The 190,476-nt window shown below is 52.1% G+C and carries 178 protein-coding genes and 2 other RNA genes (1 of these 180 cut by a window edge); 101 read left to right on the top strand and 79 right to left on the bottom strand.

Annotation, left to right across the window (positions count from 1 at the left end; genetic code table 11):
* Positions 1 to 289, top strand: a 289-nt coding sequence (locus EX31_RS12865; protein WP_037035115.1) for a fimbrial protein, incomplete at its 5' end; no start/stop codon positions are given.
* 57 nt (positions 290 to 346) lie between these two features.
* Here the strand turns inward: EX31_RS12865 and EX31_RS12860 are convergent.
* Entirely contained in the window at positions 347 to 1,372 is a 1,026-nt protein-coding gene (locus EX31_RS12860; protein ID WP_037035112.1) for a M48 family metallopeptidase, read from the bottom strand.
* A gap of 3 nt (positions 1,373 to 1,375) precedes the next feature.
* The gene (locus tag EX31_RS12855) at positions 1,376 to 2,566 is read right to left on the bottom strand and encodes a YjgN family protein (RefSeq protein WP_037035110.1); all 1,191 of its coding nucleotides are present in this window, start codon (positions 2,564 to 2,566) and stop codon (positions 1,376 to 1,378) included.
* 260 nt (positions 2,567 to 2,826) lie between these two features.
* On the opposite strand from EX31_RS12855, the gene EX31_RS12850 reads away from it, so the two are divergent.
* From EX31_RS12850 to EX31_RS12835, 4 genes are all read left to right on the top strand, one after another.
* A complete protein-coding gene (locus tag EX31_RS12850; RefSeq protein WP_013577157.1) occupies positions 2,827 to 3,330 on the top strand; it encodes a GNAT family N-acetyltransferase in 504 nt (167 codons plus the stop codon).
* Between the two features lie 44 nt (positions 3,331 to 3,374).
* Positions 3,375 to 4,115: a MurR/RpiR family transcriptional regulator gene (locus EX31_RS12845; RefSeq protein WP_037035108.1), complete on the top strand. Its 741-nt coding sequence runs from the start codon at positions 3,375 to 3,377 to the stop codon at positions 4,113 to 4,115.
* 147 nt (positions 4,116 to 4,262) lie between these two features.
* Positions 4,263 to 5,795 carry a PTS transporter subunit EIIC gene (locus EX31_RS12840; protein WP_037035106.1) on the top strand — a complete coding sequence of 511 codons (1,533 nt, stop codon included), beginning with the start codon at positions 4,263 to 4,265 and terminating at the stop codon, positions 5,793 to 5,795.
* 64 nt (positions 5,796 to 5,859) lie between these two features.
* Positions 5,860 to 7,293, top strand: a complete 1,434-nt coding sequence (locus EX31_RS12835; protein WP_037035104.1) for a 6-phospho-beta-glucosidase — start codon at positions 5,860 to 5,862, stop codon at positions 7,291 to 7,293.
* 36 nt (positions 7,294 to 7,329) lie between these two features.
* Here EX31_RS12835 and rraB read toward each other — a convergent pair whose 3' ends face one another.
* Positions 7,330 to 7,755, bottom strand: coding sequence for a ribonuclease E inhibitor RraB (gene rraB, locus EX31_RS12830; RefSeq protein ID WP_037035103.1), 426 nt, complete (start codon positions 7,753 to 7,755; stop codon positions 7,330 to 7,332).
* A 168-nt stretch (positions 7,756 to 7,923) separates the two neighbouring features.
* Between rraB and argF (EX31_RS12825) the strand changes: the two genes are divergently transcribed.
* Complete coding sequence (gene argF / locus EX31_RS12825) at positions 7,924 to 8,931, top strand: ornithine carbamoyltransferase (RefSeq protein ID WP_037035102.1); 1,008 nt, start codon at positions 7,924 to 7,926, stop codon at positions 8,929 to 8,931.
* A gap of 160 nt (positions 8,932 to 9,091) precedes the next feature.
* The gene (locus tag EX31_RS12820) at positions 9,092 to 10,894 is read left to right on the top strand and encodes a sugar phosphorylase (RefSeq protein ID WP_013577163.1); all 1,803 of its coding nucleotides are present in this window, start codon (positions 9,092 to 9,094) and stop codon (positions 10,892 to 10,894) included.
* Here EX31_RS12820 and EX31_RS12815 read toward each other — a convergent pair.
* A complete protein-coding gene (locus EX31_RS12815) occupies positions 10,875 to 11,345 on the bottom strand; it encodes a NanQ anomerase/TabA/YiaL family protein (protein WP_037035120.1) in 471 nt (156 codons plus the stop codon). The two genes, EX31_RS12820 and EX31_RS12815, sit on opposite strands and share 20 nt — an antisense overlap.
* A gap of 688 nt (positions 11,346 to 12,033) precedes the next feature.
* Here EX31_RS12815 and arcA point away from each other — a divergent pair.
* The 13 genes from arcA to EX31_RS12750 all read left to right on the top strand — a co-directional run bounded on the left by arcA (position 12,034) and on the right by EX31_RS12750 (position 24,641).
* Positions 12,034 to 13,254, top strand: a complete 1,221-nt coding sequence (gene arcA, locus EX31_RS12810; protein ID WP_013577165.1) for an arginine deiminase — start codon at positions 12,034 to 12,036, stop codon at positions 13,252 to 13,254.
* A 22-nt stretch (positions 13,255 to 13,276) separates the two neighbouring features.
* Positions 13,277 to 14,188, top strand: a complete 912-nt coding sequence (arcC, locus tag EX31_RS12805) for a carbamate kinase (RefSeq protein ID WP_037035101.1) — start codon at positions 13,277 to 13,279, stop codon at positions 14,186 to 14,188.
* 33 nt (positions 14,189 to 14,221) lie between these two features.
* Positions 14,222 to 15,229, top strand: a complete 1,008-nt coding sequence (argF, locus tag EX31_RS12800) for an ornithine carbamoyltransferase (protein WP_037035099.1) — start codon at positions 14,222 to 14,224, stop codon at positions 15,227 to 15,229.
* Positions 15,230 to 15,281: 52 nt separating this feature from the next.
* Entirely contained in the window at positions 15,282 to 16,685 is a 1,404-nt protein-coding gene (locus EX31_RS12795; protein WP_037035098.1) for a YfcC family protein, read from the top strand.
* A gap of 61 nt (positions 16,686 to 16,746) precedes the next feature.
* Positions 16,747 to 17,253 carry an arginine repressor gene (locus EX31_RS12790; RefSeq protein WP_013577169.1) on the top strand — a complete coding sequence of 169 codons (507 nt, stop codon included), beginning with the start codon at positions 16,747 to 16,749 and terminating at the stop codon, positions 17,251 to 17,253.
* A gap of 248 nt (positions 17,254 to 17,501) precedes the next feature.
* Complete coding sequence (pyrB, locus tag EX31_RS12785; RefSeq protein ID WP_013577171.1) at positions 17,502 to 18,437, top strand: aspartate carbamoyltransferase; 936 nt, start codon at positions 17,502 to 17,504, stop codon at positions 18,435 to 18,437.
* A gap of 19 nt (positions 18,438 to 18,456) precedes the next feature.
* Positions 18,457 to 18,921 (top strand): aspartate carbamoyltransferase regulatory subunit, encoded by a 465-nt coding sequence (gene pyrI / locus EX31_RS12780; RefSeq protein WP_013577172.1) that lies wholly within the window; start codon positions 18,457 to 18,459, stop codon positions 18,919 to 18,921.
* A gap of 55 nt (positions 18,922 to 18,976) precedes the next feature.
* Complete coding sequence (gene ridA, locus EX31_RS12775) at positions 18,977 to 19,363, top strand: 2-iminobutanoate/2-iminopropanoate deaminase (RefSeq protein WP_015698834.1); 387 nt, start codon at positions 18,977 to 18,979, stop codon at positions 19,361 to 19,363.
* A 208-nt stretch (positions 19,364 to 19,571) separates the two neighbouring features.
* Entirely contained in the window at positions 19,572 to 21,023 is a 1,452-nt protein-coding gene (locus EX31_RS12770; protein WP_013577183.1) for a circularly permuted type 2 ATP-grasp protein, read from the top strand.
* Positions 21,017 to 21,958: an alpha-E domain-containing protein gene (locus EX31_RS12765; protein WP_013577184.1), complete on the top strand. Its 942-nt coding sequence runs from the start codon at positions 21,017 to 21,019 to the stop codon at positions 21,956 to 21,958. Before EX31_RS12770 ends, EX31_RS12765 begins: the two co-directional genes overlap by 7 nt.
* Positions 21,958 to 22,752, top strand: coding sequence for a transglutaminase family protein (locus EX31_RS12760; RefSeq protein ID WP_013577185.1), 795 nt, complete (start codon positions 21,958 to 21,960; stop codon positions 22,750 to 22,752). The genes EX31_RS12765 and EX31_RS12760 overlap by 1 nt, the downstream gene beginning before the upstream one ends.
* Before the next feature lie 26 nt (positions 22,753 to 22,778).
* Positions 22,779 to 23,510, top strand: coding sequence for a proteasome-type protease (locus EX31_RS12755; RefSeq protein ID WP_013577186.1), 732 nt, complete (start codon positions 22,779 to 22,781; stop codon positions 23,508 to 23,510).
* Positions 23,511 to 23,609: 99 nt separating this feature from the next.
* Positions 23,610 to 24,641, top strand: coding sequence for a LacI family DNA-binding transcriptional regulator (locus tag EX31_RS12750; protein ID WP_037035093.1), 1,032 nt, complete (start codon positions 23,610 to 23,612; stop codon positions 24,639 to 24,641).
* A gap of 45 nt (positions 24,642 to 24,686) precedes the next feature.
* Here EX31_RS12750 and EX31_RS12745 read toward each other — a convergent pair whose 3' ends face one another.
* The 15 genes from EX31_RS12745 to uxaC form a co-directional block, all read right to left on the bottom strand.
* Positions 24,687 to 25,697 carry an OmpG family monomeric porin gene (locus EX31_RS12745; protein ID WP_037035091.1) on the bottom strand — a complete coding sequence of 337 codons (1,011 nt, stop codon included), beginning with the start codon at positions 25,695 to 25,697 and terminating at the stop codon, positions 24,687 to 24,689.
* Between the two features lie 99 nt (positions 25,698 to 25,796).
* Positions 25,797 to 26,885: an ABC transporter ATP-binding protein gene (locus EX31_RS12740; protein ID WP_037035089.1), complete on the bottom strand. Its 1,089-nt coding sequence runs from the start codon at positions 26,883 to 26,885 to the stop codon at positions 25,797 to 25,799.
* A gap of 9 nt (positions 26,886 to 26,894) precedes the next feature.
* Positions 26,895 to 27,578 (bottom strand): beta-phosphoglucomutase, encoded by a 684-nt coding sequence (pgmB, locus tag EX31_RS12735; RefSeq protein ID WP_037035087.1) that lies wholly within the window; start codon positions 27,576 to 27,578, stop codon positions 26,895 to 26,897.
* On the bottom strand, positions 27,568 to 29,814 hold the full coding sequence (locus tag EX31_RS12730; protein WP_037035086.1) for a glycoside hydrolase family 65 protein: 2,247 nt from the start codon (positions 29,812 to 29,814) through the stop codon (positions 27,568 to 27,570). The genes pgmB and EX31_RS12730 overlap by 11 nt, the downstream gene beginning before the upstream one ends.
* Positions 29,811 to 30,869, bottom strand: coding sequence for a Gfo/Idh/MocA family protein (locus EX31_RS12725; protein ID WP_037035084.1), 1,059 nt, complete (start codon positions 30,867 to 30,869; stop codon positions 29,811 to 29,813). Before EX31_RS12725 ends, EX31_RS12730 begins: the two co-directional genes overlap by 4 nt.
* 15 nt (positions 30,870 to 30,884) lie before the next feature.
* Positions 30,885 to 31,676: a sugar phosphate isomerase/epimerase family protein gene (locus EX31_RS12720; RefSeq protein WP_015690503.1), complete on the bottom strand. Its 792-nt coding sequence runs from the start codon at positions 31,674 to 31,676 to the stop codon at positions 30,885 to 30,887.
* Positions 31,677 to 31,688: 12 nt separating this feature from the next.
* Complete coding sequence (locus EX31_RS12715; protein ID WP_037035082.1) at positions 31,689 to 32,741, bottom strand: zinc-dependent alcohol dehydrogenase; 1,053 nt, start codon at positions 32,739 to 32,741, stop codon at positions 31,689 to 31,691.
* Between the two features lie 42 nt (positions 32,742 to 32,783).
* Complete coding sequence (locus tag EX31_RS12710; RefSeq protein ID WP_013577195.1) at positions 32,784 to 33,629, bottom strand: carbohydrate ABC transporter permease; 846 nt, start codon at positions 33,627 to 33,629, stop codon at positions 32,784 to 32,786.
* Positions 33,616 to 34,497, bottom strand: a complete 882-nt coding sequence (locus tag EX31_RS12705) for a carbohydrate ABC transporter permease (protein WP_013577196.1) — start codon at positions 34,495 to 34,497, stop codon at positions 33,616 to 33,618. The genes EX31_RS12710 and EX31_RS12705 overlap by 14 nt, the downstream gene beginning before the upstream one ends.
* A 30-nt stretch (positions 34,498 to 34,527) precedes the next feature.
* Positions 34,528 to 35,820 (bottom strand): ABC transporter substrate-binding protein, encoded by a 1,293-nt coding sequence (locus EX31_RS12700; protein ID WP_197060728.1) that lies wholly within the window; start codon positions 35,818 to 35,820, stop codon positions 34,528 to 34,530.
* A gap of 105 nt (positions 35,821 to 35,925) precedes the next feature.
* Positions 35,926 to 37,605 carry an alpha-amylase family glycosyl hydrolase gene (locus EX31_RS12695; protein ID WP_037035080.1) on the bottom strand — a complete coding sequence of 560 codons (1,680 nt, stop codon included), beginning with the start codon at positions 37,603 to 37,605 and terminating at the stop codon, positions 35,926 to 35,928.
* 194 nt (positions 37,606 to 37,799) lie between these two features.
* Entirely contained in the window at positions 37,800 to 38,354 is a 555-nt protein-coding gene (locus tag EX31_RS12690) for a YgjV family protein (RefSeq protein ID WP_013577199.1), read from the bottom strand.
* 96 nt (positions 38,355 to 38,450) lie between these two features.
* Positions 38,451 to 39,941, bottom strand: coding sequence for a UxaA family hydrolase (locus EX31_RS12685; RefSeq protein WP_037035079.1), 1,491 nt, complete (start codon positions 39,939 to 39,941; stop codon positions 38,451 to 38,453).
* A gap of 10 nt (positions 39,942 to 39,951) precedes the next feature.
* Positions 39,952 to 41,403 carry a tagaturonate reductase gene (locus tag EX31_RS12680; protein WP_013577201.1) on the bottom strand — a complete coding sequence of 484 codons (1,452 nt, stop codon included), beginning with the start codon at positions 41,401 to 41,403 and terminating at the stop codon, positions 39,952 to 39,954.
* A 156-nt stretch (positions 41,404 to 41,559) separates the two neighbouring features.
* Positions 41,560 to 42,972, bottom strand: coding sequence for a glucuronate isomerase (gene uxaC, locus EX31_RS12675; protein ID WP_037035076.1), 1,413 nt, complete (start codon positions 42,970 to 42,972; stop codon positions 41,560 to 41,562).
* Between the two features lie 972 nt (positions 42,973 to 43,944).
* On the opposite strand from uxaC, the gene EX31_RS12670 reads away from it, so the two are divergent.
* From EX31_RS12670 to EX31_RS12625, 10 genes are all read left to right on the top strand, one after another.
* The gene (locus tag EX31_RS12670; protein ID WP_013577203.1) at positions 43,945 to 45,237 is read left to right on the top strand and encodes an MFS transporter; all 1,293 of its coding nucleotides are present in this window, start codon (positions 43,945 to 43,947) and stop codon (positions 45,235 to 45,237) included.
* A 190-nt stretch (positions 45,238 to 45,427) separates the two neighbouring features.
* A complete protein-coding gene (gene exuR / locus EX31_RS12665) occupies positions 45,428 to 46,204 on the top strand; it encodes a transcriptional regulator ExuR (RefSeq protein ID WP_013577204.1) in 777 nt (258 codons plus the stop codon).
* A gap of 383 nt (positions 46,205 to 46,587) precedes the next feature.
* Positions 46,588 to 47,268, top strand: a complete 681-nt coding sequence (locus EX31_RS12660) for a DedA family protein (RefSeq protein WP_037035075.1) — start codon at positions 46,588 to 46,590, stop codon at positions 47,266 to 47,268.
* The gene (gene mzrA, locus EX31_RS12655) at positions 47,268 to 47,651 is read left to right on the top strand and encodes an EnvZ/OmpR regulon moderator MzrA (protein WP_037035073.1); all 384 of its coding nucleotides are present in this window, start codon (positions 47,268 to 47,270) and stop codon (positions 47,649 to 47,651) included. The genes EX31_RS12660 and mzrA overlap by 1 nt, the downstream gene beginning before the upstream one ends.
* Before the next feature lie 132 nt (positions 47,652 to 47,783).
* Positions 47,784 to 48,161, top strand: a complete 378-nt coding sequence (locus tag EX31_RS12650) for a DUF1090 domain-containing protein (protein ID WP_015690507.1) — start codon at positions 47,784 to 47,786, stop codon at positions 48,159 to 48,161.
* Between the two features lie 147 nt (positions 48,162 to 48,308).
* The gene (locus EX31_RS12645; protein WP_013577208.1) at positions 48,309 to 48,611 is read left to right on the top strand and encodes an ElaB/YgaM/YqjD family protein; all 303 of its coding nucleotides are present in this window, start codon (positions 48,309 to 48,311) and stop codon (positions 48,609 to 48,611) included.
* A 2-nt stretch (positions 48,612 to 48,613) separates the two neighbouring features.
* Entirely contained in the window at positions 48,614 to 49,021 is a 408-nt protein-coding gene (locus EX31_RS12640; protein WP_013577209.1) for a phage holin family protein, read from the top strand.
* Positions 49,018 to 49,302: a YqjK-like family protein gene (locus EX31_RS12635; RefSeq protein ID WP_037035072.1), complete on the top strand. Its 285-nt coding sequence runs from the start codon at positions 49,018 to 49,020 to the stop codon at positions 49,300 to 49,302. Before EX31_RS12640 ends, EX31_RS12635 begins: the two co-directional genes overlap by 4 nt.
* A 240-nt stretch (positions 49,303 to 49,542) precedes the next feature.
* Entirely contained in the window at positions 49,543 to 49,935 is a 393-nt protein-coding gene (locus EX31_RS12630; protein ID WP_013577211.1) for a DoxX family protein, read from the top strand.
* Between the two features lie 174 nt (positions 49,936 to 50,109).
* Complete coding sequence (locus EX31_RS12625) at positions 50,110 to 51,093, top strand: glutathione S-transferase family protein (protein WP_037035071.1); 984 nt, start codon at positions 50,110 to 50,112, stop codon at positions 51,091 to 51,093.
* A 41-nt stretch (positions 51,094 to 51,134) separates the two neighbouring features.
* Here the strand turns inward: EX31_RS12625 and EX31_RS12620 are convergent, their stop codons facing one another.
* On the bottom strand, positions 51,135 to 52,040 hold the full coding sequence (locus EX31_RS12620; RefSeq protein WP_013577213.1) for a LysR family transcriptional regulator: 906 nt from the start codon (positions 52,038 to 52,040) through the stop codon (positions 51,135 to 51,137).
* 110 nt (positions 52,041 to 52,150) lie between these two features.
* Between EX31_RS12620 and EX31_RS12615 the strand changes: the two genes are divergently transcribed.
* The 13 genes from EX31_RS12615 (at position 52,151) to EX31_RS12555 (ending at position 65,413) form a co-directional block, all read left to right on the top strand.
* Positions 52,151 to 52,855 (top strand): pirin family protein, encoded by a 705-nt coding sequence (locus tag EX31_RS12615; RefSeq protein ID WP_037035070.1) that lies wholly within the window; start codon positions 52,151 to 52,153, stop codon positions 52,853 to 52,855.
* Positions 52,856 to 53,453: 598 nt separating this feature from the next.
* The gene (locus EX31_RS12610; RefSeq protein ID WP_037035068.1) at positions 53,454 to 54,152 is read left to right on the top strand and encodes a prepilin-type N-terminal cleavage/methylation domain-containing protein; all 699 of its coding nucleotides are present in this window, start codon (positions 53,454 to 53,456) and stop codon (positions 54,150 to 54,152) included.
* A gap of 95 nt (positions 54,153 to 54,247) precedes the next feature.
* The gene (locus EX31_RS12605) at positions 54,248 to 55,915 is read left to right on the top strand and encodes a pilus assembly FimT family protein (RefSeq protein ID WP_037035066.1); all 1,668 of its coding nucleotides are present in this window, start codon (positions 54,248 to 54,250) and stop codon (positions 55,913 to 55,915) included.
* A 58-nt stretch (positions 55,916 to 55,973) separates the two neighbouring features.
* Positions 55,974 to 56,414 carry a TcpQ domain-containing protein gene (locus EX31_RS26330; RefSeq protein ID WP_231576055.1) on the top strand — a complete coding sequence of 147 codons (441 nt, stop codon included), beginning with the start codon at positions 55,974 to 55,976 and terminating at the stop codon, positions 56,412 to 56,414.
* A gap of 23 nt (positions 56,415 to 56,437) precedes the next feature.
* Complete coding sequence (locus EX31_RS12595; RefSeq protein ID WP_013577218.1) at positions 56,438 to 57,886, top strand: type II and III secretion system protein; 1,449 nt, start codon at positions 56,438 to 56,440, stop codon at positions 57,884 to 57,886.
* A 165-nt stretch (positions 57,887 to 58,051) separates the two neighbouring features.
* Positions 58,052 to 58,462, top strand: a complete 411-nt coding sequence (locus EX31_RS12590; protein ID WP_231576054.1) for a pilus assembly protein — start codon at positions 58,052 to 58,054, stop codon at positions 58,460 to 58,462.
* A gap of 4 nt (positions 58,463 to 58,466) precedes the next feature.
* The gene (locus EX31_RS12585) at positions 58,467 to 59,315 is read left to right on the top strand and encodes a hypothetical protein (protein WP_037035061.1); all 849 of its coding nucleotides are present in this window, start codon (positions 58,467 to 58,469) and stop codon (positions 59,313 to 59,315) included.
* Positions 59,297 to 59,800, top strand: coding sequence for a hypothetical protein (locus EX31_RS12580; RefSeq protein WP_037035059.1), 504 nt, complete (start codon positions 59,297 to 59,299; stop codon positions 59,798 to 59,800). Before EX31_RS12585 ends, EX31_RS12580 begins: the two co-directional genes overlap by 19 nt.
* Positions 59,797 to 61,326 (top strand): ATPase, T2SS/T4P/T4SS family, encoded by a 1,530-nt coding sequence (locus EX31_RS12575; RefSeq protein WP_037035058.1) that lies wholly within the window; start codon positions 59,797 to 59,799, stop codon positions 61,324 to 61,326. The genes EX31_RS12580 and EX31_RS12575 overlap by 4 nt, the downstream gene beginning before the upstream one ends.
* Positions 61,310 to 62,356, top strand: a complete 1,047-nt coding sequence (locus EX31_RS12570; RefSeq protein ID WP_013577223.1) for a type II secretion system F family protein — start codon at positions 61,310 to 61,312, stop codon at positions 62,354 to 62,356. The genes EX31_RS12575 and EX31_RS12570 overlap by 17 nt, the downstream gene beginning before the upstream one ends.
* Positions 62,357 to 62,367: 11 nt before the next feature.
* Positions 62,368 to 63,714, top strand: a complete 1,347-nt coding sequence (locus EX31_RS12565) for a hypothetical protein (RefSeq protein WP_037035056.1) — start codon at positions 62,368 to 62,370, stop codon at positions 63,712 to 63,714.
* Positions 63,715 to 63,733: 19 nt separating this feature from the next.
* The gene (locus tag EX31_RS12560) at positions 63,734 to 64,600 is read left to right on the top strand and encodes a prepilin peptidase (protein ID WP_231576053.1); all 867 of its coding nucleotides are present in this window, start codon (positions 63,734 to 63,736) and stop codon (positions 64,598 to 64,600) included.
* 3 nt (positions 64,601 to 64,603) lie between these two features.
* Positions 64,604 to 65,413 (top strand): M23 family metallopeptidase, encoded by an 810-nt coding sequence (locus tag EX31_RS12555; protein ID WP_037035050.1) that lies wholly within the window; start codon positions 64,604 to 64,606, stop codon positions 65,411 to 65,413.
* 55 nt (positions 65,414 to 65,468) lie between these two features.
* Here the strand turns inward: EX31_RS12555 and rnpB are convergent.
* Both rnpB and rsmI read right to left on the bottom strand, forming a co-directional pair.
* An RNA gene (rnpB, locus tag EX31_RS24970) (RNase P RNA component class A) lies at positions 65,469 to 65,847 on the bottom strand.
* 25 nt (positions 65,848 to 65,872) lie between these two features.
* On the bottom strand, positions 65,873 to 66,742 hold the full coding sequence (gene rsmI, locus EX31_RS12550) for a 16S rRNA (cytidine(1402)-2'-O)-methyltransferase (RefSeq protein ID WP_013577227.1): 870 nt from the start codon (positions 66,740 to 66,742) through the stop codon (positions 65,873 to 65,875).
* 61 nt (positions 66,743 to 66,803) lie between these two features.
* Here rsmI and EX31_RS12545 point away from each other — a divergent pair, with 61 nt between their 5' ends.
* The 4 genes from EX31_RS12545 to dolP all read left to right on the top strand — a co-directional run bounded on the left by EX31_RS12545 (position 66,804) and on the right by dolP (position 70,480).
* On the top strand, positions 66,804 to 68,840 hold the full coding sequence (locus EX31_RS12545) for a penicillin-binding protein activator (protein ID WP_037035048.1): 2,037 nt from the start codon (positions 66,804 to 66,806) through the stop codon (positions 68,838 to 68,840).
* A 65-nt stretch (positions 68,841 to 68,905) separates the two neighbouring features.
* On the top strand, positions 68,906 to 69,274 hold the full coding sequence (locus EX31_RS12540) for a YraN family protein (RefSeq protein ID WP_013577229.1): 369 nt from the start codon (positions 68,906 to 68,908) through the stop codon (positions 69,272 to 69,274).
* 30 nt (positions 69,275 to 69,304) lie between these two features.
* Positions 69,305 to 69,895 (top strand): DnaA initiator-associating protein DiaA, encoded by a 591-nt coding sequence (gene diaA / locus EX31_RS12535; protein WP_013577230.1) that lies wholly within the window; start codon positions 69,305 to 69,307, stop codon positions 69,893 to 69,895.
* A gap of 9 nt (positions 69,896 to 69,904) precedes the next feature.
* Positions 69,905 to 70,480 carry a division/outer membrane stress-associated lipid-binding lipoprotein gene (dolP, locus tag EX31_RS12530; protein WP_013577231.1) on the top strand — a complete coding sequence of 192 codons (576 nt, stop codon included), beginning with the start codon at positions 69,905 to 69,907 and terminating at the stop codon, positions 70,478 to 70,480.
* A 65-nt stretch (positions 70,481 to 70,545) separates the two neighbouring features.
* Here dolP and mtgA read toward each other — a convergent pair whose 3' ends face one another.
* Together mtgA and arcB are read right to left on the bottom strand one after the other, a co-directional pair.
* Positions 70,546 to 71,268: a monofunctional biosynthetic peptidoglycan transglycosylase gene (gene mtgA, locus EX31_RS12525; protein WP_013577232.1), complete on the bottom strand. Its 723-nt coding sequence runs from the start codon at positions 71,266 to 71,268 to the stop codon at positions 70,546 to 70,548.
* A gap of 896 nt (positions 71,269 to 72,164) precedes the next feature.
* Positions 72,165 to 74,504 (bottom strand): aerobic respiration two-component sensor histidine kinase ArcB, encoded by a 2,340-nt coding sequence (arcB, locus tag EX31_RS12520; RefSeq protein ID WP_037035046.1) that lies wholly within the window; start codon positions 74,502 to 74,504, stop codon positions 72,165 to 72,167.
* An 872-nt stretch (positions 74,505 to 75,376) separates the two neighbouring features.
* Here arcB and gltB point away from each other — a divergent pair.
* Both gltB and EX31_RS12510 read left to right on the top strand, forming a co-directional pair.
* Complete coding sequence (gltB, locus tag EX31_RS12515; RefSeq protein WP_037035044.1) at positions 75,377 to 79,834, top strand: glutamate synthase large subunit; 4,458 nt, start codon at positions 75,377 to 75,379, stop codon at positions 79,832 to 79,834.
* Positions 79,835 to 79,843: 9 nt separating this feature from the next.
* Positions 79,844 to 81,262 (top strand): glutamate synthase small subunit, encoded by a 1,419-nt coding sequence (locus EX31_RS12510; RefSeq protein WP_013577235.1) that lies wholly within the window; start codon positions 79,844 to 79,846, stop codon positions 81,260 to 81,262.
* 162 nt (positions 81,263 to 81,424) lie between these two features.
* Here EX31_RS12510 and sspB read toward each other — a convergent pair whose 3' ends face one another.
* The 5 genes from sspB to zapE form a co-directional block, all read right to left on the bottom strand.
* Entirely contained in the window at positions 81,425 to 81,919 is a 495-nt protein-coding gene (gene sspB / locus EX31_RS12505) for a ClpXP protease specificity-enhancing factor (protein ID WP_013577236.1), read from the bottom strand.
* 3 nt (positions 81,920 to 81,922) lie between these two features.
* Positions 81,923 to 82,564 (bottom strand): stringent starvation protein SspA, encoded by a 642-nt coding sequence (gene sspA, locus EX31_RS12500; protein WP_013577237.1) that lies wholly within the window; start codon positions 82,562 to 82,564, stop codon positions 81,923 to 81,925.
* 334 nt (positions 82,565 to 82,898) lie between these two features.
* Positions 82,899 to 83,291, bottom strand: a complete 393-nt coding sequence (gene rpsI, locus EX31_RS12495) for a 30S ribosomal protein S9 (RefSeq protein WP_013577238.1) — start codon at positions 83,289 to 83,291, stop codon at positions 82,899 to 82,901.
* Between the two features lie 16 nt (positions 83,292 to 83,307).
* The gene (rplM, locus tag EX31_RS12490; RefSeq protein ID WP_013577239.1) at positions 83,308 to 83,736 is read right to left on the bottom strand and encodes a 50S ribosomal protein L13; all 429 of its coding nucleotides are present in this window, start codon (positions 83,734 to 83,736) and stop codon (positions 83,308 to 83,310) included.
* A 318-nt stretch (positions 83,737 to 84,054) separates the two neighbouring features.
* A complete protein-coding gene (zapE, locus tag EX31_RS12485; protein ID WP_037035042.1) occupies positions 84,055 to 85,194 on the bottom strand; it encodes a cell division protein ZapE in 1,140 nt (379 codons plus the stop codon).
* Positions 85,195 to 85,479: 285 nt separating this feature from the next.
* Here zapE and zapG point away from each other — a divergent pair, with 285 nt between their 5' ends.
* From zapG to degS, 3 genes are all read left to right on the top strand, one after another.
* Positions 85,480 to 85,881, top strand: a complete 402-nt coding sequence (gene zapG, locus EX31_RS12480; RefSeq protein ID WP_013577242.1) for a Z-ring associated protein ZapG — start codon at positions 85,480 to 85,482, stop codon at positions 85,879 to 85,881.
* Between the two features lie 154 nt (positions 85,882 to 86,035).
* Positions 86,036 to 87,403, top strand: a complete 1,368-nt coding sequence (gene degQ, locus EX31_RS12475) for a serine endoprotease DegQ (protein ID WP_013577243.1) — start codon at positions 86,036 to 86,038, stop codon at positions 87,401 to 87,403.
* A gap of 87 nt (positions 87,404 to 87,490) precedes the next feature.
* A complete protein-coding gene (gene degS / locus EX31_RS12470) occupies positions 87,491 to 88,558 on the top strand; it encodes an outer membrane-stress sensor serine endopeptidase DegS (RefSeq protein WP_037035040.1) in 1,068 nt (355 codons plus the stop codon).
* A gap of 76 nt (positions 88,559 to 88,634) precedes the next feature.
* Here degS and murA read toward each other — a convergent pair whose 3' ends face one another.
* The 7 genes from murA to mlaF all read right to left on the bottom strand — a co-directional run bounded on the left by murA (position 88,635) and on the right by mlaF (position 93,544).
* Positions 88,635 to 89,894 (bottom strand): UDP-N-acetylglucosamine 1-carboxyvinyltransferase, encoded by a 1,260-nt coding sequence (gene murA, locus EX31_RS12465; RefSeq protein WP_037035039.1) that lies wholly within the window; start codon positions 89,892 to 89,894, stop codon positions 88,635 to 88,637.
* Between the two features lie 67 nt (positions 89,895 to 89,961).
* Positions 89,962 to 90,216 (bottom strand): BolA family iron metabolism protein IbaG, encoded by a 255-nt coding sequence (gene ibaG, locus EX31_RS12460; RefSeq protein ID WP_013577246.1) that lies wholly within the window; start codon positions 90,214 to 90,216, stop codon positions 89,962 to 89,964.
* A gap of 168 nt (positions 90,217 to 90,384) precedes the next feature.
* Entirely contained in the window at positions 90,385 to 90,699 is a 315-nt protein-coding gene (gene mlaB / locus EX31_RS12455; protein WP_013577247.1) for a lipid asymmetry maintenance protein MlaB, read from the bottom strand.
* Complete coding sequence (mlaC, locus tag EX31_RS12450; protein WP_037035038.1) at positions 90,696 to 91,331, bottom strand: phospholipid-binding protein MlaC; 636 nt, start codon at positions 91,329 to 91,331, stop codon at positions 90,696 to 90,698. The genes mlaB and mlaC overlap by 4 nt, the downstream gene beginning before the upstream one ends.
* A 41-nt stretch (positions 91,332 to 91,372) precedes the next feature.
* Positions 91,373 to 91,939, bottom strand: a complete 567-nt coding sequence (gene mlaD / locus EX31_RS12445) for an outer membrane lipid asymmetry maintenance protein MlaD (protein ID WP_013577249.1) — start codon at positions 91,937 to 91,939, stop codon at positions 91,373 to 91,375.
* Between the two features lie 3 nt (positions 91,940 to 91,942).
* A complete protein-coding gene (gene mlaE, locus EX31_RS12440) occupies positions 91,943 to 92,725 on the bottom strand; it encodes a lipid asymmetry maintenance ABC transporter permease subunit MlaE (protein ID WP_013577250.1) in 783 nt (260 codons plus the stop codon).
* A gap of 15 nt (positions 92,726 to 92,740) precedes the next feature.
* Entirely contained in the window at positions 92,741 to 93,544 is an 804-nt protein-coding gene (gene mlaF / locus EX31_RS12435; protein ID WP_013577251.1) for a phospholipid ABC transporter ATP-binding protein MlaF, read from the bottom strand.
* A gap of 307 nt (positions 93,545 to 93,851) precedes the next feature.
* Here mlaF and EX31_RS12430 point away from each other — a divergent pair, with 307 nt between their 5' ends.
* The 11 genes from EX31_RS12430 to npr all read left to right on the top strand — a co-directional run bounded on the left by EX31_RS12430 (position 93,852) and on the right by npr (position 101,869).
* Positions 93,852 to 94,829, top strand: a complete 978-nt coding sequence (locus EX31_RS12430) for a calcium/sodium antiporter (RefSeq protein ID WP_013577252.1) — start codon at positions 93,852 to 93,854, stop codon at positions 94,827 to 94,829.
* Positions 94,830 to 94,848: 19 nt separating this feature from the next.
* Complete coding sequence (gene kdsD, locus EX31_RS12425; protein ID WP_037035037.1) at positions 94,849 to 95,835, top strand: arabinose-5-phosphate isomerase KdsD; 987 nt, start codon at positions 94,849 to 94,851, stop codon at positions 95,833 to 95,835.
* A gap of 16 nt (positions 95,836 to 95,851) precedes the next feature.
* On the top strand, positions 95,852 to 96,418 hold the full coding sequence (gene kdsC / locus EX31_RS12420; protein WP_013577254.1) for a 3-deoxy-manno-octulosonate-8-phosphatase KdsC: 567 nt from the start codon (positions 95,852 to 95,854) through the stop codon (positions 96,416 to 96,418).
* On the top strand, positions 96,415 to 96,984 hold the full coding sequence (gene lptC / locus EX31_RS12415) for an LPS export ABC transporter periplasmic protein LptC (RefSeq protein ID WP_013577255.1): 570 nt from the start codon (positions 96,415 to 96,417) through the stop codon (positions 96,982 to 96,984). The genes kdsC and lptC overlap by 4 nt, the downstream gene beginning before the upstream one ends.
* Positions 96,962 to 97,519 carry a lipopolysaccharide ABC transporter substrate-binding protein LptA gene (gene lptA / locus EX31_RS12410; protein WP_013577256.1) on the top strand — a complete coding sequence of 186 codons (558 nt, stop codon included), beginning with the start codon at positions 96,962 to 96,964 and terminating at the stop codon, positions 97,517 to 97,519. Before lptC ends, lptA begins: the two co-directional genes overlap by 23 nt.
* Before the next feature lie 6 nt (positions 97,520 to 97,525).
* Positions 97,526 to 98,251, top strand: a complete 726-nt coding sequence (lptB, locus tag EX31_RS12405) for an LPS export ABC transporter ATP-binding protein (RefSeq protein WP_013577257.1) — start codon at positions 97,526 to 97,528, stop codon at positions 98,249 to 98,251.
* Between the two features lie 101 nt (positions 98,252 to 98,352).
* Positions 98,353 to 99,786, top strand: coding sequence for an RNA polymerase factor sigma-54 (gene rpoN / locus EX31_RS12400; RefSeq protein ID WP_013577258.1), 1,434 nt, complete (start codon positions 98,353 to 98,355; stop codon positions 99,784 to 99,786).
* Between the two features lie 23 nt (positions 99,787 to 99,809).
* The gene (gene hpf / locus EX31_RS12395; protein WP_013577259.1) at positions 99,810 to 100,097 is read left to right on the top strand and encodes a ribosome hibernation promoting factor; all 288 of its coding nucleotides are present in this window, start codon (positions 99,810 to 99,812) and stop codon (positions 100,095 to 100,097) included.
* 98 nt (positions 100,098 to 100,195) lie between these two features.
* Complete coding sequence (gene ptsN / locus EX31_RS12390; RefSeq protein WP_173362074.1) at positions 100,196 to 100,678, top strand: PTS IIA-like nitrogen regulatory protein PtsN; 483 nt, start codon at positions 100,196 to 100,198, stop codon at positions 100,676 to 100,678.
* 67 nt (positions 100,679 to 100,745) lie between these two features.
* The gene (gene rapZ / locus EX31_RS12385) at positions 100,746 to 101,600 is read left to right on the top strand and encodes an RNase adapter RapZ (protein WP_013577261.1); all 855 of its coding nucleotides are present in this window, start codon (positions 100,746 to 100,748) and stop codon (positions 101,598 to 101,600) included.
* Positions 101,597 to 101,869, top strand: a complete 273-nt coding sequence (npr, locus tag EX31_RS12380) for a PTS phosphocarrier protein NPr (RefSeq protein WP_013577262.1) — start codon at positions 101,597 to 101,599, stop codon at positions 101,867 to 101,869. The genes rapZ and npr overlap by 4 nt, the downstream gene beginning before the upstream one ends.
* A gap of 25 nt (positions 101,870 to 101,894) precedes the next feature.
* Here the strand turns inward: npr and EX31_RS12375 are convergent, their stop codons facing one another.
* The 9 genes from EX31_RS12375 to EX31_RS12335 form a co-directional block, all read right to left on the bottom strand.
* Positions 101,895 to 103,814 carry a BglG family transcription antiterminator gene (locus EX31_RS12375; RefSeq protein ID WP_037035036.1) on the bottom strand — a complete coding sequence of 640 codons (1,920 nt, stop codon included), beginning with the start codon at positions 103,812 to 103,814 and terminating at the stop codon, positions 101,895 to 101,897.
* A gap of 216 nt (positions 103,815 to 104,030) precedes the next feature.
* Positions 104,031 to 104,771 carry a 2-dehydro-3-deoxy-phosphogluconate aldolase gene (locus tag EX31_RS12370; protein WP_037035034.1) on the bottom strand — a complete coding sequence of 247 codons (741 nt, stop codon included), beginning with the start codon at positions 104,769 to 104,771 and terminating at the stop codon, positions 104,031 to 104,033.
* Positions 104,768 to 105,895, bottom strand: a complete 1,128-nt coding sequence (locus EX31_RS12365) for a DgaE family pyridoxal phosphate-dependent ammonia lyase (RefSeq protein ID WP_037035031.1) — start codon at positions 105,893 to 105,895, stop codon at positions 104,768 to 104,770. The genes EX31_RS12370 and EX31_RS12365 overlap by 4 nt, the downstream gene beginning before the upstream one ends.
* Positions 105,885 to 107,018: an amidohydrolase/deacetylase family metallohydrolase gene (locus tag EX31_RS12360; RefSeq protein WP_037035029.1), complete on the bottom strand. Its 1,134-nt coding sequence runs from the start codon at positions 107,016 to 107,018 to the stop codon at positions 105,885 to 105,887. The genes EX31_RS12365 and EX31_RS12360 overlap by 11 nt, the downstream gene beginning before the upstream one ends.
* 81 nt (positions 107,019 to 107,099) lie before the next feature.
* Positions 107,100 to 107,747 (bottom strand): DUF4310 family protein, encoded by a 648-nt coding sequence (locus EX31_RS12355; RefSeq protein WP_013577267.1) that lies wholly within the window; start codon positions 107,745 to 107,747, stop codon positions 107,100 to 107,102.
* Between the two features lie 13 nt (positions 107,748 to 107,760).
* Positions 107,761 to 108,537 carry a DUF4311 domain-containing protein gene (locus EX31_RS12350; RefSeq protein WP_037035026.1) on the bottom strand — a complete coding sequence of 259 codons (777 nt, stop codon included), beginning with the start codon at positions 108,535 to 108,537 and terminating at the stop codon, positions 107,761 to 107,763.
* Between the two features lie 32 nt (positions 108,538 to 108,569).
* Positions 108,570 to 108,869 (bottom strand): DUF4312 family protein, encoded by a 300-nt coding sequence (locus EX31_RS12345; RefSeq protein ID WP_037035025.1) that lies wholly within the window; start codon positions 108,867 to 108,869, stop codon positions 108,570 to 108,572.
* The gene (locus EX31_RS12340; protein WP_037035119.1) at positions 108,869 to 109,234 is read right to left on the bottom strand and encodes an SFCGS family glycine-rich protein; all 366 of its coding nucleotides are present in this window, start codon (positions 109,232 to 109,234) and stop codon (positions 108,869 to 108,871) included. Before EX31_RS12340 ends, EX31_RS12345 begins: the two co-directional genes overlap by 1 nt.
* Positions 109,235 to 109,280: 46 nt before the next feature.
* On the bottom strand, positions 109,281 to 109,631 hold the full coding sequence (locus EX31_RS12335; RefSeq protein WP_037035023.1) for a PRD domain-containing protein: 351 nt from the start codon (positions 109,629 to 109,631) through the stop codon (positions 109,281 to 109,283).
* A gap of 399 nt (positions 109,632 to 110,030) precedes the next feature.
* Between EX31_RS12335 and rnk the strand changes: the two genes are divergently transcribed.
* The gene (gene rnk / locus EX31_RS12330) at positions 110,031 to 110,441 is read left to right on the top strand and encodes a nucleoside diphosphate kinase regulator (RefSeq protein ID WP_013577272.1); all 411 of its coding nucleotides are present in this window, start codon (positions 110,031 to 110,033) and stop codon (positions 110,439 to 110,441) included.
* 296 nt (positions 110,442 to 110,737) lie between these two features.
* Here rnk and EX31_RS25335 read toward each other — a convergent pair.
* The 3 genes from EX31_RS25335 to pmbA all read right to left on the bottom strand — a co-directional run bounded on the left by EX31_RS25335 (position 110,738) and on the right by pmbA (position 113,076).
* Positions 110,738 to 110,820, bottom strand: a non-coding RNA gene (locus EX31_RS25335) — RtT sRNA.
* 381 nt (positions 110,821 to 111,201) lie between these two features.
* Complete coding sequence (gene cybC, locus EX31_RS12325; protein WP_013577274.1) at positions 111,202 to 111,588, bottom strand: cytochrome b562; 387 nt, start codon at positions 111,586 to 111,588, stop codon at positions 111,202 to 111,204.
* 147 nt (positions 111,589 to 111,735) lie between these two features.
* A complete protein-coding gene (gene pmbA, locus EX31_RS12320; protein ID WP_037035020.1) occupies positions 111,736 to 113,076 on the bottom strand; it encodes a metalloprotease PmbA in 1,341 nt (446 codons plus the stop codon).
* A gap of 227 nt (positions 113,077 to 113,303) precedes the next feature.
* On the opposite strand from pmbA, the gene yjgA reads away from it, so the two are divergent.
* A complete protein-coding gene (gene yjgA / locus EX31_RS12315; protein WP_013577276.1) occupies positions 113,304 to 113,855 on the top strand; it encodes a ribosome biogenesis factor YjgA in 552 nt (183 codons plus the stop codon).
* A gap of 52 nt (positions 113,856 to 113,907) precedes the next feature.
* On the opposite strand, the gene EX31_RS12310 is transcribed toward yjgA, so the two are convergent.
* The 3 genes from EX31_RS12310 to EX31_RS12300 form a co-directional block, all read right to left on the bottom strand.
* Entirely contained in the window at positions 113,908 to 114,201 is a 294-nt protein-coding gene (locus EX31_RS12310) for a barstar family protein (RefSeq protein WP_013577277.1), read from the bottom strand.
* 5 nt (positions 114,202 to 114,206) lie between these two features.
* Positions 114,207 to 114,653, bottom strand: a complete 447-nt coding sequence (locus tag EX31_RS12305) for a ribonuclease domain-containing protein (RefSeq protein ID WP_037035019.1) — start codon at positions 114,651 to 114,653, stop codon at positions 114,207 to 114,209.
* 77 nt (positions 114,654 to 114,730) lie between these two features.
* Positions 114,731 to 116,191 (bottom strand): NAD-dependent succinate-semialdehyde dehydrogenase, encoded by a 1,461-nt coding sequence (locus EX31_RS12300; RefSeq protein WP_013577279.1) that lies wholly within the window; start codon positions 116,189 to 116,191, stop codon positions 114,731 to 114,733.
* Positions 116,192 to 116,603: 412 nt separating this feature from the next.
* On the opposite strand from EX31_RS12300, the gene EX31_RS12295 reads away from it, so the two are divergent.
* Both EX31_RS12295 and EX31_RS12290 read left to right on the top strand, forming a co-directional pair.
* On the top strand, positions 116,604 to 118,202 hold the full coding sequence (locus tag EX31_RS12295; protein WP_037035018.1) for an APC family permease: 1,599 nt from the start codon (positions 116,604 to 116,606) through the stop codon (positions 118,200 to 118,202).
* Between the two features lie 93 nt (positions 118,203 to 118,295).
* Complete coding sequence (locus EX31_RS12290; protein WP_037035017.1) at positions 118,296 to 118,877, top strand: maltose acetyltransferase domain-containing protein; 582 nt, start codon at positions 118,296 to 118,298, stop codon at positions 118,875 to 118,877.
* A 7-nt stretch (positions 118,878 to 118,884) separates the two neighbouring features.
* Here EX31_RS12290 and aaeB read toward each other — a convergent pair whose 3' ends face one another.
* The 3 genes from aaeB to aaeX are packed head-to-tail and all read right to left on the bottom strand — an operon-like array spanning position 118,885 to position 122,000.
* Positions 118,885 to 120,843 (bottom strand): p-hydroxybenzoic acid efflux pump subunit AaeB, encoded by a 1,959-nt coding sequence (gene aaeB, locus EX31_RS12285; RefSeq protein ID WP_013577281.1) that lies wholly within the window; start codon positions 120,841 to 120,843, stop codon positions 118,885 to 118,887.
* Positions 120,844 to 120,853: 10 nt separating this feature from the next.
* Positions 120,854 to 121,789, bottom strand: a complete 936-nt coding sequence (aaeA, locus tag EX31_RS12280) for a p-hydroxybenzoic acid efflux pump subunit AaeA (protein WP_037035016.1) — start codon at positions 121,787 to 121,789, stop codon at positions 120,854 to 120,856.
* 7 nt (positions 121,790 to 121,796) lie between these two features.
* Positions 121,797 to 122,000: a p-hydroxybenzoic acid efflux pump operon protein AaeX gene (gene aaeX / locus EX31_RS12275; RefSeq protein ID WP_013577283.1), complete on the bottom strand. Its 204-nt coding sequence runs from the start codon at positions 121,998 to 122,000 to the stop codon at positions 121,797 to 121,799.
* Positions 122,001 to 122,273: 273 nt separating this feature from the next.
* Between aaeX and aaeR the strand changes: the two genes are divergently transcribed.
* Positions 122,274 to 123,212 (top strand): HTH-type transcriptional activator AaeR, encoded by a 939-nt coding sequence (aaeR, locus tag EX31_RS12270; protein ID WP_013577284.1) that lies wholly within the window; start codon positions 122,274 to 122,276, stop codon positions 123,210 to 123,212.
* A gap of 73 nt (positions 123,213 to 123,285) precedes the next feature.
* On the opposite strand, the gene tldD is transcribed toward aaeR, so the two are convergent.
* The 8 genes from tldD to csrD form a co-directional block, all read right to left on the bottom strand.
* Positions 123,286 to 124,731 carry a metalloprotease TldD gene (gene tldD / locus EX31_RS12265; RefSeq protein WP_013577285.1) on the bottom strand — a complete coding sequence of 482 codons (1,446 nt, stop codon included), beginning with the start codon at positions 124,729 to 124,731 and terminating at the stop codon, positions 123,286 to 123,288.
* Between the two features lie 141 nt (positions 124,732 to 124,872).
* Entirely contained in the window at positions 124,873 to 128,700 is a 3,828-nt protein-coding gene (gene yhdP / locus EX31_RS12260) for an AsmA2 domain-containing protein YhdP (protein ID WP_037035014.1), read from the bottom strand.
* 98 nt (positions 128,701 to 128,798) lie between these two features.
* Complete coding sequence (gene rng / locus EX31_RS12255; protein WP_013577287.1) at positions 128,799 to 130,268, bottom strand: ribonuclease G; 1,470 nt, start codon at positions 130,266 to 130,268, stop codon at positions 128,799 to 128,801.
* Positions 130,258 to 130,851, bottom strand: coding sequence for a Maf family protein (locus EX31_RS12250; RefSeq protein ID WP_037035013.1), 594 nt, complete (start codon positions 130,849 to 130,851; stop codon positions 130,258 to 130,260). Before EX31_RS12250 ends, rng begins: the two co-directional genes overlap by 11 nt.
* 7 nt (positions 130,852 to 130,858) lie before the next feature.
* Entirely contained in the window at positions 130,859 to 131,347 is a 489-nt protein-coding gene (mreD, locus tag EX31_RS12245) for a rod shape-determining protein MreD (protein ID WP_013577289.1), read from the bottom strand.
* Complete coding sequence (gene mreC / locus EX31_RS12240; RefSeq protein ID WP_013577290.1) at positions 131,344 to 132,351, bottom strand: rod shape-determining protein MreC; 1,008 nt, start codon at positions 132,349 to 132,351, stop codon at positions 131,344 to 131,346. The genes mreD and mreC overlap by 4 nt, the downstream gene beginning before the upstream one ends.
* Positions 132,352 to 132,606: 255 nt before the next feature.
* Positions 132,607 to 133,650 (bottom strand): rod shape-determining protein MreB, encoded by a 1,044-nt coding sequence (gene mreB, locus EX31_RS12235; RefSeq protein WP_013577291.1) that lies wholly within the window; start codon positions 133,648 to 133,650, stop codon positions 132,607 to 132,609.
* A 355-nt stretch (positions 133,651 to 134,005) separates the two neighbouring features.
* Positions 134,006 to 135,940 carry an RNase E specificity factor CsrD gene (gene csrD, locus EX31_RS12230; protein WP_037035012.1) on the bottom strand — a complete coding sequence of 645 codons (1,935 nt, stop codon included), beginning with the start codon at positions 135,938 to 135,940 and terminating at the stop codon, positions 134,006 to 134,008.
* A 316-nt stretch (positions 135,941 to 136,256) separates the two neighbouring features.
* On the opposite strand from csrD, the gene msrP reads away from it, so the two are divergent.
* The 18 genes from msrP to EX31_RS12140 all read left to right on the top strand — a co-directional run bounded on the left by msrP (position 136,257) and on the right by EX31_RS12140 (position 152,549).
* A complete protein-coding gene (gene msrP / locus EX31_RS12225) occupies positions 136,257 to 137,258 on the top strand; it encodes a protein-methionine-sulfoxide reductase catalytic subunit MsrP (protein ID WP_037035010.1) in 1,002 nt (333 codons plus the stop codon).
* An 18-nt stretch (positions 137,259 to 137,276) separates the two neighbouring features.
* A complete protein-coding gene (msrQ, locus tag EX31_RS12220) occupies positions 137,277 to 137,879 on the top strand; it encodes a protein-methionine-sulfoxide reductase heme-binding subunit MsrQ (protein ID WP_037035007.1) in 603 nt (200 codons plus the stop codon).
* 241 nt (positions 137,880 to 138,120) lie between these two features.
* Positions 138,121 to 138,573: a type II 3-dehydroquinate dehydratase gene (gene aroQ, locus EX31_RS12215; RefSeq protein WP_013577295.1), complete on the top strand. Its 453-nt coding sequence runs from the start codon at positions 138,121 to 138,123 to the stop codon at positions 138,571 to 138,573.
* A gap of 32 nt (positions 138,574 to 138,605) precedes the next feature.
* Positions 138,606 to 139,070, top strand: a complete 465-nt coding sequence (gene accB / locus EX31_RS12210) for an acetyl-CoA carboxylase biotin carboxyl carrier protein (protein WP_013577296.1) — start codon at positions 138,606 to 138,608, stop codon at positions 139,068 to 139,070.
* Positions 139,071 to 139,081: 11 nt separating this feature from the next.
* A complete protein-coding gene (gene accC, locus EX31_RS12205; protein ID WP_013577297.1) occupies positions 139,082 to 140,431 on the top strand; it encodes an acetyl-CoA carboxylase biotin carboxylase subunit in 1,350 nt (449 codons plus the stop codon).
* Positions 140,432 to 140,516: 85 nt separating this feature from the next.
* Positions 140,517 to 140,759 carry a YhdT family protein gene (locus tag EX31_RS12200; protein ID WP_015690529.1) on the top strand — a complete coding sequence of 81 codons (243 nt, stop codon included), beginning with the start codon at positions 140,517 to 140,519 and terminating at the stop codon, positions 140,757 to 140,759.
* Positions 140,749 to 142,194, top strand: coding sequence for a sodium/pantothenate symporter (gene panF / locus EX31_RS12195; protein ID WP_037035005.1), 1,446 nt, complete (start codon positions 140,749 to 140,751; stop codon positions 142,192 to 142,194). Before EX31_RS12200 ends, panF begins: the two co-directional genes overlap by 11 nt.
* Positions 142,195 to 142,237: 43 nt before the next feature.
* Complete coding sequence (gene prmA, locus EX31_RS12190) at positions 142,238 to 143,122, top strand: 50S ribosomal protein L11 methyltransferase (protein WP_037035003.1); 885 nt, start codon at positions 142,238 to 142,240, stop codon at positions 143,120 to 143,122.
* A 145-nt stretch (positions 143,123 to 143,267) separates the two neighbouring features.
* Positions 143,268 to 144,020 carry a carbonic anhydrase gene (locus EX31_RS12185; RefSeq protein WP_223510135.1) on the top strand — a complete coding sequence of 251 codons (753 nt, stop codon included), beginning with the start codon at positions 143,268 to 143,270 and terminating at the stop codon, positions 144,018 to 144,020.
* Between the two features lie 389 nt (positions 144,021 to 144,409).
* Positions 144,410 to 145,375 carry a tRNA dihydrouridine synthase DusB gene (gene dusB / locus EX31_RS12180; RefSeq protein ID WP_013577302.1) on the top strand — a complete coding sequence of 322 codons (966 nt, stop codon included), beginning with the start codon at positions 144,410 to 144,412 and terminating at the stop codon, positions 145,373 to 145,375.
* Positions 145,376 to 145,396: 21 nt separating this feature from the next.
* Positions 145,397 to 145,693: a DNA-binding transcriptional regulator Fis gene (gene fis / locus EX31_RS12175; RefSeq protein WP_004097144.1), complete on the top strand. Its 297-nt coding sequence runs from the start codon at positions 145,397 to 145,399 to the stop codon at positions 145,691 to 145,693.
* 197 nt (positions 145,694 to 145,890) lie between these two features.
* Positions 145,891 to 146,322, top strand: coding sequence for a DoxX family protein (locus tag EX31_RS12170; RefSeq protein WP_369794795.1), 432 nt, complete (start codon positions 145,891 to 145,893; stop codon positions 146,320 to 146,322).
* Between the two features lie 420 nt (positions 146,323 to 146,742).
* The gene (gene lpxP / locus EX31_RS12165; RefSeq protein ID WP_013577304.1) at positions 146,743 to 147,663 is read left to right on the top strand and encodes a kdo(2)-lipid IV(A) palmitoleoyltransferase; all 921 of its coding nucleotides are present in this window, start codon (positions 146,743 to 146,745) and stop codon (positions 147,661 to 147,663) included.
* Between the two features lie 86 nt (positions 147,664 to 147,749).
* A complete protein-coding gene (locus EX31_RS12160) occupies positions 147,750 to 147,935 on the top strand; it encodes a hypothetical protein (protein ID WP_013577305.1) in 186 nt (61 codons plus the stop codon).
* Positions 147,936 to 148,352: 417 nt separating this feature from the next.
* A complete protein-coding gene (locus EX31_RS12155; RefSeq protein WP_013577306.1) occupies positions 148,353 to 149,378 on the top strand; it encodes an amino acid ABC transporter substrate-binding protein in 1,026 nt (341 codons plus the stop codon).
* A gap of 103 nt (positions 149,379 to 149,481) precedes the next feature.
* Positions 149,482 to 150,660 (top strand): amino acid ABC transporter permease, encoded by a 1,179-nt coding sequence (locus EX31_RS12150; protein ID WP_013577307.1) that lies wholly within the window; start codon positions 149,482 to 149,484, stop codon positions 150,658 to 150,660.
* Positions 150,661 to 150,669: 9 nt separating this feature from the next.
* The gene (locus EX31_RS12145; protein WP_037034998.1) at positions 150,670 to 151,779 is read left to right on the top strand and encodes an amino acid ABC transporter permease; all 1,110 of its coding nucleotides are present in this window, start codon (positions 150,670 to 150,672) and stop codon (positions 151,777 to 151,779) included.
* 8 nt (positions 151,780 to 151,787) lie between these two features.
* Positions 151,788 to 152,549: an amino acid ABC transporter ATP-binding protein gene (locus EX31_RS12140; protein WP_013577309.1), complete on the top strand. Its 762-nt coding sequence runs from the start codon at positions 151,788 to 151,790 to the stop codon at positions 152,547 to 152,549.
* Positions 152,550 to 153,147: 598 nt separating this feature from the next.
* Here the strand turns inward: EX31_RS12140 and EX31_RS12135 are convergent.
* Both EX31_RS12135 and EX31_RS12130 read right to left on the bottom strand, forming a co-directional pair.
* A complete protein-coding gene (locus EX31_RS12135) occupies positions 153,148 to 153,837 on the bottom strand; it encodes an LrgB family protein (RefSeq protein WP_013577310.1) in 690 nt (229 codons plus the stop codon).
* The gene (locus EX31_RS12130) at positions 153,830 to 154,252 is read right to left on the bottom strand and encodes a CidA/LrgA family protein (protein ID WP_013577311.1); all 423 of its coding nucleotides are present in this window, start codon (positions 154,250 to 154,252) and stop codon (positions 153,830 to 153,832) included. Before EX31_RS12130 ends, EX31_RS12135 begins: the two co-directional genes overlap by 8 nt.
* A 144-nt stretch (positions 154,253 to 154,396) precedes the next feature.
* Here EX31_RS12130 and EX31_RS12125 point away from each other — a divergent pair, with 144 nt between their 5' ends.
* Positions 154,397 to 155,275, top strand: a complete 879-nt coding sequence (locus EX31_RS12125) for a LysR family transcriptional regulator (RefSeq protein ID WP_013577312.1) — start codon at positions 154,397 to 154,399, stop codon at positions 155,273 to 155,275.
* A 58-nt stretch (positions 155,276 to 155,333) separates the two neighbouring features.
* On the opposite strand, the gene EX31_RS12120 is transcribed toward EX31_RS12125, so the two are convergent.
* The 3 genes from EX31_RS12120 to EX31_RS12110 all read right to left on the bottom strand — a co-directional run bounded on the left by EX31_RS12120 (position 155,334) and on the right by EX31_RS12110 (position 159,697).
* Positions 155,334 to 156,983, bottom strand: a complete 1,650-nt coding sequence (locus tag EX31_RS12120; RefSeq protein ID WP_013577313.1) for a Na+/H+ antiporter — start codon at positions 156,981 to 156,983, stop codon at positions 155,334 to 155,336.
* A gap of 268 nt (positions 156,984 to 157,251) precedes the next feature.
* Positions 157,252 to 158,619, bottom strand: coding sequence for an NCS2 family permease (locus EX31_RS12115; RefSeq protein ID WP_013577314.1), 1,368 nt, complete (start codon positions 158,617 to 158,619; stop codon positions 157,252 to 157,254).
* Between the two features lie 409 nt (positions 158,620 to 159,028).
* Positions 159,029 to 159,697 carry a glutathione S-transferase family protein gene (locus EX31_RS12110; RefSeq protein WP_037034997.1) on the bottom strand — a complete coding sequence of 223 codons (669 nt, stop codon included), beginning with the start codon at positions 159,695 to 159,697 and terminating at the stop codon, positions 159,029 to 159,031.
* A 268-nt stretch (positions 159,698 to 159,965) separates the two neighbouring features.
* Here EX31_RS12110 and EX31_RS12105 point away from each other — a divergent pair, with 268 nt between their 5' ends.
* Complete coding sequence (locus EX31_RS12105) at positions 159,966 to 162,059, top strand: putative bifunctional diguanylate cyclase/phosphodiesterase (RefSeq protein ID WP_037034996.1); 2,094 nt, start codon at positions 159,966 to 159,968, stop codon at positions 162,057 to 162,059.
* 10 nt (positions 162,060 to 162,069) lie between these two features.
* Here EX31_RS12105 and EX31_RS12100 read toward each other — a convergent pair whose 3' ends face one another.
* Both EX31_RS12100 and EX31_RS12095 read right to left on the bottom strand, forming a co-directional pair.
* Positions 162,070 to 163,632 carry a methyl-accepting chemotaxis protein gene (locus EX31_RS12100; protein WP_037034994.1) on the bottom strand — a complete coding sequence of 521 codons (1,563 nt, stop codon included), beginning with the start codon at positions 163,630 to 163,632 and terminating at the stop codon, positions 162,070 to 162,072.
* A gap of 235 nt (positions 163,633 to 163,867) precedes the next feature.
* Positions 163,868 to 164,671 carry an inositol monophosphatase family protein gene (locus EX31_RS12095; RefSeq protein ID WP_037034993.1) on the bottom strand — a complete coding sequence of 268 codons (804 nt, stop codon included), beginning with the start codon at positions 164,669 to 164,671 and terminating at the stop codon, positions 163,868 to 163,870.
* Positions 164,672 to 164,828: 157 nt separating this feature from the next.
* Between EX31_RS12095 and EX31_RS12090 the strand changes: the two genes are divergently transcribed.
* The 3 genes from EX31_RS12090 (at position 164,829) to EX31_RS12080 (ending at position 167,419) form a co-directional block, all read left to right on the top strand.
* Positions 164,829 to 165,461 carry a LysE family translocator gene (locus EX31_RS12090; protein ID WP_013577319.1) on the top strand — a complete coding sequence of 211 codons (633 nt, stop codon included), beginning with the start codon at positions 164,829 to 164,831 and terminating at the stop codon, positions 165,459 to 165,461.
* An 81-nt stretch (positions 165,462 to 165,542) separates the two neighbouring features.
* Positions 165,543 to 166,631 (top strand): ABC transporter substrate-binding protein, encoded by a 1,089-nt coding sequence (locus EX31_RS12085; RefSeq protein ID WP_037034992.1) that lies wholly within the window; start codon positions 165,543 to 165,545, stop codon positions 166,629 to 166,631.
* 47 nt (positions 166,632 to 166,678) lie between these two features.
* On the top strand, positions 166,679 to 167,419 hold the full coding sequence (locus EX31_RS12080; RefSeq protein WP_037034990.1) for a molybdate ABC transporter substrate-binding protein: 741 nt from the start codon (positions 166,679 to 166,681) through the stop codon (positions 167,417 to 167,419).
* A gap of 27 nt (positions 167,420 to 167,446) precedes the next feature.
* Here the strand turns inward: EX31_RS12080 and EX31_RS12075 are convergent, their stop codons facing one another.
* Entirely contained in the window at positions 167,447 to 168,304 is an 858-nt protein-coding gene (locus EX31_RS12075; protein WP_013577322.1) for a PA4780 family RIO1-like protein kinase, read from the bottom strand.
* Positions 168,305 to 168,751: 447 nt separating this feature from the next.
* Between EX31_RS12075 and EX31_RS12070 the strand changes: the two genes are divergently transcribed.
* Positions 168,752 to 169,867 carry an SDR family oxidoreductase gene (locus EX31_RS12070; RefSeq protein ID WP_037034989.1) on the top strand — a complete coding sequence of 372 codons (1,116 nt, stop codon included), beginning with the start codon at positions 168,752 to 168,754 and terminating at the stop codon, positions 169,865 to 169,867.
* 165 nt (positions 169,868 to 170,032) lie between these two features.
* Here EX31_RS12070 and EX31_RS12065 read toward each other — a convergent pair whose 3' ends face one another.
* The 3 genes from EX31_RS12065 to EX31_RS12055 all read right to left on the bottom strand — a co-directional run bounded on the left by EX31_RS12065 (position 170,033) and on the right by EX31_RS12055 (position 172,189).
* Positions 170,033 to 170,656 carry a glutathione S-transferase family protein gene (locus EX31_RS12065; protein ID WP_037034986.1) on the bottom strand — a complete coding sequence of 208 codons (624 nt, stop codon included), beginning with the start codon at positions 170,654 to 170,656 and terminating at the stop codon, positions 170,033 to 170,035.
* 35 nt (positions 170,657 to 170,691) lie between these two features.
* A complete protein-coding gene (locus EX31_RS12060) occupies positions 170,692 to 171,225 on the bottom strand; it encodes a GNAT family N-acetyltransferase (protein WP_037034985.1) in 534 nt (177 codons plus the stop codon).
* An 85-nt stretch (positions 171,226 to 171,310) separates the two neighbouring features.
* On the bottom strand, positions 171,311 to 172,189 hold the full coding sequence (locus EX31_RS12055; RefSeq protein ID WP_037034984.1) for an AraC family transcriptional regulator: 879 nt from the start codon (positions 172,187 to 172,189) through the stop codon (positions 171,311 to 171,313).
* A gap of 188 nt (positions 172,190 to 172,377) precedes the next feature.
* Here EX31_RS12055 and EX31_RS12050 point away from each other — a divergent pair, with 188 nt between their 5' ends.
* Both EX31_RS12050 and EX31_RS12045 read left to right on the top strand, forming a co-directional pair.
* Positions 172,378 to 173,283 carry a DMT family transporter gene (locus EX31_RS12050; RefSeq protein WP_013577327.1) on the top strand — a complete coding sequence of 302 codons (906 nt, stop codon included), beginning with the start codon at positions 172,378 to 172,380 and terminating at the stop codon, positions 173,281 to 173,283.
* A gap of 116 nt (positions 173,284 to 173,399) precedes the next feature.
* A complete protein-coding gene (locus EX31_RS12045) occupies positions 173,400 to 173,780 on the top strand; it encodes a tautomerase family protein (protein WP_013577328.1) in 381 nt (126 codons plus the stop codon).
* A gap of 10 nt (positions 173,781 to 173,790) precedes the next feature.
* Here EX31_RS12045 and EX31_RS12040 read toward each other — a convergent pair whose 3' ends face one another.
* Positions 173,791 to 174,531, bottom strand: coding sequence for an SDR family oxidoreductase (locus EX31_RS12040; RefSeq protein ID WP_037034983.1), 741 nt, complete (start codon positions 174,529 to 174,531; stop codon positions 173,791 to 173,793).
* A gap of 121 nt (positions 174,532 to 174,652) precedes the next feature.
* Here EX31_RS12040 and EX31_RS12035 point away from each other — a divergent pair, with 121 nt between their 5' ends.
* Together EX31_RS12035 and EX31_RS12030 are read left to right on the top strand one after the other, a co-directional pair.
* Complete coding sequence (locus tag EX31_RS12035; protein WP_013577332.1) at positions 174,653 to 175,555, top strand: LysR family transcriptional regulator; 903 nt, start codon at positions 174,653 to 174,655, stop codon at positions 175,553 to 175,555.
* 54 nt (positions 175,556 to 175,609) lie between these two features.
* Entirely contained in the window at positions 175,610 to 176,095 is a 486-nt protein-coding gene (locus tag EX31_RS12030) for a hypothetical protein (RefSeq protein ID WP_037034982.1), read from the top strand.
* Between the two features lie 37 nt (positions 176,096 to 176,132).
* On the opposite strand, the gene EX31_RS12025 is transcribed toward EX31_RS12030, so the two are convergent.
* The 4 genes from EX31_RS12025 to EX31_RS12010 all read right to left on the bottom strand — a co-directional run bounded on the left by EX31_RS12025 (position 176,133) and on the right by EX31_RS12010 (position 182,186).
* Positions 176,133 to 177,719, bottom strand: a complete 1,587-nt coding sequence (locus EX31_RS12025) for a hypothetical protein (RefSeq protein WP_037034981.1) — start codon at positions 177,717 to 177,719, stop codon at positions 176,133 to 176,135.
* Between the two features lie 125 nt (positions 177,720 to 177,844).
* Complete coding sequence (gene hpxO / locus EX31_RS12020) at positions 177,845 to 179,002, bottom strand: FAD-dependent urate hydroxylase HpxO (RefSeq protein WP_037034980.1); 1,158 nt, start codon at positions 179,000 to 179,002, stop codon at positions 177,845 to 177,847.
* 300 nt (positions 179,003 to 179,302) lie between these two features.
* Positions 179,303 to 181,240 carry a metallophosphoesterase family protein gene (locus tag EX31_RS12015; protein ID WP_231576052.1) on the bottom strand — a complete coding sequence of 646 codons (1,938 nt, stop codon included), beginning with the start codon at positions 181,238 to 181,240 and terminating at the stop codon, positions 179,303 to 179,305.
* 256 nt (positions 181,241 to 181,496) lie between these two features.
* Entirely contained in the window at positions 181,497 to 182,186 is a 690-nt protein-coding gene (locus EX31_RS12010) for a YopT-type cysteine protease domain-containing protein (RefSeq protein ID WP_013577337.1), read from the bottom strand.
* 206 nt (positions 182,187 to 182,392) lie between these two features.
* Here EX31_RS12010 and EX31_RS12005 point away from each other — a divergent pair, with 206 nt between their 5' ends.
* Together EX31_RS12005 and EX31_RS12000 are read left to right on the top strand one after the other, a co-directional pair.
* On the top strand, positions 182,393 to 183,247 hold the full coding sequence (locus tag EX31_RS12005) for a LysR family transcriptional regulator (protein ID WP_037034979.1): 855 nt from the start codon (positions 182,393 to 182,395) through the stop codon (positions 183,245 to 183,247).
* A gap of 100 nt (positions 183,248 to 183,347) precedes the next feature.
* Positions 183,348 to 184,766, top strand: coding sequence for an amidohydrolase family protein (locus tag EX31_RS12000; RefSeq protein WP_037034978.1), 1,419 nt, complete (start codon positions 183,348 to 183,350; stop codon positions 184,764 to 184,766).
* An 85-nt stretch (positions 184,767 to 184,851) separates the two neighbouring features.
* On the opposite strand, the gene EX31_RS11995 is transcribed toward EX31_RS12000, so the two are convergent.
* A complete protein-coding gene (locus EX31_RS11995) occupies positions 184,852 to 185,394 on the bottom strand; it encodes a single-stranded DNA-binding protein (protein ID WP_013577340.1) in 543 nt (180 codons plus the stop codon).
* A gap of 326 nt (positions 185,395 to 185,720) precedes the next feature.
* Between EX31_RS11995 and uvrA the strand changes: the two genes are divergently transcribed.
* The 3 genes in view from uvrA to EX31_RS11980 are tightly spaced (at most 60 nt apart) and all read left to right on the top strand, a layout consistent with a single transcriptional unit that may run on beyond the window.
* Positions 185,721 to 188,576: an excinuclease ABC subunit UvrA gene (uvrA, locus tag EX31_RS11990; RefSeq protein ID WP_037034977.1), complete on the top strand. Its 2,856-nt coding sequence runs from the start codon at positions 185,721 to 185,723 to the stop codon at positions 188,574 to 188,576.
* A gap of 60 nt (positions 188,577 to 188,636) precedes the next feature.
* Positions 188,637 to 189,977: an AAA family ATPase gene (locus EX31_RS11985; protein WP_037034976.1), complete on the top strand. Its 1,341-nt coding sequence runs from the start codon at positions 188,637 to 188,639 to the stop codon at positions 189,975 to 189,977.
* A protein-coding gene (locus EX31_RS11980) for an HNH endonuclease family protein (RefSeq protein WP_037034975.1) crosses the window boundary here: on the top strand, positions 189,964 to 190,476 show its 5' portion. The gene runs 120 nt beyond the window's last position; only the first 513 of its 633 coding nucleotides appear in the window; it begins with the start codon at positions 189,964 to 189,966; its stop codon lies beyond the right edge, outside the window. The genes EX31_RS11985 and EX31_RS11980 overlap by 14 nt, the downstream gene beginning before the upstream one ends.

Raw genomic sequence — 190,476 nt, 5'->3', positions numbered from 1 at the left:
AATCCCTCTGCAATGCTACGCAGACACGACGGTCAATATCAGCTTCGACGCCCAATCTTCGCTGGGTAATGGCATTATTGATTTGACCAAAGAGGGTGCGGAAGGTGTAGGGATACAGCTAAAACTTAATAGTAAACTGGTTGAATTCGACAAAAAGACATTTGTCACCAAGACAACTCAGGAAGGCGCATTCGACATTCCGCTGACTGCGGCCTACATACAAACTGCTGATACAATCAAACCGGGTGTCGCCAATGCGGTGGCGAACTTCACCGTAACCTACGAATAATCGTTAGCGTCTGACGGATTCTTTATCAGAATCCGTCAGACACTTTTACTGATAAATCTACTCCTTCTCAGCCTCCCTGATATGTTCTATTCGCGACGCCATAGCAGGGTGCGAACTCAGCCAGTCAGGTAGATATTCATTCGCTTTCTCATTCTCCGCATCTGCGGACAAACGACGGTAAATCTCAGCCATTTGCTCAAGCGAGCGCCCTTCACGCTTCATTTCTACTATCGCCCAGTTATCCGCTTCACGCTCCATGCCTCGGGAAAATTGCAGTTCATTCGCCAGCGACGCCGTTTGTAATAAGGTATCGCCAATGCCGCTGACATCGCCGGTCATCCATAACAGCGTGAGGGACACCAGCGAGGAACGCACCAGCATGCGCATGGGATGCCGGTAAGCGTGATGTCCCATCTCATGCAGCATTACCCCTGCCAGCGCGTCATCACCCGGGCTAAGCGCCACCAGTTTATCGCTGAGGATCAGCGTGCCGTCCGTCAGCATGGAAGCGTTAGCCACATCGGGAATATTCATCAGCTTCAGCCGGACCGGCGTACGGTCGGTGCGTAATGACGGCGGGATCACCTGCTGGAAAAGCTGCTGAAGTGCTTTCTGTTTATCGGCAGGCAACGCCGAATCCCGGAAATCACTGGCGCTGAGCAGTGTCAGCGTATGACGCCCGAGGTTTTGCTCAACAGTGGTGGGAATTCGCTGCGCAATCACATTGCTGGCCCACGGCAATAAACCGTAGATATAAAAGAAAATCAGCAGGCAGGTCGCCAGCAAGGTGAGGAGCACCCCGCGCTTATGGCTTTCCATGCGGTATATCCAGCCGGGCCGGCGATGCTGCCGTAACCAGTGACGAAATGCACCGTCATCGGCAGGCACAAAACGGCCGCCATCGGGAAAAGTGAGAAACAGCGGGATCGTGCCCAGCGCATCAGAAACCTCGATCTCGCTGAGAGAAAAAGTCGGGTTCAGGTTTTCAGCTTCCAGCGTCAGACGCGGGTCGCCGCCCAAAAAAAGGCGGGCAGCCTTGCGAGCTGCCCGTCCCGGAGGCTGATAAAAGCCTTCAATGATCATGCATTACATTCCGACGCCAAGGTCGAACGCCTGAGTCACTTCTTCTGCCACTGCCGTGTTGGCGGTGTCAGCATGCGCCTGAACTTCCAGCAGGGATAAATCACCGGTCACCGCCGTGCAGGCTGCCATATAGCGGGCGGAACGGACATGGGCGACAGGCGTTGCCAGCCCCAGCGAGCAGACCACAATCAGCGCATTGGTGAACAGCAGCCCCAGATAAGACATCGTTTTCATGGATGAACGCAGTTTCACGCGATCACCGATTTGCGTCTGGTTAAAGACGTAATTGCGTACAGCCACCACCTGATAGCTCGCCACCACCAGCGCGCCGACAAACATAATGATGAAGGCCAGAATGAAGCTGAATAAATTGCTCATCAGCATCATGCCCGCCATGTCTTCAGACATGCCCCCCATATAAGCCATCTGTAACAGCGTGGTGAAGAAGGAACCCATCAGCCACAGGGCGATGATCAGGAAAGGCAGGAATAACACAATGCCCAGCAGGCTATATTTAATAAATGCGGCTTTTTTCAGATCAGCGCGGAAAGCGGTATTGCCGAAAAAGAGATTATTCACATACAGATCGTGTGTCATGGCGCTGATAATACCCTGCACCGCTGCCACACCCGGTACCAATGCCACCGCCACTAATACCACGCTGATCAGAATCGCGCTGATACTGGCCATCTGAACGGCAATTAATACCACCGCGGTGATCGGAATATACACCGCCAGCATTAACAGAATCGGACACAGATACATTGTCCAGTACGCACGGCCTGTTTTGCAGTGATAGTTAAAACGCACGCCACGGTAACTGGTCATGATCGCGTTATAACGCCAACTGCGGATAATCACCCAGGGCAATAGCGCGAGGAAAACCAGCGCAATCAACAGAGCCAACTGAGGCAGCAGTGCGGCCAGAATATAAAAGACGATAATGCCGCCAATCACCAGCAAACGTCCTTTCAATATCTGAACGGGTTTTGCGTGGTAATCAAAACGGTCGCCATTAATTTCGGTATTACCGAGGAAATAACGACGACGGCGAACGGTCGCCCATGCCGAATAAACCCCCAGAGTGATGATGGTTAATAATGCATTAACCAGCCATATTGCGAAATACTCTCCGCCCTTGCCATGAAAACGTACCTGATGCAGGTTATCGTTATATTGATTATTATCTGACATTTTTATCTTTCGTCCTGAAAGGAATGGGAAGCCGCCCTTCTTAAAATAAAGAAAGGTGACAGAGCACATTGTGTAACGATGAAGATTTAATCATGTCCCTGACCTTTCAGGCAATGGATTACTGCGTGTTCCAATGAAAAAAATTCGCATTTGAGATAAGTAAAATCATCGGGAAACGCCTGCGGCGTTGCATCAGCACGCCCTAAAATGGTATTAAAACGGTCTGTTTGTTTGCCTGTTATTGAAACTGAGTGAGTAACATGACGACCTCCCTTCCTGTCAGCGTGCGGGTGCGCCCGATACGCCATGAAGATAACGCTGCCATCGCTAACGTGATCCGCCACGTTTCTGCCGAATTTGGCCTGACTGCCGATAAAGGCTATACCGTCGCTGATCCGAATCTGGATCACCTGTTTGAAACCTACAGCCAGCCCCGTTGTGCCTACTGGGTGGTGGAACTGGACGGGGTGGTCGCGGGCGGTGGCGGCGTCGCACCGTTATCCGGTGCAGATAACGATCTGTGTGAATTGCAGAAGATGTATTTTATGCCAGCACTGCGCGGTCAGGGGCTGGCAAAACGACTGGCCTTACAGGCCATTGAACATGCACGCCAGCAGGGCTTTGCCCGCTGCTATCTGGAAACCACCGCCAGTCTGACCCAGGCGATTGCGCTGTATGAACGTCTGGGTTTCCACCACATTGACTGCGCCCTCGGCAACACCGGCCATGTCGATTGTGAAGTGACGATGTTAAAACACCTCTGACACCGTTGACGTTCTTTATTCGCGCTTTGCAAACAGGCATCTGAATGTTCACACATAAAGCCATTTCCGCGTTAAACGAACTGGAACTGACGGTCTACAACTACATCGTCAAAAACGGCGATAAAGTCATGTACATGACCATTCGTGAACTGGCGGATGCCGCAGGTGTCTCGACCACGACAGTTTTGCGCTTCTGCAAGAAAATGGATTGCGACGGTTATTCCGAATTTCGTATCCGTTTCAAGTTGTTTTTAGAGCATGAAGAAAAGCCGCCGGTGTCGTTTGGCATCAGTGAGATCATCAGTTATTTCAAAAGTATTAATAACAGTGAGTTTGATGAGTTATTAGAAAAGGCCGCCCGCCAGATTGCCAATGCGCAGCGTATTATATTTGTAGGTGTAGGAACCTCAGGTTCATTAGGAAAATACAGCGCACGCTTTTTCTCTAATGTCGGAAAATTCAGTACCTTTATTGATGACCCTTATTTCCCGATCAACAGTGATATGTATAAAGACGCTATCGCCATTATTCTTTCCGTCTCGGGTGAAACGGAAGAAGTGCTGCGTTTTGCTACGCAGTTCAGCCAGCATAATTGCAAAATCATCAGCCTCACTAACAGCGAAAACTCAACACTGGCGAGGCTTGCAGACCTCAACATCTCTTATCACATGCCGCAAATAGTCCTCGAAGGACAATATAACATTACCACGCAGATCCCGGTACTTTATATTATTGAGACCATCGGCAAGAAATTACCGTTAATAAAACGTGACTCAGCGCAATGAAAAAACAGGGTGTTTTTAATAAGTAACAAATCACCCGGGTTGATTTTTGTTATATCGTGACAATACCTTTTCTTTTGCTACACTCCTGCCGACGAGTAAAAAAACAAAAAATCTCACCTCTGTATTCCCGCAGGAGAATAATAAACAATGGCTATTAATTACGCTCAGACCGCTCAGGATATTGTTAAATATATTGGTGGCGATAATAATGTGATTAGCATCACACATTGCGCCACGCGTTTACGCTTTGTTCTGAAAGATAATAAAGCCGTCGATAAAGAAGAATTAAAACGAGTGAAAGGCGTTATCACCGTTATCGAGGCCGGCGGACAAATGCAGGTGGTGATCGGCAATCACGTGAGCGACGCGTACAATCAGGTGCTGAAATTGATCCAGATTGATGAAAATGCACCGGTTTCTGCACCGAATGTGGGTATTGTCAGCCGCGTCATGGACGTGATATCCAGCATCTTTACGCCTTTCCTTTATCAGCTTGCCGCCTGCGGTATTTTGCAGGGGATTATTTCCTTCCTGGCTGCCATCGGCATTATGGACGCCAGCAGCGGTACCTACCGTATTCTTAATTTTGTGTCATGGACGGCCTTTACCTTCCTGCCGGTGATGATTGCTTTCACCGCCGCGAAAAAATTCAACGTCAATCCTTTCACCGCAGTCATTACAGCCTGCGCGCTGATCAGCCCCGATTACATGAATATGCTGACGGCCTTTAAGATCACGTCGATCAACTCCGCCGATCCGGCCATGCAGCAACTGATGCGTGAAGCGGTCAGTAATCCTGATATTGCAAATATCCTGCAGAACGTGGTCGGTATTCCGGTTTCCGCACCAACGCTCGATTTCCTCGGTATTCCGGTGAAATATCTGAGCTATACCGCGTCCGTTATCCCGATCATTCTGATGGTGTGGGCGATGTCGTACATCGAACACTTCTTCAATAAAGTGCTGCCGGTGGTTATCCGCAACCTGTTCACGCCTATGTTTTGTATCGCCATTATGGTGCCGATGACGCTGCTGGTGTTCGGCCCGGTCGGTAACCTGATCGGTGGCGCGATTGGCGGCGTATACAACTACCTCTATCACCTCAGCCCGACCATTGCCGGCTTCGTGGTCGGTGCCTTCTGGCAGCCGCTGGTCACACTTGGCGTTCACTGGGGCATTACGCCGGTCACCGTCGGCAACTACGCGACGCTGGGTTACGACACTTTTACCGGCCTGCAGGCTTCCGCTGTCTTCGCGATGACCGGCAGCATGTTTGGCGTGTATCTGAAAACCCGCAGCCGCGAAATGAAAGGGATCTCATTGTCTGCGGGCGTCACCGGCCTGTTCGGTATCACTGAACCCGCTATTTATGGTGTGGCGCTGCGCCTGAAAAAACCGTTCCTGTGCAGCTGTGTCGCAGGTGGGATTGGCGGTGCGATTGCCGGTTCCTTTAACGCGGTGTCATGGAGCTACTGCCTGCCGGGGATTGCCGTACTGCCGGTGTTCTTCAAAGAAGGTCATATGCCACAGTTCCTCGGTTTCCTGCTGTCCATTAGCGTCGCCTTTGTGCTCGGTGCGTTGTTCACCTGGCTGGTCGGTTTCAAAGATGAACCCGATGTTGCCGCGCCCCAAAAAGTACCGGCAGAAACCCGTCGGGCTGCGCAGGCGGAAATGAATTAAATCTGACATTACGATCTACAGGGCAGAAGCAATCTGCCCTCATCAAGTATCCAGGGAGAATCAAATGAACCATCAGTTACCGAAAGATTTCTTGTGGGGCGGCGCGGTAGCGGCGCATCAGGTGGAAGGCGGCTGGAACCAGGGCGGCAAAGGCATCAGCATTTGCGACGTCCTTTCCGGCGGCGCGCACGGCGTTGACCGTGTGATGACCGACGGCGTGCTTGACGGCTACAGCTACCCGAACCACGAAGCCGTCGATTTCTACTCGCACTACAAAGAAGACATCGCGTTGTTCGCCGAAATGGGTTTCAAATGCTTCCGCACCTCGATTGCCTGGACGCGTATCTTCCCGAACGGTGACGAATTACAGCCAAACGAAGCCGGTCTGCAATTTTATGACGATATGTTTGATGAGCTGCTCAAACACAATATTGAGCCGGTGATCACCCTCTCCCACTTCGAAATGCCGTGGCATCTGGTGAAGGAATTCGGTGGCTGGAAAAACCGTCAGGTCGTCGATTTCTTCGTGCGTTTCAGCCAGGTGGTGATGGAGCGTTACAAAGGCAAAGTGAAATACTGGATGACCTTCAACGAGATCAATAACCAGCGTAACTGGAAATATCCGCTGTTCGGTTATTGCTGCTCCGGCGTGGTATTTACCGAGGAGGAAAATCCGGAAGAAACGATGTATCAGGTGTTGCATCATCAGTTCGTGGCCAGCGCTAAAGTGGTGAAACTTGGCCATGAGATCAACCCTGATTTTCAGATTGGCTGCATGATCGCCATGGTGCCGCTCTATCCGTTCTCCTGCCATCCTGACGACGTGATGTATTCCGTTGAAGCAATGCACGAACGCTTTCTGTTCAGCGACGTCCATATGCGCGGTTATTACCCGGCGTATGCGCTGAAAGAGTGGGAACGTCGCGGCTTCAACATCAAAATGGAAGATGGCGATTTACAGGCACTTCGCGATGGCTGTGCGGATTACATCGGCCTGAGCTATTACATGAGCAACGCGATTTCAGCGCACAATCCGAGTGATGATAATGGCTTGTCAGGTTTTGCGGGCAGCGTGCCGAATCCGCACGTGAAAGCCTCTGACTGGGGCTGGCAGATTGATCCCGTCGGGCTACGTTACACCCTGAATATTTTGTACGAGCGTTATCAGAAGCCGCTATTTATTGTCGAGAATGGCTTTGGTGCGATCGACAAAGCGGGTGATGACGGCGTCATTCACGATGATTACCGCATTGCGTATCTGAAAGCACACATCGCGCAGATGAAAAAAGCCGTGCTGGAAGACGGCGTGGATCTGATGGGTTATACGCCGTGGGGCTGCATCGACTGCGTGTCGTTTACCACCGGGCAGTACAGCAAACGTTATGGCTTCATTCACGTCGATAAAAACGATGATGGCAGCGGCACAATGGCGCGCTCGAAAAAAGAGAGCTTCGGCTGGTATCAGAAAGTGATTGAGAGTAACGGGGACGTGCTTTAATTAACGCCTCCCCCTGCGAAGGGGGAGGCATTCAGATTAATGACGTTTTCCGTCATCATCTTCATCAACGAAATCTTCGTCTTCGCCTTCTTCACCTTCTTCGTCGTCATCGCCTTCGAAGTAAGTGCCCCAGCCGTCATAGTTGACGCCGTTGGCCTCGGCCAGATTCATCAGTTGCTCAACCTGAATGTCGATCAACTCCGCTTTCAGCGCGATTTCGCTGATCACGTCGCAGCACATCACGGTTGAACCGTCTTCCACTTCCAGTTCTTCAGCGTCAGTGACTTCATAACCCAGTTTGAATGCTTCAACTGCTGCTTTCTCCAGAACTTCAAACTTCTCTGAAGATAAGTGGTGTTCGATAGTGTAAAGCGCGTCAGGATCACTGCCATCATCCAGCAGTTCTTCGATGATTAAGCGAGTCTCTTCACGTTGTTCTTCCAGCAATTCACGGTTTGCCATATCTCTGTCCTCAATCAATGTGACGTTTGTACGCTATTTTCACACACCGCAGGGCGCGTCTCCACTATAAACGACAAAGTTTTTACTGCGGGGTTGTATTTGCATATTCATCCAGTTAAATTGAATTTAAATTCAATCCGAAATGCTTACGCGCTATGGAGCGACATCATGAGTTTGTTGAGTAAACGTCATTTTCTCAGGTTACTGGATTTTACCCCGTCAGAGATTTCGTCACTGCTGAAACTCTCCGCAGAATTAAAAGCGGCTAAGAAAAACGGCACCGAAAAAGCCCGCCTGCAAGGCAAAAACATCGCGCTCATCTTCGAAAAAGACTCAACCCGCACCCGATGCTCTTTCGAAGTTGCCGCATACGATCAGGGGGCGAAAGTCACCTATCTCGGCCCAAGCGGCAGCCAGATCGGCCACAAAGAATCGATGAAAGATACCGCCCGCGTCCTTGGCCGCATGTACGACGGTATTCAGTATCGCGGTTACGGTCAGGATAAAGTGGAAATTCTGGCGCAATATGCCGGTGTCCCCGTGTGGAATGGCTTAACCAACGAATTCCACCCGACGCAGTTGCTGGCTGACCTGCTGACCATGCAGGAACACCTGCCGGGCCAGCCACTGAAAGGCATGCGTCTGGCCTATCTGGGCGACACCCGTAACAATATGGGCAATTCGCTGCTGGAAGCCGCCGCATTATGCGGTCTGGATTTGCGCCTTGTCGCACCGTCGGCCTGCTGGCCGGAAGCAGAACTGGTCGCCACCTGTGAGCACCTGGCGAAAGAAAATGGCGGCAGCATTACCCTGACCGAAGATATTGCGACCGGCGTGAAAGAGGCTGATTTCCTGTATACCGACGTGTGGGTTTCCATGGGCGAGCCGAAAGAAGTCTGGAAAGAGCGTATTAATTTGCTACGCCCTTATCAGGTCAACAGCGCGATGCTGGCGCTGACCGGCAATCCGCAGGTGAAATTCCTGCACTGCCTGCCAGCCTTCCATGACGACCAGACCACGCTGGGCAAACAAATGGCAGAAGAATATGGCCTGCACGGCGGCATGGAAGTCACCGATGAAGTCTTTGAATCCAGCCACAGCGTAGTATTTGATCAGGCTGAAAACCGTCTGCATACCATCAAAGCGGTGATGGTTGCCACCCTCGGTAACGACTGATTTCCCCCGGGCGTGCAGCAAGGATACACTTCCTGCACGCTGCAATCTTTACATCGTTTTGCACTTTATCCCGCCCGTTCCCGCCAGAAGACTGCATTTTCAGCTAACCTTTTTAAAGCACTTTGGTCAAAAAAACAAAAATGCAGAAGAAGGAACCGATATGAGCTCAGTCAATCTTGAGTATGTTCTGCGGCTGGAAAGCCTGTTAAGCAGGATTTACCCCCGGGAACACATCGCCGACCTGCTGAAAAAAATCCTGCATCTCGCCGACAAATGGAATTACGGCAAACACCGCACCACCCGCTGGGTGGATGGTACCAATATTTATCTGATTACTTATGGCGATAATATCCGTCACGGCGAGCAACCGCCGCTGGCGACGCTCAATCATTTCGCTAACACTTATCTGCGCGACATTATCAGCGACATCCATATTCTGCCGATGTATCCGTACAGTTCAGACGACGGCTTCAGCGTCATTGACTACCGGCGGATCGATGAACATCTTGGTGGCTGGTCAGATATTCATCACCTTTCGGCCAATTTCAACCTGATGTTTGATTGCGTGATCAACCATATTTCCCGCTCAAGCGAATGGATGAAAGGCTATCTGCATGACGATCCGTATTACAAAGATTACTTTATTGCCGCTAATCCCGAGCTGGATTACAGCCGCGTCGTGCGCCCGCGCGCTTCGCCGCTGCTCTCGCCATTTATCAAAACCGACGGCACCGAGCTGTATCTGTGGACGACGTTTAGTGAAGATCAGATCGATATTAATTTCAAGAATCCTCAGGTCTTGCTGGAAAGCATTGATGTGCTGTTGCAATACGCCGCCAGCGGCGGGCAGTCGATCCGCCTCGATGCGATTGGTTATATCTGGAAAGAAGCCGGGACGCGCTGCATTCACATGCCACAGGCGCATAACATCATTAAAGTCTGGCGCACTATTCTCGATGAAGTGATCCCCGGCACGCGGATCATCACTGAAACCAATGTCCCGCATCACGAAAATATCAGTTATTTCGGCGAAGGTGACGAGGCACACATGGTGTATCAGTTCCCGCTGCCACCGCTGACCTTGCACGCTTTTTTGCGTCAGGACACCACCACGCTCACCCAATGGGCGCAAAGCCTGAATGCGGAAGCCCGTTACCCTGACACCACCTATTTCAACTTTCTTGCCAGCCACGACGGCATCGGTCTGCGCCCGACCGAGACCTTCCTGACCGATGATGAACGTAAATACATGGCGCAGGAAACGCTGCGCAAGGAAGGCCGCGTGTCCTATAAAGACAACGGCGACGGCACCCATTCGCCTTACGAACTGAACATTAATTACCTGAGCGCGCTGACCGAACCGGAAGATAATACCGAGATGAAAGCCCGCAAGTTTCTGGCGGCACAGGCGCTGTTATTGTCGTTTATCGGCGTCCCGGCGATTTATATTCACAGCCTGCTGGGCAGCGAGAACGATCTCGACGGCATGCATCAGTCCGGGATCAACCGCCGCATCAACCGTAAAAAGCTGGATCTGATGGATATTGAAGCTGAACTGGAAAAAAAAGACGGCTTACGCGCCCGCATTTTTTACGGATTACAGGCACTCATCAGGCACCGCCGCGAGCACCCGGCATTTTCACCGCAGGCTGGCCAGCGCGTGTTTGATCTGGGCAAATCGCTGTTTGCGATGGAACGCTATGATCCGAAAACCGAAGACCGGATCAGCTGCATATTCAATATCAGCGATCATTCGCAGATGCTGAAGCTGGCGGTCGAAGGGAAGGATCTGATTAGCGGAGAAGTATTTAACGGCCAGATGCGTCTCCAGCCGTGGCAGGTGGTGTGGATCAAACACAAACTCAAAGCGCCGGAACGTCTCGGCAGGCTGCGTCGCTGGCGGATGAAGCTGATCAAGCGCACAAAGCGCTACACAATAAGCATTAAGCGGACAATGCGCTGACGTTCATTTTCACCACGGCTTTACGCACATTGGCCGGTTCGCCGACGGCGCACAGCGGTTTATGCACTTCGCCCGGATAAAACACCACGAAATCGCCGGTCTGCATGATCATGGTTTTTTCCTGCTCACCGGCAGCCAGGAACGCGATGTCTTTCTCTTCCAGCCAGTCGGTATCGACATACCCTGCCGGTAAGTTGCTGAATGTCATGCCTTCGGTGCCGTTGAGGATAATCTGGATATCCAGATTACGTGCGTGGAACTCGGCACGACGTTCAGCCTGTGGCGCAGTGGAATCATTGGAAATCAGCACAAAAACGTCGTTGCCGCGGATATCGTGTTTACCCAACGGGGTGTCCGGCGTGATGTGCTGTTTAACGTATTCAATGGCTTCGCGCAGTTCAGCGGGCAGATAAGGGACGAGATGCAGTGCGTGGATGTTTCCTGTGATCATCATAACCTCGGGTTTGTAATGCATGAGTGAAACAGCGTTTCATAAATACTAATCCTGTTTGCTGTCTGCTTGCCAGAGCGGGATCAAAATTTTGACTTCCTGGAGGATATTTTTGTGGCTGAACATCACCCGAAGCCGGTAAACAATGGTTATGCAGCCAGATTGCATAAACCCTGAAAACGTATTCAGTGTGGCCCTTTCATCCTGTTGGTCTTACGGACTTTTTATAAAAACTCACTCACAGATCACAAAGTTAATTAAACCGAAAACACCTCAAATAAATCATAGTTATTTAAGGTTTCAGAGTATTTATAAATATTTAATCATGAAAAAAGACATTCTATGCAGACGGGAAATAAACCCCTTATTTTTTAGCGGATTATAACTGAGTAAACATTATCTCAATCGGTCATTTACTGTCAGGATAAATAATTACGCTGATATTTCGTTTATTATTCACTTTACTGTGTCCGCTAATAAATAAAACAATGATGCTTATCAATCAACATATAACCTCTTTCACCCGTTTATTCTGGTGCGATCTGAATCACATATTAAATGCCTGAGCGGAATATTATTCACTCCGTTGCGGGCATATTCCATTTCAGGTTGAATATATTATTTATTCTCCGCGTAATTCATTTGCCCAAAACATTATTTGGTCTTCTTTTTATAAAAAGGGATAAATATGAAACGGCATTATGTAGGATCCGAAATAGGCCAACTTCGCAGCGTGATGCTTCACCGGCCAAATTTAAGTTTACAGCGACTCACCCCGTCGAATTGTCAGGAATTATTATTCGATGACGTACTTTCCGTTGAGCGCGCCGGAAAAGAGCATGACGTCTTCAGTCAGACCTTGCGCCAGCAAGGTGTGGAAGTCTTATTGCTCACTGACCTGCTGACGGAAACCCTCGATAACCGCGAGGCCAAAGACTGGCTGCTCAGCCGGCAAATCTCGGATTACCGGCTTGGGCCACAATTTGCCGAAGAGATTCGTGGCTGGCTGGCCGATCTTCCTCACCGGCAAACGGCCCGGTTTATGAGCGGCGGATTAACATACAGTGAAATTCCCGATACATTCCATAATATGGTCACAGATACGCATCAGTTAAATGACTTCGTGATTAAGCCTTTACCCAATCATTTATTTACCCGTGATACCTCCTGCTGGATATATAACGGCGTGTCAGTTAATCCGATGGCAAAGGAAGCGCGTAAACGGGAAACCAATAATTTACGGGCCATATATCGCTGGCACCCGCACTTTACCGATAACGAATTTATTACTTACTTTGGCGACGACGAATTTAATTACGACCACGCCACGCTGGAAGGTGGCGATGTTTTAGTCATTGGCCGTGGCGCAGTATTAATTGGTTTATCAGAACGCACGACACCGCAGGGTGTGGAGTTCCTCGCGCGTTCACTGTTCAAACATCAGCAAGCCACCAAAGTGATTGTGCTGCAATTACCGAAACACCGTTCCTGTATGCACCTTGATACCGTCATGACACATATCGATCTGGACACTTTCTCGGTGTATCCGGAAGTGGTGCGCGACACCACGTTGTGCTGGACGCTGACCGACAATGGTCACGGTGGCCTGCGTCGCACCGAAGAACCACAGTTCGTGCGGGCAATCGGCAAAGCGCTGGGCATTGACGACATCAGACTCATCACCACCGGTGGCGACAGTTTTGAAGCCGAACGCGAACAGTGGAATGACGCCAATAACGTCCTGACCGTGCGTCCCGGCGTGGTCATCGGCTACGAACGTAACACCCGGACTAACGAAAAATACGACAAAGCCGGGATCACCGTTCTCCCCATTCCGGGTGATGAACTGGGAAGAGGCCGCGGCGGCGCACGTTGCATGAGCTGCCCGCTTGAACGCGACGACATCTGATCACCTATACCGGGAAAATTTCATGAACAAACCTGTTCTGGTTGTCGCCCTTGGCGGCAACGCATTGTTGCGCCGTGGCGAACCGCTCGAAGCCGAACTGCAGCGCAAAAACATCCGTCTGGCCGCCAATACGCTGGCTGCGCTATGCCAGAAATGGCGCGTCGTGCTGGTGCACGGCAACGGCCCGCAGGTCGGATTGCTGGCGCTGCAAAACAGCGCTTATCCGGCAGTCGCGCCCTACCCGCTCGATATTCTGGTGGCACAAACACAGGGGATGATCGGCTATCTGTTGCAACAGGCGTTGAAAAATTGTCTGCCTGAGAGCCGCGTCTGCACCCTGCTGACGCAGGTGGAAGTCAGCCTGCTCGATCCGGCATTTGATAAGCCGACGAAATACATCGGTCCGGTTTATACGCAGGCGCAGTCGGAAAATCTGGCCGCCGAAAAAGGCTGGGCGATGAAAGCCGACGGGCAGCATTTCCGCCGCGTGGTCGCCTCTCCTCAACCGCAGCGCATCCTCGAAATTGATGCCATCCGTGACTTGCTGGAAAAGCACTATCTGGTCATCTGTAACGGCGGCGGCGGTGTGCCGGTTCATCAGACCGCCGACGGGCTGGCAGGCGCAGAGGCCGTCATCGACAAAGACCTTTCGGCGGCGCTGCTGGCGCGTCAGTTACAGGCCGTCGCGCTGCTGATCCTGACCGATGCCGATGCGGTGTACCTCGGCTGGGGCACGCCGGAGCAGCGTCCGCTGCATCAAATCACTACACGGGATCTTGCCGGTATGACCTTCGACGCCGGATCCATGGGGCCGAAAGTCAGTGCCGCCTGCCAGTTTGTCGACGCCTGCCACGGACTGGCGGGGATCGGCGCACTGGAAGAGGGTGAAGCCATTCTGGCCGGTCTGAAAGGCACCTGTATCCGCGCGGAATAACCCGCCCTCACTTCATTATTTCAGGATGATGTTATGACTACTACATTGAAAAACCGTCATTTTCTTAAACTTCTTGATTTCACACCGGAAGAGATTCAGCAACTGATCACCCTGGCGCTGACGCTTAAAAACGATAAGCAAACAGGTCAGGAACGCCCTTGTCTGCGCGGAAAAAATATCGCGCTGATTTTTGAGAAAACCTCGACCCGCACCCGCTGTGCGTTTGAAGTCGCCGCGTTTGATCAGGGCGCACACGTGACTTATCTCGGTCCTGGCGGCAGCCAGATCGGACACAAGGAATCCATGAAAGACACCGCCCGCGTGCTGGGGCGAATGTATGACGGCATCGAATACCGGGGTTTTGCACAAAAGACGGTGGAAGAACTGGCGGAATTCTCCGGCGTACCGGTGTGGAACGGGCTGACCGACGAGTTTCATCCGACCCAAATCCTTGCCGACCTGATGACCATGCTTGAACACTCGCCGGGTAAAAAACTCAGTCAGATCAGCTTCGCTTATCTGGGCGATGCCCGAAACAATATGGGTAATTCCCTGATGGTCGGGGCAGCAAAAATGGGAATGGATATCCGTCTGATCGCGCCAAAATCCTTCTGGCCGGAAGAGACACTGGTCGCGACCTGCCGCGATATCGCCCGCACTACCGGCGCAAGGATCCTGCTGACAGAACACGTTGATGAAGGCGTACAGGGCGTCGATTTTCTTTACACCGATGTCTGGGTGTCAATGGGCGAAGCCAAAACCGCCTGGGCAGAACGTATCAGTCTGATGACCCCGTATCAGGTTAATGCGGCGGTGCTTAACGCTACCGGCAATCCTGACGTCAAATTCATGCACTGCCTGCCCGCCTTCCATAACGAAGAAACCACCCTCGGCAAAGAACTGGAAATCGCTTACGGCATGAAAGGGCTGGAAGTGACGGATGACGTTTTTGAGTCCCCGCATTCCATCGTTTTTGATGAAGCCGAAAACCGTATGCACACCATAAAAGCGGTCATGGTCGCCACCCTTGGCGATGACTAAGCCCCTTGCGTGAAGGCGTTTTGCCTTCACGCTTTTTTTAAGGATTACGTTTATGCGTACATTCAAATTCCCTTCTGCCTACACCATTTTGTTTGTGCTTATCGCGCTGGTTGCCGGTCTGAGCTGGATTATTCCCGCCGGTCAGTACGACATGGCGATGAATGCCCGGCTGGGCAAAGAGGTACCCGTCTCAGGCACCTATCACGCCGTTACCGGCAACCCGCAGGGGCTGGTGGATATTTTCCTCGCGCCCATTGATGGCCTGTACAACCACACCACCGGCCAGGCTGGCGCAATTGATGTCGCTTTATTTATTCTGATCATCGGCGGTTTTCTGGGCATCGTCACCAAAACCGGGGCAATCGACGCCGGAATTGAGCGGGTGACTGTCCGGCTTAAGGGCAAAGAAGAATGGATGATCCCGATCCTGATGGCACTGTTCGCCGCCGGTGGCACCATTTACGGCATGGCCGAAGAATCATTGCCATTTTACACCCTTCTGGTACCGGTGATGATGGCGGCCCGTTTCGACCCGCTGGTCGCGGCGGCTACCGTACTGCTGGGCGCCGGGATTGGCACGCTCGGCTCGACGATCAATCCTTTCGCAACAGTGATTGCCGCCAATGCTGCCGGGATCCCCTTCACCCACGGGATCGGCCTGCGCGTGGCGATTCTGATCATCGGCTGGCTGATCTGCGTGATCTGGGTGATGCGCTATGCCCGTAAAGTGCGCCGCGATCCCTCGCTTTCTGTTGTGGCTGATCAGTGGGACAGCAACCGCGCCCACTTTCTCGGTAACCGCAGCGATGAACTGCTGCCCTTTACCGGTGTACGTAAAATCATTCTGCTGATCTTCGCGCTGGCTTTTGTGGTGATGATTTATGGCGTATCGGTAAAAGGCTGGTGGATGGGGGAAATCTCCGGCGTTTTCCTGGCCGCAGCGATCCTGGTGGGGCTGATTGCCCGCATGAGTGAGGAAGAACTCACCTCGACATTCATTGATGGCGCACGCGACCTGCTCGGCGTGGCACTGATCATCGGCATTGCCCGTGGCATCGTGGTGATCATGGACAACGGCATGATCACCCACACCATTTTGCACAGCGCAGAAGGCATCGTTTCCGGATTATCCAGCGTGATTTTCATCAACGTCATGTTCCTGCTCGAAGTGGTGCTGTCGTTTCTGGTGCCCTCTTCATCCGGTCTGGCGGTGATGACCATGCCGATCATGGCGCCGCTCGCCGATTTCGCCCACGTCGGGCGTGAACTGGTGGTGACCGCTTATCAGTCGGCATCGGGGCTGGTGAATCTGGTCACGCCGACCTCCGCTGTCGTCATGGGCGGTCTGGCCATCGCGCGGGTGCCCTATGTCCGCTGGCTGAAATGGGTCGCACCTTTGATGGGAATTTTACTGATATTGCTGATGTTCGCGCTAAGTCTCGGTTCTTTGGTTTAACTCTTTGTAGAAAATGATTTTTTTGCCATGTTGACGTCCTTTATTTACCGGGAACATAACCATGAAAAGAACGTTGTCTACACTTGAAAAAGAACACCAGCAACTGATCCTCTGCCATCAGCTTATTGCCAGCCGGAGTTTTTCATCACAGGAAGAACTGCGTGTGGAATTCCAGCGGGCGGGATATCGCAACATCGGCCAGTCCACCATTTCTCAATTGCTGAAAATACTGGGCGTCGTGAAGGTACAGAATGCCAAAGGCAAAAAGATTTACGCCCTGAATGAGCAATCTCAGCTTATCCCTGATGCCCTGAGGCCAGTGAGTGAAATGGTCACCGATGTGGATCACAACCCTCAATTTGTCGTGGTACATGTCATGCCGGGCTATGGCCGCGCCGTGGGGCGGATTATCGATCAACACCGGTTGCCGGAGGTGCTCGGCGTGATCGCATCGAGTACTTCCGTGCTGGTTGCGCCACGGGAAATGACAGAGCTGGACAGAGTTTGCAGGATAATCAGGCGAATACTGGCGATAAAGGAAAATCACGGCAGCAACCGTTTGCCTTAGGCCATTTTTCCGCTTGATGTCGTCAATGACCCGCGTATAATGCGCCACAATTTGTCGGGAGAACCCATGAACAATCGCCAGGTTTTGTGCTCAGATGATCGACCAAACACCGTGCCATCAGGCAGCCCGCTGCCGTTGTTCTTCCGTGGTATTACCGTTTTACTGAAAGCCCCTCATTGAGGGGCTTTTTTTTGTCCGGAATTTGAGCGCCACACTTTTTACGCGTAAAGAACAGGAGAATGACGACTATGGCCAATCCGCTGTATCAGAAAGACATCATTTCTATCAACGATCTCAGCCGCGAAGAGCTGGAACTGGTACTGGATACCGCTGCCAGCCTGAAAGCCAACCCGCAGCCTGAATTGCTGAAACACAAAGTGATCGCCAGTTGTTTCTTCGAAGCCTCAACCCGCACCCGTCTGTCATTTGAAACGTCGATGCATCGTCTGGGCGCCTCGGTGGTGGGTTTCTCCGACAGCAGCAACACCTCGCTCGGCAAAAAAGGCGAAACGCTGGCCGATACCATTTCGGTCATCAGCACCTACGTTGATGCGATTGTGATGCGCCATCCGCAGGAAGGCGCGGCGCGTCTGGCGACCGAATTCTCCGGCGGTATTCCGGTGCTCAACGCAGGCGACGGAGCGAACCAGCATCCGACGCAAACCCTGCTGGATTTGTTCACCATTCAGGAAACTCAGGGCCGTCTCGACAACATTAAAATCGCCATGGTCGGCGACCTGAAATATGGCCGCACGGTACATTCCCTGGCGCAGGCACTGGCGAAATTTAACGGCAACCGCTTCTACTTTATCGCGCCGGACGCGCTGGCGATGCCGGGGTATATCCTGACGTTGCTGGAAGAGAAAGGCATCGAATACAGCCTGCACAGCAGCATTGATGAAGTGGTGTCTGAAATCGACATTCTGTACATGACCCGCGTGCAAAAAGAGCGTCTGGATCCATCGGAATACGCCAACGTGAAAGCACAGTTTGTCCTGCGGGCTGCCGATCTGACCCATGCTCAGCCGCACCTGAAAGTGCTTCACCCGCTGCCGCGTATCGATGAAATCACGCCGGATGTGGATAAAACGCCATATGCCTGGTATTTCCAGCAGGCCGGTAACGGAATTTTTGCGCGTCAGGCTTTGCTGGCGCTGGTTCTGAACGCAGACACTGCACAGTAAACTTGAGGAGAAAACGATTATGACGCACGACAACAAACTTCAGGTTGAAGCGATCAAATGCGGTACGGTCATCGACCATATTCCGGCACAGGTCGGATTTAAATTACTGTCGCTGTTCAAGTTTACCCAGACGGAACAACGTGTGACGGTCGGCCTGAACCTGCCTTCCGGCGAGCTGGGCCGCAAAGACATCATCAAAATCGAAAACACCTTTCTGACCGACGAACAGGTCAATCAGCTGGCGGTGTATGCCCCGCGCGCGACGGTGAACCGCATCGACAATTACGACGTGGTGAAAAAGCTGATGCCGACGCTGCCGGACCGGATTGTCGGCGTACTGCGCTGCCCGAACGGCAACTGCATCAGCCGTTTTGAACCGGTGGACTCCAGCTTTGCGGTGAAACAGCGCGCAGACGGCGTGCACCTGAAATGCAAATACTGCGAAAAAGAGTTTGAGCATCAGGTGGTGCTCAATAACGACTGAGCCTTTATACTGGGGAACAATTTCTTGTTCCCCTTAACGCAAATCAGGAGACATTATGTCCCGCGAAATCAGCACTGAAAACGCCCCTGCCGCTATCGGTCCTTATGTTCAGGGCGTGGATCTGGGCAGTATGATCATCACTTCCGGCCAGATCCCAGTGGATCCTAAAACCGGCTCTGTGGCTGACGACATTTCTGCGCAGGCACGTCAGTCACTGGAAAACGTACAGGCGATCGTTGAAGCCGCTGGCCTGAAAGTATCAGATATTGTGAAAACCACCGTTTTCGTGAAAGATCTGAATGACTTCGCCACCGTTAACGCCACGTATGAAGCCTTCTTCACCGAGCACAACGCGCCATTCCCGGCCCGTTCTTGCGTTGAAGTCGCCCGTCTGCCAAAAGACGTGAAAATCGAAATCGAAGCCATCGCCGTCCGCCGTTAATTCGCGTCAGTGATGCACCAGACCAGCCTGCGGGCTGGTTTTTTTTGCCCCATTTTCAGGCAAACAAACTTCTCCTCGCCCTATAATTAAGCAGACCGCCCCCTTTTCACCTGATTTTCAGCCCGTTTTGCACGCTGGCACACTTTATGCCTGATCTTCATTGTTATTGAACGATTCAATTGCAGCCTGTCCAGTTTGTGAGGTGATGATGATCAAGATTGACCTTTCCGATTCACCCTTTTTTGATGAAATGTTGATGGCTGAAGGCAAACACCGCAGCCATTATCAGGCCTACTGGCAGTGGTTGCAGCAAGCCGATCAACAGGCAGTCCAGCGCAAAAAAGAGGAAGCTGCGCTGTTGTTTCACCGGGTGGGGATTACCTTTAATGTTTATGGCGAAGATGATGGCGCGGAACGGCTGATCCCGTTCGACAGCGTGCCACGCATTATTCCGGCCAGCGAATGGCAGATGCTTGATCGCGGGATCCGTCAGCGGGTTCAGGCGCTTAATGCTTTTCTGCATGATATTTATCATGACCAGAAGATCCTCAAGGCAGGGATCGTGCCCGCCGAACAGGTGCTGGCCAACGATCAGTATCAGCCCTGCATGCAGGGCATCGATCTTCACCGTGATACCTACGCCCACATTGCCGGAACCGACATGGTGCGGGGAGGCGATGGCGAATACTACGTACTGGAAGACAACCTGCGCACGCCGTCCGGTGTGTCTTACATGATGGAAAACCGCAAAATGATGATGCGGTTATATCCCGAATTGTTTGCCGAGCAGCGTATCGCGCCGGTTTCCCGCTACCCTTCCCACTTACTGCAAACCCTGCGCGAAAGCACCACCGTCAACGATCCGACCGTCGTGGTACTGACGCCCGGCCGCTTTAACAGTGCCTATTTCGAGCACAGTTTCCTCGCACAACAAATGGGCGTTGAACTGGTAGAAAGTGTCGATCTGTTCGTGAAAGACGGCGCGGTGTTTATGCGCACCACCGCCGGACCGTGCAAGATTGACGTGATCTACCGGCGTATTGACGACGCCTTCCTCGATCCGCTGGCGTTCCGCGCCGATTCCATGCTCGGGGTTCCCGGCCTGCTGTCGGTGTATCGATCCGGTGGTGTGGTGCTGGCGAATGCGATCGGTACCGGCGTGGCGGATGATAAATCGATCTACCCGTATGTACCGGAGATGATCCGTTACTACCTGGCGGAAGATCCGATCCTCAATAACGTGCCGACGTGGCAATGCCGCAAGGAAAGCGATCTGTCTTTCGTGCTGGCCAACCTGGAAAAAATGGTGGTGAAAGAGGTTCATGGCGCAGGCGGTTACGGCATGCTGATTGGGCCGACGGCCAGCAAGGCAGAAATTGAACGCTTCCGCGAATTACTGCGCATCCGCCCGGAAAACTACATCGCGCAGGAAACGCTGGCGCTTTCCACCTGCCCGACCTTTGTCGGTAACGGGCTGGCGCCGCGTCATATCGACCTGCGGCCATTTGCGCTGACCGGCGCCGAAATTCGTCTGGTACCGGGCGGATTAACCCGCGTAGCGCTGGAAGAAGGCTCGCTGGTAGTGAATTCATCTCAGGGCGGCGGGACCAAAGATACCTGGGTGCTGGAAGAAAATCCGACGGAGGATGACGCATGCTAAGCAGAACAGCCAGCGAACTGTACTGGATGGCGCGTTATCTGGAACGCGCCGAGAATATTGCACGCCTGCTGGACGTGACCAATAAGCTGTCGATGATGTCGATCCGTGACGTCAACGCACGCGATGAAAACAATGATTTACTGGTACCGCTGACCATGACCGGTACGCGGACACTGTTCAACGAGCACTATCCGCAGGAGTCGATGGGTAATCTGCTCAACTTCTTCGCTCTGGACAGCTTCAACCACAGCAGCATTTTCAGTTGCCTGCAGATGGCCTGGAACAATGCGCATGCGGTGCGCGGCAGTCTTTCTTCTGAAGTCTGGGAAAGCATCAATGCCACCTGGATAGAGATGAAACTGATCCGCCGTCAGGGCGTCGGTTCTGCCGGTGCAGACGCTTTCTTCGACTGGGTCAAGGAGCGCTCACATCTGTTCCGCGGTGCGATGTTCGGCACATTACTGCGCAGTGATGCACTGAACTTTATCCGCCTCGGCACCATGCTTGAGCGGGCGGACAGCACCGCCCGCCTGCTGGATGCCAAAAATCAGTTACTGAATGCTGATGAAGATCCGGTGCGCGAGTACTACCGGATGGACACGCTGCTGCGTGCGGTCAGCGCCCGCGAAGCGTTCCACACGCTTTATAAGCAGCAACTTAGCCAGAAACGTATTGCCGAGCTGCTGATACTGCGCCGCGAGTTACCGCGTTCTCTGCTTTCCTGTGTCGAAATCATGGCCGAACAGCTGGAGGAAATCGGCGGCAGCGCAGGCAATTTACCACGCCGCCGTGTCCATACCCTTCATGCTCAGCTTCGCTTCACCGAAATGGACGAGATTGTTGAGATGGGTCTCAGCCCCTGGTTGATGCAGTTTCTGGATCAGACCAATGCCATCGCTGAGAGCATTCATCAAACCTATCTGGAGGCCCAATAATGAAACTGAATGTCACACATCAGACGCATTACAGCTATGCGCAACAGGTTAAACACAGCACGCAATATCTGCGCCTCACACCGCAGGATTCCAGCCATCAGAAGATTTTGTCGTGGGATCTGACCTTGCCGGAATATGCCACCCGCACGCTGGATGCCTATGGCAATGTGCTGCATGTCCTGACGCTCGATCAACCTCATCAGGCGATCACCATTGAAGCCAACGGCGTGGTCGAGATTGAAGACAATACGGAAGACGATAATTGCGGGCATCTCTCGCCGCTGGTGTTTTTGCGCACCAGCCCGCTGACCCTGGCCGATGGCGCGATCCGCGATTTCGCCAGCCGTTATTACCGGCCGCAGGCACAGCATGAAAGTCTGTGCAGCCTGATGGGCGAACTGCTGCTGAAAATGCCTTACAACCCCGGCAGCACCACGGTGAAAGACAGCGCCTCACAAGCCTTTTCAGCACAAACCGGCGTATGTCAGGATCACACACACGTTTTCCTGGCCTGCTGCCGCAGTCTGGGCATTCCGGCGCGTTACGTCAGCGGCTATCTTTACTCGGAAGACTCGGCGCATGTGGCCATGCATGCGTGGGCGGAAGCCTGGCTGGATGACCGCTGGCAGAGCTTCGATGTCACCAATAACACCTGTAAACCGAATCAGCATTTGAAACTGGCTATCGGCATAGATTATCTTGATGCATGCCCGGTCCGCGGTATCCGGCTAGGGGGAGGAAGCGAAGACATGCGCACTGTCGCGGCCGTTGCCATACTCGACGTTCCGCAATGATCCTGAATACCTGAGGAAACCTTTTTATGACTTACTGTGTGGCCATGCGCTTGTCCTCTGGCCTGGTGTTTGTTTCAGATTCACGCACCAATGCCGGAGTGGACCATATTTCCACCTTCCGTAAACTGCATGTTTTTCATCAAAGCGATGAACGCGTGCTGGTGATCCAGAGTGCCGGAAATCTGGCGACCACACAGAGCATTATCAGTCTGCTGCATCGTCGCTGCGCAGACGATGAGCGGGAAAACCTGCTAAACGTGAAGTCGCTTTACGATGCCGCCAGCCTGCTGGGTGAAACGGTGCGTGAAGTGATTGCACGGGACAGCGGCGCAAATCAGGGGGGCAATACAGATTTCAGCTGCAATCTGTTGCTCGGCGGACAGATTAAAGGTGAGGGCCAGCGGCTGTTCCACATTTATCCGCAGGGGAATTTCATCGAAGCCACGCACGACACGCCATATTTCCAGATTGGTGAGAGTAAGTACGGTAAGCCGATTATCGATCGCGTACTGAGCTACGACACCGCGTTGGATCAGGCGATGCAATGTGCGCTGATTTCGATGGACTCCACATTGCGCAGTAATCTTTCCGTCGGCCTGCCGCTGGATGTGATGACCTATCCGACAGACAGCTTCAGCGCCGCACAACAGCACCGGATCACCGAAACACACCCGTATTTCGACATGATCCGCAAAGGCTGGGGCGAAGGCCTGCTGAGCATTTTTGCGCAGTTGCCGCCGCTGAAATTAGACGAGTAATAATCCGCCACATCAGGTCTGGGGAAAATGGACAACCTCAGACCTGCCCCGTATTATCAATATCCCGTCCTTAATACGGATATTTGAGGTGCATATATTGTGGCAGTCACTATTTATGATATTGCCCGTCTGGCAAAAGTGTCCAAATCTACCGTTTCCAGAGTTATTACCAACCAAACCAATATTTCGCCAGATGCCCGTGAGCGCGTGCTGGATGCTATCCGCACGCTGAATTATCAGCCAAGCAAACTGGCGCGGGCGCTGACATCCAAAGGTTTTGATGCGATTTTAGTGATATCCACCCGTTCGACCAAAACAACCGCCGGGAACCCTTTCTTCTCCGAAATATTGCAATCCATTGCGCTGAGAGCGGAAGAAGAGGGTTTTGACGTTATTTTGCAGACGTCCAAAAATAGCGAAGAAGATCTGCAAAAGTGTGTCGCTAAAATAACGGAAAAAATGGTGAAAGGCGTGATAATGCTCAGTTCACCCGCCGATGAATATATTCTGGAACAGTTAGATAATTATCAGGTTCCTGTGGTGGTGATTGGCAATATTGAAGGAACATATCAGCACGTCTTTTCCGTCGATACCGATAATTTTCAGGACAGTTACCGGCTGACAGAACATCTTATTTCGCTCGGTCACCAGGATATTGCCTGCCTGCACGCGCCGCTGGATTATCACGTTTCCATTGACCGCCTTGCCGGTTATAAACGCGCCATGCAGGATGCCGGTCTGCCTGCGCAACCGGGCCTGATGGTTGACGGCGGTTATACCACCGAAAGCGCTTATCTGGCGGCGACGACATTGCTGCAAAAGGCGCATCCGCCGACGGCCGTTTTCGCCACGGATGCCGTGAAAGTCATGAGCATTTACCGCGCGGCCCATGAACAGAAAAAGATCATTCCCGACGAAATGTCCATCACCGGTTACAGCAGCGACAATATTTCGCCGATCCTGTCTCCGGGGCTGACCGGCATTGAAATTCCTATCCGCGAATTAGGCTGGCAGGGTTGCGGTGTGCTGTTCGATAAAATTTTCGATCGTCCCGGCGCGCATTCCCGCACGCTGGTGCCGACACAACTGGTGGTGAATCATTCCGCCATAGAAATCACTGCCGGAAAATAAGAAAACCCAACCGGAAAACAGCTTCCGGTTGGGTGATGAGAGGCATCAGAAAGAATAGGTGACACCGACACCGGTATAATGGAATTTGGTCTTCGCATTGGCGCTGGCATCGGTATTATCGTGCAACTGCAATTCGTAGGCATATTCCAGTGAGATGGCAAAACCGTTGGGTAAAGGCTGATTGATTAACAACCCGAATCGCGTATCGGTTTCTCCTTCGCGTTCTCCGCGATCATCATTGTAATAATAGGTATCCAGCGTCCGGCGGGCATAAGGCGTCAGCACAGTTTTCCCGCTGGAGAAAAGATCGAGGCTCACCGGCAAATAGATACGCGCTTCCTGTTTAGCGAATTCCCCGCGCTGGCTGTCACCGGTATTCCATCCGCGATCTAAATAATAACTGACCTGCATCGCGATATCGTCGGTGAAACTGTATTTAAAACCGGTTTCACCTTCAAACTCTTTATTCAGATAACCGTTGTCGTCCATACTGTTATAATAATTATACAACGCCATCCAGCCGTTATATTTCAACGCGGGGCTAAGCGACACCGACCAATCTGGCTGAATGGTATAACGCTGGGTATTATAAGAATTGCCCTCTTTCTTTTTATCTTCATTATATTGCCACTGATAGTTCCTGAAACCGAGCATCAGCCCCAGCGCATAATCTGCGTTATCCACAAACTGATAATGCATATCGAATTCGACCTGATTAAACCAGTCACTTCGGGTATCTTCGGAGTAATCGACGTTATGGTCTTCCTGATAAAATGCGCCGTAGAAGTTCCACTTTCCTTTGCTGAAGTTAACAAATACCGTCGGTTCATAAGCGCCGTCTTTATCGCCCTGACCTTCTGTGTTCTCTGTTTCCTGCATGGCGCCAATCTGCACTTTCCAGGGTTCAGCAGGTAACGCAACGTTACCGATCGGTACCGGCGTCAGCATTGCCGGTGAATTATGATCTTCATTTTTATTTACGCTTTCGCTCTCAGCGGAAAAAGCCGACGAGCAGACTGTGCCGCATAATAATGCGGCAGCCACTTTCATTTTCATTATAATAATTCCTTTTACAGTAGGGACAGATGGATATTAAAACAACGGATAACCTCTTTTAAAATTCGTGTTATTTATACACGTTAGTGACATAACTTATTAATGCGCGGTAATGACTTCCTCAGTTTCACAATCAAAGAAATGACATTTATTCATATCAAAGCACAGGGATAATAATTGTCCGGCCTGATAATCAGTATTAGCGTTTGAACGGCAGACAAATTCATGACCGCCAATCGAGCAATACAACATAAATTCTGCACCGGTCAGTTCAGCCACCGTAATTCGCGCGTCAAAATGTGCGTTCTGCTGCTCTGCACCGGCGATATCTTCAGGACGGATCCCGAGTATCAGCGGTTTACGTTGATAACCCCGTGCATTCAATATCGCCAGTTTGTCTTCAGGCACCGGAATATGCAGACTTTCCGTCACGAAAAAGTTGCCATCCAGCGCACCACGGATAAAGTTCATCGCCGGTGATCCAATAAAACCGGCCACAAACATATTTTGTGGATGGTTATAGACCGTTTTAGGCGCGCCAACCTGCTGGATAATGCCGTCTTTCATCACCACAATCCGCGTTGCCATGGTCATGGCTTCGGTCTGATCATGGGTGACATAAATCATCGTCGTATTGAGTTTATGGTGCAGCTTGCTGATTTCGGCCCGCATCTGTACCCGCAGCTTGGCATCGAGGTTCGACAGCGGTTCGTCCATCAGAAAGACTTTGGCATCACGCACAATCGCGCGCCCGAGCGCGACGCGCTGACGCTGGCCGCCGGATAACGCCCCCGGACGTCGCGCCAGATACTCATTCAGCCCGAGGATCTGGGCCGCATACTCCACGCGCTGACTGATTTCCTCCGGCGCAATCTTTCTCAGTTTCAGTCCAAACGCCATGTTGTCGTACACGGACATATGCGGGTAAAGCGCATAGTTCTGAAATACCATCGCTATCTCGCGATCTTTCGGTGCGACGTCGTTCATGCGCACGCCGTCGATCAGCAGGTCGCCGGAAGAAATTTCCTCCAGCCCGGCGATCATACGCAGGGTGGTAGATTTTCCGCAGCCGGATGGCCCGACAAACACGATAAATTCTTTATCCGCGATCTCCAGATTGAAATCCTTCACCACGTGAACCTGTTTGTCGTAAATTTTCTGAATGTGTTGCAGTGAAATCTGAGCCATAATTTTTCCTTAAATATCAGCCTGATGGTGCAACCATTGTTGCCTGATAACCGCCCACGACAGCCCGTCGGTAGAATCCAGACGGTGATTTGCCCCTTCCAGCGTGGCGCCAATGCCAATCGAGAAAATGCCTCCGGCACGTAATGCATCAATCCCCGCCTGCGCATCCTCAATCCCTGCGGCATGCTGCGGCGCGATATTCAGCGCCTCGCAAACGTTGAGGAAAATTTCCGGATGCGGTTTGGAATGTGTGATCCGGCGGGCGTCCGCGACATAATCGAAAGCCTGCTCCAGTCCTAACGCCCTGAGCACCTGCGGGGCATTTTGTGAAACGGAAGCCAGACCGGTGAGCACGCCCTGTTCACGCAACGTATGCAGCAATTCACTGATCCCCGGCAAAATGTCCGCCGTGGTCAGCCCGGCGAGTAATCCGACATAATCGGCATTTTTCTCCGCCGCCATTGCGTCACATTCTGCCTGCGTAAAAGTTCCGGTTTTTCCGCCCACAGCGAGGATCTTCAACAGCGATTCCTGACGACTGACGCCCTTCAGTTGCTCATTAAACGCAGCATCGATGGGGATCCCGATACGCTGCGCCAGTCGTTGCCAGGCCATAAAATGCAGGTGCGCGGTATCGACCACCACACCATCGAGGTCAAAAATAACGGCACGCGGCAGGGGTTCAGTTTTCATCATGAGATCCTTTCAGAATGAGGCTTTCCGTAAATGTGTGAGAGATGCCGTTGATCCAGACCTTCAGCGGCTGAGCATCCGTTTTGCTGAGGGTAAATTGCCGGGGTTCAAGCGACACCGTCAGGCGCGTTCCACGCCAGCAAAGGGGAAACTGTAACCGCGTCCAGCCCTGCGGCAGCGAGGGCCGGAAATGCAGTTCGCCTGACTGATAATCCAGCCCCGCAAACCCCATCAGCGCCCCCGTCCAGATAGCGGCCGTGGCGGCCGCATGAATACCGTCGTCCGAAGAGTGAGGTTCTTCGCCCAAATCGATGCGGCACGCCTCGCGGTAAAACTGCAATGCCTGTGCGACCTGCCCGGTCCGGGCGGCAACAATCGCATGCACCGATTTACTCAGCGAAGAGTCGTGAATCGTACGCGGTTCATAAAAACTGAGACTTGCAGCCTGGCATTGTGGCGTGAACTGTGCGGGCAGCAGTTGCATGAGCATGACCACATCGGCCTGTTTCAGAATCTGCATCTCGTTGATTTCCGCACGGGAATAATCCAGCAAAATGGCCTGTGTGCCCTGCCGGGATTTATAGGCTGTCAGGTCGCATTGCGGTTTGCTGAGGAAGGAATCATCCTGCGCGATCACGCCCTGCACATCGGGCTGCGGCAGATACAGGTGCGTCAGAAAATCTTCCGCCTGCGCGAAGAATGCAGCGTCCTCATGATTAAATTCATGCAGATACCGGCAGGCCTCCCGGACGTTGTACTGCGCCATATAATTGGTAAACGCATTATTATCAACATGTTCTGTGTATTCATCCGGCCCGATGACGTTGAGAATTGCCAGCCGGTCGTCACGCCATTCAGCGCGGCTCATCCAGAACCGCGCGGTTTCTTTCAGCAGCGCCAGTCCCATTTGTTGCATAAATTCCGTGTCGAGCGTGGCCTGGAAATAGCCCACCGTGGCATAGGCGATATCCGCCACCAGATGATGTTCTGCCAGCGCCGATGCCACCCGTTGCCGCTGACCGGTACGGATATTGATCGCGGCAAATTCAGGCGTTTCCTCTTCGCCGCTGAACGCGCTTTCCCACGGAAACAGTGCGCCCTGATAACCGTTCTGCCGGGCTTTGTCCTGCGCCTGCGCCAGATGCAGATAGCGGTATTCCAGCAGTTTTCGCGCCTGTTCAGACGCATTCAGCAGGGCAAAAGGCAGGATAAATATTTCGGTATCCCAGAAAACATGCCCTTTATAGCCTTCGCCGGTCAGCCCTTTCGCCGCCACGCTGGCGCGCGCGTCATGCGCCGGGATCATCAGCTTCAGGTGATACAGCGCAAAATCCAGCGCACGTTGATCCTGGGGATCATCTGACGCCACACAGACCCGTGATGCCTGCCAGTAATGCTGCCAGTGGCGGGTATTTTCCATCAGCAGGTGTCCGTAACCTTGCTGCGCGTGTGTCAGCAGGGCCTTCAGGCAGCGTGCTGCGAAGGTGTTTTCTGGCAGGAAATCTGCGTCGAGCGACGTGGCAATCCAGCTGAATTTCTCCAGCGTCACCGCTTCACCGGCAGATAACGGCAGGCTGATATGTTGCAGTAACTGGCGGTTTTTCGACGAAAAACTGCTGCTGGCGCGGGCGGGAAACAGGCACTGGCTGGTGATGATCGCCTGCTGCTGGCCGTCTGTGGTCTGATAACCGCCTTGTAAAACGTTTTGATCGAAAACCCGCACTGAACATTCATTCAGATGCTGTCTGCCGCTGTTAGTGAGCGTTGCATCAATGCCGGTGCTCACGCACAAATGTGCATCCGCATCCAGCGCGGTGACAGTTAAACGGCTCGCCACCAGCGTCAGCGGAGAAAGCGCCACAAAACGACGGGTTTCGATTTTGAACCGCTGACCGGCGGACGACTGCCAGACCAGCTCGCGATACAGCTCACCGTTCATGGTGCGCAGTTCACGCTGATAGGACACCAGCGTGCCGGAAAGCAGCGATAAACTTTCGCCGTCCAGTTCAATGCGCATGCCAATAATATCCGGCAGATTCACCAGTTCGGTGACTTCGGTCGTATTCGCACGGTGATAAAAACCCGCGACAAACATGCCCCGCTGTTGATCGGTATAGGCTTCTTCGTGACAGCCGCGGATACCAATCCGGCCATTACCGCAGGTATGCAGGCTGCCGTACTTATTCAGGCGATGTGGTGAAAACGGTGCTTCGGGCAGGATCTGAGGCTGAATCATAGATACACGCTCTCCCCCGACTCTGCCGACTGATAGACAGCCGCCACCAGTTGCTGGATCCGGTATCCCTGTTCCGCGTCTGCCAGACTCACCGTTTCCCCGCGAACCGCCGCCACAAACGCCTGAACGCTGCGCACATGGCGCTGATCGTCGGCAACCTCCCGGTGGAATAACCTCACCAGTTCGCCCTTTTCATCGGTATACACCTGGGCAGGAAACAGTGTGGCACCGGCCTTATCACCGCAAAACTCAACGTTCATCACCGATTGCGGCTGAATATTCAGCGCAAACGCCGTTTCCAGACGCAACAACCCGCCGTTGCAGAACTCAATCGCGGCAAATACTGAATCTTCCACGCTGTATTTCTGCGGATCCCAGCTTCCGAACTGCCCTTCACTTTTGCGGTTACCGATTTTCTGAAACATCTGCGCGGTGACTTTGCGCACCACCGGAAAGCCGAGCACGTACATGGCGGCATCCAGCATATGAATGCCGATGTCGATCAGCGGTCCGCCGCCGGACTGCGTTTTATCCGTGAAATTGCCCCAGCCGGGCACGCCGCAGCGGCGCAGGGCGCGCGCGGTGGTGACATAAACCTCACCCAGTTCTCCCGCGGCGACTTTCTGGCGTAAAATGCGCGCATCTTCGGCGAAACGGTGATGAAAGTCATAGGCCAGAATCCGGCCAGCCTGTTCCGCCGCCTGCCACATGTCCAGCGCCTGCGCGGCGGTCATGGCAGGCGGTTTTTCACAGAACACATGACAGCCGTGCTGCAATGCCGTGATCACTTGCTGATGATGGAAAAGGTTGGGCGTACAGATGCTGACGATGTCGGGCCGTTCAGCCTCCAGCATCTCTTCCAGTGAGGTAAAGGCACGGGCGATACCGTTGCGCCCGGCAAATGCCTGAGCGCGCGCCGTATCGCAATCCACCACCGCGACCAGTTCAAGCCCCGGAAGCTGGCGGTAACAGGCCACATGGACCTTTTCCGCCACCTGACCCGCCCCCACCAGCGCCACTTTCAGCGTTCCTGCCGGTTTCGTTATAAATTCCATTTCGCGGCCTGTCAGTCAGAGTAAATTGCGAAGATAGGTCAGTGAATCCTGATAAGCCTGGGTCGGATTTTCTGCCCGCACGCGGCATTCGTAGACGATATAGCCGTCATAGCCATCTTCTTTGAGTTGCTGAAATGCGCGGCCAAAATCAATACTGCCGCTGCCCGGCTGGTAACGATGATTGTCAGCAATATGTACGTGGCCGAGCAGATCGCGTTGCTGATGGAACGCAGCGCTGAGGCAATCCTCCTCAATGCTCATATGGTAAAAATCGCCGATGATTTTGACGTGCTCAAGCGCGCCCTCTTCGATATAACGGCGTGCCTCCGCCAGCGTGTTTATCATGTGATCCTGATAACGGTTCAGCGGCTCCAGATACACCGTTGTGCCGGTGCGCCTGGCGACATTTTCCAGCTCCCGCAAGGATGCGCTGACCGCCAGACGGTCGCCCGCCTGACTGCGCGGTGAGGTCATCGGCGGCAGACGGTAGGTAAACATTCCCCAGGCGGCGGGCACGATAATCCCTTTACCGCCGACCTGCGAAAGGGCTTCCAGAATCGCAGTGATTTGCTGCAATCCGTTCAGACGACGCTCCTCGATGAAATCACCGATCCAACCCTCATAGCCGCCGCAGGCGGTAATCACTGGCAGGCCGGTTTGGGCGATAGCGGCTTTCACTTCGTCGAGATGATTTACCAGCAATTTGCCGTCAATTTCAAAACCGTCGAAACCCATTGCCTTGATAAATTTGAATTTCTCCAGAATATTTTCCGGGAAGAATGCCTGATTTTGTGTACCGATTTTCATGTCTAAGTCCTTTTAGAAAGTGATGCCGAGCTTGATGCTCTGATCAGGATGCTGATCGACGTATTTCATGTAGCTCTCCGCGCTGTTGCTGAACGTGACCACCGGATCGATCAGGTCTTCGCAGTTCAGGTAGCCGTTCATCAGCAGTTCCCAGCAGGAGTCTTCGATGCGTTTACGGCTCCAGCGGGGATAATCGGGATTGGGGTCGCTGCATGCGCGGGAAAAGACGATTTTGGCATTGTTAAAGTGGGCTTCCCGCCCGAGGTTAAAGCCTTCGGCAAAGGGTTTGGCAAAGGCGACATAAGAAATAGTGCCGCCGTAAGCGATACCCCGCAGCGCCGCCTGCAATGCCTGGGCATTGCCGCTGGTTTCGATGATGACGTCAGCACCCTGTTTGCCGGTGAGTTTTTTGATCTCCAGCCCGATGTCAGTACCGATCGGGTTAAACACGGCATCCGCGCCGTTTTTCAGCGCAATTTCCCCGCGTTTTTCCAGCGGATCGACGCCAATCACGATGCTGGCACCGGCCTTTTTCGCCAGTTGCACAGCGATTTGACCGATCGCCCCCAGCCCGACAATCACCACGAAATCGCCGACACGGACATTGCCGTCACGCACACCACTCATGGCGAACTGCGCCGGGTCATAACAGACGGCGTTTTTCCATGAGGCACCGGCGGGCATTTTGCGCAATTTGTAATTGTTCACGGCGTTGACGATCACCGTTTCGCTCAGCGGTCCGTAAGTACAGACATCATCGCCCAGCGCGTAATCCGTCACCTCGCAGCCCTTTTCGCAAACGGTGCCCACGACCATGTTGCCGAGCTGGAATTCGCCGAACACGATACCGCGCGGCGCATCCGCCGGACGGGGGACAAACATGCCCCATTCAGCCGAAAACTCCTCGTCGATAAACGGGCTGACGCCGCGAAAATCTACCACTTCGGTACCGTGTTTCGGTGCGCCAAATTTCACGCGAATTTTGACTTCATATGCCGCGACCGGGCGGTCCTCATAATCCATCAGTTCAGCCACACGCGGCTGGGTTGCGACCAGTTTTTTCATCGGATATTCCTTCATCTTTAATCAGTCAATATGCGTTTAACGTCAGCCTTTTACGCCGCCGTCAGTAAGATTGCCTTTGATAAACCGCTCCGAAAGCGCGTACATCAGGACAACCGGCAGCGCGGTCACCAGTGAGGCGGCCATCATTCTTCCCCAGACATAATCCGGTGTGCTGAACAACGTGTTCAGGCCGACAGGCAGGGTGAAATTGGCAGAGCTGGAGAGGAAAATGGAGGCGAAGAGATAGTCATTCCACGCCACCATAAAGCAGTACACAAACACCGAAATGATGCCGGAGATCGCCAGCGGCACGGTGATGTAGAAAATGATTTGCAGCCGGTTGAGGCCGTCCATCATCGCCGCTTCTTCAATGTCGTGAGGAATGGTGTCGAAGTAACTTTTCAGCATAAACACGGCCGTCGGCAAGGTCTGAACCACCATGGTGATCACCAGCGCGGTAGTGGTGTCATACAGGCCCAGCGCCGAAATAATCTTGAACAGCGGCACCACCAGCAAAATGCCGGAAAACATGTAGACGGTATAAAAGCTGGCGTTGATGGTGACGCGCCCTTTAAAACGCAGCCGTGACAACGCATAAGCGCCCAGGATGCCGAAAAACACAGCGATCACGGACGCCAGAACCGACACGGTCAGGCTGTTTTTGAAGTAACTGAGGAACGGGAAAATCTGCGGATTGAAAATATCCACGTAATGATGGAAATCCCACTCCTGCGGGAACAGCGTCGGATGGCGGGAAATCGCCTCTTTACTGCTTTTGAACGAGGTCATCAGCATGATGAAAAAAGGAAATAACATCGCGCCAAGGAAAATCAGCAGGCTGGCATAAAAGCCCGCTTTGCGCAGGATCTTGCGGTTAGTTGCTGCCATTGATATTCACCCGTTTTCTGGCAAGAAGGATCACGATAAAGATCAGGGCAAACAGCACCATGGATATGGCGGCGGCTTTACCTAAATCGTTAAAGGCGAAGGCGGTTTTATAGAGATACACACCCAGAATATTGACCTTGTTGGTCAGCAGGTAGACGTCGGCAAACATGTAGAACATCCAGATCGCACGCAGCGTGACCACCGTTGCCAGTACCGGCATAATGGCGGGCAGCGTGACGATGCGGAATTTCTGCCAGGCATTGGCGCCATCCATGCCTGCGGCTTCGTACAGGGATTTATCGACGGTCTGCAAAATCGCCAGAAACGAAATAAAGGCATAGGGGAAATAACGCCAGATGGCGAACAACACCACCAGCACGAAGCTGCTGACCGGATTGTCGAACCACAGCGGGGCATCGCTGAACAAATGCAGCATGTCAGCACCAATCACATTCACAATGCCGTAGCCGTTGTTGAACATGTATTTCCAGGCAAATACCAGCGAAATGGAAGGCGTGACATAGGACAAAATCACCAGCGAACGCGCCGTTTTGCGAAAGCGGAACTCACGGTTAAAAAACAACGCGACGCCCAGCCCCAGTCCGGTACTGCCCGCGACGACCAGTGCGGTGTACCAGAACGTCACCCACAACGAGTGATAAAAGCCCGGATCGCTGAGAATGCTGATGTAGTTATCCAGCCCGACAAACCGGTTATCAAGACGCGGATTCAGCGGGATTTGCAGAAAGCTGATCTGGATATTCGACAACATCGGATACGCCACCAGCAGCCCCAGCAAAAAGATGCTGGGGGCGAGCAGAAGCAGCGCAAAACGACCGTCAGAATGGTTAAATTTACGTGATTTCATGATCTTCCCTGAGAATTCAGGCTCCTCCGTTTAGCGTTTTTGCATCAATGCTTCGATACGCTTTTGCCCTTCCGCCAGTGACTGCTGCGGATCCTTCTTCCCGACGGTCACGCCATTGAGCATTTCGCTGAGCACGGCAGAGCCTGTGATATCGCCCATTGCTGCGAAGTTTTTCTCCCCGACGGAACCGAACACCTGCACGTTGGCAAACTCGTTCACCAGCATTTGCGGCAGCGTGCCAAATGCCTTGATCACCGGATTGTTTTGCCAGGTGGCATTACCGGTCACGCCTTGGGTCACCGGCAATGCGGCACCCGGCGACATCAGCACCCAGGCTGTCGCGTTATCCGGTTTTTCGAGGAAGCTCACCCACCGTTCGGCGGCCTCACGTTCAGGCGTATCCAGCCCGTTGGAGATGGTCAGTGAGGTGATGGTGCCGTAAACGGCTTTGGATTTTTCAGTCGGCACGGCAAAACCAAGGTCACCGGCTTTGCCTTCGCTGTACACCGCAGGAAGAATATAAGTGGAGTAAATCGCCATCGGCACCGTGCCGTTCATAAAGGCGTCTTTGATTTCCATGACGTCATTGGAACCGGGCATCGAGAAGGTGGCGAGCTGACGGTAATAATCCAGCGCCTGCTGCATTTCCGGCGTGTTAACCGTGATTTTCCCCTGAGCATTCAATACGTTGGCATCGTTGGAAAGCGCAAACTGCGAGAAAGCCTGTTCGGTCAGAACACTTTCGGCGGTCGGTAACGCAATGCCGTATTTTTTCCGCGCGGGCTGATTAAATGCCGTGGCAATGCGGGTGATATCCTGCCAGTTTTGCGGCGCAGAGAATCCGGCGTCAGCCAGTTGTGATTTGTTGTACCAGATCCCCTGTATCCAGCCGTGGATCGGTACGCCGGTGTAATTCTCGCCTTCTTCCGTACGCACGATGCGCAATACGCCGGGATAAAACTGATCAGCACCTATTCCGTCGATCACCTGCCTGATGGCATCGCGGTCGATCAGCTGTTCCTGATCCATCACTTTGGCGTAATCGTGACTGACTTCAATCACGGCTGGCAGTGCGCCGGTACGGGCCAGCGTAATCACTTTGGTGTTGTAGGCATCTTCTTCCACCGGCACCGGTTTAATGGTGATCTGCGGATTTTCCTGTTCAAATTTCGCGATCAGCTGATTAATGACCACCTGACGTTCCTGCTCGACCGAAGAATGCATAAACTCAATGGTGACCTGTCTCTCTTTGGCGTCCTCACAGGCCGATAAACATAATGCGGATAATAATAACGGAGTTATAAGGATATATTTTCTTTTCATTTTTATATTCATGAACATCTCCTTTGCTAATTTATAGCCAGCCGAAATCACTGGCCTGTGAAATATCACACCCTTTAAATACAAAAAAATAACGGAACATCTTAATTAATGGCGTAACCAGATATACTGATAAGGCTTTAATGTTATTTCCCCGTCACATTTCAGTGAATGGTTATAAGGTAAGACCTGATAATCCCCCGAAGGGAGCGTTACCTGAATATTGTTAGCGGAAAGGTTAAACAGACACACAATTTCCTGGTTTCCCTGCCCCCGGATAAAGGCAAACACACTTTCATGACATTCTATGACCCGCATCGGCGCGGAAGGATGAAATGCCGTCTGTTCAGTTCGGCAGATAATTAATTTTTTCAGCTCACCAAATACCCGCGCACGTAATGAATCAGGTTCAGATAATATCTGTCCAATTTCCGTGACATCATATTTCTGCCGGTTAATTGCCCGGTTATGTCCGGCGTTCTCAACCCCCTGAATATCGTTACGCGAACCCAGGATACTTTGGATATACACCGCAGGAACACCGGGGAATGCCAGCAAAATAGCGTGCGCCAGCATGAAGCGTTGCAGACGGATATCGTCGTCGTCCGACTGCCGGTTCAGCGCATCCATATAGGTGACGTTGACTTCATACGGGCTGGTGCTGCCATCCGGATTATTTTTATACGACACCCTCGCGCCTTCCTGTTGCAGCGCATCCACCAGCCTGAGGATCTCTGATTCCGGCAGTAATCCGCGCAGCGGGTTCAGGCCAATGCCATCATGCGAAGCAAGAAAATTAAAGAAGGTGGTGGCGGGTGTGCAGGCATCCAGACCGGCGGCCCAATGTTTCAGCGTTTCACCGTTTTCACTGTGAATGGCATGCAGAACCAGCGGTGGCAGCGGGAACTGATAGACCATCTGCGCCTCATCAAACCCGTTACCAAAGTAACTGATGTTGTCCTGATGCGGCACATTGGTTTCGGTAATAATCACAGTACCGGGTGAAACATACTCCACCACGGCGCGGAATAGCTTCACCAGTAAATGTGTTTTGGGCAGATGAATACAGGAGGTGCCGGGTTCCTTCCACATGTAACCCACAGCATCAAGACGCACATATTCAGCGCCTTCCGACAGGTATTTCAGTAACACGTCCAGCATGTCACGCAGTACGTCAGGGTGCGCAAAATTCAGGTCGATCTGATCCGCGCTGAAGGTGGTCCAGACATGACGGGTTTCGCCATTTTCACAGCGGAAAGGCGTTAACAGCGGCGATCTGCGGGGACGGGTCACGGCAGATAAATCACTATTTTCGTTCAGGCTAATAAAATAGTTTTCATATTTCGGATTGCCCGCCAGATATTGTTTAAACCATTCACTGCTCGCGGAAATATGATTACAGACATAATCAAACATCAGCCGTGAAGACTGGCCAAGCTTACGGATATCTTTCCAGTTCCCCGCCAGTGGATTGACCTGCTGATAATCAATCACCGAGAAACCATCATCCGAAGAATAAGGATAAAAAGGCAGAAGGTGAACAATATTAAAAACATCCGCCAGATGCTGCTGATAAAAACTATCGAATACTGAAAGTGTTTTTTCTGCTTTGTTCGTGAACTGATCTGCATAGGTGATCAATACCACATCTTTTTCATCCCATCCCTGCTTGGCCGTATAGGTAATCTGATTTCTGGCAACCTCAATGCGTGTAATCAGATCATCTAAGAATACCGCTGACAATTTCCCTGCATATATCTGTTTCAGTAATCCCTGAATAGCGTCCATGATTTTCCTTTTTCCCTTTCCCTTTTTGTGGGACCGCTCCCACGGAATCGGAAATTACTCCTGCGTCCGGAGGTTGTCAACGAGGCAAACAGGCGGAAAGAATCAATAGAGGGAGAAACGGGGAATTATTATTGCAATCTGTGAGCAGATTCAAAATAAGCGGGGTACGCGAATGAAGGACAAAAAAGCAGGGACTATCCCTGCTCATCCATCTTCTGCACTAGCTTCTTCTCGACCTCAAATGGATCGATGCCACGCAATTGCAGGCGGCGGAAGCGAATGATATTAAAACCGTTCATGACCAGAAAACTGCCTTCGATAAGTGAACCGCCAATCGAGCCAAGCCAGATGTTGTGTGCCACCCAGCAGCAGGTTGAGCACCACATAATGCAGCGGGTTGTCAGCCCGCTGGTGCGGAACAGCGCCCAGGTACTGACAACTGTCGCGCCGACCGGTAAGAGTTCCATCCAGTGATGGGCGCGGCTTAGCCCCAGCACCAGGGTCAGGACGATGAAAATTACCATAATCAACTGGTTACGGGTACGCAGGGAAATCAGTGTGCGCAGAGAATTCAGTAAGGCGCTCATGCCAGCGGGCGCGGCACCCATCATCAGAAAATGCACGCCGATAATGGCGCTGTAGGCAGAAAGCTGTTGTTTGAAACGGCGGTCGCTGCGGTTGAAAAACATCGTGATGCCGACCATGAAGGCCACAACACCAACTGACTGGGCAAACCAGTAATACGTCATTTGTCAGGAGTCTCATACGTGGGGGTCTTGCGCTGCAAAAGCAAACGGCGTTCCATAACTGAAACGCCGTTTCATCCTAACGATAAACCTGACCGGTTACAATGTGACACCGCTTTTAAAAATGGCTAATTCGCGGAAATCATTGAGTTCGTTTTTGGCTTTGCGGCCATCGGCGATCGCCACGATCAGATCCACAAATTCACCCAGCAACTGATCCATACTGACATCGTGGATCAGGCGTCCGGCATCGAAATCGATCCAGTGCGGTTTTTTCGTGGCCAGTTCACTGTTGGTTGCCAGTTTCACCGTCGGCACAAAACCGCCGTAAGGCGTGCCGCGTCCGGTACTGAACAGCACCATATGACAGCCCGCACCTGCCAGCGCACTGGTGGCGACGGCGTCGTTACCCGGCGCACTCAGCAGGTTCAGCCCCGGCGTAGTCAGGCGTTCGCCGTATTTCAGCACGTCCATTACCGGGCTTTGGCCAGCTTTTTGTGTACAGCCCAGCGATTTTTCTTCCAGCGTAGTGATACCACCGGCTTTGTTACCCGGAGACGGGTTCTCGTAAATCGGCTGATTATGTTCGATGAAGTACTGTTTGAAATCATTCACCATGTGAACGGTTTTCTCAAACGTACTTTCATCACGACAACGGCTCATCAGAATACGTTCTGCGCCAAACATTTCAGGCACTTCGGTCAGCACGGAAGTGCCGCCGTTGGCGATCACGTAGTCGGAGAAACGCCCCAGCAACGGGTTAGCGGTGATGCCCGATAAACCATCAGAGCCACCACATTCCAGACCGAATTTCAGTTCGCTGAGTTTACCGGCAACGCGTTTATCATCACGCATTACAGCATACAGTTCGCGCAGGCGTTCCAGACCGGCTTCCACTTCGTCGTCGAACTTTTGCAGCGTCATGAAACGCACGCGCTCTTCGTCCACTTCGCCCAGCGTTTCACGGAACACGTCCACCTGATTGTTTTCACAACCAAGGCCGATCACCAGCACCGCACCCGCATTCGGATGGCGTACCATATTTTGCAGCATAGTACGGGTGTTCACATGATCGTCACCCAGTTGCGAACAACCGAACGGATGCGTGAACAGGTAAACGCCGTCGGTCCCTTCCGCGTCATTGGTTTCTTTCAGGAAACGTGTCTGGATCTGGCGGGCTATCCCGTTGACGCAACCAACGGTCGGGATCAACCACAGCTCGTTACGGATCCCCACCTGACCATTTTTACGACGGAAGATCTGCACATCGCGATCCGCCATCTGTTCCGGCAGGCTGGCGAAATCCGGCTGATACTGGTATTCGTCCAGATCACTCAGGTTAGTTTTGCCGTTTTGCGAATGAATATGCACACCCGGCTCAATCGCCGTCAGCGCATGCCCGATCGGCAGACCGTATTTAACAATGTTCTCCCCCGCCGCAATCTGGCGAAGGGCAAACTTGTGGCCACGGGCAACCGGCTGAGCCAACACGACGGTGTGACCGCCTGCTTCGACCTGCTCGCCCGCGTCGATATCGCGCAACGCGACGGCGACGTTATCAGCGGTATGAATTTGAATGATACTTTGCATAGTTGCTCTCTTAGCTGTAAGCCGCCAACGCGTCACGCATGCCAAGGTCTTCAATCGACTGCAATTGTTCGGTCACTTTTGCAGTCAGACCCGGCACGGTATTCAGGTCACGTCCCCAGTGTTCTTCATCCGCCAGCACAGTTTCGACCAGCCCGGCCAACGGCAGGCTGCCATTACGCACGTTACCCCACAATTCGGAGAAACGGCTCAACCAGTGTGCATCGTCCTGCAGCGGATAAATTTCACCGTTACGTTCACCACGGTAAAACGCCAGCAAGGCTGCCAGTGCAAAGGTCAGGCGCGGAGGCAGAAGCTGATTCTTTTCCTGGCTCGCCAGCAGTTGCGGCAGAATGCGGGTGCGGTATTTGGTCATACCGTTCAGGGCAATCGACAGCAGCTGATGCTGAATGAACGGGTTGCGGAAACGGCTGAGTACCGCCTGGGCAAAGGACGTCAGTTCATCCTGTGGCAAATCCAGCACCGGCGAGATTTCCTCGGCGATCGCCAGTTCGACAAAGCGGCTGATTTGCGCATCATTCATGGATTCGCCAACGGTGTTCAGCCCTGACAGGAAGGCCACCGGCACCAGCGCGGTGTGTGCGCCGTTAAGGATCGCCACTTTGCGTTCTTTATACGGTTTGATGTCGTCAACCAGACGGATATTCAGCGGCAGCTTGTCCAGACGCAGTTCCTGCGCGAGACTTTTTGGCCCCTGAATGACGAATAAATAGAAGTGTTCGGCACTGTCGAAGAAGCTGTCCTGATAGCCCAGTTCTTCCTGCAGGCTGTCGACTTCACTGCGCGGGTAACCGGTAACGATGCGGTCAACCAGCGTTGAGCAGAAGGTGTTGCTGTTTTTCAGCCACTGGGTGAATGCCGCTGGCAATGCCCAAAGTTGTGCGTAACGCAGCACCAGTTCCTGCAACGCTTCACCGTTGTAGTCGATCAGTTCGCATGGCAGCAGAACCCAGCCTTTATCAGCCGCGCCGGAGAAATGGTTGAAACGCTCGAACAGCAACCGGGTCAGTTTAGCCGGGAAGCTGGCCGGAGGCGTATCGTCCGGACGGTCGCTTTCAACATAGCTGATACCAGCTTCGGTCGTGTTAGAAAACACGAAGCGGATATTCGGGTCACGGGCCAGCGCCAGGTATTCATCAAACTGATGATAGATATTAATTTCGCGGTTAACGGAGCGGATGATCCGGGTATCACGCACCGTTTCCCCCTGCTCGTTCAGACCGCTGATGATGGTGGTGTACAGACCATCCTGCGTGCTGAGTGAAGGCGGAAAGTCAGTGTCAATCGGACGAACAACCACGATCCCGGCATCCAGATCGGTATGTTCATTCAGCAGGTCGATTTGCCAGTCGACAAACGCCCGCAGGAAATTACCTTCACCGAATTGAATAATTTTGTCCGGATGTTGACGGCCAGGGAAGTCACGGCGATTTAACCTTTGCATCTCACATTCACCTTAATTTGCTCAGACTCCGGTCTTTGAGGGCGGGAAAATTGCCCTATGGCCGTCGTTATGTGTTGGGATAGTTGTTTGTTATTTCAATGTTTATTTCAGGAGCGCAGGAACCTGCGCTCCGTTGTGCTACTCAGTTCAAGCCGATCAGTTCAGTTCAATCTGGAAATACTGTTTCGCGTTATCGAAGCAGATGTTTTTCACCATGCTGCCCAGCAGTTCGATGTCTGCCGGTGCTTCGCCCTCTTCCACCCAGCGACCAATCATCTGGCACAGAATGCGACGGAAATATTCATGACGCGTATAGGACAGGAAACTGCGGCTGTCAGTCAGCATGCCGACGAAACGGCTGAGTAAGCCGAGGTTGGCGAGCTGTGTCATCTGACGTTGCATGCCGTCTTTCTGGTCGTTAAACCACCAGCCGGAACCGAACTGCATTTTGCCCGGCATCCCTTCACCCTGGAAGTTACCGACCATGGTGCCGATCACTTCGTTATCACGCGGGTTCAGGCAGTACAGAATGGTTTTTGGCAGGCCACCGGCCAGACCTTGCGCGCCCAGCAGTTTGGACAGCGGCTCGGCCAGTGGCTGGTCGTTAATGGAATCGAAACCAACGTCTGCGCCAATCAGCTGGAACATACGGGTGTTGTTATTACGCAGCGCGCCAATGTGATACTGCTGTACCCATTCACGACGTTGATATTCAGAAGCCAGATACAGCAGAACGCCGGTTTTGAACTGAGCAATTTCTTGCGCAGTTGGCGTTTCACCGCTCAGACGACGGGACAAAATGCCGTCCAGCGTCGCGTCATCCGCTTCGCCGTAAACCACTACATCCAGCGCGTGGTCTGACACTTTGCAACCGTGCGCCGCAAAGTGATCCATACGTTTTTTCAGGGCATCACGCAGATCGCTGAAACGGGTAATGGAGACATCCGCCGCGGCTTCGAGTTTCTTCATGTAATCCACGAAGGTTGCCGCTTCGATGTTGAAGGCTTTATCCGGGCGCCAGCTTGGCAGCACTTTGACATCAAAGCTGGAATCTTGTGCCACCGCTTTATGATGTTCCAGAGAATCGATCGGGTCATCGGTAGTGCCGACCATTTTCACGTTCATCTGTTTCATGATGCCGCGGGCAGAGAATGCATCCTGCGCCAGCAATTCATTACCGCGCTCCCAGATTTCGCCTGCGGTAGACGGGGAAAGCAGTTTACCGGTGATGCCAAACGGACGGCGCAGCTCAAGGTGCGTCCAGTGGTACAGCGGGTTACCGATCGTGTGGGGAACCGTTGCAGCCCAGGCGTCAAATTTCTCGCGGTCGCTGGCATCGCCGGTACACATCCGCTCAGGGACACCGTTGGTACGCATTGCGCGCCATTTGTAGTGATCGCCTTTCAGCCAAATGTCATACAGGTTTTTGAATTTATAGTCCTGCGCAATCAGCTCAGGTGGCAAATGGCAGTGGTAGTCAAAAATTGGCTCATCTTTCGCGTAGTCGTGATACAGGCGACGTGCGAATTCTGTGTCGAGAAGGAAGTCTTCCGTTAAAAACTGCGCCATCTTAGGTTCCTCATCATGAATTCTGTAGAGTTGTCACTCAATGGTGCGAAGTTATCACACCAATTTAAGCTATCGTCCAGTACTTTTTAATGCACCAAAGCCATTAAAATGACTGATTTCATTCCAAAAAAACAAACTAATTCTCTGTAAAATAATGACTTTAGCGTCATCAGCTGCTGGTGCTTATTATCCTCACAATTAGAGTGTCATTTTGTGATGTCACTCAAACTTTAAATCTGTATGACAAGTTATTTCGTACCAAATGTGACAAAACCTAAAAAGTGCGCGCCGGCTTGCGGACATTCAACCGGGCTTCGGCCTCATTATCTCTCTTCCCACGCCAGCAGGGCTTATGTAATCCATTTGCCCTTCAGGCGGCCTGTACCCGGTCAATTTTTACCAGATAACAGTGTTCATTAACTGTTCACGATAAATGTGATCATTTCGTGAAGTTGTCACACCAATTACGTTTCATTTTTCAGGCTGTCATTGTTAAGCATTGACAGAAAAGTGTGAACCGGATCAATCAAAATACAGTTTTCATTGTAAAATCAAGTAAATAACCGTGAAGTTAAAAAAATTAAGTAACCACACAATATAAATGTGGTTTTGTGATGTCATTCAAATTTTAAATCTGTATGACAAGTTATCTTTGCATCGCCCGGACAAGAGCGTCAGAGATTACCTGCCACGTCCTTTCGCTGTTGTCCGGGCAAAACACTTCCCGGGTGCAGTCAGCCCCATGGCGAAGCAGTAATTCTGGTGTTCAGGACGTTCATCGGACCCTTACGCACAGATAACAATAACGCAGTGCGTAATAACACGGGCAGCTCCCAGTGAAATCATCTGGCGGCAACGTTCCCGAAAACACTTTAAGGAAAGCCAGAACCCCCACGCTTGTTCAGGTGGTGCGAAATACGCCCTGACAGCCTGATGTTGTCATCGCCGGATTATTTACTGGGAGAGAGTTAAATGGGTAAGATTAAAGGGTTACGCTGGTACATGATCGCCCTGGTCACCTGCGGCACTGTATTAGGTTATTTGACACGTAACGCCATTGCGGCTGCAGCGCCAACGCTGATGAGCCAGTTAAACATCACCACACAGCAATATTCCTATATTATCGCCGCCTATTCCGCCTGCTACACCCTGATGCAGCCGGTCGCCGGTTACGTTCTCGACGTCATGGGCACCAAAGTCGGTTACGCGATGTTCGCTATTATGTGGGCCATCTTCTGTATGGCGACGGCGCTGGCAAGTAGCTGGGGTGGCCTGGCCATCGCCCGCGGTGCGGTCGGTATGGCAGAAGCGGCCATGATCCCTGCCGGCCTCAAAGCCAGCAGCGAATGGTTCCCGGCAAAAGAACGTTCTATTGCCGTCGGTTACTTCAACGTGGGTTCATCTATTGGCGGCATGATTGCGCCTCCGCTGGTCGTCTGGTGCATCGTGATGCATAGCTGGCAACTGGCCTTCATCATTACCGGCGTACTGAGCCTGATCTGGGCACTGAGCTGGCTGGTGTTCTATAAGCACCCTAAAGATCAGAAGAAACTCAGCGCTGAAGAACGCACCTACATTCTGGAAGGTCAGGAAGCACAGCATCAGACCAACAACGGCAAGAAAATGTCTGCCTGGCAGATCCTGCGTAACCGTCAGTTCTGGGGCATCGCGCTGCCACGTTTCCTGGCTGAACCCGCCTGGGGAACATTCAACGCCTGGATCCCGCTGTTCATGTTCAAAGTGTATGGTTTCAATCTGAAAGAAATCGCCATGTTTGCCTGGATGCCGATGCTGTTTGCCGACCTCGGCTGTATCCTGGGCGGCTATCTGCCACCGTTATTCCAGAAGTACTTCAAAGTTAATCTGATCGTTTCCCGTAAAATGGTTGTCACCATGGGGGCGGTTCTGATGATTGGCCCTGGCATGATCGGTTTGTTCACCAGCCCTTACGCCGCTATTGCGTTGTTATGTGTCGGTGGTTTTGCTCACCAGTCACTGTCCGGAGCGCTGATCACTCTGTCATCTGATGTGTTCGGTCGTAACGAAGTGGCTACCGCCAACGGTCTGACCGGTATGGCGGCCTGGATGGCAAGTACCATGTTTGCACTGGTGGTCGGGGCGCTGGCCGATACCATCGGTTTCAGCCCGCTGTTCGCCGCCCTTGCCGTGTTCGATCTGCTCGGCGCCATCATTATCTGGACAGTCCTGCAGAACCGTTCTGCAGTAGAACCTGTCCCGGCTCCGCTAAAAACCGCGAAAGCCTAAACGTCTGTTCGTTAGCCCGGTAACTCTCTTTACCGGGCTTTGCATTTTTCTGACATTTCTCCCATGCCTTTCTGTCCGATGCACGGTGCATCAAACTTTCGTAAAACGTATACTGGCACTTGTATAATAAGTTCACAGGTCTGTCCGACACTCACTTCTTACAGGTTTCACTACTTTAAAGAGCACTCATATGGAATCCACAGACACCAGACGCCTATATCAACAACTGGCTGCCACGCTCAAGGAACGCATCGAAACAGGCTTGTATCCGGTTGGCGAAAAGCTGCCCGCTGAACGTCTGATTTCAGATGAAATGGATGTCAGTCGCACGGTCGTGCGTGAAGCGATTATCATGCTGGAAGTTGAAGGTTATGTGGAAGTCCGTAAAGGGTCGGGAATTCATGTGATGTCAAATCAGCAGCGCCACCTTGTTGTGCCCGATTGTGGCAGCGAGTTTGGCACTGCCGGTCCGTTTGAGCTGTTACAGGCACGTCAGCTGATTGAAAGTAACATCGCTGAATTCGCCGCCACACAAGTCACCAAGCAGGACATCATGCGTCTGATGGAAATTCAGGAGCATGCCCGCCAGGAAGACCGCTTCCGCGATTCAGAATGGGATTTAAAATTCCATGTGCAGGTCGCACAGGCCACGCAAAACAGTGCGCTGGCGACCATCGTTGAGAAGATGTGGAGCCAGCGTTTGCATAACCCTTACTGGCGCAAACTGCATGAGCACATTGATGAGAAGTCCATTGAGAGCTGGTGTGAAGAACACGATCTGATTTTAAAAGCGCTGATCCGCCGTGATCCCCACGCCGCCAAACTGGCAATGTGGCAGCATCTGGAAAACACCAAACAAATGCTTTTCCGCGCTACCAGCGATGATTTCGAGTTTAACGTAGACCGTTATCTTTATTCAGAAAACCCGGTAGTTCATCTCGACCCGCCGGTACTCAATTCTAAATAAATTCCCCTTAAGGCAGGTTTATTCTCCCAACCTGCCTTTTTCGTGCCTCTGCTTTGCCCCCGCCAATCCTGTCAGGCACTGTCGAGTAGTGTCAGCCAATGTAAAACCCTTTTCCATAACGTGCTTCAGACTTAAATGATCAGTCTCAACGCGCTATATTTACCTGTCTGAGTTATTGTTATTTTGTTACAGTTAGACCACTTTTTTTACCCGTCCATGCCGAGTGAAACAGGCCCGGAGACGCGTAAATCCCCGAAAAACTCATGACCAGAAAGCCCGCCAGGGAAGAGGCGACCTTATCAGCAAAACAGGCAGCGTCGAGACAAATTCTCCGCTGATGTCTTTCGCTGACCCACTGAAAATGATGGAGTTTTACAACACCGATGGAAATTATCAGTTCGCTTATCGATGCCCTCTGGCAACAAGATTATAAAACTCTGGCTAATCCCCAATTAGTCTGGGCGTTGTATCTGATTTTATTCATGATTATTTTTCTGGAAAACGGTTTGTTGCCTGCGGCTTTTTTGCCGGGCGACAGCCTGCTGATCCTTGTTGGCGTTTTGATCGCCAAAGATGCCATGAATTTCCCTTTAACCATTTTCCTGCTGACCACCGCAGCCAGCCTCGGTTGCTGGCTGAGTTATGCCCAGGGAAAATGGCTGGGCAACACCCGGATAGTACAAAGCTGGCTGGCGCATTTACCCGTGCATTATCATGAACGTGCACACGCGCTTTTCCATAAGCACGGTCTTTCCGCCTTGTTAGTCGGTCGTTTTCTGGCCTTTGTCCGCACCCTGCTGCCAACAATTGCCGGACTTTCGGGCCTGAACAATAGCCGTTTCCAGTTTTTCAACTGGGTGAGCGGATTGTTGTGGATCCTGATCCTGACCTCGCTGGGGTATTTTCTCGGTAAAACCCCGCTGTTCCTGAAATATGAAGATAAGGTGATGAACTGCCTGATGCTGCTCCCTGTTTTGCTGCTGGTCGGCGGCCTGATCGGTTCGATTGTCGTGCTGTGGCGCAAAAAACACGCTGACCGTCAAAATAAAGGCAAGAACGCATAATGAACCGAAGATTACTCAAACGTTCATTTCTCTGGCCTCTGCTGCTCATGCTGCTGGCGGCGGCGACTATGATCGGGCTGGCGGTATCCCGTCTTCCGGCACCGACCAGTGCGCTGCAAATCCGTCCTGCCAGAGCGGGCGCCGCGTTACCCGATGGTTTTTATGTCTATCAGGGGCTGAGCCAGCGCGGTATTCACATCAAAAGCATTACGCCGCTCAATGATGCTTTGGTGGTACAACTCGACACCGCCTCACAACGCAAACTGGCGGAGACCGTATTGCAGGACATTTTGCCTGCCGGATTCGTTATCCAGTACTACGAACCTCAACACGCCACGACCTGGGGGTCGAAACTGGATCGTGAGCGTCTTAAGTTCGGATAAGACCATGCGCAGGATTTGTCTCATATCACTACATATTCAGCGGTAATATAATTTAGACGCTAGCATTCATAAAACTCATCAACAAATGGAATTAAGTGCACATTCGCTTAAACGTCAAAAGGAAAACCGATGATGAAAATCACTTTATCTGCCCTCACTCTTGTTCCTGCATTGCTGTTTACCACTGCCGCTTTTGCCGCACCTCAGCCGGAAAGTTGCGTGACTAAGCAACAGGAAATCCAGAAACAAATCGACGAAGCGCGGGCGCATAAAAACCAGAACCGCGTTGACGGTCTGGAGAAAGCGTTACGTGAAAATAAAGCGCACTGTACCGATGCAGGTCTGAAAGCAGAAAATCAGAAACGTGTTGAAGAGAAACGTGAAAAAGTTGCCGAACGTGAGCAAGAGTTGAAAGAGGTTCAGGCTAAAGGCGACCACGAAAAAATCATCAAGAAACAGCAAAAACTGGAAGAAGCGAAGTCTGAACTGAAAGAGGCTGAAGGCCATTAATCGCTTTTCAGACTGACAGATTTTGCCTCACACCATAGCGGGTTTACAACGATCTTGCCTTTTGAAACAGACAATTCGCATTTGCGATAACCCGAATATCCGCTATGTTAAAAGTTCGAATCAGTTAACGTATGGAGTGACTTACACATGGCTAGTAATACATCAGAACAACTGCGCGCTGAACTCAAGTCATTGGCAGATACTCTGGAAGAAGTTCTCCAGACCTCTACCGATAAGCCGAAAGCTGAACTCGATAAACTGCGTGGTAAAGCAGAATCCCTGCTCAAAGATACCCGCGAGCGTCTGAGTGATACAGGTGACAAGATTGCCTATCAGACCAAAGAAATCGCCGGTAAAGCTGACGATTACGTGCATGAAAAACCCTGGACGGGCGTCGGTATTGGTGCCGCGGTCGGTGTTGTGATTGGCGTTCTGTTAGCCCGCCGCTGATTATGGCTGAATCGATCAAACCTTCGCCACAAGGGCCGGGTAAGGGCCTGTTTGACATCGTTTCCCGCATTGCCACCGTGGTGGTGAGCATTGTGGAAACGCGTGTCCGGCTGGCTGTGGTTGAGCTGGAAGAGGAAAAGGCCAATATTTTCCAATTACTGCTTATGGCCGGTATTACCCTGATCTTTACTGCCTTTGGTCTTATGAGTTTGCTGGTTGTTTTATTCTGGGCCATTGACCCGGCCTATCGTCTTACGGCGATAGCAACGACGACCGGCGTGTTGCTGCTTCTGGCGGTGATCCTTGGCGCGATGACACTGGCGAAAGCCAAACGATCAACACTGCTTAGCCTCACCCGAAAGCAACTGGACGTCGATCGCGCCCTGCTGGAAAAGGATGACGAGCTATGAGCATTCCGAACCGTGCTATCGAAAAAGTCAGGTTGCTGCGCAAAATTGAGCGTCAGCGCGGCGAGCTTTCTCAGGCCGGTTCTGACTGGCTGGATGCCACCGCGAAAGTGGATCATTACTGGGTAAAACTGGTGGATATGCGTAAATATCTGGTCGTAGGCTCAAGCCTGCTGGCTGTTTACGGTATCCGTCATCCCAGTGCAGTGGTTCGCTGGTCCCGGCGCGCTTTCGGTATCTGGGGAACAGTACGTCTGTTTCGCAAGACCATCGGCAACAAATAGCGTGATACCCATCCTGCAAAAAGGGCTGATTGAAAAACAATCAGCCCTTTTCTTTTTGAATAACAATACGGTGGCTGTTCAATTTATTTGAACCATTCAGACAGATTTACTTGCTAACATAACTTATTCATCCGACTTATTATCTCGTCATCAACTGATGCGGTAACGGCAGGAAATATTTTCCGACCGGACCGGTAACACTTTTAGCTCAATTTGGGCGCACCACTTTCGGAGTCGAAGATGAACAAGTTACACGACACAGCTTTACTGGTTGCACGTATTCTGATGCCTATTCTGTTTATTGTTGCAGGTTGGGGCAAAATTAACGGTTACACCGCGACTGCGGGTTACATGGCTTCCATGGGCGTGCCAAGCTTCTTCCTGCCACTGACTATCTTGTTAGAGTTTGGCGGCGGTCTGGCAATCTTGTTCGGCTTCTTTACCCGTACCACCGCGCTGATCACAGCCATCTTCACTATCCTGACGGCGCTGATCTTCCACACTGATTTTGCACAGGGCGTGAACCAGATGATGTTCATGAAAAACCTGTCTATCGCGGGTGGGTTCTTCGTCCTGTTTGCTTCCGGCCCTGGCGCATTCAGCATCGACCGCCTGATCAAGAAAAACTGGTAATTGCCCCGGCACCAGGGAGCAGCAACCACGCTATAATTAAATAAGACAATAAGTCAGACCTGCAGGGCGATGTGATTTATCACCTCGCCCTTTTTTATTACTTATCTGTAAATCTCCCCTAAATCATTCGGGTTGCATCAAGGCGGCTCGGAGGATGAGGGGGAAGGAGGAAAAATGGGACAACTAGTGAATGGCGTTTGGCAGGACACCTGGTACGACACCAAGTCGACCGGCGGTCATTTCAAACGTTCAGCAGCGCAGTTTCGTAACTGGATAACGCCGGATGGGACGCCGGGCGAACACGGCGTTGGCGGCTTTACCGCAGAACGCGACCGTTATCATCTGTATGTTTCGCTGGCCTGCCCGTGGGCGCACCGCACCTTACTGATGCGTACGCTGAAAGGGCTGGAAGACATTATCCCGGTGTCTGTCGTGCACCCGCTGATGCTGGAACACGGCTGGACGTTCGGCACCGATTTCCCGGCTGCGACGGGCGACGATTTGTATCATCTGAATTACGCCTATGAAATCTATCTGCGGGCGCAGAACGATTACACCGGCCGCGTCACCGTGCCAATCCTGTGGGATAAAAAGCAGCAGACCATCGTCAGCAATGAATCCGCCGATATCATCCGCATGTTCAACAGCGCGTTTGATGCCGTGGGTGCCAAAGCCGGGGATTATTATCCCGAGGCATTGCGCTCAGAGATTGATGAGATTAATGAGTGGGTGTATCCGCAAATCAATAATGGGGTGTATAAGGCGGGTTTTGCGACATCTCAGGAAGCCTACGATGAAGCGGTTGACGGTGTTTTTGCGGCACTGGAACGTGCCGAGGAATTACTGGGCAAACATCGCTATCTGACCGGCAATCAGCTGACCGAGGCGGATCTGCGTTTGTGGACCACGCTGGTGCGTTTTGATCCCGTCTACGTCACACACTTTAAATGCGATCGCTACCGCATCAGCGACTACCCGAATCTGTACGGTTTCCTGCGTGATATCTACCAGATGCCGGGGATCCGCGACACGGTGAATTTCGCGCACATCCGTAATCACTATTTCCGCAGCCACGCGACCATCAATCCTTACGGGATTATTTCCACCGGACCGGCGCAGGATTTAGACTCTGAGCACGGCCGCGACACCCGTTTTTGATTTCGTTCGGCTCCTTCCCCTTTCACAAGGGGAAGGACACATTACTTCACGTCCCGCGTAGCCAGCAGCTTAGGGATTTCACGCAGGAACCAGGCTTTTGCCTCGCCCATGCTGTCGCGGCGCCACGCCATAATAATGTCGATTTCACGGTTATATTCTGCGCTCACCACCCGCAATCGCCCTTCCTCGATATCTTTCTCGACCATCGGATAAGGCATCGTCGCCACACCTAATCCCGCCAGCAAGGCTTTACGCTTCTCTTCGATGGTACTGACCGTCAGACGCTGCTGTTTATCCAGCAACTGAACGGTTAATACCGGACGCTCACGGGCGGTATCCGCCACGGCAATCCCGCGGTATTTAACCCGGCTAACGTCAGACAGCGGCTCCGCTTCAAGATGGATCGGGTGATCCGGCGCGGCCACGTATATGCTGGCCAGCTTATACAGCTTGCGGCTGTTAATTTCGGTGGAAGAGCGGAAATGCATATCCGGCGCGATCACAATATCCGCCCGGCCTTGCTCGAGACGTTCCCACGCACCGGCCAGCACTTCGGTTAACAGGGACACCTGCGTATTGGCTTTCAGCGCCAGCTTTTCAATCAGCGGGAACAACTGCGCAGCGGGCGATAACGCTTCACACACGATGGTGATGTGCGTTTCCCAACCGCGGGCCAGTGCTTCGGCATCCACCGTCAGTTTATCTGCGGCTTCCAGCAATACTCGTCCACGTTCGAGTAACATCCGGCCAACATTGGTGAATTTTGTCCGATGACCTGAACGGTCAAATAACACCACATCCAGCTCTTCTTCAAGTTTCTGCATGGTGTAGCTCAATGCCGACGGGACGCGGCCCAGCTCATCAGCGGCAGCGGCGAAACTCCCCCTGCGGTCAATCGCATCCATGACCCGTAATGCTTCCAGTGTGAGTGCGCGATCCTTAGCCATTCTCTTCTCTTTCAGGAAATTTGAATATAGCGACCAGATTAACTGGCTAACAATCACACGTCCAGACGCTTACCATTTATACATCGAAATTTTTAAGAGAGGCGACCGCCATGATTACCAGCAGAACGGCAAAAGAGTGCGGTACCGCTGACTTTGGCTGGCTCCAGGCACGGTATACATTTTCCTTCGGCCATTACTTTGATCCCAAGCTGATGGGCTACGCTTCCCTGCGCGTCCTGAATCAGGAAGTGCTGTCACCCGGCGCCAGTTTCCAGCCGCGCACGTATCCGCGCGTGGATGTGCTGAATATTATCCTGCAAGGCGCAGCGGAATATCGCGACAGCGCAGGCAACAGTGTCCGGGCGCAAGCCGGGGAAGCGGTATTATTATCGGCACAGCCCAATGTCAGTTACAGCGAACTGAACACCAGCACCACTCAGCCACTGACGCGAATGCAACTGTGGCTGGATGCCTGTCCTGAACACGAGAATCCGTTAACGCAGAAAATGGTACTGCCGGAGGCGACGCATTTCCTGCTGGCCTCATCAGACGGGGAAAAGGGCAGCCTGCAACTGCGGCAAAATGTGTGGATCCAACATCTGGATTTAGCAGCAGGTGAGCAAATCACGCTGCCGGTACGCGGACCGCGCGCCTATCTGCAATCAATTCACGGTCAAATTGATGCGCAGGGTTCGGTCAGCCGCGAGCTACAAAAACTAGCCTGTGGCGATGGCGCGTTTATCCATCAGGAAAACAGCCTGACGGTTTCTGCCATTACACCGTTACGCGCACTATTAATTGATATGCCGGTATGAATTTTGAGGAATACGAAGAAAATAAAACGCCGCGCAGGGCAACCTGTCCGGCATTTTTTAAATGCTCAAATGACATTATTCCATAAAAAAAGTTACGGAAATACGTAATAAATGAGCCATCTGACAGCAGCCATTACCCGACAGACTCACTCGAAAAAATGGATAGAGAAAAGGAATGAAAAACCTTCTATCCAATTGATAACACTGTACAAAAAACACCTTTTCCTCATGTGAAAGCCAACCCGGAATGATCACTAAAATTTATATTTAGAAGTCAGGCAATGACTATATATATAATATTCATCAAAATGATCTTATTATTAACACCTCCTGATAGTTCATATGAATAACATTTAATTCGTTTGATCCGATTTATTATCTATACGCATTCTTTTTTTTGCTCTATGATTTCCAGTGCTGGTTAATGGGATTGATTTTTTATAAAGGGAATGGCCATGAACTACTGCCTTTAAAACGTTAGTAATAACATTAAGACGTTAGTCTATATATTTCTTATTTATAAGAATCTTGCTCTATTCCAGCGGGATCGTATTACTACGTGATTTATAAAATTTATTTCAAGCCTAAGGATTAAGGTATGAAAAATGCAATTACTGCATTAAAGCGTAAAGCAAATCAGTATCAGGAACTTAAAAAACAGCGTGGTGTTACCTTACTGGAAATCATCATCGTTCTGGGCATTATCGGTATTATTGCCGCCGGTGTAGTTGTGTTGGCAAACCGTGCCTTCACAGCACAGGACATCAGTGAATTAGCCGATAATACTAACTCAGTCCGCGTGGGGACAACAGAAGCTTATAAAGACAGCGCTGAATATCCGGCTACTGCGTCTGCAGCGTCACTGACTAAATCGGATATCGGTAGTGCAACCGATACAACAGGCTCAATCATTTCGACTCTGGTTAAAATGGGTAAAATTTCCGTTGGAGAAGCTTTCAATGGTATATCAAACGACCCGTTCGAATTGGGTGGCGTTAAGTACGCGACTGATGATACGAAGATGAAAGGTTTCTACCTTGTCATTAATGGCCTTGATACAGAAGATTGCCGTAATATTGCCTCTCAGATTGGCGGACAATGGGATTATGTTGCTTCCGCGCAAGTTGCTGCAGGTGGAGTTTTAACATCGGCGCCAACGTCATTATCAGGCACAGCTACAGCGCCGATTCTTAAGACACTGACTGAAGACAAATTAACACCAGAAACCATTGTTGGCACTGGTTTTTGTGATAGCTCCGTCGGTTCAGACAACGCGCTGGTGTTAGGCAGTAAATAAGTAAAGCGTTAAAACTATCCTTTATTAAAACAGGAGCCTGCCGCGATTATTGTTGCAGGCTCATTTTCGATGACGTTGAAATGATGAGAATGTGTATGCCAGGGGTAAGAAACAGTAAAGGGTTTACCTTATTGGAAATGATTATCGTCATGGGCATTATGGGTGTCGTATTCACCTCATTCTCCCTGTATAAGAAAAAACAAATCGAATCAGTTGCAAGGGAAAATCTGACCAATATACTTGCAGGTGAAATTCATGGCTTTTTACAGTTTGTAAATAAAGATAACATTCAACTAACCACCGATGTCGATGCGGATGGTGAATTAGATTTTATCGTTAACCCTCTCTATAACCCTGACATTTTAACTTCCGATGAAAAAGGAAAAGCTTACGCCACGCGTTTTAATAATAAGCCAAATGAAGAACCGGGTGATAAGAATGATTACATTAAATGGGACAATACTCAGGCACGAGGTTATTTCACCAGTCACCGCTGCTACAGCTCAACTAATCAGAAAGTTGCAGATGACGAATTCAATACGGAGGACTTACCCTGTAAGCAACCTCCGGACAGTCAGGATAAATATCTGGTGCTCGAACGTGTCGATCTGATCGGCCCGGATAACTCGCGGGCGATTGATCAGGTCGATTTTTTCATCAGTTTTCATCCAGGACGTAATGGAAAAAGTGATGTTGATAAATTTTCCATCGAAAATTATGCCACCGCCTTTAGCAAGGCATTTTCCCATTACGATCTGACGTTCATTCAGGCCGACTATCTCTATCGTAACGATGAAAAAAATACACAAGCCACAAACTTTGGTACCGGCTGGAAGTTGTTAAAAACAAATAATGCCAAGGCCACGGATAGTGCTATTCCATTTGGAAGCATGGCTTCGTATCTGGACGATATGAATCAAAATATCGCGCAGTTGGGTGTCCGTTTCAGTTTCAAGGCGGGCGTGGGGAAAAACGTCAAGCCGGACGGCTCAGTCGGTGTAAATAAACTGTGCTGGAATTATAAAGAAAATATGATGACTCACTGTCTTGAAGTTGAAAACGGCTCAGGACGCAATCAGGATGAGGGTGTGATGCATCTGACGGCTAAAAATGCGAATAATCAGATTGTCACAGGTACATTGATGGCCAATGTCATTTTCGAAGGTGAGGCATTTGACCCGGAAAAAGGGAATGTCGTCGCATTAATGACCAGTCCAGTGGTTTCCTACCAATCCTTTGGCAATAAAAAGGACACCGGTACCAATGATGTCATTGTTAATGACCCGGAGAATTACAATAAAAAAGTCACTGATGAACCAGGCCACATCAAGCTTCCCGTACAAACTTGCCCTCTGGCTCCGCCCGATCCCGCTGACCCGCAGAAAGTGCCGCGACAGCTTTACCCAAGAATGGCTGCCGCCATTTCTTCTATAGCGGCTGATGTGGGTAAGCTGGAAACATCAGAAGGCGAAGATGAAGACGGTGGAGACTTCACCGACTTTTCCAATAGTGAAAATAACCGGAGAACCACTACAGGTGTATTAGATCATTTAAGTGGCGTCGCCGTGCAAGTGAATCTTATTAAAGATGATGCCAACGGCGATTACTGGGTGATCAGTGCAACCAGCGGTGTTTTTGACAATGTGACGGGGCAAGGTGTTAGCGTTATTAATCCGAGTTCACTTTCCGTTGTACTGACCTCATGGTGTAGTTCAATAAAGCAACCTGAACTGGATGCTCATGTACCCATGCCACCGGATTAATTCAACATTGATATATGATTTAAAAATAGGTTTTTAACAATTTTCAGGATGAAGGAAAATGAAATTTAAAATAGCGGGATGCATAACGATTTTATTCATAGCCCTTGGACAATGTGCGTACGCGACAGTGAATGCAGATGGCAGTTTATCACATTCATCTTCGGTTCCCCCTGTAAGTAAACCGGCTGACGCACCGCGAAATCCTTTCTCTGGTGGGGATAGTATCTCTGTTCTGACTCCGGCAACGGTGAGTGTCACGCTGACACTGAACAGTGGTGAACTGTTAAGTCAGGGAATTAAAACGTGGGCAGAACAGGCGGGTTATAAACTGCTCTGGCAAAGCAAAAATGATTACTTAATTTATAGTCATATTGCCCTCATGGGAAAAAATGACGATGAAGTTCTGGCAGAGTTAGGAAAGCTATTTTCTTCTGAAAACTACGGGTTGATTATTAAAAATTATCAGAAGAATCACATATTACTTATTGATGATATGTAACGGAATTATTTCGGGATAGGGATATGAAAACCAAAATTGGATTAATGATAGCGTTTCTTCTCTTGCAAGGTTGCGCAGAAAGTTTCAACAAACAATTTTCACGTAGCAATGTGAAAGACGCTATACCTGGCGCGACGTCTGCGGATGAAATGAAGGTTAAGCCCTATGTGAAATATGACACGGCTTATTTAGGCACGAAAGTAGACTACAGTTCTACGCGTCAGATTTTACTGGCTAAAAAAGTCACCATAAATTCTTATGAACCTACAGACCTGAATACCGTTCTGGATGTATTGCTGGCGCAAACCGGGGTTAGTCACAGAATGAATTTGGCTATTCCTGGCCAGAAAGGAACTGATGCCGGCAAAGTCAGCATCGAGCCGCACAGCATCAATTTCACCGGAACCTTTGAAGAGTTCATGCGTTACATTTCCGCGCTGTACGATGTAAAAGCCAATCTGGATGAGAATAATATTCTTAAAATCGATGCTTATAGTGTCTATGCTATTAAGCTTGATTTTTATGGTGAGAACAATAAGTTCGAGGCCAGTCTGGACTTATCTAATGATGCAGTCAGTAACGGCGGACTGGAAGGAAAGTCTGAAACCAAATTCGAATCATCATTCTGGGATGATGTCGAAGACATGGCAGAGAAGTATGTTTCAAGCGGCATGTACAGTATTTTTAAAGATGCCTCCATTGTTACGCTTACCGGGCGTCCGTCAGAGTATAAAGTCCTGAGCGACGTCTTAAAAAAATATCAGGACGATAATAACCGGCAATTTGTCGTCACATATAAAATTTTCACTCTTAATAAAGAAAAATTGGAAGAGTACGGTGCTGGCCTGAATATGTCTTACATAGATGGGGGCAGCAGCGTCGTCATTGATACGTCAATGATGGATATGTTAGGGGGCGGTATGACTGTCGCTGGCGGCGCTGATCGTGCACTGAGTATCGATGCGAAGCTAAATGCCCTGTATTCACTTACCGGGAGTAAGGTGCTGCAAAGTGGTTCGTTTGTGACACGCAATAACACCCCCATTCCTCTCAACATGACCAATTCTCAGCACTACGTCTCAGGCCGTACCCGCACGGTGAATAAAGACAGCGGAGACGAGGATGTCGAGATCGAAACCGCTGAAATCATTACCGGCACCAGCTTTATTATTACTCCGCGTGTCATGACCGATGGTCGTGTCGAAGTCACCAGTGGATTTACCAAGAGCCAGTTAAACTCTATAGATGTGTTTGATACGGTTCAGTTACCCAATGTCACGACAACTGAAATGTTTAATTCAACAGCAGTGAACCCTGGTAGTTTACTGATGGTTGCAAAATATGAACTAAATGAATTAAGCAAAGACAAGGAATACCAGATGTTAGGTTATGGTCAAAGTACTGCTGACAATGAAAATACTGTCGTCATGGTGGTGGGTATTGACTATTACCGGGCACCTTTGAACCGTTAACGATTGGAGACGGACATCATGTTAAATACGTTGTCGCGTAACAATATATTGACGGGGTTAATTTGGGACTCCTCAAACCATGAAAATATGGACGCCGGATATATGCGATGGATGGTAAATATACGTCGGAGTCATCGTATGTATGTTTACCGTGTTCAGGATGACATGACGACAAACGAGCTCGTTGGCTATTCCATAAAGACAGCGCCGGGTTGTGAATCTTTTGCTGTTCATCTCAGAAAACTTTACGGAGATGGCCTTTATCACTTTATGGCGGGCGACGAACAAGTTTATTTGTTGATCATTATGGACGGCATCATCATTAGTGGAAGTGACTGCGTTATCACTGAGACATTTTTTGGAGAAATATTGTCGTCTTTACCTGAATCAAAATATTCACGTTTGCGCGTCTCGGAAATAACGCCTGCACAGTTAGACTGTATCGCTGAGTCATGCAAAGAAAATCAACTCATTTATAAAAAAAAGCAGCGAATATTCTGGACAGGTGTGGCCGGTGGTGTAGCCCTTCTTGTTATTTGTTCTTCAATATTTCTGTATAGCATAATTTCCGGGTAACAATATGATAAAAGGACTTAAATTACAGAAAAACTCTCAGCCGCTTTCCAGAAACATTAAAGTTGCGATTGCGGTTGTCGTTCTCTTGTTGCTTGTTGCTGGCGGAGTGACCGTCTGGTATTTCTATGCCTATAAACCAGCACAGGTGAAGGAGGACGTCAGACGTCGTGAGGAACAGCAATTAGCGAATGATATAAAAACTGTCGAAAAGTACTATTTGAAATCGTTAACGGGTGGGAGCATCATGCAATTCACCAAACTAGCGTCTGAGATTTCAAAAAGTCAAAACATCCTGGCTGAATTCAATTATACAAATGAAACATTTGTTTGTGATCCACAGAACTGCTCATTTAGTTATCAGCTGAATAAAGGCAATGTATTTAATATAGCGCAGAAAAACTTTTGGGGTGAAAATTACACAGCGATTTTCTCAGATGACTCGGTTAATTTCTCGGGGATTCAATCAGGCCTGAGTGATAACCCGTTACTGAGTGCCTATAAAAACAAAGCAGATATTACTGCGCCATTCTGCGGGGATTTATTAAACTATCTTTATTCTTATAACTCGATATCGGGCATCCAGCAAACATTAAAAATAGTCTCCCTTCCTGGTTCGCCTGTGCAGACGAACGAAAATAAAATAGCCAAAAAAGGGAGAGGTAAATACTACGAACTTAACACGATGAACTGGGAAATGGAAATACCCAAAACGTCTAAAAATGGCATAGATGTATTGTACATCGCCAGTATTTTAGAAAGACAAGCATTCAGGGACGCGTTTATTATTCAAAAAATCGATAGCGTTAAAGATAATAAAATTTCAGGAGTCATGGTATGCAAAATCGGAAATTAATGTTAACAGCTCTGATTGTTTTTTTTTCTTCTGGCAGTTTCGCTGATGACGTTAAAACCACCAGCGATCCTGTCGGGGAAGTCCCGGCTCCAATTCAGCAGCATATCTCCAGATTGATGGAAGATGACGTGGCTTTTAATCAGGCCCAGCGTGAGCTTTCACAACAGCTGACGCTCGCTAAGTTGCGGCTGGAAATGGCAAAGATAAAAAGTGAAGCCTCGGAACTGACTCAGGTGCCAATGATGAGCAACATGGGTGGCGAATCTGACGATAAAGAAGCTAAACCGGCTTCACAAGCCCCTCTTGTCGAACCGAAAATAATGATGCTGTCGCAGATTGCTGGCATCACACAGGCAGCCGTCTCCGTGGGCACAAAAATCGTATTTGTCCGTATCGGAGAGATTTTCTTAGCCAACGGTAAACGTTATGCCGTCCATCAGGGCAATAACGGACGTCAGGCATTTGTTCAGGAAGTCTCCCGGTGATCCTGGATTTCATACGACTTACGGACGATTCCATACACAGCGGCGAATGGACTTTTGCTGAAATTGAGGATCGCATGTTGCTCGCCCGTTTGGGCACGCAGGAGTATCTCGTTTCTCAACGTTCTTTAATTGAAGAGCTGCATATTCTTCAATATGAAGTTCGCAAAATGAACGACATCCATCGTCACAAGATTGTCGGAATCGGGGGCGTCACAGAAGCCGTTTATTTCAAAATTTATGAACTTGTTTCTTTGCAGAAACAGAGCCGTGTTGCACTGGATATTAGTGAAACGCAGAAGGAACTTGAAGCCATATTGATTGAAGCCGTTGATATGGGGGCCAGTGACCTTCATATCACCCGCAATGATATTCTTGCGCAGCTTGAGGTCAGGGTAAATGGCATGCTGCTACCAATGATGCAGATGCCTGCCAGCAAATGCGATGAGCTGGTATTCGTCCTGTACAACGTACAAGCCAGCACCCGTGATACCACCTGGAACCGTACTATTCCGCAAAGTGCCAATATTCTCTATACGCTTAACGGATTAAGTTTTCGTTTCCGCTACGCCCACTTTCCCATTTTTGGTGAAACGAACGATTGTTTTCATGCTGTATTACGTATTATCCCATCAGGACTCTCTAAAGGAGCCGTCGCTAATCTCAATAAACTCGGTATATCGGAAGAAGAATTAGAAGATCTGAAAAAGATCCTCAGTAATCCCTATGGGGCATATTTTATTGCGGGCACCACTGGTTCAGGAAAATCCACCACTCTGAAGAACCTGATGGAGTGGCTGCAGGTCAACCGTTATGGCAATAAAGGCTGTTTTCTTACTGTAGAAGATCCTGTCGAATATCAGATATTTGGAGCAAAACAAAGCTCAGTGGTCAGTGTTGAAGGTGGCGGTTTCCATTCTGCTATCAAATCCGCATTACGCCGCGATCCTGATGTTCTGATGGTGGGCGAAATCCGCGACTCTATCTCCGCGAATGCCCTCGCCGGCGCAGTTGAAAGCGGTCACTACTGTTTTACGACTGTTCATGCAGGGAATATTGTCTCCCTGCTACAGCGCTTATCCGCCATGGGCATCACCAGCGATAAACTCTCCACACCGGGCTTTATTGCCGGATTGCAGTGTCAAAAACTTGTCCCTGTTATTTGTCCTCGTTGCCATCATTCTGTCGAAATCACATTTGGTGAGAAATTGATGACCCTCTACGAGCAAAACGAAAGGGGGTGTGAAAAATGTAAGCATACCGGTATAAGCGGCAGGCAACTTGTCATGGAATATATGCGACCCACATATGATGAACTCGCCGCAATATCTAAACAAGAGTGGTTACAGGTTTACACCTTATGGCGAAAAAAACGCATCTCGTCACCGGGTCTGAGTGAGGGATTTGAAATAAAAGAAAAGGTATTTGCGGAAGTACTTCGTGGTCGGGTTTGTGCTACCTGGTTCAGTATGGAATTTGGCGATGTAGATAAAGACAACTCGGAGATTATCCATGGCAAAGTTCGGTAAGAAACAGCGGCTTTTTCTTTATAAGTTCTGTGCTGACATGATCAGAACAGACCTGCCCCTTTACGATTCCCTGCTCAAACTTCAGCTCGAGGGTAAAAGCCTGTTAGGCCCGGGTTTTGCGAAGAATATTTCCGTGTTAACCAATAATATGAAGGCAGGTCTTAAAGGTGCCTCCATTGCCGTTATGTTTGATGGTCTGGTTCCCCAAAGTGAACTTAGCGTTATTCACGCGGCCGAGCAGAGCGGCAGTCTGGCTGATGGCTTTATGACGCTCGTCAACGTCATAAACTATAACAGTGAGTTGAAAAGCAAACTTATTTCCGCCGTGCTTTTCCCGGTGATTATGATGATTCTTTCTCTTATTGTCATCGCGGGATATTCGATGAAAGTTTTCCCGGCTTTCGAAAGTGTCGTTCCCGTCAACAAATGGCCTGGCGTGACACAATCATTATATACCTTCGGGAAAGCATTGGTGGCCGGTCTGTGGATTTATATATTGATTGTTATTACGGTGACAGTCTTTTTCATTAAGACGATTATTTCCAACTTTAGTGGTCAGTTCAGAAATAAATTTCTGGATCGGATCCTTCCCTTTTCGACCTATAAACAAATTGTCGCCTCGATATTTATAAACAACCTTGCGTTGATGTTAAAAAATGGCATTCCTTTAAATGACGGACTCGCCATTATCCTCTTAAACTCTAACAGATGGCTGAAGCATCATATCAATGGCATGCGCGAGAAAATGGCTATTGGGCTGGGTTACGGGGATGCATTGAATACAGGATTATTCGGTCCTGAAACGCTGCTTAACATTAGCTTGTATGCAGAATTACCTTCATTTAATGAGGTGCTTAGTTCTGTTTCAGCGAAGTCCAGAGAACATGTTCAGGAATATATTAAAAAACTAGCCGGGCTATTGAAATCACTTTCGACACTTGTACTGGGTGGCTGTGTGATTTGGGTTTTCGCAGCACTGTTCGCCCTTTCGGATACATTAGGGAAAATGGGCGCAAGTGGTTCTTTTTAAAGGAGTGTATGATGAAAAAGATAATTCTGCTTTTCATTTTCTTGAATATAGTATCGGTTAATAGCTTTTCGGCCACGATACCTAAAGGAGGCGTGTTCAAATTTGCTGAATCTGATAGCGGTGGCAGTACAGCACAACCGCTGGATATGCCCCTTGCGTTGCCTATTGCTAATTTTTTTGGATATACCCGAAGTGGTGACAAATATTCCTATGAGGAGAAAAACTCCCTGCCAATTGCAATAAATATTATGTATATAGAATCCTCTTCCGGACAGGTTCCTGCCCAGCGTTTACCGGAGATAACAGATGACAATTTTGATTTCTCAGAACACTACCTTCACTATGATACACAAGCCAATTACAGCTGGGTGAGTGGCGGTAAAGAAGGAGACTGGGGCCTGCCCATCATTAATGCGAAACCCTATCAGAAAGGCGACCCTTTCCCGGCAATTACGGCATGTTCAGGTACGCCTGTCTCCCTGAAAGAGCAGCGTTATAAATGTAAGCCAGCAATGACGAGCTCGACGCGAAATCTCTCTTTATATGATGAACTGATTGAACTGGCCGCCAGCAAAAATCAAAAGTTATGGGTTGGCACGATTATTTTCCCCCGCGCTTCAGACGGACCTGAAGGTAATACCAGCAACAACAGCACAGGGGGGGAAGGGCATGAATTAGTTATTTATCTTCCTCATCGTCATATGGAAGTCATACACTTAGAAGCCTTGTTGCTCGGCGATGCTGATGGCAGTGAGCAACGGCTTGCAGCCTGGACACTCCAAAGTGATGACGGAGAATATTTCGTACGCTATAAGAGGTTCTGGATCAACAATGATTATCCTGCAGATTATGCTTTCGTTTCAAACGGGAAAGATACGCTCAATCATAATAAAACAGAGAGTAAGTACCTTATTCCCTACTACCTGGATAACGAGAGGATGGCCATAACAGATGTTGCTGCAATTCATACTCGTCTTGCCGGAGGTGTGCATTGGTCGGGTATCTGGAACGGACAGGGGGCTATTAACGAGCAAGGTATACGGGGTAGTGATATATTTACATGCCTGAATGGTGCTAAAGGATCGGTGGATGATTATACCGACTTAACCCATTTCCAGGATCCGGCTGTCGATTCGTTTAGGGAAGTGCCCGGTTTCAATATTATCCATGTTCCGGAAGGGCAGAAAGGATTTACCTTTGCACAAATGATGGGAAAGCAACCGACATCAGACAATGCTTATATTTGCGACACCAAAGGCACTCAGTTATTTTCGCAGCGATTAGAAATTGCAACGGAAGAAGAACCAAATATATTCATTGATTTTATGGAAGTAAAAAAAGGTATCACAGAGAAATAACGCTCTCATTGAAAATACCGTGTTTTTCCGTTCATTCTCGCAGGGAATCGTTTTAATGACTCTTTTCTATTTTTGGTTTTATCCTGTTATGGCACTGATATTCGGATTGTTTATTGGCAGCTTTATTAATGTGCTGATTTATCGATTGCCGTTAATGATTTTCGCAGAATACGGTACGGAACCGGACGCGGTTAAAGTGAATCTCTGGTGGCCACCTTCTCATTGCCCGGCATGTGGTGCTTCCGTAATGAAGCGAGACAATATCCCTGTTCTGAGTTGGTTATGGCTTAAGGGAAAGTGTCGTCATTGTGAAAGTCCAATCTCCGCACAGTATCTGATTTCCGAAATACTGTGCGGGTGCATTTTTGCCGCACTGGCGATTGCAGGGCTGCCGCATTTTACAGAAATTCAGATCTGCTGCTTTTTCCTCTATTTCTGTCTGCTTTACAGTCTGACGGTAATTGATTTTAAGCATCTGATTTTGCCCGACAGTTTGGTGTCATTGCTGTTATGGAGTGGCTTACTCTGCTCAGTATTGGGGATTACGGATATCGGGCCGCGATCGGCAATTTGTGGTGCCGTCATTATCTGGCTTGTGCTTTATGCCGTGATGGCAGCGTATGAAAAATGGCGTGGCCGTGAGGGGCTGGGCTATGGCGATGTCAAACTAATGGCTGCGATCACCGTCTGGGTGGGAATGGAGAAAATTCCGGAACTGATCATGTGGTCGGCAGCCTCAGGCATTATGGTGTATGTGCTCTGTACTGTGCTGAACCAGCGCCGGACTCTGGATGAAAATCATCCAGCTGCTGAAAAACATTACATTCCCTTCGGTCCTTCAATTTCGATGGCCGGTTTGGTGATTTTTTTTATTGAGCAGCTGTAAACCATGCGCCGGATATTTCCTTTCATCCTGCTCCTGCCGTTTATGGCAAAAGCAGGAAGTGATGCCCCCGTCACAATGGTTTTGCTGCGTGCAGCACGTGCCGACAGTGAAAATCCTACTGCCACTTTTTCTCAGGCGATGTTATTTATCGTCGCCGGAGAAAAAACATCGCTCAGTCATCCGCAAGCGATTAATGAAGTCTCCGCTGGTTATCCCCATTTTAGCTCACCACTGAACATTCCTTTACGGATCACTTCTGCATTCAGTATGCGCTGGCATCCTCTTTTGCGACGCTTTTCCCAGCATGAGGGAACCGATTTTGCCGCCCCACCGTTTACACCGGTGTTTGCCACAGAAAAAGGGATCGTCGTTGAAGCTAAGTACCATCCCGTCGCTGGCAATTACGTGGTAGTACGCCACCCGCAAGGATGGAAAAGCCGCTACCTGCATCTGAACAGACTGAATGTCGTCGCCGGCCAGGAGATCAAACAGGGCGGCATCGTGGCTTACTCCGGCAATACCGGACGCAGCACCGGCCCCCATTTGCATTTTGAGTTGATGCATCAGGGGCAGCCGGTTGACGCCGTGAAATTCCTGTCAGCATCCAATGCCTCATACGGCCAGATGACAGCCAAGATGACTTCGAAAATTTCAGTACCGAAAATCATGCTGGTGACTGAAATCGCGGGGCAGGAAAAAGTCATGGTGAAGTATCGCGAGAAAATAATTTATGCCAGTGCTGATCAGAAAGTGTTTGGGGATTATAAAGTGGTGCTGAAGAGCGGAAGATATCGTTTACAGAAAGTGTCCTGAAGGAAACAAAAGTTGGTGCATTCCTCAGGAATACACCAACTCATTGTTTTATATAGAGTGGAGTTGACCGTTAAGCCGGGTTCTGTCGTGGACAGTCATTCGTCTAGGCCAGCAATCGCTCACTGGCTCAAGCAGCCTACCCGGGTTCAGTACGGGCCGTACCATGTGAACCCCTATTTGGCCTTGCTCCGGGTGGAGTTTACCTTGCCACGAACTGTTGCCAGCCGCGCGGTGCGCTCTTACCGCACCCTTTCACCCTTACCTGATCCCGCTTGCGCGGGCCATCGGCGGTTTGCTCTCTGTTGCACTTGTCGTAAGCTCGCGCTTCCCAGGCGTTACCTGGCACCCTGCCCTATGGAGCCCGGACTTTCCTCCCCTCCTTCTGTCTCCCCCGAAAGGGACGGCAAAGAAGCGGCGACTGTCTGGTCAACTCCGCGGCGGATAATAGGGTATTACGCCCTATTTGTCACCCTCTTGCTCATCAAGCGCGTATTTATACAACGCATTCTTCTTCACGCCGTGGATTTCGGCGGCCAGCGCGGCAGCTTTTTTGAGCGGCAGTTCTTTTTGCAGCAATGCCAGTGTGCGCAGGGCTTCCGCCGGTAAGGCTTCGGTATCGACCTTATGGCCTTCAACGATCAGCACCATTTCACCGCGCCGGCGCGTTTCGACTTCCTGCACCCATGCCAGCAGTTCACCCACCGGCGCACCGTGAATATTTTCCCAGGTTTTGGTCAGTTCACGCGCCAGTACGACATAACGATCTGGCCCCCAGACTTCGACCATATCCTGCAAACTGTCCAACAGGCGGTGCGTGGATTCATAGAAAATCAGCGTGCGGGGTTCTTCAATCAATGCCTGCAACGTATCTTTACGGGATTTGGTTTTGGCGGGCAGAAACCCTTCGTAACAGAAACGATCAGAGGGCAAACCGGCGGCACAAAGCGCGGTGATCGCCGCACAGGCACCGGGTAACGGCACCACGCGGATACCCGCTTCACGGCAGCGACGCACAAGGTGATAGCCAGGATCATTGATCAGCGGCGTACCGGCATCCGAGACCAGCGCTATCGTCTGGCCTGCCTGCAATTTCGCCAGTAAATGCTCAGCTTTTTGCTGTTCATTATGATCGTGCAGCGGGTACATTTTTGCCGTGATCGCGAAATGTTGCAGCAGCAATCCGGTATGGCGGGTATCTTCTGCAGCAATCAAATCTACACTGTTCAGTACGGCCAGCGCGCGTTGGGTTATATCTCCTAAATTGCCAATTGGCGTCGGTACGATATACAGCGTTGAGGCAGAAATATCTGCTTGATCGTCTTGATTCATTGTTTCATCCGGATTGCCGATTTAATATTGAGCATCTTAAAAAAACATCACTGGAAACTGAATGCCTTCCTCAATGACCTTTCGTACCCGTTCGGGACGTTTACTCCCTGCCATCATCGTGGCCATGCTTCTCGCCAGCTGTTCAGGTCAGGCGCCGCAGGCACCGACAGAAAGTGTCCAGGGTGCAGCGTCCGGCAGCTCTGACTATTATTTGCAGCAGGCGCAGCAAAGCGGTGATGATAACAAGGCTGACTGGCAATTGCTTGCAGTGCGTGCCCTGATACGCGAAGGCAAAGCGCCTCAGGCGGCGGAACAGCTGGCTAAAGTGCCACAAAATCTGACGGCTGCCCAAACCGTCGAACAGCAACTGACCAGTGCAGAAGTGCAGGTTGCGCTGAAAAATTATCCGGCAGCAGCCACCAGTCTGAGCCAGTTGGATCCCCACGATCTGACCAACGATCAGAAAGCCCGTTATTATCAGGCGCAAATCGATGCCAGTCAGGGGCGCACCAGCCTTGGCGTGATCCGCGCCTATATCGCGCAGGAGCCGCTGGTACAAGGTCAGCCGCATCAGGACAACATTGACCGCACCTGGATGGCGCTGACGCAGATGTCCGCACAGGACGTCAACAGCATCGTGATCAATGCGGATGAAAATACGCTGCAGGGATGGCTGGATTTACTCAGCGTCTGGCAAAGCAACAAGCAGGATCCTGATTTACTGAAAGCCGGGATTAAAGACTGGCAGCGCCGTTATCCGGTGAATCCGGCAGCGAAAAGCCTGCCGACTCAGCTCAATAATGTGCTGACTTTCCAGCCTGCTTCAACCGGCAAAATTGCGCTGTTTCTGCCAATGAGCGGCCCGGCACAGGTTTACGGGAATGCCATTCAGCAGGGTTTTAATGCGGCAATGAGCGGTCAGGTCAGCCAGCCAGCGGCACAAACGGCACCGACAGATCCAAACGCACAATCTCAGGCGCCGGCAGACCCGAACGCAGCCGTCAGTACATCTGCACCGGACGCCAGCACGCAAAATACCGCGTCTCAAACCGATCCTTCCCAGGCCCAGCCTGCCGCAACCCCAGCCGCTGCGCCCGTGGCCAGCAGCAACGGGCAGGTGAAAGTGTATGATACCAATGGTCAGCCTCTTGCCGCGCTTCTGACGCAGGCTCAGCAGGATGGCGCAACGCTGGTTGTCGGCCCGCTGCTGAAAGATCAGGTGAACGCACTCGCTTCTGACCAGACGCCTCTGAATGTTTTAGCGCTCAATCAGCCAGAAACTGAGAAAAACAGCCCGAATATCTGTTACTTTGCGCTCTCGCCGGAAGACGAGGCACAGGATGCTGCGCGCCACATGTGGTCTGAGCAGAAACGTATGCCGCTGTTACTGGTGCCGCGTGGCAGCTTCGGCGACCGTATCGCGCAGGCTTTTGCTAACGAATGGCAGAAACTGGGCGGACAAACCGTACTGAAACAAGGTCTCGGTTCCGCCGGTGAATTGCGTTCTTCTATTGGCAGCGGTATCCGCCTGACCGGTACGCCGGTCACCACCAGTGATGCAGCCGCGCCAGCACAAGCGCAGGGTGTCACAATTGGTGGCATTACCATCCCGGCGCCGCCGACAGATGCACAGATTACGCAAGGCAGTACCGGTGGCGCAGTGGATTCCGTCTACGTTGTTGCGACACAAAGTGAACTGACGCTGATTAAACCGATGCTGGATCTGGCGGTGAATGGCCGCGTGCATCCTTCAGTGTACGCCAGTTCACGCAGCTATCAGGCAGGTGCCGGTCCGGATTACCGTCTCGAAATGGAAGGCGTGCAGTTTAGCGATATTCCCTTACTGGCAGGCGGTAACCCTGCGCTGATGCAGCAGGCAGCCGCGAAGTTTGGTAACGACTATTCGCTGGTTCGTCTCTATGCGATGGGGATCGATGCCTGGAATCTGGCAAATCATTTCTCCCAGATGCGCACATTGCCTGGCTTCCAGGTTTCCGGCAGCACCGGAGAATTGAGCGCCAATAGCAATTGCGTGATCCACCGTAAATTGCCATGGCTGCAATACCGTCAGGGTTCGCTGGTGCCAGTTTCTTCTTAAGAGAAAACTGAAACAGCTCAACAGAGATCGGAATTCTCAGCCATTACAGGTACAAGGACGTACTGATGAAGTCTTTTTTGTCAAAAACGCGGGCGTGCGGCGATAAATACGAAGCATTTGCACGACGCTATCTCGAAAAAGCCGGGTTAACCTTCGTGGCGGCCAATGTGGCCTGCCGTGCCGGTGAAATTGACATGATCATGCGTGACCAGCAAACCTGGGTGTTTGTTGAAGTCCGTTACCGGCGCAACGCCAGTTTTGGTGGTGCGGCGGCCAGCGTGACGATTCAAAAACAGCAGCGCCTGTTACGCGCTGCCTCTTTCTGGCTTGCAGGAAAGAACGCAAGCTTTGACACATCATCTTGCCGTTTTGATGTTTTTGCCATCACCGGCAGCCAGATAGAATGGCTGCGTGATGCCTTCAATGCGGAATAAATATTACGACGACTGACTGGACGAAAACCCGTGCTGGATAGAATCAAAGTCTGCTTTACAGAAAGTATCCAAACTCAGATTGCGGCGGCAGAAGCCTTGCCTGACGCGATTTCCCGCGCCGCGATGACGCTGGTGCAATCGCTGCTTAACGGCAATAAAATTCTGTGCTGCGGCAATGGCACCTCTGCGGCAAATGCGCAGCATTTTTCCGCCAGTCTGATTAATCGTTTTGAAACTGAACGTCCTAGCCTTCCTGCAATCTCATTATGTGCAGATAACATTGTGCTCACTGCGATTGCCAACGATCGACTGCATGAAGAAATTTATGCTAAACAGGTGCGCGCCTTAGGTCAGGCGGGTGATGTTCTGCTGGCCATTTCTACCCGCGGCAACAGCCGTGATATTGTCAAAGCCGTTGAAGCAGCGGTAACCCGTGATATGACCATTGTCGCATTAACAGGTTATGACGGCGGCGAGCTGGCGGGTTTACTGGGGCCTCATGATGTTGAGATCCGTATTCCCTCTCATCGCAGCGCCCGCATTCAGGAAATGCATATGCTCACAGTTAACTGTCTCTGTGACCTGATAGATAACACGCTGTTCCCACACCAGGACGATTAAGGAGATCCCATGAAGGCGAGTCCTCTCTTTGCTGTATTGTTAAGCGCCCTTCTGTTACAAGGCTGTGTCGCCGCTGCGGTAGTTGGTGCGGCTGGCGTCGCAACAAAAACAACGACTGACCCACGTACGGTCGGCACTCAGGTTGATGACAGCACGCTGGAAGCCCGTGTCTCTAATGCGGTGAGTAAAGATAAACAACTGAAAGACGAAGCCCGCATCGTGGCGACTGCGTATCAGGGTAAAGTCCTGTTAACCGGTCAGGCGCCGACGGCGGATATGGCTTCTCGCGCAAAACAAATTGCGATGGGTGTTGAAGGCGCAACGGAAGTGTACAACGAAATCCGTACCGGTAAGCCGGTCAGCATGGGCACAGCGTCAATGGATACGTGGATCACCACCAAAGTCCGTTCTCAGTTACTGACCAGTGATTCGGTTAAATCATCTAACGTCAAAGTCACCACCGAAAACGGCGAAGTGTTCCTGCTGGGTCTGGTGACGCAGGAAGAAGGTAAGTCAGCGGCTGGGATAGCGGCGGGCGTGAGCGGCGTTAAACACGTCACCACAGCCTTTACCTACGTGAAATAATTCAGTACGTTATAACCAAAAAGGACAGCTCAGGCTGTCCTTTTTTTGTTCAAACCCTGGATGATTTAATGCAGTTTATGCTCTTGCAGGAAAGACTCGCCACCGAGCTGACTCATCTGACGCAGGATCCATTGCTGACGGCGTATGACATACGCAGAAGGCGCATTCACCTTAAACAGATGCGGATTCGGCAACACCGCCGCCAGTAACGCCGCCTGAGATGCAGTCAGACGACTGGCAGGCTTATGAAAGAAGTGTTGCGCAGCCTGCTCGACGCCAAAGACGCCATCACCAAACTCCGCGATATTCAGGTACACCGTCAGAATGCGACGTTTTGTCCATACGGTTTCAATACCCACGGTCAGCCCAGCCTCAAGCCCTTTACGCACCCAACTGCGCCCATCCCACAGAAACAGGTTTTTAGCGGTTTGCTGGGATAATGTCGAAGCACCACGCATTTTTCCGCCGTCTTTATCCAGCACCGACTGAATAGCATCGACATCAAATCCCCAATGAGTCGGGAATTTCTGATCTTCCGCCGCCATCACCGCGAGCGCCATTGGTGAGGAAATCTCACTCATTGGCACCCAGTCCGAATGTGCAACATAACCAAAATCACCGGTCAGCCACGCGGAAATCTGGCGCTCCACCATCACGGCAGAAAAAGGCACGGGTAAAAAAGAAAAAAGAAGAATGCCCGCTACCCATAAGCAGAGTAACAGTATCACTGCGCGTTTTAGCCATAACAGTGGCGTACGCAACAGGCCTTTTCGAGTAATTTTATTCATTTAGCGCTTTCCACAACACATCCGACCATCTAATCAATCTCAATAATAACCTGCAAGATCAGGCTAGCGAAATGCTGCACAATATTGCTAACAATTGAGCAATAACAATGAAACTTTTGCTTACATTCAGAACGAAAAATTCCGATTAAACCACTACCATCAAGGAGTTCCGTCAAACAGTCAGGAACTCTTGCTTTTTTCACTGCGACTGATTTTTAAGCAAAAAAGTAAAATTTTTGTAAACTAATCAACAAAAGATACGTAAGATTAATTTATGATTCTGATCAGTGAAAGTGAATAAATTCTCATCAATTATTCCGTAATGCGTTAACGCACTAAGTCAAATACAACACCTGTGATACCTAAAAAATCAGCAGGGTGTGCACCTTTTTATCAGATAAAAAACGCATAAACCTAAGTGAAATTTTTTCATTTAAAATAAATTTCAGATCTCTTTTGGCTCCGGAGAGATCATTTCGCTGAAATTCACACTTAAACCATATATTACAACAAGTTAGAATAAATTTTTCAATTTATAGAACCGGTTTCATAGACGAGCATGTCGCAAATTCACCTGCAAAACCGCCTGCTATTGTTCACTTCCATAAGCAAAATTGCATGTCGCCAATACAACATCAACATGCTTCATTTGTATTCTGTCAAAAATCCTGCGATAAAGACTTGATGTTTTGTATAGACAAAGACTAATCTACATCACAGTTTTTAATGAATGTTGTAACAGTTCTGCTTATATTTGTTATGTTGATTGCTACAGGATGTATTAGACTTTAAACCTGAATTCCAAGACCTGCGAAAACCGAACCCTAAAAACTATCGTGGGTTACCTCTTTCCCTGGTGTTGGCGCAGTATTCGCGCACCCCGGCCTCGGCCGGGGTTATTTTTTTTCAGCGTTTGCCGTCCAGTCACGTAATACTTTGATGTCATTGCGCCATTCGGCCTTCAGCTCATCAATCCATTCCTGAACGTTATCCCACCAGGCTGGCAATGTCGGCGTCTGAATTTGTTGTGCCAGTTGCTGTAAATGTTTCAGGCCAACAGAACCCGCCGCGCCTTTGATTTTGTGGCCTTCCTCGGCAATCCCTTTTTGATCGCGTGCCGTCATGTTGGAATCAAGCACAGCCAGATAGCCCGGCATCATTTTTTCAAACATATCCGCACTCTGATAAATCAGTTTCGCCCCAACCAGGTCGATGTACTGCTCAAGCATGGCGGTATCAAGCAACGATTCGCTGTCTTTCATCACTACGGGCTCCTTTTCCACTACGGAAACGTCAGGCTGATGATCCCAGAACTGCTGAATCATCGCGGTCAGCGCGGAAACAGACAGCGGCTTACTCAGCACGTCATCCATTCCCGCATCGAGATACTCTTTTTTGTCTTTCAGCACGTTTGCTGTCAGGGCAATCAGTGGTGGCAGATGTTGTCCGGCGTAATCGGTGCGCAGCTTGCGGGCAATATCCAGTCCTGTCATGTCAGGCAACTGGATATCCAGCAGTACCAGATCGAATTCTTCAGGATCGAACATCTCCAGCGCATCATGGCCATTCATCGCCACTTCCACGCTGTTACCTAACTTCTCCAGCACTGAACGCGCCACAATAACGTTCAGCTCGATGTCTTCGACCAACAGCACGTGCAGCGCCGGTAAGGGCATGTCTTCTTCGTCACTGGCCAGGTCAGACGGTGAATCCAGCGTTGGTGCACGTACGACGAGCGTAAAGCAGGAACCCTGACCCGGCACGCTGCTGACGGTGATATCGCCGCCCATTGCCTGCGCCAGACGTTTTGAGACCGCCAGCCCAATCCCTGTGCCGGTCGCCGGTTTACCGCCGTTCTGATCTTTCACCTGATAATACATGGCGAAGATTTTGTCCTGCTCATCCTGCGGGATCCCCAGACCGGAATCGCGCACGACAAATCGCAGCATATCGTTCGGTTCATAATGCACGCTCAGCACAATCTCACCTTCGCGGGTGAATTTGACGGCGTTGCCGATCAGATTCCACAGAATCTGGCGCAGACGCGTGCCGTCCGTCGTAATACTGCGCGGCAACGGCAGGTCAGGCTCCATGATAAATTTCAGCCCTTTCGGCTGGGCCAGCAGTCCGGAGAGATTTTCCAGATCGGAGAGGAATTCGGTGAAATCAACCGGCTGGTTATCAAGCTGCACTTTGCGGCGCTCAATTTTGTCCATTTCAATAATATCGTTGAAGATATTGCCGAGGGTGATCGCGCTGACATGAATGGTTTTCAGGTAGCTGTGCTGTTCTTTGTCCAGCTCGGTGTCGAGCAAAATGCGGCTCAGCCCGACGATGCCGTTAAGCGGCGTACGCAGCTCGTGGCTGATCGTTGAGATAAAAGTGGTCTTCTCACGGCTGGCGTTCTCTAACGCGTCCTGATAGCGCTTACGCTCGGTAATATCGCGTCCGAAGCCCATCAGCCCGTGTCGCTTACCGATACGGTCATAAAACGGCACTTTACGCAATTCGAAGCAGGCTTTGCGCCCGTCCGGATAGACCAGCCATTGTTCGTAGGTCAGGGAAACGTTGTGACGGAAAACCTTCTCGTCGGTTTCGACCACTTTCTCGGCGATATCCGGAGTATAAACATCGTTGGGAGTCAGGCCGATCAGTTGCTTTTCACTTTTGCCGGTCAGCAGTTCCATCGCCCGGTTACAGCCGGAGAATTCTTTGTCTTCGTTGCGGTAATACACCAGGTCCGGCGAGGCATCGAGGAAAGAGCGTAATAATGCAGATTGCTGGCTCAGTTCGATCTGCGCCTGTTCGCGGTGCTGCATTTCGAGTTTCAGCTTATCGACCACTGCCAGACGCGCTTCTTCCGCTTTCACACGGTCGGCGATTTCCTGATTCAGTTGGGTAATGTTGTCTTTGAGTTGCTGATTCAGTTCGAGGTCGCGGTGGCGCATTTCTTCCAGTTTATCGACCAGACGCGCTAAACGCTGACGCGACTCTTCAAGTTGTTCAACTACCACCGACAGGAAGTAAACCGCCCAGGGCGTAATCAACAAACCAAAGAAGATGGAACGAACGACGTCGATACTCTCAACCTGCCCGCGCAGGAGCATCGTGACCGCCATCTGGACAATCATTGCCAGTACCACCAGCGCAGACGCCAGCAACAGTGAGAATCTCACCAGCCCCAGCTTGACCATCAGATCGACATAATACTGCGCTAAAACCCGGATTTGCTTCATAACGTTTCCCTTAAAACGAAGTCGTCTGAATCATACCGCAAAACCTCACCAGCGTGATGGCAGGGGATAAATTGAGCGTGAAGTTTGTGAGATGCACCTTGCAGGGGCTTGTCATGGTGCAATGCAGGAAATAAGGGCAGAGTTATTGACTATTATCTGCGGTGATATTATTAATATCGGCCGGCTTTATCAGGCTGCACGCGTTGCCAACTGCCGTCCAGCTAACATTTTTTCCTTTTATCCTCCGAATATTTTCTCTCCCGGTGCGTTTCGCACAGGCATAACTATTCATTATTACTGCAAATAAAGTCATTCGTGGCAGTATGAATAATTCTTATTACAAACACCGGACTAACACATTATTACTGTCAGGTTAAAAACAGTGACAAACCGCATGGGTACAGTATTTTCCAGTATAAAATACTGGTAATTACGCCCCTGCCAGCACGGTGCGGAGATCTTACGCTTTCCCCATAGTGAGTCAGCTCACACTTTACGTGCATGCCCCCATCGGAAATATGCCAGCAAAAACCCCATAAAAAATATATATTTCAAATAATTAAATCTCTTTATATCACTTTTAATATAACTTAAATCGCCATTTGACCTGTCTGTGCTTTCTCGCTAAGTTGGGAGTCCGCCGGAAGCAATCTCGACGGGTGAGCAACTCGTCATATTTATGCAGTAATTGAAGACTCCCTCATTAAAACAAGTCAACCACCACTTGTGAGAACCATCACGAGAGGCCTTTGACGGAGATGTCCGGGCAATCAACGCACCGCAAGAGTGCGCGAAATTGCGGACAAACCTCTGTGTATAAGCCCGCTCGCGATTGGTGTGAGAGTCTCGCAGAGCCTGGGGAGGTTCACGTAATGTTGTACGATAAATCCCAAGAGAGGGACAACTGTGGTTTCGGCCTGATCGCCCATATAGAAGGCGAACCTAGCCATAAGGTCGTGCGTACTGCGATCCACGCGCTGGCCCGTATGCAACACCGTGGCGCGATCCTTGCTGACGGCAAGACCGGCGACGGCTGCGGCCTTCATTTACAGAAACCTGACCGCTTCTTCCGCATGATTGCTGAAGAACGTGGCTGGCGTCTGGCGAAAAACTATGCCGTTGGCATGCTGTTCCTCAGCAAAGATGAAAAAGAAGCTGAGGCAAGCCGCCGCATTGTTGAAGAAGAGTTGCAAAACGAGACGCTGTCCGTGGTGGGCTGGCGTGACGTTCCGACCAATCCGGACGTACTCGGTGAAATCGCGCTTTCCTCCCTGCCCCGCATCGAACAAATTTTTGTCAACGCGCCTGCCGGCTGGCGTCCGCGTGACATGGAGCGCCGCCTTTATATGGCGCGCCGCCGTATTGAGAAACGCATTCAGGATAAAGACTTCTATGTGTGCAGTTTCTCCAACGTGGTCACGATCTATAAAGGCCTGTGTATGCCTGCGGATCTGCCACGCTTCTATTTAGACCTGGCCGACCTGCGTCTGGAATCGGCCATCTGCCTGTTCCACCAGCGTTTCTCGACCAACACCGTCCCGCGCTGGCAACTGGCTCAGCCTTTCCGCTATCTGGCGCACAACGGCGAAATCAACACCATCACCGGTAACCGCCAGTGGGCGCGCGCCCGTGCGTATAAATTCAAAACGCCGCTGATCCCCGATCTGCAAGACGCCTCACCGTTCGTGAATGAAACCGGTTCGGACTCCAGCTCGCTGGACAACATGCTGGAACTGTTCCTGGCAGGCGGGATGGATTTGCTGCGCGCCATGCGTTTGCTGGTGCCGCCAGCCTGGCAGCAAAACCCGGACATGGACGACGATCTGCGGGCATTCTTCGACTTTAACTCCATGCACATGGAGCCATGGGATGGCCCGGCCGGTATCGTGATGTCAGATGGCCGTTATGCTGCCTGTAACCTCGACCGTAACGGTCTGCGTCCTGCGCGCTATGTCATCACCAAAGATAAGCTGATCACCTGTGCGTCCGAAGTTGGCATCTGGGATTATCAGCCGGACGAAGTGGTCGAAAAAGGCCGCGTCGGACCGGGCGAGCTGATGGTGATCGACACCCGCAGCGGCAAAATCCACCATTCTGCTGAAACTGACAACGATCTGAAGGGTCGCCATCCTTATAAGCAATGGATGGAGAAAAACGTTCAGCGTCTGGTGCCGTTCGAAGACTTGCCGGAAGATCAGGTGGGTAGCCGTGAGCTGGAAGACACCTTACTGGAAACTTTCCAGAAGCAATTCGGCTACAGCAGCGAAGAACTCGATCAGATCATCCGCGTACTGGGTGAAAACGGTCAGGAAGCCGTCGGCTCCATGGGTGACGACACGCCATTTGCCGTGCTCTCCAGCCGTCCGCGTATCGTGTATGACTACTTCCGCCAGCAATTTGCGCAGGTCACTAACCCGCCAATCGATCCGCTGCGCGAAGCCCACGTGATGTCTCTGGCGACCAGCATTGGCCGCGAGATGAACGTGTTCTGCGAAGCCGAAGGTCAGGCTCACCGTCTGAGCTTCAAATCGCCAATCCTGCTGTGGTCTGACTTTAAACAGCTGACCACGCTCGACAGCAAACACTATCGCGCGGAAACGCTGGATATTACGTACGATCCGACCGAACAAAATATGGAGCAGTTCGTCCAGAAACTCTGTGACGAAGGCGAACAGAAAGTGCGTAACGGCGCGGTTCTGCTGGTGCTGTCTGACCGCAATATCGCCCCGAACCGCCTGCCGCTGCCTGCACCCATGGCCGTCGGTGCGCTGCAGTTGCGTCTGGTTGAGAAAAGCCTGCGATGCGATGCCAACATCATTGTTGAAACCGCCAGCGCCCGTGACCCGCACCATTTCGCCGTGCTGATTGGCTTCGGTGCCACTGCGGTTTACCCGTATCTGGCCTACGAAACCCTGGCAAAACTGGTCGACTCCCAGGTCATCGAGAAGAAATACCGTGAAGTGATGCTGAACTACCGTAACGGCATCAACAAAGGCCTGTACAAGATCATGTCCAAAATGGGCATATCAACCGTCGCCTCTTACCGTTGCTCGAAACTGTTTGAAGCAGTCGGTCTGGCGAAGGATCTGTGCAACACCTGCTTTAACGGCGTCGTCAGCCGTATCGGCGGTGCCGGTTACAGCGACTTCGAACAGGACTTACTGAACCTGTCCAAGCGCGCGTGGCTGAAACGCAAAACGCTGGATCAGGGCGGCCTGCTGAAATTTGTCCACGGTGGCGAATACCATTCCTATAACCCGGACGTGGTCACTACCCTGCAAGCCGCTGTCAACAGCGGTGATTACGACGATTATAAGAAATACGCCAAACTGGTAAACGAGCGTCCGGTGGCCACACTGCGTGACTTGCTGAAAGTCACGCCAAAAGGCCAGCCGATCCCTGTTGATCAGGTTGAACCGGCGGAAGGTTTATTTACCCGTTTCGATACCGCAGCGATGTCTATCGGCGCACTGAGCCCGGAAGCGCATGAATCTCTGGCCGAAGCGATGAACAGCATCGGCGGACGTTCTAACTCCGGCGAAGGTGGCGAAGACCCGGCGCGTTACGGCACCAATAAAGTGTCCCGTATCAAACAGGTGGCTTCAGGTCGTTTCGGTGTAACACCGGCGTATCTGGTCAATGCTGACGTTATCCAGATCAAAGTGGCGCAGGGTGCAAAACCAGGCGAAGGCGGCCAGTTGCCGGGTGACAAAGTGACGCCGTACATCGCGAAACTGCGCTATTCCGTACCGGGCGTGACCCTGATTTCTCCACCGCCGCACCACGATATTTATTCCATTGAAGATCTGGCGCAGCTGATTTTTGACCTGAAACAGGTCAACCCGAAAGCGATGATTTCGGTGAAACTGGTGTCTGAACCGGGCGTCGGCACTATCGCCGTTGGCGTGGCAAAAGCTTACGCGGATCTCATCACTATCGCTGGCTACGATGGCGGCACCGGCGCAAGCCCGCTGTCTTCGGTGAAGTATGCCGGTTGTCCGTGGGAACTGGGCCTGGTAGAAACACAACAGGCACTGGTGGCGAACGGCCTGCGTCATAAGATCCGTCTGCAGGTTGATGGCGGCCTGAAAACCGGCCTCGACATCATCAAGGCAGCGATTCTTGGTGCAGAAAGCTTCGGTTTTGGTACCGGCCCGATGGTGGCGCTGGGTTGTAAATACCTGCGTATTTGCCACCTGAACAACTGTGCAACGGGCGTGGCAACTCAGGATGAAAAACTGCGTCGCAACCATTATCACGGACTGCCGGAACGCGTAGTGAACTACTTCAAGTTCATCACGCAGGAAACCCGTGAAATCATGGCCGAACTGGGCATCAGCCAACTGGTGGATCTGATTGGTCGTACCGATCTGCTGACTGAGCTGGACGGTTTCACCGCCAAGCAAAACAATCTCGACCTTTCTGCGATACTGGCAACGGCCACGCCGCATGAAGGCAAAGCGGTGTACTGCACCGAAAGCAACCCGGCGTTCGACAAGGGTCAGCTGAATAAAGACATCCTGGAACAGGCCGCGCCGCATATCGATTCAAAACAGAGCAAAGCGTTCTACTTTGATATCCGCAACACTGACCGTTCCGTTGGCGCTATGTTGTCCGGTGCGATTGCAGAGAAACATGGCGATCAGGGCATGGCGGCTGATCCGGTGCGTATTAACTTCAACGGCACCGCAGGCCAGAGCTTCGGCGTCTGGAACGCAGGCGGCGTAGATTTAATGCTGACCGGCGACGCGAACGACTATGTGGGCAAAGGTATGGCGGGTGGCCGCATTGCCATTCGTCCGCCAATTGGTTCAGCGTTCCGCAGTCACGAAGCCAGCATCATCGGTAACACCTGTTTATATGGCGCAACCGGCGGCAAAATGTTTGCTGCAGGCCGCGCGGGTGAGCGTTTCGCGGTACGTAACTCCGGTGCCATCACCGTGGTGGAAGGCATCGGCGACAACGGTTGTGAATATATGACCGGCGGCATTGTTTGTGTGCTGGGCCGTACCGGCGTCAACTTCGGCGCAGGCATGACCGGTGGTTTCGCTTATGTTCTTGATGAAGATGGCGAATTCCGCAAGCGTGTTAACCCGGAACTGGTTGAAGTCCTGGAAGTAGCCGATCTGGCTATCCATGAAGAGCATCTGCGCGGTTTGATCATCGAACACGTACAGCTGACCGCATCGACCCGTGGTGAAGAGATTTTGGCGAACTGGCCGGAATGGGCGCCTAAATTTGCCCTGGTAAAACCGAAGTCCAGTGATGTCAAAGCATTGTTGGGTCACCGTAGTCGTTCCGCAGCTGAGCTGCGGGTACAAGCGCAGTAAGAGGTTAAGATGAGTCAAAACGTTTATCAATTTGTCGACCTGCAGCGTGTTGATCCGCCTAAGAAAGCGCTGAAGATCCGCAAAATTGAGTTTGTGGAAATTTACGAGCCGTTCTCAGCAACGCAGGCCGCATCACAGGCAGACCGCTGCCTGTCCTGCGGTAACCCTTATTGCGAATGGAAATGCCCGGTTCACAACTACATTCCGAACTGGCTGAAGCTGGCGAACGAAGGTCGCATCATGGAAGCAGCCGACCTCGCGCATCAGACTAACAGCCTGCCGGAAGTCTGCGGGCGCGTTTGTCCGCAGGACAGACTGTGCGAAGGCTCCTGTACCCTGAACGATGAGTTCGGTGCAGTGACCATCGGTAACATCGAACGCTACATCAACGATAAAGCGATCGAGATGGGCTGGCGTCCGGATATGTCTCACGTGCAGCCAACCGGCAAACGCGTGGCGATCATCGGCGCAGGCCCGGCAGGTCTGGCTTGTGCAGACGTCCTGACCCGTAACGGTGTGAAAGCGGTGGTTTACGATCGCCATCCGGAAATCGGCGGCCTGCTGACTTTCGGTATTCCGGCCTTCAAGCTGGAAAAATCAGTGATGACCAAGCGTCGCGAAATCTTCACTGAGATGGGTATCGAATTCCAGCTCAATACCGAAGTCGGCAAAGACATCACTATTGATGCGCTGCTGGCGGAATACGATTCTGTATTCCTCGGCGTTGGCACCTATCAGTCCATGCGCGGTGGTCTGGCGAACGAAGATGCGCCGGGCGTGTACGATGCCCTGCCATTCCTCATCGCTAACACCAAGCAGCTGATGGGCTACGATGACAGCCAGGAAGAACCTTACGTGACGATGGATAAGAAACGCGTCGTGGTGCTGGGCGGTGGTGATACCGCAATGGACTGCGTGCGTACCTCGATTCGTCAGGGCGCAACCCATGTGACCTGTGCGTACCGTCGTGATGAAGAGAACATGCCGGGCTCGCGTCGTGAAGTGAAGAATGCGCGTGAAGAAGGTGTGGATTTCAAATTCAACCTGCAACCGCTGAGCATCGAGCTGAATGATTCAGGCCGCGTATGCGGCGTGCGTATGGCGCGTACCGAACTGGGCGCTCCGGATGCACATGGCCGCCGTCGTGCAGAAATCGTGGCTGGTTCCGAACATGTGATGGAAGCTGATGCCGTGGTGATGGCATTTGGTTTCCGCCCTCACAAAATGGAATGGCTGGCAGCCCATGACGTTGAGCTGGACTCTCAGGGACGCATCGTTGCCCCTGAAGGCAGCGACAACGCCTTCCAGACCAGCAATCCGAAAATCTTCGCGGGTGGCGATGCAGTTCGCGGTTCTGATCTGGTGGTGACAGCGATTGCCGAAGGCCGCAAGGCCGCAGAAGGCATCATGAACTTCCTCGAAGTCTGATCCGACGGGGCATCAAAACGGGGCTGCCAGCGATGGCAGCCCCGTTGTTTTTTAATCGTACGCAATCTGCACTGGCAAAAAGTGGCGGCGGCGTATTTAAGGCAATAAAAAACCCCACGTAACAACGCAGGGTTTAAGCATGAAGCCGGATTGAGCGGGTTGTTATTTCACAACACGCAATGCCGGGCGACCACCGCGAGGCGGCGTCGGCGGCTCATCATCCGGATCTTCTTCAGCCACATCCGGCAAATCACCATCAATGACTGACATGGTCGGTTCTGTCGGCTCATCAGCGCTCAGGTCACCGTCAAAGGCACCTTCGGCTTCATAAGCAGGTTCAGGTTCGAACATGGTACCGGCACCGTTTTCACGGGCATAAATTGCCAGAACAGCAGCAATCGGTACAAACACGTTACGCGGTACGCCACCAAAACGGGCGTTAAAGCGTACGTCATCATTACCCAGTTCGAGATTGCCGACAGCACGCGGCGCAACGTTCAGAACAATTTGTCCGTCACGCGCAAACTCCATCGGCACCATCACGCCAGGCATCGTCACGTCAACCACCAGATGCGGGGTTAACTGGTTGTCCAGCAACCAGTCATAAAAAGCCCGCAGCAGATAGGGGCGACGCGGAGACATGTCGGTCATCTCCATACCTTAACCTCGGGTATGCAAACGCATTTCGCGCTCTGCTTCGGTCAGGGAAGCCAGGAAAGCATCACGTTCGAAGACGCGGGTCATGTAGCCTTTCAGCTCTTTCGAACCGGTACCTGACAATTCAATGCCCAGCTCTGGCAAACGCCACAACAGCGGAGCCAGGTAGCAATCGACCAGACTGAACTCTTCGCTTTTGAAATAAGGCATGTACGAGAAGATTGGCGCAATCGCCAGCAGCTCTTCACGCAGTTGCTTACGTGCAGCGTCCGCTTCAGTCGCAGAACCTTGCTCGATTTGACGCATCAGCGAATACCAGTCATTTTCGATGCGGTGCATCATCAGACGGCTCTCACCACGGGCAACCGGATAAACCGGCATCAGCGGCGGATGCGGGAAGCGCTCATCAAGATATTCCATGATGATGCGGGATTCAAACAGGGTCAGCTCACGATCAACCAGTGTCGGTACAGTGCGGTAAGGGTTGAGGTCAATAAGATCCTGCGGCAGGTGATCCATCTCAACCTGCTCGATCTCGACACTGACACCTTTCTCCGCCAGTACGATACGTACCTGATGGCTAAAAATGTCGGTCGGGCCGGAAAACAGCGTCATTACCGAACGTTTGTTGGCAGCGACAGCCATGAAAACCTCCAAGTTTATCTAGAATATTACAGCGAGTTATCGCCAGCCTGCAGTTTTTGTCCCGTAGTTTCATAGACAACCATCGGCAAGGCGAACCCAGCCAGGAAGCGCGGCAACGTCAACTGCTCGGCGAACAGGCACAAAAGTGTGTGATAGTTTACCAGATTTTACGCAGGCTGTGGGGGACGGTGAGACGATTTCATGGGGAATTGTGTGTCAGGAGATCATTTCCCCTGCAATTACGGAACAAAAGGCATAAAAAAACCCGGTGAAACACCGGGTTTTTGACGCTGATTTTCGTGCCGAAGCACTGTGCTGCAATAGCAGCAGAAAATTAACGCTTGGAGAACTGAGGACGACGACGTGCTTTACGCAGGCCGACTTTCTTACGTTCAACCTGACGAGCATCACGAGTAACGAAGCCAGCTTTACGCAGTTCGCCACGAAGATTTTCGTCATATTCCATCAGTGCACGGGTAATACCGTGACGGATAGCACCAGCTTGACCGGAGATACCACCACCTTTAACGGTGATGTACAGGTCGAATTTCTCAACCATGTCGACCAGTTCCAGTGGTTGACGAACTACCATGCGGGCAGTTTCACGACCAAAGTACTGTTCCAGGCTACGCTGGTTAATTACGATGTTACCACTACCCGGTTTGATGAAAACACGAGCGGCGGAGCTTTTGCGGCGACCAGTGCCGTAGTATTGATTTTCAGCCATTGCCTATAATCCCGAATTAAATGTCAAGAACTTGCGGTTGTTGCGCCGCATGAGTGTGCTCGTTACCCGCGTAAACTTTCATTTTACGGTACATTGCACGACCCAACGGGCCCTTTGGCAACATGCCTTTAACCGCGAGCTCGATCACGCGTTCAGGACGGCGAGCGATCATCTCTTCAAAGGTCGCTTGCTTGATACCACCGATGTGGCCGGTGTGATGGTAATAAATCTTGTCGTTACGCTTGTTGCCAGTAACAGCAACTTTTTCTGCGTTCAGAACGATGATGTAATCACCAGTATCAACGTGCGGAGTGTATTCCGCTTTATGTTTGCCACGCAGACGGCGAGCCAGTTCAGTGGCCAGGCGACCTAAGGTCTTGCCGGTAGCGTCAACTACGAACCAGTCACGTTGTACGGTTTCCGGTTTAGCTGTAAAAGTTTTCATTAAAAGCTTACCCAATTAAAGTTACACGTTGGCGAACACCCGAACGCTTACTTGTTTATAAAATAAGTATTTGAGGTTCACACGACCATCGTCCAGCAAACCTACCCCTTCGAATAGCCAATGCTGGCACTTATAAAGTTTCGGGAAAAAAACTTTGTAGTAACGTGGGGTCGCAAGATTATAGAGAAGTCTCCCGCAAAGATCGAACCCTTTTTCGACAAAAAGGAAGATTTACCTCAACGTCTTCTGAGGGTTCGCCATGCAGGCTTTACTGCGCCTTTTTATACCACAGGCTGAGCAAATAATAATCAATTAAAATCACGGCAGATGCGGCCGCCTGAGGTATTCCTCACTCTGCATCTCCTGCAGACGCGAGAGACAACGCTGATATTCGAATTTCAGCCGTTCCCCCTGATAAATTTCAAACATCGGCACCGCTGCGGAAATCACCAGTTTTACATGGCGCTCATAGAATTCATCGACCAGCGCCAGAAAACGCCGCGCAGCGTTCTCACTGTCTGCGCCCATCACCGGCACATTATGCAGCAGTACACTGTGATAGATTTTCGACAGCGCAATATAATCGAGCTGGCTGCGCGCCTCTTCACATAAGGTATGAAATTCCACCGCCAGCACGCCGTCAACGGCAGCAATGGCCTGCAGCGGACGATGATTCACTTCAAGTACGGGTCTTTCGCCTGCCTCCGCGCCACTGTGATTGCCGGTCAGTTTGCCCAGCATGGAATGCATCGCGTCAGTCGTATCAGGGCCAACAGGCGATAACCACAAATTGGCTTGTGTCAGCGTACGCAGACGGTAATCAATGCCGGCATCCACATTCAGCACATCGCAATATTCTTTAATCAGATCAATGGCTGGCAGGAACCGCGCGCGTTGCAGACCGTTGCGGTACAGCAAATCAGGCGGAATGTTCGACGTCGCAATCAGTGTGATACCGCGGGCAAACAGCGCCTGCAGCAACGTCGCCAGCAACATCGCATCGGTAATATCCGAAACAAAAAACTCGTCGAAACAGAGTACGTCCGTTTCCGCTTTGAAGCGGTCAGCAATCACTTCCAGCGGATCTTCCTGCCCCTGAAGCTCCGTCAGTTCTTCATGGACACGCAACATAAAGCGGTGAAAATGCAGGCGAAGCTTACGTTCACCGGGCAGGCTGTGGAAAAACAAATCCATCAGCCAGGTTTTACCGCGCCCCACGCCGCCCCACATATACAGTCCCTGTACTGGTCGCGAAGGGGTTTTCGGCGGCGATTTTGCAAACAAACGGCCCAGCAACCCTCCACGACCGGTGGTCTGAGGCATTGTTGCGGGCTGCGCGGAAAGTGCCTGATAAATCACATCAAGCTGTGCGACAGCCTGTTTCTGAACAGCATCCGCCTGGAATTCACCGGCATCCACAGCGTTCTGATAAAGGAAAAGGGGTGATTGAGATTGCATCTTTGTTAACGTCCCTGAGAAAAAATTTTTATGTTTTTCACGTTGTTTAGCCGCTTTTTTGCCGTGGGTTCGCCGCTTTTCCCGGCTGTCTGTGTATGAAAAAACCAACAGATAGCAGTGATTTTCCCCGCAGGATTCCACTCTGGCAAGGTTAACGGTTATAGTGGAGCTATTGCATGACAAATGCGTGTAACAATTACGTTAAAACCATTGTGTAAAAAAGTTAAGCCATAAAAGTTACGTGAAAAAGCCCTGCGGGACAACGAAGTCAAAATAGGAGTCATTATGACCTGGGAGTATGCACTCATTGGATTAGTGGTCGGTATCGCGATTGGTGCGGTAGCGATGCGCTTTGGTAATCGTAAATTACGTGATCAACAAGTCATGAAAAACGAACTGGAGAAAAGCAAAGCCGAACTCGACGAATACCGTCAGGAACTGGTGGGCCATTTTGCCCGCAGCGCAGAGTTGCTGGATAACATGGCGACTGATTACCGTCAGCTGTATCAGCACATGGCTAAAAGCTCCAACAATTTGCTGCCCGATATGCCCGAGCAAGATAATCCGTTCAACTACCGCCTGACCGGCTCCGAGGCCGATAACGATCAGGTACCGGTGCAAATGCCACGCGATTATTCTGATGGCGCGTCCGGTCTGCTGCGTGGTGAGCGTCCGGTTCGTAAATAACAGACGCTCCTGACCTGCATAACAATCGTTATGCAGGCGTATTTACGGCATATGTCCCGTGCATGTGCCGTTCTCCAGACCCTTCCCGTGCTGTGAATCACTGTTCTATTGTCCATAACTGACGTCCATTACAGAAAGCGAGAGAGTTATCGTGATGAAGAAAAAGTCATTTTTGCTCAGTGTGTTAGCTGTTAGCCTTGGATTAACTTTCGCTTCTGCGCCTATGGCGAATGCCGCTTTACCTACGGAAGTTCAGGGACAACCTTTGCCAAGTCTGGCACCTATGCTGGAAAAAGTATTGCCCGCAGTCGTGGGCGTTCAGGTTTCAGGTACCCAGCCACCCAGTGCGGATGTCCCACCGGAATACAAATTCTTCTTCGGTCAGCAGGACCCGGAACCCAATCAGGGGCCACAGCCTTTTGAAGGGCTGGGTTCAGGCGTTATTATTGATGCCGCCAAAGGCTATGTGCTCACCAACAACCACGTGGTGAATAATGCGGATAAAATCAACGTTCAGCTCAACGATGGCCGTGAATATAAAGCCAGGCTCATCGGCAAAGACGATCAGTCCGATATTGCGGTGATCCAGCTGATTGATGCTAAAAATCTGACACAAATTACGATGGCGGATTCCGACAACCTGCGTGTCGGTGATTTTGCCGTCGCCGTTGGCAATCCGTTTGGACTTGGCCAGACGGTGACATCCGGCATTGTTTCTGCGCTTGGTCGCAGCGGCCTGAATCTCGAGGGGCTGGAAAACTTTATTCAGACAGACGCGTCGATTAACCGCGGTAACTCCGGGGGCGCATTGCTCGATCTGAAAGGTGAACTGATTGGTATTAACACCGCCATCATTTCCTCTCAGGGTGGCAGCGTCGGTATCGGTTTTGCTATCCCGGCGAACATGGCGAAGAACCTCAGCCATCAGTTGATTGAGTTCGGTGAAGTGAAACGCGGCCTGCTGGGGATCCGCGGCAGTGAAATGACGCCGGAACTGGCGCAGGCATTCAAACTTGACAGCCAGCGCGGCGCTTTCGTCAATGAAGTATTGCCGGATTCTGCAGCGGCGAAAGCCGGTATTAAACCGGGCGACGTACTGATTACCCTGCAGGGGAAAACGCTGAGCAGCTTTGCTGAGTTACGCGCGAAAGTGGGCACCGCAGGTCCGGGCGTCACCATGCAGATTGGTTTGCTGCGCGATGGTAAACCGATGACTGTGAATGTCACGCTGGATAAAAGCCCGGCCGTGGAAGTCAGCATTGAGAAACTCAATCCTGCCTTGCAGGGTGTGACGCTCAGCGATCCGGCAGATAAAAACGCCAAAGGCGTGCATGTCGATGACGTGAAAAAAGGGACGCCCGCTGACCAAATCGGTCTGGAAAAAGACGATGTGATTATCGGTGTAAACCGCGAACCGCTCGAAAATCTGGCCGCTTTCCGCAAAATACTGGAAAGCAAACCTGACCTGATCGCGTTGAGCATCTTGCGTAAAGGGCAAAATATCTACTTATTCATGCCGTAAAGCGTTGAAAATCGGACGCAGGTGCTGCTGCGTCCGATTAACTCATGCTATTCTTCCCTCACTTTTTATCTCGCATCCCATATACCCATGTTTGTTAAGCTATTGAGATCCGCTGTTATCGGCCTGATTGTTGCTGGCATTTTGCTGGCGGCGGTACCTATGTTGCGTAAAAACATCACAGAACCGCTGTTTGACCGAAACTTCACCCAAAACAGCGAAGAACCGGTCAGCTATAACTCAGGCGTCCGCCACGCTGCTCCGGCAGTGGTGAACGTTTATAACCGCAACATGGGTAACAGTTCACAGAACGAACTGGCCATCCGCACACTGGGTTCCGGTGTGATCATGAACGACAATGGTTATATCCTCACCAACAAGCACGTGATCAATAATGCCGATCAGATCATCGTCGCATTGCAGGATGGCCGCGTATTTGAAGCCTTGCTGGTCGGCTCTGACAGCCTGACTGACCTGGCCGTGCTGAAAATCAACGCCGGAAATCTGCCGGTGATCCCGATTAATCCACATCGCGCCCCGCATGTCGGTGATGTCGTGATGGCAATTGGTAACCCGTATAACCTCGGTCAGACAGTCACGCAGGGTATTATCAGCGCCACTGGTCGCATTGGCCTCAGCCCGTCAGGCCGCCAGAACTTTCTGCAAACCGATGCATCGATTAACCAGGGTAACTCCGGCGGTGCACTGGTGAATTCGCTGGGTGAGCTGATGGGGATTAATACACTGTCCTTTGACCAAAGTAATGACGGCGCCACACCGGAAGGTATCGGCTTTGCCATCCCGACCGCACTGGCGACAAAAGTCATGGGCAAGCTGATTCGCGATGGCCGGGTTATTCGCGGGTATATCGGAATCAGCGGGCGCGAGGTTTCCCCTCTGCACGGGCCGAATAGCGGACTGGATCATATTCAGGGGATTGTGGTGAACGAAGTCACACCCAATGGCCCGGCGGCTAATGCAGGCATGCAGGTCAGAGACGTGATCGTTAACGTCAACAACAAACCGGCTGTTTCCGCTATCGAGACAATGGATCAGGTCGCAGAGGTTCGTCCGGGTACGGTCATACCAGTGGAGATTATGCGTGACGGTCAGAAGCTGACCTTGCAGGTGACCGTGCAGGAATATCCTGATCACTGACGATCGCTGAAGACAGCAACGAAAAAGCCGGAAAGGTTTCCCCTTCCGGCTTTTTTATTGCATCAAGAGCTACGAATCATTCGCCGTTGAAGCGCTCAATTTTCGCACCCAGCTGACGCAATTTATCTTCGATACGCTCATAGCCACGATCGATGTGATAAATACGGTCAACCACGGTCACCCCCTCGGCAATACAACCCGCCAGAACCAGACTTGCAGAAGCACGTAAATCGGTCGCCATCACCTGAGCGCCAGACAGTTTTTCAACGCCATGACAAATCAGGGTGCTGCCTTCGATTTCAGCATGTGCGCCCATACGGATCAGTTCAGGAATGTGCATGAAACGGTTTTCGAAGATGGTTTCGGTGATCACACCGGTACCCTCTGCCACCAGATTCAGCAAGCTGAACTGCGCCTGCATGTCAGTCGGGAAGCCCGGATGCGGTGCGGTGCGGAAGGTGACGGCTTTAGCCCGTTTGCCATGCATGTCGAGACTGATCCAGTCTTCGCCCACTTCGATATCGGCACCGGCTTCACGCAGTTTTGCCAGTACAGCATCCAGCGTATCAGGACGGGCTTCGCGACAGGTAATCTTGCCACCGGAAATCGCGGCCGCCACCAGGAAGGTGCCGGTTTCGATACGATCGGGGACCACACGGTAAACACCGCCACCCAGACGTGCAACGCCTTCGATGGTGATTTTATCAGTACCCGCACCGGTAATTTTCGCACCCAGCGTATTCAGGAAATTCGCGGTATCGACGATTTCCGGCTCACGCGCGGCGTTTTCAATAATGGTGGTGCCTTCAGCCAATGTCGCTGCGCTCATGATGGTAACGGTCGCACCCACGCTGACTTTATCCATCACGATGTGCGCACCTTTCAGGCGGCCATCGACAGAGGCTTTCACATAACCTTCTTCCAGCACAATGGTCGCGCCCAGCTGTTCCAGACCGGTAATATGCAGGTCAACAGGACGTGCGCCGATAGCACAGCCGCCCGGCAGGGAGACTTCACCGCGACCAAAACGCGCCACCAGCGGGCCAAGAGCCCAGATAGAAGCACGCATGGTTTTCACCAGGTCATACGGCGCACAAAACTCATTCACCTCACTGGCGTCAACGAAAACAGAACCGTTGCGTTCTATTTTGGTGCCCAGCTGGCTCAGCAGTTTGATGGTGGTATCGATATCTTTCAGATGAGGAACGTTCTGGAGTTCAACAGGTTCTTCAGCAAGCAGTGCGGCAAACAAAATAGGAAGTGCTGCATTTTTTGCACCAGAGATAGTGACTTCACCGCTCAGGCGAGTCCCACCCTGTACACGAAATTTATCCATTATGACTGCTCTCTATTCATTAAAACGACAGGTCAAATACGAGGAAGCTGCCGGAACTCCGGCAGTCTTATAAACCGCTCAGTTTACGGTCACGCGCCCATTCTTCAGGGGTATAAGCCTTAATAGACAGTGCGTGAATTCGATTGTCGGCGATGTATTCCATCAGCGGTGCGTAAACGGTCTGCTGTTTTTTCACGCGGCTCATGCCATCAAACATCGCACCAACGACAATGGCCTGAAAATGACTGCCATCGCCAGTAATGTGGGCTTCGTCCAGTGCCAATGCGTTCATCAGCACGTCTTTAATTTCACTCGTTTCCATAGGGATCTATTCTTCTGAAGAATCATAACAGCCCGATATCTTATAGGGATCGGCGCAATTCTTAAACCACGAAAAAGCCCCTGACGAAGAGTTTCGCACAGGGGCTTTACGGACATTCAGTCAACTATTCACATCCCGCAGCCTAACTCACGGGAACTGCTCATATATTTACTCAACAGAGCAGCCCGTAGTGTCCGACGGAATAATGTCCTGAAGGTTATACAAGGTAATCAGTGTTCTCAGCCTGTCAGTGATACCCGCAATCGTCAGCGTAATCCCCTGCTGACGGGCTTCCTCGCGTAAATGCACCAGGAAAGCCAAACCGGAAGAATCCACACGCTCCAGCCCGGAAACATCCAGACAGGTCACGCCGGACATCAGCTTTCTGCGCATATCCCAGAATGCCACCAGCGTTTCGCGATCTAACTCACCGTGCAACATCAGTCGCGGCGGCTGCGATTCCCAGCGCAGGGCTTCACTCATTGTTGTTTATCCAGCGTGATCGGCTGAGCAGCGGCTTGTTTCAGACGCGCTGTCAGACCCTCGATACCTTTCTGGCGCAAGATATCTGCCCACTCGTTCTGTTTGGTCGAAATCATGCTGACGCCTTCGGCGATCATGTCATATGCCTGCCATTCGCCTGTGCGGCTGTTTTTACGCCACTGGAAATCCAGACGAACCGGAGGACGACCATTCGGATCGGTAATGGTGACACGGATAGCAATGATATCTTTATCCGCGTAGGACTGCTCTGGTTGCACCGTGTAGCTCTGGCCGTTGTACATCGCCAGCGCCTGACCGTAAGCCTGTTGCAGGTATTCAGAGAACGCCGCGAAATAAGCCTCGCGCTGTGCAGGTGTCGCCTGTTGATAATAGCGGCCTAATACCAGCGCGCCGGCGTATTTGACTTGCACATACGGCAGCAATTCTTCACGAACGATCTGGCGCAGATAGTTAGGATCCTGCTTGATTTTCGGCTGTTCGGTTTTGAGGCGGGTGAAGGTTTTGTTCGCTGCTTCATTCATCACGCTGTAAGGATTGGTCTTGTCCACAGCAGCATTCGCCAGCGGAGCCATAACCACCAACAGTGCAGCGATCACTAAACGTTTAAACATACTTATTTCCTCTTTTATGGAGAATCCGTAATGGCAAATTCTTAATGGGCAGCCGGCTGTGGCGCCGTATTAGCGTCAGGTGCAGGTGCAGCATTCCCTTCAGGCGCAGCAGGAGCCGCCGTTGCGTCAGGGTCAGCCTTGCCGTCGCCACTCTTATAAAGGAACTGGCCAATCAGGTCTTCGAGAACCATCGCTGATTTAGTGTCCTGAATAACGCCGCCGTTTTTAAGGATAGTCGTTCCCATTTCAGGGTCTTCAAAACCAATATTCAACGCCAGGAATTGTTCGCCCAGCAAACCAGACGTGCGGATCGCCAGCGTACTGGTGCTCGGGATCTGGTTATATTTCTGGTCGATATCCATTTCGACACGTGGGGAATAGTTTTTATCAAGCGTTATGCTGCTGACGCGGCCGATAACCACGCCACCGACTTTGACCGGCGAACCGCTTTTCAGGCCGCCTATATTGTCGAAGTCCGCAGAAATACGGTAAGTCGGGTCGGAGCCGATGGAACGGATGTCGGCCACTTTAAGACACAGGAAGATCACCGCAATCAATGCGATGATTAAAAACGCGCCTACCCAGATTTCACTCTTTTTCGTTTGCATGGTTTAATTTCCAAACATCAGTGCTGTCAGCACAAAATCCAATCCCAGCACCGCCAGTGACGAATGCACCACAGTACGTGTCGTTGCCCGGCTAATCCCTTCGGACGTCGGTATCGCATCATAGCCATTGAACAACGCAATCCAGGTCACAGTGATAGCGAAAACAAGGCTTTTAATCAGGCAGTTAAGTAAATCAGTCCGCCAGTCTACCGCGGTTTGCATCGCTGACCAGAAGAAACCGCTGTCGATGCCTTTCCAGTCCACACCCACCAGCGAACCTCCCCAGACCCCCACGGCAACGAAAATCGCCGTCAACAAAGGCATGGAAATCAGACCGGCCCAGAAACGCGGTGCAACAACGCGGCGCAGCGGATCGATAGCCATCATCTCCAGGCTGGAAATTTGCTCGGTGGCTTTCATCAACCCCAGTTCGGCGGTCAGCGCGGAACCCGCTCGGCCGGCGAACAGCAGAGCAGTCACCACCGGTCCAAGTTCGCGCAGTAAAGAGAGCGCCACCATCATACCGAGGCTGGCCTCAGCGCTGTAGGTGGTTAAAATCAGATATCCCTGCAAACCAAGCACCATGCCGATAAACAAGCCGGAAACGAGGATAATCAGCAGGGAAAGTACACCAACGCTGTAAAGCTGCTTGATCAACAGCGGCCATTGCTTGGCAAATTGCGGCTTACCGACCAATGCCCGAAAGAGCATCAGACCGGCGCGGCCAAAAGACGCACAGGTGTTTATCCCGCGGCGCCCGACTGAGGCTAACGCCTTAATTAACATGAATAGGGAACTCCATCATCCGAGCAGCTCGGTTTTGTAATCACCGGCAGGGAAACGGAAAGGCACCGGTCCATCGGCAATACCGTCAAGGAACTGACGAACACGCGGATCAGGATTATTTTGCAGCTCCTCAGGTGTGCCTTCGGCAATCACATGCTGCGCGGCCACAATATAAGCGTAATCAGCAATACTTAGCACTTCAGGAACGTCATGAGAAACCACGATGCACGTCACACCCAGCGCATGGTTCAGTTCATCAATGAGTTTAACCAGGACGCCCATGGTGATCGGGTCCTGTCCCACAAAAGGCTCATCGAACATGATCAGTTCAGGGTCGAGGGCAATCGCACGAGCCAGTGCGACACGTCTTGCCATACCGCCAGACAATTCAGCAGGCATCAGGTCACCGGCACCGCGTAACCCGACTGCTTCCAGTTTCATGGTCACCGTACTGCGCAGTAATTCTTCCGGTAATTTGCTGTGTTCACGCAGCGGGAACGCCACATTTTCGAACACAGTCAGGTCAGTAAACAATGCACCGGACTGAAACAACATACTCATTTTCTTGCGCGATTCGTACAATTTGCGACGGGACAACGTCGGAATGTTATCGCCGTCGAACCAGATTTCGCCGCTGTCGGGCGCAAGTTGTCCGCCAATCAGACGCAGCAAGGTGGTTTTACCGATCCCCGAAGGCCCCATGATTGCAGTGACTTTGCCACGCGGCACGGTCATATTTATCTCTTCGAAAATGGGACGATCGCCGCGCACAAAACTCATGCCTTTGATCTCAACCAGATTCGATTCGCTTTGACTCATTCAGTTTTTCCCTTCGGAATGCTTTCGCTAAGAATACGTCTGACACGCACAAGGTATCGTATAACTTTGGTATTTTTACAAAAACTTACCCCGGTTTCGTTACCAAAGTTGCCATCGATTTACTTTTCTGCCTCAGACGGTCAAAATCAACGAATTACCATTTTAAAATAAAAGCCTTCATCGTCTAACATACAGGAACCCGCAGGCATCATTTTCAGACAAAATGTCGCCTTAGCTCATGTTGACGAAGGAATCGCCTGCCCGCCAGGGCAACGAACCTCGCATTATACCCAATAAAGGATGTTTCATGCTTCTCGCTATCGTACTGATGATTGTCGGCTTGTTACTGTTAGTTTACGCCGCTGATCGTCTGGTGTACGGAGCCGCAGTGCTGGCACGCTCGATGGGCATCTCCCCGCTGGTGATTGGTATGACTGTCGTCGGCGTCGGAATATCCCTTCCTGAACTGGTGGTTTCCACCACCGCCGCCATCAACGATCAGATGGATTTGGCCGTCGGAAACGCAATTGGTTCGAATATCATTAATATTCTTCTGATTTTGGGCGGTGCCGCCCTGATTCATCCACTTTCCGTTCGTTCTGATATATTACGCCGCGAGCTCCCATTATTGTTACTGGTCACCGCGCTGTGTGGTTTTCTGTTAAGCGACGGCGAACTCAGCCGGTTTGATGGTGTTTTGCTACTGGCCAGCGCAGGCGTGTTCATGATGCTGATGATAAAAATCGCCCGCGCCGCCGAAAAAGAGGGGCTGGATACGCTGACCTACGAGCAAATGTCCGAACTTCCGCAAGACAGCAGCAATACGGTCGCATTTTTGTGGCTGGCACTGGGCTTTATCATCATGCCGCTGGCGTCGGGTATGATCGTTGATAACAGCACTGTCATCGCGCGTTATCTGGGTGTCAGTGAACTGGTGATTGGCCTGACGGTGATTGCTATCGGTACCAGTCTGCCAGAACTGGCGACCTTTATCGCCGGTGCTATCAAAGGCGAAGATGACATCGCGCTGGGTAATATTATCGGCGCAAACATTTTTAATACCTGCCTGGTGCTGGGATTACCCGCGCTGGTAGCACCAGGTTCGTTCAACCCAGACGCGTTTCATCGCGATTATTGGGTCATGCTGGCGGTCAGCGTGGTGCTTTCCGGACTATGCCTGATGCGTAAACACCGTATCGGACATTTAGCCGGTGCATTACTGCTGTGTGGATTTATCGCTTATATGGCCGTGCTGTTTCTATTACCGGACAGCATTGCCTTCTGAACTCTGTCAGGAACCCACTATGGCTAACGATACCTTCGCCCCCGGTTTTGATTTTCAGGCCGTCGGACATGATGTGCTGAAAACAGAACGTGAAGGACTTGAGCAGTTAGATCAATACATTAACGGTGATTTTACCCGCGCCTGCGAAAAAATCTTCGCCTGCAATGGCAAAGTCGTCGTCATGGGCATGGGCAAATCTGGTCATATCGGCCGTAAGATGGCCGCCACCTTTGCCAGTACGGGCACACCGGCATTCTTTGTGCATCCCGGCGAAGCCAGCCACGGTGATCTGGGCATGGTATCGAAGCAGGATGTCGTCATTCTGATTTCCAACTCCGGCGAAGCCCATGAAATTCTGGGGCTGATACCGGTACTCAAACGCCTGAGCATTACGCTTATCTGCATGACGTCTAACCCCGAAAGCACGATGGGGAAAGCGGCAGATGTTCACCTTTGTGTAAAAGTGCCCAAAGAAGCCTGCCCGCTGGGTCTGGCACCGACCAGCAGCACCACGGCAGTGCTGGTGATGGGCGATGCACTGGCCGTCGCACTGCTTGAAGCACGCGGCTTCACACCGGAAGATTTCGCCCTGTCACATCCTGGCGGAGCACTGGGTCGCAAGCTGTTACTGCGCGTCAGCGATATCATGCACACCGGGGATGAAATTCCGCACGTCAGCCGTGAAGCTTCGTTGCGGGATGCGTTGCTGGAAATCACCCGAAAAAATCTGGGCATGACGGTTATCTGCAACGATTTGATGAAAATCGAAGGGATCTTTACCGATGGGGATTTACGACGCATCTTTGATATGGGCGTCAACATCAATACGGCATCGATTGCGGATGTGATGACGACAGGCGGTATCCGCGTGCGTCCTTCACTGCTGGCGGTTGATGCGCTGAATTTAATGCAGGACAAACACATCACTTGCGTGATGGTTGCTGATGGTGACCAGTTGCTGGGTGTGTTACATATGCACGATATGCTGCGCGCTGGCGTAGTTTAATTGAGGAATTCCCTGAATGAGTAATAGCGCAGCCCTGGTGGAAACCTGCTACGGTCCGGTCAGTGCGCAAGTGCTTGAACGGGCAAAAGCAATCCGCCTGCTGATTTGCGATGTCGATGGCGTTATGTCTGATGGCCTGATCTATATGGGAAATCAGGGAGAAGAGCTGAAAAGTTTCAACGTTCGCGACGGTTACGGTATCCGCTGCCTGCTGACATCCGATATCGAAGTCGCGATTATTACAGGCCGCAATGCGAAATTACTGGAAGATCGCGCTAAAACTCTGGGCATACGCCACTTGTATCAGGGGCAATCTGATAAGCTTTTGGCCTTCCGCGAACTGTTAGATACACTGTCTCTGCGGGCCGAAGAAGTGGCGTACATTGGTGATGACCTGATTGACTGGCCGGTGATGGCCGAAGTAGGTCTCTCTGTCGCGGTTCAGGATGCACATCCTGTTCTGTTACCGAAAGCGCATTATGTTACCCGTATCGCGGGTGGACGTGGTGCAGTACGCGAACTGTGTGATTTGATTCTGCTGGCGCAGGGTAAGCTGGAGGACGCCAAAGGGCTGTCGATATGAGTAAAGCAAAACTTTGGATTATTCTGGCGCTGACTGCCATCGTTCTGGTGCTGATTGGCTGGTCATTATCTGACAACAGCGATGATGTTCCGCAAGCGGTCAATGATCAGGATCCGACTTACCAGACGTCCCACACCGTTACGATGGTGTATGACCCGATGGGCAGCCTGACGTATAAACTGGTTTCAGACCAGGTAAAATATTACACCGCTGATCAGGTGTCATGGTTTACCAATCCGGTCGCGACCATGTATGACAAGAACAAAGTAGCCACCTGGGTATTGCGTTCTGATAAAGCGAAACTGACTCAGGATAAAATGCTCTATCTTTATGGGCATGTGCAGGCAGACAGCCTGACACCTGAGACATCACAGCTGCAAAGAATCAAAACGGACAATGCACGGGTTAACCTGACGACACAGGACGTTGCCTCAGACGATGAAGTGACGTTGTATGGTACAGGTTTTACATCTAACGGCATGAAAATGCGTGGTAATCTGCGTGACAAAACAGCAGAGCTGATCGAAAAGGTAACGACCTCTTATGAAATTCAAAGCAAAAAATAAAATCCGTGATCTCCTGATCGTCAGCTCATTGTTAGCCGTCAGCGTTCCGGCATTTGCCTTAAAAGACGATACAACGAAACCGATCACCATTGATTCAGCAAACCAGGCGCTCGACGTCAATACCAATACCGCGACCTTTACCGGCAATGTGGTCGTCAATCAGGGTACGATCCAGGTTAAAGCCGACAAAGTGGTCGTCATCCGCCCGCAGGGGGTTTCCGGTAAAGAAGTGGTAGAAGGTTACGGCAACCCGGTGACGTTCTACCAGATGCAGGATAACGGTAAGCCGATTAAAGGCCATGCCCAGAAAGTCCGCTATGAAGTGGAAAATGACCTCGTCACGCTGACCGGCAACGCTTACCTTGAGCAACTGGACAGCAATGTGAAAGGCGACCGTATTACCTATCTGGTACAGAAACAGCAAATGGAAGCCTTTAGTGATAAAGGTAACCGTGTGACGACCGTTCTGGTACCTTCGCAGCTGCAACAAAAAACGCCTGCAGCGGGCGGCCAGCCGACCAAAAAGAGTAACTGATATTTTATGGCTAAATTAATCGCAGAGAATCTGGCAAAGGCATACAAAGGCCGTAAGGTCGTTGAAGATGTCAGTCTGATGGTCAACTCGGGTGAAATCGTCGGGTTATTAGGGCCAAACGGTGCGGGTAAAACCACCACCTTTTACATGGTCGTGGGCATCGTCCAGCGCGATGCGGGCCGCATTATCGTTGATGATGAAGACATCAGCCTGCTGCCGCTGCATACCCGCGCCCGTCGCGGTATTGGCTATCTTCCGCAGGAAGCCTCCATTTTCCGTCGTCTGAGCGTATTTGATAACCTGATGGCGGTGCTGCAGATCCGTGACGATCTGACCAAAGAACAGCGTAATGACCGCGCTAATGAATTAATGGAAGAGTTCCATATTTCTCATTTGCGCGATAACCTCGGTCAGTCACTGTCTGGTGGTGAACGCCGTCGTGTTGAAATTGCCCGTGCACTGGCAGCGAACCCTAAATTCATCCTGCTGGATGAACCGTTCGCCGGGGTTGACCCGATTTCCGTTATCGACATCAAAAAAATCATTGAGCATTTACGTGACAGCGGCCTCGGCGTACTGATCACTGACCATAACGTTCGCGAAACACTCGACGTTTGTGAACGCGCGTATATCGTCAGTCAGGGGAAATTGATCGCCCACGGCACGCCAGCCGACATTCTTGCTGATGAACAAGTTAAACGTGTTTATCTTGGTGAAGAATTCCGTCTGTGATCTGTGCCGCCGGAACCGTGCCTGTTTCAACCTACACTGAAACGGGCCGTCTCTGACAGAAGTGTTGCCGTTTTCACTCATCAACGGAATTAAGCCAAGATATGAAGCAAGGTTTGCAACTCAGACTCAGCCAACAACTGGCAATGACTCCTCAGTTACAACAGGCCATCCGCTTGTTGCAACTATCCACGCTTGAGCTCCAGCAGGAGATCCAACTCGCGCTGGAGAGCAACCCTCTGTTGGAACAAACCGACCTTCATGAAGAAATCGACTCGGTAGAAACCACCGACAGCGAAGGGTTAGACACCCGCGAGGCACTCGAGCAGAAAGACATGCCGGAAGAGTTGCCGCTGGACGCCACCTGGGATGAGATTTACACCGCAGGCACGCCGTCAGGCACCGGCAATGATTACAGCGACGATGAGCTACCGATTTACCAGGGCGAAACCACGCAGACACTTCAGGATTACCTGATGTGGCAGGTCGAGCTGACACCGTTCTCTGATACCGATGCCGCGATTGCCACGTCAATCGTCGATGCAGTGGATGACACCGGTTACCTGACCGTCTCCCTTGACGACATTCTCGAAAGCGTCGGTGATGAAAATGTCACCATGGACGAAGTCGAAGCCGTACTTAAGCGCGTTCAGCGTTTTGATCCGGTGGGTGTCGCCGCCCGTGACCTGCGCGACTGCCTGCTGATCCAGCTTTCTCAATATGCGACTGACACGCCTTTCATCACTGAAGCCCGTCTTATCATCAGCGAACATCTCGATTTGCTGGCGAACCATGATTTCCGCGCACTTATGCGATCAACCCGGTTAAAAGAAGATACACTGAAAGGAGCGATGCTCCTGATCCAGTCTCTTGATCCGCGTCCGGGCCAGTCTATCAACACCGGCGAATCCGAATACGTGATCCCGGATGTGCTGGTGCGTAAAGTGTCAGGTGTCTGGGCGGTAGAACTCAATTCCGACAGCATTCCGCGTCTGAAGATTAACCAGCAGTACGCCGCGATGGGGAATTCCGCACGCAGCGACAGCGACGGGCAATTTATCCGCAGCAATCTGCAGGAAGCCAAGTGGTTAATCAAAAGCCTGGAAAGCCGTAACGACACGCTGTTGAAAGTGACGCGCTGCATCGTTGAGCAGCAGCAGGCGTTCTTTGAACTGGGTGAAGAATTTATGAAACCTATGGTGCTGGCAGATATTGCCAGTGCCGTGGAAATGCACGAATCGACGATTTCACGTGTGACGACGCAGAAGTTCCTGCACAGCCCGCGTGGCATTTTCGAACTGAAGTATTTCTTCTCCAGCCATGTCAGTACAGACAGCGGTGGCGAGGCATCGTCAACCGCGATCCGGGCGCTGGTGAAGAAATTAATCGCAGCGGAGAATCCTGTAAAACCGCTCAGTGACAGTAAGTTAGCAACCCTGCTTTCCGATCAGGGAATTATGGTTGCGCGTCGGACTGTCGCTAAATACCGAGAGTCTTTGTCCATCCCGCCCTCAAACCAACGTAAACAGTTAGTTTGACCTCAACAGAGAAGGAAGACATTATGCAGCTCAACATTACCGGACATCACATTGAGATCACGGATCCCCTGAGAGAGTTCATCACGTCGAAGCTGGCTAAGCTTGAGCAGTATTTCGACAGGATTAATCAGGTGTATGTGGTGTTGAGCGTGGAAAAGGTGCAGAAAGTAGCGGAAGCCACTTTGCATGTGAACGGAGGCGAATTACATGCCACCTCGGAACATCAGGATATGTACGCAGCGATTGACGGACTGGTTGATAAACTGGCCCGACAGTTGAATAAACATAAAGACAAACTGAAACAGCACTGACATTCATGTAGCCAACCCTGTGCTACAAACCTTCGGGCATCGGCTTGTGACCTTCGGGAAACGAGCCGATATAGCTTTAAGGGTGAAACAGCGCAAAAGTGAAAGATGACATGATTAACGATACTGCAATGCAATTAACGTCGGTGCTTAATGCCGAATGCACCAAAAGCGGCGTTCATTGCGCCAGCAAAAAACGCGCACTGGAAATCATTAGTGAGTTGGCCGCCAAACAATTAAATTTGTCGCCGCAGGTGATTTTTGACGCCATTTTGACCCGTGAACGTATGGGGAGCACCGGGATCGGTGCCGGGATCGCCATCCCGCACGGTAAGCTGGAAGAAGACACTTTACGTGCCGTCGGCGTATTCATTCAGCTTGAACAACCGATTGCTTTTGACGCCATCGATAATCAGCCGGTAGATTTGCTTTTTGCCTTGCTGGTACCGGCAGATCAATGTAAAACCCATTTACATACATTATCTTTAGTCGCTAAGAAATTAGCTGATAAAACAGTGTGTCGCCGTCTGCGTGGCGCGCAAAGTGACGAAGAACTGTTCCAGATAATGACTGAAAACGAATAAATTGCTGATTCCCGGTACAGTGCCGGGAAAATGAATTCTGCACACTGAATGCCAGGGGAGTGACACCATGGTGCTGATGATTGTCAGCGGCCGTTCCGGTTCCGGGAAGTCGGTTGCCCTACGGGCACTAGAAGACATGGGTTTTTACTGCGTGGATAACCTGCCGGTGGTGTTATTGCCGCAGCTTGCCCAGACCCTTGTTGAACGTAATACATCAGCGGCCGTCAGCATTGACGTCCGTAACATGCCGGAAACACCGGAAGTTTATGAGTATGCGATGTCACAACTGCCGGAGAGCTTCTCACCGCAGTTGTTATTCCTTGATGCCGACCGCAATACTCTGATCCGCCGCTACAGCGACACCCGTCGTCTGCACCCGCTTTCCAGCAAAAACCTGTCCCTCGAAAGTGCCATTGATGAAGAAGCCGATCTGCTCGAACCACTGCGTTCGTCTGCGGATCTGATCATCGACACCTCCGAAATGTCCGTGCATGAACTGGCAGAAATGCTGCGTACCCGTCTGCTGGGTAAACGCGAGCGCGAACTGACGATGGTGTTCGAATCCTTCGGTTTCAAACACGGCATTCCGATTGATGCGGATTACGTTTTCGATGTGCGTTTTCTGCCAAACCCGCACTGGGATCCGAAACTGCGTCCGATGACAGGCCTTGATAAGCCGGTCGCGGCGTTCCTTGACCGTCATACTGAAGTGCACAACTTTATTTACCAGACCCGCAGCTACCTCGAACAATGGCTGCCGATGCTGGAAACGAACAACCGCAGCTATCTGACCGTCGCCATTGGCTGTACCGGCGGTAAACACCGTTCGGTCTATATCGCAGAGCAACTGGCCGACTATTTCCGTTCCCGCGGGAAAAATGTGCAATCCCGCCATCGCACGCTGGAAAAACGCAAATCATGACGGTGAAACAAACGGTAGAAATCAAAAACCGGTTGGGTATGCATGCCCGCCCGGCAATGAAGTTGTTTGAACTGGTGCAGAGCTTTGAATCAGAAGTGATGCTGCGCAACGACACGGGCATTGAAGCAGAAGCCAGCAGTGTCATCGCGCTGCTGATGCTCGATTCCCCGAAAGGTCAGAAAATCGAAATCGAAGCCACCGGCCCCGATGAAGAACAGGCATTGACGGCAGTGGTAAATCTGATTAATTCAGGTTTTGATGAAGACTGATAATTAACGCACTCTTTGAGCCGTATTAAATGCGGCTTAAACAGTCGATTGCAATGGCCTTGAAACTCTCAAAGTTTTCGCTGCTCAGCAAACGGCTCATTGAGCGTTCCCGCACAAACGTCACGAACAAATCGTAAATCGCCATCGCCTCTTCATAATCTGCCTTGCTGATTGCCAGCAGGAAAATCACGTGTGCGGTCTCCCCTTCTCCCCACGCAATGCCCTGCGGAGAGAGCAACGTTATCACCACGGTTTTCTTCGCCAGGAGCCCCAGCGAGTGCGGCAGCGCAATCCCTTCGCCCAGCATGGTCGAGACAATTTCCTCGCGCTCAACCACCGACGGATAAAACGCCTGATCGACATAGCCTTCGGCTTCCAGCTGAGAGCACACATGGCGGAATAACTCCGCCTGCGTCATCGGTTCATCGATGATCATGAAGTGTTTTTCGTCGAAGAATTTTTCCAGCATATAAGGCCGGGTGCGATCCACCAGTACCAGCTTGCCAAGCTGCTCCATCTGGTATTCGGTCGGGAATGGCGACAGCACCACCACCGGTTTATTCTTCTCGCTGATGCGGGCGTTGGAGATAATGAAATCTTCGTCGATGTGTTCCAGTTGTTCGTAATCACGCAACGTCACCACCTGTTTCATCACCAGCTGCGGATATTTGCGGCTAATCTGTGCCTGAATCATACGGATGGTCGAATTGCCGGTGTCGCATACCAGCATCACCTGCGGATGTCGCTGATAACCGATGTTGTAATGCCGCTCCAGCCCGACGCCGATATGCAGCACAAGAAACCCAATCTCGTTTTCACTCAGCGTATACGGCGTGTATTTCCCCCAACTTGAGACCGCCGCCAGCGTAACGTCATAGGCCATCGGATAATGCTGTTTGATGTTATTCAGCAGCGGGTTGGGGATATTAATCTGGTATTTCACCCGCGTAATCATGGTTTTGATATGCGTCAGCAGATCAGCACGCAGCTGTTTATCACCTTGTAAATCATAACTATAGTGCGAATTGATATACGACAGGATGTAATCGACCAGCGATTCGTCATCGTCAGCACTAATGTCCGTTGGCAGGATTTGCTGGACGCGACGCGCGGCGATATTCACCCGCAGATAAGCTTCTTCAGAGGCCGGAATTTCCTTGCCCACCAGACTTTTCAGCTCCGCAGCCAGCCGCACAGAAACGTTTTTGACCGCCGGGTCACCGTCTTCAGCATCAAAATCAGTCAGCGGATAACCGCCGGCAATGCGTTTAATGGCCACCGCGCAATAGAGAATCAGATATTGTTCACCTTCGTCGGTCAGTTGAATAGAAGACTGCGTCAGAAGCTGATGCATAAAGCGCGTCAGCGGCACCAGCGCTTCCGACTCCAGGCTTTCCGCCTTCAGCAGCGGATTGGCCTGTTCTTCGGCATCGAGCTGGAACAACAAGTCGGTCAGGCAGGCGCGGATTGCCAGCTCCGCACCAAACAGCTTCATGCCGTAGCGCGGCTTGGTTTCAATATTCAGATGATAGCGGGCCAGATGCTCCCTTACCTCAGCCATATCATTTTGCAGGGTTCCCCGGCTGACAAACCATTCATCAGCCAGATCTTCCAGCTTTAATGAAAAAGCTGAGGTCAAAAAGCGGATCAGCAGCGTCTTCACCCGCTCTGCGGCCGTACGCGGCGTCGGATTCGGTTTACGTTGTGTCGACTGCTGTAACGACGAGAACAGGCTCTGATCATCAACGCGCAGCTGATACCCGCTGCCACGGTTGTGTACGAAGGTCGCGCCATAGTCCGCGATGATTTCATTAAGCGCAGTGATATCCGCACGGACCGTCCGCGTCGACACCGACAGGCGTTTTGCCAGTTCATCCTGAGGCAGCGTTTCGGTTTGCAGCGCATCAAACAGTTGCGCCAGACGTTGATTGGGAAATCTCACCATTGTTCTTCCATATTATTCCGGCTACGGCGCGATCACCCTTTACGACGAACTGCCGACCGCCACAGAGTCATCGATAAACGCAGTTTGCCGTTTTCGGCAAATACCTTGAATCAGGTGATGTTATCGCTTCGTTGATTGATTGCGTAAATATATTTGCCATCCGGTAACAACATCAGTGTGCCCGGACGGCTTACCGCGCAGGAAAGGTCAGAACCTTCAGCCCACCAGCTTTTTGACGCTGGCCAGCAGGGTTTTCACATCGTCAGGACGGGTGTTACCGGTGGCGCTGTCGATAATCGAGCTGTAGATATGCGGGATGATTTTAGTGACGCCCGCCGCCAGCGCGATTTCCATAATCGGCTCAAAGTTTTCTAAATCGATACCACCGGTCGGTTCCAGCCAGAAATCCTGTTCCGCACAGGCACGGGCCACGACAGCGAATTCATCACGGGTTTTCAGGCCACCCATCGGGAAATATTTAACCGAGCTGCCGCCCATATCTTTCAGCAGCGCAATGGCGGTTTCCACCGGCACGATGGCGTCCGCAGAAGCAGAACTCAGTGGTCCGGTATTGATTTTCACGAAACCGACTTTTCCGGTGGGTGAAATCAGACCGTTGACCACACTGTCGTTTTGTCCAAGCATTCCACGGCTGGTACCGACGCCGGTAAAGACCTGATTGACGTGCTGCGGCTGAACCTGCGCTGAAATCTGGCTGACCATCAAAGACTGACGCGGATCGCCCGCGCCTAAACCGACAGACAACGCGTTTTCAATCAATGCGGCATACTCTTTCATGTCCGCCACCGCACTCGCGACGTCTGGATAATTTTTGGAAAGCACACCGACCAGTACATGACCTTCTGCCGCTTCATAGATATCACGGGCATTGTCTTTCGAGCCCGCCAGCACATTCAGGCACACGCGGTCACGGTAGAAATTTGGGGTCAGCTTCATGCTTTGTCTCCGCTGAAAAGTTGTTTAAAACGTTGTGCGACGATGGCGAGCTGCGGCGGCGTCACGCTGCGCACATCGACTTCGATCTTGCCTTCGTTGGCGCGGTAGCCACGGAAATAAATCGCGATATCGCCGTTTTTCATGGCGTCCACAATGGCTTTGGTTTTCCAGCCCAGCACCGCTTCATCGAAAGTGATTTCCGTACGGGCGATATCACGTCCCGCGCTGTCCCAGACCACGCGGCCAGTGACACCGCTGATTTCATTCAGGCTGGCGATAAATGGCGTCATCTTGTCGACCATTTCCTGCCCGGTGGTTTTCGGCAGTGTGATGTAGCTTTCGATGGCCTGCGTCAGGCCAAGAATGCCTTCTTTGCCGACCTTCATCGCACGACCAATCCCGCCCGATTGCAGTTTTACCCATTCGACATACTGTTTTTTGCCGAGCACCAGCCCGCTGGTCGGCCCTTCGATGGCCTTCGCGCCACTGTAAATCACCAGATCCGCACCCATCTCGTAATAGCAGGTCAGGTCTTCTTCCGCGGCGGCATCGACGATCAGCGGCACATTATGCGCACGCGCCACTTCAGCGGCTTCGGCCACCGACAAAATGCTTTTCTGCACTGAGTGGTGCGATTTTATGTACATGATTGCAGCGGTACGCGGGGTGATGCAGGCCGCGAGTTGTGCGGCAGAACATTCGTTGGCATAACCGGCTTCTACCACCTTGCCGCCGCCCATCGTCACCATGGTCGCGACCGGTGCACCGAAATTCACGTTATGGCCTTTTGGCAGAACGATATCGTGCGGGATTTCCAGTGGCGCGGCGTGCAGGTTTTCCAGCAGCCAGGCGTCATCTTTGACGATCACCGCCGCCACAGATTGCGCGATCCCGGCAGAAGCGCAGGAAACCACCACCGCGTTTTCGACGTTTAGCAGTTTCGCGATGTAAGCACCGGTTTTGTTCACCAGATCTTTCATCTCGAAGTAGTGATTCAGGCCGGTATTCACCACTGCTGCGACTTCTTCACGCGGCGTGGAAACACCCAGCGCAGTCATACAACCGGAAGCATTAATGACTTGTTTTAACTGGTACTTTTCATACAGCGATTGTTCAGAAGACATGAGCAGATTTCCCTTCTTCGGTTAACAGAGTGACGCCCGCGACCACAGCGGCCAGAGGCACCAGCAAACTTTCGCCCTTCACGGACTGACCTTCGGAATCGATAAACACCTGCGGCGTCTGACGGCGTTCAAACAGGGTCAGGTCGGCGTCAGCACCGACTTCCAGACGGCCTTTGGCAGGAAGACGCAGCGCATCAGCGGCGTGCGAGGTGACGCAATTAATCACCTGCGGCAATGTCATGCCGACGCTGAAGAATTTCGACATCACCGTCGCCAGGCTGTGAACCGGCCCGTTGAGGCGATTGCGGCAATAAATATCGGAACTGATGGTGTGCGGCAAAATGCCCTGCTTAATGGCCAGCTCTGCCACTTCAAAGCTGAAACTCGCGGTGCCGTGACCGACATCCAGCAGCACGCCACGGCTGAGCGCCCGCTTAACGGAATCACGCAGCACGCCTTCCGGCGAGAGAATACGGTTCGGCTTGCCGTTATAGCAGTGGGTAATGATGTCGCCCGAGGTCAGTAAATCTGCGATTTCGTCGAGGTTCGGCGGATTATTACCGATATGCACCATCAGGGGCAGGTCATCGTTTTCCTGCTGAATTTCTTTGGCGCGCACCAGTGGTTTAATGCCGTTCTGGCCGACCACACTGCTGCTCATGCGCGCTTTGATGCCAATGATAAAACCGGGATTTCGCGCGATGGCGTCACGCACGCCGACCTTGTCGATCTGGGCCATATCCGCCAGTTCGTTCTGCGTGACAATGCCGGTGCGGGCGATATTGAGAAACGCGTAGACGTTGGTTTTCGCCTCGCGGGTAATCTGATAGAAATCGTCGACATCATTCGCGCCGGTACTGCCCGCATCGGCCACGGTGGTGACACCGCAGGCCACACCAATCAGATCGGCGTCGTCATGATAAATCGGCGATTTGGGATAACAGTGAACATGGGAGTCGATCCATCCCGCGCTGGCGTAAACCTTGCCCTGAAGATCGAGAGTCTGGCGGGCGGTGGCACCGCAGGGCAACGTGCCAATGGCGGCGAATTTGCCGTCGCGGATTGCAATATCAGTCAGGCTGCCGTCTGCGCGTAATGCCTGCCGGATGATTAAGTCATACATACGACGTTCTCCATAATCTCGGGCGTCAGGAGTGTTCCTGACGCCCGTTTACTTCAGCTTTTCTTCTGTACTACTGCGTTCTTACAGTGAAACCGGGAAGACAGCGCCCAGCACCATTGCGCCGAGAATGGCACCACCGGTAATCGGTTTTTGCCACAGATAGAAACCCAGTGCGCCAATCAGCGAGCCCAGACCGATAGGAATCGATGCCGCCATTGCCGACAGGATAATCAACGGCCCGAGGAAGCGGCCGGAGGCATTACCCGCGCCCATCATCACGTCAGCGCCGTAGGTAGAATTGCTCTGATTGATGGTGAATTTACGTGCCAGAATGATGATGTAACCGACGGCTAACCCGAGGATCAGGCCGGTTACCAGCGAGGCCGCGAAGTTCGCCACCGGGAAGATAATCCCCGCGCCGAGCAACATTGCCGGGACGCCCAGGCCGATACCGGTCTGGATCGCACCGCCGATATCGAGAATACCGACCAGCGAACCTTCGATGATGCGGGCAAACAGAAAGCTGGCACCGAAGGCCGCCACGGCGCCGTACACGCCGGTATCCATGCCGGAACGCAGCATTGATACAAACGCCACTTCGTTAAACGCACCGATGCCGTACAGGTAATACATGTGTGTCCCGGCGAAAACACCGGAAGACAGCAGTCCGACAAAAATCGGGAACGACCACTCGGCGTACCAGAAACCACGTTTGGCTTGTTCTTCCATTGTCATGTTCCTCTTACTTGCCGCTGAGTGAATTGTGAATGCCGTTCAGCCATGTCGGGACGTCCAGCATGAATGACTGCAACAGTTTGACGTCGAAGCCACGGAAGAAACCGCTGAGGACGAACAGCGCGATAATCGCCGCCATCATCACTTTGGTGACGTGGTTCCAGCCGCTTTCTTCGACGCCTTTACCGATCAGGATACCCAGCACCAGACCCGGTACGGCGTTACCCATGATCATCTGCGCCAGACCACCAAAAATAGTGGCCCAGAAACCGGAACGACGTCCTGCATCGATCGCCGCCAGCCAGAAAATCACCGGCATCACGGTGTTCACCAACAGGTTGGCCGCAGGCACCAGCACTTTGATTGCCGTGACCTGCAACGCCGCAGGCACCGCAGACGCGGTAGTGTTGAGGAAGGCGACCACAATCATGCCGATGATGCCGCCTGCAATCGCCATCTTGCGCGGGTCATGCATGGTTTCAGCCACATTGCGGTTTTTAAACATCAGGGCAGCGGTTGCCCAGTGGGGAATGATGCGGTGGTCAACGTCCTGGGTGAAAGAACCTGCCGCCACGGAAGAAGCCCAGGCGTTAAAGAAGAAGCCCAGACCAAATGAGAAATGCGAAGCCGGATCGCCTTCACAGGAGTTTAATTCCCCAAGCGTACGAAAAGCCCCCATTCCTTGCACGGTGGGGGCATGGAACATACGTGCGGCCCCCGCACCTACGCCCACGCCAACCAGTCCGCCGATAATAAGCGACTTAAATAAAATAATTAAAAACATCAGTATATCCTTGTCATTTATAGCTAACGTTTTTATTTCGTGACAAAAACTACCTGTTCCGTATTAATAACAGTCAGGTTGACGGTAATGTCTAACGCCACGTAATAACTCTTTCTTTCCCTGGCCAGAAAAAAGAACAGAAACTTTTCTCTTTTGACTGACTCTTCTGCCTTTATTATCCTGACGTCCTGCGGTTCTATACGCAGTAAGACATTATTGGCAGACGATTTGAGAACCGTTCTCTGAACCTGACTCAGTGCGGAAGAAAAGGCGGCAGCCTTATTTTCGCCCTTTCCTTCAACCCGAACTGTCGTGGTTAATTGTTGCTTCATTACGCCTGACCATACTTCTTGTTATAAGCTTCAACCAGACGCTGACCCAGTTCTTCTTTATCCATAAATCCGAACCCTAATACTAAACAGCCTTCGTTAATTGCCGTGACACCTTCATCCACTGAACGCATCCCGTACTTAGCTTTATATCCGTATTTGTTTTGTGCGGTAATCGCACCGGCACCGCCACTGCCGCAGAAAGAAATACCAAAGGTCGCACCTTCTGCTTTCATCACGTCACCGAGTTTCATATCTGCTGCCATACCCGGGACAACGACGGCTTTCCCGCCAGCCGCTTCCACGCCGGCTGCCACTTTCTGGCCTTTTCCTAAACGGTCACCGATCACCACTAATACTTGTCCCATCATTCACATCTCCGGCTAATTAATTCGTTAAATTTTCAGTAAAAGGTTATTTAGGTTCGTTATCTCTTGCGACTTCGAAATGTACCGAGAGTAAATACGCTTCCTCAATCGGTAAGTTTCCAAACCAGCTGACCACGTCCTCTGCCATTTGCATGGACTCAGCAGAGATTTCATCAAATAAATCTTTTTCGACTTCAGGCAACGGCTCGCCGGTAATTGAGCGTAATACCATGGCTTTAACGTGTGACGTTAACATCTGCAACTGAACATCGGTGGTATAGATATTCTTCGCACTTTGCATCGCCTGAATATCCTTTAATACTTGCTCTGTTATCGCCTCAGCATCTTTCAATTCAATCCGCCCGGTCCCATTCACAGATGCGCTTGCGTTATTCACTCGCGATTACCTCTCTCCTTGCCTGACTCACTATTTTCAGCCATTTATTTCGTCTGTCTTTACCCTAACCCCGCGCAGATTTCCTGTGTAGAGGATCTTTTTCCAGTTCGAAGTGGAAATACGGTGCGCTGAGCAGATCCAATTCGCAAAACGAAAAGTTAAGTCGTTATATCACTGAATATTTCGGTTTGTAGCAGCGTATTTCACTGGTAATCGGAATTTTCGCAATGCGGATTAATTACCTCGCAATGCTTTCATTTCTGCTTAAGAATGCCTAGTATCAAAGAACACATGCAAATTCCCGACACCCCCGCGCTTACCCGCGGGGGTGTTATTTTTTGCCGACCGGCACCCCACCCGCATGAAGCGGGTGATGCAAAAGGAACCACGGAGAATGTTATGAGTAAACCGATACTGATCATCAACGAACTTGACGCAGAACGCCTGGATACACTGCTGGCACAACCGGCCTTTGCCAACACCCCGGTCGCCGATGCACTGAACGAAGAGTTAGATCGCGCAGAGATTTTGCCGCCCGAGCAAATCCCCGCCGACGTGGTCACGATGAACAGCAAGGTGCGCTTTACAGAAGGTAAAGACGGCGAAGAACATATCCGCACGCTGGTATATCCTGCGGCGCTAAAAGACAGTAAAGAACAGCTGTCCGTGATGGCCCCGCTGGGGGCTGCCCTGCTGGGGCTGCGCACAGGCGGAAGTATCACGTGGGAAATGCCGAATGGCGAGAACAGCCGGATTGAAGTGCTGGAACTGTTGTATCAGCCGGAGGCGGCGGGGGAATTGCGTCGTTAAGGGTTTTCTTTTGCAGAGGCCGCTGCAATGGCGGCCTCATTGAATACTGCGAAAGTTTCGGTTTCTCATATGCAGAAACCGCTGCACTGCTTTACTAAATACTGAGAGCGTTTCGGTTTCTCACGTCCGGTGATCGCTCAACGCGCAGCGCCGAAACCGCCCAAGAGGGAGAAGTGCTTTCTCCCTCTTGGATCTCCCTCCGCTTTTTTACTGCGCGCTGTCGCTGGCGGCTATGTTTCAGGTATCACTGCGACAGGCTGGAAATCTTGCCGCTTTGCGGTGCCTTCTCTCGGTGTTACTCGGCCTACGGCCTCGCCCTTCGGGCCGTCACTTCGTGACGTTGTCTCGCTGAGCTCGCCCCGAGCCATAGGTCTCGAAGCCGCTCCGTTCAGCAAGATTTCTGAATCGCCCGTGGGATCTTAAATTCAAAGGCAGAAAGGTTTTATCTTTTACAAAAGTCGATTGACGTGCTCAAAAATGGCACCGAATGAACGGTTCGAGACCTGAGGCTCGACACCTGAAATGAGGGAATCGCGCAGCGAGGACATTTTGCGCCACCTACCAATGTCCCGGAACATGTCCGTCGTGATTGCAATAGCGCGCAGTTTAAGACGTGGAGATTCCAAAGAGGGCTCGTCTTAGCCCTCTTTGGTCGGTTTCGGCGCGAAAGACCGAGTGATCACCGCGATTGAGAAACCGAAATTTTCACCGCTCTCAGCACTCTCAGCATTGAGAAGCCGCTCAGGCAGCGGTCATCTGCTTACTTAAACTTCTTATGATTCTCGTTACGCGTAGCCTTAAACCCTTCGGCTTCTTTCTTCGCTTCATCCACTTTGCCTGCTTTGGCTAAAGCGGAAGCTTTATCAATCTGGCCGATCAGTGTATCCAGCCCTTTGTGGTAATCCTGCATTTCAGGGCTGTCCGGCGCTTTGCCTTTCAGTTTCGGTGGTGTGGCTTTTTTCGCGTCCTCGGCAGCCGCTTTCATGTTTGCCAGACCGGTGGTCAGTTCGGCCTGATCGCTGGTTTTCAACACCTTGCCGTAGTTATCAGCAATTGTATCCATGTCCGTTTCTAAATCTGCTGCCAGTGCTGCCGTGCTGCTGCCGAGCATGGCTATCACCGCTAACGCCATCAGTTGTTTACGCATGAACTATCTCTCTATTGTTATTTGTTTATTAGATAAAACGACATTGCTTGTAAGGCTTTATAAAAATAGGCTGAGAGAGAGAAAAACGGGATGAATTTTTTGTAAAGAATTAAAGCAGCGATCGGGCAACCGCTGCTTTAAGGAGGGTTATTCGCCAGCGATTTTCATTGCCGGTAACAGCACGGAACCGCACTGGATATTGCTGCGGGTTTCGATGTCGCTGCCAATGGCGACCATATTGCGCCACATGTCTTTCAGATTACCGGCAATGGTGATTTCGCTTACCGGATACTGGATCTCGCCATTCTCGACCCAGAAACCTGCTGCGCCACGGGAGTAATCGCCGGTAACACCGCTGACGCCCTGCCCCATCAGTTCGGTGACGACCAGGCCTTTATCGAGCTTACGCAGCATTCCGGCGAAATCATCGCCCTGACCGGCGATGCGCCAGTTGTGGATGCCGCCCGCGTGACCAGTGGTTTGCAGACCGAGCTTACGCGCGGAATAGCAGGTCATCAGCCAGTTTTGCAGCACGCCGTCTTTGACGATATCACGACGCTCGGTGCGCACACCTTCGCTGTCGAATGGCGTGGAAGCCAGCCCCTGCAACAGGTGCGGATGTTCTTCAATGGTCAGCCACTCCGGCAAAATTTGCTTGCCGAGGCTGTCGAGCAGGAAAGACGATTTACGGTAAATGCTGCCACCGCTGATCGCCCCCACCAGATGCCCGAACAGGCCGGTCGCCACTTCAGAAGCGAACAATACCGGGGCCTGCATGGTCGGTAATTTGCGCGGCGCCAGACGGGATAAGGTGCGGCGGGCGCACTCTGCGCCGACCCATTCAGGGTCTTTCAGATCGCTCATTTTACGGGCGATGGAGTAGGCGTAATCGCGCTCCATGTCGCCTTCGTGTTCGGCAATCACTGAGGCGGAAATCGAATGACGCGTCGAGCAATAGCTTTGCAACATGCCATGGCTGTTACCGAAAACGCGGATACCGTAATGGCTGTTGAAACTGCCACCTTCGGTATTAGTGATACGCTTGTCAGCCTGCAACGCCGCCTGTTCAGCACGTGCGGCCAGTTCGATGCTGCGATCCGGATCCAGCTCTTCCGGGTGGAATAAATCCAGGTCCGGCGCATCGAACGCCAGCATCTCTTTATCGGCCACGCCCGCGAACGGATCCGGCGACGTGTAACGGGCAATATCCAGCGCCGCCTGCACGGTGCGGGAAATAGCGTCCGGGCTTAAATCGGTGGAAGACGCACTGCCTTTACGGTTCTGATAATAAACGGTGATGCCCAGTGCGCCGTCGCTGTTGAATTCCACATTCTCGACTTCGCCAAAACGGGTGCTGACGCCGATACCGGTGGTTTTGCTGACCGCCACTTCTGCAGCATCTGAACCGGCTTTCGCCAGTTCCAGTGCCTGAGATACGGCCTGTTCCAGAGTCTTACGCTGCTGCGTTACTTGATTCACTACGTTCATCGGCATGCCATCGCTTATGAGATAAAAGGGATTGTTCTACACTGATATACAGAAACTCTTATCTTTGAGTCTAACAGAGACTCGCCACAATTTCGCATTCACTCCGGCGTTGTTATGCCCAAAGTTGCAACAGAACATGGATGTATGCGGCATAACCCTGCATAATGCCGCCAAAGCAATAAAGCACAATCAAACTGACAGGATTACCTCGTTAAGAGGAAGCGCCCATGACAAAGAAAATTGACGACTGGCACGACGACGTTCCCGAAACCAACGAGAACGAAGATGATGAAGAAATCATCTGGGTCAGTAAAAGTGAAATTAAACGTGACGCCGAGGCGCTGAAAGATCTCGGTGCAGAAATGGTTGAACTGGGTAAAAACTCGCTGGACAAACTGCCGCTGGACGACGATCTGCGCGCAGCGATCGACTTAGCGCAGAAGATCAAGAAAGAAGGCCGCCGCCGCCAGTTACAGCTGATCGGTAAAATGCTGCGTTCCCGCGATGTTGAACCGATCCAGACCGCGCTGGATAAGCTGAAAAACCGCCATAACCAGCAGATTTCGCTGTTCCATAAACTGGAAATGCTGCGTGACCGTCTGGTTGAAGAAGGTGATGATGCGATCCCGCCGGTACTGGAATTGTATCCTGAAGCCGATCGCCAGCAACTGCGCGCACTGATCCGTAACGCACAGAAAGAGAAAGCCACTAACAAGCCGCCGAAATCTTACCGCCAGATTTTTCAGTATCTGCGCGAACTGGCTGAAGGTCAGGAATAAAAAAACAAAAACCCGCCTTTTTACTTAACAGAAAATGGCGGGTTTTTTCTTTTCAGCCTTTAGCCTTTACTGCGGGTTTCTCCAGCAGATTAAGCCGCAACTCACCTTCCAGTTCTTCCTCCGCTTCTTCAAACAACAGAATCAGCGCGCCGAAACGGCGTTTACGGCTGGCATTCAGATTAATGAAATCTATCTCAACCGGCAGTGCAATCCCGCCCGTTACCTCATCCCAGAGTGCGTCCAGATTCGCGCCGAAGCTGTCAGTCAGTGCAAACTGACGGACAAACTCGCGGTAGAATGCGGGTAAATCCGGGATGTGATTAAAATCGAAGCTCACTTTATTCATCGACATCACTCCACCCGAACGAAGTTCTGATAATGGTCTTTACTGACATAAATCAGCCCGTCGCTGGCAAACAACACGCGGTCAGCACCGCGACGCCCGCAGCGATAGTTAATATCCGCTTCGCGCCACACCCTTTTGTATGCCGAAGGCAAACGTCCTTCCCGGTTTGAGAAGCGGTCACCACCGATGGCTTTGCCCGGCAAGACATCACATAAATTCCCGGAACGGGCATCCCAGCCGGCTTCCCGCGCCTTTTTCTTGGTGATGTAATTTTCAGGCAATTTATGGTTCTGGCGTAAATAGCCGATCACCGTTTGTTCATCGGTGCCCGGAACTATTGTGCCCTGATTATATGTCGTTTTCGCGACAACCTGCCCCGCGACACCGCACAGCCCGAAAAACACGGCGGCCATCATCAGATTGCGCGCACACCGCCCGTTAAATGCCTTCATTGACGTCCTTTGTGTTGAGCCGGAATGAGTCTGTTTCTGTTTATTGTTTCTTAAAAAGTAACTTCTGGAAAGCTGACTTAAAGATTCCCTAAATGCAGCGTTTTCACCTGCAAATATTCTTCCAGCCCCAGCACCGAACCTTCACGTCCCAGGCCGGACTCTTTTACACCGCCAAATGGCGCGGCTTCGTTGGAAATCGCACATTCATTAATGCCAATCATCCCGCTCTCAATAGCATCCGCGACCCGGAAAATACGTTGAAGATTCTGGCTATAGAAATACGCTGCCAGCCCGAAAGGCGTGTCGTTGGCGCGTTTAATCACTTCCTCTTCCGTTTTGAAACGGAAACAGGCCGCCAGCGGACCGAAGGTTTCTTCATGCGCCACTTTCATGTCATCAGTGGCATCAATAATGACCGTCGGCTGGAAGAAGTTGCCACCGAGTTTGTGGCGCTGTCCGCCCTCCATCAGGCGTCCACCTTTCTCCAGCGCGTCCTTGACGTGCTCTTCAACTTTCTCCAGTCCTTTGATATCAATCAGCGGCCCGACAATGACGCCTTCGTCCATGCCGTTGCCGACTTTCAGCTTGCGTACTTCTTCCACCAGCCGTGAGGTAAACGCCTCGTACACGCCCTCCTGCACATAAATACGATTGATGCACACGCAGACCTGGCCGGTATTGCGGAATTTACAAGTGATCGCGCCCTTCACCGCCGCCTCAATGTCGGCATCGTCAAACACGATATACGGCGCATTGCCACCCAGTTCCATCGACACCTTTTTCATGGTGTCGGCGCTGTTACGCACCAGCGTTTTGCCGATTTCCGTCGAGCCGGTAAAGGAGACTTTACGTACCGCATTGCTGGTCATAATCACGTCGCTGATGGCACCGGTGTCACCGGCCACGCCATTGATCACACCGTCCGGAACCCCGGCATCCTGCGCCAGTTGCAACAAGGCGAACGCCGACAGCGGCGTGTTACTGGCCGGTTTGATGAGACCGGTACACCCTGCCGCCAGCGCCGGACCCAGTTTACGGGTGAGCATCGCCAGCGGGAAATTCCACGGCGTGATGGCCGCCACCACGCCGACCGGTTCGCGGGTCGCCAGAATGCGTGAGCCGGATTTGGCCGGAGGAATGATTTCTCCGTTAGCGCGTTTGGCTTCTTCGCTGAACCATTGCAGGTAGCTGGCGGCGTAATCGACTTCGCCCAGTGCCTCTTTCAGCGGCTTGCCCTGCTCGGCAACCATCAGCTCACCCAGAAACTGTTTATTTTCCAGCATCAGTTCATACCAGCGATGCAAGATTTCAGAACGCGCTTTCGCAGTGGTTTTGCGCCATTCGGGGAATGCGTCACTGGCTGCCTTCACCGCGGCTTCTGTTTCTGCTTTACCGGCTTTGGCGACTTTGGCGACCACATCGCCGGTTGCCGGATCCAGCACATCAAAGGTTTCTTTGGCTTTAAGCCATTTACCACCGGCAAAATAGCCGGTCTTAAATAATGGATGCGTGGAGAGTTTATGAGGTTGGGCTGACATGTGGATCCTCCTGATTTATGCCGTTCAAAACGGGATATTGCAGTAAGTATAGACGCTAAAAATCCGAACGACGGCACAGAGCCTTCAGCGTTCTGTGCTTGTAACATTCAGTTACACAGGACATTTCTGCTGATATTCCGGAAAATACCCGCACAACACTGATGCTTTTCCTGCCCCACGCAGGTGCATCGCGTGACCACTGCGCGATCTTTTTGCGCCATCAGATAGCATGCAAACCATAAGCACGGTGTGATTTTCGCCCGCAGCGGCGCAATGTGATGCAAATCAGATTACTGGCATGGTTCATGCTCAATACCTTCCGACCGCGCAATCCGGGCGCTGGTGCAAATTCCCTTTTTGGCAGTGAAGGCTTCTGCCGTCTTCCCAACTCTTCAACCCTAAAGAGGATCCTATGACTCAGGGGACTTTGAAAAAGAAATTAGGACTGGTGGATCTGACCTTACTTGGTGTCGGTTCCATGATCGGTTCAGGATGGCTCTATGCGGCGCTGACCAGTTCCGGCTATGCGGGTGGATTAACCGGCTGGGCGTGGCTGCTGGGCGCCGTGATGGTGCTGCTGATCGGGCTGGTGTTCGCCGAGCTTGCCGCCGCCATTCCGCGTGCCGGGGGTTTTGTCCGTTATCCGAATTACACGCACGGTAATGTGGTGGGTTTTGTCATCGGCGTAAGTTCGCTGCTGGCGTATACCAGTACTGCTGGCGTGGAAGTGGAAGCCGTGCGTCAGTATGCGATGTACTGGTGGCCCGCGCTTGGCCAGACCGACGGCAGCCCGACCGGTCTCGGCTTTGTGATGCAAATCGTTCTGCTGGTGGGTTTCTTCCTGCTTAACTACTGGAGCGTCAGTTTCTTCGGTCGCATCAACACCATTATTACGACCTTCAAATTCATCGTCCCGCTGATGGTGATTGTGACGCTGTTCGGCTATTTCCACGGCGGTAACCTGAGCGTACCGGGCACCGCACCGGGCGGCGTGCACGGCATCTTCTCGTCGCTGACCGGCGCTGGCATTGTGTTTGCGTACCTCGGATTCCGTCAGGCGGTGGATTTCGCCAGCGAGGCGAAAAACCCGCAGCGCAATATCCCGATCGCCATCATGCTGGCCATTGGCATCAGCTTCGTGATCTACATTCTGTTGCAGTTCGCCTTTATGGGCGCGGTGCCCACCGACATCCTCAGCGCACATGGCTGGGTCGGGCTGAAAACTATTTTCCAGTCGCCGTATGCCGATCTGGCGCGCAGTCTGGGCATTACGTGGCTGATTAACCTGATCCTGATCGACGCCGTCATTTCTCCGGCAGGGACCGGGAATATCTATCTCGCCGGAGCTTCCCGCGTGCTGTTTGCCTGGGCAAAGAACGGCCATCTGTTCTCGATTTTCGCCAAAGTCGATCCGAAATCGGGCGTACCGCGCGGCGCACTCTGGCTGTCGCTGATTCTGGCCATTGCCTGGACGCTGCCGTCTGAATTTCAGGTCTGGGGCGGGCTGATCGGTGCCGTAACGTCAGCCACCGTGTTCACCTATATGCCCGGACCGGTCAACGCTGGTGTTATGCGCTCACGGTTGCCAAATCTACCACGTCCGTTCCGGTTGCCGGTGTTTGGCCTGCTTAGCCCGCTGGCGTTTGTCGCCAGTACCCTGCTGATTTACTGGAGCGGCTGGTCAGTGAACGAATTGCTGATCCCGATACTGGTGATCGCATGGGTGGCGTACGTTTTGTTCGGCAAGAAAGATCAGCATTTCAAACGTGATGTGCAGAGCGCGTGGTGGTTGTTGGCTTATTACATCGCCCTTTTCATTCTCTCTTACTTCGGCACATACGGCGGTACCGGGGTGATATCCAGCCCGCTGGACATGGTGCTGGTCGTGGTGGTGACGCTGGTTTGCTATTACTGGGGCGTGGCGTCAGGGCATGAAAAACTGGAGATCCCGCAGGATGACGAGGAAGACGACACGCCGGTCAGCCCGCGCAGCGAGACCCGTGTCGCATAGTTGATGCAATAAAATTGTCGTACGCTCACATCATATTTCTTTGTCAGTAGACTGCGGGTTTTACTCCGTCATTCTCTGACAAAGGAACACGATATGTCGACGCGCGAAAAGATGAATAAGGGTGAGCTGTATACGGACATGGGCGAAGGATTGCCGGAGGAACGCCGCGCCGGAAAAGAGCGGGTGTACGATTACAACCTGACCCGTCCGTCAGAAGAAGAAAAACGCCAGCGGATGCTGAAAGACATGATGGGTAGCGTGGGCGAGAACGGCTGGATTGAGCCGCCGCTACGCGTCGCGTATGGCACCCATATTCATATCGGCAACAACTTTTACGCTAACTTCAATCTCACAGTAGTGGATGACGCTACCGTCACAATCGGCGATAACGTGATGATTGCGCCGAACGTCACCCTGGCGACAGCCGGACATCCGATCGACCCGAAAATCCGCGCCACCGGACAGCAATTCTCGCTGCCGATTGTCATTGAAGATAATGTCTGGCTGGGCACCGGCGTGATAGTCAATCCGGGTGTGACGATTGGACGTAACAGCGTGATTGGGGCTGGCAGTGTGGTGACCAAATCCATTCCCCCGGATGTGGTCGCGGCTGGTGTACCCTGCCGCGTATTACGTCCGATCACCGCCAGAGACCGTGAGGCTTTCCTGAAATAGCCGCCGGTCAGGCCAGGAAAGCGTGCTGATAACGTTGCAGCATGTCAGTGAGGCGCCTTACCGGCTCGGTCACTTTCAGTGGTGCGTCGTACTCGACCAGTTTCTCCTGATACTCACCCAGCTCTTTCAGTAACCGCTGATAATAATAGGTGCGCTTGCCTTCACCTGAAGCAGAGACCACGTGATCGGCCGTATTACGGATTTTCTTGTGGAATGCCGACAGCTCATCATTCACCGGCACTTCTGCCAGTTTCATGCGCTGGTGCGCGATAATCAGCATCAGCGCCAGACGGTATTTACCAATATCGTTCGGGAACATCACCAGCAACTGGTTCAGCTGATGATAAAGCGCCGGAAGATGGTTTTCACGACGCCGGTACGCTTTGGTGGTCAGCGCCGATACCGCGCTGCTCATAAAGCGGTTAAGCAGCGTACGCCCGGTTTTCTCGCGAGACTTGTCGCGCACAATCAGCAACACCGCCATCGCGATCACCGTACCGATCGCCTGCCCCATCGCGTTATCCAGAAACGACGTGACGTTAAAAACCATCGGATTGCTGAGCACCAGAATATTAATGGTGCCTGCCAGCAATCCGAGCATACCGAGACGGCGCTTGGTCACTTCGATACCGATAAAGAAGGTGAAGATCCCCAGCATCAGACACAGCAGGAACAGACTCTGCTGTGTTGCGGGCATGATCAGCATAAACATCATCGAGCCGACCGGAATCGCCAGCAACATGCCGATAATGAAATCCATCGCCATGCCTTTCGGGTTCGGCGTACGCATCGCCAGCGAAGTCACCACTGCGATGATAATCACGCAGCCGCTGGCCGACGTCCAGCCGGTCCACAGCCACATCAGGCAGCCGATGGTTGTCGCCGTGAAGGTTCTCAGGCCGTTGACCAGCGCATGGTGACGTTCTGCTGAAACAGGCCGCACCACCACTTCGCCATCGAGCACCCCGCTTTCAATGGCGCTGATACTGCTGTTGGTCTGGATGCCTTTCATCAGCAACAGCGCACGGGTTCCGGCACCGGTCCAGGCGCTGACCGTCATCAGCACGTTGTCGCTGTGCATGCCGGTAATCATCTGGCGTAATTGTTTCAGTCTGCGATGCACATCCGCCACGTTTTCAGCGGGTTCAGCAAACAATGCTTTCAGTTCAGGCGAGACCCGTTCCGGAGAGCTTTGCATAATCAGATAGGTTTCACACGCCTGGGTGATCATGCTCAGCGAGGTGCTGTGCAGCGCTTTCAGGCGCCGATTACACCGCTGCCAGCGCGACGACTCCATCATCAGACTGCCGCGCATCCCGTTCAGCGCGGTAGTGCTTTTCACCAGGTTATTCCAGGACTTATCGATTTCTTCCTTCGTCCCGCTATTCACGCAAATCCGCATCAGCGCAAACTGATCCAACATCAGCTGACTGACGGCACGGTCAATATCTTTTTTGATGGAACGGGGAGAGAACAACAGGTCAGCGACGATAGCGCAGCAAATCCCGATAACGATTTCACTGCAACGCTCAACCGCAAACTGCGGAGTTTGCAAAGGCGAGCTGGCGGAAGTCACCACGATAATCAGCGCGGTATAACCAGCCAGACCCAGCGCATACGAGTTCTCGATACGAACCAGCGATGACCACCAGGTGCACACGCCCGCCCAGATGCAGCATAACAGCAGCATAACGACCGGTGCGCGGGCGGTAGCAATCACGATCACCAGCGCCGCGATACAGCCGATAAAGGTGCCGATAACCCGCAGAAAACCACGATGACGAATAGCACCGGCAAAGGGTTCGCCACCCGCCGCCAGCGCAGGTCCCGACGTTACGATCGCGGCAGTCATGGCCGACCAGCGCGGGGTTTCGAGTTGCAGATAGAACCCGAGAACCAGTGCGCCGAGGATCGCGAACGTCAGCTTGCAGGCAAAACGCACGCGCGGGATAAGTACGCTATTCATCTTTCCGGCCTTAACCAAACTCTCTCAGACGGTGCAGGAGGCGAAGGAACGGGGATCCTTCATCTTGTTTACGGTCATGGCTGCCGGTAATCACGACCGTCGCCGTAGTACCTGCCGGATAAGGATGTTGCTGGTCTTTGTCATCAAGCAGGATTTTCACTGGCACACGCTGTGCCAGACGCACCCATTCAAGGTTGCTGTCGATGGTCGCCAGACCGTTGGTCGCCGCAGAAGAGGAACTGTTCGTCACCGCCGCCGCTACGCTGTCGACCGTACCGTGCATAATGCGGTTGCTGCCGAGCGGCGTGATTTCCGCACGATCCCCTTTTTTCAGCCCCGGCAGTTTGGTTTCTTCCAGATACGCCAGGATGTAGAAGGAATTTTTCTTCACCAGCGCCACGGCAGTCGAACCCCGGTTAATGTAGTTGCCCGGATGAACGGTCAGGTTAGTCACCCAGCCATCAGCAGGTGCGATAACCACGGTCCGTTCCAGATCCAGCACCGCCAGATCCCGTGCAGCCTGCGCTTTCGCCAGCTGATGTTCAGCGGTTTGCAGCACATTATTGGCCTGATCGATTTCTTCCTGCGACATGGCCTGTACGCCCAGTTTCACACGACGTCCGGCCTCGCGCTTTTTCTCAGAAGCCAGCGCCTGATAATACGCGACGTCAGCACTCGCTTCGTCCAGCGCCTGCTGGTAACGCGGCTGGTCAATTTTGAACAGTACCTGGCCTTTTTTCACCAGTTGGTTATCCGTCACCGGCACATCGGTAATCAGACCGGTGACATCGGGCGCGATGGACACAACGTCAGCGGTAAACTTGGCATCACGGGTCCATGGAGATTCTGTATAGAACGCCCAGGCTTTGAAGATTGCGATGACAGCCAGCACGACAAGAATCAACGTTATTGTGTAACGTATTATTTTTATGGAGAAATTTTTCACAACGCCCTCAGACGAACATGCAGGAGATCAGGTAGAAAAGACAGCAGTACAACGCTGTGTTGAACAATGCCGGGTGCCAGACAAAATCATAAATTCCGGTGGGTTGCAATATGCGCCGCAGCAGGAAAAACACCACCAGCGCCAACAATATTTCAAAAAACACCGGAGGAAACGACAATCCGAAAATCACCATTACCGGAAGCAAACTCATCAAAAATTCCTTACATTATTACGACGGACAAACACATATCGTCCCGCGCACGCATTATTCGTTATTTTAGGCAACGGCACGCGACCCCGGAGAAAATAATTCAACGGGAGCTGAGCAATGAAGCTGCAGAGTTGCCAGGGAAGTGTGCGAAGGTAAGCATGATGTCAGGAAAACTGAAACCTGAGCTTTATCGCCCGGAAGGGTATATTAGCGTGCTTATTATCAACAGATCAACGTTCTGTGATCTAAATCACTTTTAAGCCAGAGTTAACAATGGACCGATTAAAACGCATGTCGATCTTTGCTCAGGTCGTGGAAAGCGGCTCCTTCACGGCGGCCGCACGACGCCTCGACATGAGCGTTTCTGCCATCAGCCAGACGATTTCAAAGCTGGAAAATGACTTACAAATCAAATTACTAAACCGTAGCACCCGCAGCATCGGCCTGACAGAAGCCGGTAAACTTTATTATCAGGGTTGCCGGAAAATGTTGCACGACGTGCGTGAAGTACATGAACAATTGTATGCCTTCAACAACACCCCGACCGGAACATTACGCATCGGCAGTTCATCAACGATGGCACAAAATGTTCTTGCCGCGATGACTGCGGAAATGCTCACCGAATACCCCGGTCTGACGGTGAATCTGGTGACTGGCATTCCGGCACCGGACCTGATCGCTGACGGGCTGGACGTGGTGATCCGCGTCGGCGCGTTGCAGGATTCCAGCCTGTTCTGCACCCGCTTAGGCTCAATGCCGATGGTGGTGTGTGCGGCGCGCAGTTATCTGGCACAACACGGCACGCCGGAGAAACCCGCCGATATGGTGAATTTCTCCTGGCTGGAATACAGCGTCCGCCCGGACAGTGAATTTGAACTGATCGCCCCCGAAGGTGTTTCAACCCGTATTACACCGCAAGGCCGCTTCGTGACTAACGATTCACAGACCATGATCCGCTGGCTGAAAGCCGGTGTCGGTATCGCGTATGTTCCGCTGATGTGGGTGATTGAGGAGATTAATGCCGGTGAGGTGGAGATTCTGTTCAGGCGCTATCAGTCCGATCCGCGCCCGGTTTACGCGCTGTATACTGAAAAGGACAAACTGCCGCTGAAAGTGCAGGTCTGTATTGATTATCTGACGGATTATTTCAAACGGGTAAGCAAGGTGTATCAGGGATACCGGCAGGGCAAGAAAGTGACTCAGTGGAATTGAGTTCGTATCAAACCCAAAACCCACCTGACCTCCCCTTGTGAAAGGGGAGGGATAACACCGAAATAATCTTCTGCTACGCAGTGCCGCCGACGGTGAGATTATCCAGTTTCAGGGTAGGCTGACCGACCCCGACCGGCAGGCTCTGGCCTTCTTTACCACACACACCGACGCCTTTATCGAGCGCCAGATCGTTGCCGACCATGGAAATCTGTTGCATCGCTTCAATGCCCGAGCCGATCAGCGTCGCGCCTTTCACCGGTTTGGTGATGCGGCCTTTTTCGATCAGATAAGCTTCGGAGGTAGAGAACACGAATTTACCCGAAGTAATATCCACCTGACCGCCGCCGAAGTTTGGCGCATACAGGCCAAATTCTACGCTACTGATAATGTCTTCCGGCGTTGATTTCCCGGCCAGCATATAAGTGTTGGTCATACGCGGCATCGGCAGATGGGCGTAAGATTCGCGGCGGCCGTTACCGGTCGGCGCAACGCCCATCAGGCGCGCATTCAGTTTGTCTTGCATGTAGCCTTTCAGCACGCCGTTTTCGATCAGCACGTTGTACTGCCCCGGTACACCTTCGTCGTCAATCGCCAGTGAACCGCGCAGACCCGGCAGGGTGCCGTCGTCCACTACGGTACACAGTTCAGAAGCCACCCGTTTGCCCATCTGACCGCTAAATACAGAGGTTCCGCGACGGTTGAAGTCACCTTCCAGACCGTGGCCTACCGCCTCATGTAACAGCACACCTGGCCAGCCTGCGCCCAGCACCACCGGCATGCCACCTGCCGGGGCGGCGACTGCCGTCAGATTCAGCAACGCCATACGCACGGCATCACGGGCAAAAGCTTCCGCACGCACTTCACCGTTAACGGTTTCGAGGAAGTAGTCATAACCAACACGACCGCCGCCGCCGCTTGAGCCACGCTCACGACGTCCGTCCTGTTCAACCAGAACGCTCACGGACAGACGCACCAGCGGGCGAATGTCTGCCGCCAGCGTGCCGTCGGTGGCTGCCACCAGGATGTTTTCATACACGCCGGTGATGCTGGCACTGACTTCCTGCACGCGCTTATCGGCCGCACGGGCAATTTTGTCGACGCGGTGCAGCAGTTCGATTTTTGCTTCGCGTGACAGGCTTTGCAGCGGATCCAGCGGAGAATAAAGAGATTTATAGGCAATTTCGCCCAGCGTATGCGCTTTGCCATTGCCCTGGTCGCGGACAATGCTGCGGGCAGCTGTTGCACTCAGGTTCAGGGCATTCAGCGTGATTTGGTCAGCATAAGCAAAACCGGTTTTTTCACCGCTTACCGCACGAACACCGACGCCCTGATCGATATTGTAAGAACCGTCTTTGATGATGCTGTCTTCGATCACCCAGCTTTCATGGAAACTGGACTGGAAAAAGAGATCGGCATAATCAAGACGACGTTCAGACAACTGGCCCAAAATGGAAAACAGATCCTGATGACTCAGATTATTAGCAGTTAGTAACTGCTCACTGACTAAGGCCAGACTCATAGATGTTCACTCTCTTTTAGACGACAATCCGGCGTGCAGACTGTGGTCTACACAGTCTGCACGCCAGACAATCCATTGTTACAAGGTTATTAACAGCCTAACACAGCATGAACGAGGTTTCCTGCCACCTTCACGGTGGCGTTACTGTGCGGCGGCGGCTTTTGGATGTTCAACCGGTTTACGCAGAATTTCGTTGATACGCGGTTCTGCGATAGTGCCGTCAATCTGATAGCGGATAAGCGAGATTTTATTCCACAGCGGTGCCAGCACTTTACTGGCAGCGAAGACTGCAACGCCGACTACCGGGTTGATGACGAACGCCGTCGCCACACCTACTGTGGCGGAAATTTCCGGCGCAATGACCGCTTCGAGATCCAATTGCTGATTCACGAAATTGACCTTCCCGGTGATGGCGATATCTGCTTCCAGTCCGTCAACCAGCAGATCGTCGGTATGAAGTACGCCGTCTTTAATCCAGGCCGTGGATTTGATCGAGTCAAAATAGAAGCCCTGGCCAAAGGTATCGCTGAAATCAAGACGCAGTTTGCGCAGCAGCGCATCGAAGCTGACCAGTCGCAGCAATTGTCCGGCGCGGCCCGTGCCGACATCCGCAATTTCGCCTTTGCCCAGCGTGTTTTTCAGGGTGCCGTTCAGTGTGCTGATATCTGGCTTCCACGGCACGGATTTCCAGTGCAAATCAAAGTTAACGTCAAACGGCGCGCCTTTCAGTGGTGTAGTCACACCAAAGAATGACATGGCCTGCTCAATATTTTTACCGGTCAGCTTGCCTTTCAGGCCGGTGTTTTCGCCCTGCCCGTTCTGCCTCCAGTCGCCCTGCACGTCGAGACGTGCCACGCCGGTATCTATCAGACCGTTACGCAGCATCAGTTGATCGCCTTGCGGTGTCAGGTCAGCATTCACTTTGCGGAAGTTCTGACCGAGGAACCAGCAGGCTTCGCAACGCAGTTGCAATGCCGGCCAGCTGGCAAACGAAATCTTTTCAGTAGCAAACGGATTACCGCCCGGCTGACCGCTGCTGGCCACATCCGCGACCGTCCATTGCGGATTGAAATAGACGTATTTCAGATTAGCCAGCCACGGACCGTTGTCATTCATATTCAGCCTGCCATCGATTTCCTTACCTTTGGCAGTGACCTCCATGCCCTGATGCCCTTGTACCGAGGTGAGGGTCAGGTCATTCCAGACCTGTCCGCCCAGTGTCAGCGCAGGCGTTGTCAGGATAATCTGGTGCGGGAAGCTGAAACCGGCCAGTTTAGTAGTAGTGTCCTGCGTCGCTTTATCCGGCGACAGCAAACCCAGCCAGCTTTCACCATCAAGTGCGGGCAGATGGAGCGTCAGACTGCTGTCATCCGGCAATGGAGGCGTTTTTTTGCTGTTTGCCTGCCACGATGCGCGATCGAGCTTCAGTTGTTTACCCAGCAGCCAGCGGCTGTTGAAATGATCTTTGCCCGCCAGCACACCTTGCAGATTAAAACTGTGCAGGTCGCCTTTGACATTCACCACCAGCGGCAGCGGATGACCGGCTTTCTTGCTTAACGGATCGGGTAAGTGACTGCTCACATCTTTCAGATCGGCGTTTACATCGACGGTATAGGTCGGGGTACCTTTGTGCGGCAGCGTAATATTGACGTCGCCTTTCCACAGCGTACCGCCCGAAATTTTACTGGCTGCTGCCGCTGGCAAGCCGGGGATTTTGGACAGTTGCCAGTTGGCATCCAGCCCGACCTGAACCTTGAAATCATCCGGCAGTTCCTGCGTGCTGAACATCACGTTGACCGGTTGCCCGAACCAGTTACCGGTAAGCCGGTTACTTTGCAGGTTGCCGTTGTCATAACTGAACTGGCCACTGAGCTGACTGATTTTGCTGTTCAGCGGTTTAATAAACAGACTGTTGTTATTGAGCGTGACGCCACCGGATGCACGCACAAGTTCGCCATCAAGCGGAATATCCAGATGTAAGCGACCATTCACTTCGCCGCCAATCTGCAATTCCTGTAGCGCCGAGCCCAGCGAGTCATGCAACGGCGTATCCATGAAATAATCGCCGATATCTTTCCCCTGCCCGCGCAGGTCCGCATCAATAAACAGTTTTTCTTTCAGGTAGTCAGGAATATTGGCAACGACGTTGTTGCCGTCCACATTGCCCAGTTTGGTGTGCGCGGCTTTCATAAACAGGCCGTCATTAAGGAAATCGAGATCGATATCCAGATCAGTCAGCGCTGGCCAACCTGGCTGGAACTCAAAGGTCGAGTGGCGTAGCGGAACCCACACTTCAAACTGCCCTTCGTTCTTTTTGAACGGGAAATGATGTGGATTGCCGTTGAAGGTCAGGGTGGCGTTATCCACCTGACCGGCCTTTATGGCACCACTCAGATAATTTACCAGATGTTTGCCCATCAGCGGTTCAGGGAAATAGCGCCAGGCCTGACCGGCGTCATACAGGCGAATACCGGCCAGAATATTCAGCCACGGCTCACCTTTGACAGGCTGGTTGTAGCGGAAATCGCCCTTCGCCCACAGCGCGTTGGCTTTGACATCTACGTCTTTACCCGACAATGACCAGCCATCTTTGCCGTTCTTCCAGTTAAAGGTACCGGTCGCCGCACTGATATCCAGCGGTGCGCGGAACATTTCGCCGTACGGCAGCAGGCTGTCTTGTAATTTCACCGTCATCTGCCCGCCCGCCACGCTACCTTTCAGGCCACCACTGAAATGATTGACACCCGGCAGTAGTTTCCAGCGCTGCCAGCTGACATCGCGCCAGTTCACATCAAAACGGGTCTGATCAGGCTGCTTTAGCGGGATATCCAGCGCGAGCCGATCAACGTTACCGGCGGGTTTTAAATCCTGCCAGCGCTCCAGTAAAGCCGGAGTCAGGAATGAGAAAGTCGGGATCACCGGGCCTAAACGTTCCAGTTGCAGATTGGTGCCACGGATGCGCAGCTCTTCACCCTGCGAAGGCCCGAGGAACTGGTTATTTTCCGGCAGATAAAGTACTTCAAGGCGGCCTTTCGGCCACGCCACACCATCGGTTTTCAGATTCAGCTGCTTCGTGCCAACCTGCCAGCCATTACCCTGACGGTTACCGTGTAATGTCAGATTATCGACATCGAGCTGGTGTTCCTCAGTGCCATTTTTCCAGGTGGCAGAGCCATTTTTCAGCAATGCGTCAGCGGCATAAATATCGCCACTACGCACCGTCAGCCACGCCGCGAGGCTGAAGTTAGCACTTTCCAGACCGGTATTATTGCGCAACCACCGGCTGAACCACGGTTTCATGTCGATATCATCGGCCTGAAGATAAATTTTCCCGTTATTGAGCAAACCATTGGTGTCGTTCAGATCCATACGCAACTGCACAATGCCGTGCTGCCCGTTAAAACTCGACAGGCTAAGCTGCCCTTCGGCGCGATGGCGGTTGTGGCTGTTCAGCCAGGTCATCTGAGGAATGTCAAATTCCGCCCGTGGACCGGAAGGCGTCAGGAAGGAAATGCGGCTGTTGCGCAGATCGAAATGGTCGACCTGTCTGAGGAAAATATCACTGACGCGGTTTGGCTGGATGCCGTTGCCTTTATTGCTTTCGCCACCCAGCGTGCTGTTTAAATCCAGCTGCAAATTGTAAAAAGTAAGGTCGCGGAACTGCCAGCGGAAATGCAGTAAGGATTGCCAGACGTCCAGCGCCAGGGTAATGCGCTGAACCTGCCACTTTGAGTCCGGTAATGTCACCTGAAGGCCTCGGATCTCCATGATCGGGCCAAAGGTTTTCCAGCTGGCGCTGACTTGCGATAACTCGATCGGTACGCCCGTGACCGCCTCGACTTTCCCGACCAGTTGATCCTGGAAGCGGGTCAACTGAGGCAATGCCAGACGCAAGCCACTGATCACCAAAGCCACTATCACGACAAGGGTTGCGCTGGTGGTTAATAAAATACCGGGCAGTCGCCTCAAACTTCTCTCCTTGTTTTCCATTCCATGCTGGTTTTCACCCGCACAGACGGCAATGGAAACCTTTAACTTCTTGATGCTTCAGACGAATAGCCATCGGATCACATCATGACGACGTCAAACTGTTCCTGACTGTAGAGCGGCTCGATCTGCACTTTCACCTGCTTGCCGACGAAGATTTCTACTTCGGCCAGTGCATGGGATTCTTCTCCCTTGAGCGCTTCCCCTACTGCGGCAGACGCGTAAACCAGGAAACGGTCAGAATCGTAGGCATGATGCACACGCACAATTTCACGCAGAATTTCATAGCAGACGGTTTCAACGGTTTTCACCGTGCCGCGTGCATGACAGGTCGGACAATCGCTGCACAGCACATGTTCGACGCTTTCGCGGGTACGTTTGCGGGTCATCTCCACCAAACCAAGGGCGGAGAAACCGTGAATACCGGTTTTCACGCGGTCTTTCGACAGCGCCTGCTCGAGGCTGTGCAGCACGCGACGGCGATGATCTTCATTCGACATATCAATGAAGTCGATAATGATAATGCCGCCGAGATTGCGCAGCCGTAGCTGACGGGCAATGGCCTGCGTCGCTTCGGTGTTAGTGTTAAATATCGTGTCTTCCAGATTACGATGGCCGACAAACGCACCGGTATTAATATCCACGGTGGTCATGGCTTCGGTCTGATCGATAATCAGATAGCCGCCGGACTTGAGTTCCACCTTGCGCTCGAGCGCACGCTGGATTTCGTTCTCCACATCGAATAGATCGAAAATAGGCTGCTTGCCACTGTAATGCTCCAGCTTGCTGGTCATTTCAGGCATGTATTCGCTGGTGAATTCGACCAGCAATTCATACGTCAGACGGGAGTCAACGCGGATGCGGTCCAGTGCTTCACCGGCAAAATCACGCAGCACACGGTGCGCCAGTGCCAGCTCACCATACAGCTTGCACTTGGTTTTGTTGCGACGCTTGCGCTCCATCACCTTGGTCCACAAGCGTTTCAGGTAGGCCGCATCTTGTTTGAGTTCTTCTTCACCCACGCCTTCGGCTGCGGTACGAATAATATAGCCGCCGTGCTCATCACAATATTCTGAGACGATACGTTTGAGGCGATCACGCTCGGCTTCGCTTTCAATACGCTGCGACACGCCAACGTGTGACGCACCAGGCATGAACACCAGATAGCGGGAAGGCAAGGTAATGTCGGTCGTCAGACGCGCACCTTTGGTGCCCAGCGGATCTTTCACCACCTGCACCATCAGATCCTGGCCCTGATGCACCAGTTCTGCGATGTCACGCACGTGGAAATTTTTCTGCTCGTCACGCGCCACACATTCGGTGTGCGGCATGATGTCTGAAGCATGTAAAAATGCGGCTTTTTCAAGGCCGATATCGACAAATGCTGCCTGCATACCCGGCAGAACACGGCTGATACGCCCTTTATAAATATTGCCGGCAATCCCGCGCTTGGTCTCGCGCTCAATATGGATCTCCTGCAGAATGCCACCGTCAATGTAAGCCACGCGGGTTTCAGACGGGGTGACATTGACCAGTAATTCAGCTGTCATGTTTTCTCCTAAGCTCGCGTAAGGCAGAAAATTCATTGAGCAGTTCCTGAGTTTCCACCAGAGGAAGGCCCACAACTGCATAGTAACTGCCGCGAATTTCACGGACGAAACAACCGCCCTTTCCCTGAATACCATAAGCGCCCGCTTTATCCATGGGCTCACCGCTCAGAATATAATGTGCAATATCGTCGGAGGATAGTGAACGGAAAGTGACATCGGTCACAACCAACGTATTGAGGCATTCCTGCCTGTCGGCAAACGCAATGGCGGTCATCACCTGATGCTGTCTGCCAGACAATGCCTTAAGCATAACAGCGGCTTGCGCTTCGTCACGTGGCTTTTCCAACACTTTACCGTCGAGGACCACAATCGTATCTGCGCCAAGCACCGGCAAATCCTCTGCCGCGACCGCCACACCGGCCTGCGCTTTATCTTTCGCCAGCCGTAAAACATAATCTTGCGGGGCTTCGTCAGGCTGACGCTCTTCTGCAACTTCAGTCACCAGACGCTCAAAAGGCAGTTCCAGCAAGGCCAGTAATTCACGGCGACGTGGTGACCCGGAAGCCAGATAAAGTGCGGTCATAACATCCTCATTGCACAGCAAACTGACGACGAATTTTACGCATCAGCAGGAACAGCCATGGCCACAGCACACCGTCGACCACACTGCTCCAGAAAACTTCAGGCCGGAACGACACATTGACTACCAGGAATTCTCCCCAGAACACCATGACGTCCACAGCCAGCGAAAGCACCATAACAATCAGCGCTTGTTGCCACAGAGCCAGGTTACGGAATAACTGGAATTTGAACGCGACCAGGTAGGCGGTAATGGCAAAAGCCAGCGCGCGGATACCCAGGGTCGATCCCAGGATCAGATCCATAATAAACCCGACAACAAAACCGGTACCCACGTTGACGCGATGCGGTAATGCCATCACCCAGTAAATCAGGATCAGCATCAGCCATGACGGCCTGAACATATAAATCTGTTCAGGCCACGGCATCACCTGCAATAACATGGCTATTAAGAAGGATAGCCAAATAATCCAGCGTCCGTGGCTCCGGTAGCTGTTCATTGCGTCGCTCCCTGCACAGCAGGCGTGCTAACCGGTGTCGTTACCGTACCCGTTGCCGGTGGAGGAACAGGAGCTGGCGGCCCCATATCTCCCGGAGGTGGCAACACTTGCGGCATCATTTGCATCAGGCGTTCATTGGCCACGCGATGAACTTCATCCGGCGGTAAAGGATGCTCGCCATTACGGTCAGACCCCCATAGTAACAGCAGGTAACGCAGACGTTGCAGACCGGCGGTCGGACGCGCCTGAATGACGGTATACGCACGCTGATTATCAACTTTAACCGAAGATACAACGCCGACCGGATACCCTTCAGGGAAACGTCCACCCAGACCTGAGGTGACCAGCACATCACCGACACGAATATCGGTGTTGCTTGGCAAGTGTTCAAGTTGTAAGTCATCAGCACAGCCGCTACCGGCAGCGATAACGCGGATGTCATTACGCAGCACCTGAATCGGCAACGCATGTGAAGCATCACAAATCAGCAGCACACGGCTGGTCAGCGCGGCAACAGCGATGACCTGGCCAACAACGCCTTTATCGCTGATGACGGGTTGCCCGATATACACACCGTTGTTGCTGCCTTTGTCGATGACGATCTGATCGCTGTAAGGATCATTGCTGGTGGAGAGAACCTGCGTCACCATTTTGTGCTCGTCCTGACGCAACGGTGATCCCAGCAGCTCGCGCAAGCGAGCATTTTCTTGTTTGTATTGGCCAAGCAGCATCAGGTCGCTGTTTTTCAGCAACAATTCCTGACGCAAAGCGCGGTTTTCAAGTTCCAGCTGGCCACGGGTGGCAAACGTAGAAGAGACCTGATCTAAGAATTCACGCGGGGCATTGGACAAAAAATAGAAGGGACTGACGGCAGTATCCATATAGGTGCGGATTTTAACAAACGTACCTATTTTACTGTCGGCAACAATCAGGACAATGGCCGTGAGAATAGCCAAAAAAAGTCGCAGTTGCAGGGAAGGTCCCCTGCTAAAAATTGGCTTCATAAAATATGCGAGTTCCTCGGCAACAGAAGGTTTCAGCCAGTCGAAGTAAAGACCTCACCTGACAGAAACGGCGGCAATCTCATGGGATAGCCAAAACACTGGCAGAGCTTTATCGCTCAGCCAGTGTTTGCACGGATCCACATTGAACACTGCACACTTCGCGTTGCAGGTTTTACCTGACGGACAACCACCTTCCCGGGCAGACTATTCTTGCTTGCAACAAGACTTGTTTGAATCAGCAAGTCTTCGCTGAGATTACTCTTCGCTGAATAAGTCGCCGCCGTGCATGTCGATCATTTCTAATGCTTTACCACCGCCACGGGCGACGCAGGTCAGTGGATCTTCTGCGACAACAACAGGAATACCCGTTTCTTCCATCAGCAGGCGATCAAGGTTACGCAGTAATGCGCCACCGCCGGTCAGCACCATGCCGCGCTCGGAGATGTCAGAAGCCAGTTCTGGCGGACACTGTTCCAGTGCAACCATCACCGCGCTGACGATACCGGTTAGCGGCTCTTGCAATGCTTCGAGAATTTCGTTGGAGTTCAGCGTGAAACCACGTGGAACACCTTCAGCCAGGTTACGACCGCGCACTTCGATTTCGTGCACTTCATCACCCGGATAGGCAGAACCGATGCTGTGCTTGATACGCTCAGCCGTTGCTTCACCGATCAGTGAACCATAATTACGGCGTACATAATTAATGATAGCTTCGTCGAAACGATCGCCACCGATACGTACAGAAGAGGAATACACCACGCCGTTCAGGGAGATCACGGCAACTTCTGTGGTACCACCACCGATATCCACCACCATTGAACCGGTCGCTTCGGATACCGGCAGGCCTGCACCGATTGCCGCAGCCATCGGTTCTTCAATCAGGAACACTTCACGCGCGCCTGCACCTTGTGCAGATTCACGGATAGCACGGCGTTCAACCTGAGTTGCACCGACTGGCACACACACCAGTACACGCGGGCTTGGGCGCATGAAGCTGTTGCTGTGAACTTGCTTGATGAAGTGTTGCAGCATTTTCTCAGTCACGAAAAAGTCAGCGATAACGCCGTCTTTCATTGGACGAATAGCGGCAATATTGCCAGGAGTACGACCCAGCATCTGTTTCGCGTCGTGACCAACAGCAGCAACGCTTTTAGGTGAACCAGCACGATCCTGACGAATAGCCACAACTGATGGCTCATTCAGCACGATGCCTTGTCCTTTTACATAAATGAGGGTATTGGCGGTACCCAGGTCGATGGACAAGTCGTTGGAAAACATGCCACGAAATTTCTTAAACATAACGAAGGGATAATCCTGCTAGCTGGGGGCGGAAAATAAAATCCGCCTACTTTACCAACCACGCGAAGCAGCGACAAGGCGCAAAAACGTCCTGCTTCCGTGAAAATTGTCCGCGATGTCGCCATTCACTTGCGGTGACTTTTTGAGGCTGATGGCACTGCGAAATAATTCTGTCTCGCAGGCTCGGTTTACCTCGGGCAGGCACCCAGGCGAAGTAGCAACACCACACATAAATTCTTACACTTTTACCAACATCTTCCATCCATCTGCGGTCTGAGCACAAACACCGGATACCAGACAAGGGCGTAGGTCAAAAGCTGGCTCATTCTACGTTAAATAATGCGTTAACGGTCACTTAAACATCGCGGTTGTGTGAATATTTTTTACCGGCCGGTTCAACAGGCTCCGGACCGGCAAAAAAATCGCCCTGCCCGCCGTGGATCCCGCTTTTCAGCAGGACAGCCCACTCCTCTTTTGTGCGCACGCCAGAGGCAAATACCAGCGCCTGAGTCCCTTCGCACGCACTGAGTAAGCTTTGTACAAAGAGCTGATTTTCAACCCTTTTATCAATATCACGCACTAACCCCGGGTGAAGCTTGACTCTCTCCACCGGGAAAGTTTTCAGATAGGAGGTGCTGACCACCGTCAGTCCGGCTTGCGAAACGGCCAGACGACAGCCCAAACCCTGTAACAATCTGATCGCAGGACGCAGGCGGTCGGTATGTTGACAGAGATCCGCCTCAGCAAGTTCAATCAAAATTCGATTTCGTTGTGTTCTTTCGCACTGCAGCAAGGTATCGCGCAGCCAGCGAACAAATGAGCGCTGCAATAATGAATCAACCGTCAGGTGAAATGCTAACGTTTCATCCGGCCAACGGTTAAGTAACGGAATAATCTGACTTAACATGACCCGGTCAAAGCTTTGCGACAACCCGAACTGAACCACCAGCGGGATAAACTCCGCAGCCAGCAGTTCCTGCTCGCCGTCGAAGACACGCCGCTGCACCTCACGGTGATCCGGTTTGTTGTCCCGGGTGAAGGCGGGCTTCTGATAAAGACGCGGGCCGCCGCGCGCCAGCGTGTTTTCCAGCAGGGTCCGCCAGCGCACGCTGCCGCGACCTTTTTCCGGCACATTTTTATCATAGATAAACCAGCTGTTACTGCCCTGGAACGCCGCATGTCGCGTCGCCTGCTCGGCCATGTCCATCACCTGATCCGGCGTCTGACCGAAACGGTAGGCGCTGATACCGATGTACATCAGCGCATCGCGGTCAATTAGCGACGAAGTCGGCAGGACGCCGAGCGCATTGACTAATTGTGAGGCCATCACTTCCGCTTCCTTTAAGGTGCGGTGTGGCAACAGCACGGCAAAATCACTGTGGAAATAACGTGCCAGCAGCGCATCGACATGGCGCATCACGAACGTCGATAACAAATTCACCATCGCCGAACGCAGTTCTTCGACCACTGCCTGACCGTGCGTTTCGCGCATGGTGTCGAAATCCGGCAAGCGCAGTAACATCAGCACACCGTGCGCGCCCTTTTCTTCCAGCTGCGTCGCAAGCTGATTGTCAAAGAACAGGCGGTTACTGAGGCCGGTTTGCGCGTCCTGCTGAGCATAAGCACGGATCAAGGTATCCACGCGGCTGCGCTGTTCACGTGCTTCATTCAGATCCCTCAGCAGACGATCTATTGCGCTGCTGGCAGAATGCGGCCATTCGCCCACATGACCGGACAGCCCTTCCCGTTCACCGCGTAATATTCTGACCGCGCGGTCTTCCAGCTTTTCCACACCATCAGTTTCCTGACGTAACCAGCGAAAACTGAGCAGCAGCATAGCGAGCATGACCAGAATGGCGATCCCAATCGTGAACGTGGAACGCAGGGAGCGGATGTAACTGCTGACAGGATCAACATAGGAAATGTGCAGCGACATGGCGTGGTTGTGCATCAGCGGGATAATGGCAGTGTCATATTCCGGCATCACGCTGTCCCACGAGCGGTGTACATCCGGACGCTCGTGGTATTCAAAAACGGTGGTGTTATCAAGTTTGACTTCGATATCCGTGACATCAAGCATACGCATAGCCTGAGGCATCCAGCGTTGGGCATCTGCGGGGGGATGCGTTAGCAATGCCTGATCATAAGTCGTGGCAAGCGCCTGAAGATGTTGTTCGGTATCTTGTTTGTTCAGATAGATAAAGCTGAAAGTGACGCCAAGCAACATCAGTAACATTGCCAGCGCAACTAACATCGTCATCAGTGCCGATAGTCTGGTAGTAAATCGCATCCCTGTGCCTTACTCGCTACGGTGAGGGGAAAACAAACCCTTTCTCTGAGCTTGCCACGAAAAAACGCCGCTACTATAAAACAGAAAAATGCGATGAAAGGAGAAATTTTCGAAAGAGTCATTCGCATACATTCATAGCATAGCAACACAAAAACCAATCAATTCGTAATTCTTATATAAATGGTAAGTGCCTCCTCAATGTCTGCGGCAAAATGCGCTTTTTTAGCGTGATATCTCGCAAAGCGTCCGGTTTCACGCCATGCTTTGTTTATAACCATAAAAATGAATCACGAAAATGAGAATGCCGGAGAAGGCTATGTTCAAACCCCGCAAACTAACCGAAGCAGACGTCACACCCGAAAGTATTTTTTATGACCGGCGCAAAGTTTTACAGGCACTGGGGATCAGTGCCGCGGCACTCGCTGTTCCCCAAAATGCACGCGCAGATATCCTTTCCTGGTTCAAAGGCCATGACCGCCCTGCCGCGCCCGCCGGTAAACCGCTGGATTTCACCAAACCCGCTGCTTATCAAAATGACCTGACACTGACCCCCGAGGACAAAGTTTGCGGCTACAACAATTTCTATGAATTCGGGCTGGATAAAGCTGATCCGGCCGCCAACGCCGGGCAACTGGTTACCTCGCCGTGGAAATTAACAATAGAAGGCGAAGTTGCTAAACCGATGACGCTGGATATGGATGACATCATGAAGCGCTTCCCGCTTGAGCAACGTATTTACCGGATGCGTTGCGTCGAAGCCTGGTCGATGGTGGTGCCGTGGATCGGTTTTCAGCTGAGTGAGATTCTCAAGCTTGCCGAACCGACCAGCAAAGCGCGTTATGTCGCGTTTACTACCTTATATGACCCGGAACATATGCCGGGGCAGAAAGACCGGTTTATCGGCGGTGGACTGAATTACCCGTACGTTGAAGGATTGCGCATAGATGAAGCGATGAACCCGCTGGCGATGATGACGGTCGGCGTTTATGGCAAAGCACTTCCGCCACAAAACGGCGCGCCCATCCGCCTGACCATTCCGTGGAAGTACGGTTTCAAAGGCATCAAATCCATCGTGAACATCAAATTTACTCAAGATGAGCCGCCGACAACCTGGAACCAGATTGCCTCCAACGAATACGGGTTTTACGCCAACGTGAACCCGCATGTGGATCACCCGCGCTGGTCGCAGGCAACGGAACGGTTTATCGGTTCCGGCGGCTTACTCGACGTGCAACGCCAGCCGACATTGCTGTTCAATGGTTATGCCGAGCAGGTAGCATCGATGTATCACGGTATGGATTTACGTAAGTTCTATTAAGGAAGAGGCGGTTCAGTTATGCGTCGTTTAAGCCCTGCCAATATTACCGGGTTGAAAGTGATCATCTATCTTTGCGCCATTTTGCCTTTTTTCTGGATTGTGCTTTCGATTAATCAGGGCTGGTTCAGTGCCGATCCCGCCAAAGATATTCAGCATTTTACCGGTAGGATGACTCTGAAATTTTTGCTGGTGACATTACTGGTCACGCCCGTCGCACGCTATGGCAAACAGCCATTACTGATCCGCACGCGCCGTTTGCTGGGGTTGTGGTGTTTTGCGTGGGGAACCTTGCATCTTCTCAGCTATTCATTCCTGGAGCTTGGGATCAACAATATCCGCCTGCTGGGAAGTGAACTGATATCGCGCCCGTATCTCACCCTCGGTATCATCTGCTGGATCCTGCTGCTGGCACTGGCCTGCACCTCCACCGTGTGGGCACAACGCAAAATGGGATCAACCTGGCAAAAGTTGCACAACTTCATTTATCTCATCGCCATACTTGCGCCGATCCACTACCTTTGGTCGGTAAAAGTGCTGTCGCCACAACCGGTGATTTACGCAATACTTGCCGTCATCTTGCTGGCATTCCGTTATAAAAAATTCCGCCAGTGGCTGCGATAAGCCGTGGAACTTTTGGCCCGGTTGCCCCTCATAATTTCGACAATTGCACCCACGTTGACCGGCCGAGGGTTGATTATCTTCGCTGATAAGACCAGTATTTAGCTGCGAATTGCCACGATATCATTATAATGCCCGACCTCATGCCGAAGAGACGGGCCGATTTGCCGCGAAATAGGTGACAAACCGGTGACATCAGGGTATTTTCTACAATCTTTGTCTAATTGCCGGAGATAGGCTCACAATGGCGCATAAGTTTGACATTTTGCTACTGAACGGTCCTAACCTGAATTTGTTAGGCACCCGTGAGCCTGAAACGTACGGACACACCACGCTCAACGATATTGTTAAAGGTTTGGAAGTGCAGGCTGCTGCTGCTGATGTAGCACTGAGCCATCTGCAATCCAATGCAGAACATGTCCTGATTGAACGTATTCATCAGGCACGCGGAAATGTCGATTTCATCCTGATCAATCCCGCGGCCTTTACCCATACCAGCGTGGCGCTGCGCGATGCATTACTGGGGGTGTCGATTCCGTTTATCGAGATCCATCTGTCGAATGTACATGCCCGCGAAGCGTTCCGGCACCATTCCTATCTTTCCGACATCGCAGTGGGCGTTATTTGCGGACTTGGCGCAGATGGCTACCACTTTGCATTACAGGCAGCGGTTAACCGCTTGTCAAAAACCCACTAATTTCTACGCAAAAAGAGTACGGAATCACACCCATGGATATTCGTAAAATTAAAAAACTGATCGAACTGGTTGAAGAATCAGGCATTTCTGAACTGGAAATTTCTGAAGGCGAAGAATCAGTACGTATCAGCCGTGCTGCACCTGCGCAGGCTTATCCTATGATGCAACAGGCTTACGCTATGCCTGTACAACAACAGCCAGGTCTGGCTGCTGCGGTTGCGCCAGCAGCTGCGCCTGCAGAAGCAGCTCCGGCTGCAATCAGTGGCCATATCGTTCGCTCACCGATGGTAGGCACCTTCTACCGTACGCCAAGCCCGGACGCTAAAGCCTTCATCGAAGTGGGTCAGAAAGTGAACGCCGGCGATACCCTGTGTATCGTTGAAGCGATGAAAATGATGAACCAAATCGAAGCAGACAAATCCGGTGTTGTTAAAGCAATTCTGGTAGAAAGCGGCCAACCGGTTGAATTCGACGAGCCGCTGGTCGTCATCGAATAACGAGGCGTACCATGGTAGATAAAATTGTTATCGCGAACCGCGGCGAGATTGCTCTGCGTATTTTGCGTGCCTGTAAAGAAATGGGCATCAAAACCGTTGCTGTGCACTCTACCGCTGACCGTGACCTGAAACACGTGCTGCTGGCAGACGAAACCGTCTGTATCGGTCCTGCACCTTCAGTAAAAAGCTATCTGAACATCCCTGCCATCATCGCTGCGGCGGAAATCACTGGCGCGGTGGCTATCCACCCGGGCTACGGTTTCTTGTCCGAGAATGCCGATTTTGCAGAGCAGGTTGAGCGTTCTGGTTTTATCTTCATCGGCCCGAAAGCTGAAACTATCCGCCTGATGGGTGACAAAGTTTCTGCGATCCAGGCGATGAAAGCGGCTGGCGTACCTTGTGTACCTGGCTCTGACGGCCCGCTGGGCGATGACATGGATCAAAACCGTGCCTTCGCAAAACGTATCGGCTATCCGGTCATCATCAAAGCTTCTGGCGGCGGCGGTGGTCGTGGTATGCGTGTTGTACGCGGCGACAAAGACCTCGAACAGTCCATCAACATGACCCGTGCGGAAGCTAAAGCAGCTTTCAACAACGACATGGTTTACATGGAAAAATACCTGGAAAATCCACGTCACGTGGAAATTCAGGTACTGGCTGATGGTCAGGGCAACGCCGTTTATCTGGCTGAACGTGACTGCTCCATGCAGCGTCGTCACCAGAAAGTCGTTGAAGAAGCGCCAGCACCGGGCATCACGGAAGATCTTCGTCGTTTCATCGGCGAACGTTGTGCCAAAGCCTGTGTGGATATTGGCTACCGTGGCGCAGGTACTTTCGAGTTCCTGTATGAAAACGGCGAGTTCTTCTTCATCGAAATGAACACCCGTATCCAGGTTGAGCATCCGGTTACCGAGATGATCACCGGTGTGGATTTGATCAAAGAGCAGCTGCGCATTGCGTCCGGCCAGCCACTGTCGATCAAACAAAGCGAAGTGAAAGTCAAAGGCCATGCGGTGGAATGCCGCATTAACGCGGAAGACCCTAACACCTTCCTGCCAAGCCCAGGCAAAATCACCCGTTTCCACGCCCCTGGCGGCTTCGGTGTTCGTTGGGAATCGCACATTTACGCAGGCTACACTGTGCCTCCGTACTACGATTCCATGATCGGTAAACTGATCACTTACGGTGAAACCCGTGAAGTGGCCATTGCCCGCATGAAAAATGCGCTGGCAGAACTGATCATCGACGGCATCAAAACCAACATTGAACTGCAAATGCGCATTATGGACGACGAGAATTTCCAACATGGTGGCACTAACATCCACTATCTTGAGAAAAAACTCGGTTTGCAGGAAAAATAAAAAAGACCGTACCGTTGCGTACTCTCTTATCAAGGCCGGATATTCCGGCCTTTTTTACGTTTTGAGGGGAGACAAGTAAATGGCGTTGGACAAACGTTTCTTACAAGCCAACCGTGAAGCCCGATGGGCTTTTGGGCTGACGATTGCTTATCTGCTGGCATGGAGTTTTGCCGCCTATATTCCTGACGATAAACAGGGCATCACCGGCCTGCCGCACTGGTTCGAAATGGCCTGTCTGCTGGTACCGCTGATATTCGTTCTTTTAAGCTGGCTGATGGTTCGCGTGATTTACCGCGATATTCCGCTGGAGGACAGTCATGCAGACTGAAGTCTTATTGCCACTGATTGCCTATTTGCTGCTGGTTTTCGGGTTGTCTGTTTATGCATATACCCGCCGCGAGCAGGGCAACTTCCTGACTGAATATTTCCTCGGCAACCGCTCCATGGGCGGCTTCGTGCTGGCCATGACCCTGACCGCCACCTACATCAGTGCCAGTTCCTTTATCGGCGGCCCCGGTGCCGCCTACAAATTTGGCCTTGGCTGGGTATTGCTGGCAATGATTCAGTTGCCTGCCGTCTGGCTTTCACTCGGCGTACTGGGTAAAAAATTCGCCATTCTGGCGCGCCGCTATAATGCGGTCACGCTGAACGACATGCTGTTTGCCCGCTACCAGAGCCGTCTGCTGGTCTGGCTGGCGAGCCTGAGTCTGCTGGTGGCGTTTCTGGGCGCGATGACCGTTCAGTTCATCGGTGGCGCACGCCTGCTGGAAACAGCAGCCGGTATTCCTTACGACACCGGACTGCTGATTTTCGGCATCAGCATCGCGCTGTATACCGCGTTTGGCGGCTTTCGTGCCAGCGTGCTCAATGACGCCATGCAGGGACTGGTGATGCTGCTCGGCACCATTTTACTCCTGATCGCTGTCATTCACGCGGCGGGTGGCCTGCACAGTGCGGTGGATAAGCTCCAGCAAATCGATCCGAAACTGGTATCCGTGCATGGCGGGGATGACGTCCTTTCACTGCCGTTTATGGCTTCTTTCTGGGTTTTGGTGTGCTTTGGCGTGATTGGCCTGCCGCATACCGCCGTGCGCTGTATTTCCTACAAAGACAGCAAAGCGGTACACCGTGGCATTGTGCTCGGCACTATTGTGGTCGCCATTTTGATGCTTGGTATGCATCTGGCGGGTGCGCTGGGGCGCGCCATTTTACCTGATCTGAAAATTCCCGATCAGGTGATCCCGACGCTGATGATCACCGTGCTGCCGCCTTACGCCGCCGGGATTTTCCTCGCGGCACCGATGGCCGCCATTATGTCGACCATCAACGCGCAGCTTTTGCAATCATCTGCGACTATCGTTAAAGACTTGTACCTCGGTATTAAACCGGAACAACTGACTAACGAGCGCAAGTTAAAACGCTTCTCAAGCTGGGCCACCTTTATACTGGGATTACTGGTCTTACTGGCCGCATGGCGTCCGCCGGAAATGATTATCTGGCTGAACCTGCTGGCGTTTGGCGGGCTGGAAGCGGTATTCCTGTGGCCGCTGGTGCTCGGTTTGTACTGGGAGCGGGCGAACGCCACGGGCGCACTGAGCTCAATGATTGTTGGCGCGGTTTGTTATACCCTGCTCGCCAGTATTGACCTGCATATTGCCGGTCTGCATCCGATTGTGCCGTCGCTGTTGCTGAGCCTGCTGGCGTTTTATACCGGCAATAAGTTTGGTAAACAGCCACGCGAAAACGTACTCAAGCCGTCCTGAACAGGCGGCACTGATTTTACAGATTGTTAAGAAGAGAATGGCTATGCCTTGGATCCAACTGAAAATTAATACCACCGGTAACGACGCGGAAACGCTGAGCGACGCGCTTATCGAAAGTGGCGCCGTGTCCGTAACGTTCCAGGACACCCACGATAATCCGGTCTTCGAACCGCTGCCGGGCGAAACCCTGTTGTGGGGTGATACCGACGCCATCGGCCTGTACGATGCGGAAACCGACATGGACGAAGTGATCGCCATACTGGAGAACGAACCTCTGCTGGGCAAAGGTTTCGTGCACAAAATCGAACAACTGGAAGACAAAGACTGGGAACGCGAATGGATGGATAACTTCCACCCGATGCGTTTTGGCGAACGTCTGTGGATTTGCCCGAGCTGGCGCGATGTGCCGGATCCGAATGCCGTGAACGTGATGCTGGATCCGGGACTGGCGTTTGGTACCGGCACCCACCCGACCACCGCGATGTGTCTGCAATGGCTCGACAGTCTGGATCTGACCGATAAAACCGTGATCGACTTCGGTTGTGGTTCCGGCATTCTGGCGATCGCCGCGCTGAAGCTGGGTGCAAAACACGTGGTTGGGATCGACATCGATCCGCAGGCAATTCAGGCCAGCCGTGATAACGCCGAACGTAACGGCGTATCAGAGCGTCTGTCGCTTTATCTGCCGAAAGACCAGCCTGATAACCTGTCAGCCGACGTGGTGGTCGCCAATATTCTCGCAGGCCCTCTGCGCGAACTGGCGCCACTGATCAGCGTGCTGCCGGTAGCAGGTGGCCATCTGGGGCTTTCCGGCGTACTGGCCAGCCAGGCGCAAAGCGTAGCGGATGCCTATAAAGACCAATTCGAACTGGATCCGGTGGCCGAGAAAGAAGAATGGTGCCGTATAACCGGTGTTAAAAAAGCCTGATGTCAGCCTCCCGCTTTTTCTGTTTGTGCAGAAAGAGCGGGTTTCCCCCCAAAATCCTTTTCCGGCCTTTTCCCGTATTTCTCCTGCCGCGTAAACCCCTTACACTTCGCAAGGTTTATTACTCAACAAATGAAAGGGATAACTCTTGAAAGGAACAATATTGTCTGCCGCGCTGGCTGCACTTACGCTGTCAGTTTCTGCACAACCCGCCTTCGCAAACGAAACGCCACACTGGTCATATGATGGCGACGCCGCCCCGCAAAACTGGTCAAAACTCAGCCCTGACTTCCATCTGTGCGAGCAGGGCAAAGCACAGTCGCCTATCGATATCAAAGAGGCGTTAGAGGTGCACCCTCGCCCGCTTAAACTCAGCTATCAGTTACCGCCGGTGAATGTCATTAATAACGGCCACAGCGTGCAGGTCAATGTTCAGCAGGGTGATTTTGCCACGCTGGACGGGGATAAATTCGTCCTCCAGCAATTCCACTTCCACTCTCCGAGCGAAAATACCCTCAACGGTAAATCTTTCCCGATGGAGGCGCATTTTGTTCATATGGATGCTGACGGTGAAATTGCGGTGATTGCCGTAATGTTTGAAACCGGCAAAGCTAATGCCGAGCTGGAAAAAATCTGGCAACAGATGCCGGAAAAAGCGGGCGAATCTGTCACGCTGAAAGAGAAAGTCAGTCTTGATGGCCTGCTGCCCACCGATCTGACGCATTATCGTTTCAGCGGGTCACTGACTACGCCGCCTTGTACAGAAGGCGTTCGCTGGCTGGTCGTTAAACAACCTCAGACGCTGTCTGAGGCGCAGTTGAAGAAATTCCAGCATGCGATGCATCATGCGAACAATCGCCCGGTACAAGGACTGCATGGCCGCGTGGTAGTGGCAGAGTAATTCCGTACTGCAGATTAAGGTGCAGAATCTGTTTCTGCATCTCTTTGTCTTGTTTGTTCACCTTTCTGAAAATGAGTCACTTTTTAACCAAAAGACGATCTGCATCACAGAATTTTGTGGTTGTTGCTGCTTAAAACGTCAGATCTCCCCTTAGAATCAACTGTTATAACCGGATGATTCAGAGAGTTATTAGGAATTTGCCCAAGCGCACAATTTGACCGAAGTCACATAACTCAATGTAAAACCACGATAAAAAAACAAATCGTTATGAACTTCAGCGCTGACAAGGCATTTTCTTATCAAATTGCTCAAAGTTTGGCCTTTCATATCGCAGCGAAAATGCGTAATATACGCGCCCTTGCGGACATCAGTATGGTCATTCCTAGTTCATGCGCATCGGACACCACCAGCTTACAAATTGCCTGATTGCGGCCCCGATGGCCGGTATCACTGACCGACCATTTCGTGCCTTATGTCATGCGATGGGGGCTGGAATGGCAGTATCTGAAATGCTCTCCTCCAATCCGGAGGTGTGGCGGACGGATAAGTCACGTTTGCGCATGGTACATAACGATGAACCGGGGATCCGCGCCGTGCAAATTGCCGGTTGCGACCCCGAAGATATGGCGGCTGCTGCACGAATTAACGTGGAAAGCGGTGCGCAAATCATTGATATCAATATGGGCTGCCCGGCCAAGAAAGTGAACCGCAAACTGGCAGGTTCTGCATTGTTGCAGTATCCGGATTTGGTGAAACAAATCCTGACTGCCGTTGTTAAGGCGGTAGATGTGCCAGTCACGTTGAAAATTCGTACTGGTTGGGCACCGGAACACCGTAACTGTGTACAAATTGCCCAATTGGCTGAAGACTGTGGAATTCAGGCCCTGACTATTCATGGCCGAACCCGTGCCTGTCTCTTCAATGGAGAAGCAGAGTACGACAGTATTCGGACAGTTAAGCAGAGTGTTTCCATTCCGATTATCGCGAATGGCGACATAACTGACCCGCATAAAGCCAGAGCGGTGCTCGACTACACCGGAGCTGATGCTCTGATGATAGGACGTGCCGCTCAGGGGAGACCCTGGATCTTCCGGGAAATCCAGCATTATCTGGACACAGGGGAGCTGTTACCTCCACCTCCTATGGGTGAGGTTCAGCGCTTGTTAATAGGGCACGTACGGGAATTGCACGACTTTTACGGTCAAGGCAAGGGATTCCGTATCGCCCGTAAGCATGTTTCCTGGTATCTCCAGGAGCATGCCCCAAATGACCAGTTTCGGCGCTCCTTCAACGCCATAGAGGATGCCAGCGAACAGCTGGAGGCGTTGGAAGCATATTTCGAAAATCTTGCGTAACAAAAAAGAGCTGACAGAACTATGTTCGAACAACGCGTGAATTCTGACGTACTGACCGTTTCTACCGTTAATTCTCAGGATCAGGTAACCCAAAAACCCCTGCGTGACTCGGTAAAACAAGCACTTAAGGGCTATTTTGCTCAATTGAATGGTCAGGACGTGAATGACCTGTATGAGTTGGTATTGGCTGAAGTTGAACAGCCACTGTTAGACATGGTGATGCAGTATACCCGTGGCAACCAGACTCGTGCGGCCCTGATGATGGGTATCAACCGCGGTACGCTGCGTAAGAAATTGAAAAAATACGGCATGAACTGATACTAATCAGTCGATGTCTTAAAAAGGCGCTTTTCCGCAAGGGGAGCGCCTTTTTGTTTTCTGCTTTGCCCGTAAACCTTTACCCCAAAATCTGCGCAAAACCTAACCCAGATCAACCCAAATGAGAATAATTATCTCCTGCATTCAGCGATTAAGCACTACCTTAGACGGACAATAAAACGTCTCCGGGAGTCACTCTGATGAAGCAACTTTATCTTCGTTTTACCGCAGCACTGAACAAGCCTGATCTGGCGATTTTGCTGTTACGGATCACCTATGGACTGCTGATTTTTCACGGCTGGCATAAGCTGCATGACGGTCTGGGCGGTATTCAGGGCATGCTGGCAGGCTATGGTATTCCGGCATTTGTCGCCTACGGCGTGATCATCGGCGAAGTGATCGCCCCGATTATGATGATGCTGGGGATTTTCACCCGACTCGCCGCGCTGTCTGCCGCAGCGACAATGATTGTTGCGTGGCTGATGGTCGGTATCCATCACACCTTTGCACTCACCCCGGTCGGTGCCTGGGCGATTGAAGATATCGTCTATTACTTCATGGCAGCCGTCGTGATCGCGCTGTATGGCAGTGGACGATACTCTGTAATGAGCAACCCGCTGTATCGCTGATATTCCCTTTCAGCATGTTTCGCCAGCGGAGCATGCTGAAATATCATGTGGAGGATATCGCGACGTCTGAATGCTAATGCCTTCTTTCCGTAGCGTTTTCATTTTATTGTCTAAACCCACACGTAAATAAACAGTAAAGAGTGTGTTTATCGGACAATTACCCTCTGCGGTTAGATCACACGACATGTTATACTCACGGCAAGAGTCGAATTCGCCCCGCTCAACGCCTACGGACAGCCCTTCAGCTTCGCGATCCCGCCTTTTAATTGTGTCTTGATAAAGTAAAAGTGAGTCAATATATGTGCTTTCGGAAACGTTTACACCCGCATGTTGTCCCACTCTTTAACAGACAATTCGTATCGCGACTGAGCTAACCCCTGACGCGTTACCCCGGTTTTTTATGCAGATGATTGGGCTTTTATGAATTCTCCTCGCTTTCGCGCATCATTTTTACATCCACGTTACTGGCTGACCTGGTTTGGCCTTGGCGTATTGTTCCTGCTGGTTCAGCTTCCTTATCCGGTGTTAAACCGTCTCGGCATCTGGCTGGGCCGGACGTCCATGCGTTTCCTGAAACGTCGTGTGTCGATAACGCGCCGTAACCTGCAATTGTGCTTCCCGGATCTCCCCGCTGATCAGGTCGAAGCGCGCATCATCAGCAACTTTGAATCCCTTGGCATGGGCCTGCTGGAAACCGGCATGGCCTGGTTCTGGTCGGATGCCCGTGTTAAACGCTGGTTTGACGTCAGCGGCCTGCACAACCTGAAAAAGGCGCAGGAAAACAAACAAGGCGTGCTGGTGATTGGCGTGCATTTTATGTCGCTGGAATTAGGCGGCCGCGCGATGGGCTTATGTCAGCCGATGATGGCGATGTATCGCCCGCACAACAATAAAGCGATGGAATTTGTGCAGACCTGGGGTCGTATGCGGTCTAACAAGGCGATGCTCGATCGCAAAGATTTACGCGGTATGGTTCACGCGCTTAAAAAAGGCGAAGCCGTCTGGTTTGCGCCGGATCAGGATTACGGCCCGCGTGGCAGCGTATTTGCGCCACTGTTTGCTGTCGATCAGGCCGCAACTACCAGCGGAACCTTTATGCTGGCGCGTCTGGCAAAACCAGCGCTGGTGACCGTTGTGCTGGTACGTAAAGCAGGCGGTACGGGTTATGAACTGGTTATCCAGCCCCAGTTGCAGGATTACCCGATCGACGATGAAATGGCGGCAGCAGCCTACATGAATCGCGTGATCGAAAAAGAAATTATGCGTGCGCCGGATCAGTATCTCTGGCTGCATCGCCGCTTTAAAACCCGCCCGGCGGGTGCGCCTTCGCTTTATCGATAAGTGCCAGAGGCCATAAAACAGTAGCCCGATGCCACCGCGTCGGGCTTTTTTCATTCATTGCATCCAATAAGAGATCTGTAATCTTTATGGCTAAAAAACCCGACGCGACACCTTCTATCTTTGACCATCTCAAAGATGATGACAGCTTTGACCTTTGGGGGCGCTCAGGCCTCAGTTCTGCGCTCAACAAAGCCAAACCTAAAACGCCGGACAATGACCAGATTGCGGCGGCGCGTAAACTGATCAAAGGCAGTAAAGATCAGGCCAAATAAGTCACTCCATTTTCTCCGCTGCACTGATAATGTCCCCTGTTTTAAATCCCGTCATGCCAACATATCTCTCAGAACGCCTGGTCTGAGAGATTTACTCATCGTTTTGCCTCATTTTTTTTCCAAATATGAATGCACATTTCACTTCGCCGCAAACAGCGCGATCTGCACTCCAATATTGAAATATTCCGCACTCATTTAACGCAGCCACATTGACCGCGCACTGAAACGGGGCAATAAATTTTATACGCCTCGTCAATGTTACTGTGCAATTCCTCTACATGACTTGATTGATGGGGCGTTTTTCATGTTGGCACTCCCTTTGCAAAGACAGGTGCAGAGGGCGTTGCCCCATAAACAGACAGGGTGCTCCGGCACTTACACAATAATAATTTTCAGTTTTGTCTCACAGGACGCTTTATGAAAAAAATATTGCTCTCAACACTGATTGCCGCAGCAAGCTTCGTGACACTGGCTGGTCAGGCTCATGCAGGTACCACTCTGGATGCCGTTAAAAAGAAAGGATTTGTTCAATGCGGTATCAGCGACGGCCTGCCAGGCTTCTCTTACGCTGACTCCAAAGGCAAATTCACCGGTATCGACGTTGACGTCTGCCGTGCGGTGGCTGCTGCCGTGTTTGGTGATGCTGAGAAAGTGAAATATACCCCGCTGACTGCCAAAGAGCGTTTCACCGCGCTGCAGTCTGGCGAAGTGGACATCCTGTCACGTAACACGACCTGGACCTCTTCCCGCGATGCGGGCATGGGCATGATTTTCGCCGGCGTAAACTACTACGACGGTATCGGCTTCCTGACTCACCAGAAAGCGGGCCTGAAAAGCGCGAAAGAACTCGATGGCGCAACGGTCTGTCTGCAGGCCGGTACGGATACCGAGCTGAACGTGGCTGACTACTTCAAAGCCAACAAAATGACTTACACACCGGTCACCTTCGACCGCTCGGACGAAAGTGCGAAAGCGCTGGACTCAGGTCGTTGTGACACCCTGGCCTCTGACCAGTCTCAGTTGTACGCACTGCGTATCAAACTCGGCAAACCAGACGAATTCATCGTTCTGCCGGAAGTGATTTCTAAAGAACCTCTGGGTCCGGTGGTTCGTCGTGGTGACGAAGACTGGCTGGCGATCGTCCGCTGGTCACTGTTCGCGATGCTGAACGCTGAAGAAATGGGCGTAACCTCTCAGAACGTGGATAAGCTGGCGGCTAACCCGACGACCCCTGATATGAGCAACCTGCTGGGCAAAACCGGGACTTACGGTGCTGACCTGAAAGTACCTAATGACTGGGTAGTAAAAATCGTTAAACAGGTCGGCAACTACGGCGAAAGCTTTGAACGCAACGTCGGTCAGGGCAGCGAGCTGAAAATCAAACGTGGCCAGAACGCATTGTGGAATAAAGGCGGGATCCAATACGCGCCTCCAGTTCGCTAAATATCCTTTCTTCATGAAGTTGAAAAGTGTTTAAGGATGTTGATGCACCGGTCGTTCCCCGGTGCATCACTTCCCGGTGAAAGATTGCTAAAGGCCATTCACTATGTCGCAACGCCCAACCGAAAAAGGTTCGTTATCGCTGACCAACCCAGCCGTACGAGCCTGGATTTACCAAATTTTCGCGGTGGTGTTGCTGGTAGCCTGTTTGGGTTACCTGCTCCACAACACCATTACCAATCTGACTACACGAGGGATCACCTCGGGATTTGCGTTTCTTGAAAAAGGTGCCGGTTTCGGCATTGTTCAGCATCTTATTGATTACCAGGAAGGTGACACCTACGCCCGCGTATTTGTTATCGGTCTGCTAAATACGCTGCTGGTTTCCGCGCTGTGTATCGTTTTTGCCTCGATTCTCGGGTTCATTATCGGCTTAGGACGCCTTTCCGATAACTGGCTGATTCGCAAAGTCTCGACGGTATATATCGAGACGTTCCGTAACATTCCCCCGCTGCTGCAAATCTTCTTCTGGTATTTCGCCGTACTGCGTAACCTGCCGGGACCGCGTCAGAGTCTGAATGCTTTTGACCTGGCTTTCGTCAGTAACCGTGGCCTGTATCTGCCCTCACCGGAACTGGCACCGGGCAGTCTGGCGGGCTTTATCGCCGTGCTGCTGGCGATTTTTGGCATCATCGCGCTGCAACGCTACAACCATTTCCGCCAGATTCACACCGGCCGGATCTGGCATATCTGGCCGTGGGCGATTGTGATGCTGGTTGTCTTTCCGGCGCTGGCGCACCTGATTTTCGGGCCTGCGCTGCACTGGGACGTGCCTGCGCTACGCGGGTTCAACTTCCGTGGCGGCATGGTGCTGATCCCGGAACTGGCGGCGTTAACGCTGGCATTATCGGTCTATACCTCAACGTTTATCGCCGAAGTGATCCGATCCGGCATTCAGTCTGTCTCACACGGTCAGCATGAAGCCGCCCGTTCGTTAGGATTGCCGAATCCTGTCACGTTGCGTCAGGTGATTTTGCCGCAGGCCATGCGGGTGATCATTCCACCGCTGACCAGCCAGTATCTCAATATCGTGAAAAACTCCTCTCTGGCGGCTGCAATTGGCTATCCGGATATGGTGTCGCTGTTCGCCGGTACCGTGCTCAATCAGACTGGTCAGGCAATTGAAACCATTGCTATTACGATGTCGGTGTACCTGATCATCAGCCTGGCAATTTCCTTCCTGATGAACATTTACAACCGGCGTATCGCGCTGGTCGAGCGTTAAGGGAATCCCATGACAATGACAACACTTCCTCCGGGAGTCAGAGCCGTGAAATCCGGAACGCCACTCGGAACGGCCGTGCTCTGGGCGCGTAAAAATTTGTTCTCCAGTTGGTTTAACAGCCTGCTGACGCTGTTCTGTTTATGGCTGATGTGGCTGCTGATCCCTCCGCTGTTGAACTGGGTGATTTTCCAGGCCAACTGGGTTGGCACGGCGCGCACTGACTGCACCAAAGCTGGCGCGTGCTGGGTGTTTATCCACGCACGTTTCGGCCAGTTCATGTACGGGCTGTATCCGTTCGATCAACGCTGGCGCATCAACGTCACACTGATCGTCGGTCTGCTGACCCTTGCACCGATCTTCTTTAAAGCCATGCCACGCCGCGGACGTTATATCGCCTGCTGGATGGTGCTCTTCCCGATTTTCACCTGGATCATGCTGTACGGCGGTTTCCTGGGGTTGAGTCGCGTCGAAACCCGTCAGTGGGGTGGCCTGACACTGACGCTGATCATTGCCGCTGTCGGCATTGCCGGTGCGTTACCGCTGGGCATTATGCTGGCGCTGGCACGGCGTTCAAGCCTGCCTGTCGTGCGTATTCTGTCGGTGATTTTCATTGAGTTCTGGCGCGGCGTGCCGCTTATCACCGTGCTGTTCATGTCCTCGGTGATGCTGCCGCTGTTTATGACCGAAGGGACGAGTATCGACAAACTGGTGCGTGCGCTGGTGGGTGTGGTGCTGTTCCAGTCGGCGTATGTCGCGGAAGTGGTGCGCGGCGGGTTACAGGCGCTGCCGAAAGGCCAGACGGAGGCCGCCGAATCACTGGCGCTCGGCTACTGGAAAACGCAAGGCTTAGTCATTCTGCCGCAGGCACTGAAAATGGTGATACCGGGTCTGGTCAACACTATTATCGCGCTGTTTAAGGACACCAGTCTGGTGATCATCATCGGCCTGTTTGATTTGTTCAGCAGCGTCCAGCAAGCCACCGTCGATCCTGAATGGCTGGGCATGTCAACCGAAGGCTACGTCTTCGCCGCCGCCGTCTACTGGATTTTCTGTTTTAGCATGTCGCGTTATAGCCAGCATTTGGAAAGACGCTTTCACACCGGACGTTCCGCACACTGAGGTAAACCATGAGCGACCATCAAGTCACTGAAAACCAAAATATGATGATCACGCTGGAAAACGTGAATAAGTGGTACGGACAGTTCCACGTATTGAAAGACATCAACCTGAGCGTGAAACCGCGTGAACGTATCGTGTTGTGCGGTCCTTCCGGCTCGGGGAAATCAACGACCATCCGTTGCATTAACCATCTGGAAGAGCACCAGCAAGGGCGCATCGTGGTGGACGGAACCGAACTGAACGACGACTTGCGCAATATCGAACGCGTGCGCACCGAAGTCGGTATGGTGTTCCAGCATTTCAACCTGTTCCCGCATCTGACCGTCTTGCAAAACTGCACCCTGGCACCGTGCTGGGTACGCAAGATGCCGAAGAAAGAAGCCGAAGAACTGGCGATGCATTACCTGAAACGTGTCCGTATCGCCGAGCATGCACATAAATTCCCCGGCCAGCTTTCCGGTGGTCAGCAACAGCGTGTGGCGATCGCCCGTTCGCTGTGTATGAAGCCCAAAATTATGCTGTTTGATGAACCGACTTCTGCTCTCGATCCGGAAATGGTGAAAGAGGTGCTGGACACCATGATCACGCTGGCGGAAGAAGGCATGACCATGTTGTGTGTAACGCATGAAATGGGCTTTGCAAGAACTGTCGCCGACCGGGTGATCTTTATGGATCGCGGGGAGATCGTGGAACAGGCTCCGCCGCTGGAGTTCTTTGCCAATCCGAAGTCAGCGAGGACGCGGGAGTTCTTGTCACAGGTGATTCACTGAGCTGAGGCCGCAGCTTGACCGGCATCTAACGGAATGGTGAAAATTTCGGTTTCTCATTAGCGGTGATCACTTATCGCGCTGCGCCGAAACCGCCCAAAAGGGGAAAGTGCTTTTCCCCTTTTGGATTTCCCCTCGCTTTTTCAACCCGCGCTTCGCTCGCTGGCTATGTTTCAGCCACCACCGTGACAGGCTGGAAAGCTTGCCGCTTCGCGGTACCTTCACTCGGTCCTGGAGCCTCTGGTCTCCAGGCCGCTCCGTTCAGCAAGCTTTCTGAAACGCCCGCAGGCTTTTTTTAAAAGAGGATGGTGAGGTTGTGAAGTTAACGTTGAGGCCGGTTCCAAAATACCGCCGGAGGAGAGGTGGAAAACCGCGCGTCTTTTTGCGCGGGTTGTAACCCGAACGGAGGGCACCGCGCAGCGGCGGAATTTTGCGGCTATCGCTGCGGCACCTGAAACATGGCCAGCGAGCGGAGCACGTAGTAAAAAAGCGCGGAGTCCAGAGGCCCGCGCGTTACCGGGTCTCTGGTCGGTGTGGGCCGACGCCCACGACCTTGAATTTGAATTTGAATTTAAAGTTTCAGATCTTTTTCAAAAGATCATCACCACATCACTCCCCCGATCACCGGCGCAATCACCACGGTGACCACACCCGCCAGCATCATCACCAGGCTTGATACCACGCCTTCTTCCGCGCCCAGCTCATAGGCTCTCGCCGTACCCGCACCGTGCGACGCCGCACCGAAACCGGCGCCTTTTGCCAGTCCGCTTTTCACTGCCAGACGCAGAAACAGCATATCCCCGACCGCCATGCCGAATACGCCGGTGATCACCACAAACAACGCGACCAGATCAGGCTGGCCACCCATTTGTTTCGCGGCTGCCAGCGCAAACGGCGTAGTGATAGAGCGTACCGCCAGACTACGCTGGATTTCTTCGGGCAGGGTCAGCATGCGCGCCAGCCAGACGGAACTGCCGACGGCAACGACTATCGCCGTCAGCACGCCCGCACTCAGCGACATCCAGTGACGGCGGATCACCGCCATATTCTCGTAAACCGGCACCGCAAACGCGATGGTTGACGGCCCGAGCAGCCATAACAACCAGTGCGTCTCACCGAGGTAATCCTGATACGACGTGTGCGTCACCACCAGCAAAATCACCAGTACAATCGGCGTGAACACCAGTGGCATCAGCAGCAGTGTGCGCTTCTGGCGGTACAGTTTTTTGTTGCCGTAATACAACCCGAGGGTGACCACAAAACACAACATGCTGATCAGTAAATCAGTCACGGCTCGCCTTCCTTGCCGCCAGACGCTGCTCCAGACGATACACTTTATCGACAACCACGGCAGTCGCCCCGAGCGTCAGCATCGTGCTGATCCCAATCACCAGAAAGATTTTCCAGCCTTCGATCATCAGCAACTGGGCGTAATTCACCACAGCTACCACGGCCGGTACGAAGAACAGCAGCATTTCTGCCAGCAACCAGCGGGAACCGGCTTTCACCCATTTCACAGGCAAAATACGCAACATAATCAGCAGTAAAAGCATCAGCATCCCGACAATATTGGCGGGTAACGGCAGATGTAACGCAGTGACCAGACGATCAGCGATAACGAATAACACCGCGTACAACACCACCTGAACAGGGATCTGACAACGGGTCAGCAGGGACGGCGCTTTAGTGCGCAACGCCAACAACATGGGGACGACCTCGAAAGAGGGAAAAGTGTGAAAATGAAGTATACGCTGGCAGGAAACCGGTAAAGAAATGAATTAAAATCATAAAAATGATTCCAGTTTGGAATACTTTGTAACTCGCCGATCTGACCGGGGAAACATCAGCCCATGGACGTCCGTACCTTACGCTATTTTGTCGAAGTGGTTCGCCAGCAGAGCTTTACCCGCGCGGCGGAAAAGTTGTTCGTCACCCAGCCAACGATCAGCAAAATGCTGCGTCATCTGGAAGAAGAACTGGAATGCACGCTGATTGTCCGCGAAGGGCGGCGTTTACACCTGACCGACAGCGGTCAGGCGTTGTATCAGCGTGGCCTGAATATCCTCGAGGAATTCCGCCAGCTTGAAGCGGAACTGGAAGACATTAACTCGCTGAAATCCGGTCATCTGCGGCTGGGCATTCCGCCGATGGTCGGGACGCAAATCGCGCCACTTATCGGCAGCTTCCGCCAGCAATATCCCGGCATTGAACTGATTATTTCCGAGTTTGGCGGGCTGACCGTGCAACAGGCTGTGATTTCCGGCGAGCTGGATCTGGCGCTGACTGCCCTGCCCGCTGACGCCGTGCCTTCTATCGCCTCACTGCTGCTGTTCAGTCATCCGCTATGCGTTGTGGTGCCGCGCACGCCGCACTGGCTGAACCGCACGCGCATCGGGTTCAGTGATCTGGCTGATGAAAGCATCCTGATTTATAACGAAGATTTTGCCCTGTACCGCCAGCTGATGGACGCCTTTACCTCACACGGCTTTACGCCAAAAATTGCGGCGCGCAGCGGGCAGTGGGATTTCCTGGCGGCGATGGTACAAACCGGTATGGGTGTGGCGATTTTGCCGGAACCGGTCTGTCAGCGGCTGGATAAGAATGCGCTGATGTGGCTGCCGCTGGATCCGCTGATGCCGTGGCAGCTCGGGCTGATCTGGCATCAGGGCAGCTATCTCTCGCACAGTGCACAGGCGTGGATCACGTTGTGCCGCGACTACTGGAAATAGCCAATAAAAAACCGCGTGAACCTGGCAGCGCACGCGGTTTTTTCATTTCTGACAGAAACTACACTTCTTTTTCGACAAGCAGCGCTTCAAGTAAATCGAGGTCATGCAGCAGTTTTTGCAGCGTCTCGTTACTGATTTTCTGCGTGGCACGCAGGTGATACAGCTCACCACGTTCAGCGCGCAGCGCAGTCAGACGGAAGCGGCGCTCAAGGTTTTCCAGCTTCAGCGCGGTTTCCATATCATCGCGGTTGGCCGTACGTCGCCGTAACGTCCCGATAACCCGCGAACTGATTTCCTTCAGCGTCTGTTCATCAATATTTTCTTCGGTATCCGCCGCCAGACGCTCTTCCATCTTATGCAGGCTTTCAATCGCCACTTCCGCCGCGACCGATTTCGCCATGCGTTCTTCTTCGCGATAAGCCGTGCCGTCAGCCACCACCACGCCTTTGAGCAGGAACGGCAAGGCAATCACACCGGCAATCAGCGAGAACAGAATGACGCCGGTCGCCAGAAACACCAGCTGATAACGCGACGGAAACGCCGAACCATCGGCGAGGAATAACGGAATCGACAGCACACCGGCCAGCGTAATCGCCCCGCGCACACCGGCAAAAGACGCCACCCACAGTTCACGCGTACTGTAGCTGCCAAACAGCAGCGGTTTCTTTTTCAGGAAACGGTTGCTGAAATTCTTCATCACCCATAGCCAGACAAAACGCAGGATCAGCAGCGCAAAGTAGATAATCCCGACATCGGCAAACAGGTGCCACGTCACGATAGACGGGTCGTGTGTCGCCTGATCAATTGAGTTCTCAAGAATGCCCGGCAATTGCAGGCCCAGCATGATGAACACCATGCCGTTGAACACGAACTCAAGCATCGCCCAGACGCTGTTGGCACGCAGACGCATCGCCAGCGGTGCATTACGAATAATGCCGGACTGGCTGATGGTCATCCCTGCAGCCACAGCGGCCAAAATGCCCGACACACCGATATGTTCGGCAATCAGATAAGACGCGAACGGCAACAGCAGCAGGAACACGATTTGTGTCGCCGGATCATCACCGCTCCAGCGGCTCATAATGCGCAGCGATTTACTGTACAACCACGTCACCGCCACACCGGCCATCAGACCGCCAATCGCGACTTTCAGGAACTCTACACTGGCACCACCGACGGTAAAGATCATCGTGCCCATCGCCACGGCGATAGCGAATTTCAGCGACACCAGACCGGACGCGTCATTCATCAGCGCTTCACCTTCCAGCACGCTCATGATCGACTTCGGAATGCGGCCCTTACCGACAATGCCGCCCAGTGCCACGGCATCGGTCGGCGACAGCACCGCAGCCAGCGCGAACGCGGCCACCAGCGGAATATCCGGCACCATCATATAAATCAGATAACCGATACCGACGACGGTGAGCAGCACCAGCACCAGCGCCAGCCCGAGAATTTCGCGCCCGTGGTGGAGGAATTCACGGGTCGGGGTTTTCCAGCCATCGGCGAACAGCAACGGCGGGATAAAGAGGACGAGAAACAGTTCCGGATCGAAGTCCACGTGCAGGCCAAAATTGGGCCACGCCAGCAAAGCACCGACGGCAATCTGCATTAATGGAAGAGGAACCTGAAACGGCAACATTCTGGTGACGACACCGGAGAGCGACACCACCAGAATCAAAATCAGAATGGTAAAGAAGATTTCCATGCTTTCCTTAGACTCTTGTTTTTATGAATTTCAGCCAGACACAGGTGAGTGAGTCCGGAGCGAACCTTGGAATAGTAGATCAAAAGGGGACGGGATTTAAATCAGTGCGTGCGGTTACATCAGAGAGGGTTTGCTCCTCCCCCTGCGAAGGGGGAGGACGGGAGGGGGTTTTAATGACAAAACTCATGCCAAAGCACACTTCAACCTACTGATTCGTCATTAATACCCCACCCCAACCCTCCCCTTCGCAGGGGAGGGAGCAAACAGATCAAATCGCCCATCCGCCCGCATAAAACACCACTAACGCTACGGCGATAATCACCGTGCCGATGTTCAGTTTTCGCCATTCGCCGGAGAAGATGCGTCCAATCACCAGTGCGCTGAAACCGAGCATAATACCGGTGACGATGTTACAGGTCAGAACGATAAATACTGCGCACAGTAACCCTGACATCGCATCCACGAAATCATTGAAATCCAGTTTGGTGACATTACTGAGCATCAGCAAACCCACGTACATCAGCGCGGGTGCGGTGGCGTAAGCCGGTACCAGATAAGACAGCGGAGAGAGGAACAACATCAGCAGGAACAGCACACCGACGACGGTAGCCGTCAGACCGGTTTTGCCGCCCGCCGCCGTACCGGCTGCCGATTCGATATAAACCGCTGCCGGAGATGCGCCAACCAGGGAGGCGAAAATACTGCTCACGGAGTCAGCCGTCAGGGCTTTACCGCCGCTGATGATCTGGCCGTTTTCATCCAGTAAGTTTGCCTGTCCGGCGACAGCGCGGATAGTGCCGGTGGCATCAAACACCGCTGTCATCACCAGTGCCAGTACGCTGGGCAATACCGCAGCTTTCAGTGCACCCAGAATATCGAGATCGAAAATCACCGATTTACCGTCAGCCCCCGCCAGAGAAGGCATGGCGAATAACCCCTGATATTTCACTGTTGGATCGAAGATCAGGCCGATAATGGAAATCGCGATAATCACCAGCAAGATGCCGCCAGGAACGCGCAGTTTCTCCAGGCCAAAAATCACCGCCAGACCAAGCAACGTCATCACGACCGGGAATGAGGTAAATGCGCCGAGTGCCACCGGTAAGCCGTCCAGCGGGTTTTTCACCACCAGACCGACGCCATTGGCGGCGATCAGTAACAGGAACAGGCCGATACCAATACCGGTACCGTGCGCAACGCCGGTTGGCAGATTGCGCAAAATCCACGAACGGATGCCGGTCACCGAGATAATGGTGAACAACACGCCCATCAGAAATACCGCGCCGAGCGCCACCGGTACGCTGATGTGCTGGCCGAGAACCAGACTAAACGCGGTAAAAGCAGTCAGAGAAATGGCGCAACCAATCGCCAGCGGCAAATTCGCCCACAGCCCCATCAGCAGGGAGCCGAAACCGGCGACCAGACAGGTCGCGACAAATACTGCGGTTGGCGAGAAGCCCGCTTTGCCGAGCATCGAGGGCACGACAATCACCGAATAGACCATCGCCAGAAAGGTGGTTAAGCCAGCGATAACTTCCTGGCGGACGTTACTGCCACGCGCACTGATTTTGAAAAAAGCATCAAGCGGGCCTTTTGGCGCAACTGCGCGGCCAGCTTGAGGTTGTTGACTCGACATGGAAAATCCTCTGAATGTCTTTACTGATTAGCCGGCGTGGTCATTATGAAACCGTTTCTGCACGTTCACTTCCTTATTTGTCGCCTGAAATCGCCGAAAACGGCGTCAGAACGGCAAGGCAAACGTTTAACTCGCATCGCGTGTGGCAGGACAAAAAATTACGCAAACGATTATCCTGCCTTTAACCGCCGTACATCAACCGTGAATGACAACAATTTACCGTTGTCTGGTCAATAAAAACGCGGTTGTGGTGGAAATTTATCCGGTGGCAGAAAAAGAGACAAACAAGGAGGGGAAAGAAGGGAAATAAATAACAGGGTATTTATTGTGGTTTATCTTTTATAAGACGTTTATTACGTAAAACTCAGCCCGCAATGAACGCCTGAAAATATAAAAAATGGATAAGAAATTAACGCAAAATATTAAACGAACCGCCGTTTTCCAGCACTTTCTGATATGCCGGACGCGCTGTGACATTCGATAACCAGGCCTTCAGCAGAGGATATTTTCCCAGTCCGGCGCGGGCATTGATCGCCTCTATCGGGAAACTCATCTGAATATCTGCCGCGCTGAACTGTTGACCGGCGAAATAAGGATGTGTACTCAGATGCTGTTCCAGATAATCCATATGCGTATAAATCTGCTTATCCAGATAATTCTTCTGCACGCCCTGTCCTATGGCGCCGGCAATCGGACGGATGAGCCACGGCATCGGCGGTTTACCCAGACGGCTAAAAATCAGCTTCATCACCAGCAAAGGCATCAGAGAACCTTCAGCGTAGTGCATCCAGTAGCGATACTGCTGATGCTCAGCAAACGCCGTGGGTTTCAGCGTGCCCGCCTCATCGTACACTTCCTGCAGGTATTCAATGATGGCGCCAGATTCCGCAAGGATCAGCCCGTTGTCTTCCAGCACCGGTGACTTGCCCAGAGGATGGACTTTTTTCAGCGATGGCGGCGCCAGCATGGTTCCTTTATCCCGCTGATAACATTTGATTTCGTAAGGGACGCCCAATTCTTCGAGCATCCATAAGATTCGCTGTGAACGGGAATTATCCAAATGATGCACAGTTAGCATAAAAGTCTTCTGTCCTTTTTCAATTAATTATTTGTTAACTATAGACAACACTTTCAAAGCGCGTATCAGATTCGTTTTAATAACCCTGACTTTCCTCAGGGTTAATTTATCAAAAATCTTTTTATTTGATTAAAATCACTTACGGATTAATCTTAATTATGCCAAAAAAATTATCGCAACTTCGTTCGCCTTTAATAAGGCTTAATGCCATTATCGCCGGATAACAAATTAACCCGTCGCTTTCGACTCTCTGTTGGTGGAGCCTCACATGTTTTCCAGTAATTACAACAATGTGCTTGTGATGTTTTCGTTCATTGTTGCAATGCTTGCCTCTTATACCGCGCTTGATATGGCAGGCCGGGTTGCCACCACAGAGGGAAAGGCTTCCCGACTTTGGTTAACAGGTGGCGCCATTGCAATGGGTATCGGCATCTGGTCGATGCATTTTATCGGCATGCTGGCCTTTAATGCTTCGATGCCAATGGGTTACGACCCTTTAATTACCCTGCTTTCTATGCTGATTGCCATCATTTCCTCAGCTTTTGCGCTGTGGCTGGTATGCCTTGAGGAGTTACCCACCGGGCGGTTACTTGCCGGTGCCTTGCTGATGGGCGGCGGTATTGCCGCGATGCATTACACGGGTATGGCGGCGATGCAGATGATGCCGCCCATTGTCTACGATTACCGTTGGGTCGCGTTATCTGTGGGAGTGGCGATTGTCGCCTCCGGCGCGGCGCTGTGGATGGCGTTCAATCTGCGTCATCAGTCACCCAATGTCCGTCTGCTGCGCATCAGCGCTGCGGTGGTAATGGGCGCTGCCATTGTCGGTATGCATTACATCGGCATGGCTGCGGCACAATTCCCGATGGACAGCCACAGTATGGCGGCGTTCAGCGGCGTAGACAATAACTGGCTGGCACTGCTGGTGATTGTGGTCACGCTGGCGATTCTGGCGATCACCCTGATCATTTCTATTCTTGATGGCCGGATGCAGGCACGCACCTCGATTCTGGCATCTTCGCTGGCACAGGCGAACCGCGAGCTGACCCAACTGGCGCTGCACGACAATCTGACCCATTTGCCAAATCGTTTGTTGCTGGAAGACCGCCTGAGTCAGGCGTTTCAGAAAGCGTCACGTGGCGAATCACAGTTTGCGGTGCTGTTTTTCGATCTCGACGGATTCAAAGCCGTTAACGATGCCTTCGGCCATCACATCGGCGATCAGCTGTTAATTTCAGTCACCGAACGCCTGCAATCGCAGCTGAGGGCGACAGATACGCTGGCGCGGCTCGGCGGCGATGAGTTTGTGCTGCTGGTTGAGATCACCGAACCCACCGATGCCTCGCAACTGGCCGATAAACTGGTGCATCTGATTGCGCGTCCGTTTTACGTTTCCCGCTATGAACTGCTGGTCTCTGCCAGCGTGGGGATCGCGGTGTATCCGGGCGATGGCGAGAATGAACGCGAGCTGATGCTCAATGCTGATGCCGCGATGTATCACACCAAAAATTCCGGCCGTAACGGCCACAGTTTCTTCCAGCCGTCGATGAATGCCAACGCCCAGAACCAGTTGCAAATGCTCAATGATTTGCGTCTGGCGGTTGCACACCATGAGCTGCGTTTGCACTATCAGCCGAAATTTATTGCGCCTTACGGGCCGGTGAGTGGCTTCGAAGCGCTGCTGCGCTGGGAGCGCGACGGTAACCTCCTCAGCCCGGATGTGTTTTTGCCGCTGGCGGAAAAAACCGGACTGATTATCCCGATTGGCGAATGGGTGCTCAATGAAGCCTGTCGCCAGTTGCGGGAATGGCATCTGGCCGGTCATACGCAATGGACAGTGGCGGTGAATCTTTCCGCGCTGCAATTTGAGCAGGCGAATCTGGTCGAAATGGTGATTGAAACCATTGAACGCCATCAGATCCCGCCTGAAATGCTGACGCTGGAAGTGACAGAAACCACCGCGATGCGTAACCCGGATGCCAGCGTGGAAATTCTGGAGCGCCTGACACAGTACGGCGTAAAAGCCTCCATTGATGATTTCGGTACCGGCTATTCCAGCCTGCTCTATCTGAAACGTCTGCCGGCCAGTGAGCTGAAAATCGACGGTGCATTTATTAATGACCTGATTGCCGGTAGCGAAGACGCCAGTATCGTTTCTGCGATCATTGCCCTCGGCCAGACGCTGAACCTGAAAGTGGTGGCTGAAGGCGTTGAAACGATCCAACAACAGGAATTTCTGACGCAACTGGGCTGCGACACCTTACAGGGTTATCTTCTGGGGCGTCCGATGACGCCACAGCAGATTGCCCAACACCCCGATACGGACTGGGAGTCGCAGATAACCCTCACAGATAAAGCCTGACGCCCCCGGCTCAGGCCGTCGCCGTGCGGAAAAATCGCACGGCGTTGCGTAGCTCAACACTTTGTTCCGTCAGGGATTGCGCCGCTGCCGCTGCCTGTTCCACCAGCGCGGCGTTCTGCTGCGTCACCCTGTCCATCTGGTCAACGGCAATCCCCACTTCGTGAATACCGGTGTGCTGCTCAGAACTTGCTGTCGAGATTTCTCTGACAATTTCTGCCACCTTATTCACCGAGCTGACAATCTCATTCATGGCTTTACTGGCGCGATCAGCCTGCAATGACCCTTCGGCAATTTTGCTGACGGTGCCCTGAATCAGATCTTTAATTTCTTTCGCCGCCTGCCCGCTTTTTTGCGCCAGCACCCGCACCTCACTCGCCACCACCGCAAACCCTTTACCCTGCGTACCGGCACGCGCCGCTTCCACGGCGGCGTTCAGCGCCAGCAGGTTGGTCTGGAAGGCAATGCCTTCAATCACGCTGATGATATTGATAATTTCATTCGAACTGCCGGAAACATCACGCATATGTGCCTGCATCCCCGTAACAATCACGCCGCCCTGAGACGCCGTTTTCGAGGTTTCCAGCGCCAGCTGGCTGGCCTGCCGGGCGTTCTCAGCGTTCTGGCTGACGGTCGCGGTCAGGTTTTGCATATTGGAACTGGTCTGCACCAGCGAGGCCGCCTGTTCTTCGGTGCGCTGTGATAAATCCACATTGCCCTGTTCAATCTCACTGGCGGCATGATTGATGGATTCACTGCCTTCCATAATCTGATGAATGGTTTTATTCAGTTGCTGGTTCATGCCGTTCAGCGAAGCCAGCAAACTGCCGTCATCACCCGGTTTCAGCGTGATTTTTGCCGCCAGATTACCGGCAGCGATTTCACGCATAATAGAGGCGGCATAAGCCGGTTCACCGCCCAGTTGTTTCACCAGATGGTGCGCCAGCAGCAGCGCCATCGTCAGTGAAAGAATAAACGCCACGCCGACCAGCACTAAAAACATCGCGCTGGCCGTGTGATAGCTGCTGCGCGCATCCGCTGCCGCCTTCTCACTGTTGGTCAGCTCATTTTTGACCAGCGTTGCCAGATCCGCCATTAACTGTGTGCGATATTTCCGTGAGTTATCGCCACTGATTTTCGTGGCCTGCGCAATGTCGTTGCGTTCAACCGCCGCAATCACATCATTATTCGCCAGCGAAAACTGCTCAAAATTAGCGACGATTTGCTTAAACAGGTCTGACTGACTGCCGCCGCTGTCCAGCTTCAGATACGCATTTTCCGCGTCTTTAAAAGTGGCAACCGCCTGAAGGATTTCGACCCGGTGGCCGTCGCGCGGCGCCCCCTCTGGCGAGGCGATATATTGCACCTGTTGCAGGCGTAATTCCGCCAGCGTGCCGCGCATCACCAGCGGATACTGCACGCCGGGAAGCCGGTAGGCACGGTAGTTTTCAATCTGCTGATTACTGCTGTTGAGCAGCCAGGCCGACATCGCCGCCAGAATCAACAGCAGGCTCAGGACGAGTGCGAATGCACCCAGCAAACGGGCAAGTATGGAAAGGTTGGTGATCTTTTTCATCTGGGCACATCGGAAAGTCAGTGACAGGAAACACTCATAACGGCCGGAATGAAGGGAACTTTAGGGAAAATGAAACTATATTTCATTTTGTTAAGCGCTGTCTTTCGTAATGTAATTTTAGGGTTACCGGACGAATTTTTCATGTTACCGGCCCGCCTTAAAAACATGATCTGCCACGCATTGCAAAGATGTGCTCTCTCATAAAGAGAGAGCACTCAGCGCGACTCACTTTGGCTCACTTCGGTTCAAAAGCGGGCCATAACGGGATGACTGCCGACAACAAATTCGCCGTACCGGCCGCCACCGACATGTGTCGGAAATTGTCGCTGCCGTCCGCTGTCTTCGCGAATTTCACCACCGTTTCCAGCCCGGCCTCCTGACACAGCACCGCGCCGCCAGCGATATCCCACAGCGTGGTGCGCCGTTGCAGATGGCCGTCGATAATGCCTTTTGCCGCAAACACCATGCCGACCGTGGTACAGCGATAACAATGTACTGACCAGTCAGCCGCGCGGATCCCCTGATAAAAGGCCGAGGCTTCGTCCAGCTTGTCGTCCGCACTGTCGCCCAGCGACACAATCTGTACATCTTCAAAACGATCATCGCGACGGAAGGGTTTGTCGTTGAGGAAAATCCCCTTTCCGGATTCTGCTGCAAACAGGTCGTTTAAAACCGGCAGCGCCACAATGCCGATCACCGGCTGTTTATTTTCCACCAGGCCGAGCGACACGCCCCACAGCGGCGAACCGCGCAGGAAATTCGAGGTGCCGTCGATAGGATCAATCACCCAGCACGGCGCGTCGGTCAGAATGCCGCCCATCTCTTCGCCGATCACCGCATCCTGCGGAAAATGCTCTGCCAGCCGGGTGCGGATAAACTGCTCAACCGCCAGATCGGCTTCTGAAACGAAATCCTGCGTACGCTTACTGCTGATTTCGATAGTGTCCCGGCGGTGAAAAAAGTCCAGCGCCAGTCTGGCGGCCTGCGCCGCAATCTGACTGGCAACCGCCAGACGCGGGGACATCATAGTGTTGGTCATGATAAATCCTGAGTTTTCAGTCGGAAGGAACAAAAGCTGTCTTCATAGAATGCATCGGAATCGATGAATAAAAAATGACAACCTGCCACTTGCTAAAATAGCGTAAAACACTCTATATCTGTGTGCTTCAACTTTCTAAATTTTGCCGGAGATTTCCATGCCCGATGCCGCCCATTGGTTGCCCTTTCTGCTGATTTGCCTCGGGCTGGTATTAACGCCCGGCCCGAACATGATTTACCTGATTTCGCGCTCACTCTGTCAGGGGCCGAAAGCCGGACTGATTTCCCTCGGCGGCGTAGTGCTGGGCTTCCTGTTTTACATGTTGTTTGCTGCGCTCGGCATTACCGCGCTGCTGATGGCGGTGCCCTTCGCTTATGACGCCCTGCGCATCGGCGGCGCTGCATATCTGCTGTATATGGCGTGGCAGGCGGTGAAACCCGGCGGACGCTCGCCGTTTCAGGTCAGGGATTTACCCCGCGACAGCAATAAAAAGCTGTTCACCATGGGGCTGGTCACTAATCTGCTGAACCCGAAAGCGGCGGTGTTATATCTGACGCTGTTACCGCAGTTTATCGTGCCGGAACAAGGGCATGTGCTGACGCAGTCGCTGATTCTGGGCAGCTCGCAAATTCTGATCAGTGCGACGGTCAACGCGCTCATTGCCCTTTCAGCCGGTTACATTGCCGTCTTCCTGGCCGGACGACCATTGTGGATGGTCATCCAGCGCTGGTTTATGGGTGCAGTGCTGGGCGGGCTGGCTATGCGTATGTTGCTCGACGGGCGTAAATAACCGGCCATTTGTCGCCCGTCATATTCAGTTCCGCATCAACGCTATATAATCCTTTGCATAACGAAACCAGAGGATTTTTCCATGCGTCTATTTTCATCCCGATTTTTGCCTGCCGTTGCCTTGCTCGGGCTTGCCCTGAGCCTGGCTTCCCCTTGCGCTTTTGCCACACGCCAGATAACCGATCAGCTTGGCCGTCAGGTCACGATTCCCGATCAGGTGGATCGCGTCGTCGTTTTGCAACATCAGACCCTTAATCTGCTGGTTCAGCTGGATGCCACCAAAGATATTGTCGGCGTGCTGAACAACTGGCAGCGACAACTGGGCAGCGGTTATGTGCGTCTTGCGCCGGAACTGGCGAAAACGCCGGTGGTCGGCGACCTGACCAGCGTGAACCTGGAAAGCGTGGTGGCGCTTCATCCGCAAGTGGTGTTCGTCACCAACTATGCGCCACAGGAAATGATCGACCAGATCAGCCAGGCCGGGATCGCCGTCGTGGCGGTTTCATTGCGGGATGATCCGAAAGGCGAAGAACATATGATGAACCCGGTGCTGCCTGATGAAGATGAGGCGTACACCGAAGGGCTGAAGAAAGGCATCGCGCTGATTGGCGACGTGGTCAATCACCAGAAACAGGCACAGGCGTTGATCGACTATACTTTTTCTCAGCGTCAGTTAACTGGCGAGCGGCTGAAAGATATTCCGGCCAATCAGCGGATCCGCACGTATATGGCAAATCCCGATCTGACCACTTACGGTTCCGGCAAATATACCGGCCTGATGATGGCGCATGCCGGTGCGATGAACGTTGCGGCAGCCACAGTGAAAGGGTTTAAGCAGGTCGCGCTGGAACAGGTGATCGCCTGGAACCCGCAGGTGATCTTCGTGCAGGACCGGTATCCGGAAGTGGTCGGGCAGATCACCGGTGATCCGAAATGGCAGGGTATTGATGCGGTCAAAAATCACCGCGTTTATCTGATGCCGGAATACGCCAAAGCCTGGGGCTATCCGATGCCTGAAGCGATGGCGATCGGCGAACTGTGGATGGCGAAAAAACTCTACCCGCAAAAATTCGCTGACATCGATATGCAAAAACAGGCTGATGCCTGGTACCAGCGCTTCTACCGGACGGATTTTAAACCCGCGGCAGACGCGGCGCGCGCGGGGAAATAGCCTCGTCTCCGGCGCTTTACGTTGAGGCAATGTGACAAGGAGACCTGATGACAAATACGATTAAAGTGCTGGCGGCAGGGAGTTTACGCCGCGCATGGGCGCCGCTGTGCGATGCCTTTACGGAAGAAACCGACAGCAAAGTCGACGTGGAATTCGGCCCCGCCGGGCTGTTGCGCGAACGTATCGAACAAGGGGAAAAGGTCGATCTGTTTGCCTCGGCCAATACCGCGCATCCGCTGACCTTGCAGCAGCACGGTAAGGCGCTGGACGTGGAAGCATTTTGCGGCAACAGCCTGTGTGTCACCGCCCGAAAAGGGCCGGAACTGGAGAAACTCAACTGGCTGAGCGTATTACTTGATCCCCGTTTTCGGCTGGCGACATCGACGCCGCAAAGCGATCCTTCCGGTGATTACACCTGGCAAATGTTTGAGCAGATCGAAAGGCGACATCCCGATGCCGGGGCTATTTTACGCAACAAGGCGCTGCGTCTGGTGGGCGGTGAAAAATCGGCCAAAATTCCGGCAGGCAAACTGGCGGCAGAATGGCTGATTTGCAGCGGTCAGGCCGATGTTTTTATCGGCTACACCAGTTATGCCACGCTGTTGCGGGAAAATGATGCGCTGGAAGTCTACAACATTCCGGCGGATTACAACGTGCGGGCCAGATACGCGCTCGCGACCTGCACGGAGAAAGGGAAACCGCTGGCAGAATTTATTCTTTCAGAAACCGGCCAGCATATTTTGCAGAACGCCGGTTTTTGCGGGAGACATGCGGTGATGCCGGAATAGAAAAATACAAACAAGTACAACGCGACCTTAGTGATCGAGGTCTCTTTCTTTCATTGCCCGCTGACGATCGTAATACTCATCTTCAGCGGCAGTGATTTCATCGAGCAGCGAATCCACATCGGCTTTGTGCGTATCTTCGGTGAACAATCCGGTCAGAATAGTTTCCGGTGTCAGTTTGCCGTCTTCGTACAATGCCCAGATTTCTTTGGCAAAGCGCGTTTCCAGCAACTGCGGTGCAAACTGCCCGTAGTACTCGGTCATGTTATTCACATCGCGCTCGAACATCGATTCAGCGTGGTTATTGGCAGCGGCGTCCACGGCCTGCGGCAGGTCGATAATCACCGGCCCTTCAGCGTCCATCAACACGTTAAACTCTGACAAGTCACCGTGAACGATACCGGCGCACAGCATGCGCACGATGTTGCGGATCATGGTGTCGAAATCGGCTACCGCTTCTTCTTCAGTCAGGATGACGTCACTCAGACGCGGCGCGACTACGCCGTCAGCGTCGGTGATAAGCTCCATCAGCAGCACGCCGTCCAGACAAATGTAAGGCTGCGGCACGCGCACACCGGCATTCGCCAGACGGAACAGCGCATCCACTTCGGCTGTCTGCCAGGATTCTTCCTGCTGTTTACGCCCGAACTTTGACCCCTTTTGCATCGCACGCGCGTTGCGGGTGTTACGGACTTTACGGCCTTCCTGATACTGCACGGCCTGCTTGAAGCTACGTTGTGTCGCTTCTTTATACACTTTGGCGCAGCGGATCTCTTCACCGCATAAAACGGTGTAAACATCGGCTTCTTTGCCACTTTTCAGTCGACGGACCACATCATCAATCAGGCCGTCATCCACCAGAGGTTGGATTCTATTTGGGATTTTCATGCAGCCTTGTACCTTATTTCAGCGCATGAGGGAATGACCTGCGCAATATTCCCTGCATTACACACCAGACACGCCGTTCGCGTCATCCTTTCTGATCCTTATCGCTTACTGTTCTCAAGGGTACAGTTTAACGTAGTGGCGATGGAGTGGATACTTTATGCACATACGTTATCACTTTTTACCGCTGCTTTTCACCGTCAACGCCCGCCGGGGTTTTATGGCACCCTGATTAAATTTAACTTAAATAATTAATTTATGTCCGCTAATTATTTCTTACTGTAAATAAAGCATGCCAGTTAATAAATTTTTATGTCTTCGGAACTTTTTCTTTAACTTAAGCTTTTCGTGCTGTTTACGCTTCGTTTATTCAAGGCAAAAAACGGTATACGTTCCGTTTAGAATAGAGGTGATACTGTGCCGGTAATTTCCCGTTGCAGGTCTTCTGATATGAATACTATTTTAATAACCGGTGCCACTGGTTTTGTTGGCGGAGCTGTCGTTGAATATTTTCTGCGCCAGCAACTCACCACCAATAATGCATTATTACTCTTAGTCAGGGCTGACGATAATGCGACGGGACTCGCCAGAATTATCGATAATTTGAAGAAGTTTGAATTAAATGATACTCAGCTTTCTCCGCTAACTGAGCAATCAATATTGACCGGCGATCTGGCCGATCCGGAAAGTTTTATTCATGACGCGCGTTTAGATAATGTCACGCACGTTATTAACTGCGCCGCCATCGCCTCGTTTGGTCATAATCCGGCCATGTGGCGTGTGAATGTCGAAGGTTCACTGGCCTTCGCCAAACGTATGGTGCAGGTAAAAGGCTTGCAGCGATTTGTGCATGTCGGTACCGCGATGGCATCGATGCCGGATAAAGACAGCGTCTTCTACGAAGGCATGCCGGACAACGAGCAGAACGAAGATCTGGTGCAGTATACAGCTTCCAAGCGGGCGATTGAGAATCTTGTCCGCGCCGAATGCCCGTCGCTGCCGTTCGTGGTTGCACGACCGTCGATTATTGTCGGTCACACACAGCATGGCTGCCAGCCTTCAAGCAGCATCTTCTGGGTGTTCATGATGGCGATTAAGCTGAAGAAATTCACCTGCACGCTCGACGATCAGGTGGATGTTATTCCGGTGGACTATTGCGCGATGGTGCTGGTAAAACTGTGTCTCGCCAAAGACCTCAGCCATAACTTTTATCATATTTCTTCCGGCGAAGAGATGTGTACGCCATTCCATGAAATAGATACCTCGGTGGCAAAAGCCAATAATACTTCACGCATTATCAGTGAATATGAACAGACCAGTTATCAGGAATTTACCGGCATCCGCAAACAATTTAAAGATGTGCTCGGCCCGTGTAATGATAAAATTATTTTACGTGCCATTAAACTTTATGGCGGTTTTGCTCAGTTAAACGTGAAGTTTGATAATTCTCGTTTATTAGATATGGGCATTCCAAAACCTGCTGCCTTTAACAGTTATATTGATAAATGTGTTTCCTCAACCCGTGGACAATCTATCAGCGAACTGATGCAGGTTGATTTTAAATAAACCCGGTGTCTGTTAAATATTAAACACTCCCCTAAATCATTCAGTTGCTTCAAGGCGGCAACTGAATGAATCCCCGGGAGCTTACATAAGTAAGTGACCGGGGTGAATGACCAATCTGCAGGGAGCAGATTGGAACGCTGCTTGCAGCGTGAAGGATGACGGGGATTAGACAAGGCCGTTTCGGCCATACAGCCTGAAACCTTCGCGCTGATTCAGGCGGTCATAATACGCCGTCACTGCCGGTAACGCCGGACGGGACATGGGTGTCATCGACCAGCGGTTCACTGCCAGCCCGATGGGAATATCCGCCAGCGTAAAATTATCCCCCAGCACATAATCGCCGCTGCGCTGAAGCTGTTCTTCCAGCATCTGCATATGACGGTTCCACTCGCTGACACCGGCATCAATCAGCGCCGGATCCTGATGCTGCGGACTGTTTCGCGCCAGCGCCGGAAACGCATAACGCCAGGAATTATTCAGCTCACCGGATTGCCAGTCCATCCACTGTTCGGTCAGCGCACGACGTTTCGGGTCAGATGACAGCAAATCTTCGCGCCCTTCCCGCGCCGCCAGATACCGGCAAATCACGTTGGATTCCCACAGTACAAATTCGCCATCGAGCACTACCGGCACCATCGCATTCGGGTTCAGTGCTTTAAATTCCGCAGTCTGGACAGACTGAAAACCCGAACCGAATTGTTCCTGTTCGAAATCCAGCCCCAGCTCCTGACAGGTCCACAACACTTTACGCACATTGATCGACGGTGATTTACCCAAAATCTTTAGCATGATTTCCCCTGTTAACGTGGTACACGAATAGCCGGTCACGACGGACGAATAAAGATCCGCGTGGCTGAGCCGTGATAAGTGGTATCCGTTTTTGCCACGAAACCACATTTTTCCGCCAGACGAACCGAGGCCTGATGCTCCGGCGCAATAATGCAGCATAGCTGACGATCGACGTGTGTACCGGCCCATTTCAGCACTGCCTGCGCCGCTTCAAAGGCGTAGCCTTTGCCGTGAAATGCCGGAGAAACGACCCAGCCCATTTCCGCCATGCCTTTGAGCGAGGGTGTGATATCGCGCTGATAATCCGCCAGACCAATTTCGCCAACAAACGCGCCTTCTGCACCCGCCGTTTTTTCGAACACAATCCAGTAACCGAAACCGAGCATCTGCCAGTGGCCCGGATACCGCAGCAGACGACTCCAGCTGGCTTCGCGACCCGAAGGCGTGCCACCAATGTATTTCACAACCGCCGGATCGGCCCATTGCGCGGCAATATCTTCAAAATCATCAACATGATGGCCACGTAAAATCAGACGTTCGGTTTCGATAACAGGAGCACAGGTCTGCATGGTTTTTCCTGAATAAGGTGAATTACCATTAACTTAGCACCACAATTGTGCTGACCGGAAGAGAGGTTTTAGCGGGAAATAAAAATCAGACGATAATGCCGCCGCGCAGTGCCGTCGGCGTTATGCCACGCACGGATTTGAAACGGTTACTGAAATGGCTGGCGGAGCTGAATCCGCATTCCAGCGCAATGGACGTGATATCCATCTGACTGGTTTTCAGCAAATTTTCCGCGCGGATCAGCCGGGCATTCATCACGTACTGATGCGGTGCCAGCCCCATGCTTTGTTTAAACATGCGGGCGAAGTGGAATTCGCTGAATTCTGCCAGCGCGGCAAGTTCCGGCAGTAATAAAGGCTGCCCGAGATGCGTGTGAATATAATCTTTTACGCGGTTGAGCATATGCGGTGCCAGCCCGCCGCGTACCGTTGGCAGCGCCCATTGCAGATGGGTGTAATGTTTCACCAGATGCGCCATCAGCAGATTGGCGGCGCTGCTGAGCATCAGCTGATTGCTGTTTTCCTGCCACTGGCTGCTGAGCAAAAAGTGGCGATACAACAGCGTAATTTGCGGATCTTCTCCGAATGTGCGTTCTTCCAGCTCAATCGCCGCCGGGCTACGATCCCAGGTTTGTTCCACCAGATGTCGCAGGTGTTCGTCGGAGCAATACAGATGCACAAACGACAAATCGTCGCGCACATCCCAGCTCGACATACTGCCTTTCGGCATCAGACAAAAACGATCCGGCCCGCCGCCGTTACGCCAGCCGCTGCGGGTTTTGTGATAACACTCGTAGCCGTCGGCAACGTACAGGCTCAGCGTATGGTGATCAGCGCTTTCCTGATTCACGATGTCATTTTTGTTCGACCACGCCGCCAGCTGAATGCCGGAACCCAGTTCCACACTGTCATGCAGAACCGCTTTGTGCTGACGCAGCGTTTCGAAAGCCTGATAGACCTTAGTCATGGCGTACCCGTGTGGAGGAAAGATGACGCCCATTTTACGTTTTTCCCCCGCCCCGGTGCCAGATCTTGCTGTGCGGGTGACTGAAAAAATGCGCAAGAATATGCAACTCAGCGCAAAACGTTGAAAGCCAGCGGTCTGCCGTTACCGCAGAATGTCCTCAGTCATTACTGTCTGAGTGAGAGAACTCTATGAACGCACTGCTTTATATTTTGGTGATCCTGATCTGGGGTACCACCTGGTTTGCGATTTATCTGCAACAGGGCGACGTGCCGGTCACGGTGTCGGTTTTCTACCGTTTCCTGCTGGCTGCGGTGATCATGCTGGTGGCATTGCTGGCGACACGCCGGTTGCGTCGTCTGGCGCTGAAAGATCACCTTTTCTGCCTGGTTCAGGGTTGCTGCGTTTTTTGCTTCAATTTTTACTGCTTCTATCACGCCGCAGCCTACATCACCAGCGGGCTGGAATCGGTGATTTTCTCGATGGCCGTGCTGTTCAACGCGTTCAACGGCATGCTGTTTTTCCGTCAGAAACTGGCTCCGGCAGTGATCCCGGCGTCGGTTCTCGGGCTGGCAGGTATTATCACGCTTTTCTGGCATGACCTCAGCGCCGCGCATATCGCACCGGAATTGCTCAAAGGCATCGGCCTCAGCCTGCTCGGCACTTACGGTTTCTCACTCGGCAACATGATCAGCTCACGCCATCAGCGTCACGGGCTGGATGTGCTTTCCACCAATACCTACGCGATGTTTTACGGTACAGCCGTCATGGGCGCGCTGAGCCTGATGCAGGGCGCTTCCTTCGCCATCGACCTGACGCCGCAATATCTCGGCTCGCTGGTCTATCTTTCCGTTTTTGGTTCGGTACTGGCTTTCGGCATTTACTTCACGCTGGTCGGCCGCATCGGTGCCAGTCAGGCGGCCTACAGTACGCTGCTGTTCCCGCTGGTCGCACTGACGGTTTCCACATTTTATGAAAATTATCAATGGCATGCCAATGCGGTTATCGGGCTGGCGCTGATCCTGCTCGGTAATCTGGTGATGTTCTGCCGTCCGGCCTGGCTGGAGATGTTCAGACGCAAAGCCGCTGCGGCGTAGGGCGGCTTACCGGCGGGTACAAAAAAACACTCGACAACTCTCCTCCTCGTGTTGCATACCTGAAAGGCCGCATCCTAAGAGATGCGCGCCCTACAGAAAATAATGAGGAGAATAAAATGCCTTTTGTACGTATTGATATGGTCGAAGGAAAACCCGAAACCTACCGCAAAACCGTCGGCGATGTGATCTATGACGCGCTGCGCTCAGCTCTTAATGCGCCGGAAAACGACAAGTTTATTGTCATCTCCGAACACTCTCCGGCAGAAATGATGATTTCCCCTGATTATCTGAATATCCAGCGCAGCCCGAACTGCATTGTGATTCAGGTAACGCTCAACACCGGCCGTACACTGGAAATGAAAAAGGCGTTCTATCACGCCGTCGCTTACGGGCTGCATGAAAAAGTCGGGTTACGTCTGGAAGATGTGTTCATCAGCCTGGTGGAAGTGCCGAAAGAAAACTGGTCCTTCGGCAACGGCGAAGCGCAATACGCGTGATCATAGCCGATTAAATAATCCCGCCATTCGCCTTCAGCGTCTGGCCGTTGACCCAGGCACCGTCGGGACCGGCGAGGAAGGCGACGACGGAGGCGATATCTTCCGGCTGACCGAGGCGCTCGAGCGGCGAGGTTTTGGCGATGGTTTCCACCAGTTGATCCGATTTACCGTTGAGGAATAAATCCGTTGCTGTCGGGCCGGGCGCAACAGTATTGACGGTTATCTGACGGCCGCGCATTTCCTTGGTGAGCACGCGGCTCAGCGCCTCGACAGCCGCTTTGGTCGCGGCATACACGCCATAAGTCGGCTGATATAACCCGACCACGGTCGATGAGAAATTGATGATACGTCCGCCGTCGTGCAGATGTTTCGCTGCTTCACGCAGCGTGTTGAAAGTGCCTTTCAGGTTGATATCGATAAGGCGGTCGAATGCTGCATCGTCGGTTTCGGCAATGGCGGAAAGCGTCATAATACCCGCATTATTCACCAGCACATCCACGCCGCCAAACGCCTGTTCCGCGCTGGCAAACATCCGGCTGACCGCCGCCGCGTCGCTGACATCCGCCTGCGCGCTGATGGCTTTTCCGCCTGCCTGTTCAATTTTGCTGACCACCGCGTCGGCTTCTGCCGCACCGCGTGAGTAGTTCACAATCACGGTAAAACCGTCGTGCGCCAGACGCTCTGCGATGGCGGCGCCAATACCCCGTGATGCGCCGGTGACCAGCGCGACTTTCTGTTTGGATGAAGTCATGATGCGTTTCCTTTTTTCAGTGATTCGGATCTGTTGTCAGTGAGGAAAGCGTAGCCGATTGACGCTGCCGGATAATTACCTGATATTCGTTATCACTATCCGGAAAAGGCGAACAATCATCATGGATAAACTCGACAGCATGCAGTTATTCACCCGCGTGGTGGAGCTGCGCAGTTTTACGCAGGCTGCACAAGCGCTGAATCTGAAACGTTCCACGGTGACCGATGCCATTAAACAACTGGAGTCGCGGCTGAACATTCGGCTTCTGCAGCGTACCACCCGACACGTCAGCGCGACGCTGGATGGCGAAGCCTATTACCAGCGCTGTCTGCGTATTCTGGCCGATGTGGAAGATGCCGAAATGGCGTTTGCCGGTGCGCAGCCGAAGGGGTTATTGCGGGTGGATGTTCATGGCTCGATGGCGCGGCATTTTCTGCTGCCCGGCCTGGCGGATTTTCTGGCGCAGTATCCCGACATTGAGTTTTACATGAGCGAAGGCGACCGGCTGGTGGATCTGGTGCGGGAAGGCATTGATTGCGTGATCCGCGCCGGTGAACTGAAAGACAGCGATATGGTGGCGCGCCCGCTCGGTACGCTGCCGGAAATTACCTGCGCCAGCCCGGACTATCTGCAACGTTTTGGCATACCGGAAACGCCAGACGATCTCGCCGGTCACCGGATGATTGGTTTTCGTTCCAGCGCAACCGGCGGGCTGTTGCCGCTGATTTTTCAGGTGCAGGGCAAAAACCGTGAAATCCTGCTGCCGACCAGTTTGTCGGTCAGCGGCGCGGAAAGCATGAAAGAAGCGGCACGGCGCGGGATGGGGATTATTCAGGTGCCGCATTACGGCCTGCTGGAGGATCTGGCGCAGGGAAGTCTGGTACAAATCCTGGCGGATTTCCCGGCCGGTTCACTGCCGGTTTCCCTGCTTTACCCGCGTAACCGCCAGCTTTCACCGCGCGTACGGGTGTTTATCGACTGGATGGTGAAAGAGTTTGCGCGGCGCGATCCGCATCTGACATGATAGTTTTTCTGCTCTGAAAGCATGACGTCACAACGTTAACGACTGGAGATGCCGATGACCACACCTGCTGTATTGCTGCATATCGGCAGCGAAGAAACGCAAGTTATCGTCCGTAATGATGATAACGACGATAAAAGTTTGCTCCTGACACTGGGCTCACAACTCACCTCTGTCGGCTATTTTCGTCATTCACCGCCGACGCCGGATGAAATGGAAACTGCCATTATGGTGGTCGAGGACGAAGTGATGCGCATCCGGCACGACATTCCGCCGGGCGCTAAACTGTTCAGCACAGACAACGATATCCGTGCGCTGGCCCGCATTGCCGGTGAGGCGGAAAATGAAGTGATGACGTTGTCGCTCGACGCAGTGGAACGCACTTTCGACCGGCTGGCGCTGGTCATTAATGGCCGGCCGGCGCATTTCGAAGGTATCCCCGACGGCAATGATTTCGCCGCCACACTGCTGATTTTGCGCGAATTTATGCATCATCTGCAATTTGATGAGATCGTGGTGAGAGGCATGAAATTTGAGATGTAATGATTAACAGCCCCGTCAGGGGCTGTTTTGGTTTTATCTACACTAATGAAGGACCGTTTTTCAACTGCGCAGCATCCGATTCCATCAGTACCATCCCGCTGAGATCCGGCAGGGTCTGATGATTCAGATAATCCCGGAACGACATGCGCGGGGCGTTATTTTCCCAGGCCGATTGCAGCGTGCCCAGCAGGTCAGTGGTTTTCGACGTGATTTCCGGCGTGGTGATGTCGGATTCCAGTGCACCTTTCACATATTTCTGAATATGTGTTGAGTTGCTGGCGGACTGAGCCACTGTGGCACTCATCAGCGCACCTTTGTGATATTGCACGGACGTCGTGCTTTCTGCCTTGTCATCAATCTGATAGTAAAGGTAATTCTGCGAGTTGCGGTCGCTGGTCAGATTCAGTTTCAGCCCCGGTGTCAGCGATGCATGATAACTGGCGACCAGATGTGACTGTTGCTTCTGCGTGATATTGCGGTCCTGCGTACCCGTGCCGGTGATCGTGCTGGTTTGAGAAACCTGATAAGAGAACGTATCGGTTTCATCCGGGCGCATCGGATTGGTGGAATCGACCGGGGTCTGCGAGACTGACGCCGTGAAATCCGCCAGCCCGGTCATCATGTTTTTATCGGTTTTGGTCAGCGAGAAATAGACCGGCTCAGCACCCCCGCTTTTATAAGTCGTCGCGGTTTCGCCATAATTGCTGTTCAGCGCCGTAAAGGCCTCTTTGAACATGTTCATCAGCGATTCGTCAGCATTACCACGGTTGCCTGCGCTGCTGATTTGTTTCAGATAACTGTTCAGCGCCTGCTTCTGCTGGCTTTCTGTGCCCAGCAGTGCGCGCTTACTCATGTCGACGCTGATATCCACCGTGCCAGCAACACCGGTCGATTTCACTGAGCGGGTATTCGCATCAGCATGAAAATCCAGCGTCTGAGTATTGGTGATGCCCAGCGTGGCATGTAAGTCCACCGACGACAGCACTGAGGTATCAAACTTCGTCAGGCCACTCAGATCGAGCTTGGGCGGTTGCGCCGTCAGGCCATCAATCGCTTTCTGAAAACCTTCCGCCAGTCCTGCCAGCGCTTTGCGATCCGTATCGCTGAGCGTGCCTTTGCTGACATTCACCTGCACGCCGAGTCCGTCATCATCACTGCCCAGCGTGATATCCACCAGTGCGCCGCTGGCAGTTTTAATGCTCAGGTTTATCTGGTTATCAGCTTTGGTATGAAGTTGGGTTTGGGCGGCAACGTTGGCCACCGAACCGGTCGACTGAGCGGAAGTCTGCTTCATCACCGATTGCGAATAACTGCTGCTGTCGGTAGTGAAACGCTCAAGCAGCGCCGCACCGAGTCCGGTAAAACGCGCCGCATTGCCGGAATGGCTGAAATTCGATGCAAGCTTTGAAGACATCAGATCGCTGGAAGAACGTTCCCAGACCAGTGCCGGTTTGGTGATGTTGTAGACCGGCGAAGTGGTGTCCGCCTGGCCGATCATTACCGTGGTGGATTGCGCCGTCGAAGCCTGCTGCTGGCTGGCTGCAGTAGTGACTGCCGTCAGTGATTTTGTTGACGTAACCAGCGTGTTGAGCGTCTGATTACCTGTCGCAGAGATAACTGTCATCCCGATGAGTCCCTATGTTTTTGCGCCATAGCGCCAGTGGATACCTTGATCCTTCTGATGCTATTTTCGGCAAAAACACAGGAAGCTTTAAGGATATGTAAAAGTTGTTTCTTACGCCCCCGACGTTATTCCAGCGGACCGCCCAGAATGGTTTCGCACATGCCGGAAAGAATGCGTTCGCCGGTTTCGCTTTTCAGATCCTCATACCATTGTTCGGTCACGGCCATTTCTTTGCCGTGGGTGACATCGCAGCGTTTACGCGCCTTCAGCACCAGATCCTTCACGCGATATGCCCGTTTTTCCTGATAACGCAGCAATGCATCTTCAATGCCTAATGAATTGGTTTGCAGCATATTTGCCAGCACCACTGCATCTTCCATCGCCGCGCAACCGCCCTGCCCGATATCCGGCGTGGTGCTGTGGCCGGAATCACCGAGCAGCGCAATCCGGCCTTTGACCAGTTGCATAAAGGGTTCGATGTCGTGGATTTCAACGCGGTTGGTGGTTTCAGGAGTGATCTGGCTGATCAGCTTCTGTACCGGTTCCGCCCAGCCCGCAAAGTAACCCTGTAAATCCTCGCGTACCGTAGTGCGATCCTGCGGCAAGCCTTTCGGCAGCGGCACATCAAAGAAAAAGTAGAAACGGTTGCCACTCACCGGCATCAGGGACACGCGTTTACCCTCGCCGACAAACGTCGTCCACTGGTCGGCAGGCGCGATGCTTTCATCGATTTCCACCAGGCCGTTCCAGTTAACATAACCGGCATAGCGGCGCTCTGTCGCATAACCCAGAACGTGCTGGCGGATAATGGAATGGGTGCCGTCAGCGGCAATCAGCAGATCGCCGGTCGCAGACGTGCCGTCGTCAAACCAGGCGGTGACGCTGTCGGCAGATTCTTCAACGTGCGTCACGCGCTTGCCAAACTGCACCTGATCGCGTCCATAAGTCTCCAGCAGCATCGACTGAAGTTCCGCACGCGCCACCGGATATGGCTGCTCGCCGACGCTTTGGATCAGCGGATCCATACTGAAACGCGTCATGGTCTGGCCCTGCTGATATTCTTTGTAGGCCATAAAACGCATGTTGCCGCCGAGTTCGCGCAGCGCCTCTTTCATGCCGAGATAATTCAGACACTTTACGCCGTTAGGCCAGATGGAAATCGCCGCACCGACCGGTTTGATCTCTTTCACCGCCTCGTATACCGCCGTTTCGATACCAAAACGCTTCAGCGCAATCGCCGCACACGCCCCGCCAATACCGCCACCAATCACGATCGCTTTCATATTTTTCTCCCCTGAGTCTCTTTAGGGAAAAGCAATTTCTGTACCAGAAAGACGATTTGCCGCCAAAGCCTTGTATACAATCTTAAGGCAAATCAGTAACGGCCGAAGCGCAGGTGAAATGCGCTAAAACGAGGCGTCGTTTTGGAGCAAGAGTGGCGTAATAGCCGCGAAGTGAATCAATCTGGTGCGAAAGGATGGGGCGGAGAGAAAGCCGGAGGAAGATTTACATCAGACAAATATTCGCAAATCACTCCCCCAGCAGAGGGAGTGATAATTTGGATCCACAAATGCCGCAGTGCGTTACTTGCACCAACCCCAGTGCAGGTTACGAGGTAGCGTTCCCCACGTTTCTATGCAGGTATTTTCCTGTTTGGTCAGTGACTGGGAATATAAAGCCCGTCCCGTTCCTGTTACACCTTTAATTTTTACGTTCGTCGCTTCAGCAGGAATAATAACCTGCTGAGTATTACCCAGCGATAATTTATATTCTTTATTGAAATTGGCTTTAGTACTGCTGTTGGTATAAGTGAGTCTGTAATAACCTGTGTAACCGCCTTTATTACGCAGACTCAGGATGTAACTTTTCGGTACAGGTGCCATTTCCGGGACGTTGAAATTAAGTGTAAATTCCGCTCCCGGTGACATTTCATCAATTTTATCATTGCTTACCATATATGTTTTTCCCATCTGCTTATTGTAATCAAGCTCAAGAATCAGCATATCGCCGTAATAAGCCGCCCCGCTGTTTGATGAAGAGATACCATGTGAATGGCCACCAAATCTTATCGAGCCGCCATACTCCCCCAGTATATCCCGCGTTGGAGTCTCATTTTCACTGTAACTTTCACCTCCATGCTCCAACGCTATTGTTGCTTTACCTTTTATGCCTGCATCGCGTAACTGCTCACGGAACCAGCCTTCACCGTCCCTGACCTTAATATCATACCGGCGGGCAGCATCCGAATTAAACCCTGAAAATTCCTTCGTATAATGCAAATTATTATTAAGCTGAATGAAACGAATACCCGCAATATCAAAACTGTAACCGAAACTGCCAATATAGTTGGTACTGAGATGCGGGAATTTATAACCATTCATGACGTCGTAATCAACGGAAACGACATCTTTCAAACTATTAATATGATCAACTAAATTCCGGATACTACGAATTGCACAGCGATTTTCCCACAAACCACAGTCATTCACATTGCCGTCATAATCATGATTACCCAGCCCGTACCAGTAAGGTGCATTAAGTTTGCCAAAAGCTTTCTTGGCATCAGACCACTCGCCACCATGCCCCCAGTGGGTAATGTCGCCGTTAATAATCGTCCCCCTGAAGGCATCACCGTATTTGTCTTTCAGTGTGTTAATTGCATCAATCTTCTTAAAGTTAGCTTTGCTGGGCACCGTGTTATATGGCGTAGATGTAGTCTCCTCCCCAAAATGCCAGTCAGACGTAATGGCATAATATTCTTTTGGATGAACAACACGCCACCAGGCATTATCTTTTTTATTTTCCGGGTAATACCAGTTTTTACTTTTCGCATTACCATTAAACTTTGCTTCAAAGAATTCAGTAGTCCCGTTAACCTGACGGCCATGTATTTCACCGACCGTCGTATCAGCGCTCCAGGCTTTTGGCGCAGCAATGGAACCATACACCGCAGAGGTTACCGCCGCGTCCGGGAAGACCTCCTGTCTCAGCTGTTCTTTGATATTTTTCAGTGCTTCGAATGTTTCTTCCGCACTGTCTGTTGAAACTTCGTAAGGACGGGAATGCTCCACCCCATTTACATCGGTGTAAACCATCTTCCCTTTTGCAACAACTGGAGAGATATTGTTATCACTGGAATCGACCGTTTTAGCTTCTAATAAACGCACGGCTTGTCCACCAGGCACAGTGATTGCTTTTATTTCATATGGATTTGAATTCTCTGAAACCTTATAGCCAGATATTTCGGTTGAGAGTTTCATCCGGGCATAGTCATTTTGATCATCAGGAATAGGTAACCCGTCCTGATGAGGGTCAGGAACCGGAACAGGCGCGGGAGGATTAGGAGAAGGAGAAGGACCTGGTGATATTTCCCGACGTATAGAACTCATGTCGATCATCTTCATGCCATCAGGCACAGTGACTACAGCATCTGGTAAATGGTAACCACCTCTTTGCGTTGCCACATTGCTAATATTTATTTCTGCTGAGGTATAAAATGGCAAACAAGCAGCGATAGCCATGGCTATCCTGCCATATTTAATTTTATTTTTTGAGACGAACATACTTTCACCCTTGAGGTTAATCATTTTACTGTTAGTAAATTATCGTACCTCGACATTATAATTTGTAACAAACATTTGTTTTAAAATAAATAATTAAGTTGACTTATTTTACAACGACCATTAAATAATCGGAATACAGATAGTTAAATACATATCAACGCTAAGAATAAAACCTCAAAAGTAGTTTTTCACTGTTATCTGTGAATCCGGAGATTCAGGAAAAAACGGAAGCTGAATAATGTTCAACCGTCAACATAAAGTACTGGCTGTAGTATTCAGAAAAAATATGTATCAGAAATTTTTCCATTTCATCGCTGATACCATTCTTAAAGGGAAAAACCGTCTCACCATAATTGGGGTCAAAGATTTTTATTTGATTGGATTCTGCCCTGAGACCTAATGAGTGTCCGCTGGAAGATTTTTTAATCGATATATGACAGCCATTGCCCTGGCTGACACTTTTTAATATTGACTGCGCCATGGTAATTGCGGTGTTTCCAGTCAATTTTATTTCCTCCCGAATAAAATTAACCTGATAAGATTTTAGAATGCCATGAAAAACACTTTTCATTTCTTTCATATTCCCGCTGGCACTCAGGTGTTCCTGAAAATTCATGATCCCCCGCACCACCGTCTTACCTTTTTCACTGGCAATATAGGCACTGAACCGGCTCCAGCTTTGACCTGATATCAGGTATGCGCCCACCAGCCCCTGACACACACCGTTTTCAAGACCATATTCAACCACCCGACCGGCGCGATCATAGACATTTCCGGTCCATGCGCCTTTTCGTTTTTTCTCATCACAATGATCCCATTTGTTTTTCTTAATATATTCCCCCTGTCGGAATTTATTATATATCCCATTATAATTTTGTATCAGTCTAACTGAATCCATTCTCATAAAATCACTTCATTCCATTATTAAGAAAAACTTTGCAAATGATAAAGAAAAAAGACTTTCAATGTTGAACATGATTAATTCAGAAAACATAAAGGAAACCTTTTCTTCTAAGGGGTTCTCAGTCCCTGGTCTGGTGCGAGAGCGGGAAGGTTGATACTCTGCTAAGTATTGATATTTCGAATACCAAAAGCATAAACATTTAAAAAATGAATCGCTATCCAATGTTCAGCCCGCAGCAGTTGCTTAGTTTTGTCGCCGTCTGCGAAACCGGCAGTTTTACCCGTGCGGCCGACCGCGTGTACCTGTCGCAATCGACAGTCAGCCAGCAAATCCGCCGCCTGGAAGAAGCGCTGGGAAAACCTTTGCTGGAACGCACGTCTCATCAGGTGCAACTGACTGAAGAAGGCGAACGGTTGTTGGGTTATGCGCGGCGGATTATCGCCCTGAACGGTGAAGCGCACGATGCGCTGAGTGACCAGTGGCCGGACGGCGTAGTGCGTCTCGGCGTGCCGGAAGATTTTGCTGCGGCTACCACGTCCCTGCTGGCGCAATTCAGCCGCGCCCATCCGCATATTCGCCTTGATGTCACCAGCGGCCTGAGTCACGAACTGCGCCGCGCCTGGCAACAGGAGATGCTGGATATCATTCTGGTGAAACAACTCACCGGCGAAAAGGCCAACGCCTCGCGCCCTGAGCCGATGCTGTGGCTGGACAGCGCGGCGTTTCCGGCGTTTGAACGGGATCCCATCCCGCTGGTGCTGTTTCCGCTCAACGGGTTATACCGCGAAGAACTGTGTCAGGCACTGGATGCTCTCGGACGTAGCTGGCGTATCAGTTACAGCAGCGCCAGCCTCGCCGCGCTGGTCGCTGCCAGTGCGGCCGGATTGGGCGTCACCTTATTGCCCGCCAGTTGCCGCCAGCCGGAGCACCGGATTCTTGGGGCAGAAAGCGGATTGCCGCCGATTGATAACGTCGAGCTGGCGCTGTTTTACCGCCACGACGCGACGCCTGCGCAAATCGCACTGGCCGGAAAATTAAAGGATTTTTGTCAGCTTAGTTAGCCATTGCATTTTCCACTGGCAGGCAGTGGGAAAAATCGCAGCCGGAACCGGCGTCATCTTTTAAGGTGAAGGGAAAAGCAGCATCCTCCCGTCCCGCATCATGATTAAGGAATTCGACGTGCAAAATCCTCAGCAACAAAGCCGCAGAAACTTTCTTTCGCATAGCGCCAAAATCACTGCCACCGGCGCGCTGTTAACCGCAGGTATGGCATCAGCCTCCCCGTTCAAACCGGGCGCGATGGACGAAAAATGTGACGATGCCAGCCAGATCAACGCAATTTCTGCGTCGCATTACCAGTTGCGCAATGTGCGGCTGGAAGAGGGTTTTGAGCGCGAAGGCGATATCGTTATTGCCACCCAAACCGGCCTGTACAACCTGGAAATCAACAACGGCAAAATCGTGGCGATCCAGCCTGCAAAAGACGCCCCGGCCAGCACCTTGCCTGCTTTTGATGCCAGAGGATTACTTCTGCTGCCCGCCACGCGCGACATGCATATTCACCTCGACAAAACCTTCTACGGCGGCAAATGGGAAGCGCCACGCCCGCGTAAAGGCAAAACCATCATGGACATGATTGCCCGCGAACAGGTGCTGATCCCCAAACTGCTACCAACATCGGTGGAACATGCCGAAGCGATCATCGGGCTGCTGCATTCCAAAGGCACCACCGTGGCGCGCAGCCACTGCAATATCGACCCGGTCAGCGGCCTGAAAAGCCTTGAGCATCTGAAAATCGCACTGGAAAAACATCAGCAGGATTTCAGTTGTGAAATTGTGGCGTTCCCGCAACACGGCTTGCTGCATTCGAAAGTCGATGGCCTGATGCGTGAGGCGATGCAAATGGGCGTGCAATACGTCGGCGGACTGGATCCGACTAACGTGGATGGCGCGATGGAAAAATCCCTCGACGCGATGTTTCAGATTGCACTGGATACGAATAAAGGCGTGGATATTCATCTGCATGAAACCACACCGGCCGGTATCGCGGCAGTGAAATACATGATTCAGACCGTGGAGAAAAACCCGCAACTGAAAGGCAAAGTGACGCTCAGCCACGGTTTTGCGCTGGCGATGATGCAGGGCGCGGAACTCGACGACGTCATTGCCGGGCTTTCAGAGCAGCAGTTCACCGTCGCTTCCACCATTCCGCTTGGCAAACTGAATATGCCGCTGCCGCAGCTCAGCCAGAACGGCGTATTTGTCATGACCGGCACAGACAGCGTCATTGATCACTGGTCGCCGTTCGGCACCGGCAGCATGCTGGAAAAAGCCAGCCTCTACGCCCAGCTCTACGGTAACTCCGACGAATTTGGCCTGACGCGCTCCCTCGCTATCGCCACCGGCAACGTCCTGCCGCTCGACGACAGCGGCAAACGCCAGTGGCCTGCGGTGAACGATAACGCCGAAATGATCCTGGTCGACGCCAGTTGCTCTGCCGAAGCGGTGGCGCGGGTGTCAGAGGTGAAAGCGACATTCCATCAGGGCAGATTAGTGTTTGGTGCGGTGGGGAAAGTGTGAGGAATTGAAAGTAGTCAACGCTGCAAAGCAAAAAGCCCCTTTCGGGGCTTTTTGCTTTGCAGCGTTGATGCCCGAAGGCAATGAATCAGAACGGGATATCGTCGTCGAAATCCATTGGGGGTTCGTTGTTCTGTGCTGGCGCGTTGTTTTGCGCAGCCGGACGAGATTGCTGACCGCCGCTGAACTGGTTGCCGCCTTGTGGCTGCTGAGGCTGACCCCAACCGCCCTGCTGGCCGCCTGCGGATGGCTGACCGCCACCTGCTGGTGCGCCGCCGCTTGCACGGCCGCCGAGCATCTGCATGGTGCCGCCGACGTTAACAACGACTTCGGTGGTGTATTTTTCAACGCCAGCCTGATCGGTCCATTTACGGGTTTGCAATGCGCCTTCGATATAAACCTGAGAACCTTTCTTCAGGTATTCGCCTGCGACTTCCGCTAATTTGCCGAACAACACCACACGGTGCCATTCGGTTTTTTCTTTCTGCTCGCCGGTGGCTTTGTCACGCCAGCTTTCAGACGTTGCCAGAGTGATGTTGGCAACCGCGCCGCCGTTAGGCATGTAGCGGACTTCCGGGTCTTGCCCCAGATTACCGACGAGAATAACTTTGTTTACGCCTCTGCTGGCCATGTGGATTCTCCTGATGATGTATGTCGTGGTTGAAACCACAGTTTGGGGTGTGAGGAAACTCACTTCGCGACATTATAACCACAAAACGTTGCCTCCGTACCACGGATGTCATGCACTGCGATTTTCTTTCCAGATTGTTCAGCAAACATTCCATTGTTACATTGAGTACTGGATATACATTCAGGTTTTGGGGTGGCACAGGCTGTGATTTGTGTCATAATTGCGCGTTACGTTCTTCTCTGTGCCCGATTCGATGGCTGGCGCGAAACTGGTTTTCACGGCGGTCACCGGCACGGTGAGCTATCAAGTTAATCCGGGAATGATGAATGGATAAGATCGAAGTTCGGGGCGCACGCACCCATAATCTCAAGAATATCAACCTGATTATCCCGCGCGACAAACTGATTGTTGTCACCGGCTTATCCGGTTCAGGCAAGTCCTCTCTGGCGTTCGATACGCTGTACGCCGAAGGCCAGCGCCGCTACGTCGAGTCGCTGTCGGCCTACGCACGCCAATTTTTATCCTTAATGGAAAAACCGGACGTCGACCATATTGAAGGTCTGTCTCCGGCGATTTCGATTGAGCAAAAATCAACGTCGCACAACCCGCGCTCTACCGTCGGGACCATCACCGAAATCCACGACTACCTGCGCCTGCTGTTTGCCCGCGTGGGCGAGCCGCGCTGCCCGGATCATAATATTCCGCTGTCAGCCCAGACCGTCAGCCAGATGGTGGATAACGTGCTGGCACAGCCGGAAGGCCAGCGTCTGATGCTGCTGGCGACCATCATTAAAGACCGCAAGGGTGAGCATACCAAGACGCTGGAAAATCTGGCGTCGCAGGGCTATATCCGTGCGCGTATTGATGGTGAAGTGTGTGATTTGTCCGATCCGCCAAAATTAGAATTGCAGAAGAAACACACCATTGAAGTGGTCGTTGACCGCTTTAAAGTGCGTGACGATCTGGCACAGCGCCTGGCGGAATCGTTTGAAACTGCCCTCGAACTTTCCGGTGGTACCGCCGTGGTCGCCGATATGGATGACCCGAAAGCCGAAGAAATGCTGTTCTCGGCCAACTTTGCCTGTCCGGTGTGCGGCTACAGCATGCGCGAGCTTGAACCGCGTATGTTCTCGTTCAACAACCCGGCAGGTGCCTGTCCGACTTGTGACGGGCTGGGCGTGCAGCAGTTCTTCGATCCTGATCGTGTGGTGCAGAACCCTGAGCTTTCGCTGGCGGGTGGGGCTATCCGCGGCTGGGATCGTCGTAACTTCTATTATTTCCAGATGCTGCGCTCTCTCGGTGAGCATTATGATTTCGACGTGGAAGCGCCGTTTAACGAACTGAGCAGCGACGTGCAAAACGCCATCCTGCACGGTTCCGGCAAAACCACCATTGAATTCAAATACATCAACGATCGCGGTGATACCTCGATTCGTCGCCATCCGTTTGAAGGCGTGCTGCACAATATGGAGCGCCGTTATAAAGAAACGGAATCCAGCGCAGTACGTGAAGAACTGTCGAAATACATCAGCAACCGTCCGTGTACTTCCTGCCGCGGCACCCGTCTGCGCGAGGAAGCGCGTAACGTATTCGTGGAAGAAACCACGCTGCCGGAAATCTCTGATTTCAGCATCGGCCATGCGATGGATTTCTTCCGCAATATGAAACTCAGCGGTCAGCGCGCCAAAATTGCTGAGAAAGTGCTGAAAGAGATTGGCGATCGCCTGAAATTCCTGGTGAACGTCGGCCTGAATTACCTCTCGCTGTCACGTTCTGCGGAAACGCTGTCCGGCGGCGAAGCCCAGCGTATCCGTCTGGCGAGCCAGATTGGTGCCGGTCTGGTGGGCGTGATGTACGTGCTGGATGAGCCGTCTATCGGCCTGCATCAGCGCGACAACGAACGTCTGCTGGAAACCCTGATCCACCTGCGCGACCTCGGTAACACGGTGATTGTGGTCGAGCACGACGAAGACGCGATCCGCGCCGCCGACCATATTATTGATATTGGTCCGGGTGCAGGCGTACACGGTGGCGAAGTGGTGGCTGAAGGCACCGCTGAAGACATTATGGCGACCGAGAATTCACTGACCGGCCAGTTCCTGAGCGGTAAACGGGAAATCTCCGTACCGGCGCAGCGCGTCCCGGCGGATGCCACCAAAGTGCTGAAACTTTCCGGTGCCAAAGGTAACAACCTGAAAGATGTCACGCTGACGCTGCCGGTGGGCCTGTTTACCTGTATCACCGGCGTGTCCGGCTCCGGTAAATCGACGCTGATTAACGACACGCTGTTCCCGCTGGCACAGCGCGAGCTGAATGGCGCAACGATTGCTGAAGCTGCGCCGTACCGTGAAATCGAAGGTCTGGGCCATTTCGATAAAGTCATCGACATCGACCAGAGCCCGATTGGCCGTACGCCGCGCTCTAACCCGGCAACCTACACCGGTATTTTCACGCCGGTGCGCGAGCTGTTTGCCGGTGTGCCGGAATCACGTTCACGCGGCTACACGCCGGGGCGTTTCAGTTTCAACGTCAAAGGCGGCCGCTGCGAAGCCTGTCAGGGCGACGGCGTGATCAAAGTTGAAATGCACTTCCTGCCGGATATTTATGTGCCGTGCGATCAGTGCAAAGGCAAACGCTATAACCGCGAAACGCTGGAAATTAAATATAAAGGCAAGAGCATCCATGAAGTGCTGGAGATGACCATTGAAGAAGCGCGTGATTTCTTCGATGCCGTCCCTGCGCTGGCGCGTAAATTGCAGACGCTGATCGACGTCGGTCTGACCTACATCAGCCTCGGCCAGTCAGCGACCACGCTGTCCGGCGGTGAAGCACAGCGCGTCAAACTGGCGCGTGAGCTGTCCAAACGCGGCACCGGTCAGACGTTGTATATTCTCGACGAACCGACCACCGGCCTGCACTTTGCCGATATTCAGCAACTGCTGGAAGTGCTGCATCAGCTACGCGATCAGGGCAACACCATCGTGGTGATTGAACACAATCTGGACGTGATTAAAACCGCGGACTGGATTGTCGATCTCGGGCCGGAAGGCGGTGCGGGCGGCGGACAGATTCTGGTCGCCGGTACGCCGGAAACCGTTGCGGAATGCAAAGAATCGCATACTGCGCGCTTCCTGAAACCGTTGCTGGAACGCCACAGCCAGCAGGCGAAGAAAAGCGCTTAAAATCATGAATTAGCAGATACAATGCGTCGAAGTTATTTTTAAAAGCTAAAGGGTAGCGTTATGGAAATTAAAAACATTCGTCTGATTAACGTTGGTCGTTTTGAGGATTTGGAAATAGCGCTATCACCAACTGAGAATTGTACTGGCAATACGACCGTTTTTGTCGGTAACAATGGGGCAGGAAAAACCTCATTACTTAAATCTATAGCGACATCGTTGAGCTGGTTTATCTCACGCATTCGTTCGGAAAAGGGCAATGGAAGCCCTGTTTCGGAAGATGTCATCCTTAATGGACAAAATTCGGCATCCATTGAACTCGAAGTCCTCGACGCGCACGTTGGAAAATCTTTTACATGGGCAATAGCCAAAACCCGTGCAGGGCGAAAAGCTGTATTTCAAACACATTTGAGTTCTTTGTCTGCATTAACTGATATCTACAGGACCAAGCTTTCAGATAATGACAAAACTGCACTGCCACTGATAGCGTTCTACCCTGTTGAACGGGCAGTCCTGGATATCCCACTTAAAATCAGAGAAAAACATACCTTTACTCAACTTGATGGATACGATAATTCGTTGAGTCAGGGAGTAGACTTCAGGCGCTTCTTTGAGTGGTTTCGCGAACGCGAAGATTCTGAAAATGAGCGGGGGTTTACTGAAGAATCTTTTGAAGCAATGACCAAAATTATTGGTGAAAATCATGCATCTATCGTGAAACTTAACGAACTTCGTGATGCAGCCAAAGACAAGCAATTAACGGCCGTACGTTCTGCTATCCATCACTTCATGCCAGGTTTTACAAATATTCGGGTAAGGCGTAAACCCCGACTGCATATGACCATTGATAAACAGGGCGAGACGTTAAGCGTTTCACAACTGTCACAGGGTGAGAAGTCTCTGATGGCATTGGTGGGAGATATTGCACGACGCTTAGCAATTATGAATCCTGCTTCAAACAATCCGTTATCAGGTGATGGAATTATTTTAATTGATGAAGTGGATATGCACCTTCATCCGCAATGGCAACGCAGTTTAATAGAGCGCTTAACTTCAACGTTTCCAAATTGTCAGTTCATTTTATCAACGCACTCCCCTTTGGTGATCCGCGATTACAAAGATGTATTGGTTTACTCCTTAGAGAATGGCCAAAGTAAAGAAGTCTCAACCCAATACGGACAAGATGCCAACTCTGTTCTGTTAGATGTCATGGACACTGATATCCGCAATAACCACATCAACATACGTTTGAACGACTTATTAGATGCAATTCATGACAAAAAAATCGACGCGGCCAGATCAATTATTAACGAACTTGAGACCGTACTCCCTGCGTCAAATATAGAATTAATCAGGGCAAGATTGTTGCTGCGTAAACAGGAGTTACGCCGTGAGGAAAGTTGATAAAGGAATGGAGCCACCCAGTCTAACCGATTGGAAAGCCGCAAATCCTGCGGGCAATTACACCGGACTGACAAACCGGGAAAGAGTTGATATTCGCTTTTACTGTGTGCGTGAACAGTTTTATATCTGTGCGTATTGTTGTCAGGCAATTACCGGTCAGAATGATGACTGCATGAATGAGCACGTTGAGGCTCGAAAATTGGCACCCCACCGCAGTCTGGATTACACAAATATCGTGGCCAGCTGTACGGCGCTCAATCAATGTGACGACTCACATGCCGCTCAGCCTCTGCCACTGACACCTTTTATGAACGAGTGTGAAACTGAGTTTCGTTTTAAAATTAGTGGGCGAATAGAAGGCTTAAGCGCACGCGCTGAAGAAACAATCCGCGTTCTTAACTTAGGCGATACCGAAAAAAATAATCGTGCCCTGATTGAAAAGCGAAAACAGTTAGTCAGTACATTGATGCTGAAAAATGGTCTCGATGCGGAGGCAGGG

It is taken from the genome of Rahnella sp. WP5, assembly GCF_000745615.1.
Classification (GTDB): Bacteria; Pseudomonadota; Gammaproteobacteria; order Enterobacterales; family Enterobacteriaceae; genus Rahnella; species Rahnella aceris.
The sequence above is the reverse complement of the archived record's forward strand: the minus strand, read 5'-3'. Positions and strand labels throughout refer to the sequence as shown.

Excerpts from the sequence above, each read along its gene's own strand:
- EX31_RS12860 (WP_037035112.1), bottom strand. The coding sequence starts at position 1,372 with ATGATCATTGAAGGCTTTTATCAGCCTCCGGGACGGGCAGCTCGCAAG.
- EX31_RS12855 (WP_037035110.1), bottom strand. The coding sequence starts at position 2,566 with ATGTCAGATAATAATCAATATAACGATAACCTGCATCAGGTACGTTTT.
- EX31_RS12850 (WP_013577157.1), top strand. The coding sequence starts at position 2,827 with ATGACGACCTCCCTTCCTGTCAGCGTGCGGGTGCGCCCGATACGCCAT.
- EX31_RS12845 (WP_037035108.1), top strand. The coding sequence starts at position 3,375 with ATGTTCACACATAAAGCCATTTCCGCGTTAAACGAACTGGAACTGACG.
- EX31_RS12840 (WP_037035106.1), top strand. The coding sequence starts at position 4,263 with ATGGCTATTAATTACGCTCAGACCGCTCAGGATATTGTTAAATATATT.
- EX31_RS12835 (WP_037035104.1), top strand. The coding sequence starts at position 5,860 with ATGAACCATCAGTTACCGAAAGATTTCTTGTGGGGCGGCGCGGTAGCG.
- rraB (WP_037035103.1), bottom strand. The coding sequence starts at position 7,755 with ATGGCAAACCGTGAATTGCTGGAAGAACAACGTGAAGAGACTCGCTTA.
- argF (WP_037035102.1), top strand. The coding sequence starts at position 7,924 with ATGAGTTTGTTGAGTAAACGTCATTTTCTCAGGTTACTGGATTTTACC.
- EX31_RS12820 (WP_013577163.1), top strand. The coding sequence starts at position 9,092 with ATGAGCTCAGTCAATCTTGAGTATGTTCTGCGGCTGGAAAGCCTGTTA.
- EX31_RS12815 (WP_037035120.1), bottom strand. The coding sequence starts at position 11,345 with ATGATCACAGGAAACATCCACGCACTGCATCTCGTCCCTTATCTGCCC.
- arcA (WP_013577165.1), top strand. The coding sequence starts at position 12,034 with ATGAAACGGCATTATGTAGGATCCGAAATAGGCCAACTTCGCAGCGTG.
- arcC (WP_037035101.1), top strand. The coding sequence starts at position 13,277 with ATGAACAAACCTGTTCTGGTTGTCGCCCTTGGCGGCAACGCATTGTTG.
- argF (WP_037035099.1), top strand. The coding sequence starts at position 14,222 with ATGACTACTACATTGAAAAACCGTCATTTTCTTAAACTTCTTGATTTC.
- EX31_RS12795 (WP_037035098.1), top strand. The coding sequence starts at position 15,282 with ATGCGTACATTCAAATTCCCTTCTGCCTACACCATTTTGTTTGTGCTT.
- EX31_RS12790 (WP_013577169.1), top strand. The coding sequence starts at position 16,747 with ATGAAAAGAACGTTGTCTACACTTGAAAAAGAACACCAGCAACTGATC.
- pyrB (WP_013577171.1), top strand. The coding sequence starts at position 17,502 with ATGGCCAATCCGCTGTATCAGAAAGACATCATTTCTATCAACGATCTC.
- pyrI (WP_013577172.1), top strand. The coding sequence starts at position 18,457 with ATGACGCACGACAACAAACTTCAGGTTGAAGCGATCAAATGCGGTACG.
- ridA (WP_015698834.1), top strand. The coding sequence starts at position 18,977 with ATGTCCCGCGAAATCAGCACTGAAAACGCCCCTGCCGCTATCGGTCCT.
- EX31_RS12770 (WP_013577183.1), top strand. The coding sequence starts at position 19,572 with ATGATCAAGATTGACCTTTCCGATTCACCCTTTTTTGATGAAATGTTG.
- EX31_RS12765 (WP_013577184.1), top strand. The coding sequence starts at position 21,017 with ATGCTAAGCAGAACAGCCAGCGAACTGTACTGGATGGCGCGTTATCTG.
- EX31_RS12760 (WP_013577185.1), top strand. The coding sequence starts at position 21,958 with ATGAAACTGAATGTCACACATCAGACGCATTACAGCTATGCGCAACAG.
- EX31_RS12755 (WP_013577186.1), top strand. The coding sequence starts at position 22,779 with ATGACTTACTGTGTGGCCATGCGCTTGTCCTCTGGCCTGGTGTTTGTT.
- EX31_RS12745 (WP_037035091.1), bottom strand. The coding sequence starts at position 25,697 with ATGAAAATGAAAGTGGCTGCCGCATTATTATGCGGCACAGTCTGCTCG.
- EX31_RS12740 (WP_037035089.1), bottom strand. The coding sequence starts at position 26,885 with ATGGCTCAGATTTCACTGCAACACATTCAGAAAATTTACGACAAACAG.
- pgmB (WP_037035087.1), bottom strand. The coding sequence starts at position 27,578 with ATGAAAACTGAACCCCTGCCGCGTGCCGTTATTTTTGACCTCGATGGT.
- EX31_RS12730 (WP_037035086.1), bottom strand. The coding sequence starts at position 29,814 with ATGATTCAGCCTCAGATCCTGCCCGAAGCACCGTTTTCACCACATCGC.
- EX31_RS12725 (WP_037035084.1), bottom strand. The coding sequence starts at position 30,869 with ATGGAATTTATAACGAAACCGGCAGGAACGCTGAAAGTGGCGCTGGTG.
- EX31_RS12720 (WP_015690503.1), bottom strand. The coding sequence starts at position 31,676 with ATGAAAATCGGTACACAAAATCAGGCATTCTTCCCGGAAAATATTCTG.
- EX31_RS12715 (WP_037035082.1), bottom strand. The coding sequence starts at position 32,741 with ATGAAAAAACTGGTCGCAACCCAGCCGCGTGTGGCTGAACTGATGGAT.
- EX31_RS12710 (WP_013577195.1), bottom strand. The coding sequence starts at position 33,629 with ATGGCAGCAACTAACCGCAAGATCCTGCGCAAAGCGGGCTTTTATGCC.
- EX31_RS12705 (WP_013577196.1), bottom strand. The coding sequence starts at position 34,497 with ATGAAATCACGTAAATTTAACCATTCTGACGGTCGTTTTGCGCTGCTT.
- EX31_RS12700 (WP_197060728.1), bottom strand. The coding sequence starts at position 35,820 with ATGAAAAGAAAATATATCCTTATAACTCCGTTATTATTATCCGCATTA.
- EX31_RS12695 (WP_037035080.1), bottom strand. The coding sequence starts at position 37,605 with ATGGACGCTATTCAGGGATTACTGAAACAGATATATGCAGGGAAATTG.
- EX31_RS12690 (WP_013577199.1), bottom strand. The coding sequence starts at position 38,354 with ATGACGTATTACTGGTTTGCCCAGTCAGTTGGTGTTGTGGCCTTCATG.
- EX31_RS12685 (WP_037035079.1), bottom strand. The coding sequence starts at position 39,941 with ATGCAAAGTATCATTCAAATTCATACCGCTGATAACGTCGCCGTCGCG.
- EX31_RS12680 (WP_013577201.1), bottom strand. The coding sequence starts at position 41,403 with ATGCAAAGGTTAAATCGCCGTGACTTCCCTGGCCGTCAACATCCGGAC.
- uxaC (WP_037035076.1), bottom strand. The coding sequence starts at position 42,972 with ATGGCGCAGTTTTTAACGGAAGACTTCCTTCTCGACACAGAATTCGCA.
- EX31_RS12670 (WP_013577203.1), top strand. The coding sequence starts at position 43,945 with ATGGGTAAGATTAAAGGGTTACGCTGGTACATGATCGCCCTGGTCACC.
- exuR (WP_013577204.1), top strand. The coding sequence starts at position 45,428 with ATGGAATCCACAGACACCAGACGCCTATATCAACAACTGGCTGCCACG.
- EX31_RS12660 (WP_037035075.1), top strand. The coding sequence starts at position 46,588 with ATGGAAATTATCAGTTCGCTTATCGATGCCCTCTGGCAACAAGATTAT.
- mzrA (WP_037035073.1), top strand. The coding sequence starts at position 47,268 with ATGAACCGAAGATTACTCAAACGTTCATTTCTCTGGCCTCTGCTGCTC.
- EX31_RS12650 (WP_015690507.1), top strand. The coding sequence starts at position 47,784 with ATGAAAATCACTTTATCTGCCCTCACTCTTGTTCCTGCATTGCTGTTT.
- EX31_RS12645 (WP_013577208.1), top strand. The coding sequence starts at position 48,309 with ATGGCTAGTAATACATCAGAACAACTGCGCGCTGAACTCAAGTCATTG.
- EX31_RS12640 (WP_013577209.1), top strand. The coding sequence starts at position 48,614 with ATGGCTGAATCGATCAAACCTTCGCCACAAGGGCCGGGTAAGGGCCTG.
- EX31_RS12635 (WP_037035072.1), top strand. The coding sequence starts at position 49,018 with ATGAGCATTCCGAACCGTGCTATCGAAAAAGTCAGGTTGCTGCGCAAA.
- EX31_RS12630 (WP_013577211.1), top strand. The coding sequence starts at position 49,543 with ATGAACAAGTTACACGACACAGCTTTACTGGTTGCACGTATTCTGATG.
- EX31_RS12625 (WP_037035071.1), top strand. The coding sequence starts at position 50,110 with ATGGGACAACTAGTGAATGGCGTTTGGCAGGACACCTGGTACGACACC.
- EX31_RS12620 (WP_013577213.1), bottom strand. The coding sequence starts at position 52,040 with ATGGCTAAGGATCGCGCACTCACACTGGAAGCATTACGGGTCATGGAT.
- EX31_RS12615 (WP_037035070.1), top strand. The coding sequence starts at position 52,151 with ATGATTACCAGCAGAACGGCAAAAGAGTGCGGTACCGCTGACTTTGGC.
- EX31_RS12610 (WP_037035068.1), top strand. The coding sequence starts at position 53,454 with ATGAAAAATGCAATTACTGCATTAAAGCGTAAAGCAAATCAGTATCAG.
- EX31_RS12605 (WP_037035066.1), top strand. The coding sequence starts at position 54,248 with ATGCCAGGGGTAAGAAACAGTAAAGGGTTTACCTTATTGGAAATGATT.
- EX31_RS26330 (WP_231576055.1), top strand. The coding sequence starts at position 55,974 with ATGAAATTTAAAATAGCGGGATGCATAACGATTTTATTCATAGCCCTT.
- EX31_RS12595 (WP_013577218.1), top strand. The coding sequence starts at position 56,438 with ATGAAAACCAAAATTGGATTAATGATAGCGTTTCTTCTCTTGCAAGGT.
- EX31_RS12590 (WP_231576054.1), top strand. The coding sequence starts at position 58,052 with ATGACGACAAACGAGCTCGTTGGCTATTCCATAAAGACAGCGCCGGGT.
- EX31_RS12585 (WP_037035061.1), top strand. The coding sequence starts at position 58,467 with ATGATAAAAGGACTTAAATTACAGAAAAACTCTCAGCCGCTTTCCAGA.
- EX31_RS12580 (WP_037035059.1), top strand. The coding sequence starts at position 59,297 with ATGCAAAATCGGAAATTAATGTTAACAGCTCTGATTGTTTTTTTTTCT.
- EX31_RS12570 (WP_013577223.1), top strand. The coding sequence starts at position 61,310 with ATGGCAAAGTTCGGTAAGAAACAGCGGCTTTTTCTTTATAAGTTCTGT.
- EX31_RS12565 (WP_037035056.1), top strand. The coding sequence starts at position 62,368 with ATGAAAAAGATAATTCTGCTTTTCATTTTCTTGAATATAGTATCGGTT.
- EX31_RS12555 (WP_037035050.1), top strand. The coding sequence starts at position 64,604 with ATGCGCCGGATATTTCCTTTCATCCTGCTCCTGCCGTTTATGGCAAAA.
- rsmI (WP_013577227.1), bottom strand. The coding sequence starts at position 66,742 with ATGAATCAAGACGATCAAGCAGATATTTCTGCCTCAACGCTGTATATC.
- EX31_RS12545 (WP_037035048.1), top strand. The coding sequence starts at position 66,804 with ATGCCTTCCTCAATGACCTTTCGTACCCGTTCGGGACGTTTACTCCCT.
- EX31_RS12540 (WP_013577229.1), top strand. The coding sequence starts at position 68,906 with ATGAAGTCTTTTTTGTCAAAAACGCGGGCGTGCGGCGATAAATACGAA.
- dolP (WP_013577231.1), top strand. The coding sequence starts at position 69,905 with ATGAAGGCGAGTCCTCTCTTTGCTGTATTGTTAAGCGCCCTTCTGTTA.
- mtgA (WP_013577232.1), bottom strand. The coding sequence starts at position 71,268 with ATGAATAAAATTACTCGAAAAGGCCTGTTGCGTACGCCACTGTTATGG.
- arcB (WP_037035046.1), bottom strand. The coding sequence starts at position 74,504 with ATGAAGCAAATCCGGGTTTTAGCGCAGTATTATGTCGATCTGATGGTC.
- gltB (WP_037035044.1), top strand. The coding sequence starts at position 75,377 with ATGTTGTACGATAAATCCCAAGAGAGGGACAACTGTGGTTTCGGCCTG.
- EX31_RS12510 (WP_013577235.1), top strand. The coding sequence starts at position 79,844 with ATGAGTCAAAACGTTTATCAATTTGTCGACCTGCAGCGTGTTGATCCG.
- sspB (WP_013577236.1), bottom strand. The coding sequence starts at position 81,919 with ATGGAGATGACCGACATGTCTCCGCGTCGCCCCTATCTGCTGCGGGCT.
- sspA (WP_013577237.1), bottom strand. The coding sequence starts at position 82,564 with ATGGCTGTCGCTGCCAACAAACGTTCGGTAATGACGCTGTTTTCCGGC.
- rpsI (WP_013577238.1), bottom strand. The coding sequence starts at position 83,291 with ATGGCTGAAAATCAATACTACGGCACTGGTCGCCGCAAAAGCTCCGCC.
- rplM (WP_013577239.1), bottom strand. The coding sequence starts at position 83,736 with ATGAAAACTTTTACAGCTAAACCGGAAACCGTACAACGTGACTGGTTC.
- zapE (WP_037035042.1), bottom strand. The coding sequence starts at position 85,194 with ATGCAATCTCAATCACCCCTTTTCCTTTATCAGAACGCTGTGGATGCC.
- zapG (WP_013577242.1), top strand. The coding sequence starts at position 85,480 with ATGACCTGGGAGTATGCACTCATTGGATTAGTGGTCGGTATCGCGATT.
- degQ (WP_013577243.1), top strand. The coding sequence starts at position 86,036 with ATGAAGAAAAAGTCATTTTTGCTCAGTGTGTTAGCTGTTAGCCTTGGA.
- degS (WP_037035040.1), top strand. The coding sequence starts at position 87,491 with ATGTTTGTTAAGCTATTGAGATCCGCTGTTATCGGCCTGATTGTTGCT.
- murA (WP_037035039.1), bottom strand. The coding sequence starts at position 89,894 with ATGGATAAATTTCGTGTACAGGGTGGGACTCGCCTGAGCGGTGAAGTC.
- ibaG (WP_013577246.1), bottom strand. The coding sequence starts at position 90,216 with ATGGAAACGAGTGAAATTAAAGACGTGCTGATGAACGCATTGGCACTG.
- mlaB (WP_013577247.1), bottom strand. The coding sequence starts at position 90,699 with ATGAGTGAAGCCCTGCGCTGGGAATCGCAGCCGCCGCGACTGATGTTG.
- mlaC (WP_037035038.1), bottom strand. The coding sequence starts at position 91,331 with ATGTTTAAACGTTTAGTGATCGCTGCACTGTTGGTGGTTATGGCTCCG.
- mlaD (WP_013577249.1), bottom strand. The coding sequence starts at position 91,939 with ATGCAAACGAAAAAGAGTGAAATCTGGGTAGGCGCGTTTTTAATCATC.
- mlaE (WP_013577250.1), bottom strand. The coding sequence starts at position 92,725 with ATGTTAATTAAGGCGTTAGCCTCAGTCGGGCGCCGCGGGATAAACACC.
- mlaF (WP_013577251.1), bottom strand. The coding sequence starts at position 93,544 with ATGAGTCAAAGCGAATCGAATCTGGTTGAGATCAAAGGCATGAGTTTT.
- EX31_RS12430 (WP_013577252.1), top strand. The coding sequence starts at position 93,852 with ATGCTTCTCGCTATCGTACTGATGATTGTCGGCTTGTTACTGTTAGTT.
- kdsD (WP_037035037.1), top strand. The coding sequence starts at position 94,849 with ATGGCTAACGATACCTTCGCCCCCGGTTTTGATTTTCAGGCCGTCGGA.
- kdsC (WP_013577254.1), top strand. The coding sequence starts at position 95,852 with ATGAGTAATAGCGCAGCCCTGGTGGAAACCTGCTACGGTCCGGTCAGT.
- lptC (WP_013577255.1), top strand. The coding sequence starts at position 96,415 with ATGAGTAAAGCAAAACTTTGGATTATTCTGGCGCTGACTGCCATCGTT.
- lptA (WP_013577256.1), top strand. The coding sequence starts at position 96,962 with ATGAAATTCAAAGCAAAAAATAAAATCCGTGATCTCCTGATCGTCAGC.
- lptB (WP_013577257.1), top strand. The coding sequence starts at position 97,526 with ATGGCTAAATTAATCGCAGAGAATCTGGCAAAGGCATACAAAGGCCGT.
- rpoN (WP_013577258.1), top strand. The coding sequence starts at position 98,353 with ATGAAGCAAGGTTTGCAACTCAGACTCAGCCAACAACTGGCAATGACT.
- hpf (WP_013577259.1), top strand. The coding sequence starts at position 99,810 with ATGCAGCTCAACATTACCGGACATCACATTGAGATCACGGATCCCCTG.
- rapZ (WP_013577261.1), top strand. The coding sequence starts at position 100,746 with ATGGTGCTGATGATTGTCAGCGGCCGTTCCGGTTCCGGGAAGTCGGTT.
- npr (WP_013577262.1), top strand. The coding sequence starts at position 101,597 with ATGACGGTGAAACAAACGGTAGAAATCAAAAACCGGTTGGGTATGCAT.
- EX31_RS12375 (WP_037035036.1), bottom strand. The coding sequence starts at position 103,814 with ATGGTGAGATTTCCCAATCAACGTCTGGCGCAACTGTTTGATGCGCTG.
- EX31_RS12370 (WP_037035034.1), bottom strand. The coding sequence starts at position 104,771 with ATGAAGCTGACCCCAAATTTCTACCGTGACCGCGTGTGCCTGAATGTG.
- EX31_RS12365 (WP_037035031.1), bottom strand. The coding sequence starts at position 105,895 with ATGTCTTCTGAACAATCGCTGTATGAAAAGTACCAGTTAAAACAAGTC.
- EX31_RS12360 (WP_037035029.1), bottom strand. The coding sequence starts at position 107,018 with ATGTATGACTTAATCATCCGGCAGGCATTACGCGCAGACGGCAGCCTG.
- EX31_RS12355 (WP_013577267.1), bottom strand. The coding sequence starts at position 107,747 with ATGGAAGAACAAGCCAAACGTGGTTTCTGGTACGCCGAGTGGTCGTTC.
- EX31_RS12350 (WP_037035026.1), bottom strand. The coding sequence starts at position 108,537 with ATGTTTTTAATTATTTTATTTAAGTCGCTTATTATCGGCGGACTGGTT.
- EX31_RS12345 (WP_037035025.1), bottom strand. The coding sequence starts at position 108,869 with ATGAAGCAACAATTAACCACGACAGTTCGGGTTGAAGGAAAGGGCGAA.
- EX31_RS12340 (WP_037035119.1), bottom strand. The coding sequence starts at position 109,234 with ATGGGACAAGTATTAGTGGTGATCGGTGACCGTTTAGGAAAAGGCCAG.
- rnk (WP_013577272.1), top strand. The coding sequence starts at position 110,031 with ATGAGTAAACCGATACTGATCATCAACGAACTTGACGCAGAACGCCTG.
- cybC (WP_013577274.1), bottom strand. The coding sequence starts at position 111,588 with ATGCGTAAACAACTGATGGCGTTAGCGGTGATAGCCATGCTCGGCAGC.
- pmbA (WP_037035020.1), bottom strand. The coding sequence starts at position 113,076 with ATGAACGTAGTGAATCAAGTAACGCAGCAGCGTAAGACTCTGGAACAG.
- yjgA (WP_013577276.1), top strand. The coding sequence starts at position 113,304 with ATGACAAAGAAAATTGACGACTGGCACGACGACGTTCCCGAAACCAAC.
- EX31_RS12310 (WP_013577277.1), bottom strand. The coding sequence starts at position 114,201 with ATGAATAAAGTGAGCTTCGATTTTAATCACATCCCGGATTTACCCGCA.
- EX31_RS12305 (WP_037035019.1), bottom strand. The coding sequence starts at position 114,653 with ATGAAGGCATTTAACGGGCGGTGTGCGCGCAATCTGATGATGGCCGCC.
- EX31_RS12300 (WP_013577279.1), bottom strand. The coding sequence starts at position 116,191 with ATGTCAGCCCAACCTCATAAACTCTCCACGCATCCATTATTTAAGACC.
- EX31_RS12295 (WP_037035018.1), top strand. The coding sequence starts at position 116,604 with ATGACTCAGGGGACTTTGAAAAAGAAATTAGGACTGGTGGATCTGACC.
- EX31_RS12290 (WP_037035017.1), top strand. The coding sequence starts at position 118,296 with ATGTCGACGCGCGAAAAGATGAATAAGGGTGAGCTGTATACGGACATG.
- aaeB (WP_013577281.1), bottom strand. The coding sequence starts at position 120,843 with ATGAATAGCGTACTTATCCCGCGCGTGCGTTTTGCCTGCAAGCTGACG.
- aaeX (WP_013577283.1), bottom strand. The coding sequence starts at position 122,000 with ATGAGTTTGCTTCCGGTAATGGTGATTTTCGGATTGTCGTTTCCTCCG.
- aaeR (WP_013577284.1), top strand. The coding sequence starts at position 122,274 with ATGGACCGATTAAAACGCATGTCGATCTTTGCTCAGGTCGTGGAAAGC.
- tldD (WP_013577285.1), bottom strand. The coding sequence starts at position 124,731 with ATGAGTCTGGCCTTAGTCAGTGAGCAGTTACTAACTGCTAATAATCTG.
- rng (WP_013577287.1), bottom strand. The coding sequence starts at position 130,268 with ATGACAGCTGAATTACTGGTCAATGTCACCCCGTCTGAAACCCGCGTG.
- EX31_RS12250 (WP_037035013.1), bottom strand. The coding sequence starts at position 130,851 with ATGACCGCACTTTATCTGGCTTCCGGGTCACCACGTCGCCGTGAATTA.
- mreD (WP_013577289.1), bottom strand. The coding sequence starts at position 131,347 with ATGAACAGCTACCGGAGCCACGGACGCTGGATTATTTGGCTATCCTTC.
- mreC (WP_013577290.1), bottom strand. The coding sequence starts at position 132,351 with ATGAAGCCAATTTTTAGCAGGGGACCTTCCCTGCAACTGCGACTTTTT.
- mreB (WP_013577291.1), bottom strand. The coding sequence starts at position 133,650 with ATGTTTAAGAAATTTCGTGGCATGTTTTCCAACGACTTGTCCATCGAC.
- csrD (WP_037035012.1), bottom strand. The coding sequence starts at position 135,940 with ATGCGATTTACTACCAGACTATCGGCACTGATGACGATGTTAGTTGCG.
- msrP (WP_037035010.1), top strand. The coding sequence starts at position 136,257 with ATGTTCAAACCCCGCAAACTAACCGAAGCAGACGTCACACCCGAAAGT.
- msrQ (WP_037035007.1), top strand. The coding sequence starts at position 137,277 with ATGCGTCGTTTAAGCCCTGCCAATATTACCGGGTTGAAAGTGATCATC.
- aroQ (WP_013577295.1), top strand. The coding sequence starts at position 138,121 with ATGGCGCATAAGTTTGACATTTTGCTACTGAACGGTCCTAACCTGAAT.
- accB (WP_013577296.1), top strand. The coding sequence starts at position 138,606 with ATGGATATTCGTAAAATTAAAAAACTGATCGAACTGGTTGAAGAATCA.
- accC (WP_013577297.1), top strand. The coding sequence starts at position 139,082 with ATGGTAGATAAAATTGTTATCGCGAACCGCGGCGAGATTGCTCTGCGT.
- panF (WP_037035005.1), top strand. The coding sequence starts at position 140,749 with ATGCAGACTGAAGTCTTATTGCCACTGATTGCCTATTTGCTGCTGGTT.
- prmA (WP_037035003.1), top strand. The coding sequence starts at position 142,238 with ATGCCTTGGATCCAACTGAAAATTAATACCACCGGTAACGACGCGGAA.
- dusB (WP_013577302.1), top strand. The coding sequence starts at position 144,410 with ATGCGCATCGGACACCACCAGCTTACAAATTGCCTGATTGCGGCCCCG.
- fis (WP_004097144.1), top strand. The coding sequence starts at position 145,397 with ATGTTCGAACAACGCGTGAATTCTGACGTACTGACCGTTTCTACCGTT.
- lpxP (WP_013577304.1), top strand. The coding sequence starts at position 146,743 with ATGAATTCTCCTCGCTTTCGCGCATCATTTTTACATCCACGTTACTGG.
- EX31_RS12160 (WP_013577305.1), top strand. The coding sequence starts at position 147,750 with ATGGCTAAAAAACCCGACGCGACACCTTCTATCTTTGACCATCTCAAA.
- EX31_RS12155 (WP_013577306.1), top strand. The coding sequence starts at position 148,353 with ATGAAAAAAATATTGCTCTCAACACTGATTGCCGCAGCAAGCTTCGTG.
- EX31_RS12150 (WP_013577307.1), top strand. The coding sequence starts at position 149,482 with ATGTCGCAACGCCCAACCGAAAAAGGTTCGTTATCGCTGACCAACCCA.
- EX31_RS12145 (WP_037034998.1), top strand. The coding sequence starts at position 150,670 with ATGACAATGACAACACTTCCTCCGGGAGTCAGAGCCGTGAAATCCGGA.
- EX31_RS12140 (WP_013577309.1), top strand. The coding sequence starts at position 151,788 with ATGAGCGACCATCAAGTCACTGAAAACCAAAATATGATGATCACGCTG.
- EX31_RS12130 (WP_013577311.1), bottom strand. The coding sequence starts at position 154,252 with ATGTTGTTGGCGTTGCGCACTAAAGCGCCGTCCCTGCTGACCCGTTGT.
- EX31_RS12125 (WP_013577312.1), top strand. The coding sequence starts at position 154,397 with ATGGACGTCCGTACCTTACGCTATTTTGTCGAAGTGGTTCGCCAGCAG.
- EX31_RS12120 (WP_013577313.1), bottom strand. The coding sequence starts at position 156,983 with ATGGAAATCTTCTTTACCATTCTGATTTTGATTCTGGTGGTGTCGCTC.
- EX31_RS12115 (WP_013577314.1), bottom strand. The coding sequence starts at position 158,619 with ATGTCGAGTCAACAACCTCAAGCTGGCCGCGCAGTTGCGCCAAAAGGC.
- EX31_RS12110 (WP_037034997.1), bottom strand. The coding sequence starts at position 159,697 with ATGCTAACTGTGCATCATTTGGATAATTCCCGTTCACAGCGAATCTTA.
- EX31_RS12105 (WP_037034996.1), top strand. The coding sequence starts at position 159,966 with ATGTTTTCCAGTAATTACAACAATGTGCTTGTGATGTTTTCGTTCATT.
- EX31_RS12100 (WP_037034994.1), bottom strand. The coding sequence starts at position 163,632 with ATGAAAAAGATCACCAACCTTTCCATACTTGCCCGTTTGCTGGGTGCA.
- EX31_RS12095 (WP_037034993.1), bottom strand. The coding sequence starts at position 164,671 with ATGACCAACACTATGATGTCCCCGCGTCTGGCGGTTGCCAGTCAGATT.
- EX31_RS12090 (WP_013577319.1), top strand. The coding sequence starts at position 164,829 with ATGCCCGATGCCGCCCATTGGTTGCCCTTTCTGCTGATTTGCCTCGGG.
- EX31_RS12085 (WP_037034992.1), top strand. The coding sequence starts at position 165,543 with ATGCGTCTATTTTCATCCCGATTTTTGCCTGCCGTTGCCTTGCTCGGG.
- EX31_RS12080 (WP_037034990.1), top strand. The coding sequence starts at position 166,679 with ATGACAAATACGATTAAAGTGCTGGCGGCAGGGAGTTTACGCCGCGCA.
- EX31_RS12075 (WP_013577322.1), bottom strand. The coding sequence starts at position 168,304 with ATGAAAATCCCAAATAGAATCCAACCTCTGGTGGATGACGGCCTGATT.
- EX31_RS12070 (WP_037034989.1), top strand. The coding sequence starts at position 168,752 with ATGAATACTATTTTAATAACCGGTGCCACTGGTTTTGTTGGCGGAGCT.
- EX31_RS12065 (WP_037034986.1), bottom strand. The coding sequence starts at position 170,656 with ATGCTAAAGATTTTGGGTAAATCACCGTCGATCAATGTGCGTAAAGTG.
- EX31_RS12060 (WP_037034985.1), bottom strand. The coding sequence starts at position 171,225 with ATGCAGACCTGTGCTCCTGTTATCGAAACCGAACGTCTGATTTTACGT.
- EX31_RS12055 (WP_037034984.1), bottom strand. The coding sequence starts at position 172,189 with ATGACTAAGGTCTATCAGGCTTTCGAAACGCTGCGTCAGCACAAAGCG.
- EX31_RS12050 (WP_013577327.1), top strand. The coding sequence starts at position 172,378 with ATGAACGCACTGCTTTATATTTTGGTGATCCTGATCTGGGGTACCACC.
- EX31_RS12045 (WP_013577328.1), top strand. The coding sequence starts at position 173,400 with ATGCCTTTTGTACGTATTGATATGGTCGAAGGAAAACCCGAAACCTAC.
- EX31_RS12040 (WP_037034983.1), bottom strand. The coding sequence starts at position 174,531 with ATGACTTCATCCAAACAGAAAGTCGCGCTGGTCACCGGCGCATCACGG.
- EX31_RS12035 (WP_013577332.1), top strand. The coding sequence starts at position 174,653 with ATGGATAAACTCGACAGCATGCAGTTATTCACCCGCGTGGTGGAGCTG.
- EX31_RS12030 (WP_037034982.1), top strand. The coding sequence starts at position 175,610 with ATGACCACACCTGCTGTATTGCTGCATATCGGCAGCGAAGAAACGCAA.
- EX31_RS12025 (WP_037034981.1), bottom strand. The coding sequence starts at position 177,719 with ATGACAGTTATCTCTGCGACAGGTAATCAGACGCTCAACACGCTGGTT.
- hpxO (WP_037034980.1), bottom strand. The coding sequence starts at position 179,002 with ATGAAAGCGATCGTGATTGGTGGCGGTATTGGCGGGGCGTGTGCGGCG.
- EX31_RS12015 (WP_231576052.1), bottom strand. The coding sequence starts at position 181,240 with ATGGCTATCGCTGCTTGTTTGCCATTTTATACCTCAGCAGAAATAAAT.
- EX31_RS12010 (WP_013577337.1), bottom strand. The coding sequence starts at position 182,186 with ATGAGAATGGATTCAGTTAGACTGATACAAAATTATAATGGGATATAT.
- EX31_RS12005 (WP_037034979.1), top strand. The coding sequence starts at position 182,393 with ATGAATCGCTATCCAATGTTCAGCCCGCAGCAGTTGCTTAGTTTTGTC.
- EX31_RS12000 (WP_037034978.1), top strand. The coding sequence starts at position 183,348 with ATGATTAAGGAATTCGACGTGCAAAATCCTCAGCAACAAAGCCGCAGA.
- EX31_RS11995 (WP_013577340.1), bottom strand. The coding sequence starts at position 185,394 with ATGGCCAGCAGAGGCGTAAACAAAGTTATTCTCGTCGGTAATCTGGGG.
- uvrA (WP_037034977.1), top strand. The coding sequence starts at position 185,721 with ATGGATAAGATCGAAGTTCGGGGCGCACGCACCCATAATCTCAAGAAT.
- EX31_RS11985 (WP_037034976.1), top strand. The coding sequence starts at position 188,637 with ATGGAAATTAAAAACATTCGTCTGATTAACGTTGGTCGTTTTGAGGAT.